This window comes from Pseudomonas sp. F(2018), assembly GCF_005508865.1.
Taxonomy (GTDB): Bacteria; Pseudomonadota; Gammaproteobacteria; order Pseudomonadales; family Pseudomonadaceae; genus Aquipseudomonas.
Genome location: NZ_SCOM01000002.1, coordinates 52,749 through 272,389 on the forward strand (window position 1 = coordinate 52,749; position 219,641 = coordinate 272,389).

Below are 219,641 nucleotides of genomic sequence, written 5' to 3' on the forward strand. Positions count from 1 at the left end.
TTAATTCTGCAGAACTCGCTCGGCCTCTTCGAGATTGCGGCAGGCGACCAGAAAAGGATTCTTCCCGGACTTGCGATTCCAGATGGCAGGGCTGCCAGCTTTGGTGGTGATGATTTCGCAATCACCAAGGTTCTTGGGCAGACGTACCCTGGCCATGGTTATGCCGCTCAGCGCACTTCGATCTGGCAGTCGATGATCTTGGCCGGCTTCACTTCCACTTCCCAGGGACGCCGATACTGCATCAGCAGGCGGCCCGTGCCGGGCTGATAGGCCTGGTAGCGCCAGGTGGACTGGCCGCCGGCGCCCACCAGCCCGGCGTCCTCCGGCGTCACGTAAACCTCCTTGCCCAGGCTGCGCAGAACGCCGGGTGCGGCATCGGCCACTACCCAGCGAAAACCGGTGGTGGGATTGCTCGGCAGGGTGATGTTCAGGGTCTGGCCGCTGTGCAGCTCCATCGGGCATTTGCCGAGTTGCTTCTCTTCCACGCTCACGCTGGGTTTCGGCTGCGAGGTGCAGGCGGCGAGCAGGGCGAGGCTGCAAGGCAGCAGCAGGCGGTGGGCACGGTTCATGGTGGACTCCTGTCGATCGAAAACCCGCACAGCATAGCCGCTGGCTCCGCGTGCGGGCGAGAGGGCGCGGCTAGGGTGGGTTAAGCCCATACCCGACTGTAAGGGCTTCACCCGACCTGAGAATCAGCCGAACAGCACCTTGGCCACCTCCGAGTAGCGCCTGGCGAAGTGCACGGTCAGCCCTTCCTTGAGGTAGTCCGGCAACTCGGCGAAGTCGCCGCGATTGGCTTCGGGCAGGATCAGTTCGAAGATCTTCTGCCGCCGCGCGGCGATTACCTTCTCGCGGACTCCGCCGATGGCCAGCACCTGGCCGGTGAGGGTCAGCTCGCCGGTCATGGCTACGCCCTTCTTCGGCGCCTGGTTGCGGGCCAGGGAGAGCAGGGCGCTGGCCATGCTGATACCGGCGCTGGGGCCGTCCTTGGGCGTGGCGCCTTCCGGTACATGCAGATGGACGAAAGCCTTGTCGAAGAAGGTCGCATCGCCGCCGAACTTCTTGAGGTGGGCGCCGATGTAGCTGTAGGCGATCTCCGCCGACTCCTTCATCACGTCGCCGAGCTGGCCGGTTAGCTTGAAGCCGCGGTTCAGGGTATGGATGCGCGTGGCTTCGATCGGCAAGGTGGCGCCGCCCATGCTGGTCCAGGCCAGGCCGGTGATCACGCCGGTGCCGTTGAGTACCTGTTCGCCGCGAAACACCGGCATACCCAGGTAGGCCTCCAGGTCGCGTGGGGCAATCTTCACCTGACTGCCAGGGTTATCCAGCAGCTTGACCACCGCCTTGCGCACCAGTTTGCCCAGCTGTTTCTCCAGCTGGCGCACCCCGGCCTCGCGGGCGTAGCCCTCGATCACGCCTTTCAGCGCCGCATCGCTGATGCTCAGCTGGCTCTTGCTCACCCCGGCCTTCTGCAGCTGGCGTGGCCACAGGTGACGCTTGGCGATGGCCAGCTTTTCCTCGGCGATGTAGCCGGACAGGCGGATCACCTCCATGCGGTCGAGCAGCGGCCCGGGGATGGAGTCGAGGGTGTTGGCGGTGCACACGAACAGCACCTTGGACAGGTCCAGGCGCAGGTCCAGGTAGTGGTCGAGGAATTCGACGTTCTGCTCCGGGTCGAGGGTCTCCAGCAGCGCCGAGGCCGGGTCGCCCTGATAGCTGGCGCCCATCTTGTCGATCTCGTCGAGCATGATCACCGGGTTCATCACCTCGGCTTCCTTCAGCGCCTGCACCAGCTTGCCGGGCATGGCGCCGATGTAAGTGCGGCGGTGGCCCTTGATCTCCGCCTCGTCGCGCATACCGCCCACACTGAACCTGTAGAACGGCCGGCCGAGGGATTCGGCGATGGACTTGCCGATGCTGGTCTTGCCCACGCCGGGCGGGCCGACCAGCAGCACGATGCTGCCGGAGATCTCGCCCTTGAAGGCGCCGACGGCGAGGAACTCGGTGATGCGCGCCTTGATGTCGTCCATGCCGGCGTGATGCTTGTCCAGCACCTTGCGGGCGTGGCCGAGGTCGAGCTTGTCCTGGCCGACCACGCCCCAGGGCAGGGCGGTGGCCCAGTCCAGGTAGTTGCGGGTCACGGCGTATTCCGGCGAGCCGGTTTCCAGGATCGCCAGTTTGTGCAGCTCCTCGTCGATGCGCTTCTTCGCCTGCTCGGGCAGGGTCTTGCCGGCCAGACGCGCGCGGAACTCGTCGGCATCGGCACTGCGGTCGTCCTTGGTGATGCCCAGCTCCTGCTGGATCACCTTGAGCTGTTCCTTGAGGAAGAACTCGCGCTGGTGCTGGCCGATCTTGCGGTCGACCTCGGCGGACAGCTCGTTCTGCAGTCGCGCGACTTCCACTTCCTTGCGCAGCAGCGGCAGCACCTTCTCCATGCGCTTGAGGACCGGCACGGTATCCAGCACTTCCTGCAGCACACCGGCCGGCGCGGTGGTCAGGGCGGCGGCGAAGTCGGTCAGCGGCGACGGATCGTTGGGGCTGAAGCGGTTGAGGTAGTTCTTCAGCTCTTCGCTGTACAGCGGGTTGAGCGGCAGCAGTTCCTTGATCGCGTTGATCAGCGCCATGCCGTAGGCCTTGACCTCGTCGCGCTGGTCGTTGGCGCTCGATGGATACTCGACTTCGGCCAGGTAGGGCGGGCGATGGCGCTTGAGCCAGCCGCGGACCTTGACCCGGCTCAGGCCCTGGGCGACGAACTGCAGCTTGCCGTCCACCCGGCTGGCCTGGTGGATCTTCACCAGCGTGCCGTGTTCGGGCAGGGAGGCGGTATCGAAATGGCGCGGGTCGGTCACCGGCTGGTCGACGTAGAACAGCGCCAGGCACTTGTGCTCGGTATTGGCCACCAGCTCCAGGGTCTCGGCCCAGTGTTCCTCGCTGACGATCACCGGCAGCACCTGGGCCGGGAAGAACGGCCGGTTGTGGATGGGCAGCACGTAGAGCTTGTCCGGCAGCGTCTGGCCGGGCAGGGCGAGGTGGGTGGCCTGGCGGTGCGCCTCGGCCTCGATGTATTCGGAACTGTAGTCGGAGCTGTTGTCCTGATCGCTCATGGCGGCCCTGTTCAGTCGATCGATGATGCGGTTTAGATGGGGCGAGGGCGCCGGTATTTCAATCCTGTTGTTTGGTTGCGCCTTTTCTTGTGAAGGTGCAACCGATGCCATTTGTCGGTGCTACTGCCTCTTTGCGGCTTAACTGGTTAAAGTGCAACCCTCGCTTCGCTTGGTGCATCGCCATGCTCAATGCCCGCCTCGCATGCCTGGATAGCCAGGCCCTCGAACACGCCCATGACTATCACCAACTGGTGATGTCGCTGTCCGGGCGCGCGGAATTCGAGGTCAGTGGCCGTGGTGGCGAAGTCAGCCGCATGCGCGCCTGCCTGGTGCCGGGCGATGCCGATCACCAGTTCGCCGGCATGGGCGACAACCGCATGCTGATTCTCGATCTGGACGAACGCGATACCTCGCCGGAAGACCTCAGCCTGCTCGCCGAGCTGTTCGAGAGCCCGCGCTACCCGACCCTGGATGCCGATTTCCAGAACCTGCTGAGCTACGCCGGCGCGGAGCTGGCTCGCTATGGCAGCGACCCGCACCTGGCCCGCGCCCTCGGCGGTGTACTGCTGCGCGCGCTGCACCTGCGCCTGTTCGGTGAGCGCGGACGCGGCACCATTGCCAATCTGGATCTGGGGCGGCTGGATGCCTACATCGCTGAGCACCTGGCGCGCCGCATCACGGTGATCGAACTGGCCCAGGTGGCCTGCCTCAGCCCGAGCCACTTCCACGCCCAGTTCAAGGACAGCGTGGGCCTGACGCCGCACCAGTACCTGCTCAAGACCCGCCTCGACCACGCCGCGCGCCTGCTGCGCGAGAGCCCGCTGGCGCTGGTGCGGATCGCCGAGGAATGCGGGTTCTCCAGCCAAAGTGCGCTGACCACGGCCATGCGCCGCTACATGGGGCTGACGCCCAAGCGGCTGCGCGGTCTGCAGTAGCTCCTCAGTCGCCGGTCGCCACCGGCCGCGTCGGATCGGTGATCCATTCGCTCCACGAGCCGGCGTATAGCGGCGCCAGCGGGTAGCCGGCCAGGCTCATGGCGAACAGGTTGTGGCAGGCGGTGACGCCCGAGCCGCAATAGGCCACCAGCGATTCCACCGGGCGTGATCCGCGCAGGCCGTCGAAGCGCGCGCGCAGCTGCTCGGCCGGCAGGAAGCGGCCGTCGCCACCCAGATTGTCGGTGAACACCGCACACTGGGCGCCGGGAATATGGCCGGCCACCGGGTCCAGCGGCTCTGTCTCGCCGCGGAAACGGGGCAGGGCGCGGGCGTCGAGCAGGGTCAGCTCGGGGTTGCCCAGGCGCTGCTGCAGTTGCCCGGCGTGCAGCAACAGGGCGCCGTCCGCCTGGCCGCGGAAATTCCCCGGGGCAACCATCGGCGTCTCGGCGCTCAGCGGCAGGCCGGCTTCCTTCCAGGCCTTGAGGCCGCCATCCAGCAGGTACACGCCATCTCGCTTGCCCAGCCAGGCCAGCAGCCACCAGGCGCGGGCGGCGAAGGCACCGGGGCCGTCGTCGTACAGGGCGATCGGCGAGTCGTTGTCGATGCCCCAGGCGCGCAGCCGGTCGATCAGCGCGGCAGGTTCGGGCAACGGATGGCGGCCGGTGACGCCCTTGATCTTGGCCGAGGAGAGGTCGTGCTCCAGGTCGGCGAAGCGGGCGCCGGGAATATGCCCCTCGCCGTAGCTGCGGGCGCCATGGGTCGGGTCGTCGAGGGCGAAGCGGCAGTCGAGAATGACCAGCCCCGGCTCCTGCAGGCGGGCGTGCAGATGGTCGGCGGTGATCAGCTGGGCGAGTGGCATGGGACCTCCTGTGTCGTATTCATGGCCAGACGCATCATAAGGACAGCCACGAATAACCAGAAGCGAACCCGGGAGCCTTTTGCCGCTCTCACTGCGGTTCGCCACACGAGGTAACCCCATGCTCAGCCTGCATCCTGCCATCGAAAGCGCCAACCTGGCCCGCCGCGTCGGCGTGGTCCTGGGGTCGCTGCTGGTGACCTTCTACTACTGCAGCAAGGTGTTGCTGCGCGCCGTCAGCGGGCGTCTGCGGCGTGCCGACGTGGATCGCTACACCCGCCGCTGGTCGGGCCTGCTGCTGCGCCTGGTGCGCATGCACCTCAGCGTGCATGGCCAGATGCCGGACTTCAACGACGGCCGCCGCTACATCCTGCTCAGCAGTCACGCCAGCCATTACGACATCCCCGCCAGCTTCGTCGCCCTGCCGGGGTCGATCCGCATGCTGGCGAAGAAGGAGCTGTTCGGCATCCCGGTGTTCGGCGCGGCGATTCGCGCCGCCGAGTTCCCCTCGGTGGACCGGCACAATCGCCAGCAGGCGGTGAAGGACCTGGAAAACGCCAAGCGCATGATGGAGAGCGGCATCGTCCTGTGGGCCGCGCCCGAGGGCACCCGCTCTCGGGACGGCCAGCTGCTGCCATTCAAGAAGGGCTGCTTCCACCTGGCCCTGGATACCAATGCGGTGATAGTGCCGATCGTCTTCCGCGGCATCTCCGAGGTGCTGCCGGCGCGCACCTGGCGCTTCAATCTCGGCCTGCCGGTGCAGCTGCACATCGGCGCGCCGACCGACGCCAGCCGCTACGACGTCGAGCGGTTGCCCGAGCTGATGGCCCAGGTGCGCCTGAGCATGCAGGACCTGCTGGGTGAACCGGTGCCCAGCGTGGTGCCGGCCAGGCTGACCGAGCAGCCGGTGTGAACGAAAAAGCCCGCCGAATGGCGGGCTTTTTCTCCCTCTCCCTTTGGGAGAGGGCTGGGGTGAGGGAATACCGGATTGTCGCTAGCAAATCCCTCACCCCCGGCCCCTCTCCCGGGGGGAGAGGGGAGGATCATCAGCGGATCTTCAGCTTGCCGATCCGATCATTGTCCAGGCTGCCCAGGTACAGGTAGTCGCCCACCGGCTTCACCGAGGTGACCATGCGCAGGTGGGTGCCGCTGGTGTCGTGCAGGCTCTGCACGATCTCGCCTTTTTCGTTGAGGGCGATGGCCAGGCCATAGGAGGCCGGCTTCGGCCACAGCGAGCGCGGCAGCTTGGCCAGCTGGGCCTTGACCCAGGGCTGGGCCTGGAGGAAATCGGCGTCGCTCTTGCGCGGGGTCGGCAGGGCCACCCAGAAAGTGCCGGCACGGTCGCCCTGCAGGTTGTCCGGCATGCCCGGCAGGTTGTCGGCGAACAGGTCGTGGGTGCCGGCCTTGTCGCCTTTCAGCCAGTAGCGCTGGATGCGGTAGCGGTAGGTCTCGTTGACCAGCACGAAGTCCTCGTTCTGCGACAGGGCCACGCCGTTGGCGAAGTACAGGTCCTTGAGCAGCACCTGGGTCTTGCCGGTGGCCGGGTCGAACACCATCAGGCGGCCATAGGGGCGGCCTTCGAGCAGGTCGAGCAGATAGTCCGGCTGCTGGAACTTGCTGGACGCGTCGGTGAAGTAGATGCGCCCGTCGCTGGCGATATCCAGGTCATCGGTGAAGACGAACGGGCCGCCCTCGGCCTCGGTGGCCAGCACCGTGATGCGCCCCTGCGGGTCGATGCGCAGCAGGCCTTTGTAGGCGTCGGCGACGATCAGGTTGCCCTGGGCGTCGAAGTCCATGCCCAGCGGGCGGCCGCCGGTGGCGGCGAAGGTTTCCGCCTTGCCGTCCGCGCCGATGCGCACGACGCGCCCGTCATGCAGGCCAGCGTAGACCTGGCCCTGGGCATCCACGGCCGTATCTTCCGGGCCATGGATCTGCCCCTGGGCCAGCAGCTCGGCCTTCATCAGGGTGTCGTTGGGTTCCAGCACGCCGGTCATCAGCGGTGCGGTCTGGGGTTTCCAGGCCAGCGGGGCGATGGGGCTGGGAGTGATATAGAGGAAGGCGCCGATGGCCAGGCCGACCAGCACGAGGAGGCCGAGGAACTTTTTCATTGTGTTTCTTCCCTGGTTTGCGAATGCGCGGCAGTTTACACGCTGGCGGGCCGGGAGTTGCCAGTGCGAGGGGCTTGAATGCCCGGTATCAGCCACGTGCATATATACTGCGCGGCATCAATCAAGGAGTGCCGCGTGGCCATCGATATTCAATGGATCCTCGACGACGCCAGCCTGGCGCGTCATTGCGCCGAGTGGCGGCAGTTGCCCTTCGTCGCCCTCGATACCGAATTCATGCGGGTCGACACCTTCTATCCCATCGCCGGCCTGCTGCAGGTCGGTGACGGCCAGCGCGCCTATCTGGTCGACCCGCTCGAAGTGAAGGACTGGACGCCCTTCGCCGAGCTGCTGGAAGACCGCAGCGTGACCAAGGTGCTGCACTCCTGCAGCGAGGACCTGGAAGTCTTCCTGCGCCTGACCGGCGCGCTGCCGCAGCCGCTGTTCGATACCCAGCTGGCCGCCGGCTTCCTCAATATCGGCTTCTCCATGGGCTACTCGCGCCTGGTGCAGGAGGTGCTGAACATCGAGCTGCCCAAGGGCGAGACCCGTTCCGACTGGCTGCAGCGGCCGCTGTCGCCGACTCAGGTCAGCTACGCCGCCGAGGATGCCCAGCACCTGGCCGAGCTGTACCAAGAGCTGTTGCCCAGGCTTAGCGCCGACAAGCTGGCCTGGATCCTCGCCGACGGCGCGGAGCTGGTCAGCAACTTACGCCGCGAGATCGACCCGGACCAGGCCTACCTAGAATCCAAGCTGGCCTGGAAGCTGTCGTCCCAGCAGCTGGCCGTGCTGCGCACTCTGTGCGCCTGGCGCGAACGTCAGGCGCGGGCGCGCAACCAGCCGCGCAACCGCATCCTGCGCGAGCACTCGCTGTGGCCGCTGGCGCGCTTCCAGCCGGACAACACCGTGGCCCTGGCGCGTATCGAGGACATGCACCCGCGCACCGTGCGCCAAGATGGCGAGACCATCCTGCGCATGATCCGCGAGGCTACCGCGCTGCCACCGGAGCAGTGGCCGGCAACCCTGCCTGCGCCGCTGCCGATCGAGGCCGGCGCATTGTTGAAGAAGCTGCGCGCGGTGGGCCAGGCCGAGGCCGAGCGCCTGCAGATCGCCCCCGAGCTGATGCTGCGCAAGAAATCCCTCGAAGCCCTGCTCAAGAGTGGCTACCCCGACGGCCCATGGACGCTGCCGGACAACCTGCGCGGATGGCGCCGTGAACTGATGGGCCAAGCCCTGCTGGACGTACTGCAATGAAGAAGATCTGCTCCATCTACAAGAGCCCGCGCAAGAACGAGATGTACCTCTACGTGCTCAAGGCCGATGCCCTCAAGCGCGTGCCCGAGGGCCTGCTGGCCGCCTTTGGTGCGCCGCAGCTGTGCTTCGAGATGATCCTCACCCCGGAGAAGAAACTGGCCCGCGAGGACATCGCCCAGGTGCTGGAGAATCTCGACAAGCAGGGCTATCACCTGCAGATGCCGCCGCCGGAGGATGAATACATCGAGCACCTGCCGGACGAACTGCTGCGCCGCAACGACCCGGTCTGATGCGCGTCCTCCTGCTGGAGCGTGACCACGCCCGCTACGCCGAGCTGCTGAGCGCCGCCGCGCCCGATCTGCAGCTGCTGACCGGTGAGCAGGCCGCTGCTGGCGAGGCGCAGGCCTGCCCGGTCTGGCTCGGCCAACCGGACCTGCTGCTGCCGCTGTTGCGCCAGGGCCTGCGCCCGGACTGGCTGCAATCCACCTGGGCCGGCATCACGCCGCTGCTGGGCATCGGCCTGCCGCGCGACTATCGCCTGACCCGCGCGGTGGGCATCTTCGGCCAGCCGATGGCCGAATACGTTCTGACCTACCTGCTGGCCCATCGTCGTCGCCTGTTGCCGCGCCTGGCCAGCCAGGTCGAGCAGCGCTGGGACAACCAGGCACCGCCGAGTCTGCGCGGCTGCAAGGTGCTGGTGGTCGGGGCCGGCGATATCGGTAGCGACATCGCCCGTTTCCTCGCGCCGTTCGGTGTGGAGCTGCGCGGCATCGCCCGCCAGCCGCGCGCCATCGCGCCCTTCGTCGAAGTGCACGGCCTGGACGCTCTGGCCGAGCAGGCAGCCTGGGCCGATTGCCTGGTCAACGTATTGCCGGATACCCCGGCCACCCGCGATCTCTATGACGCCGCGCTGTTCGCCGGGATGCGCGCCGAGGCGCTGTTCATCAACGCCGGTCGCGGCGTGGCGGTGGTCGATGCCGACCTGGTGGCGGCCCTGCGCGCTGCGCAGCTGGCGGGGGCGGTGATCGACGTCTGTCGCGAGGAGCCGTTGCCCGCCGGTCATCCGTTCTGGGATGCGCCGCGCCTGCTGCTCACCGGCCACAGCTCGGCGCCCACCGAGCCGGCGGCCATGGCCAGGCTGTTTCTCGATAACCTGCAGCGCTACCGCGATGGCCAGCAGTTGCGCGGCGAGGTCGACTTCGCCCGCGGCTACTGACGGGCTGCGCTTGGCCGCGGATTCGTCTGCGGCTAGACTGCCGCGCCTTTACCCGCTGTACTCTCGCCATGGCCGCCATCGTTCAACCCTTCTGGAAACGCAAGACCCTCGCCCAGCTCGATCAGGACGAGTGGGAGTCGCTGTGCGACGGCTGCGGCCTGTGCTGCCTGCAGAAGCTGGAAGACGAGGACGACGGCAGCGTCTACTACACGCGCATCGCCTGCAAACTGCTGGATCTGAAGACCTGCCGCTGCAGCGATTACGCCAATCGCCGCGCCCAGGTGCCGGACTGCGTGCAGCTCACTCCGGCCCAGGCCGACGAGTTCAAGTGGCTGCCGCCGACCTGCGCATACCGCCTGGTCAGCGAGGGCAAGGACCTGCCGCTCTGGCATCATCTGGTCTGCGGCGATCCCGATGCCGTGCACCACGAACGCATTTCCCAGTCCGGGCGCATGCTTGCCGAAGGCAGCGTGGCCGAGGAAGACTGGGAGGATCATCTGATCTTCCGCGCCGGTTGAGTCTTTCCCTCCGGCGCGGGTCCAAGGTTGCTACCCCCATCGCATGGAGCCTTTCGATGCCCGCCCGCAAGTTGCTGACCGCCACCCTATTGCTCGGCCTGAGTGCGCCCCTGTGGGCGGCCAAGCGCGTTGATCTGGATTACCAGGTGCGCTTCGTGCCGGACAGCGGCCTGGCCGAAGTCAGCCTGACCCTGGAGCAGGGCGACCTGATCCGCAGCCTGACCTTCGACCTGGGTGACAAGGGCTACTACAGCGACTTCAGCGCCGAAGGCACCTGGACCCAGGACAGCCCCGAGCGCGGTACCTGGCAGCCGGGCAAGGGCAAGAGCAGCCTGAGCTACAAGGTGCGCATCGACCACCCGCGCAGCAACGACAAGTTCGACGCGCGCATGACCGCAGACTGGGCCCTGGTGCGCGGCGATGACCTGGTGCCCAGCGCGCACCTGGTCAAGGACGACAAGGTCGAGCTGGTCTCGCGCCTGCAGTTCGAGTTGCCCAAGGGCTGGAACGGCGTGGAGACCGGCTGGCCCAAGGTTGGCGAGAACAAGTTCCGCATCGACAACCCGGCGCGCAAGTTCGACCGCCCCACTGGCTGGATCCTGGCCGGCAAGATCGGCAGCCGCCGCGCCCAGCTCGGCGACACCGACGTGACCGTGGCCGCGCCGGTGGGCGAGGGCATGCGCCGCATGGACGTGCTGACCCTGCTGACCTTCATCTGGCCCGAGGCCCAGTCGGTGTTCCCGCGCGACCCGGGCAAGCTGCTCATCGTCGGCGCCGGCGACCCGATGTGGCGCGGCGGCTTATCGGCACCCAACTCGATCTTCTTCCACGCCGAGCGCCCGCTGGTCAGCGAGAACGGCACCAGCTCGCTGGTGCACGAGCTGGTCCACGTGTTCAGCCGCATCCGCGACACCGACAACAGTGACTGGATCAGCGAGGGCCTGGCCGAGTACTACGCCATCGAGCTGGTACGCCGCGCCGGCGGCATGAGCGAGGACCGCTACCAGGCCATCCGCAAGAAGCTGCTGAACTGGAGCAAGAAGGTCGAGAGCCTGCGCACCGAGGCCTCCACCGGCCCGGTCACCGCCCGCGCCGTGCTGCTGATGCAGGAGCTGGATCGCGAGATTCGCAAGAACACCGACAACCAGCGCTCGCTGGACGACGTCACCCGCGGCCTGATGCGCATGGACAAGGCCAGCACCAAGGACTTCATCGAGATCAGCGAGAACGTCATGGGCCGCGGCTCGGAAGTGCTGGATAGCAAACTCCTGCGCTGACCGCCGTGGCCGGGCCCGTCGTCATGCAACTGACACGGGCCCTTCATCCGCCCGTCATGCAATTGCGGCAACTTGCTCGGCCATTACAACAGCCATCAGGAGTTGCCATGTCCATCCTCAAACCGTTGTCCATCGCCATGCTGGCCGCGACCCTCGCTGCCTGCGCCGCGCCCATGCAGGCGTCCAAGCCGGAGCCGTTGAACAACGAGGACTGGTATCAGGTGCGTAGCGAAACCCAGGTGTTCGTCTTCGACGATTACCAGGTGTTCAAGGACTTCCTCACCACCGGTCAGGCCCCGGTCCTGCGGCCGCTGGATGAGAAGGATCCGGCAGGCCAGGAAGTCATCCTGGCCCTGCGTGCCGAGGATCAGGGCAAGGCCCTGGACAAGATCGCCGCCTACCGCTTCTTCAAGGTCGCCCAGGTGCCGGCCGACCCGTTCTACGGGGAAGTGCGCCAGGACGGCAGCATCTACGTGTTCAAGCGCTATGGCGACATGCAGGACATGATCAAGCTGGGCGAGCCGATCTTCCGCTACACCGACATCGGCGGCGGCCCGGAAGGCAAGACCGTGACCTACGGTCTGCAGAAGGAAGAAGGGCGTCCGGAAACCACCATTCAGCAGTTCAAGAAGAACCACATGCTCTGATCGATCCTGCTGTGAATGCGCCCGCTCTTGCAGCGGGCGTTTTCGTTTCAGGCCTCAGGCTTGTTCTTGAGCAGCGCCTCCAGACCGGCCAGGGCCTTGTGGGTGACCTTGCTGCCGGAGCCGGCCACGGCCGCTTCTTCCTTCTGGTAATGCAGATCGACCTGGCGCTGGTGCTCGTTGTCGTGGCAATACAGGCACAGCAGCTCCCAGTTGGAGCCGTCTTCCGGGTTGTTGTCGTGGTTGTGGTCGCGGTGATGCACGGTCAGCTCGCTCAGGCGCTTGCCGCTGAACTCGCGGCCGCAGCGCCCGCAGATATGCGGGTACATCCTCAGCGCCTTCTCGCGATAACTGGTCTCGCGTCGGCGCTGGGCCTCGGCGAGTATCTGGTCGAGCTTGTTCATGGGGTACCTGCGGTCGGCTGGCGAACTACTGGATGGCGAGACTGCCAGAATAGAACGAAAGCCGACACCGCTGGAGCCGCCGATGCGTCACGTATCGTTCGTTCTGATCCTGGCGCTGAGCCTCAGTGCCCAGGCCCAGCCGCCGGGCCTGCCCGGCACCGCCACGCCGCAGCCCTATGGCAAGCCCGAGGTGCGCAGCATCACCCCCGCACCGCGCAACAGCCCGCCACTGCTGGTTAATCCCCAGCGCCCACGTACGCCCCTGTCCGCACCGCAGGCAATACCCAAGGACAAGCCGCTGCCGCAACTGGAGACCCAGCGGCGCAGCCAGCAACAGCATCCTGCGGAATCTATCGACAAGCCTTGAGCGGGCGCAGCGCCAGCAGGGGCAGGGCGATCGACAGCACCGCCGCCGTGTTGAGGTAGGCGTGCCATAGCAGCCCGAAATACAGCGAGATCGCGCTGTCCAGCAGGCACCAGACCAGCAGGGCGGCGAAGATCGCCGGCTTGATCTGGCGGTGGCCGTGTTCGCGATAGAGGAATACCAGCACGCTGAACAACAGCCCCCAGCTCGCCACGGTCGGCCCGAACAGACCAACCATGGTACGCAGCAGCGTCTGGAACTCGGCTGGCGGCGGTGTGGCGGCGACGCTGGCGTACAGGTAGGCGAAATAGGGTTGGGTGATAGGCAAATGGGCGGCAAATGCCAGGGCAATGCCCAGCGCCGCGTGGCCGAGACCGACCAGCAGCAGCCATCGATAGAGCAGGTTCTGCATCAAGCGACTCCCAGTACCTTGAGCAGGAATGCATATTCCAGCGCCACGTCCTTGAGCGCCTGATAGCGGCCGCTCATGCCGCCGTGGCCGGAGCCCAGGTCGGTCTTGAGCAGCAGCAGGTTGGCGTCGGTGCGGGTGGCGCGCAGCTTGGCCACCCACTTGGCGGCCTCCCAGTACTGCACGCGGCTGTCGTTGTAGCCGGCCACGGCGAGAATCGCCGGGTAGGCCTGGGCGCTGACGTTCTCGTAGGGCGCGTAGCCCTTGATGCGCTCGAACACCTCCGGCTGGTTCGGGTCGCCCCATTCGTCGTACTCGGTCACGGTCAGCGGCAGGTCGGGGTTCTGCATGGTGTTGAGCACGTCGACGAAGGGCACTTCGGCGACGGCCGCGGCGAACAGTTCGGGACGCTGGTTGAGTACGGCGCCGATCAGCAGGCCGCCGGCGCTGCCGCCGCTGATCACCAGCTGCGCTGGAGTGGTCAGGCCGTCGCCGATCAGCCTCTCGGCGCAGGCGATAAAGTCGCCGAAGGTGTTCTGCTTGTGTTCCAGCTTGCCGGCGCGGTACCAGGCCTCGCCCAGCTCACCACCGCCGCGCACGTGGGCGATGGCGAAGACGAAGCCGCGCTCCAGCAGGCTCAGGCGCGCATGGCTGAACCAGGGGTCGAGGCTCTCGCCATAGGCGCCGTAGCCGTACAGGTAGAGCGGCGCGGGCTGGCCGGCTGCCAATACTTCCTTGCGCGCCACCAGGCTGATCGGTACCTGGGTGCCGTCTGCAGCAGTGGCCCAGAGCCGACGGCTCTCGTAGGCGTCGGCATCGAAGGGGCCTTCCACCGGGGTCTGCTTGAGCACTTTCTGCTCGCCGCTGGCCAGCTCCAGCTGGCGCACCTGGGCCGGGCGGTTGAGTGCCTCGTAGCGCAGGCGGATCGCCGGGCTGTGGAATTCCAGGCTGTCCTGCACATACAGGCTGTAGGCGGCATCCGGCAACTGCACGGGATAGGGCGCAGCGGACCGTGGGTGCACCTCGATGATCGGCAGGCCACCCTCGCGCAGGCTGAGGATGAAGGCTTCCTGGTTGAGGGTGACGCCCTCCAGCATGCGTCGCTCGTCGTGGCCGATCAGCTCGCGCCAGTGCTGGCGGGTCGGCTGGGCTTCGCTGGCGGCGTACAGGGCGAAGTTAATCCCGGCCTGGTTGCTGCGCACGAACCAGGTCCACTCGCCGTCCAGCAGGCCGTGATCGACGTCGTACTCGTGATCCTCCTGGCGTGGCGCCAGGCAGCGGAACTCACCCTGCGGTGTATTGGCATCGAGCACCCAGGCCTCGCTGGTGGTCTTGCTGCCCAGGCTCAGCACCAACTGGCGCTCGGAGCTGCTGCGGTAGCAGCTGAGGAAGAAGCGCCCGTCGGTCTCCTCGAATACCAGCTCGGCACCTTTGTCGCCGAGCCTGTGGCGATACAGGCGGTGTGGGCGATGGGTGTCGTCCAGGGTGACGAAGAACAGGGTCTGGCTGTCGCCGGCCCAGGTCATCTGGCCGTCGCAGTCGTCGAACGGCAGCTCGCGTAGGGCCCCGCCGTCCAGCTCCTTGACGAACAGCCGGTAGATCTCGTCGCCGGCGGTATCCAGGCTGTAGCCGAGCAGGCGGTGGTCCGGGCTGACGGTGAAGGCGCCGAGCGACAGGTAGCCATCGCCGGCCAGGGCGTTGGGGTCGAGCAGCAGCTGTTCGGCGCTCTCGTCCACCGTCAGCGAGCCGTCGGCCGGGCGCGGGCAGCGGTAGTGGCGCGGATATTCGTCGCCGGCCGTGGTGCGCTGGTAGTACAGCCACGGGCCCCAGGGCACCGGCAGGGACAGGTCGGTCTCGCGGATACGGCCCTTGATCTCTTGGAATAGCGCCTCGCGCAGCTCGGCCTGCTCGGCCAGCTGCTGCTCCAGGTAGGCGTTCTCGGCCTTGAGATGGTCGAGCACCTCGGCGCTGTCGCGCTGTTCCAGCCAGCGGTAGGGGTCGGAGCCGGTGTCGCGGCGGGCGATGGGGGCGTCGGTCATGATCGTTCTCGTTCGGGCGACCGCAGGGAGGTCGGGGGCCGCAAAAGCCGTTATCATAAGCGCCCCTTTGCCGGCCAAGCCACGAAACGCCATGACCGAACAAGACTATCTGCTCGCCTGGGGCATCTATGCCATCTCGGCGCTGGGCTGCCTGCTGGTGTGGTTCCGCATGACCGGCTGGATGTGGCGCTGGCTGCGCGAACCGCTGCGCGTGATCGTGGCCGTGCTGCTGCTGACGCCAACCATTGTCGATCCGGCCAAGGAACTGTTCGCGCCGGCCATCGCCATCACCGCCCTCGATCTGCTGTTCGAGGTGGGCAAGAACGCCTGGCGCGCGGTGGCCGACCTGGCCATCTACGGGCTGATCGCCTTCGGCGTGTGGCTGGCCTTCGCCTTCCTGCGCTGGCCGCTGGAGCGCTGGTGGGAAAACCGCCGGGGCCCGCGTGTGACTGCGGTGGAAGAGGACGAGCCGACCCTGCGCGAACTGATGGACCGCGAAGAGCGCCCCGACGCCGATACCCGCCTGGATGCCTACGGCGACCGCCGCCTGCGCATCGAGCCGCGACTCTAGTTGCATGTAGCGGCGTGCGCTAGCATGGCCGCATGCGACAAGGAGAGCCCATGAGCTGCGTGTTCTGCGCCATCGCCGACGGCCAACTGCCGGCACACATCATTCACCAGGACGAACATTTCCTGGTGCTGCTGGATATCTTCCCACTGCGCCCGGCCCACGTGCTGATCGTCGCCAAGGGCCATGCGCCCTTCCTCGCCGACCTACCGTCACAGCCGCGCGATGCCCTGCTGGCCCTGGCCGATCGCCTGGCCAAGGCGCTCTATCGCAGTGAGCCCGACGTGCTGGGCATCAACCTGCTGCTCAACGACGGCCCGGTGGCCAACCAGCACGTGCCGCACCTGCACCTGCACCTGATTCCACGCCGCAACGGCGACCTGCCGGCGCTGTGCTGGCGCACCGTCACGCGCTTCCTGCCGCTCGGCCGCAAGCGGATCGAGGCGCGCCTGGCCCGCGAGGCCGAGCGATTGCGCGCGGCGCTGCAGGAGGCCTGAGTCATGTGCGAGCTGCTCGGCATGAGCGCCAATGTGCCCACCGACATCGTGTTCAGCTTCACCGGGCTGATGCAGCGCGGCGGCGGCACCGGCCCGCATCGCGATGGCTGGGGCATCGCCTTCTACGAGGGGCGAGGTCTGCGCCTGTTCCAGGACCCGGCGGCCAGCGTCGGTTCGGAAGTGGCCAAGCTGGTGCAGCGCTACCCGATCAAGAGCGAGACGGTGATCGGCCATATCCGCCAGGCCAACGTCGGCCGGGTGTGCCTGGCCAACACCCACCCATTCGTGCGCGAGCTGTGGGGGCGCAACTGGTGCTTCGCCCACAACGGCCAGCTGACTGACTTCGCACCGAGCTTCGACTTCTACCGCCCGGTCGGCGACACCGACAGCGAGGCTGCCTTCTGCGACCTGCTCAACCGCGTGCGCGGCGCCTTCCCGGAGCCGGTGCCGGTGGAGGTGCTGCTGCCGGTGCTGATCCAGGCGGCCCAGGACTATCGCGGCAAGGGCGTGTTCAACTGCCTGCTCAGCGATGGCGACTGGCTGTTCTGCTTCTGCTCCACCAAGCTGGCGCAGATCACCCGCCGTGCGCCCTTCGGCCCTGCGCGGCTGAAGGATGCGGACCTGACCGTGGACTTCCAGGCGGAAACCACGCCGAACGATGTGGTGACGGTGATCGCCACCGAGCCATTGACCGATAACGAGCGCTGGAACCTGTTCCAGCCGGGGGAGTGGAGCCTGTGGCGCCGCGGTGAGCGCCTCGCCCATGGGCAGATGGGGGATTGAGGATGTTCAGGGGTTACTTGCGTCTCGTGGTATTCGCCTTCGGCCTGCTGGTCGGCGTGCAGGTGCCGGGCTTCGTCGACGACTACGCCAAGCGCGTGGCCGCCCACCGCGCCGAGTCCGAGGAGAGCCTGCTGGGCTTCCGCGAGACTGCCGCCAAGTTCTTCAATGGAGACCTCGATGCCCTGGTCGCCCACTACCGGGCCAGCACCGACGAGGTGATGCGCAGCGACGCCGACAGCATCGGCCATCTGGTGACCCGCGCCGAGCTGCTGGAGGGCGAGTGGCTGGCCATGCAGGGCACCTGGTATGCGCAGGTCTGGCACCTGGCGACCGACGCCGACCAGGCCCTGCTGCAGGAAACCTACGACGCCTATACCTACCAGGTGCTGCTGGCGCCCCAGGCGATCTACTGGGGCCTGGGTGTGGGGCTGGTGCTGGCCTGGCTGGCCGAGCTGATCGCCCTGGGCATCGGCTGGACCGTCGGCATCGGCCGCAAGCACAAGCCGATCGCCTACGAGAAGCGCCACTGGCGCTAGGCATTCCTTCGGCCTGAGAGGGCCTGCTTCTCCCAGCACCGTCGCCGCCGTGGCTGCGAGCCTCGCTAGTGTTTGGCTCTCTGCACGTTGCCGCTTGACTCTGTCCCTAGGGGCAGACTCTAGGCTGGCGCTACCTTTTATGCAGGGAGCGTTGCCAATGGATAAGAAGCTGTGTCTGGTCACCGGGGCCAACGGCCATCTCGGTAATACGCTGGTGCGCGCGCTGCTGGCGCGCGGCGAGCGTGTGCGTGCCGGGGTGCGTGATGTGAGTGATCGCGCGGCCTTTACCGGGCTCGACTGCGAGCTGGTGTACGCCGAGCTGCAGGACAGGCAGGCGCTGGTGCAGGCGCTGCAGGGAGTCGAGGTGCTGTACCAGGTCGCCGCGGTGTTCCGCCACTGGGCCCGCGACCCGCAAGTGGAGATTGTCGTTCCCAATGTCGAGGGTACCCGCAATGTGCTGGAGGCGGCCGCCGAGGCGGGTGTGCGGCGGGTGGTCTATGTCAGCTCGGTGGCGGCGGTGGGGCACGACGGTCGACCGCGGGACGAGACGCAGTGGAATGACGAACACGATAACGCCTACTACCGCTCCAAGATTCTCTCGGAGCGCATGGCCTGGGAGGTGGCGCAGCGCCTGGGCATCGAGCTGGTGGTGGTGCTTCCGGCGGCCATGGTCGGCCCCAACGCCCTGCGTCTGACCGACACCATGGGCTTTCTCGACGACGTACTGAGGCGCCGGGTGCCGCTCGATCCCGGTTTCCACTTCAACTTCGTCGACGTGCGTGACGTGGCCGACGGCCTGATCCGCGCGGCGGAGAAGGGGCGGGCGGGGGAGCGCTATATCCTCGCCAACGAACATTCGTCGCCGCTGCAGACGCTGGTCGAGGCTGCCCATGCGGTGCAGCCGGGTATGCGCCTGCCACCACCGGCACCACGTTGGCTACTGCTAGCGCTGGCCTGGTTGCAGGAGCGTTGGGCGCGGCTAAGCGGGCAGCCGGCCAGGCTGCTGGTCAGCCAGGTGCGGCTGTTCCACGGGGTGCGCCAGGAATACCGCATCGGCAAGGCGCGAGCAGAGCTCGGCTATCGGCCGCGGCCGCCGGAGCAGGCCCTGCGCGAGGCCTTCGCCTTCCTGCAGCAGCGTCCGGGCTAATGGCTGCACTGCTGCGGCGACTGCTCGGAAAATAGCCGGGTGGCCTCCTGGCCTAGCTCTACCAGGCGCGCATCGAGGGCGTGCAGTTCGGCGACCTGCGCCTGCACCTGCAGGCGCTTCGCCTGGATGCCGACCTGGGCCAGCTCCAGTGGAAAACGCTGCTCGCGCTGTTTCGTCGCCAGCAGGGCGCCCAGTTCGGCGAGCCTGAAGCCCGCCGCCTGGGCGATGCGGATCAGTCGCACCAGGTCTACATGGTAGGGCGCGTAGATGCGGTAGCGGCCCTGGCGCTGTGGAGCCGCGAACAGCCCCAGCTCCTCGTACAGACGAATCGCCTTGGGTGTGCAGCCGGTCAGCTTGGCAAGTTTGCCGATGTACATGGATTACCTCGTCCTTGAGGAGAGCGAATTGCGGATCAGGCCTCGCGGCCGTGGGCCGCGGCGGCTAGCACGCCGGTGTCGATGCGCACGAAGACCGAATCGCCGATGGCGGTCAGCACGTCGCCGGCATACACCTCGCAGATCACCCGGGTCTTGCGCCCCGGCTCGCCGTCGATGCGGGCGCGCAGCTGCAGCGGCACGCCCATGGGCGTCGGCTTGATGAACTTGATGCCGAGGTTGCCGGTGACGCACTCGATGCGCGGCAGGCTGCCGGGCTCGCGACCTTCGGCGCGGTAGTGATAGGCCATGGCGGCCCAGTTCGAGTGGCAGTCCACCAGCATGGCAATTAGCCCGCCGTAGACCAGCTCCGGCCAGCCGCAGTGCATGGGATCGGGCAGGTGCTCGGCCACCACGTGCACGCCGTCTTCGTGCCAGCGGCTCTTGATGTGCAGGCCATGGGGATTGCGGCTGCCACAGCCGTAACAGACGCCGTCCGGGGCGGCGACGTCCTGCAGGGAAAGGTCTTGCATGATCGGCTCGTTGCGAAGGGATAACGCGCCAAGCCTAACGGCTTTCGCCCCAAAGCAGAACGGGCCCGCCGGGCCCGTTCGTGGTCACTTGGAGAGGAAGCGCATGCCTTCCTCCAGCCCCCGCAGCGTCAGCGGGTGCATCTGATCGTTGATCAGCTCGCGGACGATATTGGTGGAGGCCGTGTAGTTCCAGGCGTCCTTGGGGTAGGGGTTGATCCAGATGAGCTTCTTGTACTTCTCCATGAAGCGCTTCATCCACACGTAGCCGGCTTCCTCGTTCCAGTGCTCCACGCTGCCGCCGGGCTGGGTGATCTCGTAGGGGGCCATGGCGGCGTCGCCGACGAAGATCACCTTGTAGTCCGGGCCATACTTGTGCAGCAGGTCGAGGGTGGAGAAGCGCTCGCTGGTGCGGCGCAGGTTGTTCTTCCACACGCTCTCGTAGACGAAGTTGTGGAAGTAGAAGTATTCGAGGTGCTTGAACTCGGTCTTGCACGCCGAGAACAGCTCCTCGCAGACCTTGATGTGCGCGTCCATCGAGCCGCCGATGTCGAACAGCAGCAGCAGCTTCACCGTGTTGCGCCGTTCCGGGCGCATCTGGATGTTGAGCAGGCCGCCGTCCTTGGCCGTGTGGTCGATGGTGCCGCCGAGGTCGAACTCCTCCGCGGCGCCCTCGCGGGCGAACTTGCGCAGGCGGCGCAGGGCCACCTTGATGTTGCGCGTGCCCAGCTCGACCTGGTCGTCGAGGTTCTTGTATTCGCGCTGGTCCCACACCTTGGCGGCCTTGCCCTGGCGCTTGCCGGCGTCGCCGACGCGGATGCCTTCGGGGTTGTAGCCACCCGAGCCGAACGGGCTGGTGCCGCCGGTGCCGATCCACTTGTTGCCGCCGGCGTGGCGTTCCTTCTGCTCTTCGAGGCGCTTCTTGAACTCCTCGATCAGCTTGTCCAGGCCGCCGAGGGACTGGATCTGCGCGCGCTCCTCGTCGGTCAGGTGGCGCTCGAATTCCTTGCGCAGCCATTCATCGGGGATCATGGTCTCGAGGAAGTCGTCGAGCTTCTCCAGGCCCTTGAAGTAGGCGGCGAAGGCGCGGTCGAACTTGTCGAAGTGGCGCTCGTCCTTGACCATCACCGTGCGGGCGAGGAAGTAGAACTCGTCCATGTCGGCGAAGATCACGTGCTGTTTCAGCGCGTTGATCAGGTCGAGCAGCTCGCGCACCGAGACCGGAACCTTGGCCGCGCGCATTTCGTTGAACAGGTTGAGCAGCATGGCTGCACCCCTCGTCTGTTTATCTGTGAGGCCTCAGGAGCTGCGCTCCTGGGGCAGGCCGTCGGCGATGGCGTACCAGTCGGCCTTGGATTCGCAATAGATGTGCTTCTGCGGGACCTCGCCCAGCGGCGTGTCCAGCGTGCCCAGGGCGATGCCGACCGTTTCCGGGTTGGCATGGTCGCTGTACCACTGCAGGGTGGCGCCGCACTGCCGGCAGAAGGTCCGGGTCACGCCGGGGGAAGAGTGGTAGCGGGTTACCGAGTCCTCGCCGGCGGTCCAGCGGAAGCTGCTCCAGGGCACGTTGCCGTAGCTGCCGAACGCCGCGCCATGGCCCTTGCGGCACTGGCTGCAATGGCAATGGCTGGCCGCCTCGATGGGCGCATCGAGCTGATACTTCACTGCGCCGCACAGGCAGCTGCCGCTAAGCATCCTTGTCGCCCTCACCGTTGATTTCTGCCTGGATCTCTAGTGCCCAAGCACCGTTGCTAACACCCGTACCACGTAAGTGCCGGGATACAGACACCTCCGCACTTACATCACTCCAAGTGTGCCCGCTGCCGTCCAAGTCAGAGTGATCTTCGTTGGTGCTCAGATCAAACGCTATAAAGCGCTTTTCCTGAGTCAACAGAGTCCCGCTCACCCAATAACCACCGCACTTATTGATATCGATGTACATCAGGGTGGAGCGGCGCCAGTCGATGCCTTGTTCACTGGCATAGCGACGCAGCGCCTGCGGGATCTGCTCTGGGTGCGCTCGGTAGTGCTGTGCGGTCAATCGCAGCCCTTCACGCCGGAGCATTGCCTGCTCTTGAACGCTTTTCTGGCGCTTGCGCTTGATTCGCTCAAGGTCCATCGAGGTTGACCGTCAGCGGCTGGCGCGGCGGCTCATGAAGGCCAGGCGCTCGAGCAGCTGCACGTCCTGCTCGTTCTTCACCAGGGCGCCGGCCAGCGGCGGGATGGCCTTGGTCGGATCGCGTTCGCGCAGCACGGCTTCGCCGATATTGTCGGCCATCAGCAGCTTCAGCCAGTCGACCAGCTCGCTGGTGGACGGCTTCTTCTTCAGGCCCGGCACCTTGCGTACGTCGAAGAATACGTCCAGCGCTTCGGCCACCAGCTCGCCGCTGATGTTCGGGTAGTGCACGTCGACAATCTTCTTCAGTGTGTCGCGATCCGGGAAGGCGATGTAGTGGAAGAAGCAGCGGCGCAGGAAGGCGTCCGGCAGTTCCTTCTCGTTGTTCGAGGTGATGATGATGATCGGACGCTGCTTGGCCTTGATCGTCTCGTTGGTCTCGTAAACGTAGAACTCCATCTTGTCGAGTTCTTGCAGCAGGTCGTTGGGGAACTCGATGTCGGCCTTGTCGATCTCGTCGATCAGCAGGATCACCCGCTCCTCGGACTCGAAGGCCTCCCACAGCTTGCCCTTCTTGATGTAGTTGCGAACGTCGTGGACCTTCTCCGAGTTCAGCTGCGAGTCGCGCAGGCGGCTGACCGCATCGTACTCGTACAGGCCCTGGTGGGCCTTGGTGGTGGACTTGATGTGCCAGGTGATCAGCTTGGCGCCGAAGGCGGCGGACAGTTGCTCGGCCAGCATGGTCTTGCCGGTACCCGGCTCGCCCTTGACCAGCAGCGGGCGCTGCAGGGTGATGGCGGCGTTGACCGCGAGCTTGAGGTCGTCGGTGGCGACGTAGGACTGGGTGCCTTCGAACTTCATCTGCAAATCCTCGAACGACCGCGCCACGGGGCGCTGCCGGCTGGTTCGGTAGTGACTGAAGGCCCGACTATAACGCGCGCGGCGGTGGACTGTGAACGCAGACGCGCCATTCAGTCACTGAATGGCGGGTCAGGCCGATATCGGCTGCGAAATTGGCGGGATTGCCCTGTTCACTGTTCCGGCGGCGGGTTCTCGAAGCGACTGTTGAAGGCCTCGATGAAGGCGTTGCGCAGTATGCCGAGGAATGCCTGCAGGCCACTGACGTTCTGCTGGTGAACATTGCCCCTGAGCTCGACGCGGGTGGCGAACTGGTCGGTGGGCTGGTTGCGCAGCGCAGTCTCGCCGCCGCCGACCAGGGCCTCCCAGATGGAACGGAAGAAGCCCCTGGATTCCTGTTCCACGTCCTGCTGCCAGTTGAACACGTCGACATCGCGCAGCAGCGGCTTGATATAGCCGCTGAGCTGGCCCTCGTCGGCCGTGGCCTCGATCACGATGTCGCCGTGGCCGGCGTTGAAGTCGAACTTGCCATAGGCGCTGGAGAAGTCGTTGAGCTGGCGCAGCTCGATATCGGTGGCGCGCAGGCGGAATTCGAAGTCCTCGAAGTTCTCGAAGGGATCGAACACCGCGGTGGCTTCCAGCGGCGCGTGGTCGAGCAGCAGGGCGTGGCCCTCGAAGCGCGCCACCCGCTCGCCGCGCTCATCGGCGACGTTGGTCAGGTTGTACAGGCTGGCGTTGACGTCGCTGGCCTGCAGGTCCACCGGCGGCTGCGAGGTGAAGTTGCGGAAGGTGATGCGGCCATTGACCACGCGGATCTCGTTGAGGGTGATCGGCAACAGCTTCTCCAGCTGCGCGCGCCAGTCCACGCCGGCACCGGTCTGGGTGTCCTCGGGGCGCTCGCCGCCATCGACGAAGTTCAGTTCGGGGCTCTCGAACAGCACCCGCGCAACCACGCCGTGGTCGTACCACAGTGCGTGCCAGCTCACCGCCAGGTCGATGGCCGGGGCATCCAGCAGCGGCACCGGCACGTCGCCAGCGACCTTGACGATCTGCAGGCCGTTGATCCGGTAGGCGCCGCGCCACCAGGCCAGGTCCACGTCGGCGACCTGGCCGCGGTAGTCGCCCATGTCCGCCAGTCTGTCGTTGAGGTAGTCGCGGACCAGATAGGGCAGGGTCAGGTGCAGGACCAGCAGCAGGGCGAGCAATCCGAGCACGATATAGAGGGGCAGGCTGTAGCGGCGTTTCATCTTGGCGTCCGTCGCAGCGGGTGTTTGTTGATGGACTGTCCGTTGTGGCGCGGAGTTCGACCCGTCTGCGCTGGACGATCCGGGCGGCCGGGCTTAGGCTGTTTGGCCTCGGTTTTCGACAAGGACAAAGGATCATGAGCCGCATCTACTCCGACAACGCCCAGTCCATCGGCAACACTCCACTGGTGCAGATCAACCGCCTGGGTCCCAAAGGCGTGACCATCCTGGCGAAGATCGAGGGGCGCAACCCCGGTTATTCGGTGAAGTGCCGGATCGGCGCCAACATGGTCTGGGACGCCGAATCCCGCGGCCTGCTTAAGCCGGGCATGACCCTGGTCGAGCCCACCTCCGGCAACACCGGCATCGGCCTGGCCTTCGTTGCCGCCGCCCGTGGCTACAAGCTGATCCTGACCATGCCGGCCTCCATGAGCCTGGAGCGGCGCAAGGTGCTCAAGGCCCTGGGCGCCGAGCTGGTGCTGACCGAGCCGGCCAAGGGCATGAAGGGCGCCATCGAGAAGGCCAACGAGATCGCCTCCTCCGACCCGAGCAAGTACTTCCTGCCGGGGCAGTTCGACAACCCGGCCAACCCGGCCATCCACGAGAAGACCACCGGCCCGGAGATCTGGAACGACACCGACGGCGCGGTGGACGTGCTGGTGGCTGGCGTCGGCACCGGCGGCACCATCACCGGCGTGTCGCGCTACATCAAGAACAGCCGGCACAAGCCGATCCTCTCGGTTGCCGTGGAGCCGATCGCCTCGCCGGTGATCAGCCAGACCATGGCCGGCGAGGAGGTCAAGCCGAGCCCGCACAAGATCCAGGGCATCGGCGCCGGCTTTGTGCCGAAGAACCTCGACCTGTCCATCGTCGACCGCGTCGAGCAGGTCGGCGACGATGAGTCCAAGGCCATGGCCCTGCGCCTGATGCAGGAGGAGGGCATCCTCTGCGGCATCTCCTGCGGCGCCGCCATGGTCGCCGCTGTGCGCCTGGCCGAGAAGCCGGAGATGCAGGGCAAGACCATCGTGGTGATCCTGCCGGACTCGGGCGAGCGCTACCTGTCCAGCATGCTGTTCAGCGATCTGTTTACCGAGCAGGAGCTGCAGCAATAGAACGGCTTTAGCCGTAGCCCGGACTTCAGTCCGGGGAGACGCTCCCGGGACTGAAGTCCGGGCTACGGATAGAGAAAAGCCGCCCGAGGGCGGCTTTTTCGTTTCAGCCTTCCGGTTTCAGGCCTTCGCCGGCGCCGCACTCGGCGCACTCGGTCGCACCACCAGCCATAGCGCCACGGCGATCAGCGCGCAGCCGGGCAGGTACGCCCAGCTCAGTGGCTCGCCCAACAACAACGCGCCCCATAGCACGCCGAAGGGCGGGATCAGGAAAGTGGTGGTGGAGGCCTTGATCGGGCCGATATCGGCCAGCAGGCGGAAGTACAGGACGTAGGCGAAGGCGGTGCAGACCAGGCCCAGCGCGGCCAGCGACAGCCACACTTCGGGCCCGCCCCAGCTGTTGGGCATCTGCCAGACCAGGCTGCCGGCCAGCAGCGGCAGCTGGAACAGGCTGGCACCGACCAGGCTGGCGAAGGCGGTGAGGCGGTTGTCCAGGCCGCCCTGCTGGCCGATCCAGCGGCGGGTGAGGAAGCCGGCGAAACCGTAGCAGATGGTCGCCACCAGGCAGGCGGCGGCGCCCAGCAGCAGCGGCAGGTCGAAGGCCACCGGGCCGGTGCGGGTCAGCACGGCCACGCCGAACAGGCCCAGCGCCACGCCGGCGGCCTTGCTCGGGGTCATCGCCTCGCTGAAGAACAGCGCGCCGATCAGCACGCCCATCAGCGGCGTGGTGGCGTTGAAGATCGACGAGTAGCCGGCCGGCAGCACCAGCGCCGCCAGGCAGTACATCACCGAGGGCAGGCCGGCGTTGATCACGCCCAGCACCAGGCAGGCCCTGAACTTGCCGCGGAAGTCCCACACCGGGCGCAGTACCAGCAGCATGGCCAGCAGGCCGAGGGCGCCGAGGCTGGCGCGGAAGAAGGCGGTGGGCAGGCTGCCCAGCACCGGTACGGTGATGCGCATGAACAGGAAGCTGGCGCCCCAGATGGCGGCGAGCAGCAGCAGGCGGAACAGGTCGGCGGGTCTCATGGAGCGGCTCCAGGCAGGAGCAGCCAGATTACGCCGCCAGCCGCGTGGCGCAATCCGCAGCTGACTTTCAAATCGACCATACAGTTGCAGTAGGGCGGGTGAAACCGCGTGGCGATGCGCGGGTTTCACCCGTCCTACGTTCGAGGCTCAGAAGGTCTTGCTGGCGCTGACCACCAGATCGGCGCCGCACAGGTCGTCATAACCCATGAAGCTCAGGCACTCGGCGTCGGACAGGTCGGTGTCGACGTAGCTGACGCCCCAGGTGATGCCGGCCAGCTCGCGGCTGAGCGAGACCTGCCAGTTGTCGTAGTCCTCGCGCGAGTCGCTGTAATCGGCGTTGAAGAACACCCCGTCCTTGTAGTCGACGTTCTCCCAGCGCAGCTCCAGACCGATCTCCAGCGGCAGCTGGGTGCGGTAGCCGGCGTACTTGCTGAAGGCGGTCTGGTCGGTGTCGTGGGAGTGCTTGCCGCCGACGAAGAAGCCGTAGGCTTCCAGGGTCAGGTAGATGTCGCTGCCGTTGAACTGGCTCTCGCCGGGGAAGGTGTAGCGGTTGTAGTAGCCGTCCAGGCTGATGGCGTCGGTGATCTGCCAGTAGTAGCCGAGGTAGTAGTCGATCTCCTGGCGGGTGCCGAAACGGTCGTCGTTCTCCCAGTCATGGCCGAAGTCGACGTTGCTGGTCCACACCCCGGCGTACAGGCCGCTGGCATGGCTGAGCATCAGGTCGAGCTGGGCGGCGGGGTCGCCCATGGTCTGCGAGATACCGCTGTTGCGGTAGTCGCTGTAGATGCCCGGGGTGATGGCCAGGGAGAACTGCTCGTTGAGCTCGATGGCCTGGGCCTGCAGGGCACAGCCGGCCAGGAGGGCCAGGGTGAGGTGGCGATGGATGCGCATGGAATAGCCTTGTGTTGTGGTTATTAGGTCGGCAGTTCAGGGCGAGCCGACCCGCCGTACTGCCTGAGGCGCACGGTGGGCGGCGGGGTGGGACTTATTGGCGTTGGGCGGTGGCGGCGGTCGGTGCCTGGTACACCGGCTTGCCGGCGAACCAGGTCTGCAGCACCTTGGTCTCGAACAGCGCGGCGTCGTCGACCTTGAACACGTCGCGGTCGAGCACGATCAGGTCGGCCTGCTTGCCCGGTGCCAGCGAGCCGATGCGGTCGTCCAGGCGCAGGGTCTTGGCGGCGTTGATGGTGTAGGCACGCAGCATGGTCTCGCGGTCGATGCTCTCGGCGGCGTTGAGCACGCCGAGCGGGCCCTTGCGGGTGCTGGCCTGGGCGATGGCGTTCCACGGGTTGGGGCTAGACACCGGCCAGTCGCTGGCCCCGGCGATGATGGCGCCGGCCTTGTGCAGCGAGCGCGCCGGGTACTGGAAGCGATAGGCGTAGGCGCTGACGTAGGGCTTCACCAGTTCCTCGGTGTAGCTCTCCGCCGTGGCCCACAGCAGCTGCATGGAGGCGATCACGCCGAGCTCCTTGAAGCGCGGGAACTCCTTCGGATTGACCAGCTGCAGGTGGCTGATGCTGTGTGGCACCGGCGCTTGGCTGAGGCCACGGGCGTACTGCACGGCGTTCAGCGATTCGCGCACCGCGCGGTCGCCGACGGCGTGCATGTGCACGATCCAGCCGCGCTTCTCGGCGGCCGCCACCAGCGGGCCGAAGCCTTGCGGGTCGATCAGCAGCTGACCCTGCTTGTGGCTGTTGGTGTAGGGGTCGATCACCGCGGCGGTCTGCCCCGGGTATTCGAGGATGCCGTCGACGAACACCTTGAGGCCGGGGAAGGTCAGGTTGGGCACGCCGGCGAACTGGCGCATCACGTCGGCCTGCACCGCCAGGTCCTCGGGCTTGCTCTGCGGATGGGTCAGCAGCAGGGCGGCCACATGCACGTTCAGTTCGCCCTTCTCGGCCAGCGCACGGTACAGCGGCAGCACGCCGAGGTCCTTGGTGGTCGGGCGCATCTCGAACAGCGACTGCTCGCCACCGCCGTTGGCCGCCGCGTCCATCCAGGCGGTGACGCCCACCTCCAGGTTGATCCGTACCGCTTCGCGTGCAGCCTTCAGCATCATCGCTTCGGAGGGCTTGGGCAGTTGGCTGCGCACCCGGTCCCAGCCGGTTTCGCTGAGGTAGCCGGTGGGCGTCAGGTCCGCCTCGTGTTCGATATAGCTGGCCTCTTTCTCATCGAGGGTCTTGATCAGCGCGGCGTCGATGCCGACACGGCGCAGCATGGCCTGGTTGGCCCAGCCGGTGTGGCCGTCGATGCCGTCGAGCACCAGCGGCTGCTCTGCCCAGCGGCCCTGATTGAAGCGCTTGGCCAGGGCGCGGCTGTCTTTCCAGTAGGCCGAGCTGGCGCCGGAAATCACCACGATGTCGCCCAGGCGCGCGGTACCGGCGGCGTCCTGTTCGATGATCCACTGCTCCAGCTCGGCCAGCGGCTTGACCTCGTCATAGAGATTGGCGCGCAGGCTAGCCAGGGCGCCCATCACCGGGTGGCTGTGGGTGTCGATCATGCCGGGCATCAGCACCTTGCCGGCCAGGTCGACGCGGCGGGTATCGGCATCGGCCAGGGCGAGGATCTGTGCATCGCTGCCGACCTCGAGGATCTTGCCGTCCTCCACCGCCACGGCCTGGGCGCGTGGCTGGCCGGACTCGGCGGTGAATACCTGGCCGTTGAACAGAATCAGGTCGGCGGCGGCCATGGCTTCCATCGAGGAAAAAGCCAGTGCGCTCGCCAGTAGTGCTCTTTTCATGATGCCCCCTTGTTTTTATTGATCTGGCGGCGAGACTAGCGAAAGCACGCCGGTGGCAGAACGCCGCCGGCGCGCACAAGCTTTTTGCCGAAAAGGAAAAACTCATGGACAAGCTGGGGGCCCTGTCGATGTTCGTTGCCGCGGCCGAACAGGGCAGCTTTAGCCGCGCCGCCGAACTGCTGGGCAAGACGCCCTCGGCCCTGACCAAGGCGGTCGGCCACCTGGAGCGTGAGCTCGGTGCGCTGCTGTTCGAGCGCAGCACCCGGCGCATCGTGCTGACCGAGGTCGGGCGCCTCTATCTGGACACCGCGCGCCAGGTGCTGCAGCGCCTGCACGAGGCCGGCGAGGAGATCGACCAGCTGCAGCACGGCCTGCACGGCAGCCTGCGGCTGACCGCGCCGCTGGCCTTCGGCCGCGCCTTCCTCGACGAGGTGTGTGCCGGCTTCCTCGCCGAGTACCCGCAACTGCGCCTGCGCGTGGACCTGTGCGATGACTTCGTCGACCTGGTCGAGGCCGGTTACGACCTGGCCCTGCGCGAGGGCCCGAGCGACCTGCCGGGGCTGATCGCCCGGGTGGTCGGCAAGAACCGCATCTACCTCTGCGCCAGCCCCGACTATCTGGCGCGCAACCCGCAGCCACTGACCCCGCAGACCATGGAGCAGCATGACTGGCTGATGTACGCGCACCCGGCGCTGGGTCGTGAGGGCTGGTGGGTGGAGCAGGACGGCCGGCGCATCTGTCTGCCGCACCCGCGGCGCGTGCGCCTGGAGAGCGACAACTACGACCTGCTGCTGGCCAATGCCGTGGCCGGCCTCGGCGTGCTGCACACGCCGCAGTGGAGCGTCGCCCCGTTGCTGGCCCAGGGGCGCCTGGTGCGGGTGATGGAGGAGTACCGGATCGACCCGGATGCCTTCGGCGCCGACATTCTCGCCGTCTACCCCAGCCACCGCCGTGCCACCGGCAAGGTGCAGGCGTTCATCGATTACCTGCAGCGCTTTCTCGGCGAGCGCGGCTTCGCCTGAGCCAGGCGCTGAGCATTGGGGTCAATCGCCCCGAGCACTTGCGTCATTGAGAGGCGGGGAGGGCCGGCCTAACCTGCGGCGATCGCCAATGGAACGCGGAGCTACGGATGAACGCCATCGATGCCTGGGCCCAGCCCGCCAACGGCCGTCTGCGCCAGACCATGCCCGAGGTCGCGCGATTGTTCGAGAAGTCCGGCAGCGGCCATCTGCTCGACCAGGCGCTGAGCCCGGATCAGACCGTGGCGCACATGGACGAGGCCGGCGTCGACAGGCTGATGCTGGCCGCCTGGTGCCGGCCCGAGGGCTGGGTATTCAGCAACGACGACATTGCCGCCTACACCCGCGCCTACCCGCAGCGCTTCGTCGGCGTGGCCACGGTGGACCTGAGCAAGCCGCTGGCCGCCGTGCGCGAGCTGGAGCGGGCGGTGCTGGAGCTGGGCTGCAAGGCTCTGCGCATTGTGCCCTGGCTGTGGAAGCTGCCGCCCAACCATCGCCTGTACTACCCGCTGTACGTGAAGTGCATCGAGCTGGACATCCCGTTCTGCACCCAGGTCGGCCACACCGGCCCGCTGATGCCCTCCGAGACCGGCCGCCCGGTGCCTTACCTGGACGAGGTGGCGCTGGACTTCCCCGAGCTGCGCATCGTCGCCGGGCATATCGGCCATCCCTGGACCGACGAGATGATCGGCGTGGCCTGGAAACACGACAACGTCTATATCGATACCTCGGCCTACCTGCCGCGCTACTACCCACAGCAGCTGCTGCAATTCATGCAGAGCTACGGGGCGGACAAGGTGCTGTTCGGCAGCAACTTCCCGCAGCTGTCGCTGAGCCGCTGCATGGCTCAGGTCAAGGAGCTGGGGCTGAGCGCGGATGTCGAAGCCAAGTTCCTGCATGACAACGCGCGGCGCGTATTCAAGCTGTAAGAGTCGCTCCCAGAACAATAAAAAAGAGAGCCCCGCATGACCGAACAACTGCCGCTGCAACGCTTCCAGCACTGGGTTGAGCAGTGCCCCGACAAGGTCTGGCTGCGCCAGCCGGTGGCCGGGGCCTGGCACGACTTCACCTGGCGCCAGGTCGACGATCAGGCCCGGCGCCTGGCCGCCGGCCTGCTCGCCCTGGGCTGCGCGCCCGGCGACCGGGTGGCGATCCTGGCGAAGAACTGCGCCGAATGGTTCATCAGCGACCTGGCGATCATGCTGGCCGGGCTGGTCAGCGTGCCGCTGTATCCGCTGCAGACCGCCGAGAGCATCGCCTATGTGCTGGAGCACGCCGACTGCAAGGCGATCATCCTCGGCAAGCTGGACGAGCCGGAGAAGCTGGAGGCCGGCATCGGCCCGCAGGTGCAGCGCATCGCCATGTCGTACCCGACCCTGCGCGCCGAGTACCAGTGGCACGAGCTGCAGGCCTATCCGCCGCTGCAGACCACCCACAGCCAGCGCGGCGATGAGCTGCTGAGCATCCTCTACACCTCCGGCACCACCGGCCAGCCCAAGGGCGCCATGCTTTCGGCGCGGGCCATGGCCTTTGCCGCTGCCAACACCAGCCTGGAGATGAAGCTGTCCGAGCACGACCAGTTCTTCTCCTACCTGCCGCTGTCGCACGCCGCCGAGCGCTTCCTGGTGCAGATGAACAGCCTGTACAGCGGTGCGTCCGTGGCCTTCGTCGAGTCCCTGGACACCTTCGCCGCCGACCTGCGGCATATCCGTCCGACCGTGTTCTTCTCCGTGCCGCGGCTGTGGACGCGCTTCCAGCTGGGCGTGCTGGAGCGCATGCCGGAGAAACGCCTGGCTCTGCTGCTGCGCCTGCCCTTTATCGGTGGCCTGGTGGCGCGCAAGATCCGCCGTGGCCTGGGCCTCGACCGTGCAAGGGTGCTGGTGTCCGGCGCGGCGTCGATCTCACGTGGCCTGCTCGACTGGTACCGCGCGCTGGGCCTCACCATCTGCGAGGGCTACGGCATGACCGAGAACTTTGCCTACGGCAGCTTCAACCGCCCCGGTCAGGTGCGCTTCGGCACGGTCGGTCGGCCGATGCCGGGCAACGAACTACGCATCGCCGAGAACGGCGAGGTGCTGTTCCGCAGCCCGACCCTGATGCTCGGCTACTACCGTGAGCCGCAGCTGAGCCTGAGCGCCCTCGACGGCGGCTGGCTGCACACCGGCGACAAGGGCGAGGTGGACGAGGCCGGCTACCTGCGCATCACCGGGCGGGTGAAGGACATCTTCAAGACCAGCAAGGGCAAGTACGTGGCGCCGGCGCCCATCGAAGGCGAGATCGCCAAGAACACCTGGGTCGAGCAGGTCTGCCTGATGGGCAGCAACCTCGACCAGCCGCTGGCGCTGATCGAACTGTCGCCGGCTGCCCGCGCCCAGCCGCGCGAAAAAGTGGCCGCCGATCTGCAGGCCACCCTGCACAGCCTTAACGCCACCCTGCAGCCCCACGAACGCCTGAGCCACCTGCTGCTGGTGCAGGACAGCTGGACCGTGGACAACGGCTGCATGACCCCGACCATGAAAATCCGCCGCAATGTGCTGGAAGCCAGGTACACCGACCTGGTCGCCCGCCTGCCGGCCGAATCCTCTCTGCACTGGGAAAGCTGAACATGAAAGGCCCGCTGTCTTCGCTGAAAGTCCTCGACTTCTCCACCCTGCTGCCGGGGCCGTTCGCCTCGCTGCTGCTGGCCGATATGGGCGCCGAGGTGCTGCGCATCGAGTCGCCCAGCCGGGTGGACCTGGTGCGGGTGCTGCCGCCACACGTGGACGGGGTATCCACCAGCCATGCCTACCTCAACCGCAACAAGCGCTGCCTGGCCCTGGACCTGAAGAGGCCCGAGGCGCTGGAGGTGGTGCGCCGCCTGGTGGCCGAGTACGACATCGTGCTGGAGCAGTTCCGCCCCGGGGTGATGGACAAGCTCGGCCTCGGCTACGAGGCGCTCAAAACGATCAATCCGCGGCTGATCTACGTCTCGATCACCGGCTACGGCCAGACCGGGCCGTACAAGGACCGCGCCGGCCACGACCTCAACTACCTGGCCCTGAGCGGCCTCTCCAGCTACACCGGCCGCCGCGACAGCGGTCCGCTGCCGCTCGGCGTGCAGGTGGCGGACATCGCCGGCGGCTCGCTGCACGGAGTGATCGGCCTGCTCGCCGCGGTGATCGCCCGGCAGAGCACGGGGCAGGGCCAGCACGTGGACATCAGCATGACTGACTGCGCCTTCAGCCTGCACGCCATGGCTGGTGCCGGCTACCTGGCCGGCAGCGTCGAGCCGGATATGCAGAACCAGGTGCTCAACGGCGGCAGCTTCTACGACTACTACCGCACCCGCGATGGCCGCTGGCTGTCGGTGGGCAGCCTGGAGCCGCAGTTCATGCAGCAGTTCTGTGCTGCTCTTGGGCGTCCGGAGTTGGCGGCGATGGGCCTGTCGCCCAGGGACCAGGAGAAGCTCAAGGGCGAGATCGCCGCGGAGGTGGAGAAGCACGACCTGGCCGAGTGGCAACGGCGCTTCGCCGAGGTGGATGCCTGCGTCGAACCGGTACTGAAACTCTCCGAGGCGGTCGAGCACCCGCAGCTCAGGGCCCGTGGCGTGGTCACCGAAGTGCCACGCGAGGGCAAGGCCGCGCAACGGCAGATCGCCTGCCCGATCCGCTTCTCCGCGGGGCTGCAGCCGCCACGCCATATCGGCGCGCCAGTGGGGGCGCATAACGACGAGGTACTGCGCGAGCTGGGCTATGACGAGGAGGGGATTGCCGCACTTAGGGCGAGCAAGGCGCTCGGCTAGGAGTCTCTCCCAGGAAGGCCGCGTACGCGGTCATGCGCCGCCAACCCGCGGCGGTTTGACCGGCAACGAGGTGAAGGGCTTGATCTCCTTGAGCACGAACATGCTCTGCATCTCCTTGATGCCGGGTAGCTGGCGAACGACCGTCATCGCAAATTCGGCGAACGAGTCCAGGTCCCGCGCCACCACCTGCAGCAGAAAGTCGGCGTCACCGCCGATGCTGTAACAGGCGACGACATCCTCCAGGCCCATGACTTCCTCCTCGAACTTCTGCGCCTCGGTCCTGCTGTGGCGATCGATGCTGACGCGGATGAACACCATGACCCCCAGCCCGATCTTGCGTCGGTCCAGTACGGCCCGGTAGCCCTGGATATAACGGTGTTCCTCCAGCTGCCGGACCCTGCGCCAACACGGCGACGCCGACATGCCGATGTGGTCGGCCAGGGTCTGGTTGGCCATGCGGCCATCCTGCTGAAGGGCGGAGAGGATGCGGGCATCCGTAAGCGTCAAGGTGTAATCGGTCATGGATTTCTCTTGTTGGCTTGTCTGGGGAAGAATCTACCCTTTTTGCCCGTTATTGGCCGCAAGTAGAAAAGTTTTTCCTGGGAAGCGGGGTTAGAGTTTTCCCGTTCTCTCGGCACCATCCAGCCGCTGGCACGGCGGGTCTCGCTTCATCCGGCGAGCCGTCCGGTGCCGGCCTAGGGCCATCAGGAGAGAACGCTGCGCGGCCCGCGGTCCGCGCCGTCGACCATCGCTCCGAGGACTCCAGCTTGCTCGATCTGACCCAACTCATGACTTACTCGGTGTCGCTGCTGATCGCGGCGATCGTGCCTGGCCCCGGCATGGCGGCTCTCGTGGCCCGCAGTGTGGCCGGCGGGGCTGTTTCGGGCAGCTGCCTGCTGCTCGGGTTGATCCTGGGCGATCTGATCTATCTGTCGTTCGCCGTCTTCGGCCTGGCGCTGATCGCCGAACATTTCGACCCGCTGTTCCAACTGGTGCGCTGGGGAGCCGCACTGTATCTCGGCTATCTGGCCTGGCGCTTCTGGTTCGCCGACCACCAGCAGATAGTCGTGGGCCGCCCCGCGCAGAAGCGCGAACTGCTGTCTGCGGCCGTGTCGGGACTGACCATTACCCTGGGTAATCCGAAGACCATCGCCTTCTATCTCGCGCTGGTGCCCTTGGCGATCGACTTGCAGAGCGTCTCTCTCGGCAGCTGGGGGCTGGTGCTGGTGCCGCTTACGGTGGTGGTGCTGGTGGCTGTCGGCGCGGTGTTCATCGGCGCGGCGGTGCGTATCCGTTACCTGCTGTCGAGTGCCAGGGCCCAGCAGTACCTGTTCCGTGGGGCTGCCACGGTGATGCTGGGCGCAGCCCTGTCCATGCTGGTGCGCTGAGCCGGCCTCGGTCGCCCGCCTGCCGTCCGGGCTGCGGCTATTCGACCCGCTGCTCGCCGCTGAATACCAGGGTCGCCCGGCAACGGCGGCAGAAGTAGCGGCGGCCCTTGCGCACCAGGCCGTGGCGCTGGCTGGAGAAGGGGAACTCGCCGTCCGGGCACTGGCACAGGTAAAGGTAGCGGGTGACCTTGCGCCGGCCCACGTCGTAGTTATGGCAGCGCTCCGGCGGCAGCTCGTAGACGCCGCGCATGATCAGCTGCCATTCCTCGCCATGGGGCTGGATGCGCGGGCCGAACAGCTGGTGGGCCACCAGGTGCGCCACTTCATGGGCCACCGTTTGCTTGAGGAAGTGCTCGCGGTTTTCCGCGTACAGCTTGGGGTTGAAGCGCAGCAGGTTCTCCTGCAGGTGCGCCACGCCGGCCTTCTGCCCGCGCAGCTTGAAGCTGATTTCGGGGCGAGTGAACGGGCGCTTGAAGAAGTCTTCGGCCTGCTGGTAGCAGGATTCAACGCGGGCATAGAGCGATTCGGGCATGCGGCAATTATGCCGCATCACCCGGCGTGGCCAAACCAACCGCTGGTCGAGTCAGTCGTTGCTGTGTTGCTGCTCCTGCACGCTCGGCCTTTCCTCGCGGGTCGGGTAGCCCTGTTCCGGCGTGGTGCGCTCGTACACCGGGTGCATGTAGAAGTGCCAGTGCAGGATGGCCGAGACCAGCAGCGTCACCACCGACAGCACCGCCACCGCCCACACCGAGCCGGCGTAGACGATGCCCTGCTGCTGGCGGATGCGCATGAAGGTGGGCAGGCCGACGAACAGCAGGAAGGTCGAGTAGGCGCAGGCCAACGCCAGGACGATCACCGCCAGCCAGCGGCTGGGGTAGACCGCCGCCAGACCGGCGAGGAAGAACGGCGTGGCGGTGTAGGCGGCGAAGCCGATGCACTGGTTCAGCGAGGGGCGGGTGTCGAAGGTTCGTGACATCCAGCGGATGAAGCCGCCCATGATCAGCGTGCCGATCAATGCGGTGAAATAGACGTTGAGCGACAGCAGCAGGGCGCTGCGTTCGTCCAGGAATACCCGCTCGTCCTCGGCCAGGCTCCAGCCGATCTCGGTGGTGCCGATGTACAGGCTCACGGCGGGAATCAGGGCGAGCAGCAGCAGATGGCCGAGGTAGTGGGCGGAATGCTGTTCCTCTTCCTGCCGGATCTCATGCCAGGCGGCGTCCGGGTGGGTGAACAGGTTCAGGAAGTGCGGAGTCATGGGCGACGTTCCTCTGCGGGCCGGCTTATTGCCTTAGAGCCCACCCGGTGCCGTCGGGGTTCAACTTTCTTGTCCTGCAGCCTTGCGGCAAAACAAAAGGCCGCCCGTGGGCGGCCTCGTCATTCGGCGTCGATCAGTTGGTGTAGACAGGGCCCACGCCGAAGCCCCAGAGGATCACCGAGCAGGCGATCATCGCCACCAGCACCACCAGGCCCACGGCCAGCACCGAGCTGGAGAACATGAAGCCTTCGTCCTGGGGAATACCCATGAACGTCGGGATGCCCGCATACAGCAGGTACACCGTGTAGCAGACCGCCACCGTGCCGATCAGCATGCCCAGCCACAGGCTCGGGTACAGCGCGGCGACGCCACCGATGAACAACGGAGTCGCGGTGTAGGCGGCGAACACGATGCACTGGGTGAGGGTGGGGTTGGAGTCGTAGGTGCGCGCCATCCAGTGGATGAAGGCGCCCATCACGGCAACGCCGGCGAGCATCGCCAGGTAGGACATGAAGGTCATCTGCATCGCGCTGTTCGCGGTGAGCTTGACCGCCTCGCCGTCGCCGATGCGCCAACCGACTTCGGTGGTACCGAAGAAGGCGCAGAGCGCGGGTATGGCAGCGAGAATCAGGACGTGGGTCAGGTACATGTGGCTGATGGATTCCTCCTCGCCACGGATTTCCTGCCACTCTTGGTCGGGATGGGTGAAGAGCCCCCAAACATGGTGGATCATGCAGACACCTCCTCTTGTTATTGTTCGATCGCCCCGGAGCGTAGCGCCCGGCGCGCGTGCTCAGCGTCGCCGGGTGCCGGCCGAATCACTGCGACCGTATGCCGCAGTATAGGAGAAGGCCGCAGCCCGCATGAACCGTGGCTTTAGAGCGAATCGCTCTCTGAGAGTCAGCCGTAATAGCGCTGCAGTATTTCCATCGCCAGGTTGATCGACTGCAGACGGCTGGTGCTGCCGCCGCGATCGGGGTGGTGGATGCTCACCAGTTGCCGGTAGCGCTGTTTGATAGTGGCGAGATTGAGCGGCTGGTCGCCATTCAGCTCGAACAGCTCCAGGGCCGCGCGCTTCTCGTCGCCGCCCTGCATGCGCGTCCAGAAACTGGAGAGCAGCTTCTCCACGTCGTCCTCGGTGGTGTCGCGCAAATGTTGCAGATTGAGATAGTAGTCACGCAGCGGGTCGTGTTCGGCCAGCGCGGCGGGCCCCGGACGCCAGGGTTGCAGTTGCACGCACAGCGGGCTGATCTCCAGGTGTGCGCTCTGCGCCTGCCACAGGCGATCACGGAGCAGGTAGAGGGCGTTGAACAGCAGGAAGTGGGTGCGGTACAGCACCAGCTTGTCGGCCAGGCCGAGGTTGGGGATGTGCGTGGAGTGCCGGGCCTTGAGCTGCTGGATCAGGTGGAACTCGCTGATGCCGGCGGGCGCTTCGCGGAGCAGGGCGTGCAGCTGGTCGGGCAGGTCGAGGGCGGGATCGAGGTCGTTCATCCGATCAGCCTAACACGGGCTGCCTAGCGCCGGCTTTGTGCGTAAAATGGCCAGCTTTTCGCCTTCACCCGGATTCCCCAGCACCATGTCCAGCAGCCTTTCGGTCAACCAGAACAAACTGCAGAAACGCCTGCGCCGCCTGGCCGGCGAAGCCATTGCCGACTTCAACATGATCGAGGATGGCGACAAGGTGATGGTCTGCCTGTCCGGCGGCAAGGACAGCTACACCATGCTCGACATCCTGCTGTACCTGCAGAAGGTGGCGCCGATCAAGTTCGAGATCGTCGCGGTGAACATGGACCAGAAGCAGCCCGGCTTCCCCGAGCACGTGCTGCCGGCCTACCTGGAATCCATCGGCGTGCCGTACCACATCATCGAGAAGGACACCTACTCGGTGGTCAAGGAGAAGATCCCCGAGGGCAAGACCACCTGCTCGCTGTGCTCGCGCCTGCGTCGCGGCACCCTGTACACCTACGCCGACGAGATTGGTGCGACCAAGATGGCCCTCGGTCACCACCGCGATGACATCCTGGAAACCTTCTTCCTCAACATGTTCTACGGCGGCACGCTGAAGGCCATGCCGCCCAAGCTGCTGTCCGACGACGGCCGCAACGTGGTGATCCGCCCGCTGGCCTACTGCAACGAGAAGGACATCGAGGCCTACTCGGTGATGAAGGAGTTCCCGATCATCCCGTGCAACCTGTGCGGCTCCCAGGAAAACCTGCAGCGCCAGGTGGTCAAGGAAATGCTGGTGGAGTGGGAGCGCAAGAGCCCGGGCCGCACCGAGATCATGTTCCGCGCCCTGCAGAACGTGGTGCCCTCGCAGCTGGCCGACCGCAATCTGTTCGACTTCCAGAGCCTGAAGATCGACGACAGCGCCACACCACGCTTCCTCGACGTGATGAACCTGTGATTCTCCGACCGGCCGCTTAGAGTGGCCGGTTTCGTTTGCGGATGAGTTTTTTGGTAGGGCGGGTGAAACCCGCGTAATCGCACCGCGCGGGTTTCACCCGCCCTACATGCCTTGCAAGATCATGCGCGCATGATCAGCTCGGGCACCGTGCGCTCCTCGACGAAACGCTCCTGCACCAGGCGCTTCACCTCGGCCGCATCGCGGATGCGGTACCACTCGCCACTCGGGTAGACGCTCAGGGTCGGTCCCTGGTCGCAGGGGAACTGGCACTGGGTGCGGGTGATATGCACGCCATCCTCGGTCTCCAGGCGGCCGACCGCCTTCAGCTCTTCGCGCAACAGCTTCCACAGGGGCAGGGCGCCACGCCGGGTGCAGCGCGGGCCGTTGCACAGCAGCACGCGATAGCGGTGCGGCGGGATGCACGACCAGGAGTGGGATTCCGGTAGCTGCGGAACGTCCACGCAGCCCAGGTGTTTGTCCGGCTGCTGGATCAGTGCGGCCAGCGCTGTTACGTCCTCGGCATTGCCGGTGCAGACGAACAGTTGATCGGCGCGTTCGCCGGCCAGGGCTTGCAACTCGCCACGCAGCCAGTCCAGCTGCGGGCTGCCGCCCAGCGGGTCGAGATCGACGACCAGTAGCGGCAGCTCTGCGCCGCTCAGGCACTCGCGCACCCGCGCCCAGAGTTCGTCGTAGCCGGCGTTGGTATCGAACAGATCGTCCAGCACGGCGGCGCCGAACTGCTCGGTGAGCTGGCGGCGGGTCAGCTCGGCGAAGCTGCCATGGTCGAGGTCGGGGCCGGCGAACAGCACGCGGGCGTAGGTTTCAGTTTTCATCGGGTTTCTCGGAGCAGCGGCTGCAGTGCCTGCCACAGGATTTCGGGGTCGGCGAAGGCGCGCTCCACCTCGGGCAATTCGGGGCGTGCCAATAGCAATACCGGCAGGCCTAGTTCGCGGGCGACCCGCAGCTTGGCCTCGGTGGCATTGCCGCCGCTGTTCTTGCTCACCAGCACATCGAAGCCCTCGGCGGCGAACAGCGCGCGTTCATCGTCGAGGGTGAACGGGCCGCGCGCGGCGATGCAGCGCGCGCGTGGGTGTTCGGGCTGGGCATCGAGCAGGCGCAGGGTCCAGTGCTGATGGGCGGGAATCCCGTCGAGATGCGCCAGCGGCTCGCGACCTAGGGTGAAGAAGGGCTTGCCGAAGGGCGCCAGCGCCTGGATCAGCGCGGCCCAGTCGGTGACCTCGCGCCAGTCGTCGCCAGGTTGCGGCTGCCAGCCGGGACGACGCAGCGCCCAGCAGGGCACGCCGGCCAGGCGCGCGGCGGTGGCGGCATTGGCGCTGATCTGCGCTGCATAAGGATGGGTGACGTCCAGCAGCAGGTCGAAGCCTTCGGTGCGAATAAACTCGGCCAGGCCCTCGGCGCCGCCAAAGCCGCCCACACGAACCTTACAGCTCAGATCGTCCGGCACCTTGCCCAGCCCGGCCAGGCTGTACAGATGCTCGGGGCCCAGGCGACGGGCCAGACGCAGCGCGTCGCCGACGCCGCCGAGCAGCAGCACGCGGGTCACGGCTTGTGCACGTGCAGCAGGGTGATCGGCAGGGCGCTGCGCCAGGTGTCGAAGTCGCCCAACGGCTGGGCCTGGGCGATGGCGATGCGGGTCAGCTCGCCGCCGTGCTGTGCGCGGAAGGCCACCAGCATGGCCTCGCTCTGCAGGGTCACGGCATTGGCGATCAACCGGCCGCCGGGCTTGAGCGCCTGCCAGCACAGCTCCAGCACGCCGGGCACGGTGACGCCACCACCGATAAAGATGGCATCGGGGAATTCCAGGCCGGCCAGTGCCTCCGGCGCCTCGCCGGCAACCAGCTGCAGCTGCGGCACGCCGAGCCCATCGCGGTTATGCGCGATCAGCTGCTGGCGACCCTCGTTGGCCTCGATGGCGATGGCGCGGCAGCTCGGGTGGCTGCGCAGCCACTCGATGCCGATCGAACCGCAGCCGGCGCCGACATCCCACAGCAGCTCGCCGGGGCGCGGCGCCAGGCGGGCCACGGTGATGGCGCGCACGTCGCGCTTGGTCAGCTGGCCGTCGTGGCGGTAGGCGTCGTCGGGCAGGCCGATGGTCAGTGGTAGCGCTTGCACGCCGGCATCGGCGCGACACTCGACGGCCAGCAGATTCAGCGTGGCGACCTGGTCGATATTCCAGTCGGCGGCCAGGCCATCGATGCGCCGCTCCAGCGGACCTCCCAGATGTTCCAGCACGCTCAGGCGGCTGGCGCCGAAACCGCGTTCGCGCAGCAGGGTGGCAATAGCGCTCGGGCTGCTGCCGTCGTTGCACAGGATCAGCAGGCGCTGGCCGTCATGCAAATGGCGGGCGACGGCGGGCAGCGGGCGTGCCACCACCGACAGCAGGGTCACGTCCTGCAGCGGCCAGCCCAGGCGCGCGGCGGCCAGGGAATAGGAGGAGGGCGCCGGCAGCACCAGCATCTCGCCCTGATCCAGCTGACGCGCCAGGCTGGCGCCGACGCCGTAGAGCATGGGGTCGCCGCTGGCCAGCACGCAGGTCGGTGTGCCGCGCCGTTGCAGCACCGACTCCAGGCTGAAGGGGCTAGGCCAGGCTTCGCGCGGGACGCGGATGCACGGTGGCAGCAGGTCGAGCTGGCGCGGCGCACCGACGATGCACTTGGCCGCCAGCAGCGCGCGGCGCGCCGCCTTGCCCAGGCCGGCATAACCGTCTTCGCCTATGCCCAATACCGTCAGCCAGGCCGTCATCTGTGTCTCCTCGATGCCTTGCGGGGCGACGCGCGGGCTTGGCCCGGTGCCGCGAAAAGCGGGCATAATAGCGCCTTCGTCGGTGCCCGGCCCCTCCAGGGGAGCCAGCGGGCCTAAGAGGGAACACGGTACAAGCCGTGGCTGCCCCCGCAACTGTAAGCAGCGAGTCGCTTCACACACACGCCACTGAGCAATCGGGAAGGCCGTGCAGCGATGAGGACCTGTCAGCCAGGAGACCTGCCGACGACGCAGTCGCGAGTGCCAACATCGGGCGGGGTGTACCGATGCCAAGAAATCCCTGTGCGGATTTCACTGGTTCGGTCGCCGCGTCGTTCGTTGTCGGTGACCGCTTGAAGCACGATCCATCCGCCTCCGTCGCAGCCATCCCCAGGCCCTCCGCCTGCCCGGGATTGTGGCGCGTCGTGTCCGCGCTGGACGGCGGCATCTGCCGGGTCAAGCTGCCCGGCGGGTTGCTGACCAGTGCCCAGGCCCGTGCGATGGCCGAGGCGGCGCGCATGTGCGCCAGCGGCGTGCTGGAACTGACCAACCGCAGCAACCTGCAGATCCGCGGCGTGCGCGAGGGCGAACAGAGCGCGCTGGTGGCGCACCTGCTCGCCGCCGGCCTCGGCCCGCGGCAGGCCGCTGCCGACGATGTACGCAACCTGCTGCTCAGCCCCGCCGCCGGTCGTGATCCGGCCGCCCATCTGGACACCCGCCCGCTGGCCGATCGGCTGCTGGCTTTGCTTCAAGACACGCCCGAGTTCCACGCCCTCTCCGCCAAGTTCGCCCTGCAGCTGGACGGCGGCGAGGCCCTGGCCATGCTCGACCACCCGCACGATATCTGGCTCAGCGCCTTGTCCGGCGGCACGCAGCTGGCCTTCGGCCTGGCCGGTACGCCGCGCGACCAGGCCTTGGCCAGCATCCAGCTGGAGCAGGCAGAGCCTCTGGTAAAGACTGCGCTGCAGCTGTTCCTCGAACTGGCCGGCGAGCACAGCCGCATGCGCCAGCTGCTGGCCGAACTGCCGCGGGCGGACTTCCTCACTCGCCTGCGGGCGCGCCTGCCCTTTGCCCTGGGCGCATCGCCGGTTGCGCCGCAGAGGAGTGAGTTGGATGGCGCGGCGCTGGGCGCCCATGCCCAGGCGCAACCCGGGCTGGTCATGTGGCTGGCCGGCGCACCCTTGGGCCGCCTTGAGGCCACCCAGCTGTGGGCCCTGGCCGATCTGGCCGAGACCGAAGGCAGCGGCGAGCTGCGCCTCACGCCCTGGCAGGGCGTGCTGCTGCCGGATATTCCAGCTACTCGCCAGGCTGCTGTGGCCGAAGTCTTGACCGATATCGGCCTGCTGCTGGATACCCGCGCACCGCTGGCGCGCCTGCTCGCCTGCAGCGGCAGCGCCGGCTGTGCCAAGGCGGCGGCGGACACCAAGGTCGATGCCCTGCGTCTGGCCGAGCGCCTTGGCCTAAATGGGCCGGCCCAGATGCACCTGAGCGGCTGCCCGCGCAGCTGCGCGGCCGCGCATATCGCACCCTACACGCTGCTGGCCCAGCCCGGCGGCCGTTACGACCTCTATCGCCGCGAGCAGGGCCAGGCCGGGTTCGGCCGCCTGCTGGCGACGTCCCTCGATATCGACCAAGCCGGCGAGCGCCTCGCCGCAGGAAACTCCGAATGATCGATTACATCCGCGATGGTCAGGAGATCTATCGCCAGTCCTTCGCCACCATCCGCGCCGAGGCTGATTTGCGTGGCATCCCGGCCGACCTGGAAAAGCTCGCCGTACGCCTGATCCACGCCTGCGGCATGGTCGACGTGGTGCAGGACCTGCGCTTCTCGTCCGGTGCCGGCGCTGCCGGCCGCGCCGCCCTGGCCAAGGGTGCGCCGATCCTCTGCGACGCGCGCATGGTGGCCGAGGGCATCACCCGCGCGCGCCTGCCGGCCAACAACCCGGTGATCTGCACCCTCAATGAAGCGGATGTGCCGCAGCTGGCCCGCGAGCTGGGCAACACCCGTTCGGCGGCCGCCCTGGAACACTGGCGCGAACACCTGGAAGGCAGCGTGGTAGTGATCGGCAATGCGCCGACTGCGCTGTTCTACCTGCTGGAGATGCTCGACGCCGGCGCACCGAAGCCGGCGCTGATCCTCGGCATGCCGGTGGGCTTTATCGGCGCTGCAGAATCCAAGGACATGCTCGCCGCCGACAGCCGCGGCGTGCCCTACGTGATCGTGCGCGGCCGTCGCGGCGGCAGCGCCATGGCCGCCGCTGCGGTCAACGCCCTGGCCACGGAGGTGGAGTGATGCGCAAGGGACGTCTGCTTGGCCTCGGCGTCGGCCCCGGCGATCCGGAGCTGATCACCCTCAAAGCCCTGCGCCTGCTGCAGTCCGCCCCGGTGGTGGGCTACTTCGTGGCCAAGGCCAAGGCTAGCAAGGGCCAGGGCGGCAACGCCTTCGGCATCATCGAGGCCCATCTCACCGATGCGCAGCGCCGCCTGCCGCTGGTCTACCCGGTGACCACCGAGAAACTGGAGCCGCCGCTGACCTACGAGGATGTGATCGCCGACTTCTATGACACCTGCGCCGCGCAGATCGCCGCCGAGCTGGATGCCGGCCGCGACGTGGCGGTGATCTGCGAGGGCGACCCGTTCTTCTACGGCTCTTACATGTACCTGCACGACCGCCTCGCCGAGCAGTACGAGGCCGAAGTGGTGCCCGGCGTGTGCTCCATGCTTGGCTGTGCCTCGGTGCTGGGCACACCGCTGGTCTATCGCAACCAGAGCTTGAGCGTGCTCTCCGGCGTGCTGCCGGAAGAGGAGCTGGAACAGCGCCTGCGCAACGCCGAGGCTGCCGTGGTGATGAAGCTCGGACGCAACTTCGACAAGGTGCGCCGCGTGCTGCAACGCCTCGGCCTGGCCGAACGCGCCCACTACGTGGAGCGCGCGACCATGGACAACCAGCACATAGTGCCGCTGGACCAGGTCGACCCGCTGGCCTCGCCGTACTTCTCAATGATCCTGGTGCCGGGGGAGAAGTGGCGTGGCTGAAGACACTCGCGATTCGCGTAGCTCGGATGCAATCCGGGAAAACGCGCCGCCCCGGATTGCATCCGAGCTACAGGCTCCTGCCATCGTTATTCTCGGCCCCTCGGCGCTGGCCACCGCGCGCCGCGTGCAGCAGCACTATCCGCAGGCGCGCATCCACGGCCTGGCCGGGCGAGTGGAGGAGGTCGACGAGAGCTACCGCGAATTCGCCGAACACCTGCGTGGCCTGTACCGCGCGGGCACACCGATCATCGCCTTGTGCGCCGCCGGCATCGTCATCCGCAGCCTGGCTTCGGCCTTGGTGGAGAAGGGCATGGAGCCGCCGGTACTGGCCCTGGCCGAAGACGGCAGCGCCGTGGTGCCGCTGCTCGGCGGCCTGGCTGGCGTCAATCGCCTGGCCCGCGAGCTGGGCGAGTGGCTGGCGGTGGCGCCGGCCATCACCACCAGTGGCGAGCTGCGCTTCGGCACCTGCCTGCTCGACCCGCCAGCCGGCTATGCCCTGGCCGACCTGCAGCAGGGCAAGCGTCTGGTCAGCGATCTGCTCGGCGGTGCGCGCCTGCGTGTCGAGGGTGAGGCGCCCTGGCTGGAGCAGGCCAACCTGCCTCTGCATGCCGAGGGCGAGCGCTGCCTGCGTATCGATGTGGCCGCCGCCAGCGGCGACGATGCGCTGCTGATCCATCCACGCCGGGTGCTGGCGCGTTGCGCCGAGCCGTCCGCCGAGCTGGCTGCCCATCTGCGCGCCGCGATGGCCGAGGCCGGTCTGGCCGAGGCGGCGCTGGCTGCACTGCTGGTCGAGGGCGAAGGACGTTCGTTGCCGTTCGCCGAGCAGGCCGCCGCCGAGCTGAAGGTACCTCTGCGTTTTATCGAGTCGAGCACGGCGCTGCCCTCTGCCTGCTATGAAAAAGCGGGGCTGAGTCTGCATCTGGCCGATAGTCCGCAAGCCGCTGCTGCCATCGGCCGCACGCGCGGTCGCCTCAGCGTGGTCGGCATCGGCCCCGGTTGTGCCGAGCTGCTGGCCCCGGCCGTGCGCCGTGCGCTGGACGAGGCCGAAGACGTGCTCGGCTACGAGACCTACGTGACCATGGCCGGCCCCTATCGCGCCGACCAGTGCCTGCATGCCAGCGACAATCGCGAGGAGCTGCAGCGCGCCGCCCACGCCTTCGAGCTGGCCGCACAGGGCCGAAGCGTGGTGATGGTGTCCTCCGGTGATCCGGGCGTGTTCGCCATGGCCGCCGCGGTGATGGAAGCGCTGGAAGCCTCCAGCGATGCGCGCTGGCAGGGCGTCGAGCTGGAAGTGCTGCCCGGTATTTCCGCCGCCTTGGCCACCGCGGCCCGCGCCGGCGCGCCGCTGGGCCACGACTTCTGCCTGATCTCCCTGTCCGACAACCTCAAGCCCTGGGCGGTGATCGAGAAGCGCCTGCAGCATGCTGCCGCCGCTGACCTGGCCATGGCCTTCTACAACCCGATCTCCAAGGCGCGTCCCTGGCAACTCGGCCGCGCCCTTGACCTGCTGCGCCAGCACCGTGAACCGCAGACCCTGGTGGTGCTCGGCCGCGACATCGGCCGCCCGGCCGAGGCCCTGCGCGTGCTCACCCTCGGCGAGCTGACCCCGGAGCTGGTGGACATGCGCACTCTGGTGATCATCGGCTCCAGCCAGACCCGCCGCTTCCCGCGTCAGGGCGGCGGCGAGTGGGTGTATACGCCGCGGTGGTATCCGCAGGTTTGAGCAATCACTCAACAGAAAATGACTGTTCTCGTTATTTTCTGTTGAGTCTTGGGGTTTTCAGTTCTACGCCGCTTCGCTGTCCAGCGATCCGCAGGTAAAGGCCGACTTCCGCAAGGAAATGCAGCGCTTTCTGCCGCCCCGGATAGTGGCCGAGACGGTGAACAACGAGCGATTCTGGGACTACCTGGTGAGCGAGATACCGGCGTTGATGCGGCGAGCCAAAGGGCACCTCGAGGGCAATGTGTAGGAGGGCGAAGCGTTCCGCATGTGATGGGGCCGGCTACGCTCTTCGGAGTCCAGCAGAGGAGTCGCCCGCCATGCCGCGCCAGCCCGCCCACCAGGTACCCAACCAGTTCGTCGAGAGCAATGGCCGTCGCCTGGCCTATCGGGTGATCGGCGAGGGCACGCCGCTGCTGCTGTGCGTGCGCTTTCGCGGCACCATGGATTCCTGGGACCCGCTGTTCCTCGATGCGCTCGCCGAGCAGGGCTTCAGGGTGTACGTCTTCGACTACAGCGGCCTGGGCCTTTCCGGCGGCGAACCCAGTTACGACCCGGCGCGCCTGGCCCGCGACACTCTCGACCTGATCGCCGCCCTCGGCCTGCAACGCTTGGTGCTAGGCGGCTGGTCACTCGGTGGTATCGCCGCGCAGCTGGTGTTCCTGCAGGCGCCGCAGTTGCTCAGTCATCTGCTGCTGTTCGGCACCACGCCGCCTGGCGAGCTGGTGCGCATGGGCGAGCCGCTGTTCTACGAGCTGGCGCGGCGGGAAAACGACTTCGAGGACTTCGTCCACCTGTTCTTCGAGCCGCTGTCCCAGGACAGCCGCGCGGCGGCAACCCAGTCGGCCGCGCGCATCGCTTCGCGTACCTCGGGCCAGTGCCCGCCGGTGCCCCACGAGTGGGCCGGCCAGCAGCTGGGCGACGGGCCGCGCAACCCGATCATCCCGGTGCCGCCGCTGCTCGACGCGCTCAAGCGCACGGGCATTCCCGTGCTGCACATCGGCGGCAGCCACGACATCGTCTTCCCGGTGGAGAACTGGCACGCCCTTAGCGGCGCGCTGCCGACCCTGCAGCTGCTGACCCTGCCGAGCTCCGGCCACGGCCCGCATCTGCAGTACCCGCTGGCCTGCGCCAGGCATATAGCCGCGTTCGTCGAGTGAGAGTTCCTAGGCCTTGAGCGCCTCGCCGATGGCGTAGAAATGCCCGCCGGCCACATGGTGCAGGCTGCGCCAGGCCGGGCCGGCCTCCTCGAAGTGCCAGCGGCCGTCGCGGAACACGCGGTCGTCGGCCCAGGCACCGACCACTTCGCCAATGAACAGGTCGTAGGCGTTCTGGTTGTGCGGCTCGGCGATCAGCTCGCAGGCCATCCAGGCCGAGCAGCCTTGCACGAAGGGCAGGTCATGGCCGGGCATGTCGAACAGCTCGACGCCGGCCTTGGCCAGCTTGTCCGGATCGTCCTTGAGGCTGTTGTTGCCGACCTGGTTGGTCAGCTGCAGCTGGGCGGCGGTGGGTACCTGGATGACGAAGCGGCCGCTGCATTCGATCAGTTCGCGGGTGCGGGTGGCCTTGTCGAGAACCACGGTGAGCTTGGGTGGGGAGAAGTCGAGGACGCAGGCCCAGGCGGCGGCCATGACGTTGTCGACGCCGTCGTGGCGGGCTGACACTAGAACCGTAGGGCCGTGGTTTAGGAGGCGATAGGCCTTGGCGAGGTCTACCTGCTTTTGGTGGGAGTTCATGGGGGTTCTTCCAGACTGCGAGAGTGGGGTTGATGCTCGCTTGTAGGGCTGGGGTTCGGCAACTGCGTTGGCTTTCGGTTTGTGCGTTGGCTGGTTGCTGCGTTGGCTGGGGCATTGATTCCGCCCTGCTGGGCGGGTCCCTTTTGGCAGTCGCCCCAAAAGGAACCAAAAGGTCTTGCCCCGCCATCCGGCCCTGCGCTTCGCTCCGGGTTCGTTCGCTCCATCATTGCTCTGAGGGTCGGCTTACAAGGGCCATCCATGGCCCTTTAAGCCTTTCGCCGCATCCATGCGGCTCACCCCTCTACACAACGATTCCGCTCACCCTCCTGAAGGGGCGGGGAGTTGTCTGGGGGATTCGGTGTTGTTTCTGTAGGGTGTTACTCGCTGTGGGGAGGTTATGGGTATGGCACTGGGGGGGAGTGGCCGGAAGATGCCGGGGGAAGCCGGAAGAGGCCGGATGATGCGGGGTTGCGGCGGGTGGCCGGTGCCAAAGGGGCGCGAGGCCGAAACGGGCCGGCCTGGGTGGTGGTTGTCTAATTTCGCAAGCGGTTTGGCACCAGGCCAGGGGAAGGCGCGCCCCTAGACCATCCAGCCCCCGGCCCAGACCACGCGGCCGATGATCTGCAGCTCAGCCAGGCGCTCCTTGGGCACCGTCATCGGTTGATATTCCTTGTTGTGGCTGATGATGAGCACCGATCCATCGAACTGGCGCTGCAGGCGCTTGGCGTACAGGTGGTCATCAAGCATCACCACGTAGACACCCTCGCCCTCAAGCGTATTGCGGCGCAGGTCGATCATGACCGTGTCGCCATCCTCCAGCAGCCCAGTCATCGAGTCGCCGTCCACGCGCAGGCACGCCAGGTCGGTGGACGTGAGCCCTTTCTTGCGCAGGCTATAGCGAGTGAAGGACAGATTGACCAGGACGCGGGACCGTTCATTCCAGGCGCCGCTACCGGCGCTGCAGCGCGCGTCGTAGAGGGGGACGTAAGCATAGATGTCTTCGTCGTCGCCGCTCTGCACTGGCGCAGCAGGGACTTTGCCCAGCAGAAGCCAATCGAGGCTCTCATTTCCCGCCTGGGCTAAGGCTACGGCCACAGCAATGCTCGGAGCGTTTGCGCCTTTGATGTACTTGTACAGCTGAGTTTCATGTATGCCTGACAGGTTAGCTAGCTCTCGCTTGCCGCCAACACGAGCTGCCAGCGCTTCAATGCGAGTTCCGATTGAATCAGGGCTGAACGGAACCGCCGGCTCGCCAGGTTCCGTTTGTTCCGATTGAGTGTAACTACCTGATTTCATTGGGCTATAGCTGCTCTGCTTTGCTCGAATAGCGAAAAGTTCATTCGGAACTAGCTTTTTTGCTTGATCCGATAAAGCTGGTTAGCTATGTTTATCCGTAACAGGCCGTTAAACAGCCTAAAAAAACCACCCGCCAAGATGGTTGTTACTGATGAACATCGCTGAAATGCCACGCGATCCAGCCCAGCGCTGGGAGTGGATCAAATACCAACTGCGTATCCACGGCTGCGCACCGGCCGAGCTGGCTCGCCAGCTCGCCGTCACCGACCGGGCCATCCGGGCGGTGAAGCAGGCTCCCTATCCGCGCATCGAACGCGCCATCGCTGAACGTCTCGGCGTCGAGCCGATCGAGCTGTGGCCAGAGCGCTGGAATCCGGATGGCACCCCCCATCGGCAACGGCCGAATCGCGCCGAGTCCTTCCCGCGCAATGGGTCCAAGGATAGCCGTTACGTTCCTGTTTCGCACCGTAAAACCGGCACGGAGGCCTAGACATGCGTCACGGAAAAGACCACCTGACTCTTGACCTGTTCTTCACCATTCCCCAACCCACGCATGCAACCCCTGGCCAGGGTAATTACTCCGCCCAGGTCAGCGAGATCGTCAGCGACATGCTCAAGGGCTGCGGCCTGGATCGGCCCGAGGTGGCTGCCCGTATGTCGCGCCTGTCTGGAGACGATATCTCCACGGCGATGCTCAACGCCTGGTCGAGCCAGGCCCGTACCGACCACAACCTTCCTTTCTATAGGGCCGCGCTGATCGAGGAGGTGTGCACCAGCCACCTGCTTACAGATTGGCTGGTGGGGGTGCGGGGTGGTCACGTGGCCTATGGCCGCGACGCTCTGAACGCGGAACTGGGCCGCCTGGAGCGCCAGCGCGACGAGGCAGCCCGTCAAGCTCGCGAGCTGAAGCGCCTGCTGGGTGGCAAGCATGCGTAACTGGTACACCGCCCAGGAGTTGGCCGGACTTGCAGGGATGCCAGGTACTGAGCGCGGAGTAAAGAAAGCTGCTGAGCGCCTTGGTTGGGAGGGGCAGCGGCGCCTCGGTAGTAGTCGGGCGATCGAATACAGCTTTGCCGTCCTGCCTCCCGAGACCCAGGCCGCGTTGCTGGCCGCCTCGGTGAATGTCGAAGAGGCGGAAGTCGCCACGGCATCGGTGCCGAAAGTCATAGAGCGTGACGTAATTTCGTCGTCACGCTTGCTCGATAGTCAGCGCGATGTGATGACCGCGCGCCTGGCCTTCGTTCGCGAGATCGAGCGCATGAGCCAGGTGGTCAGCCAGCAGCGGGCGATCATGACCCTGGTCGGCCTGGCCCGTGATGGCCAGCTCAGCCCTTACCTGGCGGCTCGCGTCGAGCGCGCCAATGACCGCAAGACGGCCGACCGCTCGCTGTCCGAGCGCACCCTCAAGCGCTGGCTGGCCGACTACCGCAAGCATGGCGAAGCCGGCCTGGCGCCTGCCCGGCGCAAGGCCGACCTGAGCGTGCCGGAGTGGGCGGCAGACTTCCTGCGTTGCTACCAGCGCCCGACAAAGCCTGCCGTCGAGCGTGCCTACGCCGAGTTCTGCACCAAGTATCGGGGCAACACGCCGAGCATCCACCAGGTGCGCCGCTTCCTGGACAAGCTCAGCCCGGAGGCCCGCGAGCGTGGCCGCTACAGCGCGCAGGAACTCAAGGCCTTCCAGCCGTTCCGCCGCCGCACCACCAAGAACCTACTGCCCGGCGATGTGTACACCGCCGACGGTCACAAGTTCGACTCGGAGGTGATCAACCCGCACACCGGCAAGCCGCATCGCCCGGAGATCACCACCGTCCTGGATGTGGCGACCCGGCGCGTCCTGGGGGTGTCCATCGGCGAGGCTGAGAACGCCATCGACGTGATGTTCGCCCTGCGCGATGCCATCCAGCGCGGCGGCATGTTCGCCCTGTTCTATGTGGACAACGGCAGTGGCTTCGCCAACGAAGCGGTGCGCGAGGTGGTTGACCGCCTGGGCGGCGAGATGGTGCATGCACTGCCCTACAACAGCCAGGCGCGCGGCCTGATAGAGCGCGCGCACCAGACCATTTGGGTGGCGGCGGCCAAGAAACTGACCAGCTACATCGGCGCCGACATGGACAAGCACGCCGGCACCAAGGTGCACCGCATCAGCCGCCAGCAGCTGCGCGACCAGGGACACACCCGCCTGATTCCGACCATGGCTGAGTTCATGGCGGCCGCCGAGATCGAGATCGAGGACTACAACAACAAGCCGCACCGCGCGCTGGCCAAGATCCGCGATACCGAAACCGGCCGCATGCGCCACATGAGCCCCAACGAAGCCTGGGAAGCGGCGCGCGCTACCGGCTGGGAGCCGATGCTCGCACCGCCCGAGCTGGTCAACGACCTGATGCGGCCGCAGGTGGTGCGCCGCACCGTGCGCGGGGAGATCACCTGGGACGGCAATCGCTACTTCCTCAATGAGCTGCGCCACATCCACGGCGAAGACGTGCGCATCGCCTACGACGTGCGCGATGCCAGCCGGATCTGGGTGCGCACCATGGATGGCGAGCTGATCGGCGAGGCCCTGCTCGATGGCAACGCCAGCGACTACATGCCGCTGAACCGCATCGAGAAGGCCCGCGGCCGCCGAGCCCAAGGCCAGCTCAAGCGCGGCATCGACAAGCTGGAGACCTTGACCGGAGCACGGGTCGAGCTGGTGGCTTCTACCACCGCACCCAACGCCAACCTGGAACCGGCCCAACTGGAACAGGCCCAGCACTACGCCGAGCTGGCCATGGAGCGCCAGGCGGCCGAGTTCGAGGTGCCCGGCGATGCGATGGCCCGCTACGACCTATGGCAGCAGCTGGATGCACGCCAGAGAGCAGGCGAAACGCTGAGCCTGGACGAGGCCAGCTGGCATGCCAGCTACCCGCGCCACATCGACTTCAAATCCATTCAACGCATGTACGACTTCGCGGCCGAACAGGCCCGCGCTTGACCTGGGGAGTAACACCTATGAGCGTTTCCAAAATCGTCCCTCTCACCAACGTCGGCCTGCTGTCGGCCGCCATCGACCGCGCCCTGCAGCGCCCCATCGGCTTGCCTGGCCTGGTGGTCATGTACGGCCCGAGCGGCCTGGGCAAGTCGGTAGCTGCTGCCTACGCCGCCAACCTGCACCGCGCCTATTACGTCGAGTGCCGTGACACCTGGAGCAAGAAAGCCCTGCTGCAGGCCATCCTGCGCGAGATGGCCGTGAGCCCGGCCCGAACCCTGTCGGAGATGGTCGACCAGGTGGCCGAGCAGCTCAGCCGCAGCAACCGTCCGCTGATCGTGGACGACGTGCAGTACCTGCTGGAGAAGTCTGTCGCCAACGTCCTGACCGACCTCTACAACGCCAGCCAGGGCACCATCGTGCTGATCGGCGAGGAAGGGGTGGCAGCCAGCTTGGGCAAGCTGGAGCGCCTGCACAACCGCGTGCTGGAGTGGGTGCCGGCACAGGCTGCAAGCCTGCCCGACGTGAAGCGCCTGGCCTCCGAGTGCTACCCGAAACTGCAGCTGGCCGATGACTTGCTGTCCGATCTGGTCAACTCGGTGCGCGGCTGTCTGCGCCGCGTTGCCGTCAACCTCTATCGAGTGAACAGCGAAGCCACCGCCACCGGCCAGACGAGCATCGACCTGGCTACCTGGGGCAAGAAAGGCTGGTTTACCGGCCAGGCCCCGGCACGGAGGGCTGCCTAATGCGCTCCGGCAAGAAACCCGTTCACCTGGCCATGACCGGCGGCAAGCTGCCGCGCCAGCGCATGTGGGAGGCCATCCGCGAGCTGGCCAAGGGAGCTGGCGAGCTGAGCACCTACAACGTCTCCCGCCGCGCGGGCCAGGACGACGAGGCCGCGCGTGACTACCTGCGTGCCCTGGCTAAGGCCGGCATCGTTCGTCAGCTCAAGGCGCGTGACCGCGACGCCACCTGGGAGCTGCTGCAGGACGAGGGCGTCGAAGCCCCGCGCGTCAACAAGCGCGGCGAGCGCATGCCGCCGGATGGTGTCGAGTGCATCTGGCGGGCCCTGCGCATCGTCGGCGAGCTGAGTGCCTCCGAGGCGGCCGAGCAGGCGCATGCCGGCGGCGCCAAGATCACCGAAGACGGCGCCCGCATCTACCTGCAGGGGCTGGCCCTGGCCGGCTATGTCACCCGCGATGGTGGTACCGCAGGCAAGCCTTCGGTCTTTCGCCTGCTACCTGGTCGCAACAGTGGCCCGCTGCACCCGATCTACCAGCGCAACACCTATGCCCAGGTCTACGACCCGAACCTCGACCGCGTGGTGTGGATGAAGGGTCAGAGCACCGAGGTCGAGCGCCTGCGCGGGCTGCTGCGCGAGTGGCTGGGCATCGACGACTGGCAGGACGGGCTGATCGCCTCGGCCGACCTTGTGGCGCGTACCCGCAAGGAGGTGCAGGCATGAGTCAGGCCGCCCAAGTCGACCTGTCCGCCTGGGGCGAACAGCCGCCCCTGTTCGTCACCCTGCTGGCCCGAGAGGTCGAGCAGAGCAACCGCACCAAGGCGGGCGAGCGCATCGGCATGAGCCGCACCGCCGTCACGCTGGTACTGCAGAACCGCTACCCGTCGCCCACCACCAAGGGCGTCGAGCGGCGCGTGCTCGATGCGCTCGGGCGTATCGAGTGCGTCGCCATCGGCGAGGCAGTCACCGCCGAGCAGTGCCAAACGTACCGCGAACGCCAGGCGCCTACCCACAACCCGATGGCCATGCAGCACTGGCGTGCCTGCCAGCACTGCCCGAACAACCCCAGCTGCACCGCACAGGAGCAACGCCATGTCCGCCACTGAGCAACGCCCACTGAAAGTGCTGACCACTGACCACCGCGCCCAGGTGGCCAACTTCAACCAGGTCTGCCGTGAGCTGCAGCGCTTGGGCATCCGCCTGCACCGCATCGATCTGGTCGGCAACCGTCTGGCGATCGCCCACGAGGGCGGGCGGTTCCTGGTGCAGCAGCGCCAGGTGCTCGGCCTGACCCGCCGGCCAACGGCAGGCAGCGCTTTCTACACCGCGCAGTTCCAGGGGGTAACCCTGGAGTGGCGCGAACCCATCAGCTACGCCCGCCCCGAAGAGTGGGCCGGCATTACCAAACACTAAGTAGGAGATACCCATGTACGGAACCCCCGAAGTACAAGCTGGTTTCTGGCAGGACGCCCAAGGGCGCCTGGTGCCGGTCGGCATGGTCAAGCCGGTCGACCAGGAGCGCGACAGCTTGGTGCGCGAGCTGGTCAAAGGCGCTGTTGACCTGAACAGCAAGATGGCCCAGTTCAAGGCCAAGGCCTTCGGCGACGTGCGCGCCTTCATCGAAATGAGTTTCGAGGAGTACGGCGCCAAGGTCGGCGGCAAGAAAGGCAACGTCACCCTGCTGACCTTCGACGGCCGCTACAAGCTGCAGATTGCCGTCCAGGACTCGATCAGCTTCGACGAGCGCCTGCAGGCCGCGCGTTCCCTGATCGACGAATGCCTGGCCGAGTGGACGGAGGGCGCGCGCCCCGAGGTGGTCACCCTGGTCAATGACGCCTTCCGCACCGACACCAAGGGCGAGATCCGAACCGCCCGCGTGCTGGCTCTGCGCCGCTTGGAGATCGCCGACGAGCGCTGGCAGCGCGCGATGAAGGCCATCGGCGAAGCCTGCCTGGTCACCAGCTCCAAGGAATACCTGCGCCTCTATGAGCGCATCGGCGACAGCGACGAGTACCTGCCGATCAGCCTGGACATGGCGAGCATCCGCATGCCGGAAGAGCCGGCTGCGAAGGCTGAGGAGGTGCATTGATGGGCCTTCTGACCAAGATGCACTGGCCGACCACCACGCTTCTGGAGCTGCTCAATGACGCCGAGGAGAGCGACGAGGATCTGCTCGATGTGGCGCACCTGGAACTGAACGACGGCCGCGACTATCTGGTGGCGGTGATCACCGGCCCGAAGGCCGAGAAAGCGGCCGAGCTGCTGGAGCGCCTGCGTCCCGATAGTGAGGAGGGCTGACATGGCCAAGACCATCGCCTATTGCTTCGCCTCCGGGCATATCCAGTTCGGCTCGTCTGTGCCCGAAGGGGCCATCGGCATCGCTAGAGGCGAAGACCAACAGGTACGCGACGTGATCGAGGTCACCGCACGCCTGTCGGTGTTCGACAACGCAACGCTGTTCGTACCTGGCGTCCCTGAAGCCGCGAGCCAGCGTGAAGGCTTGGTCGCTCTGGCTCGGTACATCCAGAGCCTGGGCGAGCGTAATGGGCCCGGCTTCCGGGCAATGGGGGCCTGACATGCAACTGCATCATGACCCCAGCACCGACCCGCAGTCTGTCACTGCCCAGGATCGGGAGCGCCAGCGTATCGCCGAAGCGACTGCAGCCTTCCTGGCCGGTGGCGGCCAGATCGAGCAGGTCGGCCACCAGATGCAGGACGCCAACCCTGCGTTTGTCATCAACCCGAGAAAGACCCCGGTCTATGCGCACCTGTTCGTCCAGCCGGAGACCGAGCCTCTGCGCGCCAAGGTTCAGCCGGTGGCCACCGTTGCCCTGGCCGAGGCCGAGATCGAGGTCGAGCAGCTCCAGGACGAGCAGCCCGCACAGCACCAGGTCGTCGAGAAGGCTCGCTGCTCTGGCCTGTCCTCGGCCCAGCTCGCGGCCCGCCTGATGGTTCAGGCCAAGCTCGGCGCCTCGCCCAAGGTGGCCGCCGAGGCTGTCGGCATTCCCGAGAAACAGGCGCGCCAGCTGGCCCGCGACTTTCGTTTCACCTTCCCCCGCCAGCGCTAGGAGACCAGCACCATGGCCAAACACACCATCACCGTCAGCGATATGGACGGTGGTATCTCCATCCGAGTCGAAGGCGATGGCGCCCTGGAAAGCACAGCAGCCGGGCGTGTCGTCAAGGCGCTGACCGAAGTCGCCGGTCGCGTAGTTGCTGCGGTCAGCGCGCTCCAGGTCGGCGAATGCCCCTGCTCGAAATGCCAAGCCAGGCGCGAAGCCGAGGCTAAGGCAAACCCCACCGAATCCAAACCCACCCTGCACTAAGCGAGGAGCAACACCATGAGTCTCACCAAACAAGCCCTGATCGACACCATCACCCAGGAGCTGGGCGTCAGCGGAACCGTAATCAGCAAGACCCAGGTGGATGCAGTGCTTAGCCGCCTGTCCACCGTGGCCGCCCGCACCCTGCGGGACGGCGGCGAAGTACCGCTGCCAGGGCTCGGCAAGCTGAAGGCCAGCCATCGTGCTGCCCGCACCGGCCGCAACCCCGCCAACGGCCAACCCATCCAGATCCCGGCCAAGACCACCGCCAAGCTGGTGGTCGGCAAGGCGCTGGAGGACGCCCTCAACTAAGCGAAACCGCCCTGGCCTGGCCAGGGCTGGTCTGCCCAGCGTGGTGGCTGGGTACTGATGAGCAGCCGAGGACTACATGGATCACAAGAAGGCCCTGGAAAAGATCAAGAAATGCCTGCGCCTGGCCAGCAGCAGCAACCCGCACGAAGCCGCCGCCGCGTTGCGTCAGGCCCGTGCCCTGATGGAGAAGTACCAGGTCGACCAGGTCGACGTGGAAATCGCCGATGTCGAAGAACACGGCGCCCGCAGTGGCTCGAAGATCAACCCTGTGAAATGGGAGTCTCAGTTGGCCAGCACCGTGGCCAGGGCCTACTCCTGCCGCTTGATCTTCATGGCCGGCATTGGTGACTGGCGCTTCATCGGCGAGATGGCAGAGGTCGCCAGCTACGCCATGACGGTTCTGCTGCGCCAGGTTCGCCAGGCACGCCGCGAGTACATCGCCGAGAACCTGAAGCGGTGCAAGCCAGCAACCAAGACCAAGCGTGCCGACGTGTTCTGCGATGCCTGGGTGTGGGCTGTGCACAGCAAGGTGCTGGAGTTTGCCGGTGCCAAGCCATCGCAGGCCGTCGAGGCCTATGTCGCCAAAAACCACCCTGAACTGGTGAGCGGCACGTCGGTGGATCGCAACGCCAAGAGCAACCCACTGAGTCGCCGCAGCCTGAACGATGCCGCCGCAGGGATCGATGCAGCCAGCGGTGTGCGCCTCAACCACGGCGTGGCCGGCCAGGAGCAACTGGCCCTGAGCTAAGCGAAACCTAGCCCCGCCTCGGGGCGATGGTCTGCCGGGCGTGGTAGCCCGGTACTGATGAGCAGCCATACATGAGCACGAAAGAACGCACCGACCGTATCCGCCAGCAGGACACCAAGCGCCAGCAGAACAAGCGCGACCGTGATGCCGCGCATGCTGAGCGGGTCGGCGCCGAGAAAACCAAGATCACCACCTACCGTGGCACCCGCGCCGACCTGGAGCTGATGCAGCAGGTCGGCGGCTTCGAGGAGCGCGACGAGGTGATCACCCTGGCTATCCGCTACATGGCGGGCCTGGCTCGGCGTGACCCTGCTGCCTTCCTGGCCGCCATGGACCCGAGGAACCCAGCATGAGCAGCGCCGGCCTGAAGAAGATCCACATCGCCCGCCGCGACCTGGGCCTGGACGATGACGTATACCGCTCGATCCTGGCCCGCGTGGCCGGCGTGCGGTCGTCCAAAGAGCTGACCCCGCGCCAGATCGGGCGTGTGTTGGCCGAGTTTGAGCGCCTGGGCTGGGAGCCGAAGCCCTCGGCCAAGCCTGCAGCCAAGCGCACCGGCCGATCTGCTCCGAGCCCATCCGAAGCGCGCCAGGCCCTGGTCGGCAAGATCGAGGCGCAGCTCGCCGAGGCTGGCCGCCCGTGGGAGTACGCCGACGGCATGGCCCGGCGCATGTTCAAGGTCGAGCGCGTCGAGTGGTGCGATCCGGATCAGCTGCGCCGCCTGGTGGCGGCCCTGGCCTACGATGCCAAGCGCAAAGGGAGAACCGTATGAGCGATCGCGACCTGTTTGGTGATGATGTCCCGGACGATGCCCTGGAGCACATGATGTCGCCCGAGGTGCGCGCCAAGTGGCCGAAGGCGCTGGCCAACCTGGTGGACGTGGTCGAGGCCGCCCACCGCCGGGCTGGCGACGACCAGGATCTGGCCAGGGATCGTGCTTTCATCACCGTGCGCGCCCTGTCGCGGTATGCCGGCGGTCGCCAGCTGTACATGCCCAAGGGTGATGTCCTGGAGCGCGCCCTGCGCGATCGTGAGATCTGGGAACGGCACCGGGGCAACAACGTCGACGACCTGGCCGAGGCCTATGGGCTGACCGTGGTGCAGGTCTACTCGATCTTGGCCGAGCAACGCGCCCTACATCGGCAGCGCATGCAGCCGTCACTGTTCTAGAGCAAAAGGCTTTACAGGCGCCATCAAGGCGCGTTGAATGATGCAGCTCTAACCCTCTAAACCCGCCGCCTGGCGGGTTTTTCATTAAGGGGCTTTAGTCCCGAGGAAATCACGCCGGCTCTTAGTCTCAACGCTCATTCCACATGAGCCCGAGCCGTGTCCGTCAGCCATCCCGTAGCCCCCCGCGACTATGCGGCCGCCATCCTGGCGGAGCCGGATCGCGAGCGCCGCAAGTCCCTCCTGGAGCGCTGCCCATCCCAGTGGCGGGATCAGGTGCGCGAGCTAGTCGAAAGTGCCTTCCAGAAGGCCCAGGCCTACCGCCAGTACATCCAGGGCAAGCGCACCGCCGCCAATCAGAAGCCCCCGGCCGCCCCGCGCCGGGAGGACATGCCCAACGTCCTCGATCACCGCAAAAGCGCCCCGGAGGTCGGCAACGGTCACTTGGCCAAGCTGCGAGCATCGATCAAGGGGGGCGCATGAGCCTGCGCGCCCGTATCGCCGCCGGCACCCTGGTGCTGGCCAGCGGCACGCTGCTGGCCTTCCTCGGCACCTGGGAGGGTGAAGGCCAGAACAGGGTCTACGCCGACAAGCTGGCCCGTGGCCTGCCCACTGTCTGCAAGGGCATCACCAAGTACACCAGCCCATATCCGCTGGTGGTCGGTGACTACTGGTCGGACGAGCGCTGCGAGGAAGTCGAGCGCCTGGTCGTCAGCCAGGGCCAGCTGGAGCTGGCGGACTGCATCGACAACCAAGGCATCACCCAGGACACCTTTGACGCCCTGAGCAGCCATGGCCATGCCTTCGGCAACCCCAGAACCTGCGCCAGCCGTGCGGTGGGCCTGATCAACCAGGGTCGCGTCGCCGAGGGCTGCAAGGCCCTGGCCTGGGCGGCCGACGGCAAGACGCCGGTTTGGGCCTATGTCACCGATGCCAAGGGGCGTCGGGTCTTCGTGCGAGGTTTGCACTATCGGCGCCTGGACGAGATGAGGCTTTGCCTGGAGGGGCTGAAGTGATCGGTTACACCACTGCGAAGATGGCCAAGGCCCTCGGCTGCACGCACCACGGCAGCTACTACGGCATCCCGATCTGGATGGGCGACATCGACAGCGAGGCGCCCCTGGTGTTTGCCAAGTGGGCGCCGCTGGATCTGCTGATGCTGGTTTTCTCCTGGATCGAGGGCCTGCTGTTTCCCCTGGTTCACGGGCCGGAAGCCCAGCCGATGTTCATGTTCAAGGTCGGGAGCGAGATCGAATGAATTGGCTCGACACCCTGCGCAAGCTGCTGCCGCTGGCCTTGCTCGTTGCCCTGCTCCTGGCTTGGTACCTGCTGATCGAGTCCTGGAAGGCCACGGCCTATGACCAGGGCTATAGCAAGGCCGCCGACGAAGGCGCCCTGGCCCTGGAGCAACTGCGCGGCGAGCACCGCCAGCTGGAACTGGAGCGCGCCCGAGCCGCCGAGGCCAGTGCCAAAGCTGCCGCCAAGCGCCTGCAGGAAGAACAAGCCCGCAACGATCAGCTGGCCAGCCAGTTGGCCGACCAGCAACGCACTCACCGCCAAACCACCGACCGACTCTCTGGGGAGATAGCCCGTGTCAATGACCTCTACCGCAAGGCGCTCGACGCTGAGCCTGAGCCTCTGCCTGCTTGCGTGTTCACTCGCGGTTTTGTCCGGGTGTGGGACGAAGCCACCGGAGCCCGAACCGCAGTGCCCGAAGCCGCAGATCCCGGCCGAGCTGCTGCGCAAGGCACCGAAGGTCGAGCCGTTGACCAGCTCGACTCAGGGCTCAGTCAGAACGCTGTCCTGGCCCACCACGTCCGCTATGCCGAACAGTGCCGCAACGTGGCCGACCAGCTGGACGCTCTGATCGACGCCGTACAGGAGAAACAATGATGCCTATGGAGTTCGGCGAGCTGATCGGCTGGGCCATTTCCCTGCTTTCGATCTTCACCACCGTGGTCTTCGGGCTGGTCAAGCTGCTGCTGGCCCAGTTCGAGAAGCGCCTCGGCGAGCGTTTCGCCGCCCAGGACGAGGCCCGCAAGGCAGCCACCAAGCACTGGGAAGAGAGCTTCGCCAAGGTGCTGGATCGCCAGGAAAAGGACGCCCAGGCCCTGGCGCAGCTGGAGCGCAGCTTCCTGAAGTTCCAGGCCGAGCTGCCCGTCAACTACGTCCGCCGCGAAGACTGGGTGCGCGGGCAATCCGTGATCGAGGCCAAGCTCGATGGCTTGGCCCTGAAGTTCGAGAACATTCTGCTGAAAGGTGCCCGTAATGAACCTTGACCCCGCAAAAGCCCGGCGCGAGACCCTGCGCTGGTTCATCCTGCTGACCCTCAACACCTCCCGCCCGGTCGATCCCCACGAGGCCGTGGTGCTGTCGACCATCCAGGGCGTGCTGCCTGACCTGACCCAGCTGGAGCTGCGCCGCGAGATGGACTACCTGGCCGACCGCAGCCTGGTGACCCTCAAGAAAGAGCCGAGCGGCGTGTGGATCTGCGGCCTGACCCACTATGGCGTCGATATCGCCGAGTACACCGTGGACTGCCGCCCCGGCATCGCCCGCCCGGAAAAGTACTGGGCAGGTAGCTGACATGCCGCCGCGCAGCAAGGTGGCGCAACTGCCGCCCCAGGTTAAAACCTGGCTCGACCAGGCGCTGGTGGAGTCCAACTTTTCCGGCTATGAGCTGCTGTCTGCCGAGCTGGCCGAGCGTGGCTACAGCATCGGCAAGTCGGCGCTGCACAGCTACGGTCAGACCTTCGAGGAGCGCCTGTCGGCCCTGAAAATGGCTAGCGAACAGGCCAAGGCTGTGGTCGCAGCCGCGCCCGACGATGACGGCACCGTCAACGAAGCTCTGGTGCGGCTGACCCAGGAGCGCCTGCTGACGCTGCTCGTTTCCTCCGATGGCAAGCTCGATCTCAGCAAGATCGGCAAGACCGTGGCCGAACTGGTGAAGGCGTCGGTGACGCAGAAGAAGTTCGCCGCCGAGGCGGCAGCCCGTCGCGCGGCCCTGCAGGAAGCGGCCAGCGTGGCCGAAGGCGCCATGGCCAGCCAGGGCATGAGCCAGGAAGCGATCGACGCGATCAAGCGCGACATCCTGGGGATCGCCTGATGAGCAGCCCGCTGCCCAAGTCCGTCCTGCTGCCGTATCAGCAGACCTGGATCGAAGATCCGGCCGAGCTGAAGATCGCCGAGAAGAGCCGGCGGACGGGTATCACCTGGGCCGAGGCGGCCGACGCGGTACTCAGTGCCAGTGCGGCCAAGGCCGCAGGCGGTACCAACCACTTCTATGTTGGCTCCAACAAAGAGATGGCCATCGAGTTCATCGACGCCTGTGCCATGTGGGCCAAGGCGTTCGATCGCGCGGCCGGAGCCATCCAGGAGGAAGTCCTGGTCGACGAGGACAAGGACATCCTCACCTTCAATATCCACTTCGCCAGCGGCTTCAAGATCCAGGCGCTCAGCTCCAGGCCGTCGAACCTGCGCGGTCGCCAGGGCAACGTCACCATCGACGAGGCGGCGTTCCACGAGCAACTCGCCGAAGTGCTCAAGGCTGCCCTGGCGCTGACCATGTGGGGCGCCAAGGTGCGACTGATCTCGACCCACAACGGTGTCGAGAACCTGTTCAACGAGCTGATCCAGGACAGCCGGGCCGGGAAGAAACGCTACAGCGTGCACCGGATCACCCTGGACGATGCCTGCGAGCAAGGCCTGTACCGGCGCATCTGCCAGGTTCGCGGCAAGCCCTGGAGTCAGGAGGCCGAGGATAAGTGGAAGGCCAACCTGCTGGCCGACACCGCGACCCGCGAGGACGCCCTGGAGGAATACTACTGCGTGCCCAAGTCCGGCGGCGGGGCCTACCTGTCCCGCGCGCTGATCGAGGCGCGTATGACCGAGGCCCCGGTGCTGCGTTTCGAGGGTTCGGCCGAGTTCAACGCCATGCCGGAGCACCTACGCGCCGCCGAGATCCGCGACTGGTGCGAGCGCGAGCTGCATCCGCACCTGGCCAAGCTGAACCCGGCCGACCAGCACTGTTTCGGCGAGGACTTCGGTCGCTCGGGTGACCTGACGGTGATCTCGCCCATGGTGATCACCCAGCTGCTGCAGCGGCGGGTGCCGTTCCTGGTCGAGCTGCGCAACGTGCCCTTCAAGCAACAGGAACAGGTGCTGTTCTACATCGTCGATCGCCTGCCGCGCCTGCAGGGCGGCGCCCTGGACGCCCGAGGCAATGGCCAGTACCTGGCCGAGCAGGCCGTCGAGCGCTACGGCGCCGGGCTGATCCAGGCGGTGATGATCTCCCTGGCCTGGTACCTGGACGCCATGCCCAAGTTCAAGGCGGCCCTGGAGGATGACGTCCTGAGCATCCCGCGCGACCGCGACGTGGCTGATGACCTGCGCGCGATCGAGGTCATCAAGGGTGTCCCGCGGCTGCCGGAAGGCAAGACCGGCAGCAGCAAGGATCGCCACGGCGACGCCGCCATTGCCCTGGTCATGGCCTATTACGCCTCCCTGCAGGAGGCGACGCTGATCGAGTTCATTTCCGCGCCCAAGTCCGGCCAGATCGCCGACGACGATGGCGACGATATCCATGTTTCTGGCTTTGGAGGTGGTGGATGGTAGGCATCCCCAGCATGATCAAGCGGCTGTTCGGTGGCGATGCTGCCGCGCTGAGCGAAAAACAGACCGATGACCAGGCCCGCGTGGGCCAGCTCAAGCGCGAGTTCGCCGAGCATCCGACCAAGGGCCTGACGCCTGCGCGGCTGTACCAGATCCTGGAGGGCGCCGAGCAGGGCGATCTGCAGGCGCAGTCGGATCTGTTCGAGGACATGGAGGAGAAAGACCCGCAGATCGGCGCCGACATGCTCAAGCGCCGCCAGCTCGCGGCCGAGTTGGAGTGGCAGATCCTGCCGCCCGACAACGCCAGCACCCAGGAGAAGAAGGCGGTCGAGCACGCCAAAGAGGTGTTCGCCGCCCTGGAAGTTGAAGACCTTGTGCTCGATCTCGGTACCGGCCTGGGCCACGGCTGGGCCAACCTGGAACTGTCCTGGCAGCGCGACGGCGCCCTGCGCTACATCGAGCAACCCACCCTGCGCCCGCACAGCTGGTTCCGCCTGCATCCCGAGGATCAGACCGTCATCACCCTGCGCGACATGAGTCCGACCGGCGCCGAGCTGTGGCCGCTGGGCTGGGTGCAGCACCGTCATCGCGCCCGACCGGGCTATGTGGCCCGCTCCGGCCTGCACCGCATGCTGGCCTGGCCGTACCTGTTCCAGAACTACGCCATGGGCGACCTGGCGCAGCTGCTGGAGATCTACGGCATGCCGGCGCGCCTGGGCAAATACCCGAAGAACGCCACCGCCAAGGAAAAGGCCACGCTGCTGCGGGCCGTGGTGGCCATGGGCAAGGATGCCGCCGGGATCATCCCCGAAGGCATGAGCATCGACTTCCTGGAGGCTGCCCAGGGCAGCGCCGACCTGTACCTGGCCATGATGAACTGGTGCGAGCGCAGCAAGGCGCGCGTCATCCTGGGCGGCACGCTGACCAGCGGTACCGGCGAAGGCACCAACACCAACGCCCTGGGCAACGTGCACGAGCGCGGCCAAAACAGTCTGATCCGCTCGGATGTGCGCCAGTACTGCAGCAGCACCCGCAAGTCGATCCTCTGGCCCATGGCCGCGCTCAACTTCGGCATCACCGACCCCAACCGGGCGCCTCGCTTCTGGCTGGACATGGGCGAGACCGAGGACTTCCAGGTGCTGGCCAACACCTTGCCGACGTTCGTCGACATGGGTGCCCGCATCCCGGTCAGCTGGCTGCACGAGAAGAGCGGTATTCCCGAGGCTGGCGACGACGAGGAGATCCTCAAGCCCAAGCCCCAGGCGCCGATGATGGGCGCGCTGCGCCAGCCGGCCCTGGCCGCGCTGAGCGCCGCGAAGGCGCCCCGGCCGGCGACGCCTGCCGATGCGATCGCCGCACGCCTGGCCCGTGAGGGCGACCCGCACGTCGCGGCCTGGCTGGAGCGGATCGAGGCCATGCTGGAGAACGCCACAAGCCTGGCAGAGTTTCGCGAGATGCTGCTGGCCGCCCAGGCCGAGCTGGGCGAGGACGAGCTGGCCGCGCTGATCGGCAGCGGCTTGTCCGCCGCCGAACTGGCTGGCCGCAGCGACCTTGAGGACGCCTCGGAGACCCGCAATGGCTGACGCCCAGCCGGCCCTGCGCCCGGTGCTCGGCCGCCCGTTCGCCGAGCAGGTGGCGTTCTACCGCAACAAGCTGGGCAGCCTGGTGCCCACCGCCCGCTGGGACGATATCCAGCGCGACGCGCATGACACCGGCTTCATGGTGGCTGGCGCGGCCAAGGCCGACCTGCTGGCCGACCTGGCCGTGGCGGTGGATCGGGCGGTCACTGAAGGGCGCGGCCTGGGCGAGTTCCGCAAGGACTTCCGCTCAATCGTCGAGCGCAACGGCTGGCACGGCTGGACTGGCGAAGGCACCCGCGCTGGTGAGCGCTGGCGCACCAGGACCATCTACCAGACCAATGCGATCACCAGCTATTCGGCGGGACGTTTGGCACAACTGCAGGAAGGCGGCTTCGACCTGTGGATCTACCGTCACAACGACTCCGTGCGCAATCCACGGCCCGAGCACGTCAGGCTCGATGGCCTGACCCTGCCGGCCAAGCACCCGCTCTGGAAGCGCTACTACCCGCCGAATGGCTGGGGCTGCCAGTGCTATGTGGTCGGTGCGCGTTCAGCAGCTGGAGCACGTCGCCTCGGCGGCGACCCGGACAAGGGGCTGCCGGAAGGCTGGGATGCCGACCAGGCGCCAGGGATCGACGAAGGCTGGGACTACCAGCCAGGCGCGCGGGTGGCGCAGACCGTCAGCCAGATGGCCGAGAAGTCGAGGGCCTGGCCCTATGAGATCGCCAAGGCCTACATGGACGGCGTGCCCGATCACCTGCGCGACCAACTGGCGCGCAGCTACCGAGCCCTGCCCAGTGTCGCCGACGATGCCCGCCGCTATGCCGCCCGCGTGCTGCGTGGCGAGGTTCAGACCCAGTTGCCGGCCTACCGAACGCTGGGCCTGCTGACGGCTGGCGATATCGCCCAGGTGAAGGCGGCCAAGGAACTGCAGGTGGCGGGCTACGACTACGCCTTGGACGTGTCGGCGGTGCGCCATGTGGAGAAACACCACGGCAGCGAGAAGGCCGAGCGCTCCAGAGGCCAGCGCGCGGTGGCCGTCGAGGATTACGCCATGCTGCCCCGGCTGCTGAACGAAGGTGGCCCGCTGCTCGATGCCGGCGTTTCGCGCACGACCAGCGCGCCCCTGGTGCGACGGGAACTGACGGTGGACGGGGTGACGTATGTGGCGGTGTTCGAGGTGCGCAAGGGGCGCCGGATGCTAGTGCTGCAGACGTTCTACATCCGGGAGGGGAAATGATCGGCTTCGCACCCCACACCCTACGCCCTGGGCGATTTGTGGTATGAGCCACAACGGTGCAATGCGCGAAGCCGAGCCAGGAGTATAACCGATGATCGAGCTGAAGGCGGACAACCGGCGCGTCCTGGACGCGCTGAACGGGCTGTTGCAGCGCGGCCAGGACATGCGGCCGGCGCTCCAGGACATGGGCGAGTACTTCATCGTATCGACCAAGCGGCGCTTCGCTACCAAGACGGCGCCGGACGGCACCAGGTGGAAGGAAAACGCGGACATCACTGTTGCCCTCAAGGGCCATGATGACGAGCTGATCGGGGAAAGCGGGCGCCTGGCCAACGAGATCCACTACCGGGCGGATAGCCGCTCGCTCAGTTGGGGCAGCAGCCTGGTCTACGCCGGCATGCAGCAGCTCGGCGGCCTCAAGTCGGCCTACCCGCACCTGTGGGGCGATATCCCGGCGCGGCCGTTCCTGGGTATCTCCAGCGAGGACGAAAAGCAGGTGCTGGATATCCTCCAGGAGCACCTGGCAGCCCCGTTAGAGGGCGCCGGCCTGTAGCGGCCCGTAAAGCCGTTTTCTGCTGCTGGGCGCTACCGTGGCCCGAGTTTGCGGCGCAACAAGCGTTAGACCCGCGTTAGATTCGCGCTTAGGCGTATGCGTATGAGTGGTTCCGGCAAAGAATCCTTGCCGTGGCGCCAATCTGTTACCCTCGGGACTGCGTTTCCCCCTTCGGCCGCCAGGCCAAATTAAGCAAGACGCTTTAGTCCCAGCGGTTCGCCGTGCATCCCCAAGATGGGGGCATGAAAACGAAACGCTCTCCTCAGATCGCCGCCTGCTCCCTGGCCCTTCGGGTATCCGCCGAGGGTGGCCTGACTCGCCTGATGCCAGCCGGCCAGTTCACTGCACCGCGCGGAGCCATGATCGGCAGCGGCCCCTGGTTCCTGAATGAAGCCGGGGCCAAGGTCATCGCCCAGCGAGCTGCAGCGCGCAGCACCGACCTGGTCATCGACTACGAGCACCAGACCCTGGAAGCACCGCGCAACGGCATGCCGGCGCCGGCCTCGGGCTGGATCGACCGCACCTCCCTGGAATGGCGCGAAGACGGCCTCTATGGCCGCGTGAAGTGGACTGCCGCCGCCCAGGCCGCCATCGATGCGGACGAGTACCGCTACCTGTCTCCCGTTTTCCCCTACGACGCCGAGACGGGCGAAGTGCTGGACATCCTGCACGTCGGCCTCACCAACAACCCCGCCATCGACACCGCCATTCCCGCCCTCGCTGCCGCCCGCATGGGTGACGGCACCTATGACCTTACCCATGAGGAAGACACCGTGGATCGTGAAGAACTGATCAAGCTCCTGGGCCTGTCCGCCGACGCCACCGCCGAGCAGATCACCGCCGCCATCAATGCCCTGGTCAAGGCCAAGGCTGAATCCGAACAGGCCATTGCGGCCGCCCGCGCTGGTGCCAAACCGGACATGAGCCAGTTTGTGCCGCTGGCTGTGTACCAGGAGCAAGGCCAGCAGCTGGCCGCGTTGCGTGCCAGTGCCGGCGAGTCCGAGCTGGACAAGCTCCTGGATGAAGGCCTCAAGGATGGTCGCATCCCCGGCAAGGCCACCGCCGACTGGCTCAAGCCGCAAGGCCTGGCCGTCTGCCGTGCCTACCTGGAAGGCGCCCAGCCGATCGCCGCCCTGCGCGGTACCCAGACCGACGGCAAGAAACCGGGCGAGGAGACGAAGGCCAAGCAAGGCCAGCTCTCCGACGCCGAACTGGCCGTGTGCCGCTCCATGGGCCTGAGCCCGGAGGAGTACCTCAAACACAACCCTGTCGAGGAGTAAGTCGCGATGACCGCCACCACTCACAACCGCAACACCCCCAGCGTCTCCGGTCATCGCCGGGGCTATCCGGTGGCCGCCGCCGCCCTGTGCCTGGCCGGCACCATCGCGGTGATCGATGCCGATGGCCTGGTCCAGCCCGGTGTGACCGGCCTCGATCTCGTCGCCGTGGGCATCTTCGAGGCCCAGGTCGACAACAGTGCCGGCGCCGCCGGTGAGCAGACCGCCGAGGTGCTGCGTGGCTTTGCCCGCCTGGAGAACAGCGCAGGCGCCGACGAGATCACCGCCGCCGACATCGGCAAGGCGTGCTTCATCGTTGACAACCAGACCGTGGCCAAGACCGACGGCACCGGCACTCGCTCCATCGCCGGCATCGTCGACGCGGTCGACGACGTGGGTGTCTGGGTGCTCATCGACCCCACCAGCGGCGTGCTGCTGTAACGGCAGCCGCGTAAGCCCTTCATCCGCAGAGGACATACCTAATGGATCTCAATAACGCCAACCTGCAGGCGCTGTTCCGTGCCTACCGCACCAACTTCCAGCGCGGCTTCGCCTCTCTGGGCGACGGTGGCGCGCTCTATGAACAGTTCTGCACCACGGTGCCTTCGACGACTGCTGTCGAGGTTTACCCCTTCCTGAAAGCCTTGCCGCGCCTGCGTGAGTGGATCGGCGATCGCGTCGTGCATAGCCTGGAAGGTGCCGACTTCAGTATCAAGAACCGCAAGTTCGAGCTGACCGAGGGCGTCAGCCGCGATGCCATCGACGACGACACCTATGGCCTGTTTGCCCCGGTGTTCGAGGAGTTCGGCCGCTCCAGCCGCGAGCACCCCAACGAGCTGGCCGTCGAGACCCTGGTCAACAACCCGAAGTGCTACGACGGCGCCGCGCTGTTCGGCAACCACATCGTGCTCAACGACAAGGGCAAGGAAGCCCAGGTCAGCAACGATATCGGCGGTACCGGCGCGGCCTGGTACGTCATGGATCTGACCCGTGTGATCAAGCCGGTGATCTTCCAGAAGCGCCGCGACTACGACTTCCGCGCCCTGACCGACCTGAACAGCGATGCGGTGTTCAGCACCGACAAGTTCAAGTTCGGCGTGGATGCCCGCGTGAACGCCGGCCCCGGCCTGTGGCAGCTGATCGTGCGCTGCAAGGAACCCTTCAGCGCCGAGACCTACGAGGCCGCCCGCGCCCGCCTGCAGGAACTGAAAGGCGACCACGGCCGCCCGCTGGCCCTGCGCCACAGCCACACCATGGTGCCGAACAACTTCGAGGGCGCGGCCCTGCGTGTGCTGAACAACGCACAGGCAGCCAACGGCGCGACCAACGAATGGGCCGGCACTTCCAAGCTGATCCTCAACCCCTGGCTGCCGAGCGCAGCCTGATAAGGAACAGCCATGGCCGCCTATCTGACACTGGATGACCTGGTTCGCCGCTTTGGCCAAGACGAGATCCTCGATCTCGCCGAGGATAAGGCCGACGACACGGGCGAAACCATCGACCAGGACAAGGTTGACCGGGCCATCCAGGACGCGACTGGCGAGATCGACAGCGCCCTGGCCGGTGGCGGGTACCGCCTGCCGCTGGCCAGCGTGCCGCCGATCCTGACGGCCTACGGCTGCGATATCGCCCGTTACCGGCTCTACGACAACCGAGCCATCGACCAGGTGACCAAGCGCTACGACGACGCCATCAAGGCGCTGCGCGCGATCGCCAGCGGTTCGCTGAAGCTCGGCCTGCCGAAAGTGGACGACGAAGTCACCAGTGCCGGCGACGTGGTGATGATGCCCGGCCGCCGCACCTTTCCGGGTGGGGTGTTCTGATGTTCGCCGAGATCGAGGACGCCATGATCGCCCGCTGCAAGCGGGTGGTCGGCGAGCACGTCAAGACTATTGAGGATCTGCCGGGCAACTGGGACGAGGCGACCCTCAAGGCCGCGCGGCGCAGCGTACCGGGCATCTACATCGCCTGGTCGGGTGGGCCTGCCACCCCAGGCAGCCGGGCAGCAATGACCGGCCGCTATGCCGTGTACGTCGTCACTGGCCAGGCCAGCGGCGAGCGTGAGCGGCGCCGAGGCAGCAACCGCCAGGTGGGTGCCTACGAGATCCTGGAGCGCATCGTGCCCGCTCTCAACGGCCTGAAGGTCGATGAGATTGGCTCGTTGCTCCTGGAGCGCGTGGACAACCTCTACTCGGATCGGGCCGACCAGCAAGGCGTCGTCATCTATGGCGCGGTGTTCACCATCAAGCTGACCTTCCCGGCGCCGCTGGACGCCGGCTCGCTGGCCAACTTCGAGACCTTCCACGTCAACAGCAAGGTGCCGGATGGCCCGGACACCGAAACCCATCTCACCCTGCCAACGGCATAGCGAGGTTCCGTCATGCCCCAACGATTCATCAAACCGGCCCAGGCCGGCCTGGTGGTACGCCGCCCAGAGAACGGCAAGCCGCTGCCCGAGGAAGGCGCCAGCGTGGAGTGGTCTGCGCACTGGCAGCGCCGCCTGGATGACGGTTCGGTCATCGAGGCCGCCGCCCCCAAGGCCGCAACCGAGCAACCCAAGCCGGTGGCAGCGACTGAGCCTGCCCCGGTCAAGAAAGAGGGCACCAAGTAATGGCCATCAGCTCTACGGTATTCAATGACATCCCGGCCGCCCTGCGCGTGCCGGGCTGGTACATCGAGTTCGACAACCGCCTGGCGGGCAATGCGGTGTTCCAGGGCAAGCTCCTGGTACTCGGCCAGATGCTCTCGACCGGCAGTGCCACCGCCCTGGTGCCGGTGCGCGTGACCAACCCCGAGCAGGCCGACGAGCTGTTCGGGCGTGGCTCGATGCTGGCCGAGCAGTTCCGCGCCATCAAGGCGGTGGACATCTACACCGAGACCTGGGCATTGCCGCTGGCCGACGCCGGCCTGGCCGTCGAGGCCGAAGGTAGCATCCTGGTGACCGCAGGCCCGAGCGAAACCCGTCCGCTGGCCCTGTATATCGCCGGCTACCGGGTCTGGTGCGAGATGGTGGCCGGTGCCTCGGCGGCCGTGACCGCCCAGGCGATCGTCGATGCCATCGCCGCCGATGACCGCGTGCCGGTGACCGCCGAGGTCGATGGCGTCACCCCGGCCAAGGTCAACCTGAAGTGCCGCTGGGGCGGCGAGACCGGCAACGGCATCTCCCTGGACGATTGCGTCAAGGGTGAACAGCGCCCGAGCGGCCTGGCAGTGACCTATACCGAGCCCACTGGCGGTGCGGTCAACCCTGACCTGGTGCCCGCCGTGGCCGCCATGGGCAACGAGTGGTGGAACTGGCTGTGCCTGCCGTACACCGACACCACTTCCCTGGAGGTGATCGAGGCCGAGCTGACCAGCCGTTACGGCCCGATGCGCCAGAAAGGCGGCCGCGCCTTCGCCGCCTTCCGGGGCAACCACGCCGCCACCTCGACCCTGGGCAGCGGCCGCAACTCGCCGCACGTCACCATCATGGGCATGGGCGCGGCCTTCAGCGCGCCGTGGATCTGGGCAGCGGTCAACGCCATCGTCGGTGCCAAATCTCTCGCAATCGATCCCGCTCGGCCGCTGCAGCGTCTGGCCATGCCGGGGCTGATCGGCCCGCGTGAGGCGAAACGCTGGGATGAGGCCGAGCGCAACCTGCTGCTGTACGACGGCATTGCCACCTACACCGTGGCCACCGACGGCACGGTGCAGATCGAGCGGCAGATCACCACCTACCAGGAAAACAGCGCCGGCATCGCCGACGACAGCTACCTGAACATCCAGGTGCCCGAGATCCTGGAGCGCATCCGCTTCGAGCAGCGCAGCACGTTCGCGCAGAAGTACCCGCGCCACAAGCTGGCCGACGACGCCGATCGCGCGCTGTACGACCCAAGCCAGCCGGTGATGACGCCGAAGGTGTGTAAGGCCGAGCTGCTCAGCCTGTACCGCCAGGTGTTCATGGGCGAGCGCGCCTGGGTGCGCGACTACGAGGGCTACAAGGAAAGCCTGCAGGTCAGCATCGACCCGGATGACCCGGATCGCCTCAACGTGATCGATCAGCCGATGCTGATCGGCCAGTACCGCGTCCACGCCCAGCAGACGCAATTCCGCCGTTAACAGGAGAAGCCCATGAGCGGACAAGTTACCGGGATCGCCACCATCCGCGTGGATGGCCAGGAAATCCCCAGCGAGAAAGGCGCCACGCTCAATCCGGGCGGGGTCAACCGCACGCCGCGGATGGCCGGCAAGCGGGTGTTCTACAACGAGGAGCCGGTGGCGCCGACCCTGCAGTGCACTGTGCTGCACACCGACGAGATCGATCTGATCGACCTCAACACCATCAAGGACGCCACCGTCCTGGTCGAGTGTGACAACGGCCAGGACTACCTGCTGACCGGCGCCTTCGTTACCGAAACCGCCGAACTCAACACGGGCGAAGGCCAGGTGCGCCTGAACTTCGCGGCCCGTACCTGCGAAAGGATTTAACCGATGACCGACTACCTCGCTGACCTCAGTGAAGAAGAGCGCGCCCGCGTTGTAGACCAGGGCGACGTGGTGCAGATCACCCTCATCGAGCCCATCACCTACAAGCACAGCAAGCTCGATGGCGAGCGCACCCTGACGGTGCTGACCCTGAGCAAAAAGGTGAAGGGCAAGCACATGAAGGCCATGGACAAGGCCGTGGGTGAGATCAGCCAGAGCCTGGTGCTGGTGGCCTGCCTGGCCGGTGTGCCGGCCCATGCCATGGACGAGCTGGATGCTCGCGACCTCGACCTAGTCATGGAAGTCGTCGGCCCTTTCTTGCCGAAGTCCCGAAGGACTGGGACGGAATCGTCCGCGTCGTAGCGGCGGCATTCGGCGGGTTCAATCCCTTGGACCTGCTGGAGATGGACATCGATGACCTGCGCTGGTGGCTGGGGCAGGCGGAAAAGCTGGCAGAGGAAATGAAAGCCAATGGCGGGTGAATTCAAGACATCGATCGTGATGCAGTTGGTCGACCGACTGACTGCACCGCTGCGCCGTGTCACCCAGTCGCTGGCTGGCATTTCCCGTCGCGCCGGCTTTGATCAGGTCACCGCCTCGGCGCGCCGTGTGCGTGAGGCGCTGGGCGGCGCCGTCAACCAGGCGCTGAACCTTGGTAAGCGCCTGGCCTGGGTCGGTGGCGCGGCTGCGGCCGCGACATTCGGCATCGGCAAGCTGGTCGGCGGGGTCGCCGAGCTGGGCAACGAGATCAAGATCAGCTCCGAGCGCCTGGGCGTGGGTGCCCGCTGGCTGCAGGAATGGATGTACGTTGCCGGGCGCTTCGGCGTGAACAACGACGCCCTGGTCGACGGCCTGAAGGAGCTGGGCCTGCGCGCGGATGAGTTCGTGGTCACCGGCAGCGGTGGCGCCGCTGAGTCGTTCGAGCGTCTAGGCATTACCGTCAAGGATCTACGTGCCACCGCTGGCGAGACCGACAAGCTGCTCGACCTGGTGCTGTCGCGCATGGGCAAGATCCAGAACGATGCCGCGCGCCAGCGCATCTTCGACGAGCTGTTCGGCGGCACCGGCGGCGAGCAGTTCGTGGCCATGCTCACCCAATCCCGCGAGGAGCTGGCCAAGCTGCGCCAGGCCGCGCACGACAATGGCGCCATTCTCAGCGACGAGGACATCGAGCAGTCGCGGGCCTACACCCGCAACATGGCCGACCTGGGCGCCATGCTGACGTCGATCCGCACCACTGTTGCGAGCGCCTTGCTGCCGACCATCAACGAATGGCTGGGCAGCCTGCGCGATATGTCCAAGGCCAACCGCCAGGCAATCAGTCAGGAGATCCTTACCCGGTTGCGTCAGCTCTGGGCTGGGATGCGAGCGTTTGGTAATGCAGTGGCTTGGGCAGCTGATTTTGTGGGCGGTTTTGGGCGGCTGGCAGCCATTGTTGCTGGGCTTCTGGCCGGGAAGTTCCTGCTCTCACTGTTCCTTTCCGCTGTGGCGTTTTCCAAATTCGCCTGGTCCGTTGGGCTTCTAGCCTCGAAAGCCGTTCCTGTTGCGATTACAGCAATTCGTGCGCTGTCTTTGGCACTGGTAACTACGCCAATCGGCTGGATCATCCTCGGTATCACCGCCCTTGCCGGCGCGGTTTACCTCATCTACCGCAACTGGGACAGCATCGCCGAGTGGTTCGGCAACCTGTGGGCGAAGGTCAAGGCGTTCTTCAGCCGCGGAATCGGAGAGATCGCCAAGGATCTGCTGTCGTTCACCCCGGCCGCCTTGCTGATGAAGGCCGTGGATGCGGTGTTCGAGCTGTTCGGCGCGCGACCTCTGAGCGAGATCGGCAAGGAATGGGTCAGCGGGCTGTGGGACGGGGTGAGCCAGCGCTTCGAGCAGTTCACCAGCTGGGTCAAGCAGAAGGTCGGTGCGTTGACCGAGTGGATGCCGGACTGGATGACTGGAGGCAATGGCCTGTCTCAGAGGTTTGCCGCGCCTGCGGCTGGTGCTCCGGCGGCTGCCTCTCTGGGGGCGCCTGCGCTCGCCGGGCGGCCTTCGCCCCTGGCAATGCCAGGACGCGCCGATGTGGGCGGCGAGCTGCGGATCAAGATCGACTCGGAAGGTCGGCCGCGCGTGGCTTCGATGAAGGCCAACGGCGGCCTGGATTACAGCGTGGAAACGGGCCTGCTGGGGATGGTGCCGTGATGCTAGATCTTCTCTTTGGGGGCGAAGTCGCCATCGGCGATGCGTTCTTCAGCCATCTGCTTAACGATCTGGCTGTAGCCTGCTCCGGCAACAATCACGCCGGCACCGACGTAGAGCCACACGCTCGCGCCTTCAAGCAGAAATGCAAGTCCAACGCCGGCAGCGATGCCTACAGCGATCGCAATCAATGCCGCTTTCTCGGTCGGTTTCATGTCCTGTCCTCCCTTGACCTGAAAGCCAGGAGCCTAGCACATGAGCTGGCGTGACCGGATAGACCCTGAGCTGCGCGGCAGCTATCGCGGCATCGAGTTCCACGTCGAGCGCGCGGACGCAGTGGGCGGCCGCCGCTGGCTGGTGCATGAGTACCCGCGCCGCGACGTGCCCTACGCCGAGGACATGGGGCGACGCAAGAAAGAGTGGCGCCTGTCCCTGTTCGTCGCCGGCGACGACTACGACCTGCAGCGCGACAAGCTGCTGGCCGCCCTGGATGCTCCTGGTGCTGCGACCCTGGTGCACCCGTACCTGGGCAGGCTGTCGGCGGTGGCCACCGATGTCAGCTTCAGCGAGAACACCCGCGAGGGCGGCGTCTGTACCTTCGAGGTGACCTTTACCGAGAGCGGCCAGCAACTGCTGCCGGCCACCTCGGTGGATACCCAGCGCGAGGTCGGCCAGGCGGCGGACGCCTGCGAGAAGGCGACCGAGCGGGACTTCTTCGACCGCTGGAGCGTCGAGGGTCTTACCGGCTGGTCGCTGACCTCGATCGAGCGCGACCTGTCGGCGGTGATTGGTGGCCTGGAAGGCTTCGTGGGCGGAATTGCCGACGATATCGCCAGCGTGATCCGCTTCCCGACCAACATCGTCGGCATCGTCCTGGGCGGCTACAACCGCCTGCGCAATGCGGTGATGCGCCCGGTCAACGCCCTGGACCTGTACGACGGTGGCAGCGTCCTGTCGTCGTCCGACGATGACGACAGCGGCCGCCTGCAGCTGCCACCGGGCACGCCGACCCGTGCGGTGCGCATGCTGCTCGATGCCGGCACGGCCGGCGACACGGTGGCCATCCCTGCAGCGGACACCCCGCAGAACACCCAGCGGGCCGAGAACATTCTCGCCGCCCGCCAGCTCAACGGGCGCCTGGCTGCGATCACCGCTGCGCGCGTGGTGGCCGATACCGACTGGCTGTCGCGCCAGGACGCCGAGGCGGCTGGCAGCAACGCCCTGACCCTGCTCGATCACGAGCTGCAGACCGAGGTGGCCATCAACGACGAGGTCTACAACACCCTGGCCGCGCTCCGGGCGGCGCTGGCCACCGACCTGCGTAGCCGCGCCACGGCGCTGCCGAACATGACCAACTACACCCCGCAGGCGACCCTGCCGGCCCTGGTTGTCGCCCACCGCCTGTATGGCGACGCGACCCGCGCCGACGAGATCTGCGTGCGCAACAACGTCCGCCACCCCGGCGCTCTGCGCGGTGGCATGGCTCTGGAGGTGCTCAGTGAGTGAGCCCGTTGTAACCCTGCAGATCGGCAGCCAGCGGCACACCGGCTGGCAGGAAGTGAACATTCGCCTGTCCCTGGAGCGCATGGCCGACGAGTTCCAGCTGGCGCTGACCGAGCGCTGGGCTGAGTCGGGCGAGGTGCGCCCAGTTACACCTGGTGGCGCCTGCACCGTGTCGATCGGCGACGAGCTGGTGCTGACCGGCAACCTGGACGAGGTGCTGCCGGACTACGACGCCGAGAGCCACTCCATTGTGGCCAACGGCCGCAGCCTGGCCGGCGATCTGCTCGATTGCAGTGGCCAGGAGCAGCGCTTCGAGGGCCGCACCCTGGTGCAAATCGCGCAGGCTTTGGCACAACCCTATGGCATCGAGGTCGTCGATACCGTGGGCGACAACAAGCCGTTCCCGATCTTCGTCTTGGAGGACGGCCAGCCGATCGCCGAGGCGATCGAGCGCGCCGCCCAGCTGCGGGCCGCTCGGGTGGTCAGCGACGCCCAGGGCCGCCTGGTGATCGTCCACGCGGTGCAGCGCGAGATCCGCACGCCCCTGGTGCTGGGTGTGAACATCCGCAAGGGCTCCGGGGCGTTCAGCGACCGCGACCGCTTCAACCAGTACATCATCGAAGGCCAGACGCCGGGCAGTGACGACTGGAACGGCACCCAGGCGTCCTCGCCGAAAGGCACCGCCACCGATCCGCGCATCCGCAAGCCACGCACCACCCTGGTGGTCTGCGATACCCCGGCGGACGGCATGGACTGCGCCGCGCGGGCCGAGCTGGAGGCACGCATGCGCTGGGCCAAGGGCCGTGGCGTCACCTACACCGTCAGCGGCTGGCAACACGAGCAAGGCGTGTGGCGTCCGGGCGACCTGGTGCCGGTGCGCGATGAGTACCTGGGGCTGGACGAGCGTCTGCTGATCAGCGAGGTGCAGCTGATCGAGGGCCTGGACGGCCGCCGCGCCGAGCTGCGCGTGGTGCCGCCTGCGGCCTTTGAGCCGATCCCGATTGCCGAGCCGAAGGCTTCGGGCAGCAGCTCGAAAAAGCCCGGCGACTGGGGGTGGTGATGGACGAGCGAACTGCTAAGCGCGTGCTCGGCCCGGTGTGGCGCCGCCTGCGCCTGTTGCTTAGCCGGGGCGTGCTGAAGCTGATCGAGGACGGCGGCGGCCTGCAGTCGGTCCAGGTCACCCTGCTGGGCGAAAAACCGGCTTGGGCCGAGCGTTTCCAGAACTACGGCACAACCAGTCACCCGCTGCCAGGCGCCGAGGCTGCGGTCGCTGCCGTGGGTGGTGCCCGCGCGCACCTGGTGGCGCTGGCCGTGGATGACCGCCGCTACCGTATTGCCAGCCTGCAGCCCGGCGAAGTGACTCTGTATGACGACCAGGGCCAGCGCGTGCACCTGACCCGCGGCGGCATCGTGATCGATGGCGCGGGTAAGCCGGTGGCCTTCGTCAACTGCCCGACCGTAACCATGGACGGCGACCTGTTCGTGGCCGGCGAGGTACGTGACCACACTAGCACCATGCAGGACATGCGCGACGCCTTCAATCCGCACACCCACGGCGGTGCCGGGCCTGATCGGAGCATGGGCTGATGGACGTTGCTCTGGTTTATGACCCGCAGGCCAAGGCCTTCGACCTGGCGATCGCCGAGGGTGACCTGGCGGCCGATAGTTCCCTGGAAACGGCAGTACTGCTGTCGCTCTACACCGACCGGCGCGCCCTGGACGAGGACGAGCTGCCGGACGGCGGTACCGACCGGCGTGGCTGGTGGGCTGATGCCTACGGCGATCGCCAGATCGGTTCGCGCTTGTGGCTGTTGAGCCGGGAGAAGGAACTGGACTCGGTGCTGCGCCGGGCCGAGGAGTACGCCAGCGAGGCGCTGGCCTGGCTCACCGAGGACGAGATTGCCGCCTCCGTAGAGGTGGAAGCCATCCACCTGCGCCGGGGCGTTCTGCAACTGATCGTGCGCATCCAGCGCGGGGAAGGTCCCGCCCTGGAGCGCCGCTATGACTATGTATGGGGAGTAACCGATGGGGTTTAAGCGGCCGCCGCTGCCCGAGCTGATCGGGCGTGCCGACAATGACCTGGTCTCGCGCCTGCCGGGCAGCCAGGCCAGCCTGGCCACCCGCCTGACCAAGATCCTGGCCACCGGCCAGGCCGGACTCGCGCATGGGCTGTACGGTTACCTGCAGTGGCTGGAGCGCCAGCTGTTCCCGGAGACCTGCGACGACGAGCTGCTGCACCTTCACAGCGTGGGCGTGCCGCGTCGCCAGGCCAGCACGAACAGCGGGCCGGTGAGCTTTACCGGCACCGAGGGCACGCCGATCGACAGCGGCACCTTGGTGCAGCTGGCCGGTGTGGAGTACAGCACCACGGCCGACGCTGTGATCACGGGTGGCATTGCCGCCGTTGAGGTCCAGGCGCTGGAGGCTGGGAGCGCGGGCGCTCAGGCTGCCGGCGCGGTGTTGGCTCTGGTCTCGCCGATCGCGGGTGTGAACGCCAATGCCACTGTGGGCGCTGCCGGCATCAAGGGCGGCGCCGACATCGAGGAGTTCGACGACTGGCGCGACCGCATCCTGGCACGTCGTGCACGCATCCCGCGTGGTGGCGCCGAGGGTGATTGGGCCGAGTGGGCACTGCAGGTGCCAGGCGTGACCCGCGCCTGGGAATCGCCTCGGGAAATGGGGGCGGGCACTGTCACCTTGCGCATCATGGCCGACAACGCCGAGGGCGGCCCTCTGCCGTCCGTGCAACTGCTGCAGGACGTGTTCGATTACATCGAGACCCAGCGCAACGTCACGGCGCACGTCTATGTGGTGGCGCCGACGCCGAAGTACTTCGAGCCGCAGATCCGCGTGACGCCGGATAACAGCATCACCAGGGCTGCTATCGAACAGGCGCTGCAGGATCTCGTGCTGCGTGCCGGCGAACCTGGTGGGACGCTACTTATCTCGCAGATTCGCAACGCCATTGGAACTGCGGCTGGTGTGACCGACTACGAGCTGGAGTCGCCCGTGGCGAACGTCCCGCACGCCCTCGGCGAGCTGCCGGTGTGGGGAGGTGTCGAGTGGCTGGCCTGACGGCTGACGACTACCGCCAGCAGCTGTTCGCGCTGCTGCCGCAGGGCATCGTCTGGACAACCGTTCCGACCTCGAACCTGCAGCGCCTGCTGGCTGGCATGGCGCGCGAGCCTGCTCGCATCGACGAGCGCGCTGAAGCGCTGCTTGCCGAGGCAGACCCGCGCCTGGCCCTGGAGACGTTCGAGGAATGGGAGGCCAGCTACGGTCTGCCCTCGGCCTGCGCTCCGGCCGAGCAGTCCATGGCCGACCGCCGTGCTGCCTTGATCGGCCGGATCATCGGCCGGGGCGGTATGACCGTCCAGGACTACCTCGATCTGGCCGAAGGGCTCGGCTATGCCGGCGCCCAGGTGATGGAGTTCCGCGAAGCCACGGTCGAGGTGGACACACCGACCGGCCACACCGGAGCGGTGATTGGCGACGACATGAACGGCGCCGAGTGGGATCTGACCTGGCGCGTGCTCCTACCCAACGGCGTCATCCGCGAGTCCGTTATCGACGAGGCCGTGATTGGCGACCCGCTGCGCTCCTGGGGCGATGAACTCATTGAATGCTCGCTGCGGCACGCCGCGCCGAGCTGGCTAATCCTGCAAATCGGATATCTGGAGGAGTAAATGGAAAAGGTAGGTGCATACACCGACCGGACAACTGAGGCGGGCGAATGGCGCCCTGGTAGCTCCGGTGGGGGGCAGTCGGCGACGCCGATGCTGGCGGCGTACTTCAACATGCTGCAGCGCGAGCTGATCAACGTGGTGGCAGCCGCCGGCATTGCCCTAGACAGGGACAACGATAGCCAACTGCTGGAAGCGGTTCAGACTCTAATTAGTGAGGCGGCAATCGTACCGGGCGATGCTTCGACTGTTGACAAAGGGTTAGTGCGACTTGCGACGGCGGCTGAAACACTGTCCGCGCTCAGTGCGTTGATCGCAGCGACTCCAGCAGGTATCGCCGCTGTCTACCCTCAGAAACATACGATGATCGTCGTAGATGAGAAGGCAAGCGGAGTGGGAGGTGGGAACAACGTCATAGGGAGCAATACTCGATCCCTGAACACCGTTCGCTCTAACACCATTGCGGGGGCCTCTCTTTCCGCAAACCAAATCACATTGCCGGCTGGTACCTATCGCGTCGAAGCCAGTGTGCCGTTCTTCAATGGCGATCGGCACAGAGGCTTTTTGTACAACGTGACCGATGCTGCAGTTGCCATTCTTGGGACGAGTGAGAACTCGGGTGGGGCTTTTACCACCCGTTCTTTTGTGCGGGGTGTGTTCAGCATTGGCTCTAGCAAGGTTTTCGAGCTGAGGCAGCACTGCGAGAACGTAGCTACACAAGGCTTTGGTGACCCGGTAGTAGACGGTCGTCCTGAGGTTTATGCAGAAATCACTATTCGCAGGGAGGGCGTCTGATGCGCTTTGCAATGCTTGATGCAGGCGGCAATGTGTTGTCGGCACATAACGACGAAACCATAACTGAGCTGCCCGATGGTGCCGCTCCCTTAGACGATTGTCAGTGGGAACGCCGCTTCTACCTTCGTTGGGATGGAGTGAATTGGAATGAGGTTCCATCCCCGCAACCCGCAGCAGAGCCGGAGAAGTAGTGATGGGGAAAATAGTCTTCCTAGGTGACAGTATTACTGCATCTGCCAACGTGTCGCTGTCCCAGCGTTGGGCGCACATGGTCGGTTTGTCGGCCGGCTACGCTGCAGCTGACATAGTTAATGCCGGTGTACCTGGCAACATCAGTCAGCAGATGCTTGCTCGACTGCAGACCGATGTGCTGGCGCACACACCTGATGTGGTGGTGATGATGTTCACCGTGAACGACCGCAGTAATAGCATCCCGTTAGCGACGCATGAGACCAACTACCGCAGCCTGATCGAGCAATGCCGCTTGGCAGGCGCGAAGGTGGTTCTCATGTCGCCGCCTGTCTACCGCAGCCAGCTCGACACCTGGGGAGGGTGGGTCGAGAAGTGGCGGGCCCTGGCTGGCGAGTACCTTTGTCCGTTTGTAGACATCTGGCGCGACTATGCCAGCCTCTATCTGACCGGTGGGTTTGGTGGCCTTTACGTGGATGGCGCCGACTTGGTGCATCAGAGCGTGGCCGGTAACACACGAATTCATGCGGTCGCGATGAGTGGCATTTATACAGGGGCGTTTGTAAAAGGGCAGCTTGATCCGCCTGCTGAATGCCAGTCCGGGCCTTCTGAGCTTCAGCTTGCGGCCGAAGACTTGGTCCGCAATGGCGCGAATGTCGCTCGGCTGGCACGAGTGAGTGCTGCGTTGTCTGCGTAGTTCGGGATAAGCTGCGCCCTCTTATAAGGAGGGCGTAGGCTTTGTTTTTAGAGAAGTTCCAGGCGGGCGAAGCTGTGGTAGCGGTTATGCTGGGCAACAGTATCGGCATGGGTTACAACGCCACCGGCCATGAGCAGCTATCGAGCCGTTACAACGAGAGCCGTGGGTTTGCGGTGGAGCACCGTGATTCAGGCTACGTCGGGCACTCCCGAATGTTGCGCGACTACCTTAAGTCCCGGAATCCTTCGTCAGAGCTAATCAATCTCAGTGGGGATGGTTGGGACACTAACGATCATCTGGGCATCAGCCTGCCCTCTAGCAGTGCCCCGCCGCATCAAAGCAGCGATATCGTAATTCGCTCGCTTAGCCCTAAGCCTGACATCGTTTTCATTCCGTTACAGGTGAATGATCCCAACCACCAACTGTCGGTGCAGACCTTTGCTAATAACACGCGGCGTATAGTCAGTTCGATTAAAGAGGCCGGGATCGAAGCGGTAATCGTAAGAGAAAACGCCACGGAGATCCCTGGCTACCCGAGGTTTGTAGCCTGTGCCAGCGAGCTGGCCCGTGAGATGAGGGTTGGTGTAATCGACACCTACACCCCTACGCTAGGACGGGCTGATCTCATGAGCGATTATGCGCACCCCAATGAGGCAGGGCATCGAGTGATTTTCGAGCAGTACCGGGCTTGGTTGAGCGCACCTAGAGCTGACGAAGCCGCAGCCGCTTCGCCTGACCCTACTGCCTGTTTGGATTAGCTGCTCTACAAAGCCCGCTTTCTGCGGGTTTTTTCTTGCCGATGTTAAGACATCAAACATGGCATACGCCGATCGTGAGGTGTCGCTGTAAGAGTAAGCAGTGCCAGGTCATTTCACGCCAGGGCAGATTCTGAAGAGACGGGCGGGATAGACAAGCCCCAGTCGTAACGCCTTAAGCTAGCCGCTGGGCTTAGGAGGTATCTCATGGATAAAGAAATACAGCTGGCTCTGCTTGCGGCACTGATAAGCACGACCTTGGGGGCGGCAGGCTTCTTCTGGAGGGAATGGAGACAGCGGAAGGCGACCCGCCATGCCCTTTTGGCTGAGGTTGCATCGCTGGTCGAGATTGAAGGAATTCGGGGCTACCTGGCGGAGCTGCGGGATTCAGCTGCGAAAATGAAACGCGGTGATATAGAAAAGTACTCGCTTCGGATCTCGATCATCCCAACCTACAGATGCATCTATGACGCGCATCTGAACCAGCTTGGCTGTCTCAAACCGAGCGAGGCCGGGCGAATCGTCAGGTTCTATCAACTAGCCGACAGCTTTGTACGGGATGTGACCGAGGGGGGTGCGTTGTATCGAGGGACTTCTCGTGCGGACGTTCCTGCTGAGGCAGCTGAGGTGCTTCAGGCGGCCATCGATATCGGTAAAGCGTTCGATGCCAAAGCGAGCGCTAAATGGTGGCAGCTCTGGCGCTGACAGGCTATGCCAAATGCCGAGCTAGTCAGTGCCAAAACCGGCGCGCGCTTACACTCGCCCGAAGGGCAGTACACCGTTCCGGTGTGGTGGGCTGCCTGCGGCGAGACCACCCTACGAAAGCGACTCCTGCTAACTCCGCTCGGGCGCGCAGCGCACAGACAAACCCTCAAGCAACTCGGAGTCGAATCCCCGTCAGGAGGCCGAGTGGAGGTGTTGCGCAGGGGGACGAGCCGCATGGATGCGGCGAGAGGCTTGAAGGGCCATGGATGGCCCTTGCAAGCCGGCCCCCGGAGCAGCACCGGAGCGAGGGAAGTCTGGCCGTAGGCCAGACCCGGATGCCGGGCGCGCTTTCTCTTTGGTTACTTTCTCTTTGCGCGTGCAAAGAGAAAGTGACTCGCCGTAAGGGCGAAAAGGGGCTCTATGGCAGGTGCAGGGTTTGGCAAATAGATTTGCCCCCTTTTCCATCTTCTAAAGGGCTAGAAACTTACAGAGCTTTTGCTTGTATGGTTCTGTAGTTATCGAGTTCTGACGTTAAATATTCGTCAATACCTGTGCAAAGTCGCAAAATGTCTTGGTTGAAATCTAATAGCTCTGTAGGGGTTACTTGTTCCCCCCAGTTTTCACCATGCGCAATTCTGTTGCGTTTCTTTAGTAGCTCTTGAATCCTGCCAACGTAGCCCACGTCACGTCGTTGCTTTTTGGGAGCCCATTTTCCATCAATTAGCTCAACTACTTTCTGGTAGCGGGTAATATCTCCGTCTACTGCTAGCTCTATACTTTGATGAAGTTGCTGACTTTGGCTGATGGTGGTGTATGTGCTGTCAAGTGAATAATCCCTCATGCTCAATTTATCTATTATTCCAGGAATGCCGATCCGTTGGAATATAGTTTCGACAGTGTCCACGGTTGGATTGCCTTTTGTAGCGCCTATTGCTTCCTGAGTGAGTGGGAAGTGATTGTCCTCGGAAATGCAATCTTTTATAGTCAGAATTTTCGGAAGTGTTTTGTTTCTATTGTCTGTGATCGAATGTTGCAGGATGGATAGAAATAATTCATCTCCAGTGCTTTTTAAGGGTAGTTTTAGGTCGTTCAGTTCTCCGACAAACTCTTCAATTAATTTCTTTAGATACCCCTCAAAATATCCGCATAAAAGCACTAGCGCGGACTTGGTCATGGCGTTTGCTGTAGAGCGCCTGTGCTTTGTCTCGCTCAACTCTCCAGAGATTGATGCTACATCGCTGCTATCTAATAAGCTCTGTGCCAGCCGTGCCACACGGTCCGTTTCGGTAATTTTTTCAGTCAATTCTGACAAGCAATTGAACGCCATGCTAATTCGTCCTTATGACTGCAAGTGTTTGCAGAGCTCCTCTGTGCGGCGGATGGCTGTGGCTTTCTTAGCTGTTCCTTGAAATAGGGTGCTCCAGTAGCTGTCATTAGAAAATGATGTAATGATTTTCTCCCTGCTCAGTAGGTTGGTGCTGTTGTTTTCTATGAGTTTAGAGAAGGCAACCATTTGTGATTCATAGATGGCGCCATTAATAAGTGTGTGTGCAAAGCGGCCATCCTGGCCTCGCATTACAGGGCGGCGGAAAGCAACTCCTGGGCCAAGCTGTGCATTAATAGTGCTAACAGTGTTCGAGAATAATTCCCTTAATTCTGTTAATTTTGTCGAGGGAAGAGATCGATTCTGTTCCATGTAATTGTTTAAATATTCAGTGTAGCTGCCTGGGTAGTCGGTGCTTTCCTTGAGGTCTCTATAGGCGAAAAATCTCAATACCAGTTCTTCAGCCTTCATGTTCCGCTTGTGCTGATCTGGCAAGGCAATCATTTCTAAAAACTCAGTGTTTCATGCGAGCTCTTTGATTAGGTCGTTGAAATTACCATGATAAATGGAGTTTCGCACTTCTTGCTCGGTTAAAGAGGTGCTGCCAGTGTTTAATCTCTCAAATACCTCGAATTTCAGAGCTTTGTCTGACTCGTTGAGAACTACAATGCACCTTATTGGTCGTTTGGTTATTGCTGAGCGATCAGTTCTGTCTAGTTCGGTAAAAGGTTTTCCATTGATTTCTGGGCGCAGCTTTAGTCCTGTTAGTGTAATCTCTTCGCCGGCCTCTGGTTTGATGAAATTTAATAATGAGGTGAGGCGCTGTTGTCCATCGATTACGCTAAAGCTACCGTTGCTCTCTTCTGCGAAATAAACTACAGGGACCGGGATGTTTAGTAGTATTGACTCTATAAATCGAGAGGCCTTTTCAGGTGCCCACCTATATAGACGCTGATAGTCGGGGTTGAGGATTAAATCACCCTCTATGATCATGTCCACCAGTGTTCTTACAGCGTAGTCATATTGCTGGATCAGAACTTTCCGCTCGCTTACGGGAGCGTATGGTTCCGTGTCGGGCACGTCCAGTTCATCTAATTCTGCTGCTGGAATATCCGCTTCACTCATGTTTGTCCCCATTGAAAATTCGTTGCCCATTAGTGCGTGCTGTGTCCGTACAGTAAATCAAGTTGATTGGATATCCAACGGTGGGAAACGCTACGCGTTTTTCCACCCTGCACGGGCTTGATGGCTATGTAGGGTGGACAACGTTTTATTTGTCCACCACAGACCTCAGTCCCGCGTTGTGCAGCTCTTGCGCAGCAGGTAGCTATCCATAATCCACCCATTCCTCTCCCGCGCCTCCGCACGAGTCGCAGCAATCCGCTCCGCCACCTCATCCAACGCCCCAGCAATCAAAATCTCATCCGCCGTCCCCACATACGCCCCCCAATAGATATGCAGCCCCTGCCCAACAAAACGTAGGTAGGTGTCCTTGGCATCGAGCATCACTGCCACGCTGTCCACACCCTGCGGCCAGCCCTCGGCCAGCAGGCGGCCGGTGGTGATTTCCACGGCGCGGCCGATCTGGTTCAGCGGCACGCGGTGGCGGGCGGTAAGGGCCTGCAGGCTGGTGATGCCGGGGATCACGTCATAGCTCAGGTCACTGCGCGCGCTAGCGATGGACTCGATGATGCGGATACTGCTGTCGTACAGCGAGGGGTCGCCCCAGACCATGAAGGCGGCCGTCTCGCCATCGCTCATCTGCTCGTCGATCAGCTGCTCGAACACCGCCTGCTTGTCGCGGTTGAGCTCGTCGACGCTGGCGCGGTAGTCGGCGGCGTCGCGTTCACGCTCCGGCTGCTGGCCCTCAGCGAAGCGCGGGTTGTAGCCGTCCAGGAAGCGCTCGCAGATTTCCCGGCGCAGGGCGTTGAGCTTGTGTTTGGCCGGGCCCTTGTCCATCAGGAAGATCACATCGCTGCGGCGTAGGGCCTTGATCGCCTGTTGGGTGATGTAGTCCGGGTCGCCGGCGCCGATGCCGACCAGCAGCAGTTCTTTCATGGTCTGTTCCAGGTGGGCGCGCGGCTTGCGGGCGCCAGTTCGTCGATATGGTGGTAGTCGGCGCCCAGTTCGCTGGCCAGCTGGTGGGCGCGGCCGAGGCGGATGGGCGCGCGCTCGATGTCCAGCAGCAGGCCGGGGCAGGGTAGCGCGGTAAGCCGCGGCCAGTTGCGCAGGCGGCCGTCGGTGAGCAGCAGCAGGCGCTGTTGTTCGCCTGGCTTGTGGCGCTGGCGACGCAGCAGCCAGGGTGTGGCCAGTTGCAGGGCCTCGATGATCGGTGTTCCGCCGCTGGCGCCGAGCTGCTGCAGCCAGACGTGCAGTTCAGGCGATGCCTTCTGGCCCTGCCATAGCCAGCGTGGCTGGGCGCCGCCGGCTTCGAGCACGGCCAGGCGTGCGCGCTGGCGATAGGCGCTTGCGAACAGCTCAGCGAGAAGGCCCTTGGCCTGGGCCAGGGCACCATGGCGGCGGGTGCTGGCCGAGGCGTCGACGATCACCAGCCATAGCTCGCCCGGGCGCAGGCGGCGGGCGTGCCAGTGCAGGTCGGCGCGGCGGCGCGGGCGGCCGTGGGCGAGGGTCGCCGGCCAGTCGATGCGCGTGGGCGTGCCGGTGCCGCGTGCGCCGCTGCGTCCGCCTTGGGCCTGGCCGGGGAGGGGTAGGGCATCCGCGCCTTGGGCCTGGCGCGGGCGGATGCTCAGGGCTTTTTTGGCCAGGCGGGTGGCTCGCGCCGTTCGCCGACCGCTACGGCCTGCGGTGGTAGTGCGCCCCACTGGCCTTCGCCTTGATCCTGTTGCGAGGGCTGCTGGGCCTGGCTCTGCGCAGGCGTTTGGCTTGCGGCCGGTGGCGTGTGTTCGCGGCGGCGATGGGCGAGGACGAAAGGCTCCAGGGCGTCGATGTCCTGCGCTTCGATCTGGCTGGCGCCACGCCAGGCTGCATGGGCGCGGGCGCCGCGCAGCCACACCAGGTCGGCGCGCAGGCCGTCCACGGCGGCGGCGAAGCAGCGCTGGGCGATGGTGTCGAGGCTGGCGTCGTCCAGGGCGATTGTGCTCAGACGTTGGCGTGCATCCATGCAGCGCTGGCGCAGGGCATCCTGTTCGCTCTGCCAATGGGCGAGGAAGGCCTCGGGTGCGTCGTCGAAGGCCAGGCGGCGGCGGATGATCTCGGCGCGCAGGGCCGGCTCGGGCGTGCCGCCGAGCTGGACCTTGAGGCCGAAGCGGTCGAGCAGTTGCGGGCGCAGCTCGCCTTCCTCGGGGTTCATGGTGCCGATCAGCACGAAGCGCGCCGGGTGGCTGTGCGACAGGCCATCGCGCTCGATGTGGTTGATGCCGCTGGACGCCACGTCGAGCAGCAGGTCCACCAGGTGGTCGGGCAGCAGGTTGACCTCGTCGACGTAGAGCACGCCGCCGTGGGCATTGGCCAGCACGCCAGGGGAGAAGCGCACGCGGCCCTCGCCGAGCGCGGCATCCAGGTCGAGGGTGCCGACAATGCGTTCCTCGCTGGCGCCCAGCGGCAGGGTGACGAAGCGCCCGCCGTCGAGCAGGTCGGCCACGCCGCGCGCCAGGGTGGACTTGGCCATGCCGCGCGGACCTTCGATCAGCACGCCGCCCAGGGCCGGGTCGATGGCGGCCAGGCACAGGGCCAGCTTGAGCTCGTCGGCGGCCACCACGGCTGCCAGGGGGAAATGGGGCTGCATGGCGTTACCTCAGAGCAAGGGTTGAAGTTGAATGGGGCGATCGGTTAGCGTGGCAACCATCGTTTTGGAGATCAGCATGTCGTCTCGTCCTTCCCTGAACCGCCTCTTTCGCTCCGCCGCTGTCGGCGCGGCTGGCGTGCGCGCGCAGGTCGAGGCCGTCGCTTATTTCTTTTATGGGTATTGGTTTAGCCAGCGGCGCGCCTGATACCCCACAGGCGCCCCAGAGCAAAGGGTCGCCACCAGCCAGTTTCACGAAACCCCGGTCGGCCACCCGACCGGGGTTTTTGTTTTTCCGGCCCACAAGGCCAACACGACGCACACAGAGGATCGAAACATGACCGCTTACACCGCCTATTACCGCAGCTACCGCAACTCCGCCTGGCGATTTAGCAGCGCTGCCGCGCACCACCGAGATTCCAGTCGAACACCCAGATAGCGCGCCGCGCGTGGCATGAGGCCACGCCGGGCGAGGACCACCGCCATGAATGCTTCCGTTACCGCTCTGCGCGCACAAGCCGTGCCGCCATCTACCACTCGCCGCCGCGCAACGCCGCTGCCGAGCCCCACCGATCTGCGCCAGCGCCTGCCGCTGTCCGCCGCTCTCGCCAGCCAGGTTCACTCCCAGCGCGAGGCCATCCGCGCCGTGCTCGACGGCTCCGACCCGCGCCTGCTGGTCGTCGTCGGCCCCTGTTCCCTGCACGATCCGATTTCCGCGCTGGAATACGCCGACCGCCTGGCCGCACTGGCTCCCGAGGTGAGCGACCAGCTGCTGCTGGTGATGCGCGCCTACGTCGAGAAGCCGCGCACCACCATCGGCTGGAAGGGCCTGGTGTACGACCCGCAGCTGGACGGCAGCGGCGACATGGCCGGCGGCCTGGAACTGTCGCGCCGGTTGATGCTGGCCATGCTCGAGCGCGGCCTGCCGGTGGCCACCGAGCTGCTGCAGCCGCTGGTGGCGGGCTACCTCGAGGACCTGCTGGGCTGGGCCGCCATCGGCGCGCGCACCAGCGAGTCGCAGGTGCACCGCGAGCTGGTCAGCGGCCTGGATGTGCCGGTGGGCTTCAAGAACGGTACCGATGGCAGCCTGTCGATTGCCTGCGACGCCATGCGCTCGGCGGCGCACCCGCACCAGCACTTCGGTGTGGATGGCCTGGGCCGCTCGGCGCTGGTCGAGACCGATGGCAATCCGGACACCCACCTGGTGCTGCGCGGCGGCCATGGTGGGCCGAACCATGATGCGGCCAGCGTGGCCGTGGCGCGGGCGAGCTTGGAGAAGCAGGGCATCGCCGCACGGATCATGGTCGACTGCAGCCACGCCAACAGCGGCAAGGACCCGCTGCGCCAGCCGGCGGCGCTGCGCGACGTGCTCGAACAGCGCCTGGCCGGCGACGCCAGCCTGCGCGGGGTGATGCTGGAGAGCCATCTGTTCGACGGCTGCCAGGCGCTGTCCGCCGAGCTGCGTTACGGCGTGTCGATCACCGACGGCTGCCTGGGCTGGAGCGGTACCGAGGCGATGTTGCGCGAGGCGGCCGAGCGGCTGCGGGCGGGATGTTGAGCTTTGGCCCTCTCCCCAACCCTCTCCCATAAATAGGAGAGGGGGATGTGGCGCGCGGCTGGCGCAGGGCGGACGAAGCTCGTTCTGGCTCGGTGTGACGATACCCCTCTCCCTCTGGGAGAGGGGCCGGGGGTGAGGGCGGTGATGTGCGGTGCGGATTGCCCTCACCCCAACCCCTATCCCGAGGGAAGAGGGGCTAGCTGGAGATCGTGCGCGGGAGCTTTGTAGCCCGGATGCAATCCGGGGAGCGCAATCCCGGATTGCATCCGGGCTACAGGGGGAGAGGCTCATGACTCCTCCGCATCCAGCAGCAGGTTTTCCAGCGCCGCCTGGTACTCACCAGGCTGCTGCCAGAGGCCGCGCTGCTGGGCTTCCAGCAGGCGTTCGAGCATGTCCTGCAACGCACCGGGGTTGTGCTGCTGGATAAAGTCGCGGGTATCCTTGTCCAGCAGGTAGGCATCGGCCAGCAAGGCGTACTGGTGGTCGTCGACCAGCTCGCTGGTGGCGTCGAAGCCGAACAGGTAGTCGACTGTGGCGGCCAGTTCGAAGGCGCCCTTGTAGCCGTGGCGTTTCATTCCGGCGATCCACTTGGGGTTCACTGCGCGGGCGCGTACTACGCGGCCCAGTTCTTCCTTGAGCGTGCGGATGCGCGGGTTGTCCGGCTGGCTGCTGTCGCCGAAGTAGCTGGCGGCCTTGGCGCCGCGCAAGGTCTCGACCGCCGCCAGCATGCCGCCCTGGAACTGGTAGTAGTCGTTGGAGTCGAGGATGTCGTGCTCGCGGTTGTCCTGGTTGTGCAGCACCGCCTGTAGCTGCTGCAGGCGTTCGGCGAACTGCGCGCGGGCCGGCAGGCCCTCGGCGCCCTGGCCGTAGGCGTAGCCGCCCCAGTTCAGGTAGACCTCGGCCAAGTCGGCGCGGGTCTGCCACAGGCGTTCCTCTACGGCGTTCTGGATGCCGGCGCCATAGGCCCCCGGCTTGGCGCCGAAGATGCGCCAGCCGGCCTGGCGGCGCGCCTCGACCGGATCCAGGCCCTGGTCCTGATGGGCCAGGGTTTCCTGCCAGACGCGTGCGGCCAGCGGGTTCATGTCTTCCGGTTCGTCCAGCTCGGCCACCGCCTGCACGGCCGCATCGAACAGGCGGATCAGGTTGGCGAAGGCATCGCGGAAGAAGCCGGAGACACGCAGGGTCACGTCCACCCGCGGGCGACCGAGCTGCTCCAGCGGCAGTACTTCGATGCGTTCGACCCGCTGGCTTCCGGGCTGCCACACCGGGCGCACGCCGAGCAGGGCCAGGGCCTGGGCGATGTCGTCGCCGCCGGTGCGCATGGTCGCCGTGCCCCACACGGAAAGGCCTAGGCGCTGCAGATGCTCGCCCTCGTCCTGCAGATGGCGCTCCAGCAGGCGTTCGGCGCTCTGTACGCCGATGCGCCAGGCGGTGGGCGTGGGCAGGTGGCGCACGTCCACCGAATAGAAGTTGCGCCCGGTGGGCAGCACGTCCAGGCGCCCGCGGCTGGGCGCGCCGCTCGGCCCCGGCGGCACGAAGCGGCCTTGCAAAGCGGCGAGCAGGCCGCTCATCTCGGCGCCGCCACACGCGTCCAGCAGCGGGGCGATATGGCCGCGCAGTTCGTTCAGCACCTCGGTGCTGGCAGGGCCGGGCGCTGACGATTCGGGTTGTTCGATCAGTTGCAGGGCCAGCAGCTCCAGGCGCTCGCGGGTATCGCCGCGGCTGCGCCAGGGCTCATCGCTGAGCGCCTGCAGGCAATCCGGGCGCGGACCGTTCCAGGGCTCGGCCGGCTCGCCGCCGAGTGGGTCGAAGTCCAGCTCAAGGTCCTGGGCGAGGGCGCGCAGCAGGCTGGCGTGCTGGCCGTGACCATCGCCGCGCGGGATGCGTACCAGGGACAGCAGGGTGTCGCGGCGCAGACGCCCACTCGGCGATTCGCCGAAGCAGTGCAGGCCGTCGCGGATCTGCGATTCCTTGAGGTCGCACAGGTAGGCGTCCAGCTGTGGCAGCCAGCTGTCCGCATCGTCGTTGACCTGCAGGCCCAGCTCGCGATCGAGGCTGGCCTCGCGCACCTTGCGCTGAATCTCGCTGCGCAGCTCCAGGGCGCGGCGCGGGTCGAGCTGGCTAGCCTCGTAGTACTCGTCGGCCAGGCGCTCCAGGTCGCGCAGCGGGCCGTAGCTCTCGGCGCGGGTCAGCGGTGGCATCAGGTGGTCGAGGATCACCGCCTGGGTGCGGCGCTTGGCCTGGGCGCCCTCGCCGGGGTCGTTGACGATAAAGGGGTAGAGGTTGGGCAGGGGGCCGAGGATTGCGCTCGGCCAGCATGCCTCGGACAGGCCGACGCTCTTGCCTGGCAGCCACTCCAGGTTGCCGTGCTTGCCGACGTGGATCAGCGCGTCACTGGCGAACGCCGTGCGCAGCCAGCAGTAGAAGGCCAGATAGCCATGCGGTGGCACCAGGTCAGGGTCGTGGTACACCGCCGCCGCGTCCAACTGATAGCCACGCGCCGGCTGGATACCGACGAAGGTCAGGCCGAAGCGCAGGCCGGCGATCATCAAGCGACCGCTGCGGTACATCGGGTCCTGCTCGGGCGGGCCCCAGCGCTCCAGCACGGCGCGCTGGTTGGCCGCAGGCAGGCTGGCTAACCAGCGCTGGTAGTCGTCCAGCGCCAGGCTCTGGGTGCAGGGGCGCAGGTCGAGGTTGTCGAGGTCGTTGGTCACGCCGCCGAGCAACTGGTGGATCAGCGCGGTGCCGTCGTGCGGCAGGCCTTCGACCGGGTAACCCTGTTGCTGCAGGGCGCGCAGGATATTCAGCGCGGCGGCCGGGGTGTCCAGGCCGACGCCGTTGCCGATGCGGCCGTCGCGGGTCGGGTAGTTGGCCAGGATCAGGGCGACGCGCTTGTCGGCGTTGGCCTTGGCTGCAAGCCGGGTCCAGCGCAGGGCCAGCTCGGCAACGAAATCCATGCCCGGCAGGTGTGGGCGGTAGCGCACCACATCGCTCTGGCTGCGCTCGCTGCGCGCGGCCACGCCCTTGAAGCTGATCGGCCGGGTGATCAGGCGGCCGTCCAGCTCGGGCAGGGCGATGTGCATGGCCAGATCGCGCGGGCCCAGGCCCTGAGCACTGGCCTGCCACTGCTCCTCGCTGTCCAGGGCGCAGAGCGCCTGCAGCACCGGCACGTCGCGGCGGAACGGCCGCTCCTGTGGCGACTCCGGGTTGGACTGGGCGAAGCCGGTGGTATTGAGGATCACCGCCGTGTCGGTCTCGTCCAGCCAGGCCTCGACCTGGGCCAGGCACTCGGCCTCCTTGAGGCTGGCCACGGCAATCGGCAGTGGGTTGAGGCCCTGGGCCTGCAGGCGCTGGCAGAAGGTATCGACGAAGGCGGTGTTTCCGGCCTGGACCTGGGCGCGGTAGAACAGCAGCGCCGCCACCGGCCGGCCTGGCTGCCACTCGGCACGCCAGTGTTCGAGGCTTGCCTCGCTATGGCGCGGGTGATGGATCAGCGTACGCGGCAGGGCGCGCGGCTCGCTCCACGGGTAGTCGCGCTGCAGCCAGCGGCTGGCGATGCAGTGCAGCAGATGGCGGGCGTTGTCCGCGCCGCCCTGGCGCAGGTATTGCCACAGGCGCTGGCTGTCCTCGCTCGGTACGTTGCTCAGCGTGGTCAGCTCGGGATCGGGGCTGTCGTCGCCGGGCACCAGAATGATCTTGGCGCCCAGGCGGCCCAGCTCGACCAGGCGCTCGATGCCGTAGCGCCAGTAGCTGACGCCGCCGTGCACCGAGATCAGGATGACTTTGGCGTGGCGCAGTACCTGCTCGACGTAGAAGTCCACCGAGGCGTGGTTGGGCAGCTGCGCCGGGCTGGCCAGGCGCAGGCTGGGGAAGTCCTCGGGTAGCTCGCGCGCCACCTCGGCCAGCAGCGACAGATGCGAGTCGCCGGTGCAGAGGATCACCAGCTCGGCCGGGGTCTGGCCGAGGTCGGCGATGCTGTCGGCCGGCAAGGTGACGCCGGCCTGGGCGCGCAGCAGGTGCATGGTTAGGGTACCGCGCTGCCGTGGAGACCCTCACCCCAGCCCTCTCCCAGAGGGAGAGGGAGTTGGTGCGGCGCTAGGGTTTCAGCCAGGCGTGGCTTTCCTCCCCTCTCCCCTTGGGAGAGGGGCCGGGGGTGAGGGAGCCACAGTCGGCTCGCGCTCATCACGCCAGGGCGGCCTGCAGCTCCGCCTCGATGGCGGCGCGATCAAGGCTCTGGCCGATCAGCACCAGGCGGCTCTGCCGTGCTTCGCCTTCGCCCCAGACGCGGTCGAAGTGGCGGTCGAAGCGCTGGCCGACGCCCTGTACCAGCAGACGCATGGCCTTGCCGGGGATGGCGGCGAAGCCCTTGACGCGCAGGATGCCGTGCTTGGCCACGGCGTCCTTGAGGGCGGAGAGCAGGCGGGCTTCCTCAGCCTCCGGCAGGACCACGTCGAAGGAGTCGAACTCGTCGTGGTCGTGGTCCTCGTCTTCCTCGTCGTGGTGGGTGCGACGGGCGTCGATATGCAGTTCGGTCTCGCAGTTCAGGCCGAGCAGCACGCCCAGCGGCAGGTCGCCGCCCTGGGCCTCGATCACCTTGACTGCTGGCGGCAGCTCCTCGGCCACCTCGGCGCGCACGGCGGCCAGGGCGTCGGCGTCGAGCAGGTCGGTCTTGTTCAGCACCACCAGGTCGGCGCTGGCCAACTGGTCGGCGAACAGCTCGTGCAGCGGCGATTCGTGGTCGAGGTTGGGGTCCTGCTTGCGCTGGGCGTCCACCTGATCGGGGAAGGCGGCGAAGGTACCGGCGGCCACGGCCGGGCTGTCGACCACGGTGATCACCGCATCGACGGTGCAGGCGGTGCGGATTTCCGGCCAGTTGAAGGCCTGTACCAGCGGCTTGGGCAGGGCCAGGCCGGAGGTCTCGATAAGGATATGGTCGAGCTCGCCGCGCCGCGCCACCAGCTCGCGCATCACCGGGAAGAATTCTTCCTGCACGGTGCAGCACAGGCAGCCGTTGGCCAGTTCATAGACGCGGCCGTTGGCCTCTTCCTCGGTGCAGCCGATGGAGCACTGTTTGAGGATGGCGCCGTCGATGCCCAGCTCGCCGAATTCATTGACGATCACCGCGATGCGGCGGCCGCCGGCATTGGCCAGCAGGTGACGGAGCAGGGTGGTTTTACCAGCACCGAGAAAGCCGGTGACGATGGTGACGGGAAGTTTGGCGAGCGATTGCATGGCAGCCCCGGAAGCGTCGTGAAATGGACGGACGGGCAGGGCGGGGCACGCGCGGACGAGCGAGGGCCGAACACCACCGGATCACCCCGCCCGGTTGTCGAAACATTTGCGAGGCAGGTCTCCTGGCTTACGGCGTGCGGCATTGCTGCTGCGATTTCCCACCTTCCCGCCAGTTGGCAGTGGTCTATCGGGGAATCTCGTCCGTTCACAGTTGCGGGGGCAGCCAGGGCTTGAAAGACCCTGTTCCCTCTTAGCTTCTTCGGCTGGCGAAGAAGAACCTCGGAAAGGGCGCAAGGCTACGCAGTGCCCCAAGGGCGGTCAACCGCGCGGTTGACGCTGGAGCGGGCTTCGTGATGTTCTAGAAAAGCTGTTTCAGGTGCCTCTCGCCGCCGTGCGCGAGGTGAAACGGGAAGCCGGTGGGCCTTTCTCCGAGTGGAGTGGGCGAGTCCGGCGCTGCCCCCGCAACGGTAAGCGATCGACGGGTCTTCAATGCCACTGTGCCTCGTGCATGGGAAGGCCGACCCGGTTCCTGCAAAGGCGTCGCAAGCCCGGAGACCGGCCTGAATCTTCGTTAGAACCCGCTTAGACGCCTCGTGAGCCAGGGCCTGCCGTTCATCCAGCAGGGCCGACGCGCAGCAGACGTCGAACGGGCTCGTTGGCAACCCGCGGTGGGCGGGCGCATGCCGGTTTATGGCCCTGGATGGGTCATTTCCTCGCTGCGACCTTCTACCGGAATACCAATCCCTGGAAGGTGCTCATCATGTCCAGCCGCACGCTGTCGTCCTCCGCTTCCGTTTCGCTCCCGCTGTCCAAACGCCTGGCCATCGCTGCCGGCAGCTGCCTGCTCGGTGCACTGCTGATCTTCTTCGCCGGCTTCTCGCACATCGAGGCGATGCACAACGCCGCTCACGACACGCGCCACAGCGCTGCCTTCCCCTGCCACTGAGACCGCCTGCCATGATCAAGCGCATCGCCCAGACCGCGGGCTTCGCAGGCCTCCTGGCCGCCATCGTTCTGACCCTGCTGCAGAGCCTGTGGGTTACCCCGCTGATTCTGCATGCGGAAACCTTCGAAACCGCCGAGCCGGTAGCTGAGCACAGCCACGAGGCGCCGGTCGCCGCCCATGAGCACGAACACGAGGAGGTTGCCGGCCATAGCCACGATGGCGAGGCCTGGGCTCCCGAAGACGGCTGGCAGCGCACCCTGTCTACCGGCCTGAGCAATCTGGTGGTGGCTGTCGGCTTCGCCCTGATGCTGGCCGGCCTGTTCACCCTGCGTGCGCCGAGCCAGACCTGGCAGGGCCTGCTCTGGGGCTTGGGCGGTTTCGCCGTGTTCAGCCTGGCGCCGTCCGCCGGCCTGCCGCCGGAGCTGCCGGGCACCGCTGCGGCCGACCTGCTGCTGCGCCAGTACTGGTGGATCGGCACTGCCGTCGCCACCGCCGCCGGCCTGGGCCTGATCGCTTTCGGTCGCAGCTGGGCGCTGCGTGGCGTCGGCCTGGTGCTGCTGGCCGTGCCGCACCTGATCGGCGCGCCGCAGCCGGACGTGCACGAGAGCCTGGCGCCCGAGGCGCTGGAGCACGAGTTCATCCTCGCCTCGCTGCTGACCAATGCGCTGTTCTGGTCGGCCCTGGGCCTGGCTGCTGCCTGGTTCTTCGCTCGTGGCGAACAGCGCGACGCCTGATCCGCTGCTGATCGCCGGTCTCGGCTGTCGCCGCGGCTGCACGGTGGCCGAGCTGCGCGAGCTGCTGGAACAGAGCCTGGCGCAGCTCGCGCTGCCGCTGGACGCGCTGCATGGCCTGGCCAGCAGCGCACGCAAACGCGGCGAGGCGGGGCTGCTGCAGCTGGCGGCAGACCTTGGCCTGCCGCTGGATTTCTACTCGGCCGAGCAACTGGTGCCCTACGAGTCGCAGCAGAGTGAAGTCTCGGAGCGGGTGCGCGAGCTGACCGGCGCCGCCAGCGTGGCCGAGGCCAGTGCCCTGGCCTGCGCTGCCGAACGCTCTGGTCGTGCCGCCACCCTGATCTGCCGCAAACAGCGCAGCGCCGCTGCTACCCTGGCCATCGCCACGGCCTGAACCGGAATTTCCCATGACCGTCTATTTCATCGGTGCCGGCCCCGGCGATCCCGAGCTGATCACCGTCAAGGGCCAGCGCCTGATCCGCAGCTGCCCGGTGATTCTCTACGCCGGCTCGCTGGTGCCCGAGGCCGTGCTGCAGGGCCGCAGCGCCGAATTGCTGGTGAACACCGCCGAGCTGCACCTTTCGCAGATCATCACGCTGCTGGCCGAGGCCCATGCCAAGGGCCAGGACGTGGCCCGCGTGCATTCCGGCGATCCGTCGTTGTACGGCGCCATCGGCGAGCAGATTCGCGAGTTGCGCGCGCTGCAGATTCCTTTCGAGATTATTCCCGGCGTCACCGCCACGGCGGCCTGCGCGGCGCTGCTGGAGACCGAGCTGACCCTGCCCGAGGTGGCGCAGACGGTGATCCTCACTCGCTACGGCCACAACTCGCCGATGCCGGCGGGGGAGGAGCTGGGCGCCCTGGCCAGCCACCGCGCGACCCTGGCCATTCACCTCGGCGTGCAGCATCTGCCGCGCATCGTCGAGGAGCTGCTGCCGCACTACGGCGTCGACTGCCCGATCGCCGTGGTGCATCGCGCCAGTTGGCCGGATCAGGACTGGGTGCGCGGCACTCTGGCGGATATCGAGGCGAAGGTGGCGGAGAAGGGCTTCCGTCGCACAGCGCTGATCCTGGTCGGCCGGGTGTTGAACGCGGAGGACTTCGCCGGCTCGGCGCTGTATGCCGAGGCCACGCGCCATCTGTTCAGGAAAGACGGCGCAGGCAGTACAGGCTGAGATCGCTGTTGCCCTGGTTGTCGGCGATGGCGAGCTCGCCGCCCAGTGCCTTCAATCGCGTATTCAGCTCGCTGGTGTAGAGCGCCTGGCGCAAGCGCGGGTAGTCCAGCTGCGGCGCCAGCCAAAGGTGCAGCTGCGGCAGGCGGAAGGCCCAGTAGCCTGCCTGGCAATCGAAGCCGGCCGCCTGCAGGCGGGCGAGCAGGGCGGCATCGCCAGCGAGCACGGCCTGGCAATGGGCGAAGAAGCTTTCCACGGGATCGTTCATGGCGGCGAATATTGCGCGGCGCCAAGGGTTGCGGGCAACCTGTGCGCCTCTTTCGGGCAAGGATCTCTCATGCGTGACTATCAGTGGCTGCACGAATACTGCCTCAACCGCTTCGGCTCGGCCGCGGCGCTGGAGGCCCGGTTGCCGCAGCCGAAGAGCGACGCCGAGCTGCGCTCTCTGAGCGATGACCGCTACCTGTCGCTGATCGCCCTGCGCGTGTTCCGCGCCGGCCTCAAGCACAGCCTGGTGGACGCCAAGTGGCCGGCCTTCGAGCAGGCGTTCTTCGGCTTCGATCCGGAGAAGGTGGTGCTGATGGGCGCCGAACACCTGGAGCGGCTGATGCAGGACGAGCGCCTGATCCGCCACCTGGGCAAGCTCAAGAGCGTGCCGCGCAACGCCCAGTTCGTGCTGGATGTGCAGAAGGACAAGGGCAGCTTCGGCGCGCTGATCGCCGACTGGCCGGTGACCGATATCGTTGGTCTGTGGAAGTACCTGGCCAAGCACGGTAGCCAGCTTGGCGGCCTGTCGGCGCCGCGCTTCCTGCGCATGGTCGGCAAGGACACCTTCATCCCCACCGATGACATGGTCGCCGCGCTCAAGGCCCAGGAAATCATCGACAAGGCGCCGACCAGCCAGAAGGACCTGGCGTTGGTGCAGGCTGCCTTCAATAAATGGCACGAGCAGAGTGGCCGGCCGCTGTGTCAGCTGTCGGTGATGTTGGCGCACACCGTCAATCACTGACAAAGCCGCTTTGTGGTCCGAGGGGGCAATGCCATGCAACAGGACATTATCCGCGTCGCCCAGGCCATCCAGCGTGCCGAGCGCATCCTGGTCATCACCGGTGCCGGACTCTCGGCGGATTCCGGGCTGCCCACCTACCGCGGCCTCGGAGGCCTGTACAACGGCCTGACCGCCGAGGGCCTGCCGATTGAGGCGGCATTGTCCGGGCCGATGCTGCAGCGCGATCCGGCGCTGTGCTGGAAGTACCTGGCTCAGCTTGGCGAGGCCTGCCTGGCCGCCAGCCCCAATGCCGGGCATGCCGCCATCGCCGAGCTGCAGAGGCGCAAGCCGGGTTGCTGGGTGCTGACGCAGAATATCGACGGCTATCACCGTCAGGCGGGCTCGCCGCCGGAGCGGCTGATCGAGATCCACGGCGAGCTGGCGCCGATGTTCTGCCAGTCCTGCGGCGCAGAAGATCCCGAGTTGGCCGTGCACCTGGAAAAACCATTGCCCCCGCGCTGCGCCCAATGCGGGGGCGTGTTGCGTCCGCCGGTGGTGCTGTTCGAGGAGATGCTGCCCGAGGATGCCATTGGTCGGCTTTATGACCAGGTACATGAGGGCTTCGATGTGGTTATCGCGGTAGGCACTACCGCGAGCTTCCCCTACATAGTCGAACCTGTGGTGCAGGCCCGCAGGAATGGGGGGTTCACGGTGGAAATCAATCCGCAGCAGACCGATATCAGCCGCTGTGTGGATGCCCGTCTATCGGGAAGGGCGTCAGACGTTTTGCCGGAACTACTGAGTCACATTCCTGGGCATTGAATTTGCAAATCATGTTCTCAGAGGGCATAGTCGCCCCCTTATAAAAACCAGACTGACACGGTCGTGCCCATGCTAAAGCGCTTCGCACCCCTCGTGCCCATTGCACTCTCAGCCCTGTTGGCGGCCTGCGCCACCCAGCAGGCGCCGCAGCCCCAGATGGATCTGGCTCAACAACCGCAGAAGCCCGTCGAGTACATGACCGACGAGCAAATGGCGGATTTCACGGACGACAAACCCTACGAGCTGCCCTCGCTGGCGGACAACATCCTGGCCCATGGCCTGTCCCTGGTCGGTACTCGTTACCGCATGGGCGGCACCTCGGCGACCAGCGGTTTTGACTGCAGCGGCTTCGTCGGCTTCCTGTTCAAGGAAGAGGCGGGCATGAAGCTGCCGCGCTCCACCCGCGAGCTGATCAATCTCGACGCGCCGCTGGTGTCGCGTGGCGAGCTGGAGCCGGGCGACCTGATCTTCTTCAACAACCGTGGCCGCGGCCGCGTCAGTCACGCCGGCATCTACCTGGGTGACGACCAGTTCATCCATTCCAGCAGCAGCCGCAGCGGCGGTGTGCGGGTGGACAGCCTGGACGACAGCTACTGGAGCCGCAGCTACATGGAAGCCAAGCGCGTGCTGGCCATGGCGCCGGAGCAACCGTCCGCCGAGCGTTCGCCGCTGCATCGCTGATCCGGCTCTGATCCAAAGCAGTGCACGGGCCTTGCGCCCGTGCCTGCAAGCCGGCAGAGTAGGGCGCATTCCGGCCAGGACGACCGCCCATGCATTTCACGGCTCGCCTCTCCCTGCTAGCCCTCGCCGCGCTGCTTACCGCCTGCGCCGGCAACCCTCCCTCCCAAGAACCCAGCAATCCCTTCCCCATAGTCGGCGCCAATGCCGATGACGTGGTGATCAGCGCCATCGGCCTGGAAGGCACGCCCTATCGCTATGGCGGCAACACGCCGGAGAGCGGCTTCGACTGCAGTGGCCTGATCGGCTACGTCTACCGCAACGCTGCGGGTATCCAGCTGCCGCGCTCGACCCGCGACATGATCAACCTGCGCGTGCCCAATGTCGGGCGTGGCGACCTGCAGAGCGGCGACCTGGTGTTCTTCGCCACCAATGGCGGCGGCAAGGTCAGCCATGCCGGCATCTATGTCGGCGAGGGGCGCTTCGTGCACGCGCCGTCCAGCGGCGGTACCGTGCGCCTGGACTACCTGACCCAGGCCTACTGGCAGAAGAGCTACCTGGGCGCCAAGCGCGTCCTGGCCGCCGGCCAGCTGGCACGCCAGCCATGACCAACCGCACGCTGAATCTCGACGACGCCCTCTACCAGTATCTGTTGGACGTGTCGTTGCGCGAGGCGCCGCTGCTCAAGCGCCTGCGCGAAGAGACCGCGCTGCTGCCCATGGCACGCTGGCAGATCGCCCCGGAGCAGGGTCAGTTCATGGCCCTGCTGGTGCAATTGTGCGGTGCACGCAAGATTCTCGAGATCGGCACCTTCACCGGTTACAGCGCCTTGTGCATGGCCCAGGCTATGCCTGAAGACGGTCGGCTGATCTGCTGCGACCTGCCCGGCGAGTACAACGCCATCGCCGAGCGCTACTGGTACGAGGCCGGGGTGAGCGAACGCATCGATCTGCGCCTGGCGCCAGCGCTGGAGACGCTCAACGCTCTGGAGCGCGGTGGCCATGGCGAGAGCTTCGACCTGATCTTCATCGACGCCGACAAGGCCAACTACACGGTGTACCTGGAACACGCCCTGGTGCTGGCGCGCAAGGGCGGCCTGATCCTGTTCGATAACGTGCTGTGGGGTGGTCGGGTGCTGGAGACCAGCCCGGACAGCGCCGATACCCGCGCGATCCAGGCGCTCAACCGCGGCCTGCGCCGCGACACCCGCGTCGACCTCAGCCTGCTGCCGCTGGGCGACGGGCTGAGCATCTGCCGCAAGCGCTAGCGCCGGCCAGCCAGGGCTGTGGCATCATCGCCAGATGCCCGAACCGATCCGTTTGCCACCCCAGCCCGACGCCTGCGAGCTCTGCGCCCGCGCCTTGCCGCTGACCCGCCATCACCTGATCCCCAAGGCCCTGCACGACAAACCCTACGTGCAGAAGCGCTTCGCCAAGACCGAGCGCATCACCGCCACCCTGTGGGTCTGCCGCGCCTGCCACAATCAGATCCACAAGCTGTTCAGCGAGAAGGAGCTGGCGCTGACCTACAACCGCCGCGAGGCGCTGCTCGGCGACGAGCGCCTGCGCACCTTCGTCGAGTGGCTGGCGAGCAAGCCGGCGGGCTTCACCCCCAGGCACTGAAACGGCTTCAGGCCACCATCACTTCGCATTCCACTACGCAGCGCTGGCAGGCCTGGGCGCATTGCTGGCAATGGTCGTGCTGGTGCTTGCCGCACTCCTCGGCGCAGGCCTGGCAGGTTACCGCACAGAGGCGCAGGAATTCGTCGCACAGCGGGCTGTCACGCACCATCAGGCGTTCGGCCAGGCGGCAGATGTCGGCGCAATCGATATCGCAGGCGATGCAGATGGCCATGCGTTGCAGATCTGGCTCTTTCAGGCAGGCGGCGAGGCAGGTTTCGCAGGCGATGGCGCAGGCGCTGCAGGCCTGGATGCAGGAGGCGTAGCGTTGCTTAGCCATGGGGTTCTCCTTTGCTCGGTTGTCTTGCTGTGAGCCCCCTGGTCCCTGTGGGTTCGACCGATCTGCCGGGCGGCGCGCGATTGACCGAGGCATGCGCTGGGCCTAAGCTGCGCGCCTGCTTCAGGTGCCCCGACGCGACGCGTGCGAGGGTGAAACAGGGAAGCCGGTGCATTCGTTACGAAGATTCCGGCGCTGCCCCCGCAACGGTAGGTGAGTAAAAGGGTCGCTCGACGCCACTGTGCCCCGGCACGGGAAGGCGCGATCCGCAGGCCGCGAGGCCTGGCTCACGAGCCCGGAGACCGGCCTGTCGCGATCCACGGCAGTGCGGCGGGCTCTGCGGTTGCGGCCCCTCGGGCCTGGCCGTTGCTTTCCTCGTTCTGTCCTTGTTTCTGTTCGTGTACCCGCCAGCCGGGTGCGCAGGGCGCTCTGGCGCCGGCAAAGAGGAGTCCGAACATGAACGAGTCGGCCGAACGCGACGCCCGTCACCTGGCGCGCATGCAACGCAAGAAAGCCCTGATCGACGCCAAGATCGCCCAGGCCCAGGACGAATACGGCCTGCTGCTGGTGCATTCCGGCAACGGCAAGGGCAAGAGCAGCTCGGCGTTCGGCATGGTCGCCCGCGCCTTGGGCCATGGCATGCGGGTCGGTGTGGTGCAGTTCATCAAGGGCGCCGCCAGCACCGGCGAGGAAGCCTTCTTCCGCCGTTTCCCCGACGAGGTGCAGTGGTTCGTGATGGGCGAGGGCTTCACCTGGGAGACCCAGGACCGCCAGCGCGATATCGCCATGGCCGGCGAGGCCTGGCAGGTGGCGCGCCGTCTGCTGGCCGACGACAGCATCGGCCTGGTGGTGCTGGACGAACTGAATATCGCCCTCAAACACGGCTATCTGCAATTGGATCAGGTGCTTGCCGATATCGAGGCGCGCCCGCTGCTGCAGCATGTGGTGTTGACCGGTCGTGGCGCGCAGCCGGGGCTGATCGAGGCGGCCGATACGGTGACCGAGATGACCCTGGTCAAGCACGCCTTCAAGGCCGGGGTTAAGGCGCAGAAGGGGGTCGAGTTCTGATGGCCGAGCCACGCCACTGCCCGGCCCTGCTGATCGCCGCTCCCGCCTCCGGTCAGGGCAAGACCACCGTCACCGCCGCCCTGGCGCGCCTGCACAGCCGTGCCGGCAAACGCGTGCGGGTGTTCAAGTGCGGCCCGGACTTCCTCGATCCGATGATCCTCGCCCGCGCCAGCGGCGCGCCGGTGTACCAGCTGGATCTGTGGATGGTCGGCGAGGAGCACACGCGCCAGCTGCTGTGGCAGGCGGCCGGCGAGGCCGACCTGATCCTGATCGAGGGTGTCATGGGCCTGTTCGACGGCAGCCCCTCGGCCGCCGACCTGGCGCGCCGCCTGCAGGTGCCGGTGCTGGGGGTGATCGACGCCGGTGCCATGGCCCAGACCTTCGGCGCCATGGCCTATGGCCTGGCGCACTTCCAGCACAGCCTGCCGTTCGCCGGGGTGCTGGCCAACCGCACCGGCAGCGAGCGCCACAACGGCATCCTGCGCGACAGCCTGCCGCCCTCCATCCGCTGGTTCGGAGGCCTGCCGCGCTCCGCCGCATTGGAGCTGCCGCGCCGCCACCTGGGGCTGATCCAGGCCGAGGAGCTGGCCGATCTGGACGCGCGCCTGGACGCCGCCGCCGATGCCCTGCTGGCCAGCGTCGGCGCGTTGCTGCCCGATCCCGTCGCCTTTGCCGCACCGCAGGAGCAGGCCATCGAGCCGTTGCTGGCCGGTGTGCGCATCGGCGTGGCCCGCGATACCAGTTTCGCCTTCCTCTACCAGGCCAATCTCGATCTGTTGCGCGCCCTGGGCGCCGAGCTGGTGATGTTCTCGCCGCTGGCCGACCAGGCCCTGCCAGACGTGCACAGCCTGTACCTGCCTGGCGGCTATCCCGAGCTGCACCTGGAACGGCTGCAGGGCAACCGATCGATGCTCGCTGCCATCCGTGCCCATCACGCGGCCGGCAAGCCGATCCTCGCCGAGTGCGGCGGCATGCTCTATCTGCTCGAGGCGCTGACCGACAAGCAGGGCGAGAGCGCCGAGCTGCTCGGCCTGCTGCCGGGGCGTGCGGTGATGCAGTCGCGCCTGGCCGCCCTGGCGTTGCAGGAAGTGCAGCTGCCGGAAGGCAGCCTGCGAGGGCATACTTACCACCATTCCGTGCTCGACTGCGCTCAGGCGCCGCTGGCCCGCGGCATTTGCCCGAATGGCAAGCCGGTGGCCGAGGCGGTGTTCCGCGATGGCCGGTTGACCGCCTCCTATATCCACTTCTACCTGCCGTCCAACCCCAGGGCGACGGCCGAGCTGCTGTTGCCATGAGCGACCACGCCTTCAGCCCCGACGAGCGCGCCGCGGTCTACCGCGCCATCGCCGAGCGCCGCGACATGCGCCACTTCGCTGGCGGCGAGGTGGCACCGGAGCTGCTCGCGCGACTGTTGCAGGCGGCGCACCAGGCGCCCAGCGTCGGCCTGATGCAGCCCTGGCGTTTTATTCGCATCACCCGGTCCGAACTCCGGGAAAGCATCCACGGCCTGGTCGAGGCCGAGCGGGTGCGCACCGCCGAGGCGCTGGGCGAGCGCAGCGACGAGTTCATGCGGCTCAAGGTCGAGGGCATCCGCGACTGCGCCGAGCTGCTGGTGGCGGCCCTGATGGATGGTCGCGAGACCCATGTGTTCGGCCGCCGCACCCTGCCGCAGATGGACCTGGCCTCGCTCAGCTGCGCCATCCAGAACCTCTGGCTGGCCGCGCGCGCCGAAGGCCTGGGGCTGGGCTGGGTGTCGCTGTTCGATCCACTGGCCTTGGCCGAGCTGCTCGGCATGCCGGCGGGCAGCCAGCCGGTGGCGGTGCTGTGCCTGGGACTGGTGAGCGAGTTCTACGAGCGGCCGATGCTGGTGCAGGAAGGCTGGGCCAGCGAGCGGCCGCTGAGCGAGCTGGTGTTCGCCGATCGCTGGGGGCAGCAGGCGTGAGCATCGCGCTGTCCGCCCTGGCCGGCATGGGCCTGGATGCCTGGCTCGGCGAGCCGCGCCGCTGGCACCCGCTGGTGGGCTTTGGCAACCTGGCCAAACGTATCGAGCAGCGCTTGAATGCCGGCGGGCGCGGCTGGCGCAGCCATGGCGTCAGCGGCTGGTGCTTGGCGGTGCTGCCGCCGGTGGCGCTGGTCTGGCTGCTGAGCCTGAGCGACCTGGGCTGGCTGCTGGAGATTCTCGCCCTGTATTTCGCCGTCGGCCTAAAGAGCCTCGGCCAGCACGCGCTGCCGGTTGCCCAGGCGCTGCGTCTGGGCGACCTGCCGCAGGCGCGGCAGCGTGTCGGTTATTTGGTCAGCCGGCGCACCGCCGAGCTGGATGCCACCGGCGTGGCCCGCGCCGGCACCGAGTCGGTGCTGGAGAACGGCTCCGACGCAGTGTTCGCCGCGCTGTTCTGGTTCTGCCTGCTCGGCGCACCGGGCGTGGTGCTGTACCGCCTGAGCAATACCCTGGATGCCATGTGGGGCTACCGCAACGAGCGTTTCGAGCGCTTTGGCTGGGCGGCCGCGCGCATCGACGACGCGCTCAATTACATTCCCGCGCGCCTGGTGGCGCTGACCTACGCGCTGCTCGGTCGCACCGCCCTGGCCCTGCGCTGCTGGCGGCGCCAGGCGCCCCTCTGGGACAGCCCCAATGCCGGCCCGGTGATGGCCGCCGGCGCCGGCGCCCTGGGCGTCAGCCTGGGCGGCTCGGCCGTCTACCATGGCATCGAGGAGCAGCGTCCGCAGCTGGGTGAAGGCTTGCCGCCGCAGGCTCGCGATATCGAGCGGGCGCTCAACCTGGTGCATGGCGGCGTGGCCCTATGGCTGCTGATCCTGGTCGTGGGAGGGCTGTACCTTGCTTGAACACGGTGGCCGCCTGCGCGAGGCGGCGCAGCGCTATGGCATCCCGCTGGCGGACTGGCTCGACCTGTCCACCGGCATCGCCCCCTATGGCTGGCCGCTGCCGGCCATCCCCGATTCCGCCTGGCAGCGCCTGCCCGAGGCCGACGACGGCCTGGAGGCGACGGCTCGCGACTATTACGGCGTGCCTGCATTGTTGCCGGTGGCCGGTTCCCAAGCGGCGATCCAGACCCTGCCTCGTCTGCGCCGCCCCGGCCTGCGGGTCGGCATTGTCTCGCCGGCCTATGCCGAGCATGCCGCCGCCTGGCGCCGCGAGGGTCATCTGGTCCAGGATCTGGGCGAGGGCGCAGTGGAGCGTTCGCTGGAGCGCCTCGACGTGCTGCTGGTGGTCAACCCGAACAACCCCAGCGGCCGGCTGATCGAGCGCGAACGTCTGCTCGCCTGGCACGCGCGACTGGCCGGGCGCGGCGGCTGGCTGCTAGTCGACGAGGCCTTCATGGACTGCACCCCCGAACACAGTCTGGCGGCCGACAGCTCGCGCCCGGGGCTGATCGTGCTGCGCTCGTTCGGCAAGTTCTTTGGCCTGGCCGGCGTCCGCCTGGGCTTCGTCCTGGCCGCAAGCGAACTGCTTGAGCGCCTCGGCGAGCAGCTCGGGCCCTGGACCGTCAGTGGGCCGACGCGGGCGGTGGCCGGCGCCTTGCTGGCCGATGGCGCAGGCCAGCGTCGCCAGCGCGAGCGCCTGCGCGCCGATGGCCTGCGCCTGGCCGTGTTGCTCAGCGACCATGGCCTGGCCCCGGCCGGTGGCTGTGCACTGTTCCAGCTGGTCGGCCATCCCCAGGCGGTCGGCCTGCACGGCTACTTCGCCCGGCGCGGCATTCTGTTGCGGCTGTTCGCCGAGACCCGCTGCCTGCGCTTCGGCCTGCCCGGCGACGAGGCCGGTTGGCAGCGCCTGGAGCTGGCGCTGAAGGAGATGCCCGCATGACCACCGGATTGCCGGTCACTCTGATGGTGCAAGGCACCACCTCGGACGCCGGCAAGAGCACCCTGGTGACCGCCCTGTGCCGCTGGCTGCAGCGCCAGGGTGTAAGCGTGGTGCCGTTCAAGCCGCAGAATATGGCGCTCAACTCCGCCGTCACTGCCGATGGCGGCGAGATCGGTCGCGCCCAGGCGGTGCAGGCCCAGGCCGCCGGGCTGGCGCCGCACACCGACATGAACCCGGTGCTGCTCAAGCCCAACTCCGACACTGGCGCTCAGGTGATCATTCATGGGCGAGCGGTGGGCAATATGAACGCCGTGGCCTATCACGACTACAAGCGCGTCGCCCGCGCGGCGGTGCTCGAGTCTCACGCCCGCCTGGCCGCGCAGTACCCGGTGGTGATGGTGGAGGGCGCCGGCTCGCCGGCCGAGATCAACCTGCGCGCCGGCGACATCGCCAATATGGGCTTCGCCGAGGCGGTGGATTGCCCGGTGCTGCTGATCGCCGATATCGACAAGGGCGGCGTGTTCGCCCATCTGGTCGGCACCCTGGAGCTGCTGTCGCCGAGCGAGCAGGCGCGGGTGAAGGGCTTTGTGATCAACCGCTTCCGTGGCGATATCGCCCTGCTGCAGCCGGGGCTGGACTGGCTGGAACAGCGCACCGGCAAGCCGGTGCTCGGCGTGCTGCCATACCTGATGGATTTTCATCTGGAGGCCGAGGACGCGGTGCAGGTGCTGCAGCCGGACAAGGAGCGCGAGGTGCTGCGTGTCGCCGTGCCGGTGCTGCCACGCATCAGCAACCACACCGACTTCGACCCGTTGCGCCTGCACCCGCAGGTGGACCTGCAATTCATCGGGCCCGGCCAGGCGATCCCACCCGCCGACCTGATCATCCTGCCCGGCTCCAAAAGCGTACGGGCCGACCTGGCGCGCCTGCGCGAGCATGGCTGGGACGCGGCCATCGCCCGCCACCTGCGCTACGGCGGCAAGGTGCTCGGCATCTGTGGCGGCCTGCAGATGCTCGGCACCCGCATCGACGATCCCCATGGCCTGGAAGGCCCGGTCGGCAGCAGCGCGGGCCTCGGCCTGCTCGACTACGCCACGGTGCTGGAGCCGGAGAAGCAGCTGCGCAATGTGCGCGGACGCCTGAGCCTGGGCCAGCTGGAAGTCAGCGGTTACGAGATCCATGCCGGGGTCAGCGCCGGTCCGGCGCTGAGCAGCCCCGCTATACGCCTGGACGATGGGCGTAGCGACGGCGCCATCAGCGCCGACGGCCAGGTCATGGCCACCTACCTGCACGGCCTGTTTGAGCAAACGGCCGCCTGCGCCGAGTTGCTGCGCTGGGCCGGACTGCGCGAGGCGCGCCAGGTGGATTACCATGCGCGCCGCGAACGTGACATCGAGCGCCTGGCCGACCTGGTCGAGGCGCATCTGGATACCCGGCTGTTGCGTGAGTTATGTGGCCTCTAGGAGTGTCATGCGCATTGGCGACGATTCGCTCACCCCGGCCCTCTCCCGCGGGAAGAGTGGGTTATTCCGTGCTCGAGTTTGGGCACACATTTCAACGCAACCTCGATCAGCTCCCTCACCCCTGGGAGAGGGTTGGGGTCAGGGTCGATCCGGAAGGTACTGTCCATGCTTGAACTGATCCTCGGCGGCGCTCGCTCCGGCAAGAGCCGTCTGGCCGAGAAGCTGGCCGCGGGCAGTGGCCTGGAGGTCATCTATATCGCCACCGGGCAGGCCTGGGACGGCGAGATGGCCAAGCGCATCGCCCATCACCGCAGCACGCGTCCGGCCGAGTGGGGGCTGGTCGAGGAGCCTCTCGAACTGGCCCGCGCCCTGCGCGACAATGCCGCCCCCGAGCGCTGCCTGCTGGTCGACTGCCTGACCCTGTGGCTGACCAACCTGCTGATGCTGGAAGACGAGACCCGCCTGGCCATGCAGCGCGATGCCTTCCTCGAGGCGCTGGCCGAGCTGCCCGGGCGCATCATCCTGGTCAGCAACGAGACCGGCCTGGGTGTTGTGCCGCTGGGTGAGCTGACCCGTCGTTACGTCGACGAGGCCGGCTGGCTGCACCAGGCCGTGGCCGAACGGGCCGAGCGTGTGCAGTTCTGCGTCGCCGGCCTGCCCATGCTGCTCAAAGGAGCGCCGCTATGACTTCTTCATTCTGGTGGCAGCAAGCCTGCCGCCAACCCGATGCTGTCGCCGAGGCCGCCGCCCTGGCGCGCCAGGCGCAACTGACCAAACCGACCGGCGCCCTCGGTGTGCTGGAGGCCCTGGCCGTGCGCCTGGCCGCGCTGCAGGGACGGGAGAAACCCGTCATCCGCAGCCCGCAGCTGGTGTTGTTCGCCGGCGACCACGGTGTGGTCGCCGAGGGCGTGTCCGCTTATCCGCAGGCCGTGACCGCGCAGATGCTCGGCAACTTTGTCGCCGGCGGCGCCGCCGTCAGCGTGCTGGCCCGCGAGCAGGGCATGCCGCTGCGCCTGGTTGACCTCGGCACCATCGATCTCGATCTGGAACTGCCTGGTGTGCGCCATCTTCGCCTCGGCGCCGGCACCGCCAACTTCGCCGTCGAGCCGGCCATGACCGCTGAGCAGTGCGCCGCCGCGCTGCAGGCTGGTCGCGACGCGGTACAGCAGGCGCTGGCCGAGGGTTGCGATCTGCTGCTGGCCGGCGAGATGGGCATCGGCAATACCAGCGCTGCCACGGCCCTGGCCTGTGCGCTGAGTGACCTGAGCCCGGCACAGCTGGCCGGTCCCGGCACCGGGCTGGACGCCGCTGGCGTCAGCCACAAGCAGGCGGTGATCGAGCGCGCCCTGGTTCTGCACGGCGCTGCGCTTGCCGAACCCTTCGAGGCCCTGCGCCGAGTCGGCGGCTTCGAATTGGCGGCCCTGGCTGGTGCCTATCTGGCCTGCGCCCAGGCCGGTATTCCGGCGGTGGTCGATGGTTTTATCTGCAGCGCGGCGGCCCTGTGCGCTGTGCGCCTGAATCCTGGCGTGCAGCCCTGGCTGCTGTTCGCCCACGCCGGCGCCGAGCCGGGCCACGCCGCGTTGCTGGCGGAGCTCGGCGGCACGCCGCTGCTCGACCTCGGCCTGCGCCTGGGCGAGGGCAGTGGTGCCGCCCTGGCGCTGCCCCTGATCAAACTGGCCTGCGCCCTGCACGGCGGCATGGCTACATTTTCCGAAGCACTGGTTGAGGACCGCTTATGACTCTTTTCCTGGATATGTTGCGCCATGGTGTGACCGACGCCGGCCCCGGTTTTCGCGGCAGCAGCGACGATGCGCTGACCGAGCAGGGTCGCCAGCAGATGCAGCTGGCCCTGGCCGGCAAGAGTGGCTGGGACCTGGTGATCAGCTCGCCGCTGCAGCGTTGCGAGTCCTTCGCCCGCGAGTTCGCCGAAGCTAACGGCCTGCCGCTGCGCATCGAGGCCGATCTGCGCGAGCTGCACTTCGGCGACTGGGAGGGGCGTAATTCGGCCGAGGTGCTGCTGGAGGATCCGGAAGCGCTCGGTAAATTCTGGAACGATCCCTACCACTTCACGCCGCCGCAGGCCGAGCCGGTCAAGGACTTCGCCGGGCGCGTGCTGGGCGCCATCGAGCGCCTGCAGGCCGAGCTGGATGGCCAGCGCGTGCTGCTGATCACCCACGGTGGCGTGATGCGTCTGCTACTGGCCCGCGCGCGCAAGCTGCCGGAGAACCAGCTGCTGCAGGTGGAGGTGGGCTATGGCGCGCTGCACGGCCTGCAGGTCGAGTCGGGCCTGCAGCTGACCGAAGCCTGATGCTGCCGCAGCCGCTGCTGATCGCCCTGCAGTTCCTCACCCGCCTGCCTGTTCGGTTGGTGGGCATGCCGGAGCCTGCGCAGATCGGCCGCTCGCTGCTGTGGTACCCGCTGGTGGGGCTGCTGCTCGGCGGCCTGCTGCTGGCCCTGCACGGGCTGCTCGGCGCTACGCCGGCGCTGTTGCAGGCGGCCATTCTGTTGGCCGTCTGGGTCGGGTTGTCCGGTGGACTGCATCTGGACGGCCTGGCCGACACGGCCGATGCCTGGGTCGGCGGCTACGGTGATCGTGAGCGCACGCTGGCGATCATGAAGGACCCGCGCAGCGGTCCCATCGCGGTGGTCGCGCTGCTGTTGGTGCTGCTACTCAAGTTCGCCGCGCTGGTCGTACTGCTCGAACGGGGTGCCTGGGCCGGGCTGCTGCTGGCGCCCTGGCTCGGCCGTGCGCTGCTGCCGTTGCTGTTCCTGACCACCACCTATGTGCGCGCCGGCGGTCTGGGGGCGGCGCTTAGCGAGCATACGCCGCGTGAGCGTTTGCCGCTCGTGTTGGCGGGGCATTGCATCGTCATGCTGTTGCTTGGTTTCTCCGCCGTGCTGGCCTTGCTCGCTGCGGTCCTGGTGTTCTGGCTGCTGCGCCGCGCCTTCGTCGCGCGTCTGGGCGGCACCACCGGCGATACCGCCGGCGCCCTGCTGGAACTGGGCGAGTGTGCGGTGCTGGTGGCGTTGGCGTTGTGGGGTTGACCGGAGCGTCTCGTCTGGCTGCGGCTTAAGCGCCTGGTGGCGCACTGCCTTCGGCGAGTGACACCCTACGAATGCGCCACGCCGTAGGGTGGTCTCGGAGCGCTGCGACAGCCCACCGTCGATGAATAGCGAGCGTGTCTGGAGCTAGCGGCGCCCCCTGTACTGAGCGGCTGTTCCGCTCGTTTATGTCGCAACTGTAACTGCCTGATCGGCAGATGCGGGTATATACCTGTATTCATGTTGCCGACCCAATGTCTCTGTACCAAGTTGCGCCGCGCCAGCCGCGGGGTGACACGCATCTACGACGAAGCCCTGGCCGATGTCGGGCTGAATGCCGCCCAGTTTTCCCTGCTGCGCTATCTGCAGCGCCTGGGGCAGCCGAGCATTTCCGCCCTGGCCGAGGCCATGGGGCTGGATCGCAGCACCCTCGGGCGCAACCTGCGGGTGGTGGAGGGCAGGGGACTGCTGCAGCTCGGCGGCGGTACCGACCAGCGCAGCCGGCAGGTAGCGCTGACCGATGCCGGCGTGCGCGTGCTGGAGCAGGGCGCGCCACTGTGGGAACGGGCTCAGCAGGAGCTGGCGCTGCGCCTGGGCGCGGACAAACGGGCAGAGCTGATGGCGCTGCTGGACGATCTGGAAACCATCGACTGACGGGAACGCCCCGCGGAGAACGCAGATGAACAACCCATGGCGCACGGCAAGTTGGCTCCTGCTGGGAGCATCGCTGATCCTCGCCTTGTCGCTGGGCGTCCGCCACGGCTTCGGCCTGTTCCTCTCGCCCATGAGCGGCGAGTACGGCTGGGGTCGCGAGGTATTCGCCTTCGCCATCGCCCTGCAGAACCTGATCTGGGGCCTGGCCCAGCCGGTCACCGGGGCCATTGCCGACCGCTTCGGTGCGCGCCGGGTGATAGTCGCCGGTGGCCTGCTCTACGCGGCCGGCCTGTCGCTGATGGCTGGCGCCGACTCGGCCTGGTCGCTGTCGCTGAGCGCCGGCCTGCTGATTGGTATCGGCCTGTCCGGCACCTCGTTCTCGGTGCTGCTCGGCGTGGTCGGCCGGGCGCTTCCGCCGGAGAAGCGCAGCATCGGCATGGGCATCGCCGCGGCCGCCGGTTCCTTCGGCCAGTTCGCCATGCTGCCGGGCACCCTCGGGCTGATCGGCTGGCTAGGCTGGTCGTCGGCCTTGATCGCCTTGGGCATGCTGGTGGCGCTGATCGTACCGCTGGCGCTGATGGTGCGTGACAACCCGCAACCGGCCCCGGTCGGCAGTGAGCAGAGCCTGGCGGGGGCGTTGAAGGAAGCCTGCAGTCATTCCGGCTTCTGGTTGCTGGCGCTGGGCTTCTTCGTCTGCGGCTTCCAGGTGGTATTTATCGGCGTGCACCTGCCGTCGTACCTGGTGGACAAGCACCTGCCGGCCTCGGTCGGCACCACCGTGCTGGCGCTGGTCGGGCTGTTCAACGTGTTCGGCACCTATATCGCCGGCTGGCTCGGCGGACGCATGTCCAAGCCGCGTCTGCTCACTGGTCTGTACCTGGCACGCACGGTGGTGATAGTCGCCTTCGTCTACTCGCCGCTGACCGAGTGGAGCGCCTACGCCTTCGGCATGGCCATGGGGCTGTTGTGGCTGTCCACGGTGCCGCTGACCAATGGCACGGTGGCCACCCTGTTCGGCGTGCGCAACCTGTCCATGCTCGGCGGCATCGTATTCCTGTTCCACCAGATCGGCTCTTTCCTCGGCGGCTGGTTGGGCGGCTATCTGTACGACCACACCGGCAGCTATGACGTGGTCTGGCAGTTGTCGATCCTCTTCGGCCTGCTGGCGGCGGCGCTCAACTGGCCGGTGCGCGAGCAGCCGGTGGCACGCTTGCGGGCCGGGGCAGCGGCGTGAGCCGTACGGCCTTCACCACGCTGGCCCTGCTGGGAGTGGCCCTGCTATTGGTGCTCGCTTGGTGGGGCTGGAGCCAGGGCGGACTGGCCCTGCTGCAGCTGGGCATGAGCCTGTGCTGAACGTTGCCGCGGCGGCCGTTGCCGGCGTGGGCGCGGACGAGTAGCGTGGGCGCATACCGTTCGGAGATGTCCCCATGATCGCGCGTGTTTCCTGCCTGCTGCTGTCGTCCCTGCTTGCCGCCCCGCTGTGGGCGGCCGACTGTTCGCCGCTGCTCAAGGGCCAGGGCGAGCTGCAGCAGCTCCGCTCCAAGGAGCGCATCGACCTGTGCCAGCGTTTCGCCGGCAAGCCGCTGCTGGTAGTCAACACCGCCAGCCATTGCGGCTTCACTCCACAGTTCAAGGGCCTGGAGGCGCTGTACCAGCGCTACAAGGGCCAGGGGCTGGAAGTGCTCGGCGTGCCTTCCGACGATTTCAAGCAGGAGGCCGACAACAGCGGCGAGACGGCCAAGGTGTGCTTCATCGACTACGGCGTGACCTTCGCCATGAGCGAGCCGCAGGCGGTCAGCGGCGCCGATGCGATACCGCTGTTCAGCGAGCTGGCCGAGCAGAGCAGCGCGCCGCGCTGGAATTTCTACAAATACGTGGTGGGCCGCGACGGCAAGGTGATCGCCAGCTTCTCCAGCCTGACCAAGCCGGACGACGAGGATCTGCTGGCGGCCATCGAGAAGGCTATCGCCCAGTAATTAATGGTGACCCATGAAAAGCCGGGCAGATGCCCGGCTTTTTCATGTCCGCAGAACCTGCCGTCAGAAGCGGTAGGTGGCCTGCAGGCCCACGCAGTGGGCGCTGTTGTTGTACTCGGCGCTGAAGCCCGGGGCGATCTCGCGACCGGCCAGTTCGGTGGAGTGTTGGTTGACCTTGGCCTCGTTCTCGCGCAGGTAGGAGTAGGCCGCATCGATGGTCAGGTCGGGGTTCGGCGACCAGCCGGCGCCCAGGGAGAACACCTTGCGGTTGCCCACCGGGATGCGCACGCTACGGTGCTCGTTCTCGGCCGGCGACGGGTCGAGGGCCAGGCCGGTACGCAGGACCCACTGCGGGTTGAGCTGGTAGGAAGCGCCGATGGCATAGGACCAGGTGTCGTGCCACTTCAGCTCTTCGCTGACTTCGCCGATCGGGCTCAGGCCGAGGATGCTCGGCGTGCCCTGGTTCTCGACCACGATCTCCTGCAGGCGGCTCCAGCGGGTGAAGGTGGCGCCGCCGTAGAGGGTCCACTTGTCGTCGAAGGCGTAGGTGACCGAGGTGTCCACGGTCTCCGGGGTGGTGAAGTCCAGGGAGGCATCGTACTGGCCATTGAAGGCGCTGAAGATCGGGCCGTCGCCGCCGGTGATGCGGGTGCGGCCTTCCAGGGTGTAGTCGACCTTGGAGTGGTAGGTCAGGCCCCAGGTCAGCTGGTCGGTGACGTCGACCATCACGCCGGCGTTGAAGCCGTAGCCGACGTCGTCGCCCTTGATGCCGACCTTGGTCTCGCCGGTGCCGAAGGCGGCGCTGTTGTCCAGCTTGCTGACCAGCTTGCCCTTGATCTTGTTGATGGTCGGGCCGAAGCCGACGGACACGCGGTCGTTGATCTGGTAGCTGATGGTCGGCTGCAGGGTGACCACTTCCACCTTGCTGTACTGGCCCTTGAAGCGGCCACCGAAGCTCTTCTCGTAGTCGCTGATCAGCGCATAGGGCACGTACAGGCCCAGGCCCCAGTGCCAGCTCTCGTCGATCGGGCTGGCATAGAAGGCGAAAGGCACCGGGGTCATGGGCACCATGTCGCCCTTGGCGGTTTCGTCACTGGCGTTGTCGAGGTCGACGTTGGCGTCGACCAGGCCGAAGCCGCCGGTCACTTCCGGGCGTTTGAGTTTGGTCAGGCCCGCCGGGTTGCCGAACAGGACGGAGGCGTCGTTGACGGAGGAGGCGCGGCCGGCGAAGGAGGTGCCGGCACCGCTGACGCTCTGTTCGTTGATGGCAATTCCGTTGCCCAGGCTGTGAGTGGAAACCGCACCGATGGCCATTGCGAGAGAAGTCTTCAACCAGAGTTTTTTCATTAGGAGGCTCACGAACAGCAAAAACGAGGGCGGCAAGCTAACCGGTTTGCCGGACCTTGCCAACCGCTCTGGGACGGCTTTTTCGTGAACTTTCGTTAACCCCGGGTCGGCCTGTAAGTGACTGGTTAGTCACAGAAAAGGTTCCACCTTTACCGCGTTCAAGCCGCCTGGTGAGGTTGTGGGATGCATTGCTGCCAGGCCTGTAGAAAGTCGCGCAGGCGGCCATGCGGATGGAACACCTTGCGCCAGATGCGCGCCATTCCGTGCAGGTCGTCGGCGGCCGGTAGCTCCGCATGTTCGCTCTCCACCAGCAGCCAGGCGATGGCCGTGGCGTAACGCAGGTTGACCGTCAGTTCGAGGTGCGGTGCGGCGAGGAACGCGTGTTGGCTGGCGAGGCCGCGGACCAGGCTGGCCAGGTCCGGATCGCGGGCCAGGTGCAGGTCCCACAGCTGCTCGTGGCGCAGGGCGCTGATGCGGTAGAGACCGTGGCCCTGGCTGTTGTCCAGCGCGCTGCCGAGTGCCGATTGACTGGCGGCGGCGCCTAGGAGCAGGGCTTCGGCGGTGGGTGAATGGCGCCCCAGATAGACGAGAGTGGGGCGGATGACGTGTTGGCACAGCTCGCTGGCAGCAATTCCCATGAGGCCCTCGCGAAAGGTGCCGGCGGGGTCAGGTGCTTGGCAGCTGTTCTTGGTTCTAATAAAGACCCCGCCGGAAGCGGGGTTAGCCGCTCAACTTGAAGTCTAGTGCGACAAATAGGATGTAAAGGCTTGTTTTTAAAACATTTGAGCCTCTAGTCGCGTCTGCATATGTCGAGCTGCGATTAAGAGTGATCTATTTACAAGCAAGCGCCGGCAGTAGCCGGCGCCTGTTACTCGCTTATTGGTGAGTGATCTTCAGTTGGTTGAACTCCACGGCACCTGCCTCGGTGTTGTCGCCAATGTTGTCCTGCACATAGGAGCCTGCCTTGAAGTACATGGTCTGCGCGCCCCAGGTCGGATCCAGCTTCGTCGTCCAGCGCTGGCTCACCGAATTGACCTTGGTATAGACCGCCAGCGTGCCGGCACGAGTGAGGCGGATGGAGTAGGAGAACGCTTGGTTCATCGCTACGCCGCTGCGAATGGTGACGCTGACGCTATCGACACCCGGTTTGCTGCGATAAATCGCAACGATCTTCCCGGTCTTGTCCGAGGCGCTGTACTGGTACTGCACCTTGATGGGCGGATCGTCACCTTCCACGTTGTGGATCTGGCCGATCACGACCTTTCCGGTGGACGGAACCTGAGTGACTTTCAGCGTGGCGTCCAGGCTGTTGTTGTCGGCATCCTGATACTTCCAGTTGCGACGCGTGCCGTCGGCATAGGTCTCGCGCAGTTCGCTGCGCGGGTACTTGGCGTTCTTGGTGGTGGTGCCGTCTACCGGTGCCCAGAAGAACAGGACGCCGTTGATGTTCTTGAAGTAGTCGTCCTGGTAACCGCCGGCGAGCATCGGGGTGTCGATGGTGGTAGCCGGTTCGCCAACAGGGATGGTGAGGTTCCAGGTGTTGAGGTCGATCATGAAAGTAAAAAACTCCGATGAATAAAGAGGTAAATCTCATTCGGAGCGCAGGTCGATCCCGACTTGAAAAACTGCCTAGCCGCCCTGCCAGTTACTCGCACACAGAATGAAGCTTTTGAAACCTGGCCAGTGATCCGACCGGGGATGGAGCGCTTTATACGGAGCTGTGTCGGCTTTGGTAATTACCGTTCGTCGATATACTGGCGCCTACAAATTGACGGTAATTCGACGCGGGATGTGATTTCTCTATCGCATTGATGCGCAAGGGGTTTCCAACAGCGAAGCGGCGGGTTGTCAATATTTGTTCGGAGATGACGACCGACGAACGGAAAGCCCCAGGCTAGAGCGGTTTGTGAAGCGATTCTCAAATCGTCAGGGGAGGATGTTTCAACAGCGAAACGGCTAATGGCAGCGGGATGTGAAGGGCGTCACGCGGTGCCGGGGGGTGTCGGCGAACCCGAGAAGATTTCGTCAGTCTAGTGAGAGCTGCCCATCGTTCAGGCATCGATGGCGGTCGCCGGAAGCCGAGCATTCTCCGACTGGGAGTTCTCAATAATCTGGAGGATCGCCATGCACATCCGCTCTGCTTGCTTCTCTTCTATTGCTCTGGCCGCCGCGCTGTCCGCGCCTGCGGCTCAGGGTGCCCCGACCATTGTGGTCAGCAACACCCAAGACCTGTTTCGCCCGGCCTGCGTGGACGACTGTTCGCTGCGCGAGGCTATCTACAAGGCCAACCTCAACCCCGGCCCGGATCGCATCGAGCTGCGTCCGGGTACCTATCCCCTTACGCTGGCCGACCCTGGGTGGAACCCGGACGAGGAGCCCGATCCTGATGAGGACGTGGGTGTTCGCGGCGACCTGGATATCACCGGCGAGCTGACCATCGTCGGCGACATCTATACCAACACCTTTATTCAAGGTGTTTCCGATCGCCTAGTCGAAGTGTTGCCGGGTGCCAAGTTGAACCTGCGCAACCTGAGCCTGCGTGGCGGTCGTGCCGACACCTATGGCGGGGCGATACGCAACGACGGCGAGGCGGTGATCACCTACGTCGGCTTCTATGACAACCGCGCCACGCCGGGCATCCAGGGCAAGGGCGGGGCGATCGCCAACTTCGGCGAGCTGAATGTCAGGTTCAGCCTGTTTCGCGACAACAACTCCAACGGCGACGAGGGCTTCTCCGGGCGGGGTGGCGCCATCTACAACCTGGGCACGCTGGTGGTGCGCGACACGCACTTCCAAGGCAACAGCGTCACCGACAACGACGTCGACTACGCCCATGGCGGAGCCATCTACAACGAGGGAAATGCCGACGTGGCTCGTTCCTCCTTCGTCGGCAATCTGGCCGGGCAATATGCCGGCGGCGGTGGCGGGGCGGCGATCGTCAACAACGAGCGCGGCGTGCTGCGTCTGGTCAACAGTACGGTCAGCGGCAACTTCGGCACCGACACCAATGGCGTGATCGCCAACGGCCTGGCCGGCTTCTCGCCCAGCGGCGCCGAAGCGCAGATGCAGCTGAGCTATGTCACCGTGGCCGGCAACGAGGGGCTCGGAGTCAGCAACCTGGGCAGCCTGGCGCTGCGCAACAGCATCGTCGCCGGCAACCGGCTCAACCAGGTGCCGATGAACTGCAGCCACCAGGGAGTTGGCTACCGGGCCCTGGGACTGTTGCTCGGATCGGACCTCACCGCCTGCACCGATAACAGTGTCACGGTGGAGGACGATGTGGTGTTCACCCAGGTGCTCGCTGCGCGGCTGTCCTCGACGACAGTTGCCAACGGCAACGGGCCCGGCACCCAGTACCACCAGCTGCGCAATGGCAGCCCGGCGGTGGATGCCGGTCTGGGCTCCTGTACCCACAACGACCAGCGCGGCGTCGCACGGCCGCGCGATGGCGACCGCAACGGCGGCTCGATCTGTGACCTGGGTGCCTACGAGCGTTGATAGACCTGCCTGACCGGCGGTGCGGGCTGGCCGCCTTATTGGCTGGCTCGCACTGCCGACTTCGCTCGCCCCCCTCATTCCTTTCTTCCGGTACGCCATTCGGCCGATGTCGCGGTGCCTTCGTTGTGCCCTAGAGTCCCGTCGCTTATCGCAAGCGAGACAGGCGGGCAGTGCTGTCCCTGCGCCTCCAGCCAGATAACCACAACCACGGGGAATGCCTGATGAGCGATAACGCCAGCGACAGCCGGGAAAGCCTTTCCGCCCGGCGCTTCGACATCCGCTACGACGAGCATGAAACGCCGCGGATCTGGGTCAAGGATGACGTCTTCCTGACCCATTGGCTGAATGCCTATTCGATGACCATCCCCGACGGCGAGACCTTCATCGTCCAGACGATCAAGAAGTACCTCGGCCAGATCGAAGACCCCGCGCTGCTCCAGGAGGCGCGGGGCCTGATCGGCCAGGAGCTCTCCCATTCCCGCGGCCACGAGCAGTTCATCGAGGTGTTGCAGCGCCAGGGATTCCGCATGCAGACGTTCCGGCGCTTCACCGGCTTCCTGTCGTTCAAGATTCTCACCCCGACCTCGACCCCGCGGCAGCAGCTGGCCTTCGTGGTGGGTGTCGAGCGCATCAACGAGCTCTTCGCCGAGATCACCCTGAGCAGCGGCCGATTGCGGCAGTGCGATGCGCGGGCCGGCGCCCTGTACGAGTGGCATTTCGCCGAGGAAATCGAACACAAGTCGGTGGCCTTCGACGTCTACCAGGCCACCGAAGGCAGCCGTTTCTGGCTGGGCTACGGGGTGGTCATGGCCTACCTGGTCAACATGAGCTACCTGGCGCTGGCCTGCGCCACCTTCCTGCGCCAGGACGGCCAGTTGTTCCGTCTCGCTACCTGGCGCCGCGCCTTCCGCTATTTCTTCCGTGACGAACGCTTCTTCGCGCGTATGACCCGGGGCTGCCTGCAGGTGCTCAGGCGCGACTTCCATCCGACGCAAACCGACAACCATGCGCTCGCCGAACATGTGCTGAGCAAGCAGGTGATCCGTGTGGATATCGGCGAAACCCAGCCATCCGGGGGGTGACGCGATGCAGAGCGTTTCGACGGTGCTGGACGGCGACTGCGCCGACCAGACGCAACACTCGCGGCTGTGGCCGTTTCTGCTGCGCCACGGCAGCAGCGCGATGGCCTATTCCTCGCTGCAGCCCGGCGCGGCCCAGTTCATTCACCCGCAACTGGGCTATCTCGCCTATATCCCGGTCAGGCACCCGCTCTACGCACCGCGCGGGATGAATGTGGTGATCGGCGACCCGATTGCGGCCAGGGCCGACTTCGCGCCGTTGCTCGACGCCTATCTGGCGACTACCCGAGTGCTCACGGTGTTTCTCGACATCGGCAGCGCCTTCGCCGATGTGCTGAGCGCCCGCGGCTATCCGGTGAACGAGTTCGGCGTCAATTCGGAGATCGACCTGGCCGGCTTCGACCTCGAGCTGCGCGGCAAGCAGTACGCCCACCTGCGCCGCTGGCGCAACAAGGCGCGCAGCGAAGGCGTCGAGGTGCACGAGGGGCGGCTCAGCGAGCAGGGCGGCGAGGAGCTGGACGAGCTCAACCGCGAGTGGCTCGCGCGCAAGGGCGGCCATGATCTCGCCGGCCTGACGCGGCCACTGGTATTCGAGGACGAGGAGGGCGTTCGCTACTTCTGGGCGCGCAAGCACGGCCGGCTACTGGCCCTCGCCGTTTTCGACCCGCTGTACCGCGACGGCCGGGTCATCGGCTACCTGCACAACGCGTCGCGGGCGATCAAGGACGCACCGAACGGCACCAACGACGCCATCGTCCTGCATGCCATGGGCCAGTTCAAAGCCGAGGGCAAGGAGTTCCTCACCCTGGGGCTGTCGCCGCTGGCGCTGAAGAAGGGCGAGGCCTATCCGCACAACGCCTGGGTGGCCTGGGCCTTCGACTTCATCTATCGCCGCTGTGCATTCATCTATCCCTGCCAGGGGAATTTCTTTCACAAGCAGAAGTACTGCGGGCGCCAGGAGGCTTCCTTCGTCGCCGGCGTGCCGACGCTCAGGCTCTACCACCTGCTGGGAATCCTCAAGGCTCTGCGGGCCTTGTGATCGGCAGTCCCACAGGCACAACGTCACGAGGCAGGTTGCATATGTCGGTACAGAACTCGCAGGAAAAACTCGCCAGAGGCCAGATGGTCGAGCTGGCGCAGCGCTACGCGACCCCCAGCTATGCGCGCTCCGGTTGGCAGATCGCCTCCACGCTGCTCCCGCACTTCGCGCTGAATTATCTGATCTACCAGAACTGGAGCGGGCCGCTGTGGATAACCGTTTCCCTGCTGCTGGCCAACAGCCTGTTCCTGGCGCGCAACTTCGTGCTGTTCCACGACGTCATGCATGGCTCGCTGTTTCGCTCCAAGCGCCTGAGCGATGTCGTCGGCCCGTTGCTGGGGTTGCTGGTGTTCATGCCGGCGCACCACTGGCAGCACGAGCACAACTACCACCACGGCAGCACCAATGACCTGTCCCGCACCGGCATCGGCGACATGCCACTGCTCAGCGTTCGCCAATACCAGGCGCTGAACCGTCGGCAGCGGCTCTACTACCGAATCCTGCGCCATCCGGCCTTCTTCTTTACCCTGCACGCGCTGTACAAGCTGGTGATCTTCCCCCGCGTGGTCGCGGACCGGCGCTGGCCGCGCCATGTGCACCTGTCCGTGCACCTCACCAGCCTGGCGATCCTGGTGATCGGACTGAGCTTGTGGGCCTCGGGCTACGGCCTGGTGTTCGTGATCCAGCTGCTCAGCTACGCCCTCGGCACGCCGGTGATGGTGTTCCTGTTCTACATCAATCACCACTTCGAACAGTCACGCTGGTACCCGGCGCAGGAGTGGAACTTCGTCGACAGCGCGCTGCACGGCTCGTCCGTCTTTATCTTCCCGCCGATATTGCGCTGGTTCTCCGCGAGCATCGGGATTCACAACGTTCACCACCTGATACCGCATATCCCCAACTACAACCTGAAGCGCTGCTGGAAGGAGAACGAGTTGTTCGCCAACTCCCAGGTGATTTCCTTCTGGGAGGGTTTGCGGGCGATGCGCCTCAGGCTCTGGGACGAGCAGACGGGGCGCTATGTGGGCAAGGAAGGCTACCGCTTCCCGGTTGCCGACGAAGCCTCTGCACCCGATACCAGCGCCTCCCCCGCGTAAGGGGAGGGCGGGCAGGCGCGGCTGTGATCAGTCGCGCAGCACGTGATTCAGGCGATGGTCACTTGCCCGGCATCAGCATCAGGCGCTTGTTGCCATAGACCTTGTCGACGTTGCGGCTCTGGAACGGGAAGCTCATGTAGCCGCCCTTGAGCCAGGCGTCGATGCCGTCGGCATAGTGCGGGCTGGCCGGGTTGCCGGACTGGCCGGAGCTGTTGACCCCGATCATCGGTTCTTCCAGGCCGAAGTCGACCACCACGCGCATGGCCGGGATCAGCCATACGTTGAAGTCATTGCCCCATTCGTAGGCGGCCACGTTGAGGGTGCCGTGGTCGCCACCGGCCGGGTAGGGGCCGCGGTCCAGATAGCCGCTGATGGCCTCGATGCCACTGCGCTGGCTGGCGCTCAGGTAGGGCGCCATCTTGGTAGCCTCGCTGGTCCAACGGTACTGGTGCAGCTTGCCCCACTGCCAGGCGCTGCGGTTGGCGCCCAGTTCGGCTTCCAGGTAGCTGACGGCGCCGGCCAGGCTGCGCGCCATGATCGCCGGCTTGTCTTCCTTCTGCGCGGTCTTCACGTCGTCCCAGAACGGACTGTCGTCGCGCCCCAGCAGGTGGTCGGCCTGGGCCGAATAGCTGTTGTTGCCGATCTCCACCAGGGCGCGCCAGGCCGGGCTGGTCTGCGGGCCCAGCTCGTCGAGGAAGGTGGCCTTGGCGCTTTCCTGGAGGAAGGCGCTGTACAGCGCGGCATCGGCCGAGAAGGCGGCTATGCGCCCGTCGAAGGCCATCAGGCGCTTGTAGGCTTCCTCGGCCTTGCCGCGCTCGGCGGCCGGCAGGGCGGCGATGGCCTTCTTCAGCGGCGCGGCCATGCCCGGTGCGTCGAACATCGCCTGCAGCTTGCCGGCGAACGGCGTGGTCTGGTCGTACTGCATGGCGATCATGCTTTTCTGGTCGTGGCGTCCGGAGCCGGCCAGCTGCGCGATGCGTTCGGCACGCTCGGGGTAGAACCAGGAGTTGGACAGCTGCATGCCATAGCCGCGCGGCACCGTGCGGTGGTTGGCGGTGCCCAGCCAGCCCTGCATCGGGTCCTGGTCGTAGGGGTGCAGCATGGCGTCGGCGTAGCCGTCCCAGTCGTAGGCGCCGTCCCAGCCCGGCGACGGCACCAGACCGGTGCCCTGCCTGCGGTTGGGGTAGCGGCCGGTGACCTGCCAGCCGATGTGCTGGGCGTCGGCGAACACGATGTTCAGTGCCATGGCGCGCACTTCGCGGGTGGCCTCGAAGGCCTGCTCCACCGACTGGGCGCGGGACAGGTCGAAGAAGGCGTCGATCGATTGGTCCGCCTCGCCCTGGATGCTGCGCAGGGCCAGGCCGTAGCCGCTGGACATCTGCAGCGGTTGCAGCGGGGATTTGCGCTCGCCCAGCGCCGAGTTTAGCAGCGGGCCGTTACGGGTTTCCCAGACGGTCTCGCGGATCGGCCGCTGGCCGCGGATGAAGAAGGTTTCCTGGCGCTCGCGGGCCGGCTGCCACCTGCCGTTGGCCTGGTAGTAGAGGCGGCCGCCCTCGCGCTTGAGCTTCTCCAGGAACAGGTCCTGGTTGTCGCCCATGACCATGGTCATGCCCCAGGCCAGCTTGCCGTTGAAGCCGGCGACCACGGCCGGCACCCCGGCGATGGACACGCCGGCGGCCTGGAATTTCGGCGAGCGGATCTGTACGAAGTTCCAGATCGAAGGCATCGACAGCGGCAGGTGGGTGTCGTTGGCCAGCAGGCTCTTGCCGCTGCGACTCTTCTGCGGGGCGATGGCCCAGTTGTTGGAGGCGGCGACGCCGAGCATGTTCAGCGCCGCGACCTGGCCGGCGGCGTTGTTTACCGCGGCCAGGCCCGGAATCTTGCCGACCAGGCTCAGACCGCGCAGCTTCTCGGCTTCCTCGAAGGGCAGCGGCTCGTCCGGGTAGCTGGGCAGCAGCCAGGCCAGCTTGTCGGCGCCGACCTTGTCCGCCAGGTTCAGCGAGGCGATTTCCTCCTGCAGGTTGACCGACAGGCCGAAGTTGAGCAGGCAGAACAGCAGCACCGAGTCTTCCGGTTTCCAGTAGGCCGGACGGTAGCCGCTCTCGGCCAGGTCCATCGGCAGCTTGTCCTGATAGCGGAACAGGTAGGCGTTGACGCCGCGCGAGTACACCTCGAAGAACTTCTTGATGCGCGGCGAGGCGTTCTTGTACAGCACCTCGGCGCTGGCGCGCAGGTTGACGGTGCGCATGAAACGGTCGATTTCCAGCACACCGGGGCCGTTCATCTCGGCCAGGCGACCCTCGGCGAGCAGGCGCATGCCGACCATCTGGCTGAGGCGGTCGGCGGCGTGCACGTAGCCCAGGGCGAACAGCGCGTCGTGGAAGGTGGTGGTCTCGATCAGCGGCATGCCCAGCGGATTGCGCCGGATCACCACGCTCTGCGCCAGCCCCTGGACGCGGACGATGCCCTGGTCCGGGTGCACGCTGCTGGCGTAGCGGCCATTGAGGAAGGACTGGCAGCCGCCGAGAAACAGGGTGCTGCACAGGGTGGCAGCAGCGGCGACGAACAGCGGACGAGAAAACAGGCGCGAACCCATGACTGGCTCCTGGAGCAGGGCGGCGGACGATGGGCGGATTGTAGAGGGCGGAAGCAGCGGGGAGTAGGGGCCTGGCAGGGCATTGCGCCCTGCCGGGTGGGTTCAGGTCAGGCGCCGTGGCACTTCTTGAACTTCTTCTGGCTGCCGCAGGGGCAGGGATCGTTGCGGCCGACTTCCTTCAGCGGGTTGCGCACCGGCTCCTGGTGATGATGATTGCAGTGCGGGCCGTGCACGTGGCCATCGTCATCATGGTGATGATCGTGGTCGTGGTTGCAGTCGGGGCCGTGGACGTGGGGTTGCTGAGTCATGAAGCTACTCCGGAATATGATCGCCGGGGATTATCTCGCCATTGCGCTGCAGATGCACGTCGCGGCCGAACAGCAGCCCGGTCTTCACCTCGCCGCTCAGGCGGTAGCGGATCGGTCGATTGGGATCTTCCAGGGCCTTGACCACGCCCTTGAGGTGGCGCCACAGGTTGGTGCGCACCGGCACCTCGAAGTTGCTGTGGCCATGGGCGGGGACGTTGAGCCACTCGCTGGACTCGCCTTCGGCCAGCGGCACGCCGTTGAGCTCGATGTCGTAGCTCAGGCCGCGCATCGGTAGTTCGAAGTCGTTGGGATTGTCGATGCGAAAGCGCAGGGAAAACTGCTGCTCCAGCAGTTTGGCCTTGATCACATCGACCTTGACGAGGTGGACTTCCGGGTCCTGGAAGTCACCGCTGAACCAGCTGGTGCATCCCGTGAGGCCTGACAGCAGGCCGCTGATGATCGTCAGGGCGATGATATGGGATCGCATCTGTGAAAACATTGCATCGCTCCAATGGACGCCCCAGTGTAACAAGCGGCTGCTTGGCGGCCACCTGCTGTTCCCAGAAAAAAACTGCGCCATACTGGGGGCCGAATTGGACAGGAGTGTGACCATGAGCCTCTACGAGATCGCCTTCGCCGGGCAGGTGGTGCCGGGTGCGGCGCTGGAGCAGGTGAAGGAGAATCTGGCGCTATTGTTCCAGGCCGATGCCCAGCGCATCGCCTTGCTGTTCTCCGGTCGGCGCATCGTGATCAAGAGCAACCTGGATGCCGCCGGTGCCGAGAAGTACCGCGCGACCATGGAGCGTGCCGGGGCGCTGGCCATCGTTCAGGCGCTGGAAGTGGAGGAGGTAGAGATGGCCCCGCCACCGGCTCCTGCTCCGGTTGCCACCCCCGCTCCGGCACCTGCCGCAGTTGCGCCAGCGCCGGTGGCTGCCTCCGGTAACGCTACCTCGGCGCGGGTGATTCCACGTGACGAGTACATGGCGGCTTTCAGTGATGTGCAGGCACCGGACTTCGGGATCGCGCCGGTAGGAGCCGATCTGCAGGATGCCAAGCCCGAGGCCCAGGCCCCGCAGGTGGATTTCTCGCAGTTCAGCCTGGCACCGACCGGCAGCGACATGGGCCAGGCCAAGGCCGCGCCGGCCGGGCCGCCGCCCGATACGTCGCACCTCAAACTGCAGGAGTGAAGAACAAGGCCCGCATTTGCGGGCCTTGTCTTGTGCGGCTTCAGCTCTTGCTGGTCGTGCACTTGGCCTGGGCCTGGGGCGGCGTCAGGTTGCGGATCGAGGTGTAGAACAGCTCGCAGGTCTGCACCTGGTCGGTGACCTGCCATTTCTGCGTGCAGCTGTTCAGCGTTTGCTGCGGATCGGCAGAAGGATTCTGGCCCATGCCGGCCTGCCAGCAGGCGGCGCTGATGTCCTGACCCATCACCTTGAGCCCGGCGGCATCTGCCTTCGCCTGGTCGCCGCCGTAGTTCTCCGGATCGGCCGCGTACCAGATATAGCTCGGGTGGTTGGCGCCGAGCACCGGCACGTTCTGGCCCGGTGCCGGGGTGATCTCGTCCAGCCCCAACACGCCGATGTTGACCTTGTACTGATTGTTGACCCAGGTGCGTACCGGTCCGCCGAACGCGACCATGGGCAGCGGAGTACCGCTGCCGGCGGTGAGCTGGGCGACCATCGTCGTCTGGTAGTCGGTGAAGTAGCTGTAGACCCCTTCGAGGTCGCTGCCGGCGCTGGCCGGTGCGGCGATCGGGGCGATGTCGATGATGGTCTGGTAGGCCGGGGTCTGCGCCGCCGCCACGCCGTTCTCAGTCAGCAGCGAGGCCCAGCGGTCGGTGGTCTTGGACTCCAGGTAGTCCTGGGCCTGGGTCAGCGAATAGTCCGGCGGGAAGTGCAGCAGTTCCACGCTCTTGCGGTTGTCCAGGGCCATGCCCAGGGGCAGGAAGAAGTACCAGCTGTACTGCCACTTGCCGTCGCTGTTGAGCTTGCTGGCGCCGTCGAAGGCCGAGTCGCCGGCGGCCAGCAGGTTGCTCAGCGGTGTGCCGTAATCGGTGGGAACGCCGCTGAAGCTGGCCGTGAGCATGTCGCCGCTCTGGCTGACCTTGACCGTGGCATCGGCGTAGCCGTCGCGCTCCAGGCTCTGCTGCAGGTAGTGCTCGGCGGTCTGCTCCAGCGTCCAGTCGCGATAACAGATCACGCTGCAGTTGTTGGGGTAGGCGAACAGGCGGGTGACGCGCTCGCTGCTGCCCAGGCTGACCTGCACATCGTCCGCCTGAACGGCGCCGACCAATAGCAGGGCGACCAGGCCGGCCGCCGCTCCACTGTGCTTGTGCTTCATCTACTGCTCCTTGTTGGCCCCGGCCCCCGCCGGGTTCTGGCTAACAAATGAAGCAGAGTTTTCTCAGCTCAGGTAGCTGCTGCAGCACTTCTTGAACTTCTGTCCGCTGTTGCAGGGGCAGGGGTCGTTGCGCCCGGCCTTGAGTGGCGTGGTGGGGTCGAGGAAGTACCAGCGGCCGTCGCGCTGGACGAAGGCCGAGCGCTCGCGGTGGCTGTGCTCGCCGCTGCCATCGTGCCAGCGCGCGGTGAAGGTGACGAAGGCGTGCTCGGGCTGCGCGCCGATCAGTTCGCTGCCTTCCACTTCCAGCCCCAGCCAGGTGCTGCCCAGGCTCCAGGCGCGGATGCCGTCGCGGTCGAGACCCGCCTGCTGGGCGGGCAGGGTGGTGGCCACCAGGTAGTCGACCAGGCCCAGCACATAGGCGCTGTAGCGCGAACGCATCAGGTGTTCGGCGCTGGGGGCCGGAGTGCCCTGGTGATAGTGGCCGCAGCAGGCGTCCAGCGAACTGCCGCTGCCGCAGGGACAGGCTTGGCTCATGGCATCACCACCAGTACTTGCCGAAGTTCTGCGGATTGGCCCAGAACTTGGCGTTCAGCCAGTCCGGAACCTGCTTGTAATCGCGTAGGTCGTAGGTGAACAGGGTCAGCGTCTGGCCTTCGCGCTGGAAGCTTTCGCTGGCCTGCAGGGCCAGGGCGAACAGCTCGGTTTCCTGCCAACCACAGGCTGCCAGGTCGACCAGCACGGCCAGGCGACTGGCGTTGAGGTTGCGGATGCCACCGAGCAATTCCAGCGCAGTGCGCTTGGGTAGGTGCTCCAGGCAATCCACCACCAGTGCAAGATCGTAACGCTGGGCCGCCAGGTCGGCCGGTAACGCCCCGGCCGGAGCATGAGCCAGCAGGGTCTGCGGATGAGCTTCCTGGAAGGCGGCTACCGCCGGCAGCTGGCTGGCGCCGACCAGCAACAGGCGCTGCGGCGCATGGTGATCGAGCAGCGCGGCCAAGGCCTGCTGCGGTGTGCGTGAGGATGGAGCGTGATTCATATGGTGAAAATCCCGAGTACGAATGCCAAGACTATCGCGCTCCGAGCTTATGGCCTATGGACCTTGGTATGGAAACTGCCTATAACTGGCAGATAGTAAGGAAGCCATCTTTACTTCTTTGCTGTCGGTTGTATGCCGATTCCCTACAGGAGACCTAAGAAGATGAGTATCACAAGGAAAGCTGTACCCCTGATCCTGGCAAGCGGCCTGCTGACCGGCTGTGCTGGCATTCAGAAAACCGACTGGCCGACCTGCGCGGCCGTTGGTGGTGTGACCGGTGCTGCACTGGGTGCGATTGAGAGCTCTGAGTGGGCGGGTGGCGGTGCGCTGGTTGGCGCCGGTATGGCCGCGGCTTATTGCTGGGTGCATGGCGCCGAAGAGCAAGTGGCCGTGGTCGAAGAGACCGTGGTCGAGGAGACTGTCACTCCGGAAGCCGCCGAGCCGGTACGTGTCGAGCTGGACGTCAAGTTCGACTTCGACAAGTCCGTGGTCAAGGAAGAAAGCCAAGGCGACATCAAGGCGCTGGCCGATTTCCTCAGCCAGTACCCGTCCACCAGCACCGTGGTTGAAGGTCACACCGACTCCGTCGGCACCGACGCTTACAACCAGGGTCTGTCCGAGCGTCGTGCCAATGCCGTACGTGACGTACTGGTCAACCAGTATGGCGTCGGCGGTGACCGCGTGAGCTCGGTGGGTTATGGCGAAAGCCGCCCGGTGGCTGACAACTCCACCAGCGAAGGCCGTGCCATCAACCGTCGCGTGGAAGCCGAGGTTGAAGCTCGCCCCTAAGTAGTCATCTCCCGGCAAGGCGGCTGCAGCACAAGGCGCAGTCGTCCACCGGGACTGGCTTGTACACTTTGGGGGACGGGTCTTTACTCCTGTGTTACCGGTAATCGAACCGGTGACACAGGAGATCCCGCCATGAGAAGAATCTCAAGGGCAGTTGTACCCCTTCTCTTGGTCAGTAGTGTTCTTTCTGGTTGCGTCACGACTTCCAGTACGGGAGATGCGCCGCTCAACCAAGGGAACTGGCCCATTTGCACGGCGATTGGCGGCCTGGCCGGAGGAGGTCTTGGCGCCATCGAAAGTTCTACTTGGGCAGCTGGAGGTGCCGTGGCCGGTGCGGTCATCGGAACTCTGATCTGCTATGCCCAGGACGGCGACCAGGATGGCGATGGTGTATTCGATCGCCGCGACCGTTGCCCCGATACCCCGCCCAACACTCCGGTACGGCACAACGGTTGCCCGCTGCCCACCTATCCGGATTCCGCCCCTGCCGCCGAGCCTGTAGTCGATGCAGGTGATCCGGTGCGTGTCGAGCTGGACGTCAAGTTCGATTACGACAAGTCTGTGGTCAAGCAAGAAAGCCAGGCCGATATCAAGGCAGTGGCCGACTTCATGAGCCAATACCCGCAGACCAGCACCACGGTGGAAGGTCACACCGACTCCAATGGCTCCGATGCCTACAACCAGGGTCTGTCCGAGCGGCGTGCCAACGCCGTGCGTGACGTGCTGGTCAACCAGTACGGCGTCGCGGGTGATCGGGTGTCGTCGGTAGGATACGGCGAGTCTCGCCCGGTGGCCGACAATGGCACCGACGAGGGACGTGCCGTCAACCGTCGGGTCGAGGCGTCAGTCGAGGCGCAGCCCGCGCAATAGCGTTTTTGGCGGTGATCTACTCCCGCACCACTCTTGGGTGGTGCGGGAGCTGATTCGGCGCTATCAGAAAGTCGGGCGGGTGGCCGCAATGGCTACCAGGGCAAGCCCCACCAGCAGATTGCTTCCCACCAGACGGCGGATGCGTCCGAGAGCCTCGCCACCTGCCGGCCAGTTCTGTGCCTCCACGGCCTGGCGCAGCAGCGGTAGCTGCAGGAAGCGCACGCGCAGGAACAGGGCGAGCATCACCAGATACAGCCCCATCATCACCTGTACATAGCGCGGCGCGGTCTCGAAGCCGGCGAAGCGCATGTGCAGCATGCCCACGCCGGACACCGGCAGAAGCAGCACGGCGATCCATACCCAGAGAAAGAAGCGGCGGAACACTTCCAGCCACAGAGTCAGGCGTTCCGGTGCCTGCAGTTTGGCCACGGCGGCCGGGCGCAGGATCATCCAGGCGAAGAACATGCCGCCGACCCAGACCAGGGCGGCCAGCAGGTGCACGGCATACAGAGCAGAGAAGACGGTCATCGGGAGTCTCGGTCGCGGGATGGCGCGCGAGCATAACCTATCGGTAAACTACTGAAAATTTATCCAGCCTTTTCCGCGCCCATGCTCAGCTCCGAACTCAAGTCCCAGATCCAGGGCGCCTACAGCCGTTTTCTCGAAGCCAAGGGGCTCAAGGCCCGCTATGGCCAGCGCCTGATGATCGCCGAAGTGGCCAAGGTGCTGGGGGCGATCAAGCACAACGAAGAAGGCCAGCGCGATGGCGAGCCCGCCGTGGTGGCGGTGGAGGCGGGGACCGGTACCGGCAAGACGGTCGCCTACAGCCTGGCCGCCATTCCCACCGCCAAGGCCGCCGGCAAGCGCCTGGTGATCGCCACCGCCACGGTCGCGCTGCAGGAGCAGATCGTGCACAAGGACCTGCCGGACCTGATGCGCAACGCCGGCCTGCAGTTCAGCTTCGCCCTGGCCAAGGGCCGCGGTCGCTACCTGTGCCTGTCCAAGCTGGACATGCTGCTGCAAGAGGGCCAGGCGCAGAGCGCCACGGCGCAAATGTTCGAGGAAGAAGGCTTCCGCATCGACGTCGACGAGAACAGCCAGAAGCTCTACAGCAAGATGATCGAGAAGCTCGCCGGCAACCGCTGGGACGGCGACCGTGACAGCTGGCCGGAGGAACTGGAAGACCAGGTCTGGGGCACCCTGACCACCGACCACAGCCAGTGCACCAATCGGCACTGTCCGAACTTCCAGCAATGCGCCTTCTATAAAGCGCGCGAGGGCATGACCAAGGTCGACGTGATCGTCACCAACCACGATATGGTCCTGGCCGACCTGGCCCTGGGCGGCGGCGCCGTGCTGCCGGACCCGCGCGAGACGCTCTACGTATTCGACGAAGGCCACCACCTGCCGGACAAGGCCATCGGCCACTTCGCCCACTTCACCCGCCTGCGCAGCACCGCCGACTGGCTCGGCCAGGTGGAGAAGAACCTGACCAAGCTGCTGGCCCAGCATCCGCTGCCGGGCGACCTCGGCCGCCTGATCGAGCAGGTGCCGGAGCAGGCCAAAGAGCTCAGGACCCAGCAGCAATTCATGTTCAGCGCCTGCGAGCAGCTGGCCGACTTTCGTGCCGGCGAAGATATGGAGGGCCGCGAGCGCCCACGCCACCGCTTCGAGGGTGGTCTGGTGCCGGAGCACCTGCGCGAGCTGGGCATCGAACTGAAGAAGGGCTTCGCCAAGCTCACCGACGTGTTCACCCGCCTCACCGAACTGCTCAAGCAGGCCATGGACGACGAGGGCACCAGCCTGGGCCTCGCCAGTCACCAGGCCGAGGAGTGGTACCCGTTGTTCGGCAGCCTGCTGGCTCGCGCCCAGGGCAACTGGGAGCTTTGGACCGCCTTCACCGTCGAGGATCCGGAAGACAGCCCGCCAATGGCGCGCTGGCTGACCCTGGCCGACAGCGGCGCGGCCTTCGATATCGAGGTCAATGCCAGCCCGATCCTGGCGGCCGAGACCCTGCGGCGCAACCTGTGGAATGTCGCCTATGGCGCCCTGGTGACTTCGGCCACCCTGACCGCGCTGGGCACCTTCGATCGCTTCCGCATGCGTTCCGGCCTGCCCAAGGCGGCGGTTACTGCCGTGGTGCCCAGTCCGTTCCACCATGCCGATGCCGGCGTACTGCGGGTGCCGGACCTCAAGGCCGACCCGCGTGATGCCGCCGCCCACACCGCCGCCATCATTCGCGACCTGCCGGCACTGGTGAAGGGCGCGCGTGGCACCCTGGTGCTGTACTCCTCGCGCAAGCAGATGCAGGACGTGTTCGACGGACTCGACCGTGACTGGCGCAAACGCGTGCTGATCCAGGGCAACCTGTCCAAGCAGGAGACCCTGAACAAGCACAAGGCGCGGGTCGACGACGGCGAGGAGAGCGTGCTGTTCGGCCTGGCCAGCTTCGCCGAGGGCGTCGACCTGCCGGGTGCCTATTGTGAGCACGTGGTGATCGCCAAGATTCCCTTCGCCGTGCCGGACGACCCGGTAGAGGCGGCGCTGGCCGAGTGGATCGAGGCGCGTGGCGGCAATCCGTTCATGGAGATCGCCGTGCCCGACGCGTCCCTGCGCCTGATCCAGGCCTGCGGTCGCCTGCTGCGCACCGAGGCCGACCGCGGCACCATCACCCTGCTGGACCGCCGCGTAGTGACCCAGCGTTATGGCAAGGCGATTCTCAACGCCTTGCCGCCGTTCCGCCGCGAGATCGCCTGACCTCATTTATCTGCCAGGGAGTTGGCCCATGCGCACCATCCTGATCACCGGCTGTTCCACCGGCATTGGCCACGCCACGGCGCTGGCCTGCCGCGCCGCCGGCTGGCGCGTGTTCGCCTCGGCACGCAAGGTCGAAGACGTCGCCCGTCTGCAGGCCGAAGGCTTCGAGGCGGTGCGCCTGGACCTGGACGACTCCGCCAGCATCGCCGAGGCCCTGGCCTGGGTGCTCGAACAGAGCGGCGGTGGCCTGGATGCACTGTTCAACAACGCTGGCTACGGCCAGCCCGGCGCTATCGAGGACCTGCCGCGGGTGGCCTGGCGCGAGCAGTTCGAGAGCAACCTGTTCGGCCCCATCGAACTGACCGCCGCGGTGCTGCCGGTCATGCGCCGCCAGGGTCACGGCCGCATCCTGTTCAACAGCTCGGTGCTCGGCTATGCCGCGCTGCCGCTGCGCGGCGCCTACAACGCCTCCAAGTTCGCCATGGAAGGGCTGGTCGACACCCTGCGCCTGGAGCTGGCCGGCAGCGGCATCGAGGCGGTGCTGATCGAGCCGGGGCCGATCATCGCGCGCTTCCGCGCCAACAGCCTGCTGGCCCTGCGCAAGCACGTGGACACCAGCCGTGGCGCGCATGCCGCCAGCTATGCGCTGATGGAGGAGCGCCTGGCCAAGGAGGGCGCCGCGGTGAAGTACACCCTGCCGGCGGAGGCCGTGGCCGAGGCCGTGCTGCAGGCGCTGGACAGCCGCGTGCCGCGCACCCGCTACCCGGTGACGGTGCCGGCCAAGCTGTTCCGCGTGCTCAATCGCCTGCTGCCGGATCGGCTGCTTGACCGGATAAAAGGCGGTACCGTCTGATGCTGGCGTGAGCTGGCGCAAGTCGGTGCGGATGGCGGCCTGCTAGGCTACCGTCATCGCTCATGGATGAACCGAGGGGCAAGGATGAACCTGCACGATCTGGCCGCACGTACGGCCCTGGTACTGGAAACCAACAACCTGCGCGGTGGCGCCGACCTGGCCAAGGTGGCCGGCAGTCTCGGCCGCCTGTTCGAGCACCTCAAGGGCCAGAGCCTGCCGCTGGACCGCCTGGCTCAGGTGGTGGTGACCCACGACGGCCTGCCGGCGCAAACCTGCGCCGAGCTGGTTCGCAGCTCCGGCCTGGCCTTGGAGTTCGTGCTGATCGATGCCAGCACCGGCTACTACTCGGCGAAGAATCTCGGTTTCGCCGCCACCGACGCAACGCGCTGCGATCATGTGGTGTTCGCCGATGCCGACTGCATCCCTGCCGCCGACTGGCTGGAGCAACTGCTCCTGCCGCTGTGCGGCGAGCAGCCGCCGGCCGTGGTGGCCGGGCGCACCAGCTACAGCACCAGCCTGGCCGGCACGGCGCTGACCACCATCGACTTCATGTATTTCCCCAGCCCTTTGCAGGCCGGGGCTACCCGTAACTTCTACGCCAACAATGTGGTGTTCCGCCGCGATGTATTCGCCGAGCATGCCTATCAGGCGCTGGACGGCGTATACCGCGCCCATTGCCAGGTGCTCGGCCTCAATCTGCAGGCTGCCGGCGTCGCACTGCATTACGCCGCCGCCGCGCATACCGAGCACCGCCTGCCGGACAGCCGTGGCGAAGCGCTCAAGTTGCGCTGGATGCGTGGCCAGGACTCGGTCGGCCTGACGCCCTATCTGCTACGCGCTTATTTGCCGGCCCGCCTGCAGTGGCTCGCCCGCAGCGGCCCGCTGGCGCCGCTGGCAATCCTCTTTGCGCGTCTGGGCTTCAGCCTGCGTGCGCTCAACCAACAGGACCTGCCGCCCGTGCGCGGCCTGCGCCGGCTCGGCGCCATGGGCCTGATAGTGGCGTTCTCCGCCGTCGACATGTGCGGCGCCCTGGCCCGTGGCCTCGGCATCAATACCCTGGGCCGCCGCGATGCCGATGCCCAGGCCCTGTCCTACCACAAACCCGCCACCCACTGAGGAACGACCATGGAAGTGTCGAAGTTTCTATCGCGCAGCGCCCTGCCACTGGCCCTGGGGCTGCTCTCCAGCCTGGCCCAGGCCGAGCAGTTCAGTGGCCGCGGCGTGCACAGCTTCGCCAGCGCCAGCGGTTGCCCGCTGGCACCGCTGACCAGTTGCAACCGCATTGCCCTGGACGACGAGCACGGTCGTGTCGAGCTGGACCAGGCGGCCAAAACCATCCTGTTCGGCAACGGCCATGAGTACGCCGATGAAGCGGTGATCGGCGACGTGCTGCTGCACGGCCAGGCCAAGGCGGCCGATGGCCGCATGGTGCCGGTCAGCCTGCACCTACTGGTCAGCAAGGAAGGCCAAAAGTGGAGCAGCAGCGTGCATGCTCACGCGCCGGTGCCGGGTGATCTCGGCGACGTGCGCCTGGACGCCTACCGCATCGAGGCCGAGGTCGATGGCAAGCGCCAGGTCCTGCTGACCCACGAGCAGGCGCTGCAGACCCTGGCGTCGCCTTCCACCGCCGCCAGGCTGGCCAAGCAGTTCGTCCAGGTGCGCGACAACCGGGTCGAGGCGGCCAAGGCCGAGTACGCCGACATCACCATCGCCCTCGGTCTGGAAAAGGCCGCGCTGCCGGCGGTACGCGCCAGCCTGCATGTGCCGGGCGGCCATGGCGACCTGGCCAAGACGCTGCAGGGCGGCAGCTGGACCCTGGAACTGCAGGCCCTGCGCAGCCGCCTGCCGCTGTCGGTGATCCAGCGTGACCTGTTCCTGTTCGGCATGGAGAACGTCGAGCTGCTGCAACCCCTGAGCAGCGAGGGCTTCGCCAAGCACGACAAGCTGCTGCTGGGCGCCCGCGACGGCAAGGGCTACCTGGCCTTCCGCGGCCAGCAGATCGACTACCCGCAAGCCGGCGCCGCCGCCCAGGCCTTCCTGCAGGACAGCTTCATCGGCCTGGTACTCAGCAGCCAGCAACACGCCAGTCAATGACCGTCGTCCACCTGGCGGCCTTCGCCGCGCCGCGGCTGCGTGGCTGGCCGCGTCTGCAGGCCTGGCTGGTCGATCGCATCAAGCGTGCCGCCCTGCGCCAGCTGCACGGCAGCAGGGCCGGCGAGCTGTTGCTGCTACGTATCTACCTGATCGGCGAAGAGGCTACCGAGAAGACCCTGCAGCACGAGTTGATGCCGACCGCGCCGGCTTGGCTGCAGCGCCAGGTCGACCAGCATCTGCGCGAGGAGCAGGAGCACAGCGAGCTGTTCGCCGCGGCCATGCGCGAGCGCGGCATGCAGCCGCCCGCCGAGCTGCGCCCGGACTGGCTCAGCCGCGCCAAGATCCGCCGCTGGCAGCGCATCGCCCGGCGCCATGCCCCGCATTTCCAACAGGGCGTCCTGGTGCCGGCCTATGCCATCGGCCTGTGTGCCGAACAGATGGCCGAGCGGGTGCTGGCTCGCCACTGCGCCGAGTTGGCCGCCGATCACCCGCTGCAACCGCTGCTGACCCGCGTGCTGCATGACGAACGCAAGCATGTGCGCCTGTGCATGCGCACCCTGGGACTGAGCGTGGGCGATGCGGAAATGCCGCGCCTGCAGCGCATGCTGGCCGAGGCGCGGGCAGTGGATCGGGCCTTCGGTGTCAGCGGCGCGCTGGGCATGTACCTGGCCGGCGTTGGCCTGCGTTTGAGGGCGCGTTTCGCCGGATGAAACCGCGGATTCTCTATCTGGCCACCGCCGATGCCCGTGGCCATCTGATGCGTGCCCAACTGCTGGCCCATGCCTTGATCGAGCGCGGCGCCGAGGTGGAGGTGCTGACCACCTCGGACGAGGGCGCGACTTTCCTCGGCGAGTTCGGCATCGCGGCCGAGGTGCTGTCGCGTCACTACGCGGTGCAGTTCGACGAGCGGCAGAACATGCAGCGCGGCGCCACCGACGGCAATGTCGCGCGCTACCTGTTCGACCCACGGCACATGCTGCGCGATATCTGGCGCCTGCGCCGCCGCATCGCCGCGGTCGACCTGCTGGTCAACGACTCCTTCCATCCGGCGCTGCTGGTGATGGGCTGCCTGCCCGGTTGGCGGCGCAAGATCGTGCATGTCTATGGCGCCAGCCTGCGCCGGGCGTTGCTGGATAATTTCCAGGGACGCCTGCCGAACTGGCTGGCGCGGGGCTTCGCTGCGGCCATTAGCTCCGAGCTGCGCCGGGCGCGGGCCTGCCTGCAGCATGATTTCGCCTATGCCGCGCCGGCGCGGGTGGCGCCGCGGTTGTTCAACCTGCCGACTCCCATCGCCCTGGCACAGCTTCCGCAGCAGGTGCAGGGGCCGCGCGCTGCCGTCTATCTCAATCCGCATTTTCGCGATCCACAGCTGGCTACAGGCCTGGAACAGGGACTGGCGGCCATGGGCCTGCAGGCGCTGCTGGTGGGCGAGGGCTATGCCGGGCGCGCCGGCTGGACACCGCGCGATCCGCAATGGATCGATGCCGCGGCGCACAGCGCGCTGATCGTCTCGGCGCCGGGCATGGCCGCGCTGTCGGTGGCCCAGGTGTATCGCCGACCAATCCTGTTGCTGGTCACCGACCAGCCGGAGCAGCGCAGCAACGCCGCCCGCGCCGCCGACCTGGGCCTGGTGCATGAGGTGGTGTGCTGGTCGGGCGATGCCCGGCTGTTTGCCATCCAGGTGCAGGAGGCCTTGCAGCGGTTGCGCGCAGTGGCGATCGAGGAGGGCGCCGATGCTGGCTCGCAGCGGGCGCGGCAACGCCTGGACGCCTGGGTCGATTGTCTGCTGGAGCTCGCCGCAGAGCCCAGGTAAGGCGTTTCGGGGTGGCATTGGCAGGCCCGCCTGGTGTCTACTTGGCAATCTTCCGGAGTACCAGTTCGATGATCCGCCGTTATCTCCCCCTCGTTCTCGCCCTCCATCTCGCAGCGCCGGCTGTGGCCGCTCCCGAGGGCCAGCAGACCCTGTTCAGTTTCATCAAGCCCACCGACGTGGTGAAGGTTGAGAGCCAGGCCGCCAGCTTTCCCGAGCTGACCGCCGAGCCCACCGCCGAAGGCGAGGTGCTGCGCCGCTTCACCTTCAATGTCGGCGATAACCCCAGCCTGCGCCTGAGCCCGCAGAGCGGCCACTGGGACTGGTCCCAGGCCGGCGCCATGAGCCTGCGCCTGCAGAGCGCGATGGACTGGGCCATCACCCTGGACGTACGCATCGAGAGCCGTGACGGCAAAGTGCTGACCAGCCGCATCGCGCTGCCGGCCGGCCCGGCGCAGACCCTGCTGGTGCCGCTTGCCGCCACTTCGCCGCGGGCCCAGGGCATGCGCGCCGGCCCGCCCATGCCGGTCAATGTCGACGGTCAGCGCGTGCTGCTGGCGGAAACCGTGGAAGGCGAGTTGAACCCGGCCCAGGTCAGCGCCGTGGTGCTGAGCATGAGCAAGCCGAACGCGCCGCAGAGCATTCTCCTCAGCCGCTTCGGCGTGCAGTCGGCCGCCGCCGCGCAGCAGGCCATCTACAGCGGCATGGTCGATGAATGGGGCCAGTACAGCCGCGGCCAGTGGCCGGAGAAGATCGGCAAGGACCAGCAGCTGCGCGATGCCGCCGCCCGCGAAGGCGAGCAGCTCAAGGCCTGGCTGGCCGAGCGCCCGCAGCAGGACAAGTTCGGCGGCTGGCTGAACGGCCCGAGCTTCGAGGCCAAGGGCTTCTTCCGCACCGAGAAACGCGACGGCCGCTGGTACCTGGTGACCCCCGAGGGGCATCCGTTCTATTCGCTGGGCGTCAACGCCGTCAGCGCCTGGCAGAGCCAGACCTACGTGGAAGGCCGCGAGAGCATGTTCGCCGCGCTGCCCAAGGACGGCGAGCCACTGGCCGCCTACTACGGCAAGCGCGACAGCCGCAGCAACAGTGGCGCCAGCCGCGGCCGCGCCTTCGACCACGGCCGCTGGTACGACTTCTACCGTGCCAACCTGCAACGCACCCATGCCGAACCCTGCGCCACCGCCCAGCCGCCGCTGGCCGCCACACCGGCGCCGGCCGAGCTGGCACCGTGCCCGGCAGCGGGCTTCGACGCCGACCGCTGGACCCAGCACACCCTCGATCGCCTGCAGGCCTGGGGCTTCAACAGCCTAGGCAACTGGAGCGACGACACCCTGGGCAAGACCCAGCGCATGCCGTACAGCATCCCGCTGTCGATCTCCGGTGACTACGCCATCATCAGCACCGGCCACGACTGGTGGGGCGGCATGCCCGATCCGTTCGACCCGCGCTTCGCCATGGCCGCCGAGCGCGCCATCGCCATCGCCACCCGCGATCGCCGTGACGACCCCTGGCTGCTCGGCTTCTTCGCCGACAACGAGCTGGCCTGGGCCGCGCCCGGCGACGATCCCAAGGCCCGCTACGCCCTGGCCTACGGCACTCTGCGCCTGACCACCGACGTGCCGGCCAAGCGTGCCTTCCTCAAGCAGCTGCGCGACAAGTACCGCAACCAGAACGGCCTGTCCAAGGCCTGGGGCATCGAGCTCAAGGCCTGGGAGCTGATGGAGGACCCGGGCTTCGAGCCGCCGCTGCCGAGCGCCGAGTTCCCGCAGATCGAGAAGGACCTGCAGGCCTTCCAGCGCCTGTTCGCCACCACCTACTTCAAGACCATCGCCGATTCGCTGAAGTGGCACTCGCCCAACCACATGCTGCTCGGTGGTCGCTTCGCCATCGCCACCCCCGAGGCGGTCGAGGCCTGCGCCGAGTACTGCGACGTGCTCAGCTTCAACTTCTACGTGAACGAGCCGCAGCACGGCTACGACTTCGCCACCCTGCGCGCGCTGGACAAGCCGGTGCTGGTCAGCGAGTTCCACTTCGGCTCGCGCGACCGCGGTCCGTTCTGGGGCGGCGTGGCCGAGACCTACAAGGAAGAGGAGCGCGGTCCGGCCTACGCCAACTTCCTGGCCAAGGCCCTGGAAGAGCCGTCGATCGTCGGCGTGCACTGGTTCCAGTACCTGGATCAGCCGGTCAGCGGCCGCCTGCTCGACGGCGAGAACGGCCACTTCGGCCTGGTCGCCATCACCGACCGGCCCTGGCAGGGCTTCGTCGAGGCGGTGCGCAAGGCCAACCTCAAGGCGCCAGCCGCGCTGCTGCCCAAGACCGCGCCGGCCAAGGCCGCGGATCCCGCCAAGCCCTGAGTTTCCTCGCTTGCAGTCCAACCCGGAGCGCCTCGCGCGCGCCGGGGCGGCGTACCGTTGGTCCGACGAAGTGACTTGAGCAAAGCGCCAGGATTCACAGGAGTAGCCGGGACTGGAACAATGCCGGCCATTCTGACCGAGGAGTATCAGGTTGCAGATTCAGGGCCATTTCGACCTGCGCTTCGAAGCGCTGAAAGATGCCTTCGTCGAACTGTTCGACGATCCCCAGGAACGTGGCGCCGCGTTATGCGTGCAGATCGGCGGCGAAACCGTCGTCGATATCTGGGCCGGCACGGTCGACAAGGACGGCGCCGAGGCCTGGCACAGCGACACCATCCTCAACCTGTTCTCCTGCACCAAGACCTTCGCCGCCGTCGCCGCCCTGCAGCTGGTGGAGCAGGGCAAGCTGGAGTTGGATGTCCCCGTGGCGCGCTGGTGGCCCGAGTTCGCCGCTGCCGGCAAGGAGCGCGTGACCCTGCGTCAGCTGCTCAGCCACCGCGCCGGCCTGCCGGCCCTGCATGCACCGCTGCCGGCCGAGGCACTCTACGACTGGCCGCAGATGACCGCCGCCCTGGCCGCCGAACGTCCCTGGTGGACACCGGGCGAAGCTCACGGCTACTCGCCGATCACCTACGGCTGGCTGGTGGGTGAGCTGCTGCGTCGCGCCGACGGTCGCGGGCCCGGCGAGTCCATCGTCGCCCGCATCGCCGAGCCGCTGGGCCTGGATTTCCATGTCGGCTTGGCCGAAGACCAGTTTCCTCGCGTCTCCCATATCGCCCGCAAGAAGGGCGACATGGGTGATGCCGCCGCCCAGCGTCTGCTCAAGTGCATGATGAACGAGCCGGCCTCGCTGACCACCCGCGCCTTCGCCAATCCGCCGTCTATTCTCACCAGTACCAACAAGCCGGAATGGCGGCGCATGCAGCAGCCGGCGGCCAATGGTCACGGTAATGCCCGGGCCCTGGCCAGCTTCTACGCGGCGCTGCTGGACGGCCGCCTGCTTGAGCCGGAGCTGCTTGGCGAGATGACCCGCGAACACTCCAGCGGCGAAGACCGCACACTGCTCACCCAGACCCGCCTGGGCCTGGGCTGCATGCTCGACCAGCCGGAGGTGGCCAACGCCACCTACGGCCTCGGCCGCAAGGCCTTCGGCCACCCCGGAGCGGGTGGTTCGGTGGGCTTCGCGGACCCGGAACGCGAGATCGCCTTCGGTTTCGTCACCAACAGTCTCGGACCTTACGTACTCATGGACCCGCGCGCGCAGAGACTGGCGCGAACGCTGGGCCAATGCCTGTAACTTGCTTGGGGGAAGATCTAACCATGCACAAGAAATCACTCGTCCTGCTCTGCTGCCTGAGCCTCGCCGCCTGCGCCAACTCCGACAAGAAGGAGGAGGGCGGCAGTAGCTGGTGGTCCTTCGGCGGCAGCGACAAGCCGGCGGCCGCCGCCAAGAAGGCCCCGCCGAAGATCGATCACGAAGTCACCAACGCCTGGCTGGACGAGTACGAGCCGCGCCTGAAGGTCGCCCTGAGCGGCAGCAAGATGGAGCTGGAGCGCCGCGAGAATGTGCTGGTGGTCACCGCCCCGGTGGACAGCTCGTTCAACCCGGATCGCCCGAGCATGCTGATGCCGGCCGTGCTCGGCCCCTTCACCAAGGTCGCCAAGATCCTGGAGAAGGACCCGCGTACCGGCGTGCTGATCCTCGGCCATGCCGACAGCCGCGGCCAGCTGGACGCCAACTTCAAGCTCAGCGAGGACCGCGCCAAGGCCGTGGCCTCGATCTTCCGCCTCAGCGGCCTGCAGCGTGATCGCCTGCTGCTCAAGGGTGTCGGCTCGGACATGCCGCGCGCCGCCAACGACAGCAACGCCGGCCGTGCCCTGAATCGCCGGGTGGAAATCGTCCTGACCGCGAAGCCGACCCTGGTGGCGCTGCTGGCCAAGTACAACCAGCCGGCGCCGGTGACGGCCATGCCTGTGGCCCAGGTTGCCGCAGATCAAAAGAAAAAGGACAAGGCGCAGTAAGCTGACGCTTCACTGTCCGAGGAAGCCAGCATGGCGGAGAACCGCATGTCCCAGTCCCTTGCCGATATGCGTCGCGACTATACCCGCGACGGCCTCAGCGAAGCGGAGGCGCCGGGCGAGCCCTTCGCCCTGTTCCGCCGCTGGTTCGACGATGCGGTGAAGACCGAGCAGCTGCCGGTGGAACCCAATGCCATGACCCTGGCCACGGTGGACGGCGAAGGCCGTCCGCACTGCCGGGTGCTGCTGCTCAAGGGCCTCGACGAGCGCGGCTTCACCTTCTTCAGCAACTACCACAGTGCCAAGGGCGAGCAGCTGGCGGCGCGTCCGTTCGCCGCCATGACCTTCTTCTGGCCGAGCCTGGAGCGCCAGGTGCGCATCGAGGGCCGGGTGGAGAAGGTCTCGGCAGCCGAATCCGATGCCTACTTCCAGGTGCGCCCGCTGGGCAGCCGCCTGGGGGCCTGGGCCTCGCCGCAGAGCCGGGTGATCCGCGACCGCGACGAGCTGCAGCAGCTGCTCGCCGAGACCGAGCAGCGCTTCCTCGACCGTGCCCCGGACTGCCCGCCGCACTGGGGCGGCTACCGCCTGCTACCCGAGCGCATCGAGTTCTGGCAGGGCCGCTCCAGCCGCCTGCACGACCGCCTCAACTACCGCCTGCAGGACGACGCCTGGCTGCGCGAACGCCTGGCACCCTGATCCGCCCATGAAGCTGGTCATCGCCCCCGACTCGTTCAAGGAGAGCCTCTCCGCGCCCGAGGTGGCGGCGGCCATCGCCCGTGGCTGGCGCCAGGTCTTCCCCGACGCCGAGATTCTCCTGCGGCCCATGGCCGATGGCGGCGAGGGCACGGTCGATGCGGTGCTGGCTGCCGTGGGTGGCGAGCGTCGCGAACAGCAGGTCCGTGGTCCGCTGGGCCAGCCGGTAACGGCTCACTGGGGCTGGCTCGGCGACGGCACCGCGGTGCTGGAGATGGCCGCGGCGAGTGGCCTGCACCTGGTGCCGCGGGAGCGCCGCGATGCCACCGTCACCAGCAGCCAGGGCACCGGCGAGCTGATCCGCGCGGCGCTGGACGCCGGCGCCCGACGCATCATTCTCGGCCTCGGCGGCAGCGCCACCAACGATGGCGGCGCCGGTCTGCTGCAGGCTCTGGGGGTGCGCTTCCTGGATGACCGACAAGGCGAGCTGCCGCCCGGTGGCGCGGCGCTGGCGCAGCTGGCGCGCATCGATGCCAGTGGCCTGGACCCGCGCCTGGCACAGGTGCGGATAGAAATCGCCGCCGATGTCGACAACCCGCTGTGCGGCCCACGCGGCGCTTCCCGGGTATTCGGCCCGCAGAAGGGTGCCACTCCCCAGCAGGTCGAGCTGCTGGACGCCGCCCTGAGCCATTACGCCGATGTGGTGGCGGCCACGCTGGGCAAGGATCACAGCCTGGCTCCGGGCGTTGGCGCTGCCGGCGGTCTGGGCTTCGCCGCCAAGGCTTTTCTGCGCGCCGAATTTCGTCCGGGAGTGGAGCTGGTGGCCGAGTTGTCCGGCCTGGCCGAGGCGCTGCACGGCGCCGATCTGCTGATCACCGGCGAGGGGCGCCTGGATGCGCAGAGTCTGCACGGCAAGACGCCAGTCGGTGTGGCACGTATCGCCCGCGCCGCCGGCGTGCCGGTGATCGCGCTGGCTGGCAGCCTGGGTGAGGGCTATCAGGCGTTGTATGAGGTGGGCATCGATGCGGCGTTCAGCCTGACCTCCGGGCCGCAGAGCCTGGAACAGGCCATGGCCGCTGCCGAGGTCGAGTTGCAGGCGCGCGCCTGCGATCTTGCGCGCATATGGCGCCTGGCGAGGCGTTGCTAGTTGTTGCGCTGCAGATAGTCGCGCGCCGCCTGGTGCAGCCAGTCTTCCAGTTGTCCGCGGCGTACGCCACGGGAGGCGGCCTCGGCGAGACGCTCGAGCATGTAGCTCTGCATGGCCGGGTCGCCGGCGGCCATGGACAAGGCCAAGTCACGGTCCATCCAGCGGCGGATGCGCAGGTACAGCCAGCCATGGAAGACCAGGCCGGCCAGGGTGGCGATGGCAACGATGAAATAGTCCATGGCAGGGCTCGCGAGGGTGAATCGCCATCCTGCGCCAGCCCGCCACGCCTGCAAATCTGACCCGATGTCGCACCCTCTCTCTACACTGGCGCCAGACGGGCTGGTGACAGCCGCCTGGCGCCGCGGTCTAATGGACACTGCCTCATATGGAGAGAACCACATGCGTAATACCAAGCTGTTGACTGCCTCCCTCGTCGCCCTGTCCCTCACGCTGGGTGGCTGTGTCTCCAACCTCAGCGGCGACAGCTACAGCCGCGACGAGGCCCGCAAGGTGCAGACCGTGCGCCTGGGCACCATCGAGATGCTGCGCCCTGTGAAGATTGAAGGCACCAAGACTCCGATCGGCGCAGGTGCCGGTGCGGTGGTGGGCGGCGTAGGCGGCAGCGCCATCGGCGGTGGCCGCGGCTCGGTGGTGGCGGCGGTGATCGGTGCCGTGGCCGGCGGCCTGCTCGGCTCAATGACCGAGGAAGGCCTGACCCGCACCCAGGGCGTGGAAATCACCGTGCGTGAAGACGACGGCACCCTGCGCGCCTACGTGCAGCAGGTGCAGGAGAACGAGATCTTCCGCGTCGGCGAGCGTGTGCGCATCATGACCGTCGACGGCACCAGCCGCGTCGCACACTAAGCGCTACCCAGGGCCCGGCGTCCGCCGGGCCTTTCGTTCCAACTCCCGCTCCGATCACTCCGGCTTATCGCTGCTCATCAAGGCGGTGCCCAGGCATTGCGAGTATTGGCGCGACGACGCTATTGATGTGCTCCTTCGCTCCTGACGGCCATTTGGCTTTCTCGAGCTAATGGAAGCCTGGCGATTGCCCGGCGTTGCCAGGGAGCCACCAATGTCCGGTCTACTGCGAAATCTCATCGCCTTTTTTATCGGCCTGTGCGGCTATGCCAGCCGGGCGGCCACCGACACCGTCGAAACCCGCTTCTGGGTCACGCCTTTCGACTCGGGTGTCCGCGTGCTTAAGAGCGACAAGTACCTGCAGTACGCCGAGACCGCGCAGTTGGACTACCTGCTAAAGGTCGGGCGCTTCTTCGCCGTGCTGGGTGGCGGCGCCGGTTTCGTCAACCTGGCCCAGCAGGTGCGCTTCCTGCGTCCCATTGCCTTGTTCAGCCGGGTGAGGGTGGAGACTCGGCTGCTCTATGCCGACGACAAGTGCGCGTATTTCCAGCATGCGCTGCATGCGCGGGGCAACCTGGCGGCGGAGGTGCTGGTGAAGATGAAGTTCAAGAAGGCCGGCCGCACCGTGGCGCCGTCGACCTTCCTCGCATTCAGCTTCGACGCAGTGCCCGATGCCGTGCGCAGCTGGGAAACTGCACTGCAGGGATGAGCGGCGCTGGATTCAAGCTGTCCACTATCTGAACTATCCTCGCTGCTGAGCGGAAAGCTCTGTGCATAATGTAATAATTTATCCATGGCTTAGTTCTGATAGTTATGGATAATCGCGGCACGCCCTTCGCAAACAGAGGCCCAGCCGCGCGAGGAACAGAGTAGATTTGCCCGATCCGCCAGCCGGACCGGGCCTGGACAGGGGAGATTCATGGAGCTGCTGCTCATCGTCGGACTGCCGTTTCTCGGCGCCTTCCTTCCCGTCCTGTTCGAGCGTCATGGCCGCCTGGCATGCAGCCTGGCCACCGCTGTGGCGCCACTGCTGGGCCTGGGCATGCTGCTGTGGCTGGCGCCGCGAGTGTTCGCCGGCGAGCTGCTGCTGGTGTCGCAGCCCTGGCTGAGCCAGATCGGTTTCAACCTGTCGCTACGCCTGGATGGCCTGGCCTTCCTGTTCGCCCTGCTGATCCTCGGCATCGGCCTGCTGGTCATCCTCTACGCCCGCTACTACCTGTCCGAGCGCGAGGCCATCGGCCGCTTCTTCAGCTACCTGCTGCTGTTCATGGGCGCCATGCTCGGCGTGGTGCTGTCGGAAAACCTGCTGCTGATGCTGACCTTCTGGGAGCTGACCAGCCTGTCGTCGTTCCTCCTGATAGGCTTCTGGAGCAAGCGCAGCGACGCGCGCAAGGGCGCGCGCATGGCCCTGGCGGTGACCGGAGGAGGAGGGCTGGCGCTGCTCGCCGGTATTCTGCTGATCGGCCATATCGTCGGCAGCTTCGAGCTCAGCGTGGTGCTGGCCTCGGCCGAGCTGATCCACGCCCACGCACTTTATCCTGTGGCACTGGTGCTGGTGCTGCTGGGCGCCTTCACCAAGTCGGCGCAGTTTCCCTTCCATTTCTGGCTGCCCCACGCGATGGCGGCGCCCACCCCGGTGTCGGCCTATCTGCACTCGGCGACCATGGTCAAGGCCGGGGTATTCCTGCTGGCGCGCCTGTATCCGGCGCTGGCCGGCTCGGATCTGTGGTTCTACCTGGTTGGCCTCACCGGTCTGGCGACCCTCCTGCTCGGCGCGGTGATGGCGCTGTTCCAGCACGATCTGAAGGGCCTGCTGGCGTACTCGACGATCAGCCACCTGGGCCTGATCGTGCTGCTGCTGGGCATGGACTCGCAGCTGTCCAACGTCGCCGCGGTGTTCCACATCATCAACCACGCCACCTTCAAGGCCTCGCTGTTCATGGCCGCCGGCATCATCGATCACGAGACCGGCAGCCGCGACATGCGCCGTATCAACGGCATGTGGAAGTACCTGCCGCATACCGCCGTGCTGGCCATGGTGGCGTCCTCGGCGATGGCCGGGGTGCCGCTGCTCAACGGCTTCCTGAGCAAGGAAATGTTCTTCGGCGAGACCCTGCAGCAGGCGCTACAGGGCAACCATTTCAACTGGCTGATCCCGCCGCTGGCGACCCTGGCCGCAGTGTTCTCGGTGGCCTATTCGCTGCGCTTCATCCACGACGTGTTCTTCAACGGTGAGCCGATCAACCTGCCCAAGTTCCCGCCCCACGAACCGCCGCGCTACATGAAGGTGCCGGTGGAGATCCTGGTGTTCCTCTGCCTGCTGGTCGGCATGCTGCCGGGCTACACGGTGGCGCCGCTGCTGGCGGTGGCGGCGCAGGCCAGCCTGGGTGGGGCGCTGCCGGCCTATGACCTGGCGATCTGGCATGGCTTCAACCTGCCACTGGCGATGAGCTGTGTCGCCCTGGTCGGCGGCATCCTCATCTATATCGGGCGCAAGCCGGTGTTCCGCTGGTACGAAAGCCTGCCGCAGCTGGACGCCAAAGAGGTGTTCGAGCAGCAGGTGCAACGCCTGGTAGCCCTGGCCGGCTGGATCACCTCGCGCCTGGAGAATGGCTCTCTGCAGCGCTACCTGGCGCTGCTGCTGGGCAGTGCCCTGGTGCTGGTCGGCGTGGCCCTGGCGCCGCTGCCGCAGCTGACCGGCGAACGCGGCCTCAGCCCGTTGGATGGCTTTACTGCCCTGGGCATGTTGGTGCTGGCGGGCAGCGGCCTGCTCACCGCGATCTTCCATCGCCAGCGCCTGGTGGCGCTGCTGATCCTCGGCGTCGGCGGCATGCTGGTGGCCCTGGCCTTTGCCCGTTTCTCCGCACCGGACCTGGCGCAGACCCAGCTGGTGGTGGAGGTGGTGACCATCATCCTGCTGATGCTGGCGCTCTATTACCTGCCGTCGCGCACGCCCGGCGAGAGTTCGCTGCCGCGCATCCTGCGTGACCTGCTGCTGGCCGGCGGTTGTGGCGCGCTGGTGGCGGTGCTGGCCTACGTGGTGCTGACCCGGCCCTACGACACCGGCATCGCCGAGTTCTTCCTGGCCAACAGCATCAGCGGCGGTGGCGGCACCAACGCGGTCAACGTGATCCTGGTGGACTTCCGCGGCTTCGATACCCTGGGTGAGATCACCGTGCTGGCCATCGCCGCCGTGGGCATCTTCGCCATGCTCGACGGCCTGCGCCTGACCCATCCGACCTGCGACCCCCAGGGCCGGCGCTGGGCCTGGGCGAAGAACCCGCTGATCCTGATGACCCTGTCGCGCCTGCTGTTGCCGCTGGCATTGCTGATCTCGGTGTTCATCTTCCTGCGCGGCCACAATCTGCCGGGCGGCGGCTTCATCGCCGGGCTGATCACCGCCGTGGCCCTGGCCCTGCAGTACATCGCCAGCGGCGTGGCCTGGGTCGAGCAGCGCCTGCCGCTGAACTACCAGCGCATGGCCGGCGTCGGTGTGCTGATCGCCGCGCTCACCGGCCTCGGCAGCTGGGTGTTCGGCCGGCCGTTCCTGACGTCCGCCTTCGGCCACTTCGAGCTGCCGCTGGTGGGCGAATTCGAGCTGGCCACCGCCATGCTGTTCGACCTCGGCGTGTACCTCACCGTGGTCGGCGCCACCCTGATGGTGCTGGTCAACCTGGGCAAGCTCAGCCTGTCCCCACCCGCGAGCAAGGAGATCCACTGATGGAGGCGCTGTTCGCCGCAACCCTCGGCCTGCTCACCGCCAGCGGCGTGTACCTGCTGCTGCGCGCGCGTACCTTCGCCGTGGTGCTGGGCCTGACCCTACTGTCCTACGCGGTCAACCTGTTCCTGTTCTCCATGGGCCGCCTGAGTGGCGACGTGGCGGTGCTGGGGCAGGGCGGCAACCCGGCCGACCCGCTGCCCCAGGCGCTGGTGCTAACCGCCATCGTCATCGGCTTCGCCATGACCGCCTTCGTCGTGGTCCTGGCCCTGCGCGGCGTGGCCAACCTGGGCAATGACCATGTGGACGGTAAGCCGGACGGCCAGCCGGTCCGGGAGCGGGCGTCTTGAATCACCTGATCATCCTGCCGATCCTGATCCCGCTGCTGGTAGGGGCGCTGCTGCTGGTGCTGCCGTCGCTGGAGCGACTCAAGCGCACCCTGTCGCTGCTCGCCACCCTGGCCCTGTTGCCGCTGGCCGTGGCGCTGCTGCTGCAGGCCGACGATGGCCGGCCGCATGTCTATGCCCTGGGCGACTGGCAGCCACCGTTCGGCATCGTCCTGCTGCTCGACCGGCTCAGCGCCCTGTTGCTGCTGGCCGTCGCCGTGCTGGCCAGCGCCGTGGTGCTCTACGCCTTGCGTGGCGATGACCGCCGCGGCCCGCGTTTCCATGCCCTGCTGCAGTTCCAGCTGCTGGGCATCAATGGCGCTTTCCTCACCGGCGACCTGTTCAACCTGTTCGTGTTCTTCGAGGTGCTGCTGATCGCCTCCTACGCGCTGCTGCTGTACGGTCGCAGCGCCGAGCGGGTGAGGGCGGGGCTGCACTACGTGATCCTCAATCTGGTCGGCTCGGCGCTGTTCCTCATCGCCCTGGGCCTGATCTACGGGGTCAGCGGTACCCTGAACATGGCCGATCTGTCCCGGCGGGTCGCCACCGCCAGCGGTGACAGCGTGCCGCTGCTGGCCGCCGCCGGCCTGCTGCTGATACTGGTGTTCGCCCTCAAGGCGGCGCTGTTGCCGCTGTCCTTCTGGCTGCCGCGTGCCTATGCCGCGGCCAGTGCGCCGGTGGCGGCACTGTTCGCGATCATGACCAAGGTCGGCATCTACGCCATCCTGCGGGTCTGCACCCTGGTGTTCGGCGCCGGTGCCGGCGAGCTGGCCAATCTGGTCCAGCCCTGGCTGTGGCCGCTGGCCCTCGCCACCCTGGCGTTCGGTGCGCTGGGCGCCCTGGCCGCGCGCAGCCTGCAGACGCTGCTGGCCTACCTGGTGCTGGTGTCCGCCGGCACGCTGCTGGCGGCGGTGGCCATCGGCACGCCCGAGGCCATTGCGGCGGCGCTGTTCTACCTGCTGCACAGCACCTGGGTGGCCGGCGGCCTGTTCCTGCTCGCCGACCTGATCGTCCGCCAGCGCGGCAGGCATGGTGGCGAACTGGTGCAGGGTGCGGCCCTAGAGAATCCCCATCTGCTCGGCGCGCTGTTCTTCTTCGGCGCCGTGGCGGTGATCGGCCTGCCGCCGCTGTCCGGTTTCCTCGGCAAGCTGCTGTTGCTCCAGGCGACGCCTTCGGCGGCACTGTGGGCGGTGTTGCTGCTAGGTGGCTTCGCCGCGCTGGTGGCCTTCAGCCGCGCCGGCAGCACCCTGTTCTGGCGGGTCGGCACCAGCTCCCTGGACAGCGCCGAGCTGGATCGCGGGCGCCTGGCGGCCTGTGTCCTGCTGCTCGCCAGCAGCCTGCTGCTGGTGGCCCTGGCCGCGCCGCTGCTGGACTACAGCCGCGCCACCGGCGCGCAGCTGCATGACCTCGCGCCGTACCGGGCGCTGATCGGGGAGGGCCGGCCATGAAACGACTGTTGCCGCACCCGGCGCAGAGCCTGTTGCTGCTGCTGACCTGGATGCTCCTGGTGGACACCTTCGCCTTCGGCCAGTGGCTGCTGGGTGGCGTGCTGGCCGTGCTGATCCCGCTGGCCTGCAACCGCCTGCTGGTGGAGCACCCGTCGTACTGGAAGCCGCTCAAGCTGTTGCGCTTTTTGCTGATGGTGATGGGCGACATCCTGGTCGCCAACTTCCAGGTGGCGCGCCTGACCCTGGGCCGCGTGCGCGAGCTGCGCCCGGCCTTCGTCGAGGTGCCGATCGACCTGGACAACGAGCTGGCCATCAGCGTGCTGGTCAGCGTGGTGTCGCTGACCCCCGGCTCGCTGGCCGCCGACCTCAGCCTGGACCGCCGTAACCTGCTGGTGCATGGCCTCGACGTGCCGGATGCGCAGGCGATGATCGACGAGATCAAGCAGCGCTACGAGGCACCGCTGAAGGAGATATTCCCATGCTCGGCTACGTGATCCCCGTCTGCCTGGCCATGCTCGCCGCGGCCCTGCTGCTGGCCGCCGCGCGCCTGATCAAGGGCCCCAGCCTGCCGGACCGGGTGCTGGCGCTAGACACCCTGTACATCAACGCCATCGCCCTGATCATCCTCTATGGCATCTGGAAGGGCACCGAGCTGTTCTTCGAGATCGCCCTGCTGATCGCCGTGCTCGGCTTCGTCAGCACCGTGGCGGTGGCCAAGTACATGCTGCGCGGAGACATCATCGAATGAGCCTGTGGCTGGAAATCCTCATCTGCGCGCTGCTCCTGCTCGGCAGCGGCTTCGTCCTGATCGGCGCCGTCGGCCTGTACCGCCTGCCGGACTTCTTCACCCGCCTGCACGGCCCGACCAAGGCCACCACCCTGGGTGTCGGTGGGGTGGTGGTGGCCTCGCTGATCTTCTTCAGCGCCGGCGAGCGCACCCTGAGCTCCCACGAGCTGCTGATCAGCCTGTTCCTGTTCATCAGCGCCCCGGTCAGCGCCTACATGCTGGCCAAGGCGGCGGTGCTGCAGCAGCTGCCGCTGGAGCCAAGGACACGCGGCAAGCCCTGGGAGCAGTAAGGCGACACAGTTTCTCCTCGCCGCTGTGTCTGTCCGCCTCTGGGCCCGCCACCTACACTGAGTTTTTGACCCAGAGGTAGTGGTGATGGCCCGGCAGGGACGGTTGTTCGCGATGGCGTGCCTGGTGCTGGCCATGGCCCTGTGGGGCAGCTCATTCATCGCCCTCAAGTTCGCCTTCGCCGAGCTGCCGCCGATGTGGGTGATCTTCGGTCGCATGGCCCTTGGCAGCCTGGTGTTCCTGCTGGCCTGGCGCTGGCGTGGGCGCCTCGACTACCGCCCTGGCGACTGGCGCTATCTGCTGGCCCTGGCCGCCTGCGAGCCCTGTCTGTACTTCATCTTCGAGGCCCTGGCGCTGCAGCACACCAGCGCCACCCAGGCCGGCATGATCACCGCGCTGCTGCCACTGCTGGTGGCCATGGGTGCGTTCCTGTTTCTGCATGAACGCGTGGCCAGAAGCACCTGGGCCGGCTTCCTCCTGGCGGTGATCGGGGCGATCTGGCTGAGCCTGGCCAGCGAGGCGGACAGCCATGCGCCGGCGCCGCTGCTGGGCAACTTCTACGAATTCGTCGCCATGCTCTGCGCCACTTGTTACACGCTGCTGCTGAAGTTCCTCTCCGAGCGCTACTCGCCCTTCATCCTCACCGCCATGCAGGCCTTCATCGGTTCGCTGTTCTTCCTGCCGCTGGCGCTGGTCACCGAGCCGCTGCCGAGCCAGTTCAGCCTTCTCGGCATCGGTTCGGTGGTCTACCTCGGCGTGGTGGTCACGGTCGGCGCCTATGGCCTGTACAACTTCGGCGTCAGCCGCTTGCCCGCCAGCCAGGCGTCCGGCTTCACCAACCTGCTGCCGGTGTTCACCCTGGTCTTCGCCGCGCTGCTGCTGGGCGAGAGCCTGACACCGGCCCAGTATGCCGCCGCGGCCCTGGTGTTCGTCGGCGTGGCGCTGAGCCAGTGGCGGAGCGCCGCTCCCGCACCCGCCGGCATTCTGGATTGATGAGCTGCTGCGCGTCGGAAAAACTGTGTTGAAAGTGGCTTCGGAATGCTCATTTACTATTCGTAAACTCCGCTTCCTCAGCCACTTTCGCCTTGTTTTTCTCTAGCTCGCGAGCTCATGTAAAAGCTTGGAGAAACGAAATGACCGATACACGCCAATGGACCCGCGAGGCGGTGCGCATCATCGAGGCGGACTTCCAGCGCAGCGCCGACACTCATCTGATTCCCCTGGCGCTGCCGGGGTTGCCGGGCGTCGAGCTGTACTTCAAGGACGAATCCAGCCACCCCACCGGCAGCCTCAAGCACCGCCTGGCCCGCTCGCTGTTCCTCTACGCCCTTTGCAACGGCTGGCTCAAGCCCGGTGCGCCGGTGATCGAGGCCTCCAGCGGCTCCACTGCCATCTCCGAGGCCTACTTCGCCCGGCTGCTGGGCTTGCCTTTCATCGCCGTGGTGCCGGCCAGCACGGCCAAGGAGAAGCTGGCGCAGATCGCCTTCTACGGCGGCCAGGCCCACCTGGTCGACGACCCTACGCGCATCCATGCCGAGTCCGTGCGCCTGGCCGGCGAGACCGGCGGCCACTTCATGGACCAGTTCACCTACGCCGAGCGGGCCACCGACTGGCGGGCGAACAACAACATCGCCGAGTCGATCTTCCAGCAGATGCGCCACGAGCGTTTCCCCGAGCCGGCCTGGCTGGTGTCCAGTCCCGGCACCGGCGGCACCCTGGCCACCCTGGGCCGCTACGTGCGCTACCGCCAGTACGCCACCCGCGTGCTGTGCGCCGACGCCGAGCGCTCGGTGTTCTTCGACAGCTACGTCAGCGGCGACCGCGGCCTGACCCTGGATTGCGGTTCGCGCATCGAGGGCATCGGCCGGCCGCGCGTCGAACCGTCGTTCATGCCCCAGGTGCTGGATGCCATGTGCAAGGTGCCGGACGCCCTGTCGCTGGCCGCCATGCACTACCTGGCGCAGCGCCTGAACCGCCGCGTCGGCGCGTCCAGCGGCACCAACCTGGTCGGTGCGCTGCTGGCGGCGCGGCAGATGGTTGAGGCCGGCCAGAGCGGTTCGGTGGTGACCATCCTCTGCGACGGTGGCGAGCGCTACGCCACCAGCTACTACTGCGACGCCTGGCTGGCGCAGCAGGGCTACGACCTGGCACCGCTGATCGATGCAGTGACGGCCTGCGCCGAGCGCGGCGTGGCCCTGCCGGACATGCCCAGGAACGGACTGTGAGCCAGACCTTCAGCAGTCGCGCGGCGCGGCCCGAGGACATCCCGGCCATGGCCGTATTCATCTTCGAGCACGGCCCCAATCCCTGGAACTACCTGCCGCAGGATGCCGTGCTGGCGCACCTGCAGGGCATCGCCGAGGGCTCGGTACAGGCCGTGCTGGCGGAACAGGAGGGTGGTGCACTGGCCGGCTTCGTCACTTTCCTGGCCAGCAGCAACTTCGAACGCTACCAGGCGAAAGAGCGTCGTGATCTGCCCATGGGCTATGTCGGCGAGGCGGTGGTGCACCGCGAACTGGCCGGGCGCGGCCTGGGCAGTCGTCTGCTCGGCGAGGCGATACGGGGTCTGAATGCCCAGGGTATTCGCGACATCTACATCGAGCGCCACGAGGAGAACGCCGGCTCGGCGAGGATGATGCGCAAGGCCGGTTTCGTCGAGGTGGAAACCTTCCCCGACCCACAGCGGCGCGGCGCCGGTTCACGGCGCACCACGCTGTGCTATCTGCGGGCCGGCGACTAGCCGGGCTGCACCGGCACGGTACGCATCGGCTCCAGCGGCTTGAGCCAGGCCTGCAGCACGTCCAGCAGGCGATTGGCGAAGGCCCATTCGTTGTCGTACCAGGCCAGCACCTTGACCAGGTTGCCGCCCAGCACGCGGGTGTGGTTGAGGTCGACCACGCAGGACACCGGGTAGCCGTTGAAGTCGGCGGACACCAGCGGCAGGTCGTTGCACTCCATCACCCTGAGCGGCAACTGGCGCGCGGCCTTCTGCAGGATGTCGTTGACCGCCTCGCGGCTGGTCGGGTGTTCGCTGGTGAATGTCAGGTCGAGCAGCGACACGTTGGCGGTCGGTACCCGCACCGCCATGCCGTCCAGGCGGCCTTCCAGCTCGGGGATGACCAGGCCGATAGTCTTCGCCGCGCCGGTGGCGGTGGGGATCATCGACAGCGCGGCGGCGCGGGCGCGATAGAGGTCGTTGTGGGTCTTGTCGAGCAGGTTCTGGTCGTTGGTGTAGGCGTGCACCGTGGTCATCAGGCCCTGCTTGATGCCCACCGCGGTGTGCAGCACCTGGGCCAGCGGCGCCAGGCAGTTGGTGGTGCAGGAGGCGTTGGAGACGATCTGCTGGTTGCCCAAGAGGTGATGGTTGACCCCGTAGACCACCGTCAGGTCGGCCGTCTCCAGCGGGTGCGACAGCAGCACGCGGGGCGCGCCGGCAGTCAGGTGCTGCTCGGCGAGGATGCGCTTCTTGGCCTTGCCGGTGCAGTCCACCACCACGTCCACCGCCAGCTGCTTCCACGGCAGCTGGGTGAAGTCCTTGTGACTGATGAGGCGGATCGACTGGCCGCGCACCTGCATCACGTCTTCATGGATGTCCACCTGGCCGAGGAAGCGGCCGAAGGTGGAGTCGAAGCGGGTCAGGTGGGCCAGGGTGGTGAAATCGCCGGTCTCGTTGATCGCCTCGACGTGCAGCTGGCTTTCCAGCCCGCGTTCGAACAAGGCGCGCAGCAGGGCGCGACCGATGCGCCCGTATCCGTTCAGGGCAATACGCAGCATGGCAGTCTCCGACTGTCTGGGTCCGTCTTCAGCATAGGCGGCCCAGGGGCCTCACGAAAGCGAGGCGCGGTCGGCTCAGCGGTTGCGCGCACCACCCAGGGACGCGCAGCCGCGCTGCACTTCGCCGTTCAGGCGCAGCTCGGCGCTGAGGTGCTGCACCGCGCCGCTCATGCTGTCCACGCAGCGTTGCGGCGCCAGCCACAGCTCCAGGCGCTGGCCGTTGGCCTCGCTGCTGAGGCTGAAGCTGCCGTTGGGCAGCTGCTCTTCCAGATAGGGCACGGCCAGCGGCTCCTGGCTCGGGCGCAGCAGCACCAGGCCCTGTTCGCCGACACCCAGGGTCCAATCCGGCTCATGGCCGCTGGCACGCAGCAGCAGGCGGTCGAAGCCCGGCTCGTTGCAGGCCGGGCCTTCACCCTGCAGGCGGTAGACCTGGTCCAGGCGCAGCTCGCCGTCCAGGCCCGCCTGCTTGGTCGCCACCGGCCAGCCGCGCAGGTCGACGAACAGGCTGTCGTTGCCGCCGGCCAGCAGCTCGCCGGCGTCACGCATGACGTCGCTGCTGCCGTCGTTGATCAGGGCAATCCTGCGTTGCTCGCCGCAGGGCTGGAGAATCAGCTGGCCCTGTTCCAGGACCAGCTGGCCTTGCAGGCGCTGGACCGGAGTGGGGGGCGTGGCGTCGTACACTTCGAACAGCTGGCAACCGGCAAACAGCGGCAGCAGGGCGGCGAACAGCAGCGAACGGGCGTGGGTCATCGATGGCTCTCCTTGCGAGTGCGGCAAACTTACCCAGCCCGGGCCGCCAGCTCAAGTCGGAAACATCCCGCAAGCTTGTATAGTCGCGGCGATGCGACCATCCTCATGACGAGACCGCCCCGAGTGTGACCATGGATAGAAGCACGGGCTCTGGCCTGTCATTCGCCAAGCGCATCTACCTGCCCCGCGGCATCGGCCTGGGCATCGGCTTCTTCTGTGTGGCGTTCGCCCTCTGGCCGCTGCGCCCGGCGCCCTGGCTGTGGGCGCTGCTGGTGTTCAACGGTTTCCTCTGGCCGCACCTGGCCTACCAGCTGGCACGTTTATCGGCCACACCCTACAAGGCCGAACGGCGCAACCTGCTGATCGACTCGGTGTTCGGCGGCTTCTGGGCGGCGACCATGCAGTTCAACGTGCTGCCGACCGTGACCATCCTGGCGATGATGGCGATGAACAACATCGCCGCCGGCGGCGCGCGCTTCTTTCTCAAGGGCAGCCTGGCCATGTTGGCCGGCATCGGCCTGGCCGTGCTGCTGTTCGGCCCGGCATTCAACCCCGATACCAGCATGCCGCAGCTGTATGCCTGCCTGCCGATGCTGATCCTCTATCCGCTGGCGCTGGGCTGGGTCAGCTATCGCCTGAGCATCAAGCTGGCCGAGCACAAGCAGGCACTGCGCGCGGCCAGCCGCACCGACAGCCTGACCCGCCTGTTCAACCACGGCTACTGGCAGGACCTGCTGCAGAGCGAGTTCATCAAGTGCCGCGGCGGCCAGCAGCGCGCCACGGTGGCGCTGATCGACGTGGACCACTTCAAGCAGATCAACGATCAGCACGGCCACCTGGTTGGCGACAGCGTACTGCGCCTGCTCAGCGAGAAGCTGGTGCTGAGCCTGCGCCAGGAGGACATGGCCGGGCGCTACGGTGGTGACGAGTTCTGCGTGATCCTGCCCAACACCCCGCCGGTGCTGGCGGGCGAGGTGATGGAGCGCCTGCGCCAGGAACTGGCAGAGATCCGCAGCCCGCTGGCGCCGGACCTGAAGATCACCCTGAGCATCGGCCTGGCCGGCTACAGTCCGTTCCAGCTGGACGCCACCCAGTGGCTCAACGCCGCCGACCAGGCCCTCTACCAGGCCAAGAGTCGTGGCCGCGACCAGGTGGTGACCGCCAGCGAAACCCTGGTCGCCACCGACGAAGAGCTGCAGGCCTACCCGGGCGCCTGAGTTCCCAGCGCGCGCCGCTCGTGGCAGGCTAGTGGCCTTTTCTACCTCGCACGGAATCGCCCCATGTCCAGCGCCACCGAAGGCTTCGAGCCGCTCAACGCCACCGAGGTCCGCATCCTCGGCTGCCTGATCGAGAAGCAGGCCACCACCCCGGAAACCTACCCGCTGACCCTCAACTCCCTGGTCCTGGCGTGCAACCAGAAGACCAGCCGCGAGCCGCTGATGAACCTCACCGAGGGCCAGGTCGGCCAGGCGCTGCGTGCCCTCGAAGGGCGTGGCCTGACCCGCCTGGTGATGGGTGGCCGCGCCGACCGCTGGGAGCATCGGGTGGACAAGGGCCTGGAGCTGGTCAAGCCGCAGCAGGCGCTGCTCGGCCTGCTGTTCCTGCGTGGGCCGCAGACCATCAACGAGCTGCTCACCCGCAGCAACCGCCTGTACCAGTTCGAGGATGGCGCCGAGGTGCAGCACCAGCTGGAGCGCCTGATCGGCCGCGAGCTGGCCTGCCTGCTGCCGCGCCAGAGCGGCCAGCGCGAGGACCGCTACATGCACCTGCTTGGCGAGGCGGCCGATCTGGAAGCCCTGCTGGCCGCGCGACAGGCCGATGCACCGGCCCGTGCAGTGGCCGACGACTCGCGCATTGCCGAGCTGGAGGCGCGCATCGCCGCCCTGGAAGAACGCCTGGCGCGTCTGGAGGGTGAGGCATGAGCCTGCTCGACGACCTGCGCAGCGCCGACATGCTGCTGATCGACGGCCTGCACGCCTGGCAGTTCGAGCTGGAAGAACAGGCCCAGGCCGAGCAGGTGCAGCTCACTATCGAGTGCATGGACGGGCGCACCCGCCGCGTGTGGAAATTCAGTGCCGCGGCGGTGGCTGCCGCCACGGCCGGCGCGGAGGCGGGCAGCTGGCGCATCGCGGGAGCCGAGGGTGAGCACGAGCTGATCTGCCTGGGCGCCATCAGCGCCGACAACGATGATCAGGACGACGACCCGGACGACGTGGAGTAAAGGATGATCCGCTGCAAGCGCGTGTACGAGCCGATCGATGCCGCCGATGGCGAGCGGGTGCTGGTCGACCGCCTGTGGCCGCGTGGCTGCAAGAAGGAGAGGCTGGCCCTGAGCACCTGGCTCAAGGAAGTGGCGCCGTCGGACACCCTGCGCAAGGGCTTCTGCCACGATCCGGCGCTGTTCGACGAGTTCCGCCTGCTCTACCGTGGCGAGCTGGCGGCCCATCCCGAGCACTGGCAGGGCCTGCTGGCCATGGCGGAGCGCGGTACCCTGACGCTGCTGTTTGCCGCTCGCGAAGAGCGTCTCAACAACGCCCGTGTACTGGCCGAATTCCTCGAGGAAGAGCTGGAGCGGCGCGGGCCGTCCAGCTCGCCGGTGTGCTACGCCGACTAGAAGATCCCGGAGTCGTTACACACCAGTTCGTCGTTCTCGGAGATCGCATAGCAGATCATTTCCTCGTCCTTGAACGGCAGCTGCAGCGCATAGCCCGGCTTGTCGTTGACCAGCGTGCCCAGCTTGTCCTTGGTCGGGGTGATGTTCACGGTATTGCCGTTGTCCCAGACCCATTCGCTGTGAAAGTACTGGTCGGTGGCCGCGCAGGTGGTCACGGCGCATTCGCCCTGGCCCTTCAGTTCGCCCTTCTTGTAGTAATAACAGGTGCCACGGCCTTCGCCGCAGCCGGCGTAGGCGCTGCTCGCGAGCATGGTCAGAAGTAATGTGATGCCGAATTTACCCATGGAAAGGCTCCCTTTTCCGCTTGGTTCATAGGTTCAGTAGTTGCGCTGTCCAGCCGTCTGGACGGCGGTGCAGCACCAGCAGTTGTTCGCCGGGGCCCTGTGTGGCGCCGACCAGTTGTCCTTCTGCATCCCAGAATGCGCTGCGCCCAGCAGTAACGTAGCCACCCGACGGGCCACCATGATTGGCCATCAGCACGTTGTAACCGTGGTTGGCGGCATGCCGCTGCAGATTGGCAGCGTCTTGGGCATAGCCCTTTTCGGAAATCAGCACACCGGCCAGGTACAACGAGGCACCGGTCGCGGCGGCCGCTGCGGCATGTTCGGCGTGGCCGGTGTCGGCGCAGATGGCCAGGGCAAAACGCTCGCTGCCCAGGGCGAAGCTGGCGGCGTCGACAGAGCCGGCGTTGGCCCATCGCTCCTCACCAGAATGCAGGTGGCGCTTGTGATAGGTGGCGTGGCTGCCGTCGGCGAACAGCACGATGGCGCCGATATGAGGGCGCTCGCTGTCGCTGGCCAGCGGGGCGCCGACGACCAGAACCAGCCCATGTTCCTGCGCCAGCGCGCGCAATGGCGCCAATGCCGGGCCCGCGGGATCGACGACGCAACCGGCGACCAGATCGGGCTCGTAACCACTCAGCGACAGCTCTGGAAACAGCAGCAGCTCGACGCCAGCCGCGGCCGCCGCGCGGACGAAGGCGCAGTGGCGCTCGATATTGGCGGCCAGGTCGCCGGGGGTGGAGAGGGTCTGGGCGGCGGCTAGGCAGAGGGCGGGCATGGGGAGTCTTTCTTAGAGTGCTGTCGTCGAGAGCGATACAAGGCCAGCGCAGCCAGGCAGATCGCCAGCTCAGCGATAAAGCTCCAGTGCAGGAGGAAGTTCAGCCACCAGGGCTGGAAGCGCGCCGGCACGCTGAACAGCGCGTAGGCGTGGTCGTGGAAGGGCGCCAGCCACCAGATATCGCCGACGAAACTATCCAGCAGCATATGCAGCATGCCGCCGAGAGCGAACGCCAGGGCGGCGCCGGCCGCGGCGCTGCTACGCCTGAGGCCCAGCCAGATGGCGCTGAGCAGCGTCAGGCCGAGCCAGAGCAGTGGCCAGTGGCTGAAGTACCTGTGATGGTGGGTCTGGCGGTCATCGACCAGGTAGAAATACAGAAGATCCAGATCAGGCAGGGTTGCGCCGATGACGCAGGCCAGCAGGATGACCGGCGAACGGCGGATGCGCTGCATCAATACGCCGAGCAGATAGCCTGAGGGAGCATGGGCGATAAACATGCTCAGTTCTCCACGGCCTGCAGATTGCCTGCATAGCTGAACAGCAGGCCGAGCCAGGGCAGGGTAAAGGAGACGGAGAAGCGGTACTGCCCGTTCTCGATGTGCTTGTAGGCTTCGGAGCGGGGCAGCAGCCAGCCTGGTAGGGGGCGGCCAAGGAACAGCATGCGCCGCTGCTGCCAATGCCAGCCACCATCGCGGATTTCTACAGCTAGCTCCAGAGACAGCTTGCCGGTGCTCTCCAGCCAGTAGCCGTCGGGGAAGTGCCCGTGAGGCACGAAGGTGGAGTTCATGCTCTGCCCACCGGCGAAGCGGCGATTCCAGAACAGGCAGGCAGCGGAGTGGCGAATGTCTACGCGCATCTCGCAGTGCTGGCTGGCGACGGGAGGCCCCAGTTTTTTCGCCAGGCGACGACCGAGCAGGCCGGCCAGGCCCTGGCCGTAGCGCACCTCTACTTTGCCTGCCAGCTCGCCGCCTTCCCGATGAAGGCGCTGCAGTAGTGGATGCAGTTCGGTGAAGTTCTCGCCGAACCAGTGGGTGACGGAGTTACCTTCCATGGGCTCTGTTCCTTGAGTGAGCTCGCCGAGGCGTTCCTTTGTTGGCAGCGATTGTTCATTCGCTCGGCCGGGTGGGCAAGTGCCGCTGGCATAGAAAAGCCGCCCGAAGGCGGCTTTCTTCAATGCGACAGACTCAGTCCTTGTCGCGTGCCATGCACGCTGCGGCGGTGAACAGCACGTCGGTGGAGGAGTTCAGCGCGGTTTCGGCGCTGTCCTGCAGGATGCCGATGATGAAGCCGATGGCGACCACCTGCAGGGCGGTTTCGCTGGGGATGCCGAACAGGCTGCAGGCCAGCGGGATCAGCAGCAGCGAGCCGCCGGCCACGCCGGAGGCGCCGCAGGCGCAGATCGCGGCGACCACGCAGAGCAGGATGGCGGTGGGCATGTCGACGGCGATGCCCAGGGTGTGGGTGGCGGCCAGGGTCAGCACGCTGATGGTGATGGCCGCGCCGGCCATGTTGATGGTGGCGCCCAGCGGGATGGATACCGAGTAAGTGTCTTCGTGCAGGCCGAGGCGTTCGGCCAGCTGCAGGTTGACCGGCACGTTGGCTGCCGAGCTGCGGGTGAAGAAGGCGGTGATGCCGCTCTCGCGCAGGCAGGTGAACACCAGCGGGTAGGGGTTGCGACGGATCTGGCTGAACACGATCAGCGGGTTGACCACCAGGGCGACGAACAGCATGCAGCCGATCAGCACGGTGAGCAGCTGGGCGTAGCCGACCAGAGCCTTGAGACCGGCGTCGGCGAAGGTGGTGGCGACCAGGCCGAATACGCCGAGCGGGGCGAAGCGGATCACCACCTTGACGATCAGCGACACGCCGCTGGCCAGGTCGGCGAATACCGCGCGGGTGGTGTCGCTGCCGTGGCGGATGGCGATGCCGATACCGATGGCCCAGCTAAGGATGCCGATGAAGTTGGCGTTGGCCAGGGCGCTGATCGGGTTGTCCACCGCGCTCAGGGCCAGCGACTTGAGGACCTCGCCGATGCCGCCGGGCGGGGTTGAGCCGGCGGCGGCATTGCTCAGCACCAGGGTGGATGGCCACAGGCTGCTGGCAATCACCGCGACGATGGCGGCGGCCAGGGTGCCGATCAGGTACAGCACCAGGATCGGGCGGATGTGGGTGGGTTGGCCCGGCTTGTGGTTGGCGATGGCCGAGGCCACCAGGATGAATACCAGTATCGGTGCCACGGCCTTGAGCGCGGAGATGAACAGGCTGCCGAGGAAGCCGACCTCGTCGGTGGCCTGCGGGACGAGCAGGGCGAGGAGAATGCCGGCGATCAGGCCGATGGCAATCTGCAGGACCAGGCTGGTGCGCGTGATCAGCTGCAGGAGGGGACGGTGGATCATGCTTGGTGCTCCTGTGGTTCAACAGCCGCGTGGATAACGTGGCTGCAGTGCGGCATCGCGATCGAGCGGCTGCCGGCTCCGGCGACTCACCGTGTACGGTGGGCGCGGAAAAAGGGGGCGATTCTATAGAGGTGCACGCCTCCTGTGTGGCCTTCGGTCGGTACAAATGAAAACGGCCCACGAGGGGCCGTTTCATTCGAGCCATCGACATCAGCCGCCGAGGTAGGCGTCTCGCACTTTCGGGTCGACCAGCAGGTCGGCACCGGTGCCTTGCATGACGATGCGCCCGTTTTCCAGCACGTAGGCGCGGTCGGCCAGCTTGAGCGCCTGGTTGGCGTTCTGCTCGACCAGGAACACGGTCACACCATCCTTGCGCAGCTGTTCGATGATGTCGAAGATCTGCTGGATGATGATCGGTGCCAGGCCCAGGGACGGTTCGTCGAGCAGCAGCAGCTTGGGCTTGCTCATCAGCGCGCGGCCGATGGCGAGCATCTGCTGTTCGCCGCCGGACATGGTGCCGGCGCGCTGCGCGAAGCGCTCCTTGAGGCGCGGGAACAGTTGCAGAACCTTGTCCAGCTGCTCCTGGTTGTCGCCCTTGCTGCCGAAGAAACCGCCCATGGCCAGGTTCTCCTCGACGGTCAGGCGGGCGAACACGCGGCGGCCTTCCGGCACTACCGCGATGCTCTTGCGCATGATGTCGCAGGATTCTTGGCCGACCAGTTCCTCACCCATGTAGCGGATGCTGCCGCTGGCCGCGCGCGGCGAGCCGCACAGGGTCATCAGCAGGGTCGACTTGCCGGCGCCGTTGGCGCCGATCAGGGTGACGATCTCGCCTTGCTCGACATCGATGCTGACGTTGTGCAGGGCCTGGATCTTGCCGTAGAAGGTGGAGACGTTGTTGAAGTTCAGCATGCTTACGCCTCCCCCAGATAGGCTTTGATCACGTCCGGGTTGTTGCGAATCTGCTCCGGCGTGCCGTCGGCCAGGGGAGTGCCCTGGTTGATCACGTAGATGTGGTCGGAGATGCTCATGACCAGGTGCATGTCGTGCTCGATCAGCAGCACGGTCACGTCGTGGTCGTTGCGCAGCATGCCGATCAGCTGCTTGAGATCCTCGGTTTCCTTGGGGTTGAGGCCGGCGGCCGGCTCGTCGAGCATGAGGATGCGCGGGCGCGTCATCATGCAGCGGGCGATCTCCAGGCGGCGCTGCTGGCCGTAGGCCAGGGTGCCGGCCGGGCGGTTGGCCACGTCGGTGAGGTTCACTTCTTCCAGCCAGTGCGCCGCGTACTCCATGGCCGCTTTCTCGCTGCGGCGGAAGTTCGGGGTCTTCAGCAGGCCGGCGAGGAAGTTGGTGTTGAGGTGGCGGTGCTGGGCGACCAGCAGGTTCTCCACCGCGGTCATTTCCTTGAACAGGCGAACGTTCTGGAAGGTACGCACCACGCCCTTGTGGGCGATCTTGTGGCCCGGCAGGTGCTGGATCGGCTCGTCGTCGAGCAGGATCACGCCACCGGTGGGCTGGTAGAAGCCGGTCAGGCAGTTGAATACGGTGGTCTTGCCGGCACCGTTCGGGCCGATCATCGAGACCACCTGCTTGGGTTGCACGGTCAGGGCGACATTGTTGACGGCCAGCAGGCCGCCGAAGCGCATGGTCAGCCCGCTGACTTCAAGAATCGGGCGGCTCATGGTTTCAACTCCAGGTGCGGGCGTTGCATGGGCAGCAGGCCCTGCGGACGCCAGATCATCATCAGCACCATCAGGGCGCCGAAGAACAACATGCGGTACTCGCTGAACTCACGCATCAGCTCGGGCATGAGAATCATCACCACGGCGGCGAGGATGATGCCCAGCTGCGAGCCCATGCCACCCAGCACGACGATGGCGAGGATGATCGCCGACTCGATGAAGGTGAAGGACTCCGGAGTCACCAGGCCCTGGCGCGCGGCGAAGAAGCTGCCGGCGAAACCGGCGAAGCAGGCGCCGAGGGTGAAGGCGGAGAGCTTGATCACGGTGGGGTTCATGCCCAGCGCACGGCAGGCGATCTCGTCTTCACGCAACGCTTCCCAGGCACGGCCGATCGGCATGCGCAGCAGGCGGTTGATCACGAACAGGGTCAGCAGGACCAGCAGCAGGGCGATCAGGTAGAGGAAGATCACCTTGTTGATCGAGTTGTAGGCGACGCCGAAGAACTCGTGGAAGGTCTGCATGCCCTCGGCCGCACGGCGCTCGAACGACAGGCCGAACAGGGTCGGTTTGTCGATGTTGCTGATGCCGTTGGGGCCGCCAGTCAGCTCGGTCATGTTGCGCAGCAGGATGCGGATGATCTCGCCGAAACCGAGGGTGACGATGGCCAGGTAGTCGCCGCGCAGACGCAGCACCGGGAAGCCGAGGATGAAGCCGAAGAACGCCGCCATCAGGCCGGCGATCGGCAGGCATATCCAGAAGCCCAGGCCATAGTAGTGCGACAGCAGCGCGTAGCTGTAGGCGCCCACGGCGTAGAAGCCGACGTAACCCAGGTCCAGCAGGCCGGCCAGGCCGACCACGATGTTCAGGCCGAGGCCGAGCATCACGTAGATCAGGATCAGGGTGGCGATGTCGACGGCGCCGCGGCTGCCGAAGAACGGCCAGGCCAGGCCGACGACGATCAGGCCGAGGATGATCCAGCGTTGGGTGGAAGGCAGGGTGAGGAAGTTGCTGGCGCTGGCCGGCATCTTCGGCACGCTGGGCGCACTGGCCCAGGCGGCGGAAAGACGGTCACGGAACAGCTGCCAGAAGAACATGAACACGGCCACCGCCGCGATGGTCCACAGCACGGCCGGGCTGGCACCGTGCACTTCCAGCTTGATGCCGACGGTGGTCAGTTTCAGGCCGAGCACCGGGTAGGCCACTGCCAGCACCAGCAGGGCGCTGAAGAAGGCGGTCTTGAGGTTCTTGGTCATCATACTTTCTCGACCTCCGGACGGCCGAGGATGCCGGTCGGGCGGAACAGCAGCACCAGGACCAGCAGGCTGAAGGCCACCACGTCCTTGTACTGGTCACCGAAGATGTCGGCGCCGAAGGCTTCGGCTACACCGAGCACCAGACCGCCGAGCATGGCGCCCGGGATGCTGCCGATGCCACCGAGCACCGCGGCGGTGAACGCCTTGATGCCGGCGAGGAAGCCGATATGCGGATTGATCACCCCGTATTGCATGCCCAGCAGCACCGCTGCCACGGCGGCCAGGGTGGCGCCGATGACGAAGGTCAGGGCGATGATGTTGTTGGTGTTGATGCCCAGCAGGTTGGCCATCTTGATGTCCTCGGCACAGGCGCGGCAGGCGCGGCCCAGGCGGGACTTGGAGATGAACATGGTGAGGCCGTACATCACCGCGATGGTGACGACGAAGATCAGCACCTGCATGTAGGAGATCACCACACCGTTCATGGTGCTCTCGCCGAACACGAAGTTACCGGGGATCAGGTTGGGGATGGCCTTGTCTTTCGAATCCTGCGCGAGCAGTACTTCGTTCTGCAGGAAGATCGACATGCCGATGGCGGAGATAAGCGGGATCAGGCGGTTGCTGCCACGCAGCGGTCGATAGGCGACCCGTTCGATGCTGTAACCGTAGGCACTGGCGACGATGATGCTGGCGGCGAAGGCGCCGATGATCAGCAGGGGGAGACTGTCGAGACCCAGCATGGTCAGCCCGGCGATGACGATGAAGGCTACGTACGAGCCAATCATGTACACCTCGCCGTGGGCGAAGTTGATCATGCCGATGATGCCGTAGACCATGGTGTAGCCGATGGCGATCAGGGCGTAGGTGCTGCCAACGGTCAGACCGTTAACCAGCTGTTGCAGATAATGATAGAGCTCAGGCATTACCTAACTCCTCGGCGCGTTCCGTGAAGCGGCGCTTGTGACGCGACGGATGGCCGGAAAACTCAATAAAACAAAGCCCACTGCTCGCGCAGTGGGCTCTGGGTTCAGGCGGGAAGCTTACTTGGCTTCGGTTTTGGTACCGTCCTGGTGCCACTCGTAAACAACGAAGCTGAAGTCCTTCAGATCACCCTTGTCGTCGAAGCCCAGGGAGCCGGTCGGGGTGTCGAAGCTGTTGGCGCGCAGTGCAGCGGCAACCTTGGCAGTGTCGTTTTCGCCGGCTTTCTTGATGCCTTCGGCGATAACCTGCACGGCGGCGTAGGCCGGGAATACGAACGGGCCGCTCGGGTCCTGGTTCTTGGCCTTGAAGGCGTCGACCAGTACCTGGTTCTTCGGATCCTGGTCGAAGGACTTCGGCAGGGTGACCAGCAGGCCTTCGGAAGCCGGGCCAGCGATGGCGGAGATTTCTTTGTTACCCACGCCTTCCGGACCCATGAACTTGACCTTCAGGCCTTTCTCGGAAGCCTGACGCAGCAGCAGACCCAGCTCCGGGTGGTAGCCGCCGTAGTAGACGAAGTCGACGTTGGCTTGCTTGAGCTTGGAGATCAGTGCGGAGAAGTCCTTGTCGCCGGCGTTGATGCCTTCGAACAGGGCAACCTTGGTGCCTTTGCCTTCCAGGGTCTGCTTGACCGCGGTGGCGATGCCTTCGCCGTACTGCTGCTTGTCGTGAACGACGGCAACGGCTTTCGGCTTGATGTGATCGGCGATGAAGTTACCAGCGGTCGGGCCCTGCAGGCTGTCCAGACCGATGGTGCGGAATACCAGCTGGTAGCCGCGAGCGGTGATGTCCGGGCTGGTGGAGGCCGCGGTGATCATCAGGATGCCTTCGTCTTCGTAGATGTCGGACGCCGGCTGAGTGGAGCTGGAGCACAGGTGGCCAACGACGTATTTAACTTCGTCGTTGACGATCTTGTTGGCTACGGCAACGGCTTGTTTCGGATCGCAGGCGTCGTCGTATTTCACGCCTTCGAGCATCGCACCGTTCACCCCGCCGGCCTTGTTGATCTGCTCGATGGCCATCTCGGCACCGATGAATTGCATTTCGCCGTACTGGGCGACGGCACCGGTCACCGGACCGGCCAGAGCGATCTTGATGGTGTCAGCAGCCATCGAATAGCTGGCTGCGCCAGCCAGGGCCATAGCGGCGAACAGCTTGGTAACTTGCTTGGTAGCCTGTTTCATAGTGCTCCACTCTTATGTGTTTATCGTTTTTGTAATCCATGCGGCCAAAAGCTGCAGGACCGGTAAAAGTACCCCGGTCACACCCCCCGGCAACTGTACCGGCACAGTGTAGAACTCTGTTTTGCGGCTTGAAAAGCGCACATGTGGAGGCGTGAAGGGCGGTGTCGCTTGGTTGAAATAAACGTACAGAATAACGGCGCGTCTTTCGGTGACTGGAAGATCCTTCTGCCGGTGTGAGATCGGGTTTCGAGCTTGCCTGGCGAGGGACGGTCGTTATCATGGCGCCCGTCTTCCCCAACCGTGTGTTTTCTACACAGAGCAAGTCATGACAGAACAACCTAGCACCCTCTATGCCAAGCTGCTTGGCGAAACGGCCAAGATTTCCTGGCAGGAACTGCAGCCCTTCTTCGCCCGTGGTCAACTGCTGTGGGTCGGTGTCGCCATAGACCTGGTGGAAGTCGCGCAGGCCGTGGCCGAGGACAATCGAGCCAAGGTCGCGGCATGGCTGCAGGCCGGGCAGGTGGCCAAGGTCGAGGAGGCACTGGCGCAGGATTTCCTCGCGCGCGATCCGGAGCTGTGGGCCGTGGTGGTGTCACCTTGGGTACTGATTCAGGAGCGCGGCGCTGGTGCGTCGGTGCACTGATCGGGAGCCGTTGCGCTTGGCGATGCTGGTCTAGACTGAAGTCTTCGACCAGCAAGGAGACGCATCATGTTCGAACCGGGGCATCTACATAGAGCCAGTCTGCCTGGCCAGATCGACTTTGCAGTGGACCTCTTCTACGAGGTGCGCCGCGATCCCAAGGAAGGGCCGATGATGCACTTCCGCATGGAAGGGCAGATCGCCGGCAAGGCGTTCAAGGACGAGTTCGAGCTGCATCGCGATACCGCTTTCAACTTCGCCAGCGTGGCCACCCGTCTGGCGGCCAAGCACGGCCTGCCGACCAACCATTCGCTGATCATGCGCGGGCATGCGGAGTTCGACCGGATGTTCGAGGACATCCGCGACAAGCTGGGTGCCAAGCCTGGGGAGGCGGTGGACTTTGACCATCTGGAAAAGGACGGGCTTTGAGCTCCGTGCCTATAAAGAAGAAGCCCCGCACATGCGGGGCTTCTTCTTTATATGAGTAGAAAAACCGGCGTGGCGCAGGACGGAAACAAAAAAGCCCCAGGCTTTCACCTGAGGCTTTTGAATTTGGCTCCGCGACCTGGACTCGAACCAGGGACCCAATGATTAACAGTCATTTGCTCTACCGACTGAGCTATCGCGGAACAGCGGTGCGTATCCTACTGATTAAAAAGGGGAAGTCAACACCCACAGGGCGACTTCCCCGGTTTTCATCAGAGCACCTGGACGATGGCCTTGGTGACGGCATCCAGGTTGCTGCGGTTCAGCGCGGCGACGCAGATGCGGCCGGTGCTGACCGCGTAGATGCCGAACTCGGCGCGCAGGCGCTCAACCTGTTCGGCAGTCAGGCCGGAGTAGGAAAACATGCCGCGCTGGCGGGCGACGAAGGCAAAATCGCGCTTGGCGCCCTGGGCGGCCAGTTGCTCGACCATGGCCAGGCGCATGTCGCGGATGCGCTGGCGCATCTCGCCCAGTTCCTGCTCCCACAGGGCGCGCAGCTCGGGGCTGTTGAGCACGCTAGCAACCACGGTGGCGCCATGGGTCGGCGGGTTGGAGTAGTTGGTGCGGATCACGCGCTTGGCTTGCGACAGCACGCGGCCGGCTTCTTCCTTGCTGGCGGTGACGATGGACAGCGCGCCGACCCGCTCGCCATACAGCGAGAAGGACTTGGAGAAGGAGCTGGAAACGAAGAACGGCAGGCCGGACTCGGCGAACAGGCGCACGGCGAAGGCGTCCTGGTCGATGCCTTCACCAAAGCCCTGGTAGGCGATGTCGAGGAAGGGCACGTGCTCGCGTTCGCGCAGAACTTCTAGTACCGCTTTCCAGTCATCCAGAGAGAGGTCGACGCCAGTCGGGTTGTGGCAGCAGGCGTGCAGCACCACGACGGAGCGGGCCGGCAGGGCCTTGAGATCTTCCAGCAGGCCGGCGCGGTTAACGCCGTTGGTGGCGGCGTCGTAGTAGCGATAGTTCTGCACCGGGAAACCGGCGGACTCGAACAGGGCTCGGTGGTTTTCCCAGCTCGGGTCGCTGATGGCGACCACGGCGTTCGGCAGCAGGCGCTTGAGGAAGTCGGCGCCGGTCTTCAGGGCACCGGTACCGCCGACGGCCTGGGTGGTGACCACGCGGCCTTCGGCCAGCAGGGCGGAGTCTGCGCCGAACAGCAGTTTCTGTACGGCGCTGTCGTAGGCGGCGATGCCTTCGATCGGCAGGTAGCCGCGCGGTGCGTGGGCCTCGATGCGCGCCTTCTCGGCTTCGGCAACGGCGCGCAACAGCGGAATTCGGCCTTCCTCGTTGTAGTACACGCCTACACCCAGGTTGACCTTGGTGCTGCGGGTATCGGCATTGAAGGCTTCATTCAGGCCCAGGATCGGGTCGCGCGGCGCCATTTCGACGGCGGAGAACAGACTCATGATTGCGGCGGTCTCGGAGAGGAGAGGTGGGAACCGGCAACACCCTGCACGGAAACGGGCTAGGGGTTGCATGAACGGGCCGCTATTATAGCGGCCCAGGTTGTGCGCGGCGACAGCGCCAGCGCGCATTCACAAGCTATGACGCCCGCGGTCGCGCCGCGTCACAGTGGCATCGTGAGGTCGACCATGTCGGAGTTTCAGCTCGTCACCCGCTTCAAGCCCGCCGGCGACCAGCCGGAGGCCATCCGCCAGATGGTCGAGGGCCTGGAGGCCGGCCTGTCGCACCAGACCCTCCTGGGTGTTACCGGCTCGGGCAAGACCTTCAGCATCGCCAACGTGATTGCCCAGGTGCAGCGCCCGACCCTGGTGCTGGCGCCGAACAAGACCCTGGCCGCCCAGCTGTATGGCGAGTTCAAGAGCTTCTTCCCGAACAACTCGGTCGAGTACTTCGTTTCCTACTACGACTACTACCAGCCGGAGGCCTATGTGCCGGCCTCCGATACCTTTATCGAGAAGGATTCCTCGATCAACGACCACATCGAGCAGATGCGCCTGTCGGCGACCAAGGCGCTGATCGAGCGGCCGGATGCGATAGTCGTCGCCACCGTTTCCTCCATCTACGGCCTGGGCAGCCCGGAGGAGTACCTGAAGATGGTGCTGCACGTGGACCGCGGCGACAAGATGGACCAGCGCGCGCTGCTGCGCCGCTTGGCCGATCTGCAATACACGCGCAACGACATGGACTTCGCCCGCGCCACCTTCCGCGTGCGTGGCGACGTGATCGACGTGTTCCCGGCCGAATCGGACCTTGAAGCGATTCGCGTCGAGCTGTTCGACGACGAGGTGGAGAGCCTGTCGGCCTTCGATCCGCTGACCGGCGAGGTGATCAAGAAGCTGCCGCGCTTCACCTTCTATCCCAAGAGTCACTACGTGACGCCGCGCGAGACGCTGCTCGGCGCGGTGGAGAACATCAAGGCCGAGCTGAAGGAGCGCCTGGACTACCTGCGCACTAACAACAAGCTGGTCGAGGCCCAGCGCCTGGAGCAGCGCACCCGCTTCGACCTGGAGATGATCCTCGAGCTGGGCTACTGCAACGGCATCGAGAACTACTCGCGCTACCTCTCCGGCCGTGCTCCGGGCGAGCCGCCACCCACCCTGTACGACTACCTGCCGCCCGAGTCGCTGCTGGTGATCGACGAGTCCCACGTCACCGTTCCGCAGATCGGCGCTATGTACAAGGGCGACCGTTCGCGCAAGGAAACCCTGGTGGAGTACGGCTTCCGCCTGCCGTCGGCGCTGGATAACCGGCCGATGCGCTTCGAGGAGTGGGAGGCTGCCAGCCCGCAGACCATCTTCGTCTCTGCCACGCCGGGCAACTACGAAGCCGAGCATGCCGGGCGGGTGATCGAGCAGGTGGTGCGGCCCACCGGCCTGGTCGACCCGGAAGTGGAGGTGCGCCCGGCGCGCACCCAGGTCGACGACCTGCTCTCGGAGATCCGCAAGCGCGTGGCCGTGGAGCAGCGCGTGCTGGTCACCACGCTGACCAAACGCATGGCCGAGGACCTCACGGACTACCTGGCCGACCACGACGTCAAGGTGCGCTACCTGCACTCGGACATCGACACGGTGGAGCGGGTGGAGATCATCCGCGACCTGCGTACCGGCGCCTTCGACGTGCTGGTGGGCATCAACCTGTTGCGCGAGGGCCTGGACATGCCCGAGGTGTCGCTGGTGGCGATCCTCGATGCGGACAAGGAAGGCTTCCTGCGCAGCGAGCGTTCGCTGATCCAGACCATCGGCCGCGCCGCGCGCAACCTGCACGGCCGGGCGATTCTCTACGCCGACAACATGACCGGCTCGATGCAGCGGGCGATCGGCGAGACGGATCGGCGTCGCGAGAAGCAGCTGGCCTTCAACGCGGCCAACGGCATCGTGCCGAAAGGGGTGACCAAGGACATCAAGGACATCCTCGAAGGCGCCGTGGTACCCGGCGCGCGCAGCAACAAGCGCAAGGCCGCGGCCAAGGCGGCGGAGGAGAGCGCCCGCTACGAGGCCGATCTGCGCTCGCCGAGCGAGATCACCAAGCGCATTCGTCAGCTGGAAGAGAAGATGTATCAGCTGGCCCGCGACCTGGAGTTCGAGGCCGCCGCGCAGCTGCGTGACGAGATCCAGAAGCTGCGCGACCGCCTGCTGCAGGTCTGAACTCCTGGTAGCCCGGATGCAATCCGGGACCCGGGCGGCGCGCTCTCCCGGATTGCATCCGGGCTACAGCTTGCTTCTATGTAGGGCGGGTGAAACCCGCGGGCTTCGCTCGCCCTACCCAGTTAACGCCGGCCGAAGATGATTATCGACACCCCGGCCAAAATCGCCAGGCAGGCCAGGCCTGCGGACAAGTCGAGGCGTTCGCCGAGGATCAGGTAGCCCAGCAGCAGGGCCACCACCGGATTGACGAAGGCGAAGGTCGACACCAGGCTCGGCTTCACTTCGCGCAGTAGCCAGAAGTAGGCCGGGTAGACGCCCAGGCTCACCGGCAGCACCAGGTAGGCCAGCCACAGCCAACCGGCGCCGCTCAGCTCGCCCAGTTGCAGCACTTGCCAGTCGCCATGCCAGAGACCGAAGCCGGCCAGCACCAGCGCGCCGACCAGCATCTGCAGGCCCAGACCGGTGGCGGGCGAGCGCAGCGGCGGGCGCTGGCGCAGCCACCAGGCGCCGACCGCCCAGAGCAGGGTAGCCAGCAGTACCAGTGCGCCGGAGAACCACTGCAGCAGGCCGGCGTCTTCGCCCAGGCCGCCGCCCATCAACAGCACGATGCCGCCACTGGCGATGGCCAGGCCGAGCAGCACCCACAGCGGCGGGCGTTCGTCGAGCAGCCATTCCAGGGCCACGCTCCACAGCGGCAAAGTGGTGTAGAGCATCGCCAGCATGCCGGTGGGCAAGTGCTGGTTGGCGTAGATCAGCGCGCCCTGGCCGACCGCGATCAGCAGCAGGCCGCCGATCAGCGCCGCGCCCCAGTCGCTGCGCTGTACTTTCAGCCCACCTTGCAGCGCGACCCAGATAAGCGCCAGCACGCCGGCCAGGCTGAAACGCAGGGTGCCGATAATGAAGGGCGGCAGCTCGCGTAGCAGGAAGTGGTTGGCCAGGTAGGTGGTGCCCCAGCCGATATAGATGATGAAGAAGGCGCCGACGAGCAGCAGCGAGCGGTAACGTGAAGCGGACATGAATGGAACCTGCGGGTGGCGAACTCAGTGAGCTGCGCCGCCGGTGGCGCCGGCGGGCAGGGCGCGGGTCAGCAACACGGCGAGCATGCTGATAGCCAGGGCCAGGCCGACGAAGTGGAAGGCGTCATTGTAGGCCATGATGGCGGCCTGCTGATGGGCGATCTCGCTGAGCTTGCCCAGCGCCGCCTGGGAGCTGCCGAGCTGTTCGGTGAGCAGGGCCAGGCGCTCGTCCACCTGCGGATTGCCCGGTACCAGGGCCTCGCGCAGGTAGTCGAAGTAGGTCTTGGCGCGGCTGTCGAGCAGGGTGGCGAGCAGGGCGATGCCGATGGCGCCGCCCAGGTTGCGCAGAATGTTGAACAGGCTGGAGGCCGAGCCGGCGTCCTGCGGCTGGATATAGACGGTGGCGATCAGCGAGATGGTGACCATGATCATCGGCTGGCCGAGGGCGCGCAGCAGCTGGATATGGTTGAACTGCTCGCCGGCGAAATCCGGGTTGAGCACCCCGGAGAAGAAGCTGGAGGCGCCGAACAGGGCGAAGCCCCCGGCGCACAGCCACTTCGGCGAGATCACCTTCATCAGTCTGGGCACCAGCGGAATGATGAACAGCTGTGGCAGGCCCATCCACATGATCACCTCGCCGATCTGCAGGGCGTTGTAGCCCTGGATCTGTGCCAAGTACAGCGGCAGCAGGTAGATCGAGCCGTACAGGCCCAGGCCCATGCCCAGGCTGGAGATGCTGGTGAGGCCGAAATTGCGTTCGCGCAGGATGCGCAGGTTGATCAGCGGGTTGTCCCGCGACAGCTGCAGGATGACGAACAGGATCAGGCTGACCACCGCCACGCTGCCCAGGCCGACGATCAGCTGCGACTCCAGCCAGTCCTTGCGGTGGCCTTCCTCTAGGAACACCTGCAGACAGCCCAGACCCAGGCCCAGGGTGACGATGCCGGCATAGTCGGTGCTCTTCAGCAGCTCCCAGTGCGGCGCCTTCTTCTCCAGGCCGTACATCAGGCCGGCGATCATCAGCAGGCCGGGCGGCACGTTGATATAGAAGATGTATTCCCAGCCCCAGTTTTCCGTTAGCCAGCCACCCAGGGTCGGGCCGATGGAGGGGGCGAAGGTGGCGGTGATGGCGAACAGCGCCATGCCCTTGGCCCGGTGGTGTTCGGGCAGCTTGATCAGGGTCATGGTGAAGGCCAGGGGGATCAGCGCGCCGCCGGTGAAACCCTGCAGGGCGCGGAACACGATCATGCTCTCCAGGTTCCAGGCGAAGGAGCACAGCAGCGAGGAGGCGAGGAAGCCCAGCGACACCCACACCGCCAGGCGCCGCGCCGAGAGCAGCTGCACCAGCCAGGCGGTGAGCGGAATCATGATGATCTCGGCCACCAGGTAGGAGGTGGAGATCCACGAACCTTCCTCCAGGGTGGCCGACAGCGCGCCCTGGATGTCCTTCAGCGAGGAGTTGGTGATCTGGATATCCAGCACCGCCATGAAGGCGCCGAGCATGGCGCTCATCACCGCGATCCAGTCGCGCCGGGTCGGCTCTCCGACCGGGCGCAGCAGCTCGTCAGCCGCCATGCTGGGTGTCGCTGGCGATGTCCACGTTCACTTCCACGGACATGCCGGGGCGGATCTTGCCCTGCAGCGGGTTGTCCGCGGCGAAGGTCAGCTTGACCGGGATGCGCTGCACCACCTTGGTGAAGTTGCCGGTGGCGTTGTCCGGCGGCAGCAGGCTGAACTGCGCGCCGGAGGCGGCGAACAGGCTGTCGATGCGGCCTTCGATGGGCGTGTCGGGGTAGGCATCGAAGACCAGTTCGGCGCGCTGGCCGACCTGCATCCTGCCGATCTGGGTCTCCTTGAAGTTGGCCTGCACCCAGATGGCGTCGCTCGGCACGATCGACAGCAGATAGGCGCCGGCCTGCACCACCTGGCCCTCGCGCGCGGAGCGCTGGCCGATGGTGCCGCTGATCGGTGCGTGGATCTCGGTGCGGGTCAGGTTCAGTTCGGCCTGGGCTATCTCGGCCTTGGCGTTGGCGATCTGCGCCTGCAGGCGCTTGATGTCGGCGTTCAGTGCGTCCACCTGCTGGCGCTGGGCGCTGAGGTCGGCCTCGGCCTTGGACAGCTGCGAGCGGGCCACGCGGCTATCGGCGGAGAGGGTGGTGACGCGCTCTTCCGAGACATAGCCGGGCTTGCGCAGGGTCTGGGCGCGGGACAGATCGATCTGGGTGCGGTTGAGGTTGGCCTCGCCGGCGGCGACATCGGCCTGGCTCGCGGCGATCAGGCTCGACTGCTGTGCCAGGCGGCTCTGCGCCTGGGTCAGTTCCGCCTCGCGGGTGGCCAACGCTGCGCGGGCGCGCTCCAGAGCCAGCTGGAAGTCGGCGCTTTCCAGGGTCAGCAGCAGCTGGCCTTTCTCCACGTGCTGGTTGTCGGCCACCAGCACTCGCTCGATGCGGGCGCCCAGCTGGCTGGAGACGCGGGTGATCTCGCCCTGCACATAGGCATTGTCGGTGCTCTCGTGGAAGCGCCCGACCAGCAGCCAGTGGCCGAAGAGGGCCAGGACGACGATGGCGAGCAGAGCGACGAAGACGGATAGGCGGCGTTGCAATTGGGCAGGCATGAGTGGGCTCGAACGGCGGGGCGTAAGTGTAAGCAAATCTAACAGTGTTGCCGCGAAGGCTGTAGCCAGTAGAATTCACAAACTTTGTTGCTTTTGGGGAACAATCGTGGGGCTCGATGACGCCTTGATCTTCACCCGCGTGGTGGAATGCCACAGCTTCACCCAGGCCGCGCAGAACCTGGGCATGCAGAAATCCACGGTGAGCCGGCGCATCGCCCTGCTCGAAGAGCGCCTCGGCGTGCGCCTGCTCAACCGCACCACGCGCAAGTTGCGCCTCACCGAAGTGGGCCAGGCCTACTACGAGCGCTGCCGGCAGATCATGCTCGACTTCGCCGAGGCCGAGCAGGCGGTGATGCAGCTGCAGCAGGAGCCTTCCGGCCTGCTGCGCATCACTGCGCCGATCGAGTTCGGCCAGCTGTTCCTCGGCGGCGTGCTCGGGCGCTTCATGCGCCAGTACCCGCAGATCAGCGCCGAGGTCGAGCTGACCTCGCGCGACGTCGATCCACTGGAGGAGGGCGTCGACATCGCCATCCAGGTCGGTCAGCCGCGCGATTCCACGCTGATCGCGCGCAAGCTGCTGGAGAGCCCGCGGCGCCTGTGCGCCAGCCCCGAATACCTGGCCCAGCACGGCGCGCCGCGGACCATCCACGAACTGGCCGGGCACCGCGCCATCCTCCTGCCGCAGGACTCGCCACGCTACTGGCCGCTGGTCGGCGAGCAGGTGCAGTGCCAGCGGGTGCTGTCGTGCAACAACATCACCCTGGCGCGTGAGGCGGCGCTGGCCGGTGCCGGCATCTCCGGGCTGCCGGTGATGATCTCCGAGGAGGCCCTGCGCAGCGGGCGCCTGGTGGAGCTGCTGCCCGATGCCCGGCTGCCGATTGGCGAGCTGTACGCCGTCTATCCCTCGCGGCGCTTCCAGGCGATGAAGGTCAAGACCTTCCTCGACTTCCTCATGGCCAGCCTGCCGCAGGCCGGCCTGCTGGAGCCGGTGGCGGCCGGCCTGCTAACATCGCGCCCTTGATCCATCTTCCCCGTTCCCGAGACTTGTCATGACCAAAGTCCGCACCCGCATTGCGCCGTCGCCCACCGGTGACCCGCACGTCGGCACTGCCTATATCGCCCTGTTCAACCTGTGTTTCGCCCGCCAGCACGGCGGCGAGTTCATTCTGCGCATCGAGGACACCGATCAGGTGCGCTCGACCCGCGAGTCCGAACAGCAGATCTTCGACGCCCTGCGCTGGCTGGGTATCGAATGGAACGAGGGCCCGGATGTCGGCGGCCCGCACGGCCCGTACCGGCAGAGCGAGCGCGGCCACATCTACAAGAAGTACTCGGACGAGCTGGTCAGCAAGGGCCACGCCTTCCCCTGCTTCTGCTCCGCCGAGCGCCTGGACCAGGTGCGCGCCGAGCAGATGGCGAAGAAGGAAACGCCGCGCTACGACGGCCACTGCATGCATCTCGCCCCGGCGGACGCGCAGCAGCGCATCGCCGCCGGCGAGTCCCACGTGGTGCGCATGAAGGTGCCCAGCGAAGGCGTCTGCGTGGTACCGGACATGCTGCGCGGCGACGTGGAGATCCCTTGGGATCGCATGGACATGCAGGTGCTGATGAAGGCCGACGGCCTGCCCACCTATTTCCTGGCCAACGTGGTCGACGACCACTTGATGGAGATCTCCCATGTCCTGCGCGGCGAGGAGTGGCTGCCGTCGGCGCCCAAGCTGATCAAGCTGTACGAGTACTTCGGCTGGGAGCAGCCCAAGCTCTGCTATATGCCGCTGCTGCGCAATCCGGACAAGTCCAAGCTGTCCAAGCGCAAGAACCCCACCTGCATCACCTTCTACGAGCGCATGGGCTTCATGCCCGAGGCGCTGCTCAACTACCTGGGGCGCATGGGCTGGTCCATGCCGGACGAGCGCGAGAAGTTCTCCCTGGCCGAGATGATCGAGCACTTCGATCTGTCGCGTATTTCCCTCGGCGGGCCGATCTTCGATATCGAGAAGCTATCCTGGCTCAACGGCCAGTGGTTGCGCGAGCTGCCGGTGGAGCAGTTCGCCAAGCGTGTGCAGGACTGGGCCTTCAACTCCCAGTACCTGATGCAGATCGCCCCGCATGTGCAGCAGCGCGTCGAGATCTTCAGCGACATCGCGCCGCTCTCCAGCTTCTTCTTCAGCGGCGGCGTGCAGCTGGACCCTGCGCTGCTGGCGCACAAGAAGCTCAGCCCTGATCAGGTGCGCCAGGCCCTGCAGCTGCTGCTGTGGGAGCTGGAGGCGCTGCGCCAGTGGGACAAGGAGAAGATCACCGCCTGCATCCAGTTCGTCTGCGAGGGCCTCGGCCTCAAGCTGCGCGACCTGATGCCGCTGATCTTCCCGGCCATCACCGGCAAGGCCAGCTCGGTCTCGGTGCTGGATGCCATGGAGATTCTCGGTGCCGACCTATCGCGCTTCCGCCTGCGTCAGGCCATCGAGCTGCTCGGCGGCGTCAGCAATGGCGAGACCAAGGAGTGGAAGAAGCTGCTGGAAGGTTTCCGCGGCTGAGCGAAGGGGCTGCCGGTCATCGCCTCGAACGAGGAGGGTGGCTGGCCGGCTTCTCGGGTAAGTGATTGTTCTGCCTTCTGAATTTTTTCGGTTTCGACGAAAAAGTGTGTTGACAGGCAATGGCCTCGCCCCTAATATGCGCCCCGTCCAAGCGACGGGGCTATAGCTCAGCTGGGAGAGCGCTTGCATGGCATGCAAGAGGTCGACGGTTCGATCCCGTCTAGCTCCACCAAATTGCCACCGAACGAATTCCAGCGCGTTCGAGTGAATGAAGGTTTCGTCCCCTTCGTCTAGTGGCCTAGGACACCGCCCTTTCACGGCGGTAACAGGGGTTCGAGTCCCCTAGGGGACGCCACTTTTCGCAGTGCTTGCACTGCGCGTCGAGAGACGCAAAATCCGGGGCTATAGCTCAGCTGGGAGAGCGCTTGCATGGCATGCAAGAGGTCGACGGTTCGATCCCGTCTAGCTCCACCAAATCACTGACAGGGCCAGCCGAGTGCTGGCCTTGTTCTTCGAAGGTTCTGTCCCCTTCGTCTAGTGGCCTAGGACACCGCCCTTTCACGGCGGTAACAGGGGTTCGAGTCCCCTAGGGGACGCCACTTTCTTTCCGCGTTTTGCGGACTTCAAGGGTCATTCTTCGGAATGGCCCTTTTGTTTTTTCAGCCTCCCGAAAAGTCACCGACGAGCGGTCTGATTGCCTGCTTGCGGTTTCTTATTACATGCATAATATTAAATCCATAATCTTATGGAGGCTGCCATGAGCGACAAGAAGAGCAGAACCCGCGAGCGCATCCTCGATGCCGCTACCAGCGCGCTGATCGAGCGTGGCCCGATCGAGCCCAGTGTCGGCGAGGTGATGGGTGCCGCAGGACTGACGGTCGGTGGCTTCTACGCCCACTTCGAGAGCAAGGACGCGCTGATGCTGGAGGCCTTCACCCAGTTGCTGGCGCGTCGCCGGGAGCGGCTCAAGCAGCTCGACGACAGTCTCTCCGCCCAGGACCGCCGCGTGCTGGCTGCGGCCTTCTATCTGTCGCGCAAGCACCGCGACGCCGAAGTCGATTCCTGCCCGCTGCCCAGCTCGCTAGGCGAGCTCAGCCGCCTGCCGGAGCCGTTTCGCCGCGTGCTGGTCGAGCATACCGAGCTGATGGTCGCCGAGCTGGCCGGCAGTCCCGAGGACGCCGACAAGGCGTTGGCCGACATGGCGCTGATGATCGGCGGCCTGGCGCTGGCTCGCGCCCTTGGCGATAGCGAGCTGTCCGACCGGGTTCTGCGCGCCGCCAAATCGGCGGTGATCTGAAAAACGTGCCCGCCCGCGGGCTTTTTATGTGAGGAGAAGCGAGATGAGCAGCATGAGCTGGATTCGTGGTTTCAACGCCACTGTTGGTCGCCTGGCCCCTGATCTGGTGGCCAGCAAGATGCATCGGGCCTTCCTCACGCCGCGCGATCTGCCGCCGCGCGACTGGGAGCTGCCGCTGCTGGCCGATGCCGAGCGCATCACCTTGCGCTTCGGCCTGTCCGCCCTGCGCTGGGGGCGCGGCCCTGCGGTATTGCTGTTGCACGGCTGGGAAGGTCGGCCGACCCAGTTTGCCGAGCTGATCCGTGCGCTGGTGCGTGCCGGCTATGGCGTGGTCGCGCTGGATGGTCCGGCCCATGGCCATTCGCCAGGACATGAAGCCAATGTGGTGCTGTTCGCCCGCGCGCTGCTAGAGGCGTCCAGCGAGCTGCCACCGTTGAAGGCGGTGATCGGCCATTCGCTGGGTGGTGCCGGAGCGCTGCTGGCCACGCAGCTTGGTCTGCGCACCGAGGCGCTGGTGACCATCGCCGCGCCGGCGCGGATTCTCGGGGCTCTGCGCCGCTTCGCGCATTTCGTCGGCCTGCCCAAGCAGGCGCGGGCGCGTTTCGTACGTATGGTCGAGGAGAGCGCAGGGATGCCGGCGGCTCAGCTCGACGTAGCGCGCTATCGCCTGGATTTCCCCGGCCTGGTGGTTCATGCCAAGGACGATCCGATGGTGCCTTTCGCCGAGGCGGAGAACATTCATGCGGCCTGGGCGGAGAGTCGGCTGTTGGCGCTGGAGACAGGTGGCCACAGCAGGTCGCTGGCCGATCCGCGGTTGATCGAGGCGGTGCTGGAGCTGCTCGGCAACGCCGGCCTAAATGCCGCCGCCGAGCGCCGGGTGTTCAGCGCAACGGCGCTGGCATCCTGAGTCGGCGAGGAACGCAAAGCGCTACTGGCCGCTCTAAAACGTTACACTCCCTCCCATGTTCTCGGCGGACCGGAGTTGTGCTCCGGTCCGGCTCGGCGCCGTCACAGCAGCCTATGCCGATCGGTGTCGGAATCTCGATGAGGGGGAAATGACATGAGCCTGACAATGGAAGCGGTGCTGCAACGGGCGCGCCCGGTGCTGCCGGTGCTGGTGATCGAGGAGTGCGAGCTGGCGGTGGACATGGCCCGTGCACTGCACGCCGGCGGCGTCAGCGTGCTCGAGGTGACCCTGCGTACGCCGCGCGCGCTGGACGCCCTGTCGGCGATCCGCAAGGAGCTGCCGGATCTGCTGGTGGGGGCCGGCACGGTGATCCATGCCGAGCAATTCCAGGAGGCCCGCGATGCCGGTGCCCAGTTCACTGTCAGCCCCGGCTGCACCGAGCGCCTGGCCGCCGCCGCGGAAGATTCCGGCCTGCCGTACCTGCCGGCGGTGATGACCCCCTCGGAAGTGCTGCTGGCCCTGGAGTACGGCTACCGCTCGCTCAAGCTGTTCCCGGCCAACGGCAACACCAGCGTGAAGATGCTCAAGAGCTTCAAGGGGCCGTTCACCGGCATTCGTTTCTGCCCGACTGGCGGCATCACCGCCGACAACCTGCTGAGCTTCCTGCGTCTGCCCAACGTGGCCTGCGTCGGTGGCACTTGGATCGCCCCCGACAACCTGATCCGCGCCCGCGCCTGGGATCAGATCACCCAGCTGGCCAGCGAGGCCCGCGACCTGGCGGCCAGTCTGGAGGTCAAGTCGTGAGTTGGGATCTGCCGCAGCCGTTCGTGATCGATCTGCAAGTCACCGCCGAGGATATCGATGGCCTGGGCCACGCCAACAACGCGGTCTATGTCAGCTGGCTGGAGCGCTGCGCCTGGCGCCACTCGCAACACCTGGGGCTGGACCTGGCCGAGTATCGCCGCCTGGACCGGGCCATGGCCGTGCTGCGGCATGAGATCGACTATCTGGCCAGCGCCTACGAGGGCGAGGAGCTGCAGATGGCCACCTGGATCGTCGAGTCCGACCACAAGCTGAAGATGACCCGGCGCTTCCAGCTGTGGCGCCCGGCCGATGCCTGCAGCCTGCTGCGCGCGCAGACCACCTTCGTCTGCATCGAGCTGTCCAGCGGCAAGCCCAAGCGCATGCCGCCGGAGTTCGTCGAAGGCTACGGCCAGGCGCTGCTGGAGCCCTATCCGCTGGAGCTCTAGTTGAGCAACGGGGCGAGGAACACTTGCCCCGGCTCGACCATGATCGCGAATTGCCGGGTCTCGCCCGAGCCGAGCAGCACCGACTGCTCCGGGCCTGGCCCGCGCCCGCCGCAGTAGCCCGCCGAGGAAATGGCTACCGCCACGCTGAGTTGGCCGCTGGGCAGATCCAGGCTGGTGCGCTCGCCCGGTCCGAGTTTCGCCACGACCTGCTGATTGACATACAGCTCCACGTCGCAGGCGTTCGGCGCGTTGTTGTCGCGACTGAAGATCAGTCGCCCCGGCTCGCCGGGTGTCGGGTCCGGCGGCACGACCTGTACCCCGCGCGGCAGGGTTTCGGCGGCCTGGGCCAGGCCGCAGGCCAGGCAGAAGGCAATCAGCGAGCGCATTAGCATGGCGGTTCTCCCTTTGGTCTGCTGCAGTGTGCACCATCTTGCGCCTTGCCAGCGCGGCCTTAAACTGTGCGCCCCGTTTTCCCGGACTAACCCATGCAAATCGCCCTGGCTCCCATGGAGGGGCTGGTCGACGAGATCCTGCGCGATGTGCTGACCCGAGTCGGCGGCATCGACTGGTGCGTCACCGAGTTCATTCGCGTCTGCGACCGCCTGCTGCCCGAGAGCGCCTACCACAAGCTGGCCCCCGAGCTGGCGGACGGCGCGCTCACTCAGGCTGGCACGCCGATGCGCGTGCAGCTGCTCGGCTCCGACCCGGCCTGCCTGGCGGACAATGCGGCCTTCGCCTGCAGCCTGGGCGCGCCGGTGATCGACCTCAACTTCGGTTGCCCGGCCAAGACGGTGAACAAGTCGCGCGGTGGCGCCGTGCTGCTCAAGGAGCCGGAGCTGCTGCACGCCATCCTGCGCGAGGTGCGCCGCGCGGTGCCGGCGGAGATTCCGGTGACCGCCAAGATGCGCCTGGGCTTCGACAGCCCGGATGGTGCCCTGGATTGTGCGCGGGCCCTGGTCGAGGGCGGTGCGGACCAGTTGGTGGTGCATGCGCGGACCAAGGTCGATGGCTACAAGCCGCCGGCCCACTGGGAGTGGGTGGCGCGGGTGCAGGACGTGGTCGACGTGCCGGTATACGCCAATGGCGAGATCTGGACGGTCGACGACTGGCGGCGCTGCCGCGAGGTCAGCGGCGCCGAGGACATCATGCTCGGCCGCGGCCTGGTCTCGCGCCCCGACCTGGCCCGGCAGATCGCCGCCGCTCGTGCCGGTCAGGAGGTCGTGCCGATGAACTGGGAAGAGCTGCTGCCGCTGCTGCAGGACTTCTGGCTGCAGGCCCGGCGCAAGCTGGCGCCGCGCTATGCGCCGGGGCGCCTCAAGCAGTGGCTGGCCATGCTCACCCGCAGCTATCCGGAGGCGGTAGCGCTGTTCGCCGAGGTGCGCCGCGAGAATGACTGCGAGCGCATCGACCGCCTGCTTGGCGCGCCTGAGGCGAGGTTGGCCGAGACTGCCTAACGTCCGCCGCTGACATCGATGAAGGTCCCGGTGCAGTAGGACGACTGCTCCGACGCCAGCCACAGAATCGCCTCCGCAACTTCATGTGCTTCGCCGCCGCGCTGCAGCGGCACGCTGCCTTTCAATCGCTCGATACGCCCCGGCTCGCCGCCGGCGGCGTGGATGTCGGTGGCGATCAGGCCGGGCCGTACGGCATTGACGCGAATGCCTTCGCTGGCCACCTCGCGGGCCAGGCCGATGGTCAGGCTGTCCACCGCGCCCTTGGCAGCCGCGTAGTCGATGTATTCGTTGGGCGAGCCGAGGCGGGCGGCCATGGAGGAGACGTTGACGATGGCACCGCCATCGCCGCCATGCCGGCTGGACATGCGTTTGATTGCCTCGCGACAGCACAGGAAACTGCCGATCACGTTGGTGGCCAGCACCCGCTGCCAGCGCGCCACGTCCATCTGCTCCAGGCGCATCTGCGTTTCCAGCATGCCGGCGTTGTTGACCAGCGCATCCAAGCGTCCGTAGTGCTCATCCAGCTCGGCGAACAGGCGCAGCACGTCCGCCTCCTCGGCGATATCGGCCTGCACCGTATGCGCCACGCCGCCCTGGGCGGTGATCTCGTCGGCTAGCGCCGTGGCTTCGTCCGCCCGGCTGCGGTAGTTGAGCAGCAGGTGGTAGCCGCGTTGCGCCGCCAGGCGTGCGGTGGCGGCGCCAATGCCCCGGCTGGCACCGCTGATCAGCATGACTTTGTGCATGACAAATTCTCCCCTTGAAATCGAAAACGGGGCTCCCACCTATGGCTTGCGGGATGCCGAAGTCGGGTCCTGCGATGAGACAACACTTGCTGATTATTCAGGAGACGCAACATGAGCAATGTACTTTCCCTGGCCCCTCTGTTCCGCCAGTCCATCGGTTTCGACCGTTTCAATGATCTGTTCGAGTCGGCGCTGCGCAGCAGCGAGAACGGCAGTTCCTACCCGCCCTACAACGTCGAGAAGCATGGCGACGACCAGTACCGCATCGTAGTCGCGGCCGCCGGCTTCCGTGAAGACGACCTCGAGCTGCAGGTCGAGCGCGGTGTGCTGACCGTCACCGGTGGCAAGCGCGAACGCGCCGCCGAAAGCGTCAGCTTCTTGCACCAGGGCATCGCCCAGCGCGGCTTCAAGCTGTCGTTCCGCCTGGCCGACCATATCGAGGTCAAGGCGGCGGGGCTGGCCCACGGCCTGCTGAACATCGACCTGGTGCGCATCGTGCCGGAAGAGGCCAAGCCCAAGCGCATCCCCATCGGCGGCGAGCAGCCGGCGCTGGAAGGCTGATCGGTCGGTAGAGGAAAAAGAGAAGGGCGCCTGCGGGTGCCCTTCTTCATTTCAGTTCTCCGCGCGGCGGCTGGCCAGCAAGAGATCGTGGAACTCCAGTAGCGGCACCGGCTTGCTGAACAGGTAGCCCTGGTACTGGTGGCAGCCCTGCTGCAGGAGAAATTCCAGCTGTTCGGGTTGTTCCACGCCTTCGGCGATCACCGCCAGGTTGAGGCTGCGCGCCATGGCGACGATGGCGCGGATGATCTCGGCGTCGTTGGGGTCGTGGGTGGCGTCGCGGACGAACGACTGGTCGATCTTCAGCACGTCCACCGGCAGGCGCTTGAGGTAGGTCAGCGAGCTGTAGCCGGTGCCGAAGTCGTCCATAGCGAAGCTGATGCCGATCTTCTTCAGGCGGTGCATCTTGGCGATGGTGTCGTCCAGGTTGTGGATGACGATGCCCTCGGTGATCTCCAGCTTGAGCATGCTGGCGGGCAGCTGGCTCTGTTCCAGGCAGCGCTCCACGCGCTCGACGAAGTCGTTCTGGCGGAACTGCCGCGGGCTGATGTTGACGCACAGCTGGAAGGCTTCGCGGCGCACCAGGCCGTCGCGCATCAGGCGCGCACCGGCGTGGCAGGCCTCGCTGAGCACCCAGGCGCCGGCTTCGAGGATCAGCCCGCTCTCTTCCAGTACCTGGATGAACTGCGCCGGCGACTGCGGGCCGAGGGTCGGGTGACTCCAGCGCAGCAGGGCTTCGCTGCCGATCACGCTGCCGTCGCGGGCATCCACCTGGGGCTGGAAGTACAGCTCGAACTCGCCGCGGGCCAGGGCCATGCGCAGGTCGCTTTCCAGGCGCAGGCGCTCGCTGGCGGCGTCCTGCATGGCCTTGCGGAACAGCTGAATGGTGTTGCGGCCGGAGTCCTTGGCCCGGTACAGGGCGATATCGGCACGCTTGAGCAGGTCGGTGGGGTTATCGCCGTGGTCCGGCACCAGGGCGATGCCGATGCTCGGCGTCACCTGCAGGCGATGGCCGTCCAGCAGCATCGGCTCGGCCAGCAGGCCGCGCAGCTTCTCCGCCACCTGACGCACCTGGCGGGTGACCTCGGAGCGGGCGCCTTCCAGGCCGGAGATCAGCACCACGAACTCGTCGCCACCCAGGCGCGCCACCGTGTCCTCCAGGCGCACGCTGGCTTCCAGGCGCGCGGTGACCATCTTCAGCACGGCGTCGCCGACCGGATGGCCGAGCGAGTCGTTGATGTGCTTGAAGTGGTCCAGGTCGAGGAACAGCAGGGCGCCATGCAAGTTGTGACGCTTGAGCAGGGCGATCTGCTGGGTCAGACGATCCATCAGCAGGGCGCGGTTGGGCAGGTTGGTCAGCGGGTCGTGGTAGGCCAGGTGCCGCACCTGGGCCTGGGCCTCCTTCAGCTCGCTGATGTCGCGGGCGTTGAGCAGCAGGCAGGGCGTGTCGTTCAGCTCGATCGGCTCGACCGATACCTCCACCAGGCGAATGCTGCCGTCGCGGTGCTGGCCGTGCATCTCCAGATGGTAGGCGCGGCCTTCCTTGACGATGGTCTCGACCATGCGCGCACGCTCTTCCGGATAGGCCCAGACGTTCAGCTCCTTGGAGCTGCGACCGATGACTTCCTCCGGGCGATAGCCGGTGAGGCGGCAGAAGCCCTCGTTGACCTCGATATAGCGGCCGCTGTCGCGCTCGGTGATGGTGATGGCGTCCGGGCTGGAGTGGAACGCCTTGGCGAACTTCTCCTGGCTGGCCTTGAGCGCGGCCTCGGCGGCCTGGCGCTCGGTGATGTCGCGAAAGGTGGTGGTGATGCACAGCTGGCGGTCGACGCGGATGAAGCGGCTGGAGATCACGCAGGCCAGCTCGCGGCCCTCCTTGGTGCGATAGCGCGCCTCCTCGTTGCTCAGACCCTGGCTGCGGTTGAGCTTGGCGAACAGCTGGGCGCGCAGGCTCTCGTCGACCCAGAAGCCCAGCTCCGGGGCGCTGCGGCCGACGATCTCCTGCGGCTGCCAGCCGAAGGTCTGGCTGAAGCTGGGGTTGACCTCGATGAACACGCCGTCGCGGATGCGGGTGACGCAGATCGGGTCCGGGCTGGCCTGGAACAGGGTGACGAACTTTTCCTCGGAAGCGGCCAGGCGCTGCTCGCGCTGCACCCGCTCGGTGATGTCCATGAGGATGCCGGCCATGCGCAGGGGCGCGCCCTGGCTGTCGCGGTAGAGCTTGGCGGTGCTCTCCAGGAAACGCATCTCGCCGCTTTCCAGACGGGTGCGATAAGTCACCTGGTATTCGCGCTGCACGCCGTCCACCGCATCGCGGTAGGCCTTGCGCATGATCTTTCGGTCTTCCTCGGGTACATGCTGGAAGAAACCGACGAATTCGCCGTGATAGGGCTCGGCGGGCAGACCGTGCAGGCTGGCGGCGCGCTCGGAGCCGTAGAGCATGTCGCTGGGGATGTGCCAGTCCCAGGTGCCCAGGTTGGCCGATTCCAGGGCCAGGGTCAGCCGCTCCTGGCTGTCGCGCAGGGCCTGTTCCTGCTCCTGCTGCTCGGTGATCTCGCGGATCACGCCGAATACCCGCTTGCGCCCGTTGGCGTCCAGCTGCGGGCGGCCGCTGATTTCCAGCCAGTGCAGGCTGCCGTCGGGCCAGCGGATGCGGTGGCGCAGGGCGTCGGGGATGGGCTTGCCGTCCAGTACCTGCTGGAACAGGCGCTGGACCTTGGTGCGGTCTTCCTCGGGGATCAGTTCGATGTAGTCGACCCGCTGCTCCAGCGGGTGCTTGGGGTCCAGGCCGAACAGGGCCTGGGCGCCGCGCGACCAGCTGACCTTGCCGCTCTCGATGTCCCAGTACCAGGCGCCCAGGTGCGCGCCGTTGAGCGCGGCGAGCAGGCGCGGGGCGTCCTGCCAGGTCTTCTCGAACTCGGCGGGATCCAGGGCTGGGATAAAGGGGAAGGGCGGCAGCTTCGGTTTGGACATCGCGTTTCTCGTCCGGCGCTCGACACGGCATGGCCGCCTGGTGGAAAGGGGCGTGCTAGAGGCATGCAAGCGTATTTCTTATCGTTATGTCGTCACGTTAGCCGCTGTTCCGGCCTCAAGGCAAGCGCCGTTGTTCGTCGAGCAGAACCATAAAGGCTTTGGCCGCGTTGGATAGGGTTCGTTCCTTGTGCAAGATGTAGCCGAGCCGGCGCTGCAGCTGGATGCCCGGCAGCGGCAGGCGCACCACCTGCTCGTCGAGCATGGTGCGCGGCAGCACGCTCCAGGCCAGGCCGATGGAGACCATCATCTTGATCGTCTCCAGGTAGTTGGTGCTCATGCCGATGTTGGGCGTCAGGCCCTGGGCGGCGAACAGGTTGTTGACGATATGGTGGGTGAAGGTGTTGCCGCCGGGGAACACCGCCGGGTGAAGCGCCACGTCGGCCAGGGTCACCGCGCCGTTGCGCGCCAGCGGATGTTCGGGGGCGGCGACGAAATCCAGGGGGTCGTCCCATACCGGGACCGCATGCACCGGCTCGCGGCTCTCCGGCGCCAGGGTGATCACCGCCAGTTCGGCGCGGCCGTGGAGAATCTCCTCGTAGGCCACTTCCGAGTCGAGGAACTGGATGTCCAGCGCCACCTGGGGATAGCTGCGGGTAAAGGCGCGCAGCAGCGGCGGCAGGCGGTGCAGGCCGATATGGTGGCTGGTGGCCAGGGTTAGGCGGCCGCTGACCTCGCCGTTGAGGTTGGTCAGCGCGCGGCGAGTGTCGTCCAGTACGCCGAGGATCTGGTAGGCGCGCGGCAGCAGGGCGCGGCCGGCTTCGGTCAGGTTCACTTCGCGGCCCAGGCGGTCGAACAGGCGCACATCGAGCTGTTGCTCCAGGCCGGCGATGCGCTTGCTCACGGCCGGCTGGGTCAGGTGCAGGCGCTCGGCGGCTTCGGAAAAGCTGCCGGTCTCGGCGATGGCGATAAAGGCATTGAGGTTGGCCAGGTCCACGGTTGCTCCGGCGGCGAGGAATTTCGCCGGTTATAACCCATCGCATTCCACTCAGGAATGATTCGAATAAAAAATATGAATTGGAGTTATTCGAGCCAAATCCCTAGGATCGCCACATCAGCAGAAGGGTTATAAGCCCTCGCACCGCACATGACCTGATCGAGGACATAGCAGATGGCCGGCAAGACGCTCTACGACAAGCTCTGGGATATGCACGAGGTAAAGCGCCGCGACGATGGTTCGTCGCTGATCTACATCGACCGCCACATTCTCCACGAAGTGACCTCGCCCCAGGCTTTCGAAGGCCTGCGCCTGGCCGGCCGTCAGCCGTGGCGCATCGACGCCAACATCGCCACGCCCGACCACAACGTGCCGACCACCAAGGCCGAGCGCCAGGGCGGCCTGGAGTCGATCGCCGACGAAGTGTCGCGCATCCAGGTGCAGACCCTCGACGAGAACTGCGACGACTTCGGCATCCTCGAATTCAAGATGAACGACGTGCGCCAGGGCATCGTCCATGTGGTCGGCCCGGAGCAGGGCGCCACCCTGCCGGGCATGACCGTGGTCTGCGGTGACTCGCACACCTCCACCCACGGCGCCTTCGGTGCTCTGGCCCATGGCATCGGCACCTCCGAGGTCGAGCACGTGCTCGCCACTCAGTGCCTGGTGGCCAAGAAGATGAAGAACATGCAGGTGCGCGTCGAAGGCAAATTGCCGCTGGGCGTCACCGCCAAGGACATCGTCCTTGCCGTGATCGGCAAGATCGGCACCGCCGGCGGCAATGGGCATGCCCTGGAGTTTGCCGGCAGCGCCATCCGTGACCTGTCGCTGGAAGGCCGCATGACCATCTGCAACATGTCCATCGAGGCCGGTGCCCGCGTGGGCATGGTGGCGGTGGACGAGAAGACCATCGACTATGTGCGCAACCGTCCGTTCGCGCCCAAGGGCAGCGACTGGGATGCCGCCGTGGCGCAGTGGCGCGATCTGGTGTCGGACGCCGACGCGCACTTCGACACCATCGTCGAGCTGCGTGCCGAGGACATCAAGCCGCAGGTCAGCTGGGGCACTTCGCCGGAGATGGTCCTGGCCGTCGACCAGAACGTGCCGGACCCGGCCGTCGAGGCCGACCCGGTCAAGCGCGACTCCATCGTCCGCGCCCTCAAGTACATGGGCCTGACCGCCAACCAGGCGATCACCGATATCCAGCTGGACCGCGTGTTCATCGGCTCCTGCACCAACTCGCGTATCGAAGACCTGCGCGCCGCCGCCGAAGTGGCCAAGGGCCGCAAGGTCGCCGCCACCGTCAAGCAGGCGCTGGTGGTGCCGGGCTCCGGCCTGGTCAAGGCGCAGGCCGAACAGGAAGGCCTGGACAAGATCTTTATCGAGGCCGGTTTCGAATGGCGTGAGCCGGGCTGCTCCATGTGCCTGGCGATGAACCCGGACAAGCTGGGCAATGGCGAGCATTGCGCATCGACTTCCAACCGCAACTTCGAAGGTCGCCAGGGCGCCGGTGGGCGTACCCACCTGGTCAGCCCGGCCATGGCCGCCGCTGCCGCGGTGACCGGTCGCTTTATCGATGTGCGCGAACTGATGCAGGCCTGAGGAGCTAGACGATGAAAGCCTTTACCCAACACACCGGCCTGGTCTGCCCGCTCGATCGCGCCAACGTCGACACCGATCAGATCATTCCCAAGCAGTTCCTCAAGTCGATCAAGCGCAGCGGCTTCGGCCCCAATCTGTTCGACGAGTGGCGCTACCTGGACGTGGGTCAGCCCAACCAGGACAACTCCAAGCGCCCGCTGAACCAGGACTTCGTCCTCAACTTCCCGCGCTACCAGGGCGCCAGCGTGCTGCTGGCCCGCGAGAACTTCGGCTGCGGTTCCTCCCGTGAGCACGCGCCCTGGGCGCTGGAAGAGTACGGGTTCCGCACCATCATCGCGCCGAGCTATGCCGACATCTTCTTCAACAACAGCTTCAAGAACGGCCTGCTGCCGATCATCCTGACCGACGCCGAAGTCGACGAGCTGTTCCAGCAGGCCGAGGCTACCGAGGGCTACCAGCTGACCGTGGACCTGGCGGCGCAGACCGTGACCCGTCCGGACGGCAAGCAGTACCGCTTTGAGGTCGACGCCTTCCGCAAGCACTGCCTGCTCAACGGCCTGGACGACATCGGCCTGACCCTGCAGGACCAGGACGCGATCAAGGCCTTCGAAAGCAAACACCAGCAGAGCAGCCCCTGGCTGTTCGGCGCGATCAAGTGATTTAAGGATTGAGCATGAGCAAGCAGATTCTGATTCTCCCCGGCGACGGCATCGGCCCGGAAATCATGGCCGAGGCGGTCAAGGTGCTGAACCTGGCCAACGACAAGTACAGCCTGGGCTTCGAGCTGAGCTTCGACGAGCTGGGCGGCGCTGCCGTGGACAAGTACGGCGTGCCGCTGGCCGACGAGACCCTGGATCGCGCCCGCGCGGCCGATGCCGTGCTGCTCGGCGCCGTTGGCGGGCCGAAGTGGGACAAGATCGATCCGGCCATCCGCCCGGAGCGCGGCCTGCTGAAGATCCGTTCGCAGCTGGGCCTGTTCGGCAACCTGCGTCCGGCCATCCTCTACCCGCAGCTGGCCGAGGCCTCCAGCCTCAAGCCGGAAGTGGTGTCGGGTCTGGACATCCTCATCGTTCGCGAGCTGACCGGCGGCATCTACTTCGGTCAGCCGCGCGAGAGCAAGGTGCTGGAAAACGGTGAGCGCATGGCCTACGACACCCTGCCGTACAGCGAGAGTGAAATCCGCCGTATCGCCCGTGTCGGTTTCGACATGGCCCGCGTGCGCGGCAAGAAGCTGTGCTCGGTGGACAAGGCCAACGTGCTGGCTTCCAGCCAGCTCTGGCGCGCCGTGGTCGAGGAAGTGGCCAAGGACTACCCGGATGTCGAGCTGAGCCACATGTACGTGGACAACGCCGCCATGCAGCTGGTCCGCGCGCCCAAGCAGTTCGACGTCATCGTGACCGACAACATGTTCGGCGACATCCTGTCGGATGAGGCTTCCATGCTCACCGGTTCCATCGGCATGCTGCCGTCCGCCTCGCTGGACGCCAACAACAAGGGCATGTACGAGCCGTGCCACGGCTCCGCGCCGGACATCGCCGGCCAGGGCATCGCCAACCCGCTGGCGACCATCCTCTCGGTGTCGATGATGCTGCGTTACACCTTCAACCAGGCCGCTGCTGCCGACGCCATCGAGCTGGCGGTGAGCAAGGTGCTGGATCAGGGCCTGCGCACCGGCGATATCTGGTCCGAAGGCAAGACCCGCGTCGGTACCGCCGCCATGGGTGATGCAGTGGTCGAGGCCCTGCGCAGTCTGTAATCTTTCCAGCCCCACCGGCGCCTGCCGGCGGGCTGCTTATATAGGTGTGAGTCGTTATGAAACGTGTAGGTCTGATCGGTTGGCGCGGTATGGTCGGTTCCGTGCTCATGCAGCGCATGCTGGAAGAGCGTGACTTCGACCTGATCGAGCCGGTGTTCTTCACCACCTCCAATGTCGGCGGCCAGGGCCCGGCGATTGGCAAGGACGTCGCCCCGCTGAAGGATGCCTACAGCATCGACGAGCTGAAGAGCCTCGACGTGATCCTGACCTGCCAGGGCGGCGACTACACCAGCGAAGTCTTCCCCAAGCTGCGCGAAGCCGGCTGGAACGGCTACTGGATCGACGCGGCCTCCAGCCTGCGCATGGCCGATGACTCGGTGATTGTGCTGGACCCGGTCAACCGCAAGGTCATCGACCAGTCGCTGGACGCCGGCACCAAGAACTACATCGGCGGCAACTGCACCGTCAGCCTGATGCTGATGGCCCTGGGCGGCCTGTATGAAGCCGGTCTGGTCGAGTGGATGAGCGCCATGACCTACCAGGCTGCGAGTGGGGCAGGGGCGCAGAACATGCGCGAGCTGATCAAGCAGATGGGCGCGATCAACGCCTCGGTGGCCGACGATCTGGCCGACCCGGCCAGCGCCATCCTCGACATCGACCGCAAGGTTGCCGAGGCCATGCGCGGCGAGTCCTTCCCGGTGGACAACTTCGGCGTGCCGCTGGCCGGCAGCCTGATCCCCTACATCGACAAGGAACTGCCCAACGGCCAGAGCCGCGAAGAGTGGAAGGGCCAGGCCGAGACCAACAAGATCCTCGGTCGGATCAAGAGTCCGATTCCGGTGGACGGCCTGTGCGTGCGCATCGGTGCCATGCGCTGCCACAGCCAGGCGCTGACCATCAAGCTGAACAAGGATGTGCCGATGGCCGACATCGAAGGCCTGATCAGCCAGCACAACCCCTGGGTCAAGCTGGTGCCGAACACCCGCGAGGCGAGCATTCGCGACCTCGGCCCGACCGCCGTCACCGGCACCCTGAGCGTACCGGTCGGTCGTCTGCGCAAGCTCAACATGGGCTCGCAGTACCTCGGTGCCTTCACCGTCGGCGACCAGCTGCTGTGGGGCGCGGCCGAGCCGCTGCGCCGTATGCTGCGGATCCTGCTGGAGCGCTGATTCGTTAGTCAGCCAGCAAAAAAGGCCGGTGATTACCGGCCTTTTTTTGTTTCTGTGGTCAGCCTTTCGGGCGCAGCGTAGAGTGCCGCCCACTCGCTTCTCTGTCTCAAGGTATTCCGATGTCCAAGTCCCTCGCTATCGCCGTGATCGGCGCCACCGGCACCGTGGGTGAAACCCTGGTGCAGCTGCTGGAGGAGCGCGAGTTCCCGGTCGCCGACCTGCACCTACTGGCCGGCAACGATTCCGTCGGGCAGGCCATGGCATTCCGCGGCAAGAACCTGCGGGTGCGCGAGGTGGCGGACTTCGATTTCGCCCAGGTGCAGCTGGCCTTCTTCGCGGCGGGCGAGGACGTCAGCCGCCAGTACGGCGCCAAGGCGCACGCCGCCGGCTGCTCGGTAATCGACCTGAGCGGCGGCCTGCCGCAGGCGCTGCCGGTGGTGCCGGAAGCCAATGCCGAGGCGTTGGCTGGCGCGAGCGCGCCCTATCTGCTGGCCAGCCCGGCGCCCGGCGCCACCGCCCTGGCTGCCGTACTGGCGCCGCTGCGTAGCCAGCTCGGTCTGCGCAAGATCGTGGTGAACGCGGTGTTGTCCGTTTCCACTATTGGCCGCTCCGGTGTCAGCGAGCTGGCCCGGCAGACTACCGAGCTGCTCAATATGCGTCCGCTGGAGCCGCAGGTGTTTGGGCGCCAGGTGGCGTTCAATGTGCTGGCCCAGCTAGGCGAAGCGGACGAGGGCGGTCATGCACGGCTGGAGCGCTGGATGGCCGACGAGTTGAAGCGGGTGCTGGCAATCGACGGACTGAAAGTGGCCGTTACCTGCTGCGTGGCGCCGGTGTTCTTCGGCGACAGCCTGGCCGTTTGCCTGGAAACTGCAGAGCCCGTGGATGTGGCCGCAGTCGCTGCGCTGCTGGAGCAGCAGGCCGGGATCGAGCTGGTGGAGCAGGGCGATTATCCGACCGTGGTCGGCGATGCGGTGGGGCAGGATGAACTCTACGTAGGGCGCCTGCGCGCTGGTCTGGACGATCCAGCTGAGCTTAATTTGTGGATTGCGTCAGATAATGTGCGAAAAGGCTCTGCGCTCAATGCTGTGCAAATTGGTGAGTTGTTGATAAAACACTATCTGTAAAAGATACTTAGCCCCAAATTTGAAGAATTATTCTAGCTTGGCAATACTGTTTTGGTAGTTCGCTGACGGGGAGCCGCTTTCGGGCGGGCGCAGGCAGCGCACTTCAAATCCTCTCGTTCATCGAGAAAAAAAGATAAAACAAGGGATTACGCTATGGTTCGGGTTCGCAAACTGGTGCTGGCAATTGCGGCTGCTTCCGCGCTGACCTCGGGTACGGCACATGCACTGGGACTGGGGGAAATCGACCTGCAGTCCTCGCTGAGCCAACCGCTGGTGGCGGAGATCGAGTTGCTCGAAGTGCGCGATCTGGCGCAGACCGAAGTAATCCCGACGCTCGCCTCGCCTGAAGAGTTCAACAAGGCGGGTGTTGATCGTCAGTACTTCCTGACCGATCTCAAGTTCACTCCGATCATCAAGCCCAACGGCAAGAGCGTGATTCGCATCACCTCGACCAAGCCGGTGCGCGAGCCCTACGTCAATTTCCTCGTCGAAGTGCTGTGGCCGAACGGCCGCCTGCTGCGCGAATACACCCTGCTGCTGGATCCGCCGATGTACTCGCCGAGTCCGGTAGTGACCGCCGCGCCGCGCCTGCCGGTAGCCGCCGCTCCGGCGCCGCGTCCGCAGACCGTTGCGCCGACCCCGCGTCCGATCATCCCGTCCGCCAGCGCCCCGGCCCGTCCGGCTGCCCCGGCTGCCCCGGCCGCCCCGGCGGCGAAGCCTGCCGCTACCCCGGCCACCGCCAAGATCGACGGCGACCAGTACAAGACCACCTCCAGCGATACCCTGTGGGAAATCGCCCAGAGCAGCCGTCAGAGTGGTTCCGTTCACCAGGCCATGCTGGCCATCCAGGATCTCAATCCGGGTGCCTTCGTCGACGGCAACATCAACCGCCTGAAGAGCGGCCAGGTACTGCGCCTGCCGACCGACGCCCAGATCAAGAGCCGCAGCCAGAGCGAGGCTATCGCCCAGGTCGGCGAGCAGAACACTGCCTGGCGCGAAGGCCGCAGCGTCGCCGCCAGCAGCTCCCGCCAGCTGGATGCCACCAAGCGCGACAGCGCCGGTGCTGCTCCGGCCAAGGCCGATGCCAAGGACAGCCTGAAGCTGGTTGCCGCCGATAGTGGCAAGTCCACCGCCGGCAGCGACAAGGGCAAGGGCGACAGCAAGGCGCTCAATGATCAACTGGCCGTGACCAAGGAAAGCCTGGACTCCAGCCGCCGCGAGAGCGCGGAGCTGCAGAGCCGCATGGCCGACCTGCAGAGCCAGCTGGACAAGGCGCAGCGCCTGCTCGAGCTGAAGGACAGCCAGCTGGCCAAGCTGCAGGCCGATCTGGCTCAGCAGAGCAAGGCTGCAGCGACTCCGACCCAGCCGGTCGCTCCGGCAGCTCCGGTTACTCCGGCGACCGCGACCAAGCCTGTGGAGAAACCGCTAGAGAAGCCGGCCGCACCGACCGCCGAGACCAAGCCGGCAACCGTGCCTCCGGTCGAGAAGCCAGCTACTACCGACTTCAATTACGAGGAAACCGCCCCAAAGACCGAGCCGGCTAAGCCGGCGGTCCAGGCGCCTGCCACTGAGCCGGCCAAGCCGGCTGTCGCTCCCAAGCCGGTTCAACCGGCCAAGCCCGCCCAGGCCGTCAAGCCTGCCGCTCCGGTAGTCAAGGAGCCCGAGCCGCAAGGCGTGGTTGACCAACTGCTGGCCAATCCGATGCTGCTCGGTGCCGTCGGCGGCGGTGCGCTGCTGGTGCTGCTGGTCGGTCTGATGGTGCTGTCGCGCCGCAATGCGATGAAAGAGGCCGAGCTGCAGAACAGCCTGGCCGCCGATGACGACAACGACGCCTTCGCCAATGACATGGATCTGCCGGATGACAGCTTCGCCGGCCTCGGTGACGCCTCCGGCGAGACCGTGGTGCGCGAGCAGGCCGAAGAGCGTGTGGCGCCGCAGACCGCCGACGCCCTGGGCGAAGCCGATATCTATATCGCCTACGGCAAGTTCACCCAGGCCGCCGAGCTGCTGCACAACGCGATCAACGACGAGCCGCATCGCAGCGATCTGCGCCTGAAGCTGATGGAAGTCTATGCCGAGCTGGGCGACCGCGATGGTTTCGCCCGCCAGGAGCAGGAGCTGCGCGAGATCGGCGGTTCTGCCGGTGCCGTCGATCAGCTGAAGGCCAAGTACCCGGCGATGGCCGTGGCCGCCTTTGCTGCTGGTGGTGCGGCTGCCGCGTCCGACGACCTGGATGCGTTCAGCCTGGACGACCTGACCCTGGACGAGCCGGTTGCTCAGCAGTCGGCCGCAGCCTCCGACCTAGACGACTCCTTCGACCTGAGCCTGGATGATCTGGACGTCAATCTCGACGCGCCGTCGGCACCTGCTGCTCCGGTCGCCGAGACCACTCTGGACGATCTGGACCTGGATTCCGGTCTGGACTTCGACACTCCGGCCGCCCCGGCGAGCACCACCAGCGCCGACATGGACTTCGATCTCGACCTGGGTGGCGAAAGCACCAGCGACAGCCTGTCCCTGGGTGACGACCTGGCCGATTTCAGCCTGGATCTGGAAGCCGACAGCAAGCCGAGCGCGACCGCTGCCGACGACGACTTCATGCTGAGCCTGGATGACGAGCCGATCACCTCCAGCTCCGCAGCCGGCGAAGTCGATCTGGACATGCCGGCCGATTTCGATCTGTCCCTCGCCGAAGAGACTCCCAGCACTCCGGCCGACGACAGCTTCGCCGCCCAGCTGGATGAAGTCTCCGCCGAGCTGGATCAGCTGAGCAGCGGTCTGGCCGATGAACTGCCGGCCGCTCTGCCGGAAGCTTCTTCTACTGCAGCAGGTCAGGACTTGGACGACGACTTCGACTTCCTCTCGGGTACCGATGAGACCGCCACTAAGCTCGATCTGGCGCGTGCCTACATCGACATGGGCGACAGTGAAGGTGCCCGCGACATCCTCGACGAAGTGATTGCCGAGGGTAGCGAAGGTCAGCAGCAGGAAGCTCGCGATCTGATCTCCAAACTGAGCTGATCCATGTTTGAAGCAACACCAACAGGGGCGGCCGAAATGGCCGCCCCTGGCGTTTTCAGAATCGCTCTTGGCGTGGAGTACAAGGGCACCCGTTACCGTGGCTGGCAGCGCCAGGACAGCGGTGTGCCCACGGTGCAGGAGGCGCTGGAAAAGGCGCTGTCGCAGGTGGCCGCCGAGCCGATCGGCCTGATGTGTGCGGGGCGCACCGATGCGGGCGTGCACGCCAGCGGGCAGGTGGTGCATTTCGACACCCGTGCCGAGCGCCCGCTCAAGGCCTGGGTAATGGGGGCCAACGCCAACCTGCCTGCGGACATCAGCGTGACCTGGGCCAAGGTCATGCCGGCGCATTTCCACTCCCGCTTCAAGGCCTGTGCCCGGCGCTATCGCTATGTGATTTACAACGACCACATACGGCCTGCGCATATGGCCGAGGAAGTCACCTGGAACTACCGCCCGCTGGACGTGGCGCGCATGCGCGAGGCGGCCCGCCATCTGGTCGGTACGCACGATTTCACCTCGTTTCGCGCGGTGCAGTGCCAGGCCAAGTCGCCGGTGAAGACGGTGCACCACCTCGAGGTGATCGAGCATGGTCGCTTCATCATCATCGATGTACGCGCCAACGCCTTTCTACACCACATGGTGCGCAACTTCGCCGGGGTCTTGATGACCATCGGTGCGGGTGAGCGCGAGCCCTCCTGGGTGCTAGATGCGCTGGCCTCGCGTGATCGCCGCGCCGGTGGCGTGACGGCTCATCCCTATGGGCTCTATCTGGTGCAGGTGGAGTATCCCGAGGAGTTCGAGCTGCCGCAGCGCTACCTGGGGCCGCACTTCCTCTCCTCGCTGCCGCAAAGCTTCGGCTGAAACTGCCTCGCGGCTTTGCTACCATCGATTTTTCTTTCTCAGAAGGTGCCGGCACGTTGACAGCCGTTCGCGTCAAAATCTGCGGAATCACCCGGGTCGAGGATGCGCTGGCCGCAGCCGCGGCCGGGGCCGATGCCATTGGTCTGGTGTTTTATGCCAAGAGCCCGCGCGCCGTCGGCATCGAGCAGGCACGGGCGATCATCGCCGCGCTGCCGCCATTTGTGACCACGGTCGGCCTGTTCGTCGATATCGAGTGCGATGAACTGCAGCGGATTCTCTCCAGCGTGCCGCTGGACCTGCTGCAGTTCCACGGCGACGAGTCCCCCGAGCAGTGCGAAAGCATCAATCGCCCCTACATCAAGGCGCTGCGGGTCAAGGCCGGCGACGATATCGCTGCTCAGGTGAATCGTTACCCTGGGGCCAAGGGCATTCTGCTGGATACCTACGTCGAGGGCGTGCCCGGCGGAACCGGCGAGGCTTTCGACTGGTCACTGGTGCCTGAGGGGTTGAGCAAGCCGGTGATTCTGGCCGGCGGCCTGCATGCGGATAACGTCGCATCGGCGGTGGCCCGGGTGCGTCCTTATGCGGTGGATGTCAGCGGCGGGGTCGAGGCGAGCAAGGGCATCAAGGATGCGGAAAAGATCGCGGCTTTCATTCGTGCGGCGCGTGGCGGTTGATGTGACGGCGGGCAGGCGCCTGCCGTCCATAACCCATTGCGCCCTGGCCGGGGTGCGGCATCCGTCGCCTTCGGCCTGAATCAAAGTTTGCCTGGGTCGCCCAAGACCCCGAACAGCTACGGAGAGTAAGCATGAGCAACTGGTTGAGAGAAAAGCTGATCCCCTCGATCATGCGTTCCGAGGTCAAGAAGAGCTCGGTGCCCGAAGGGCTCTGGCACAAGTGCCCATCCTGCGATGCCGTGCTCTATCGCCCCGAACTGGAAAAGACCCTCGACGTCTGTCCCAAGTGCAACCACCACATGCGCATCGACGCGCGTGCACGCCTGGACCTGTTCCTCGATGCCGAGGGGCGTGAGGAGCTGGGCGCCGAGCTGGAGCCGGTGGATCGCCTGAAATTCCGTGACAGCAAGAAATACAAGGACCGCATCGCCAGCGCGCAGAAGGAGACCGGCGAGAAAGATGCGCTGGTTTCCATGAGCGGCAAGCTGCAGGGCATGCCCGTGGTGGCTTGCGCCTTCGAGTTCAGCTTCATGGGCGGCTCCATGGGCGCCGTCGTCGGCGAGCGCTTCGTGCGTGCCGCCAACGCCGCGCTGGAGCAGCGCTGCCCGCTGGTGTGCTTCGCGGCTTCCGGTGGCGCGCGCATGCAGGAGGCGCTGATCTCCCTGATGCAGATGGCCAAGACCAGCGCCGTGCTGGCGCGCCTGCGCGAGGAGGGCATTCCCTTCATTTCCGTGCTGACTGACCCTGTCTACGGCGGCGTATCTGCCAGCCTGGCCATGCTCGGTGACGTGATCGTCGCCGAGCCGCGTGCGCTGATCGGCTTCGCCGGTCCGCGGGTGATCGAGCAAACCGTGCGCGAGAAGCTGCCTGAAGGCTTCCAGCGCAGCGAATTCCTGCTCGAGCATGGCGCCATCGACATGATCATCCACCGCAACGATCTGCGTCCGCGCCTGGCTCGCCTGCTGGCACAGCTGCAGCATCTGCCGACTCCCGCGGCCACTGCATGAGCCGATCCCTCGCCGACTGGCTGAGCTATCTGGAGCAACTGCACCCCAGCGCCATCGACATGGGCCTGGAGCGCAGCCGCGAGGTGGCTCGCCGGCTCGGCCTGGGCAAGCCGGCGCCTCTGGTGATCACCGTCACCGGCACCAATGGCAAGGGGTCCACCTGTGCCTTTCTGGCCTCCCTGCTGCGTGAGCAGGGGCTCAAGGTCGGCGTCTACAGCTCGCCACACCTGCTGCGTTACAACGAGCGGGTTCAGCTCGAGGGGCGTGATGCCGGCGACGATGAGCTGTGCGAAGCCTTCGCGGCGGTCGAAGCCGGGCGTGGCGAGATTTCCCTGACCTATTTCGAGATGGGCACTCTGGCGGCCTTCTGGCTGTTCGAGCGCGCAGCGCTGGACGCCGTGGTGCTGGAGGTCGGCCTCGGTGGCCGGCTGGATGCGGTCAACCTGGTCGACGCCGACCTGGCGCTGGTCACCAGCATCGGTCTGGATCATGCCGACTGGCTCGGCGATACCCGCGAATCGGTGGCCTTCGAGAAGGCTGGCATCCTGCGCCAGGGCAAGCCGGCGTTCTGCGGTGACCTGGATCCGCCGTTGCCATTGTTGCAGCGCGTGGCTGAGCTGGATTGCCCGCTGTTCCTGCGCGGGCGCGACTACGACCTGGCGCTGAGCGAAGGCGCCTGGCACTGGCGCGGCCTGACCGCCGATGGCCGAGTACTGGAGCTGCACGACCTGCCTCTGCTAGATCTGCCCATGGAAAACGCCGCCCTGGCGCTGCAGGCCTATGCGGTGCTGGGCATGGCCTGGCAGCCGGCAAGGCTGGTCGCTGCGCTGCAGCGTACGCGCGTGACCGGCCGCCTGGATGTGCGCCGCGTGAACTGGCAGGGCAGGGATCTGACGCTGCTGCTGGACGTCGGTCATAACCCGCATGCCGCCGAGTACCTGGCCACGCGCCTGGCCGCGCGGCCCCTCAAGGGCCGGCGTCTCGCCGTATTCGGCCTGCTCGCCGACAAGGATCTTAAGGGCGTGCTTGCGCCGCTGCAGCTCGAAGTGCAGGGCTGGTCGGTAGCGCCACTGGATAGCCCGCGCAGTCGTCCGGCTGGTGAGCTGGAGGCGGCGTTGCGCAACCTGGGCGCGGATGTGCGCGCCTGCGCCAGCGTGGCCGAGGCATTGCTGGTACAGTGTGGCCAGGCGAGCGAGGACGACGAGATCCTCGTGTTCGGATCTTTCTATTGCGTGGCCGAAGCCCTGGAGTGGCTCGGCCAACAGGCGGAGGCAGGCAATGGCAGTGCTGGATAAGGGGCTCAAGCAGCGGATCGTCGGCGCACTGGTGCTGGTGGCGCTGGCGGTGATCTTCCTGCCGATGCTGTTTTCCCGTGAGGACGAGCTGCGTCAGGTGACGGTGGATGCACCGGCGATGCCGGACAGGCCGAGCATGCCGGATGTTGCGCTGGAGCCGGTAGTGGTGCCCGAGCCGGTGGCCGAGGACGAAGTGCCGCCGGTGGAACCAGTGCCGCAGACTTCCAGCGAGCCGATCGCCGTGCCGACCCAACCCGTTGCCGAGCCGCAGGCGCAAGCCCAGGCCCAGCCGCCTGTGGAAACGCCCGCACCGACTCAGGCGGCTACTAAGCCGGCCAGTGGTCTGGATGCCAATAACCTGCCGGTCAGCTGGTCGGTGCAATTGGCCAGCCTGTCGAGCCGCGCGGGTGCCGAGAAGCTGCAGCAGACCCTGCGCAGCGGTGGCTACAACGCCTATATCCGCAGCTTCGACGGCATGAACCGGGTGTTCGTCGGTCCGGTCATCGAGCGCGCCGAGGCCGATCGCCTACGTGATCTGCTCAATCGCCAGCAGAACCTCAAGGGGTTCGTGGTGCGTTTCCAGCCGGAAAACGGCTGATTTCCTCTATCAGAGCCATATAGCGGCCCCGGCTTACCCGGCCGGGCACGCTCTGCTAGAATTCGCCGCCTTTCCCGTCTGTAGGCAGCAACGTGGCATTCACTTGGGTCGATTGGGCGATCATCGCCGTCATCGCCATTTCCAGCTTGATCAGCCTGCGCCGCGGCTTCTTCAAGGAGGCCCTGTCGCTGCTGACCTGGATCATCGCCGGTGTGGTCGCCTGGATGTTCGGTGGCGCCCTGTCGCAGCACCTGACGGATTTCATCGAGACGCCGTCGATGCGCGTTATCGCGGCCTGCGCCATTCTGTTTATCGTGACCCTGCTGGTCGGGGCGCTGATCAATTTCCTTATCGGTGAGCTGATCCGGGTTACCGGCCTGTCAGGCACCGATCGTTTTCTCGGCATGGTCTTCGGCGCGGCGCGCGGGGCCTTGCTGGTGGTGGTACTGGTGGGCCTGGTCAGCCTGGCCCCGGTACAACAGGATGAATGGTGGCAGCAGTCGACCCTGATGCCGCATTTTCTGATGGTGGCGGATTGGTCGAAGAATCTGATTCTGAGCCTGACCAGCCAGTGGCTCGCCAGCGGCATCACGCAGACGCCCGAGCTTCCGTCCTACGAGGGTCTCTTGCAGCCTAAACTGCCGTAAGAGCCTGGAACTACCTGATTCACTACACAGAGGTTGCGTCACATGTGCGGCATCGTCGGTATCGTCGGTAAGTCCAACGTCAATCAGTCCCTGTACGACGCCCTTACCGTGCTCCAGCATCGCGGCCAGGACGCTGCCGGCATCGTCACCAGCCACGGCGGGCGTCTGTTCCTGCGCAAGGATAACGGCCTGGTGCGCGATGTCTTCCAGCAACGCCACATGCAGCGCCTGGTGGGTCACGTCGGCATCGGCCACGTGCGCTATCCCACCGCCGGCAGCTCCAGCTCCGCCGAGGCGCAGCCGTTCTACGTCAACTCGCCGTACGGCATCACCCTGGCGCACAACGGCAACCTGACCAACGTCGAGCAGCTGTCGCGCGAGATCTACGAGTCCGACCTGCGTCACGTGAACACCAACTCCGACTCGGAAGTGCTGCTCAACGTGTTCGCCCATGAATTGGCGGTGCGCGGCAAGCTGCAGCCCACTGAGGAAGACGTGTTCGCCGCCGTCGCCGGCGTGCATGCCCGTTGCCGCGGTGGTTACGCCGTGGTGGCGATGATCACCGGCTATGGCGTGGTCGGCTTCCGCGACCCCCATGCGATCCGCCCGATCGTCTTCGGCCAGCGCCACACCGACGAGGGCGTGGAGTACATGATCGCCTCCGAGAGCGTCGCCCTCGACGTGCTCGGCTTCAGCCTGATTCGCGACCTGGCCCCGGGCGAGGCGGTGTACATCACCGAAGACGGCAAGCTGCATACCCGTCAGTGCGCGTCGAACCCGCAGTACTCGCCGTGCATCTTCGAGCACGTCTACCTGGCCCGCCCGGACTCGCTGATGGATGGCGTGTCGGTGTACAAGGCGCGCCTGCGTATGGGCGAGAAGCTGGCCGAGAAGATCCAGCGCGAGCGTCCGGATCACGATATCGACGTGGTCATTCCGATCCCGGACACCAGCCGTACCTCTGCGCTGGAGCTGGCCAACCATCTGGGCGTGAAGTTCCGCGAGGGCTTCGTCAAGAACCGCTACATCGGCCGCACCTTCATCATGCCCGGCCAGGCCGCGCGCAAGAAATCCGTACGGCAGAAGCTCAACGCCATCGAGCTGGAATTCCGCGGCAAGAACGTGATGCTGGTGGACGACTCCATCGTGCGCGGCACCACCTGCAAGCAGATCATCCAGATGGCCCGCGAGGCCGGCGCCAAGAACGTCTACTTCTGCTCGGCGGCCCCGGCGGTGCGCTACCCGAACGTGTACGGCATCGACATGCCCAGCGCCCACGAGCTGATCGCCCATGGCCGCAGCACCGAGGAAGTGGCCGAGCTGATCGGCGCTGACTGGCTGGTGTACCAGGACCTGGACGATCTGAAAGAGGCGGTCGGTGGCGGCAAGATCAAGATCGAGCACTTCGACTGCGCGGTGTTCGACGGCCAGTACGTGACCGGCGATGTCAACGAGCACTATCTGAACAAGATCGAGCAGGCACGTAACGATGCGGCCAAGGCCGGCAGCCCGTCTGTCAGCGCCATCATCGATCTGCACAACGACTGAGGCCGGGAGCAGCCATGAGCCAGGATTGGGAAGCGGGACGACTGGACAGCGACCTCGAAGGCGTCGGCTTCGACACCCTGGCGGTGCGTGCTGGCCAGCACCGTACGCCGGAGGGCGAGCATGGCGAGGCCATGTTCCTCACCTCCAGCTACGTGTTCCGTAGCGCCGCCGACGCCGCCGCGCGTTTTGCCGGCGAGGTGCCGGGCAACGTCTACTCGCGTTATACCAACCCGACCGTGCGCGCCTTCGAGGAGCGCATCGCCGCCCTGGAGGGCGCCGAGCAGGCGGTCGCCACCGCCTCCGGCATGGCAGCGATCCTGGCCATCGTCATGAGCCAATGCAGCGCCGGCGATCACGTACTGGTGTCGCGCAGCGTGTTCGGCTCGACCATCAGCCTGTTCGAGAAGTACCTGAAGCGCTTCGGCATCGAGGTGGACTACCCGCCGCTGGCCGATCTGGCTGCCTGGGAGGCGGGCTTCAAGCCCAACACCAAGCTGCTGTTCGTCGAGTCGCCGTCCAACCCGCTGGCCGAGCTGGTCGACATCGCCGCCCTGGCGGAGATCGCCCACGCCCGCAAGGCGCTGCTGGTGGTGGACAACTGCTTCTGCACCCCAGCCCTGCAGCAGCCGCTGAAGCTGGGTGCCGACATCATCATGCATTCGGCGACCAAGTACATCGACGGCCAGGGCCGTGGCCTGGGCGGCGTGGTCGCCGGGCGCAAGGCCGAAATGGAGGCGGTGGTGGGCTTCCTGCGCACGGCCGGGCCGACCCTCAGCCCGTTCAACGCCTGGATGTTCCTCAAGGGTCTGGAGACCCTGCGCGTGCGCATGCAGGCCCACAGCGCCAGCGCCCTCCAGCTGGCCCAGTGGCTGGAGACCCAGCCGGGCATCGACAAGGTCTACTACTCCGGCCTGCCCAGCCACCCGCAGCATGAGCTGGCCAAGCGGCAGCAGAGTGCCTTCGGTGCGGTGGTCAGCTTCGAAGTCGCGGGTGGCAAGGAGGCGGCGTGGCGTTTCATCGACGCGACCCGGGTGATCTCGATCACCACCAACCTGGGCGATACCAAGACCACCATCGCCCACCCGGCGACCACCTCCCACGGCCGCCTGTCGCCGCAGGAGCGGGCCAATGCCGGCATTCGCGACAACCTGATCCGCGTCGCCGTGGGCCTGGAAGACCTGGCCGACCTCAAGGCCGATCTGGCCCGCGGGCTCGCCGCCCTCTGAAACGAAAACGCCGCTCATCGAGCGGCGTTTTTCATTCCCTCGACCCTTATTCGTCTGCCTTGCGCAGGTCGATGGCGGCTGCGCCCGGTTTGTCGAACAGGCGCTCGGCATTGCCCGGCAGGGTGCTGTTGCCCTCTTCGTCGGTACCGAGCACGCTGATATCGCTGTACTTCTTGCCGGACAGGGTGGCCATGCCGGCGCGGTCGCGGACCACGGTCGGGCGCAGGAACACCATCAGGTTGCGCTTTATATGGGTTTCCTTGGTGGAGCGGAACAGACGGCCGAGCAGCGGGATATCGCCCAGCAGCGGTACCTTGGAATCGGTGCTGGTGACGTCGTCCTGAATCAGCCCGCCGAGCACGATCACCTGGCCGTCGTCGGCGAGAATCACGCTCTTGATCGAGCGCTTGTTGGTCACCAGGTCCACTGCCTGGGAGTTGACCCCGGTGCTGGGGGCGATGGAGGAGATTTCCTGCTCCACTTCCAGGCGCAGGGTGGCGCCGTCGTTGATGTGCGGGGTGACCTTGAGGGTCACGCCGATATCCTCGCGCTCGATGGTGGTGAAGGGGTTGCTCGAGCCGGCAGCATCGGTGGTGTAGGAACCGGTCTGGAAGGGCACGTTCTGGCCCACCAGGATCTCCGCCTGCTGGTTGTCCAGGGTCAACAGGCTTGGCGTGGACAGCAGGTTGCTCTTGCTGTTGGAGGAGAGGGCGGTGATCAGCGCACCGAAATGATCGGTACCGATGCCGATGATGGCACCATCCGGCAGTGTGACGTTCTCAGGAATCTCGTCTTCCTGGATGGCCCGCAACACGGTGCCCACCGATAGGCCGGTGTTGCCGAAGTTGACCCCGCCCAGGCCACCGGTACCGCCGCGGGCGTCCACCGCCCACTGCACGCCGAGGGCGTCGCTGATATCGCCGGAAATCTCGACGATGGCCGCCTCGACCATCACCTGGGCGCGCGGCACGTCGAGGTTGCGCACGATTTCTTCCAGGGTCGCCACGGTATCCGGCTCGGCCAGCAGGACCAGGGCGTTGAGGCTCTCGTCGGCGCGAATCAGGATGTTCTGCGGCTTGCTGGTGCCGCCCGCTTCGCCACCGCCCTCCGGTGCCTTGAGGCCTTCGGATATGTCGCCGAGGGTTTCGGCCAGGCTCTTGGCATCGCTGTGGCGCAGGCGGATCACCCGGGCATTGGCCGAGCGGGTGCTGGGGATGTCCAGCGAGCGGGCCAGGTTGACTAGGCGCTGACGGGCGGCCGGCGGGCCGAGCAGGATCAGGCGGTTGGTGCGCGCGTCGGCGATCACCCGGGTGCCGGAGCCGTCCTTGCGTTCGTTGCGCATCACCGCGCTGTTCAGCGCCTCGGCGGCGTCCAGCACCCAGGCGTGCTGCAGGTTGATCACGTTGTAGTCGCCGCCACCCTGGGAATCGAGCTGGTCGATCAGCTCGCGGATGCGTTCGATGTTGGCCCGGCGGTCACTGATGATCAGCGCATTGGAGGCGGCCACGGCGGCCAGGTGGCCGTTCTGCGGTACCAGCGGGCGGATCAGCGGGATCAGCTCGTTGACCGAGGTGTGCTGCACCTGGATCAGTTCGGTCTGCACGTCGTCCGGTGCGGCATGGCTGCTGTTGGCGGCGCTGCGCGCCTCGGTGACCGGCACGATGCGCGCCTGGTCGCCCTGGGCCAGCACGCTGAAGCCGTGGGTGCTCATCACCGAGAGGAACAGCTGGTAGACCTCCTCCAGCCCCAGCGGGGTCTTGGAGATCACCGTGACCTGGCCCTTGACCCGTGGATCGACGACGAAGGTCTCGCCGGAGATTTCCGCCACCTGGTCGATGAAGTCGCGAATATCGGCGTCCTTCATGTTGATGGTCCAGGTCTCGGCGCCCTGAGTGGCCGCTGCCGGCTCGGCCGCGATGGCCTGCGGCAGCGGCGCGGCGAGGCAACTCGCGGCCAGCAGCAGGGCGAGGGGAAGGCGTTTCTGCGACAGGAATTTGGAGTCGGTCATGGGCTTTATTCGGCTTCCGGTGTTTCGGGCGTGGGCATGTCGCCTTCGCCTTCCATGCGTTGTTGAAGGTCCTGGATGCGCTGCTGCAAAGCCTGGACGTCCTCGTCCTGCAGCTGTTCCAGTTGCTCGGCGGTCGGTTCCTGCGGTGCGTAGGGATCGGCGGAGTAGGGCGTCAGCGTGGGCGAGCGCAGGGCCGGGAAGTGCAGGCTCTCCTCGCGGCCGCCACGGTCGAGCACGATATGGTCCTTGTGCACGGCCTGCAGGGTGGTGCTGGAGTTGATCTCCTGGCCGACGCCGATGCGCTTGGGCTTGTCGCCGGCGACCTGGATGATGGCCGTGGAACGCTGGGCATCAGGATTGACGAAGCTGGCCAGCAGGGTCATCTGCTGTTTGGTGGGCGGTGCATTCTGATCGCCGACGGGCCGGGCCGGGGTGCCGAACAGGTTCTGCAGCTGTTGCAGGGACACCTGCTGGGGTTGCGCGGCCGTGGTGGCGGCCGGTGCGCTCGGCGCTTCGCTGCGCAGCAGGCGCAGGAGGTCGACGCTCTGCTTGGTCATGCTCAGGGTGATCAGCAGCACCACGAGCAGGCAAAGGCCGGTCACACCATGGCGTTGCAGCCAGGCGGGAAGGCGGATGCTGGTAACGCTCAAAGCATGAATCCCCCGTTATTCTTCTTATTCGTGCGGGCTCTGTTCGGCTCGCATCGGTTGGGCCCGTACTCTGCGGGAGCCGCCAACCATACCGCAAGTATCCTGTCCATGGCGCACCTGCTTGATCTATCTGCGTGCTCGCGCACTGTTGCCGCACGTCGAGTTGCGGCCAGAAGCGTGAAACGTTTCGAAACTTCCTGGAAACGAGCCGCTATCATCGGCCCCCACGTGCTTCCCGTTCAACAATAAAAATAAGCCTGACGGATCACTGCAATGGAAGATCGCAAACCGCCTACCTCGGTTCCCGCGGGGTTTGCCCGTGCTGAGCTACTCGAGTTGCTCAATCACTGCGCGCAATTTCCCCTGACCGTACTGCTGGCGCCCGCCGGCTCCGGCAAGTCCACGCTGCTGGCTCACTGGCAGGCGGGCAGGCCCGGATGCAGTGTGGTGCACTATCCGCTGCAGGCGCGTGACAATGAACCGGTGCGCTTCTTTCGCCACCTGGCCGAGGGCATCCGCGCCCTGGTGGAAGACTTCGACGTTTCCTGGTTCAACCCCTTCGCCGCCGAGATGTACCAGGCGCCCGACGTGGTCGGTGAGTACCTGGCCGATGCGCTCAATCGCATCGACGGCGACCTCTATATCGTCCTCGACGATTTCCAGTTCATCCGTCAGCCAACCATCCTCGAAGTGCTCTCGGCCATGCTCGAGCGCCTGGCGGGCGGTACCCGGGTGGTGCTGTCCGGGCGCAACCATCCGGGCTTCTCCCTCAGCCGGCTGAAGCTGGAGAACAAGCTGCTGTGCATCGACCAGCACGACATGCGCCTGTCGCCGCTGCAGATCCAGCAGCTCAACGCCCACCTCGGCGGGCCCGATCTCAGCCCGGCCTATGTCGACAGTCTGATGGCCATGACCGAGGGCTGGATGGCCGGGGTCAAGGTGGCGCTGCTGGCCTACGCACGTTTCGGCACGGTGGCGTTGGAGCGTTTCAACGGCAGCCAGCCGGAAATAGTCGACTACTTCGGCCATGTGGTGCTCAAGCGCCTGTCGCCGCAGATGCATGACTTCCTGCTCAGCTGCGCGATCTTCGAACGCTTCGACGGCGAGTTGTGCGACCAGGTGCTCGACCGCTCCGGCTCGGCCCTATTGCTGGAAGACCTGGCCGCCCGCGAGCTGTTCCTGCTGCCGGTGGACCAGTTGCCCGGCCACTACCGTTACCACGCGCTGCTGCACGACTTCCTGGCCAAACGCCTGGCCATGCACCAGCCGCAGCAGGTGCCGGTACTGCACCGCCGCGCCGCCCTGCATTTCCATGCCCGTGGCGATCTGGAGCAGACCCTGCAGCATGCCCAGCGCAGTGGCGACCAGGCGCTGTTCCACTGCCTGCTGGAAGAGGCGTGCGAGCAGTGGGTGCGCAGCGGTCACTTCGCCGAAGTGCTGAAGTGGCTGGAGCCGCTCAGCGAGGCCGAGCTGTGCGAACGGCCGCGTCTGCTGGTGCCGATGACCTATGCGCTGACCCTGTCGCGGCGCTTCCACCAGGCGCGCTACTGTGTCGACGAGCTGGCGCAACGCTGCGCCGATCGCCCGGGGCTGGAGGCGCCGACCCGCCAGCTGCTGGCGCTGAACCTGGAGCTGTTCCAGTACGACCTGGCCTTCGACCCCGGCGAGCGCTGGTCGGATCTGCTGGCCCCCGGCATCTCCTCGGACATCCGCGCCCTGGCCCTGACCATCCTGGCCTACCACCACCTGATGCATGGGCGCCTGGAGCAGTCGATCCAGCTGGCCCTGGAGTCCAAGGCGCTGCTGGCGCGCACGGGCCAGCTGTTCCTGGAGAGCTACGCCGACCTGATCATCGCCCTGTGCAACCGCAACGCCGGGCGTGCCACCAGCGCGCGCAAGGATGTCTGCCAGGACTATCAGCGCACCGAGCGCTCGTCGCCGGCCTGGCTCAATCGCGCCACCGCCATGGTGGTGGCCCTGTACGAGCAGAATCAGCTGGCCGCCGCCCAGCAGCTGTGCGAGGACCTGATGGCGATGGTCACTTCGTCCTCGGCCACCGAGACCATCGCCACCGTGCACATCACCCTGTCGCGCCTGCTCTATCGGCGTCAGTCCCAGGGGCGTGCCGGGCGCCTGCTGGAGCAGTTGTCGCGCATCCTGCAGCTGGGCAACTACGCGCGCTTCGCCAGCCAGGTGGCCCAGGAGAGCATGCGCCAGGCCTATCTCGACGGGCGTCCGGCGGCGCTGGACAGCCTGGCCCAGCGCCTGGGCATCGAGGAGCGCCTGGCGGCCGGCGAATGGGAGAAGGTGCGGCCCTACGACGAATGCTGGGAGCGCTACGGCCTGGCCGCGGTGTACTGGCTGGTGATGCGCGGCGCCCAGCCCCGCGCCTGCCGCATCCTCAAGGTGCTGGCGCAGTCGCTGCAGCAGAGCGAGATGAAGGCGCGGGCGCTGGTGGTGGAGGCCAACCTGCTGGTGCAGAGCGCGCCGCAGCAGACCTCTGAACAGCAGATCAAGGCACTGCTGGAACTGGTGGCGCGCTTCGGCATCGTCAATATCAACCGTTCGGTGTTCGACGAGGCGCCCGGTTTCGCCGAGGCGGTGTTCGGCCTGCTGCGCTCGGGCCAGCTGCAGGTGCCGGAGGCCTACAGCGAGGCCTATGCCGAATTCCTCCTGGCCGAGAGCCAGGCGCCCTCGGCGTCGCTGCCGGACCTGGTGAGCCTGCTAACCGACAAGGAGGCGGAGATCTTCGCCTGCCTGCTCAGGGGGCTGTCCAACACGGAAATCAGTGTCAGCACCGGCATCGCCCTGTCCACCACCAAGTGGCACCTGAAGAACATCTACTCGAAGCTCAATCTCTCCGGTCGCACCGAGGCCATTCTCAGCATGCAGCAACGCAACAGCTGACGAATGGTGCACCTATTGCGCTCTGCCCCTCCCCGGGGAGGGGGGAGGGGGGCGCACAAATCCCTAATCTCCCGCCAGCCGGAAAACCGGCATTCAACCGTATTAGTACAAGAAGAATCGGGAGATACCGCCATGTCTGTTTGGGTCACATGGCCGAGCTTGGTCAAGTTCGGCACTCTGGGCATCTACGCCGCCCTGATCTCACTCGCGCTGGAGCGCGACGTGCTGTTCAAGGAAAACCTTTTCGACGTCGACAACCTGCCTGCCGCCAACGCCAAGATCACCTGTGATGCGCGCAGTCAGGTGGCGCGTACCGAGGACGGTACCTGTAACATCCTCGCCAACCCCGCCGAGGGTTCGGTCTACCGCCGCTTCGGCCGCAACGTGAACCCCGCAGTGACCCATGGCGAAACCGAATCCGACACGCTGCTCAGCCCCAACCCGCGGGAAGTGAGTAACGTGCTGATGGCCCGCGGCGAGTTCAAGCCGGCGCCCAGCCTCAACTTCATTGCCGCGTCCTGGATCCAGTTCATGGTGCATGACTGGGTAGAGCACGGCCCCAACAGCGAATCCAACCCGATCCAGGTCCCGCTGCCGGCCGGCGACGTGCTGGGCAGCGGCAATCTCTCCGTACGCCGCACCCAGCCCGACCCGACCCGCACCGCCGCCGAAGCCGGCAAGCCGGCCACCTACCGCAACCACAACACCCACTGGTGGGACGGTTCGCAGCTGTATGGCAGCGACAAGGCCACCAACGACAAGGTGCGTTCCTTCGTCGACGGCAAGCTGAAGATCAACCCGGACGGCACCCTGCCGACCGAGTTCATCAGCGGCAAGCCGGTCACCGGTTTCAACGAGAACTGGTGGGTCGGTCTGAGCATGCTGCACCAGCTGTTCACCAAGGAGCACAACGCCATCGCGTCGATGCTCAAGCAGAAGTACCCGGACAAGAACGATCAGTGGCTGTATGACCACGCGCGCCTGGTCAACGCCGCGCTGATGGCCAAGATCCACACCGTGGAGTGGACCCCGGCGGTGATTGCCAACCCGGTCACCGAGCGTGCCATGTACGCCAACTGGTGGGGCCTGCTGGGCTCTGGCCCGAACCGCGACAAGTACCAGGCCGAAGCCCGCATGCTGCAGGAGGACCTGGCCGGCTCGAATTCCTTCGTTCTGCGCATCTTGGGCATCGACCCGACCAACGTTGGCAGCTCGACCATCTCTCATGCCCTGAGCGGCATCGTCGGCTCGACCAATCCGAACAACTACGGCGTGCCCTACACGCTGACCGAGGAGTTCGTCGCGGTATACCGCATGCACCCGCTGATGCGTGACAAGGTCGACGTCTATGACATCGGCTCCAACACCATCTCGCGCTCCGTGCAGCTGCAGAACACCCGTGATCGCGACGCCGAGAACCTGCTCAACGGCGAGCATCCGGATCGCCTGTGGTACTCCTTCGGTATCACCAACCCGGGATCGCTGACCCTCAACAACTACCCGAACTTCCTGCGCAATCTGTCGATTCCGCTGGTCGGCAACATCGACCTGGCGACCATCGACGTACTGCGTGATCGCGAACGTGGCGTACCGCGCTACAACGAGTTCCGTCGCGAGATCGGCCTCAACCCGATCACCAAGTTCGAAGACCTGACCACCGACCCGGCCACCCTGGCCAACCTCAAGCGTGTGTACGGCAACGACATCGAGAAGATCGACACCCTGGTCGGCATGCTGGCCGAGACCGTGCGTCCGGACGGCTTCGCCTTCGGCGAAACGGCCTTCCAGATCTTCATCATGAACGCCTCGCGCCGCCTGATGACCGACCGCTTCTACACCAAGGACTACCGCCCGGAGATCTACACTGCGGAAGGCCTGGCCTGGGTCGAAAACACCACCATGGTCGATGTGATCAAGCGTCACAACCCGCAACTCGACAGCAGCCTGGTGGGTGTACAGAACGCCTTCAAACCCTGGGGTCTGAACATCCCGGCCGACTACCAGACCTGGCCGGCCAAGGCCAAGCAGGACAACCTGTGGGTCAACGGTGCCATGCGCACCCAGTACGCCGAAGGTGAGCTGCCGCCGCTGGAGGGCATCAATACCTCGGCCCTGCTGGCCAACACCCTGTGGAAGAAGGTGCGTGAAGAGGGTGACGTGGTGCCGGCCGATTACGAGAAGGGCATGCACCAGCGTGGCGTGATGGCCAAGGTCAAGTTCAACCCCGTGGCCGGCAATCCATACACCGGTCTGTTCCAGGGCGCGGATAACGGCCTGCTGCGCCTGTCGCTGGCTGCCGATCCGTCTGGTGGCAGTGTGCAACCCGGCATGGCCTGGAAGGCCTTCGTCGATGGCAAGCCTTCGCGCAACGTCTCGGCACTGGCCAGCTGGAGCGGCCAGGGGCAGAACTACAACTTCTTTGCCAATGAAATGTCGCAGATCGTCCTGCCGGAAGGCACCGACAACTTCGGTCTGCAGGTGCTGTTCGCCGCAGTGACGCTGAAACCGACCCAGCTGCGCGTGGACGACATGGCCGAAGTGACCCAGACCGGTCAGGCCGTCACCGCGGTCAAGGCGCCGACGCAGATCTACTTCGTGCCGAAGCCGGAACTGCGCAGCCTCTTCTCCACCGCGGCCCACGATTTCCGCAGCGACCTGGTGACCCTCACTGCCGGTACCAAGCTGTATGACGTGTACGCCACCTCGATGGAGATCAAGACCTCGATCATCCCGTCCACCAACCGTAGCTACGCCCAGCAGCGTCGCAACAGCGCGGTGAAGATCGGCGAGATGGAGCTGACCTCGCCGTTCATCGCCTCGTCCTTCGGCGACAACGGCGTGTTCTTCAAGCACCAGCGCAGCGAAGACAAGTAATACGCTCCCTGCAGTACCAGAACCCCGGCAAAATGCCGGGGTTCTTTTTTGTCTGCCCGACGTATTCCGACCCACGGCCATAACAATTCGCCGCTAGCGTTGTCGCTGTTTGTACAAACCTGCGAAATCCGCACTGCAGTTTTGCCTGGAAATCCGTTAACTTGACGCCTCAGTCGTGCCGCATAACAACAAAAACAACAGCTAGATGGATCTTCTGTTTCAGGAACGGGCCCGCACATGTCCACCGATACCCACGCCGCACTAGCGGCCCCGGCAGGTCCGGCCTTGCGCTCCCTGCCATTCGCCTTCGCCAAGCGCCACGGCGTTCTGCTGCGCGAGCCTTTCGGTCAGGCGCAGCTGCAGGTGCGTCGTGGCGCCAGCCTGGCGGCCGTGCAGGAGGCCCAGCGCTTCGCCGGCCGTGTTCTGCCGCTGCACTGGCTCGAGCCGGAGGCCTTCGAGCAGGAACTGACCCTGGCCTACCAGCGCGACTCCTCCGAGGTACGGCAGATGGCCGAGGGCCTCGGCGCCGAACTCGACCTGGCCAGCCTGGCCGAACTCACCCCCGAATCCGGCGACCTGCTGGAGCAGGAAGACGACGCGCCGATCATCCGCCTGATCAACGCCATCTTGAGCGAGGCGATCAAGGCCGGCGCCTCCGACATCCACCTGGAAACCTTCGAGAAACGTCTGGTCGTGCGCTTCCGCGTCGACGGCATCCTGCGCGAAGTGATCGAGCCGCGTCGCGAACTGGCCGCGCTGCTGGTGTCGCGGGTCAAGGTCATGGCGCGCCTGGACATCGCCGAGAAGCGCGTGCCGCAGGATGGTCGCATCTCGCTCAAGGTCGGCGGCCGCGAAGTGGATATCCGTGTATCCACACTGCCCTCGGCCAACGGCGAGCGCGTGGTACTGCGTCTGCTCGACAAGCAGGCCGGACGCCTGTCGCTGCAACACCTGGGCATGAGCGAGCGCGACCGCCGCCTGCTCGACGACAACCTGCGCAAGCCCCACGGCATCATCCTGGTCACCGGCCCCACCGGCTCGGGCAAGACCACCACCCTGTATGCCGGCCTGGTCACCCTCAATGACCGCTCGCGCAACATCCTCACGGTGGAAGACCCGATCGAGTATTACCTGGAAGGCATCGGACAGACCCAGGTCAACCCGAGGGTGGACATGACCTTCGCCCGCGGCCTGCGCGCCATCCTGCGCCAGGACCCGGACGTGGTGATGGTCGGTGAGATCCGCGACCAGGAAACCGCCGACATCGCCGTGCAGGCCTCGCTGACCGGTCACCTGGTGCTGTCCACCCTGCACACCAACAGCGCCGTCGGCGCCGTCACCCGCCTGGTGGACATGGGCGTCGAACCCTTCCTGCTGTCCTCGTCGCTGCTGGGCGTGTTGGCACAGCGCCTGGTGCGCGTGCTCTGCCCGCACTGCCGCGAGGCGCGCCCGGCCGACGAGGCCGAATGCGGCCTGCTCGGCCTAGATCCGCACAGCCAGCCGCAGATCTACCACGCCAAGGGCTGCCCCGAATGCCACCAGCAGGGTTACCGCGGCCGGACCGGCATCTACGAACTGGTGATCTTCGACGACAAGATGCGCACCCTGGTGCACAACGGTGTCGGCGAGCAGGAACTGCTGCGCCATGCCCGCAGCCTCGGTCCGAGCATCCGCGACGACGGTCGGCGCAAGGTGCTGGAAGGGGTGACCACCCTGGAAGAAGTCCTGCGTGTGACTCGAGAAGACTGATGGCCGCCTTCGAATACGTTGCCCTCGACACCAAGGGCCGCCAGCAGAAAGGCGTACTGGAGGCCGACAGCGCCCGCCAGGTACGCCAGCTGCTGCGCGAGAAACAGCTGGCGCCACTGCAGGTGGAGCCGGCGCACCGCAAGGAACACAGCGAGAGCTCGGGCGGCTTCAGCCTGCGCCGTGGCCTGTCGGCCCGCGACCTGGCCCTGGTCACCCGCCAGCTGGCGACTCTGATCGGCGCCGCATTGCCCATCGAGGAAGCGCTGCGCGCCGCCGCAGCCCAGTCTCGCCAGCCGCGTATCCAGTCGATGCTGATCGCCGTGCGCGCCAAGGTGCTCGAGGGTCACAGCCTGGCCAATGCCCTCGGTTCATTTCCTGCTGCCTTCCCCGAGCTGTACCGCGCCACCGTGGCGGCCGGCGAGCATGCCGGGCATCTGGCGCCGGTGCTGGAGCAGCTGGCCGACTACACCGAGCAACGCCAGCAGTCGCGGCAGAAGATCCAGATGGCGCTGCTCTACCCGGTGATCCTGATGCTGGCCTCGCTGGGCATCGTCGGCTTCCTGCTCGGCTACGTGGTGCCGGACGTGGTGCGGGTGTTCGTCGACTCCGGGCAGACCCTGCCGGCGCTGACCCGCGGCCTGATCCTGCTCAGCGAACTGGTCAAGGCCTGGGGCGCGCTGGTCATCGTGCTCGCCGTACTCGGCGTGATCGCCTTCCGCCGCGCCTTGCGCAACGACGATCTGCGTCGGCGCTGGCACGCCTTCCTGCTGCGCCTGCCGCTGATCGGCGGGCTGATCGCGGCTACCGAGACGGCACGCTTCGCCTCGACCCTGGCCATCCTGGTGCGCAGCGGCGTGCCGCTGGTGGAGGCCCTGGCCATCGGCGCCGAAGTGGTGAGCAACCGCATCATCCGCACCGACGTGGCCAACGCCACCCAGCGTGTGCGTGAGGGCGGCAGCCTGTCGCGGGCCCTGGAGGCCAGCCGGCAGTTCCCGCCGATGATGCTGCACATGATCGCCAGCGGCGAACGCTCGGGCGAGCTGGACCAGATGCTGGCGCGCACCGCGCGCAACCAGGAGAACGACCTGGCGGCCACCATCGGCCTGCTGGTGGGGCTGTTCGAGCCGTTCATGCTGGTGTTCATGGGAGCGGTGGTGCTGGTGATCGTACTGGCCATCCTCCTGCCGATTCTTTCTCTGAACCAACTGGTGGGTTGATTGATGAACAAAGACAGACTGAGCGAAAACGTCGCGAGCGCAGGCCAGGCTAGGCGAAACCAGGCGAAGCAGCGGAGTTTACAAGTCGTAAATGAGCATGCTGAGCCTGGTTTCAACGACGCATCGCCAAGCGCAGTAGTTTTCGCATCGTCTAGGCAAAGCGGTTTCACCCTGATCGAGATCATGGTGGTGGTGGTCATCCTCGGCATCCTCGCCGCCCTGGTGGTGCCGCAGGTGATGGGTCGCCCGGACCAGGCCAAGGTCACCGCGGCGCAGAACGACATCCGTGCTATCGGTGCGGCGCTGGACATGTACAAGCTGGACAACCAGAACTACCCGAGCACCCAGCAGGGCCTCGAGGCGCTGGTGAAGAAGCCCACCGGCAACCCGCCGGCGAAGAACTGGAACACCGAAGGCTACCTGAAGCGGCTGCCGGTCGATCCGTGGGGCAATCAGTACCTGTACCTGTCGCCGGGTACCCGCAGCAAGATCGACCTGTACAGCCTGGGCGCCGACGGCCAGGAAGGCGGCGACGGTACCAATGCCGATATCGGTAACTGGGACCTCTGATTTCCGATGCGGCGAGTGCGCGGGTTTACGCTGATCGAGCTACTGGTGGTGCTGGTGCTGCTCGGCGTGCTGACCAGCCTCGCCGTGATCGGCAGCGGTCTGGCCAGCAGCCCCGCACGCAAGCTCAATGATGAGGCCGAGCGGCTCAACAGCCTGCTGCGGGTGTTGCTCGACGAGGCGGTGCTGGATAACCGCGAGTACGGCGTGCGTTTCGAGACGCACAGCTACCAGGTGCTGCGCTACGAGCCGCTGAAGTCGCGCTGGGAGCCTCTGGATAACAGGGTTCACGAGTTGCCGGAGTGGGTCCAGCTGAGCATCGAGGTGGAAGACCAGAATATCGGCCTGCCGACGGCCAAGGGTGACAAGGACAAGTCCGCACCCAAGCCGCCGCAGCTGCTGATCCTCTCCAGTGGCGAGCTGACGCCTTTCACCCTGCGTCTGGCCGGTGGTCGCGAACGTGGCGCACCGGTGCTGCTGCTGAGCAGCGACGGCTTCGCCGAGCCGGAGCTGAAGCCGGAAAATGCCAAGGGTCGCTCCGGATGAAGCGTGGCCGTGGCTTTACCCTGCTCGAGGTGCTGGTGGCCCTGGCGATCTTTGCCGTGGTCGCCGCCAGTGTGCTCAGCGCCAGCGCCCGCTCGCTGAAGACCGCTGCCCGGCTGGAGGACAAGACCTTCGCCACCTGGCTGGCGGACAACCGTCTGCAGGACATCCAGCTGGCGGACAGTCCTCCCGGCGAGGGGCGCGAGCAGGGCGAGGAGACCTACGCCGGGCGCCGCTGGATGTGGCAGAGCGAAGTGCAGGCCACCAGCGAGCCGGAGATGCTGCGCGTCACCGTGCGGGTGGCGCTGCGCCCCGAGCGCGGCCTGCGCGGCAAGATCGAGGACAACGCGCTAGTCACCCTCAGCGGCTTCGTCGGGGTCGAGCCATGAGGCAGCGTGGCTTCACCCTGCTGGAGGTGCTGATCGCCATCGCCATCTTCGCCCTGCTGGCCATGGCCACCTACCGCATGCTCGACAGCGTGATGCAGACCGACCGCGGCCAGCGCGAGCAGGAGCAGCGTCTGCGCGAACTGACCAAGGCCATGGCCGCCTTCGAGCGCGATCTGCTGCAGGTGAATGCGCGCCCGGTACGTGATCCGCTGGGCGACCCGCTGCCGTCCATGCGTGGCGACAGCGGGCGCGATACGCAACTGGAGTTCACTCGCAGCGGCTGGCGCAATCCGCTCGGTCAGCCGCGTGCCACCTTGCAGCGGGTGCGCTGGCAGCTGGAAGGCGAGCGCTGGCAGCGTGCCTATTGGTCGGTACTGGACCAGGCTCAGGACAGCCAGCCGCGGGTGCAGCAGGCGCTGGACGGGGTCAAGCGCTTCGAGCTGCGCTTTCTCGATGAAGAGGGGCGCTGGCTGCAGAGCTGGCCGGCGGCCAACAGTCGCGCCGACGAGGCGCTGCGCCAGCTGCCCAAGGCCGTCGAGCTGACCATCGAGCACCGTTACTACGGTGAACTGCGGCGCCTCTGGCGCATGCCGGAGATGCCGCCGCAGGAGCAGGTCACGCCGCCCAATGGTGAGGATGGGGGAGAGGACGGCGGCGAGCTGTTGCCGGAAGAGCCCAGCCCGGAGCTGCCTCAGGAGCCGCAAGGATGAGGCGCCAGCGCGGAGTCGCGCTGATCACCGTGCTGCTGGTGGTGGCGCTGGTGACCATCATTTGCGCCGCACTGCTGCTGCGCCAGCAGCTGGCGATCCGCAGCACCGGCAACCAGTTGCTGGTGCGCCAGGCGCAGTACTACGCCGAGGGCGGCGAGCTGCTGGCCAAGGCCATGTTGCGGCGCGATGTGAGCACCGACCAGGTGGATCACCTGGCCGAGCCCTGGGCCAACCCCAAGCTGAGTTTCCCGCTGGACGAAGGCGGCGAGCTGCGCCTGCGCATCGAGGACCTGTCCGGGCGCTTCAACCTCAACAGCCTGGCCGCCGATGGCGAGGCCGGAAAACAGGCGCTGTTGCGGCTGCGCCGCCTTCTGCAGACATTGCAGCTGAGCCCTGCCTATGCCGATCGCCTGCTCGACTGGGTCGATGGCGATCAGGACCCCGGCGGCATGTCCGGCGCCGAGGACGATCAGTACCTGCTGCTGAAGCCGCCCTACCGGACCGGAGTAGGGCGCATCGCCGATATCTCCGAACTGCGCCTGCTGCTGGGCATGAGCGAGACCGACTACCGGCGTCTGGCGCCCTTCGTCAGTGCGCTGCCGAGAGACATCGGGCTGAATATCAATACCGCCAGTGCCCAGGTGCTGGCCTGCCTGGGGGACAACATCCCCGAGTCGGCGCTGAAGACCGTTATCGAAGGGCGCGGGCGTACCGGTTACCGCGATACCGCTGCGTTCACCCAGCAGCTGACCGCCTATGCGGTGAGCCCGCAGGGGTTGCTCACCGGTAGCCAATATTTTCGTGTCACCACCGAAGTGCTGCTGGGTGACCGGCGCCAGGTGCTGGCCAGCTATCTGCAACGTGGTAATGATGGGCGCGTGCGGGTCATGGCGCGCGATCTGGGGCAGGAGGGCTTGGCGCCCATGCCCGTCGAGGAGTCCGAGGAATGAGTCTGCTCAGCGTTTTTCTTTCGCCACAGGCCTGTGCCGAAACGGCGGCCGATCTGCCGGTCTGGCGGGTCGATGGCGATATCTGCAGCCAGCGCCCCTTCGCCGAAGCGCTGCCGCGTGAGGATCAGGTCTGGCGCCTGGTGCTGCCGGTGGAGGCGGTGACCGTCTGCGCCGTACAGCTGCCCACCACCAAGGCGCGCTGGTTGCAGAAGGCCTTGCCGTTCGCCGTGGAGGAGCTGCTGGCCGAAGACGTGGAGCAGTTCCACCTGAGCGTCGGCGGCCAGCTGGCCGACGGCCGTCATCGGGTCTATGCGGTGCGCCGTGCCTGGCTGTCCGGCTGGCTGGCGCTGTGTGGCGACAACCCGCCGCAGCGTATCGAGGTGGATGCAGATCTGCTGGTCGAGGAGGGCAGCCAACTGCTGTGCCTGGGTGAGCGCTGGCTGCTCGGTGGCACCGGTGAGGCGCGCCTGGCCCTGCGCAGCGAGGACTGGTCGCAACTGGCAGGTCTCTGCCCATCGCCGCGGGTTGCCTATGTGGCGAGCGGCCAAGCGGCGCCCGTGGACGTCGATGAGACTCACGAAGTGGCCCAGCCGTTGTCCTGGCTGGCCCAGCAGCGCGCGCAGTGCAATCTGGCTCAGGGCCCGTTTGCCCGGCGCGAGCCGTCCGGTCAGTGGCAGCGCTGGAGGCCACTGGCTGCGCTGGTCGGCCTGTGCCTGGTACTGCAATGGGGTTTCAATCTGGCCCAGGGCTGGTACCTGCAGCGCGAGGGCGAGCGCTATGCCC

At 66.2% G+C, this 219,641-nt stretch carries 235 protein-coding genes, 5 tRNA genes, 2 other RNA genes, 3 pseudogenes and 4 riboswitches (1 of these 249 only partly in view); of the genes and pseudogenes, 173 read left to right on the top strand and 72 right to left on the bottom strand.

Going from position 1 to position 219,641, the window contains the following annotated elements:
- Positions 1-167: 167 nt before the first annotated feature.
- Both FFS62_RS08090 and lon read right to left on the bottom strand, forming a co-directional pair.
- Complete coding sequence (locus tag FFS62_RS08090) at positions 168-569, bottom strand: protease inhibitor I42 family protein (protein ID WP_137972325.1); 402 nt, start codon at positions 567-569, stop codon at positions 168-170.
- 123 nt (positions 570-692) lie between these two features.
- Positions 693-3,104, bottom strand: coding sequence for an endopeptidase La (gene lon, locus FFS62_RS08095; RefSeq protein ID WP_137972326.1), 2,412 nt, complete (start codon positions 3,102-3,104; stop codon positions 693-695).
- 182 nt (positions 3,105-3,286) lie between these two features.
- Here lon and FFS62_RS08100 point away from each other — a divergent pair, with 182 nt between their 5' ends.
- A complete protein-coding gene (locus FFS62_RS08100; protein WP_137972327.1) occupies positions 3,287-4,039 on the top strand; it encodes an AraC family transcriptional regulator in 753 nt (250 codons plus the stop codon).
- Between the two features lie 4 nt (positions 4,040-4,043).
- Here FFS62_RS08100 and FFS62_RS08105 read toward each other — a convergent pair whose 3' ends face one another.
- Positions 4,044-4,898, bottom strand: a complete 855-nt coding sequence (locus FFS62_RS08105; protein ID WP_137972328.1) for a sulfurtransferase — start codon at positions 4,896-4,898, stop codon at positions 4,044-4,046.
- A gap of 118 nt (positions 4,899-5,016) precedes the next feature.
- Here FFS62_RS08105 and FFS62_RS08110 point away from each other — a divergent pair, with 118 nt between their 5' ends.
- Positions 5,017-5,808 (top strand): 1-acyl-sn-glycerol-3-phosphate acyltransferase, encoded by a 792-nt coding sequence (locus tag FFS62_RS08110; protein ID WP_137972329.1) that lies wholly within the window; start codon positions 5,017-5,019, stop codon positions 5,806-5,808.
- A gap of 133 nt (positions 5,809-5,941) precedes the next feature.
- Here the strand turns inward: FFS62_RS08110 and FFS62_RS08120 are convergent, their stop codons facing one another.
- Positions 5,942-7,003, bottom strand: coding sequence for an SMP-30/gluconolactonase/LRE family protein (locus FFS62_RS08120; RefSeq protein ID WP_137972330.1), 1,062 nt, complete (start codon positions 7,001-7,003; stop codon positions 5,942-5,944).
- Between the two features lie 135 nt (positions 7,004-7,138).
- Between FFS62_RS08120 and rnd the strand changes: the two genes are divergently transcribed.
- The 6 genes from rnd to FFS62_RS08150 all read left to right on the top strand — a co-directional run bounded on the left by rnd (position 7,139) and on the right by FFS62_RS08150 (position 11,912).
- Positions 7,139-8,254 (top strand): ribonuclease D, encoded by a 1,116-nt coding sequence (rnd, locus tag FFS62_RS08125; RefSeq protein ID WP_137972331.1) that lies wholly within the window; start codon positions 7,139-7,141, stop codon positions 8,252-8,254.
- On the top strand, positions 8,251-8,544 hold the full coding sequence (locus FFS62_RS08130) for a YcgL domain-containing protein (protein ID WP_137972332.1): 294 nt from the start codon (positions 8,251-8,253) through the stop codon (positions 8,542-8,544). The genes rnd and FFS62_RS08130 overlap by 4 nt, the downstream gene beginning before the upstream one ends.
- Positions 8,544-9,470: a D-2-hydroxyacid dehydrogenase gene (locus FFS62_RS08135; protein WP_137972333.1), complete on the top strand. Its 927-nt coding sequence runs from the start codon at positions 8,544-8,546 to the stop codon at positions 9,468-9,470. Before FFS62_RS08130 ends, FFS62_RS08135 begins: the two co-directional genes overlap by 1 nt.
- A gap of 68 nt (positions 9,471-9,538) precedes the next feature.
- Positions 9,539-9,988, top strand: coding sequence for a YcgN family cysteine cluster protein (locus FFS62_RS08140; protein WP_137972334.1), 450 nt, complete (start codon positions 9,539-9,541; stop codon positions 9,986-9,988).
- Between the two features lie 56 nt (positions 9,989-10,044).
- Entirely contained in the window at positions 10,045-11,265 is a 1,221-nt protein-coding gene (locus FFS62_RS08145; RefSeq protein WP_137972335.1) for a hypothetical protein, read from the top strand.
- A gap of 107 nt (positions 11,266-11,372) precedes the next feature.
- A complete protein-coding gene (locus tag FFS62_RS08150) occupies positions 11,373-11,912 on the top strand; it encodes a hypothetical protein (protein WP_137972336.1) in 540 nt (179 codons plus the stop codon).
- 47 nt (positions 11,913-11,959) lie between these two features.
- On the opposite strand, the gene FFS62_RS08155 is transcribed toward FFS62_RS08150, so the two are convergent.
- Positions 11,960-12,313 carry a YajD family HNH nuclease gene (locus FFS62_RS08155; RefSeq protein ID WP_137972337.1) on the bottom strand — a complete coding sequence of 118 codons (354 nt, stop codon included), beginning with the start codon at positions 12,311-12,313 and terminating at the stop codon, positions 11,960-11,962.
- Between the two features lie 82 nt (positions 12,314-12,395).
- On the opposite strand from FFS62_RS08155, the gene FFS62_RS08160 reads away from it, so the two are divergent.
- Positions 12,396-12,680 carry a hypothetical protein gene (locus tag FFS62_RS08160; protein WP_137972338.1) on the top strand — a complete coding sequence of 95 codons (285 nt, stop codon included), beginning with the start codon at positions 12,396-12,398 and terminating at the stop codon, positions 12,678-12,680.
- Here the strand turns inward: FFS62_RS08160 and FFS62_RS08165 are convergent.
- Together FFS62_RS08165 and FFS62_RS08170 are read right to left on the bottom strand one after the other, a co-directional pair.
- The gene (locus tag FFS62_RS08165; protein ID WP_137972339.1) at positions 12,664-13,089 is read right to left on the bottom strand and encodes a hypothetical protein; all 426 of its coding nucleotides are present in this window, start codon (positions 13,087-13,089) and stop codon (positions 12,664-12,666) included. The two genes, FFS62_RS08160 and FFS62_RS08165, sit on opposite strands and share 17 nt — an antisense overlap.
- Positions 13,089-15,125 carry a S9 family peptidase gene (locus tag FFS62_RS08170; protein ID WP_137972340.1) on the bottom strand — a complete coding sequence of 679 codons (2,037 nt, stop codon included), beginning with the start codon at positions 15,123-15,125 and terminating at the stop codon, positions 13,089-13,091. Before FFS62_RS08170 ends, FFS62_RS08165 begins: the two co-directional genes overlap by 1 nt.
- A gap of 91 nt (positions 15,126-15,216) precedes the next feature.
- Between FFS62_RS08170 and FFS62_RS08175 the strand changes: the two genes are divergently transcribed.
- The 5 genes from FFS62_RS08175 (at position 15,217) to FFS62_RS08195 (ending at position 18,656) form a co-directional block, all read left to right on the top strand.
- Positions 15,217-15,696, top strand: coding sequence for an MFS transporter (locus FFS62_RS08175; RefSeq protein WP_137972341.1), 480 nt, complete (start codon positions 15,217-15,219; stop codon positions 15,694-15,696).
- 50 nt (positions 15,697-15,746) lie between these two features.
- The gene (locus FFS62_RS08180) at positions 15,747-16,190 is read left to right on the top strand and encodes an HIT family protein (protein ID WP_137972342.1); all 444 of its coding nucleotides are present in this window, start codon (positions 15,747-15,749) and stop codon (positions 16,188-16,190) included.
- Positions 16,191-16,193: 3 nt separating this feature from the next.
- The gene (locus tag FFS62_RS08185; RefSeq protein ID WP_137972343.1) at positions 16,194-16,973 is read left to right on the top strand and encodes a class II glutamine amidotransferase; all 780 of its coding nucleotides are present in this window, start codon (positions 16,194-16,196) and stop codon (positions 16,971-16,973) included.
- A gap of 2 nt (positions 16,974-16,975) precedes the next feature.
- Positions 16,976-17,509, top strand: coding sequence for a DUF2937 family protein (locus FFS62_RS08190; RefSeq protein ID WP_137972344.1), 534 nt, complete (start codon positions 16,976-16,978; stop codon positions 17,507-17,509).
- Between the two features lie 157 nt (positions 17,510-17,666).
- Positions 17,667-18,656 carry an NAD-dependent epimerase/dehydratase family protein gene (locus FFS62_RS08195; protein WP_171016298.1) on the top strand — a complete coding sequence of 330 codons (990 nt, stop codon included), beginning with the start codon at positions 17,667-17,669 and terminating at the stop codon, positions 18,654-18,656.
- Here the strand turns inward: FFS62_RS08195 and FFS62_RS08200 are convergent.
- The 7 genes from FFS62_RS08200 to FFS62_RS08230 form a co-directional block, all read right to left on the bottom strand.
- Positions 18,653-19,033, bottom strand: coding sequence for a MerR family transcriptional regulator (locus FFS62_RS08200; RefSeq protein ID WP_137972345.1), 381 nt, complete (start codon positions 19,031-19,033; stop codon positions 18,653-18,655). The two genes, FFS62_RS08195 and FFS62_RS08200, sit on opposite strands and share 4 nt — an antisense overlap.
- Positions 19,034-19,068: 35 nt before the next feature.
- Positions 19,069-19,563 carry a PaaI family thioesterase gene (locus FFS62_RS08205; RefSeq protein ID WP_137972346.1) on the bottom strand — a complete coding sequence of 165 codons (495 nt, stop codon included), beginning with the start codon at positions 19,561-19,563 and terminating at the stop codon, positions 19,069-19,071.
- A gap of 84 nt (positions 19,564-19,647) precedes the next feature.
- Entirely contained in the window at positions 19,648-20,826 is a 1,179-nt protein-coding gene (locus FFS62_RS08210) for a VWA domain-containing protein (protein ID WP_137972347.1), read from the bottom strand.
- Between the two features lie 33 nt (positions 20,827-20,859).
- Positions 20,860-21,255, bottom strand: a complete 396-nt coding sequence (locus FFS62_RS08215; RefSeq protein ID WP_137972348.1) for a GFA family protein — start codon at positions 21,253-21,255, stop codon at positions 20,860-20,862.
- Positions 21,248-21,679: a hypothetical protein gene (locus tag FFS62_RS08220; RefSeq protein ID WP_137972349.1), complete on the bottom strand. Its 432-nt coding sequence runs from the start codon at positions 21,677-21,679 to the stop codon at positions 21,248-21,250. The genes FFS62_RS08215 and FFS62_RS08220 overlap by 8 nt, the downstream gene beginning before the upstream one ends.
- A gap of 12 nt (positions 21,680-21,691) precedes the next feature.
- Positions 21,692-22,537, bottom strand: a complete 846-nt coding sequence (locus tag FFS62_RS08225; protein WP_137972350.1) for a MoxR family ATPase — start codon at positions 22,535-22,537, stop codon at positions 21,692-21,694.
- Between the two features lie 170 nt (positions 22,538-22,707).
- Positions 22,708-23,781 (bottom strand): DUF748 domain-containing protein, encoded by a 1,074-nt coding sequence (locus FFS62_RS08230; RefSeq protein WP_137972351.1) that lies wholly within the window; start codon positions 23,779-23,781, stop codon positions 22,708-22,710.
- A gap of 134 nt (positions 23,782-23,915) precedes the next feature.
- Here FFS62_RS08230 and cysK point away from each other — a divergent pair, with 134 nt between their 5' ends.
- The gene (cysK, locus tag FFS62_RS08235; protein ID WP_137972352.1) at positions 23,916-24,890 is read left to right on the top strand and encodes a cysteine synthase A; all 975 of its coding nucleotides are present in this window, start codon (positions 23,916-23,918) and stop codon (positions 24,888-24,890) included.
- A 117-nt stretch (positions 24,891-25,007) separates the two neighbouring features.
- Here the strand turns inward: cysK and FFS62_RS08240 are convergent, their stop codons facing one another.
- From FFS62_RS08240 to FFS62_RS08250, 3 genes are all read right to left on the bottom strand, one after another.
- Positions 25,008-25,913 (bottom strand): DMT family transporter, encoded by a 906-nt coding sequence (locus FFS62_RS08240; RefSeq protein ID WP_137972353.1) that lies wholly within the window; start codon positions 25,911-25,913, stop codon positions 25,008-25,010.
- A 147-nt stretch (positions 25,914-26,060) separates the two neighbouring features.
- Positions 26,061-26,804: a TorF family putative porin gene (locus tag FFS62_RS08245; RefSeq protein WP_137972354.1), complete on the bottom strand. Its 744-nt coding sequence runs from the start codon at positions 26,802-26,804 to the stop codon at positions 26,061-26,063.
- Positions 26,805-26,898: 94 nt separating this feature from the next.
- Entirely contained in the window at positions 26,899-28,653 is a 1,755-nt protein-coding gene (locus FFS62_RS08250; RefSeq protein ID WP_137972355.1) for an amidohydrolase, read from the bottom strand.
- A gap of 104 nt (positions 28,654-28,757) precedes the next feature.
- Here FFS62_RS08250 and FFS62_RS08255 point away from each other — a divergent pair, with 104 nt between their 5' ends.
- The 4 genes from FFS62_RS08255 to FFS62_RS08270 all read left to right on the top strand — a co-directional run bounded on the left by FFS62_RS08255 (position 28,758) and on the right by FFS62_RS08270 (position 33,453).
- Positions 28,758-29,675, top strand: coding sequence for a LysR family transcriptional regulator (locus FFS62_RS08255; protein ID WP_137972356.1), 918 nt, complete (start codon positions 28,758-28,760; stop codon positions 29,673-29,675).
- Between the two features lie 107 nt (positions 29,676-29,782).
- Complete coding sequence (locus tag FFS62_RS08260) at positions 29,783-30,601, top strand: amidohydrolase family protein (RefSeq protein ID WP_137972357.1); 819 nt, start codon at positions 29,783-29,785, stop codon at positions 30,599-30,601.
- A gap of 36 nt (positions 30,602-30,637) precedes the next feature.
- Positions 30,638-32,275: an AMP-binding protein gene (locus FFS62_RS08265; protein ID WP_137972358.1), complete on the top strand. Its 1,638-nt coding sequence runs from the start codon at positions 30,638-30,640 to the stop codon at positions 32,273-32,275.
- 2 nt (positions 32,276-32,277) lie between these two features.
- Positions 32,278-33,453 carry a CaiB/BaiF CoA-transferase family protein gene (locus FFS62_RS08270; RefSeq protein ID WP_137972359.1) on the top strand — a complete coding sequence of 392 codons (1,176 nt, stop codon included), beginning with the start codon at positions 32,278-32,280 and terminating at the stop codon, positions 33,451-33,453.
- A gap of 30 nt (positions 33,454-33,483) precedes the next feature.
- On the opposite strand, the gene FFS62_RS08275 is transcribed toward FFS62_RS08270, so the two are convergent.
- Positions 33,484-33,975 (bottom strand): Lrp/AsnC family transcriptional regulator, encoded by a 492-nt coding sequence (locus FFS62_RS08275; protein ID WP_137972360.1) that lies wholly within the window; start codon positions 33,973-33,975, stop codon positions 33,484-33,486.
- Between the two features lie 245 nt (positions 33,976-34,220).
- On the opposite strand from FFS62_RS08275, the gene FFS62_RS08280 reads away from it, so the two are divergent.
- Positions 34,221-34,841: a LysE family translocator gene (locus tag FFS62_RS08280; protein WP_137972361.1), complete on the top strand. Its 621-nt coding sequence runs from the start codon at positions 34,221-34,223 to the stop codon at positions 34,839-34,841.
- A 37-nt stretch (positions 34,842-34,878) separates the two neighbouring features.
- Here FFS62_RS08280 and FFS62_RS08285 read toward each other — a convergent pair whose 3' ends face one another.
- The 4 genes from FFS62_RS08285 to FFS62_RS08300 all read right to left on the bottom strand — a co-directional run bounded on the left by FFS62_RS08285 (position 34,879) and on the right by FFS62_RS08300 (position 37,587).
- A complete protein-coding gene (locus tag FFS62_RS08285) occupies positions 34,879-35,391 on the bottom strand; it encodes a SprT family zinc-dependent metalloprotease (protein WP_256662172.1) in 513 nt (170 codons plus the stop codon).
- 33 nt (positions 35,392-35,424) lie between these two features.
- A complete protein-coding gene (locus tag FFS62_RS08290; RefSeq protein ID WP_137972363.1) occupies positions 35,425-36,096 on the bottom strand; it encodes a Yip1 family protein in 672 nt (223 codons plus the stop codon).
- Positions 36,097-36,229: 133 nt separating this feature from the next.
- Complete coding sequence (locus FFS62_RS08295; protein WP_137972364.1) at positions 36,230-36,829, bottom strand: Yip1 family protein; 600 nt, start codon at positions 36,827-36,829, stop codon at positions 36,230-36,232.
- Positions 36,830-36,996: 167 nt separating this feature from the next.
- The gene (locus FFS62_RS08300) at positions 36,997-37,587 is read right to left on the bottom strand and encodes a DNA-J related domain-containing protein (protein WP_137972365.1); all 591 of its coding nucleotides are present in this window, start codon (positions 37,585-37,587) and stop codon (positions 36,997-36,999) included.
- 85 nt (positions 37,588-37,672) lie between these two features.
- Here FFS62_RS08300 and ttcA point away from each other — a divergent pair, with 85 nt between their 5' ends.
- Positions 37,673-38,500: a tRNA 2-thiocytidine(32) synthetase TtcA gene (gene ttcA, locus FFS62_RS08305; RefSeq protein WP_137972366.1), complete on the top strand. Its 828-nt coding sequence runs from the start codon at positions 37,673-37,675 to the stop codon at positions 38,498-38,500.
- 119 nt (positions 38,501-38,619) lie between these two features.
- Here ttcA and FFS62_RS08310 read toward each other — a convergent pair whose 3' ends face one another.
- The 3 genes from FFS62_RS08310 to cbiE are packed head-to-tail and all read right to left on the bottom strand — an operon-like array spanning position 38,620 to position 41,263.
- Positions 38,620-39,333, bottom strand: a complete 714-nt coding sequence (locus tag FFS62_RS08310; RefSeq protein ID WP_137972367.1) for a ferredoxin — start codon at positions 39,331-39,333, stop codon at positions 38,620-38,622.
- Positions 39,330-40,064, bottom strand: a complete 735-nt coding sequence (locus tag FFS62_RS08315; RefSeq protein ID WP_137972368.1) for a cobalt-precorrin-6A reductase — start codon at positions 40,062-40,064, stop codon at positions 39,330-39,332. The genes FFS62_RS08310 and FFS62_RS08315 overlap by 4 nt, the downstream gene beginning before the upstream one ends.
- Complete coding sequence (cbiE, locus tag FFS62_RS08320) at positions 40,061-41,263, bottom strand: precorrin-6y C5,15-methyltransferase (decarboxylating) subunit CbiE (RefSeq protein WP_137972369.1); 1,203 nt, start codon at positions 41,261-41,263, stop codon at positions 40,061-40,063. The genes FFS62_RS08315 and cbiE overlap by 4 nt, the downstream gene beginning before the upstream one ends.
- Positions 41,264-41,326: 63 nt before the next feature.
- Positions 41,327-41,523, top strand: a riboswitch (cobalamin riboswitch).
- Between the two features lie 90 nt (positions 41,524-41,613).
- On the opposite strand from cbiE, the gene cobG reads away from it, so the two are divergent.
- The 5 genes from cobG to FFS62_RS08345 all read left to right on the top strand — a co-directional run bounded on the left by cobG (position 41,614) and on the right by FFS62_RS08345 (position 47,176).
- The gene (gene cobG, locus FFS62_RS08325; protein ID WP_371920111.1) at positions 41,614-42,930 is read left to right on the top strand and encodes a precorrin-3B synthase; all 1,317 of its coding nucleotides are present in this window, start codon (positions 41,614-41,616) and stop codon (positions 42,928-42,930) included.
- The gene (locus FFS62_RS08330; RefSeq protein ID WP_137972371.1) at positions 42,927-43,553 is read left to right on the top strand and encodes a precorrin-8X methylmutase; all 627 of its coding nucleotides are present in this window, start codon (positions 42,927-42,929) and stop codon (positions 43,551-43,553) included. The genes cobG and FFS62_RS08330 overlap by 4 nt, the downstream gene beginning before the upstream one ends.
- The gene (locus FFS62_RS08335; protein ID WP_137972372.1) at positions 43,553-44,296 is read left to right on the top strand and encodes a precorrin-2 C(20)-methyltransferase; all 744 of its coding nucleotides are present in this window, start codon (positions 43,553-43,555) and stop codon (positions 44,294-44,296) included. Before FFS62_RS08330 ends, FFS62_RS08335 begins: the two co-directional genes overlap by 1 nt.
- 55 nt (positions 44,297-44,351) lie before the next feature.
- Positions 44,352-46,019: a precorrin-3B C(17)-methyltransferase gene (gene cobJ / locus FFS62_RS08340; RefSeq protein ID WP_171016332.1), complete on the top strand. Its 1,668-nt coding sequence runs from the start codon at positions 44,352-44,354 to the stop codon at positions 46,017-46,019.
- 317 nt (positions 46,020-46,336) lie between these two features.
- Positions 46,337-47,176, top strand: coding sequence for an alpha/beta fold hydrolase (locus tag FFS62_RS08345; RefSeq protein WP_137972373.1), 840 nt, complete (start codon positions 46,337-46,339; stop codon positions 47,174-47,176).
- Between the two features lie 6 nt (positions 47,177-47,182).
- On the opposite strand, the gene FFS62_RS08350 is transcribed toward FFS62_RS08345, so the two are convergent.
- Both FFS62_RS08350 and FFS62_RS08360 read right to left on the bottom strand, forming a co-directional pair.
- On the bottom strand, positions 47,183-47,752 hold the full coding sequence (locus FFS62_RS08350) for a flavin reductase family protein (protein ID WP_137972374.1): 570 nt from the start codon (positions 47,750-47,752) through the stop codon (positions 47,183-47,185).
- 579 nt (positions 47,753-48,331) lie between these two features.
- Positions 48,332-48,973 (bottom strand): helix-turn-helix transcriptional regulator, encoded by a 642-nt coding sequence (locus FFS62_RS08360; RefSeq protein ID WP_305955892.1) that lies wholly within the window; start codon positions 48,971-48,973, stop codon positions 48,332-48,334.
- Positions 48,974-49,199: 226 nt separating this feature from the next.
- Here FFS62_RS08360 and FFS62_RS08365 point away from each other — a divergent pair, with 226 nt between their 5' ends.
- From FFS62_RS08365 to FFS62_RS08565, 40 genes are all read left to right on the top strand, one after another.
- A complete protein-coding gene (locus tag FFS62_RS08365) occupies positions 49,200-49,538 on the top strand; it encodes a helix-turn-helix domain-containing protein (RefSeq protein WP_137972377.1) in 339 nt (112 codons plus the stop codon).
- A gap of 2 nt (positions 49,539-49,540) precedes the next feature.
- Positions 49,541-49,984 carry a hypothetical protein gene (locus tag FFS62_RS08370; protein WP_137972378.1) on the top strand — a complete coding sequence of 148 codons (444 nt, stop codon included), beginning with the start codon at positions 49,541-49,543 and terminating at the stop codon, positions 49,982-49,984.
- Entirely contained in the window at positions 49,977-52,022 is a 2,046-nt protein-coding gene (locus tag FFS62_RS08375) for a Mu transposase C-terminal domain-containing protein (RefSeq protein WP_137972379.1), read from the top strand. Before FFS62_RS08370 ends, FFS62_RS08375 begins: the two co-directional genes overlap by 8 nt.
- Positions 52,023-52,039: 17 nt before the next feature.
- Positions 52,040-52,762: an AAA family ATPase gene (locus FFS62_RS08380; protein WP_137971894.1), complete on the top strand. Its 723-nt coding sequence runs from the start codon at positions 52,040-52,042 to the stop codon at positions 52,760-52,762.
- Positions 52,762-53,481, top strand: a complete 720-nt coding sequence (locus tag FFS62_RS08385) for a hypothetical protein (protein ID WP_178084352.1) — start codon at positions 52,762-52,764, stop codon at positions 53,479-53,481. Before FFS62_RS08380 ends, FFS62_RS08385 begins: the two co-directional genes overlap by 1 nt.
- Positions 53,478-53,864 carry a hypothetical protein gene (locus FFS62_RS08390; RefSeq protein ID WP_137972380.1) on the top strand — a complete coding sequence of 129 codons (387 nt, stop codon included), beginning with the start codon at positions 53,478-53,480 and terminating at the stop codon, positions 53,862-53,864. Before FFS62_RS08385 ends, FFS62_RS08390 begins: the two co-directional genes overlap by 4 nt.
- Positions 53,851-54,171, top strand: a complete 321-nt coding sequence (locus FFS62_RS08395; protein WP_137972381.1) for a hypothetical protein — start codon at positions 53,851-53,853, stop codon at positions 54,169-54,171. Before FFS62_RS08390 ends, FFS62_RS08395 begins: the two co-directional genes overlap by 14 nt.
- 13 nt (positions 54,172-54,184) lie before the next feature.
- Positions 54,185-54,847, top strand: a complete 663-nt coding sequence (locus tag FFS62_RS08400) for a DUF3164 family protein (RefSeq protein ID WP_137972382.1) — start codon at positions 54,185-54,187, stop codon at positions 54,845-54,847.
- Positions 54,847-55,056: a hypothetical protein gene (locus FFS62_RS08405; RefSeq protein WP_137972383.1), complete on the top strand. Its 210-nt coding sequence runs from the start codon at positions 54,847-54,849 to the stop codon at positions 55,054-55,056. The genes FFS62_RS08400 and FFS62_RS08405 overlap by 1 nt, the downstream gene beginning before the upstream one ends.
- Position 55,057: 1 nt before the next feature.
- Complete coding sequence (locus tag FFS62_RS08410; RefSeq protein WP_137972384.1) at positions 55,058-55,333, top strand: host nuclease inhibitor protein; 276 nt, start codon at positions 55,058-55,060, stop codon at positions 55,331-55,333.
- A 1-nt stretch (position 55,334) separates the two neighbouring features.
- Positions 55,335-55,826 (top strand): hypothetical protein, encoded by a 492-nt coding sequence (locus tag FFS62_RS08415; RefSeq protein ID WP_137972385.1) that lies wholly within the window; start codon positions 55,335-55,337, stop codon positions 55,824-55,826.
- A 12-nt stretch (positions 55,827-55,838) separates the two neighbouring features.
- Complete coding sequence (locus FFS62_RS08420) at positions 55,839-56,084, top strand: hypothetical protein (protein ID WP_137972386.1); 246 nt, start codon at positions 55,839-55,841, stop codon at positions 56,082-56,084.
- A gap of 15 nt (positions 56,085-56,099) precedes the next feature.
- Positions 56,100-56,393 (top strand): HU family DNA-binding protein, encoded by a 294-nt coding sequence (locus tag FFS62_RS08425; RefSeq protein ID WP_137972387.1) that lies wholly within the window; start codon positions 56,100-56,102, stop codon positions 56,391-56,393.
- Positions 56,392-56,464: hammerhead ribozyme type II (locus tag FFS62_RS08430), an RNA gene on the top strand. Before FFS62_RS08425 ends, FFS62_RS08430 begins: the two co-directional genes overlap by 2 nt.
- A 5-nt stretch (positions 56,465-56,469) precedes the next feature.
- A complete protein-coding gene (locus tag FFS62_RS08435) occupies positions 56,470-57,141 on the top strand; it encodes a DUF2786 domain-containing protein (protein WP_137972388.1) in 672 nt (223 codons plus the stop codon).
- Positions 57,140-57,212: hammerhead ribozyme type II (locus FFS62_RS08440), an RNA gene on the top strand. The genes FFS62_RS08435 and FFS62_RS08440 overlap by 2 nt, the downstream gene beginning before the upstream one ends.
- On the top strand, positions 57,213-57,494 hold the full coding sequence (locus FFS62_RS08445) for a hypothetical protein (protein WP_137972389.1): 282 nt from the start codon (positions 57,213-57,215) through the stop codon (positions 57,492-57,494).
- A complete protein-coding gene (locus tag FFS62_RS08450) occupies positions 57,491-57,913 on the top strand; it encodes a gp16 family protein (protein ID WP_137972390.1) in 423 nt (140 codons plus the stop codon). The genes FFS62_RS08445 and FFS62_RS08450 overlap by 4 nt, the downstream gene beginning before the upstream one ends.
- Complete coding sequence (locus FFS62_RS08455) at positions 57,910-58,311, top strand: Mor transcription activator family protein (RefSeq protein ID WP_137972391.1); 402 nt, start codon at positions 57,910-57,912, stop codon at positions 58,309-58,311. Before FFS62_RS08450 ends, FFS62_RS08455 begins: the two co-directional genes overlap by 4 nt.
- Positions 58,312-58,467: 156 nt before the next feature.
- On the top strand, positions 58,468-58,791 hold the full coding sequence (locus FFS62_RS08460; RefSeq protein ID WP_137972392.1) for a hypothetical protein: 324 nt from the start codon (positions 58,468-58,470) through the stop codon (positions 58,789-58,791).
- Positions 58,788-59,324 (top strand): lysozyme, encoded by a 537-nt coding sequence (locus FFS62_RS08465; RefSeq protein ID WP_137972393.1) that lies wholly within the window; start codon positions 58,788-58,790, stop codon positions 59,322-59,324. The genes FFS62_RS08460 and FFS62_RS08465 overlap by 4 nt, the downstream gene beginning before the upstream one ends.
- Positions 59,321-59,566, top strand: coding sequence for a hypothetical protein (locus FFS62_RS08470; protein WP_137972394.1), 246 nt, complete (start codon positions 59,321-59,323; stop codon positions 59,564-59,566). The genes FFS62_RS08465 and FFS62_RS08470 overlap by 4 nt, the downstream gene beginning before the upstream one ends.
- A complete protein-coding gene (locus tag FFS62_RS23160) occupies positions 59,563-60,201 on the top strand; it encodes a DNA-packaging protein (RefSeq protein WP_171016299.1) in 639 nt (212 codons plus the stop codon). Before FFS62_RS08470 ends, FFS62_RS23160 begins: the two co-directional genes overlap by 4 nt.
- Positions 60,201-60,587 carry a hypothetical protein gene (locus tag FFS62_RS08485; protein WP_256662178.1) on the top strand — a complete coding sequence of 129 codons (387 nt, stop codon included), beginning with the start codon at positions 60,201-60,203 and terminating at the stop codon, positions 60,585-60,587. The genes FFS62_RS23160 and FFS62_RS08485 overlap by 1 nt, the downstream gene beginning before the upstream one ends.
- Positions 60,577-60,894, top strand: a complete 318-nt coding sequence (locus FFS62_RS08490; RefSeq protein ID WP_137972398.1) for a hypothetical protein — start codon at positions 60,577-60,579, stop codon at positions 60,892-60,894. The genes FFS62_RS08485 and FFS62_RS08490 overlap by 11 nt, the downstream gene beginning before the upstream one ends.
- A gap of 1 nt (position 60,895) precedes the next feature.
- Positions 60,896-61,414, top strand: coding sequence for a DUF3486 family protein (locus FFS62_RS08495; protein ID WP_137972399.1), 519 nt, complete (start codon positions 60,896-60,898; stop codon positions 61,412-61,414).
- Entirely contained in the window at positions 61,414-62,922 is a 1,509-nt protein-coding gene (locus tag FFS62_RS08500; RefSeq protein ID WP_137972400.1) for a terminase large subunit domain-containing protein, read from the top strand. Before FFS62_RS08495 ends, FFS62_RS08500 begins: the two co-directional genes overlap by 1 nt.
- Positions 62,916-64,502, top strand: coding sequence for a DUF935 domain-containing protein (locus FFS62_RS08505; RefSeq protein WP_137972401.1), 1,587 nt, complete (start codon positions 62,916-62,918; stop codon positions 64,500-64,502). Before FFS62_RS08500 ends, FFS62_RS08505 begins: the two co-directional genes overlap by 7 nt.
- Complete coding sequence (locus FFS62_RS08510; protein ID WP_137972402.1) at positions 64,495-65,739, top strand: phage minor head protein; 1,245 nt, start codon at positions 64,495-64,497, stop codon at positions 65,737-65,739. The genes FFS62_RS08505 and FFS62_RS08510 overlap by 8 nt, the downstream gene beginning before the upstream one ends.
- Positions 65,740-65,830: 91 nt before the next feature.
- Positions 65,831-66,292, top strand: a complete 462-nt coding sequence (locus FFS62_RS08515) for a phage virion morphogenesis protein (protein ID WP_137972403.1) — start codon at positions 65,831-65,833, stop codon at positions 66,290-66,292.
- 242 nt (positions 66,293-66,534) lie between these two features.
- Complete coding sequence (locus FFS62_RS08520; protein ID WP_137972404.1) at positions 66,535-67,572, top strand: phage protease; 1,038 nt, start codon at positions 66,535-66,537, stop codon at positions 67,570-67,572.
- A gap of 6 nt (positions 67,573-67,578) precedes the next feature.
- Complete coding sequence (locus FFS62_RS08525; RefSeq protein ID WP_137972405.1) at positions 67,579-68,010, top strand: hypothetical protein; 432 nt, start codon at positions 67,579-67,581, stop codon at positions 68,008-68,010.
- 41 nt (positions 68,011-68,051) lie between these two features.
- Positions 68,052-68,954, top strand: coding sequence for a Mu-like prophage major head subunit gpT family protein (locus tag FFS62_RS08530; protein WP_137972406.1), 903 nt, complete (start codon positions 68,052-68,054; stop codon positions 68,952-68,954).
- A 12-nt stretch (positions 68,955-68,966) separates the two neighbouring features.
- Positions 68,967-69,392 carry a gp436 family protein gene (locus FFS62_RS08535; RefSeq protein WP_137972407.1) on the top strand — a complete coding sequence of 142 codons (426 nt, stop codon included), beginning with the start codon at positions 68,967-68,969 and terminating at the stop codon, positions 69,390-69,392.
- A complete protein-coding gene (locus tag FFS62_RS08540; RefSeq protein WP_137972408.1) occupies positions 69,392-69,937 on the top strand; it encodes a phage protein Gp37 in 546 nt (181 codons plus the stop codon). Before FFS62_RS08535 ends, FFS62_RS08540 begins: the two co-directional genes overlap by 1 nt.
- A gap of 12 nt (positions 69,938-69,949) precedes the next feature.
- Positions 69,950-70,180 carry a DUF2635 domain-containing protein gene (locus FFS62_RS08545; RefSeq protein ID WP_137972409.1) on the top strand — a complete coding sequence of 77 codons (231 nt, stop codon included), beginning with the start codon at positions 69,950-69,952 and terminating at the stop codon, positions 70,178-70,180.
- Positions 70,180-71,667, top strand: coding sequence for a phage tail sheath subtilisin-like domain-containing protein (locus tag FFS62_RS08550; RefSeq protein WP_137972410.1), 1,488 nt, complete (start codon positions 70,180-70,182; stop codon positions 71,665-71,667). Before FFS62_RS08545 ends, FFS62_RS08550 begins: the two co-directional genes overlap by 1 nt.
- 12 nt (positions 71,668-71,679) lie before the next feature.
- A complete protein-coding gene (locus tag FFS62_RS08555; RefSeq protein ID WP_137972411.1) occupies positions 71,680-72,036 on the top strand; it encodes a phage tail tube protein in 357 nt (118 codons plus the stop codon).
- Positions 72,037-72,039: 3 nt separating this feature from the next.
- Positions 72,040-72,396: a phage tail assembly protein gene (locus FFS62_RS08560; RefSeq protein WP_137972412.1), complete on the top strand. Its 357-nt coding sequence runs from the start codon at positions 72,040-72,042 to the stop codon at positions 72,394-72,396.
- A gap of 108 nt (positions 72,397-72,504) precedes the next feature.
- On the top strand, positions 72,505-74,223 hold the full coding sequence (locus FFS62_RS08565; RefSeq protein WP_137972413.1) for a hypothetical protein: 1,719 nt from the start codon (positions 72,505-72,507) through the stop codon (positions 74,221-74,223).
- Between the two features lie 2 nt (positions 74,224-74,225).
- Here FFS62_RS08565 and FFS62_RS08570 read toward each other — a convergent pair whose 3' ends face one another.
- Complete coding sequence (locus tag FFS62_RS08570) at positions 74,226-74,435, bottom strand: hypothetical protein (protein WP_137972414.1); 210 nt, start codon at positions 74,433-74,435, stop codon at positions 74,226-74,228.
- Positions 74,436-74,475: 40 nt separating this feature from the next.
- On the opposite strand from FFS62_RS08570, the gene FFS62_RS08575 reads away from it, so the two are divergent.
- The 10 genes from FFS62_RS08575 (at position 74,476) to FFS62_RS08620 (ending at position 82,547) form a co-directional block, all read left to right on the top strand.
- Positions 74,476-75,726 carry a DNA circularization protein gene (locus FFS62_RS08575; protein WP_137972415.1) on the top strand — a complete coding sequence of 417 codons (1,251 nt, stop codon included), beginning with the start codon at positions 74,476-74,478 and terminating at the stop codon, positions 75,724-75,726.
- Positions 75,719-76,783, top strand: coding sequence for a phage baseplate assembly protein (locus FFS62_RS08580; protein ID WP_137972416.1), 1,065 nt, complete (start codon positions 75,719-75,721; stop codon positions 76,781-76,783). The genes FFS62_RS08575 and FFS62_RS08580 overlap by 8 nt, the downstream gene beginning before the upstream one ends.
- Positions 76,783-77,310 carry a phage baseplate assembly protein V gene (locus FFS62_RS08585; RefSeq protein ID WP_137972417.1) on the top strand — a complete coding sequence of 176 codons (528 nt, stop codon included), beginning with the start codon at positions 76,783-76,785 and terminating at the stop codon, positions 77,308-77,310. The genes FFS62_RS08580 and FFS62_RS08585 overlap by 1 nt, the downstream gene beginning before the upstream one ends.
- Positions 77,310-77,759 (top strand): phage GP46 family protein, encoded by a 450-nt coding sequence (locus FFS62_RS08590; protein WP_137972418.1) that lies wholly within the window; start codon positions 77,310-77,312, stop codon positions 77,757-77,759. Before FFS62_RS08585 ends, FFS62_RS08590 begins: the two co-directional genes overlap by 1 nt.
- Positions 77,749-78,798, top strand: a complete 1,050-nt coding sequence (locus FFS62_RS08595) for a baseplate J/gp47 family protein (RefSeq protein WP_137972419.1) — start codon at positions 77,749-77,751, stop codon at positions 78,796-78,798. Before FFS62_RS08590 ends, FFS62_RS08595 begins: the two co-directional genes overlap by 11 nt.
- Positions 78,786-79,409, top strand: coding sequence for a YmfQ family protein (locus FFS62_RS08600; protein WP_171016300.1), 624 nt, complete (start codon positions 78,786-78,788; stop codon positions 79,407-79,409). The genes FFS62_RS08595 and FFS62_RS08600 overlap by 13 nt, the downstream gene beginning before the upstream one ends.
- Entirely contained in the window at positions 79,410-80,201 is a 792-nt protein-coding gene (locus FFS62_RS08605) for a hypothetical protein (protein ID WP_137972421.1), read from the top strand.
- Positions 80,202-80,394: 193 nt separating this feature from the next.
- A complete protein-coding gene (locus FFS62_RS08610; RefSeq protein WP_137972422.1) occupies positions 80,395-81,087 on the top strand; it encodes a GDSL-type esterase/lipase family protein in 693 nt (230 codons plus the stop codon).
- A gap of 41 nt (positions 81,088-81,128) precedes the next feature.
- Positions 81,129-81,845 carry an SGNH/GDSL hydrolase family protein gene (locus FFS62_RS08615; RefSeq protein WP_137972423.1) on the top strand — a complete coding sequence of 239 codons (717 nt, stop codon included), beginning with the start codon at positions 81,129-81,131 and terminating at the stop codon, positions 81,843-81,845.
- 204 nt (positions 81,846-82,049) lie between these two features.
- A complete protein-coding gene (locus FFS62_RS08620) occupies positions 82,050-82,547 on the top strand; it encodes a hypothetical protein (protein ID WP_137972424.1) in 498 nt (165 codons plus the stop codon).
- A gap of 484 nt (positions 82,548-83,031) precedes the next feature.
- Here FFS62_RS08620 and FFS62_RS08625 read toward each other — a convergent pair whose 3' ends face one another.
- The 6 genes from FFS62_RS08625 to FFS62_RS08645 form a co-directional block, all read right to left on the bottom strand.
- On the bottom strand, positions 83,032-83,874 hold the full coding sequence (locus tag FFS62_RS08625; protein WP_137972425.1) for an MAE_28990/MAE_18760 family HEPN-like nuclease: 843 nt from the start codon (positions 83,872-83,874) through the stop codon (positions 83,032-83,034).
- A 12-nt stretch (positions 83,875-83,886) separates the two neighbouring features.
- Positions 83,887-84,342 carry a hypothetical protein gene (locus FFS62_RS23265; RefSeq protein WP_218569281.1) on the bottom strand — a complete coding sequence of 152 codons (456 nt, stop codon included), beginning with the start codon at positions 84,340-84,342 and terminating at the stop codon, positions 83,887-83,889.
- 51 nt (positions 84,343-84,393) lie between these two features.
- Positions 84,394-84,996, bottom strand: coding sequence for a DUF262 domain-containing protein (locus FFS62_RS23270; protein WP_218569282.1), 603 nt, complete (start codon positions 84,994-84,996; stop codon positions 84,394-84,396).
- Between the two features lie 165 nt (positions 84,997-85,161).
- The gene (cobF, locus tag FFS62_RS08635) at positions 85,162-85,929 is read right to left on the bottom strand and encodes a precorrin-6A synthase (deacetylating) (RefSeq protein ID WP_137972426.1); all 768 of its coding nucleotides are present in this window, start codon (positions 85,927-85,929) and stop codon (positions 85,162-85,164) included.
- Positions 85,926-86,636, bottom strand: a complete 711-nt coding sequence (locus FFS62_RS08640; protein WP_256662217.1) for a VWA domain-containing protein — start codon at positions 86,634-86,636, stop codon at positions 85,926-85,928. The genes cobF and FFS62_RS08640 overlap by 4 nt, the downstream gene beginning before the upstream one ends.
- On the bottom strand, positions 86,618-87,616 hold the full coding sequence (locus FFS62_RS08645; protein ID WP_137972428.1) for an ATP-binding protein: 999 nt from the start codon (positions 87,614-87,616) through the stop codon (positions 86,618-86,620). The genes FFS62_RS08640 and FFS62_RS08645 overlap by 19 nt, the downstream gene beginning before the upstream one ends.
- Before the next feature lie 481 nt (positions 87,617-88,097).
- Between FFS62_RS08645 and FFS62_RS08650 the strand changes: the two genes are divergently transcribed.
- Positions 88,098-89,171 (top strand): 3-deoxy-7-phosphoheptulonate synthase, encoded by a 1,074-nt coding sequence (locus tag FFS62_RS08650; RefSeq protein WP_137972429.1) that lies wholly within the window; start codon positions 88,098-88,100, stop codon positions 89,169-89,171.
- Between the two features lie 287 nt (positions 89,172-89,458).
- On the opposite strand, the gene cobN is transcribed toward FFS62_RS08650, so the two are convergent.
- A complete protein-coding gene (cobN, locus tag FFS62_RS08655; protein WP_137972430.1) occupies positions 89,459-93,193 on the bottom strand; it encodes a cobaltochelatase subunit CobN in 3,735 nt (1,244 codons plus the stop codon).
- Between the two features lie 160 nt (positions 93,194-93,353).
- Entirely contained in the window at positions 93,354-94,403 is a 1,050-nt protein-coding gene (gene cobW, locus FFS62_RS08660; RefSeq protein WP_137972431.1) for a cobalamin biosynthesis protein CobW, read from the bottom strand.
- Between the two features lie 94 nt (positions 94,404-94,497).
- Positions 94,498-94,700: riboswitch (cobalamin riboswitch) on the bottom strand.
- 60 nt (positions 94,701-94,760) lie between these two features.
- Positions 94,761-94,982, top strand: a riboswitch (cobalamin riboswitch).
- Positions 94,983-95,163: 181 nt separating this feature from the next.
- On the opposite strand from cobW, the gene FFS62_RS08665 reads away from it, so the two are divergent.
- The 4 genes from FFS62_RS08665 to cobM are packed head-to-tail and all read left to right on the top strand — an operon-like array spanning position 95,164 to position 97,255.
- Positions 95,164-95,349, top strand: a complete 186-nt coding sequence (locus FFS62_RS08665; RefSeq protein ID WP_225580665.1) for a CbtB-domain containing protein — start codon at positions 95,164-95,166, stop codon at positions 95,347-95,349.
- A gap of 11 nt (positions 95,350-95,360) precedes the next feature.
- Positions 95,361-96,083: a CbtA family protein gene (locus tag FFS62_RS08670; RefSeq protein WP_137972432.1), complete on the top strand. Its 723-nt coding sequence runs from the start codon at positions 95,361-95,363 to the stop codon at positions 96,081-96,083.
- Positions 96,061-96,474, top strand: a complete 414-nt coding sequence (locus FFS62_RS08675; protein ID WP_256662180.1) for a cobalamin biosynthesis protein — start codon at positions 96,061-96,063, stop codon at positions 96,472-96,474. The genes FFS62_RS08670 and FFS62_RS08675 overlap by 23 nt, the downstream gene beginning before the upstream one ends.
- 13 nt (positions 96,475-96,487) lie before the next feature.
- Complete coding sequence (gene cobM, locus FFS62_RS08680; RefSeq protein ID WP_137972434.1) at positions 96,488-97,255, top strand: precorrin-4 C(11)-methyltransferase; 768 nt, start codon at positions 96,488-96,490, stop codon at positions 97,253-97,255.
- Here the strand turns inward: cobM and FFS62_RS08685 are convergent.
- Positions 97,224-97,520, bottom strand: a complete 297-nt coding sequence (locus tag FFS62_RS08685) for a hypothetical protein (protein ID WP_137972435.1) — start codon at positions 97,518-97,520, stop codon at positions 97,224-97,226. The two genes, cobM and FFS62_RS08685, sit on opposite strands and share 32 nt — an antisense overlap.
- A gap of 69 nt (positions 97,521-97,589) precedes the next feature.
- Here FFS62_RS08685 and FFS62_RS08690 point away from each other — a divergent pair, with 69 nt between their 5' ends.
- The 6 genes from FFS62_RS08690 to FFS62_RS08715 all read left to right on the top strand — a co-directional run bounded on the left by FFS62_RS08690 (position 97,590) and on the right by FFS62_RS08715 (position 101,362).
- Entirely contained in the window at positions 97,590-98,261 is a 672-nt protein-coding gene (locus FFS62_RS08690; protein ID WP_137972436.1) for a DNA-3-methyladenine glycosylase I, read from the top strand.
- A gap of 33 nt (positions 98,262-98,294) precedes the next feature.
- Entirely contained in the window at positions 98,295-99,062 is a 768-nt protein-coding gene (locus FFS62_RS08695) for an NAD-dependent deacylase (RefSeq protein WP_137972437.1), read from the top strand.
- 69 nt (positions 99,063-99,131) lie between these two features.
- A complete protein-coding gene (locus FFS62_RS08700; protein ID WP_137972438.1) occupies positions 99,132-99,743 on the top strand; it encodes a C40 family peptidase in 612 nt (203 codons plus the stop codon).
- Positions 99,744-99,832: 89 nt separating this feature from the next.
- Complete coding sequence (locus tag FFS62_RS08705; protein WP_137972439.1) at positions 99,833-100,348, top strand: C40 family peptidase; 516 nt, start codon at positions 99,833-99,835, stop codon at positions 100,346-100,348.
- The gene (locus tag FFS62_RS08710) at positions 100,345-101,007 is read left to right on the top strand and encodes an O-methyltransferase (RefSeq protein ID WP_137972440.1); all 663 of its coding nucleotides are present in this window, start codon (positions 100,345-100,347) and stop codon (positions 101,005-101,007) included. The genes FFS62_RS08705 and FFS62_RS08710 overlap by 4 nt, the downstream gene beginning before the upstream one ends.
- 34 nt (positions 101,008-101,041) lie before the next feature.
- Complete coding sequence (locus FFS62_RS08715) at positions 101,042-101,362, top strand: hypothetical protein (RefSeq protein WP_137972441.1); 321 nt, start codon at positions 101,042-101,044, stop codon at positions 101,360-101,362.
- Positions 101,363-101,369: 7 nt separating this feature from the next.
- On the opposite strand, the gene FFS62_RS08720 is transcribed toward FFS62_RS08715, so the two are convergent.
- Positions 101,370-101,699, bottom strand: coding sequence for a four-helix bundle copper-binding protein (locus FFS62_RS08720; protein WP_137972442.1), 330 nt, complete (start codon positions 101,697-101,699; stop codon positions 101,370-101,372).
- Between the two features lie 105 nt (positions 101,700-101,804).
- Positions 101,805-102,022: riboswitch (cobalamin riboswitch) on the top strand.
- A 130-nt stretch (positions 102,023-102,152) separates the two neighbouring features.
- Between FFS62_RS08720 and cobO the strand changes: the two genes are divergently transcribed.
- The 14 genes from cobO (at position 102,153) to FFS62_RS08785 (ending at position 113,722) form a co-directional block, all read left to right on the top strand.
- On the top strand, positions 102,153-102,764 hold the full coding sequence (cobO, locus tag FFS62_RS08725) for a cob(I)yrinic acid a,c-diamide adenosyltransferase (RefSeq protein ID WP_137972443.1): 612 nt from the start codon (positions 102,153-102,155) through the stop codon (positions 102,762-102,764).
- On the top strand, positions 102,764-104,059 hold the full coding sequence (locus FFS62_RS08730) for a cobyrinate a,c-diamide synthase (RefSeq protein WP_137972444.1): 1,296 nt from the start codon (positions 102,764-102,766) through the stop codon (positions 104,057-104,059). The genes cobO and FFS62_RS08730 overlap by 1 nt, the downstream gene beginning before the upstream one ends.
- Positions 104,056-104,706, top strand: coding sequence for a 5,6-dimethylbenzimidazole synthase (gene bluB / locus FFS62_RS08735; RefSeq protein ID WP_137972445.1), 651 nt, complete (start codon positions 104,056-104,058; stop codon positions 104,704-104,706). Before FFS62_RS08730 ends, bluB begins: the two co-directional genes overlap by 4 nt.
- Positions 104,703-105,608: an adenosylcobinamide-phosphate synthase CbiB gene (gene cbiB, locus FFS62_RS08740; RefSeq protein ID WP_137972446.1), complete on the top strand. Its 906-nt coding sequence runs from the start codon at positions 104,703-104,705 to the stop codon at positions 105,606-105,608. The genes bluB and cbiB overlap by 4 nt, the downstream gene beginning before the upstream one ends.
- Positions 105,601-106,587 (top strand): threonine-phosphate decarboxylase CobD, encoded by a 987-nt coding sequence (gene cobD, locus FFS62_RS08745; protein ID WP_137972447.1) that lies wholly within the window; start codon positions 105,601-105,603, stop codon positions 106,585-106,587. Before cbiB ends, cobD begins: the two co-directional genes overlap by 8 nt.
- Positions 106,584-108,050 carry a cobyric acid synthase gene (locus FFS62_RS08750; protein ID WP_137972448.1) on the top strand — a complete coding sequence of 489 codons (1,467 nt, stop codon included), beginning with the start codon at positions 106,584-106,586 and terminating at the stop codon, positions 108,048-108,050. Before cobD ends, FFS62_RS08750 begins: the two co-directional genes overlap by 4 nt.
- A 165-nt stretch (positions 108,051-108,215) precedes the next feature.
- Positions 108,216-108,737: a bifunctional adenosylcobinamide kinase/adenosylcobinamide-phosphate guanylyltransferase gene (gene cobU / locus FFS62_RS08755; protein ID WP_137972449.1), complete on the top strand. Its 522-nt coding sequence runs from the start codon at positions 108,216-108,218 to the stop codon at positions 108,735-108,737.
- Positions 108,734-109,789, top strand: coding sequence for a nicotinate-nucleotide--dimethylbenzimidazole phosphoribosyltransferase (gene cobT / locus FFS62_RS08760; RefSeq protein ID WP_137972450.1), 1,056 nt, complete (start codon positions 108,734-108,736; stop codon positions 109,787-109,789). The genes cobU and cobT overlap by 4 nt, the downstream gene beginning before the upstream one ends.
- Entirely contained in the window at positions 109,786-110,358 is a 573-nt protein-coding gene (gene cobC, locus FFS62_RS08765) for an alpha-ribazole phosphatase family protein (protein WP_137972451.1), read from the top strand. The genes cobT and cobC overlap by 4 nt, the downstream gene beginning before the upstream one ends.
- Complete coding sequence (locus FFS62_RS08770) at positions 110,358-111,095, top strand: adenosylcobinamide-GDP ribazoletransferase (RefSeq protein WP_137972452.1); 738 nt, start codon at positions 110,358-110,360, stop codon at positions 111,093-111,095. Before cobC ends, FFS62_RS08770 begins: the two co-directional genes overlap by 1 nt.
- Positions 111,096-111,332: 237 nt before the next feature.
- A complete protein-coding gene (locus FFS62_RS08775) occupies positions 111,333-111,746 on the top strand; it encodes a MarR family winged helix-turn-helix transcriptional regulator (protein ID WP_137972453.1) in 414 nt (137 codons plus the stop codon).
- Between the two features lie 25 nt (positions 111,747-111,771).
- Positions 111,772-112,980, top strand: a complete 1,209-nt coding sequence (locus FFS62_RS08780; RefSeq protein ID WP_137972454.1) for an MFS transporter — start codon at positions 111,772-111,774, stop codon at positions 112,978-112,980.
- Entirely contained in the window at positions 112,977-113,099 is a 123-nt protein-coding gene (locus tag FFS62_RS23410) for a hypothetical protein (RefSeq protein WP_256662225.1), read from the top strand. Before FFS62_RS08780 ends, FFS62_RS23410 begins: the two co-directional genes overlap by 4 nt.
- 74 nt (positions 113,100-113,173) lie before the next feature.
- Positions 113,174-113,722 (top strand): glutathione peroxidase, encoded by a 549-nt coding sequence (locus FFS62_RS08785; RefSeq protein ID WP_137972455.1) that lies wholly within the window; start codon positions 113,174-113,176, stop codon positions 113,720-113,722.
- Positions 113,723-113,785: 63 nt separating this feature from the next.
- Here the strand turns inward: FFS62_RS08785 and FFS62_RS08790 are convergent, their stop codons facing one another.
- The 3 genes from FFS62_RS08790 to FFS62_RS08800 form a co-directional block, all read right to left on the bottom strand.
- Positions 113,786-115,069 (bottom strand): outer membrane protein transport protein, encoded by a 1,284-nt coding sequence (locus FFS62_RS08790; RefSeq protein WP_137972456.1) that lies wholly within the window; start codon positions 115,067-115,069, stop codon positions 113,786-113,788.
- Positions 115,070-115,227: 158 nt separating this feature from the next.
- Entirely contained in the window at positions 115,228-115,707 is a 480-nt protein-coding gene (locus FFS62_RS08795; RefSeq protein ID WP_137972457.1) for a hypothetical protein, read from the bottom strand.
- Positions 115,708-115,945: 238 nt separating this feature from the next.
- Positions 115,946-116,623 carry a polysaccharide lyase family 7 protein gene (locus FFS62_RS08800; protein WP_137972458.1) on the bottom strand — a complete coding sequence of 226 codons (678 nt, stop codon included), beginning with the start codon at positions 116,621-116,623 and terminating at the stop codon, positions 115,946-115,948.
- A 570-nt stretch (positions 116,624-117,193) separates the two neighbouring features.
- On the opposite strand from FFS62_RS08800, the gene FFS62_RS08805 reads away from it, so the two are divergent.
- The 4 genes from FFS62_RS08805 (at position 117,194) to FFS62_RS08820 (ending at position 121,782) form a co-directional block, all read left to right on the top strand.
- The gene (locus FFS62_RS08805; protein WP_137972459.1) at positions 117,194-118,567 is read left to right on the top strand and encodes a choice-of-anchor Q domain-containing protein; all 1,374 of its coding nucleotides are present in this window, start codon (positions 117,194-117,196) and stop codon (positions 118,565-118,567) included.
- A 221-nt stretch (positions 118,568-118,788) separates the two neighbouring features.
- Complete coding sequence (locus FFS62_RS08810; RefSeq protein WP_137972460.1) at positions 118,789-119,649, top strand: metal-dependent hydrolase; 861 nt, start codon at positions 118,789-118,791, stop codon at positions 119,647-119,649.
- A 4-nt stretch (positions 119,650-119,653) separates the two neighbouring features.
- A complete protein-coding gene (locus FFS62_RS08815; RefSeq protein WP_137972461.1) occupies positions 119,654-120,685 on the top strand; it encodes a DUF2156 domain-containing protein in 1,032 nt (343 codons plus the stop codon).
- A gap of 41 nt (positions 120,686-120,726) precedes the next feature.
- Positions 120,727-121,782 (top strand): fatty acid desaturase, encoded by a 1,056-nt coding sequence (locus FFS62_RS08820; protein ID WP_137972462.1) that lies wholly within the window; start codon positions 120,727-120,729, stop codon positions 121,780-121,782.
- A 58-nt stretch (positions 121,783-121,840) separates the two neighbouring features.
- On the opposite strand, the gene FFS62_RS08825 is transcribed toward FFS62_RS08820, so the two are convergent.
- From FFS62_RS08825 to FFS62_RS08835, 3 genes are all read right to left on the bottom strand, one after another.
- Entirely contained in the window at positions 121,841-124,378 is a 2,538-nt protein-coding gene (locus FFS62_RS08825; protein WP_137972463.1) for a penicillin acylase family protein, read from the bottom strand.
- A 107-nt stretch (positions 124,379-124,485) separates the two neighbouring features.
- On the bottom strand, positions 124,486-124,686 hold the full coding sequence (locus FFS62_RS08830; protein WP_081963338.1) for an SEC-C metal-binding domain-containing protein: 201 nt from the start codon (positions 124,684-124,686) through the stop codon (positions 124,486-124,488).
- A 4-nt stretch (positions 124,687-124,690) separates the two neighbouring features.
- Complete coding sequence (locus FFS62_RS08835; protein ID WP_371920112.1) at positions 124,691-125,173, bottom strand: LEA type 2 family protein; 483 nt, start codon at positions 125,171-125,173, stop codon at positions 124,691-124,693.
- Between the two features lie 124 nt (positions 125,174-125,297).
- Here FFS62_RS08835 and FFS62_RS08840 point away from each other — a divergent pair, with 124 nt between their 5' ends.
- Positions 125,298-125,873, top strand: a complete 576-nt coding sequence (locus FFS62_RS08840) for a hypothetical protein (protein WP_137972465.1) — start codon at positions 125,298-125,300, stop codon at positions 125,871-125,873.
- A gap of 40 nt (positions 125,874-125,913) precedes the next feature.
- On the opposite strand, the gene FFS62_RS08845 is transcribed toward FFS62_RS08840, so the two are convergent.
- The 3 genes from FFS62_RS08845 to FFS62_RS08855 form a co-directional block, all read right to left on the bottom strand.
- A complete protein-coding gene (locus FFS62_RS08845; protein WP_256662181.1) occupies positions 125,914-127,026 on the bottom strand; it encodes a hypothetical protein in 1,113 nt (370 codons plus the stop codon).
- Between the two features lie 63 nt (positions 127,027-127,089).
- A complete protein-coding gene (locus tag FFS62_RS08850) occupies positions 127,090-127,560 on the bottom strand; it encodes a YchJ family protein (RefSeq protein WP_137972466.1) in 471 nt (156 codons plus the stop codon).
- Between the two features lie 4 nt (positions 127,561-127,564).
- Entirely contained in the window at positions 127,565-128,062 is a 498-nt protein-coding gene (locus FFS62_RS08855) for a DUF6231 family protein (RefSeq protein WP_137972467.1), read from the bottom strand.
- A 426-nt stretch (positions 128,063-128,488) separates the two neighbouring features.
- On the opposite strand from FFS62_RS08855, the pseudogene FFS62_RS23415 reads away from it, so the two are divergent.
- A pseudogene (locus FFS62_RS23415) lies at positions 128,489-128,851 on the top strand (OmpA family protein); the annotation flags it as partial.
- Between the two features lie 132 nt (positions 128,852-128,983).
- Positions 128,984-129,721, top strand: coding sequence for an OmpA family protein (locus tag FFS62_RS08865; RefSeq protein ID WP_137972469.1), 738 nt, complete (start codon positions 128,984-128,986; stop codon positions 129,719-129,721).
- Positions 129,722-129,784: 63 nt separating this feature from the next.
- Here the strand turns inward: FFS62_RS08865 and FFS62_RS08870 are convergent, their stop codons facing one another.
- A complete protein-coding gene (locus FFS62_RS08870; RefSeq protein WP_137972470.1) occupies positions 129,785-130,249 on the bottom strand; it encodes a CopD family protein in 465 nt (154 codons plus the stop codon).
- 81 nt (positions 130,250-130,330) lie between these two features.
- Here FFS62_RS08870 and dinG point away from each other — a divergent pair, with 81 nt between their 5' ends.
- The 11 genes and pseudogenes from dinG to FFS62_RS08925 all read left to right on the top strand — a co-directional run bounded on the left by dinG (position 130,331) and on the right by FFS62_RS08925 (position 143,448).
- Complete coding sequence (gene dinG / locus FFS62_RS08875; protein ID WP_137972471.1) at positions 130,331-132,478, top strand: ATP-dependent DNA helicase DinG; 2,148 nt, start codon at positions 130,331-130,333, stop codon at positions 132,476-132,478.
- 28 nt (positions 132,479-132,506) lie between these two features.
- Positions 132,507-133,331: an SDR family NAD(P)-dependent oxidoreductase gene (locus FFS62_RS08880; RefSeq protein WP_137972472.1), complete on the top strand. Its 825-nt coding sequence runs from the start codon at positions 132,507-132,509 to the stop codon at positions 133,329-133,331.
- Between the two features lie 84 nt (positions 133,332-133,415).
- Entirely contained in the window at positions 133,416-134,447 is a 1,032-nt protein-coding gene (locus FFS62_RS08885) for a glycosyltransferase family 2 protein (RefSeq protein ID WP_137972473.1), read from the top strand.
- A gap of 9 nt (positions 134,448-134,456) precedes the next feature.
- The gene (locus FFS62_RS08890) at positions 134,457-135,425 is read left to right on the top strand and encodes a hypothetical protein (protein WP_137972474.1); all 969 of its coding nucleotides are present in this window, start codon (positions 134,457-134,459) and stop codon (positions 135,423-135,425) included.
- A complete protein-coding gene (locus tag FFS62_RS08895) occupies positions 135,422-136,135 on the top strand; it encodes a hypothetical protein (protein WP_137972475.1) in 714 nt (237 codons plus the stop codon). Before FFS62_RS08890 ends, FFS62_RS08895 begins: the two co-directional genes overlap by 4 nt.
- Complete coding sequence (locus FFS62_RS08900) at positions 136,132-137,238, top strand: glycosyltransferase family 1 protein (RefSeq protein WP_137972476.1); 1,107 nt, start codon at positions 136,132-136,134, stop codon at positions 137,236-137,238. Before FFS62_RS08895 ends, FFS62_RS08900 begins: the two co-directional genes overlap by 4 nt.
- Positions 137,239-137,306: 68 nt before the next feature.
- On the top strand, positions 137,307-139,589 hold the full coding sequence (locus FFS62_RS08905; RefSeq protein ID WP_256662182.1) for a beta-agarase: 2,283 nt from the start codon (positions 137,307-137,309) through the stop codon (positions 139,587-139,589).
- Between the two features lie 151 nt (positions 139,590-139,740).
- Positions 139,741-140,886 carry a serine hydrolase domain-containing protein gene (locus FFS62_RS08910; RefSeq protein ID WP_137972477.1) on the top strand — a complete coding sequence of 382 codons (1,146 nt, stop codon included), beginning with the start codon at positions 139,741-139,743 and terminating at the stop codon, positions 140,884-140,886.
- A 23-nt stretch (positions 140,887-140,909) separates the two neighbouring features.
- Positions 140,910-141,593 (top strand): annotated as a pseudogene (locus tag FFS62_RS08915) (OmpA family protein); the annotation flags it as partial.
- Positions 141,594-141,656: 63 nt separating this feature from the next.
- Positions 141,657-142,304 carry a pyridoxamine 5'-phosphate oxidase gene (gene pdxH / locus FFS62_RS08920; RefSeq protein WP_137972479.1) on the top strand — a complete coding sequence of 216 codons (648 nt, stop codon included), beginning with the start codon at positions 141,657-141,659 and terminating at the stop codon, positions 142,302-142,304.
- Positions 142,305-142,311: 7 nt separating this feature from the next.
- A complete protein-coding gene (locus tag FFS62_RS08925) occupies positions 142,312-143,448 on the top strand; it encodes a glycerate kinase (protein ID WP_137972480.1) in 1,137 nt (378 codons plus the stop codon).
- On the opposite strand, the gene FFS62_RS08930 is transcribed toward FFS62_RS08925, so the two are convergent.
- On the bottom strand, positions 143,445-143,687 hold the full coding sequence (locus tag FFS62_RS08930) for a hypothetical protein (RefSeq protein ID WP_137972481.1): 243 nt from the start codon (positions 143,685-143,687) through the stop codon (positions 143,445-143,447). The two genes, FFS62_RS08925 and FFS62_RS08930, sit on opposite strands and share 4 nt — an antisense overlap.
- Before the next feature lie 160 nt (positions 143,688-143,847).
- Between FFS62_RS08930 and FFS62_RS08935 the strand changes: the two genes are divergently transcribed.
- The 11 genes from FFS62_RS08935 (at position 143,848) to FFS62_RS08985 (ending at position 153,676) form a co-directional block, all read left to right on the top strand.
- Entirely contained in the window at positions 143,848-144,312 is a 465-nt protein-coding gene (locus FFS62_RS08935; protein ID WP_137972482.1) for a glycine zipper 2TM domain-containing protein, read from the top strand.
- 211 nt (positions 144,313-144,523) lie between these two features.
- On the top strand, positions 144,524-145,018 hold the full coding sequence (locus tag FFS62_RS08940; protein WP_171016301.1) for a thioesterase family protein: 495 nt from the start codon (positions 144,524-144,526) through the stop codon (positions 145,016-145,018).
- A gap of 210 nt (positions 145,019-145,228) precedes the next feature.
- Positions 145,229-148,030 (top strand): monovalent cation/H+ antiporter subunit A, encoded by a 2,802-nt coding sequence (locus tag FFS62_RS08945; protein WP_137972484.1) that lies wholly within the window; start codon positions 145,229-145,231, stop codon positions 148,028-148,030.
- The gene (locus tag FFS62_RS08950) at positions 148,030-148,377 is read left to right on the top strand and encodes a Na+/H+ antiporter subunit C (protein ID WP_137972485.1); all 348 of its coding nucleotides are present in this window, start codon (positions 148,030-148,032) and stop codon (positions 148,375-148,377) included. Before FFS62_RS08945 ends, FFS62_RS08950 begins: the two co-directional genes overlap by 1 nt.
- A complete protein-coding gene (locus FFS62_RS08955) occupies positions 148,374-149,861 on the top strand; it encodes a monovalent cation/H+ antiporter subunit D (protein WP_137972486.1) in 1,488 nt (495 codons plus the stop codon). Before FFS62_RS08950 ends, FFS62_RS08955 begins: the two co-directional genes overlap by 4 nt.
- A complete protein-coding gene (locus tag FFS62_RS08960; protein ID WP_137972487.1) occupies positions 149,858-150,355 on the top strand; it encodes a Na+/H+ antiporter subunit E in 498 nt (165 codons plus the stop codon). The genes FFS62_RS08955 and FFS62_RS08960 overlap by 4 nt, the downstream gene beginning before the upstream one ends.
- The gene (locus FFS62_RS08965) at positions 150,340-150,609 is read left to right on the top strand and encodes a K+/H+ antiporter subunit F (RefSeq protein WP_137972488.1); all 270 of its coding nucleotides are present in this window, start codon (positions 150,340-150,342) and stop codon (positions 150,607-150,609) included. Before FFS62_RS08960 ends, FFS62_RS08965 begins: the two co-directional genes overlap by 16 nt.
- Positions 150,606-150,938 carry a Na+/H+ antiporter subunit G gene (locus tag FFS62_RS08970; protein WP_137972489.1) on the top strand — a complete coding sequence of 111 codons (333 nt, stop codon included), beginning with the start codon at positions 150,606-150,608 and terminating at the stop codon, positions 150,936-150,938. The genes FFS62_RS08965 and FFS62_RS08970 overlap by 4 nt, the downstream gene beginning before the upstream one ends.
- Positions 150,939-151,023: 85 nt before the next feature.
- A complete protein-coding gene (locus FFS62_RS08975; RefSeq protein WP_137972490.1) occupies positions 151,024-151,929 on the top strand; it encodes a DMT family transporter in 906 nt (301 codons plus the stop codon).
- Between the two features lie 140 nt (positions 151,930-152,069).
- Positions 152,070-153,161, top strand: a complete 1,092-nt coding sequence (locus FFS62_RS08980) for a PLP-dependent cysteine synthase family protein (RefSeq protein WP_137972491.1) — start codon at positions 152,070-152,072, stop codon at positions 153,159-153,161.
- Between the two features lie 47 nt (positions 153,162-153,208).
- Complete coding sequence (locus tag FFS62_RS08985) at positions 153,209-153,676, top strand: GNAT family N-acetyltransferase (RefSeq protein WP_137973388.1); 468 nt, start codon at positions 153,209-153,211, stop codon at positions 153,674-153,676.
- Here FFS62_RS08985 and gap read toward each other — a convergent pair.
- Positions 153,673-154,710 (bottom strand): type I glyceraldehyde-3-phosphate dehydrogenase, encoded by a 1,038-nt coding sequence (gene gap, locus FFS62_RS08990; RefSeq protein ID WP_137972492.1) that lies wholly within the window; start codon positions 154,708-154,710, stop codon positions 153,673-153,675. The two genes, FFS62_RS08985 and gap, sit on opposite strands and share 4 nt — an antisense overlap.
- 75 nt (positions 154,711-154,785) lie before the next feature.
- Positions 154,786-155,460: a COG3650 family protein gene (locus tag FFS62_RS08995; protein WP_137972493.1), complete on the bottom strand. Its 675-nt coding sequence runs from the start codon at positions 155,458-155,460 to the stop codon at positions 154,786-154,788.
- A gap of 131 nt (positions 155,461-155,591) precedes the next feature.
- Here FFS62_RS08995 and FFS62_RS09000 point away from each other — a divergent pair, with 131 nt between their 5' ends.
- The 4 genes from FFS62_RS09000 to FFS62_RS09015 all read left to right on the top strand — a co-directional run bounded on the left by FFS62_RS09000 (position 155,592) and on the right by FFS62_RS09015 (position 158,074).
- The gene (locus tag FFS62_RS09000; RefSeq protein ID WP_137972494.1) at positions 155,592-156,677 is read left to right on the top strand and encodes a diguanylate cyclase; all 1,086 of its coding nucleotides are present in this window, start codon (positions 155,592-155,594) and stop codon (positions 156,675-156,677) included.
- 63 nt (positions 156,678-156,740) lie between these two features.
- Positions 156,741-157,382, top strand: coding sequence for a YceH family protein (locus tag FFS62_RS09005; protein WP_137972495.1), 642 nt, complete (start codon positions 156,741-156,743; stop codon positions 157,380-157,382).
- On the top strand, positions 157,379-157,681 hold the full coding sequence (locus tag FFS62_RS09010; RefSeq protein ID WP_137972496.1) for a DUF5629 family protein: 303 nt from the start codon (positions 157,379-157,381) through the stop codon (positions 157,679-157,681). The genes FFS62_RS09005 and FFS62_RS09010 overlap by 4 nt, the downstream gene beginning before the upstream one ends.
- A gap of 3 nt (positions 157,682-157,684) precedes the next feature.
- The gene (locus FFS62_RS09015) at positions 157,685-158,074 is read left to right on the top strand and encodes a DUF488 domain-containing protein (RefSeq protein WP_137972497.1); all 390 of its coding nucleotides are present in this window, start codon (positions 157,685-157,687) and stop codon (positions 158,072-158,074) included.
- Here FFS62_RS09015 and FFS62_RS09020 read toward each other — a convergent pair.
- From FFS62_RS09020 to FFS62_RS09065, 10 genes are all read right to left on the bottom strand, one after another.
- Complete coding sequence (locus FFS62_RS09020) at positions 158,071-158,418, bottom strand: hypothetical protein (RefSeq protein ID WP_137972498.1); 348 nt, start codon at positions 158,416-158,418, stop codon at positions 158,071-158,073. The two genes, FFS62_RS09015 and FFS62_RS09020, sit on opposite strands and share 4 nt — an antisense overlap.
- A gap of 25 nt (positions 158,419-158,443) precedes the next feature.
- The gene (locus FFS62_RS09025; protein WP_137972499.1) at positions 158,444-159,193 is read right to left on the bottom strand and encodes a carbon-nitrogen hydrolase family protein; all 750 of its coding nucleotides are present in this window, start codon (positions 159,191-159,193) and stop codon (positions 158,444-158,446) included.
- Positions 159,175-159,690, bottom strand: a complete 516-nt coding sequence (locus FFS62_RS09030) for a metal-dependent hydrolase (RefSeq protein WP_137972500.1) — start codon at positions 159,688-159,690, stop codon at positions 159,175-159,177. Before FFS62_RS09030 ends, FFS62_RS09025 begins: the two co-directional genes overlap by 19 nt.
- A gap of 2 nt (positions 159,691-159,692) precedes the next feature.
- Positions 159,693-160,244, bottom strand: coding sequence for a DUF4166 domain-containing protein (locus FFS62_RS09035; RefSeq protein ID WP_137972501.1), 552 nt, complete (start codon positions 160,242-160,244; stop codon positions 159,693-159,695).
- A gap of 133 nt (positions 160,245-160,377) precedes the next feature.
- On the bottom strand, positions 160,378-161,589 hold the full coding sequence (sstT, locus tag FFS62_RS09040; protein ID WP_137972502.1) for a serine/threonine transporter SstT: 1,212 nt from the start codon (positions 161,587-161,589) through the stop codon (positions 160,378-160,380).
- 210 nt (positions 161,590-161,799) lie between these two features.
- Positions 161,800-162,501, bottom strand: a complete 702-nt coding sequence (locus FFS62_RS09045) for an ABC transporter ATP-binding protein (RefSeq protein WP_137972503.1) — start codon at positions 162,499-162,501, stop codon at positions 161,800-161,802.
- A 2-nt stretch (positions 162,502-162,503) separates the two neighbouring features.
- Entirely contained in the window at positions 162,504-163,271 is a 768-nt protein-coding gene (gene livG / locus FFS62_RS09050) for a high-affinity branched-chain amino acid ABC transporter ATP-binding protein LivG (RefSeq protein WP_137972504.1), read from the bottom strand.
- Positions 163,268-164,524: a high-affinity branched-chain amino acid ABC transporter permease LivM gene (locus tag FFS62_RS09055; protein WP_137972505.1), complete on the bottom strand. Its 1,257-nt coding sequence runs from the start codon at positions 164,522-164,524 to the stop codon at positions 163,268-163,270. Before FFS62_RS09055 ends, livG begins: the two co-directional genes overlap by 4 nt.
- Positions 164,524-165,447 carry a high-affinity branched-chain amino acid ABC transporter permease LivH gene (gene livH, locus FFS62_RS09060; RefSeq protein ID WP_137972506.1) on the bottom strand — a complete coding sequence of 308 codons (924 nt, stop codon included), beginning with the start codon at positions 165,445-165,447 and terminating at the stop codon, positions 164,524-164,526. Before livH ends, FFS62_RS09055 begins: the two co-directional genes overlap by 1 nt.
- Before the next feature lie 117 nt (positions 165,448-165,564).
- Entirely contained in the window at positions 165,565-166,686 is a 1,122-nt protein-coding gene (locus tag FFS62_RS09065; RefSeq protein ID WP_137972507.1) for a branched-chain amino acid ABC transporter substrate-binding protein, read from the bottom strand.
- A 325-nt stretch (positions 166,687-167,011) separates the two neighbouring features.
- Between FFS62_RS09065 and FFS62_RS09070 the strand changes: the two genes are divergently transcribed.
- Positions 167,012-167,329, top strand: coding sequence for a DUF2288 domain-containing protein (locus FFS62_RS09070; protein WP_137972508.1), 318 nt, complete (start codon positions 167,012-167,014; stop codon positions 167,327-167,329).
- Positions 167,330-167,395: 66 nt separating this feature from the next.
- Positions 167,396-167,755, top strand: coding sequence for a DUF5064 family protein (locus tag FFS62_RS09075; protein ID WP_137972509.1), 360 nt, complete (start codon positions 167,396-167,398; stop codon positions 167,753-167,755).
- A gap of 124 nt (positions 167,756-167,879) precedes the next feature.
- Here FFS62_RS09075 and FFS62_RS09080 read toward each other — a convergent pair.
- Positions 167,880-167,955 (bottom strand) — tRNA-Asn (locus tag FFS62_RS09080).
- Positions 167,956-168,024: 69 nt separating this feature from the next.
- Positions 168,025-169,221 carry an amino acid aminotransferase gene (locus FFS62_RS09085; RefSeq protein ID WP_137972510.1) on the bottom strand — a complete coding sequence of 399 codons (1,197 nt, stop codon included), beginning with the start codon at positions 169,219-169,221 and terminating at the stop codon, positions 168,025-168,027.
- Between the two features lie 186 nt (positions 169,222-169,407).
- Between FFS62_RS09085 and uvrB the strand changes: the two genes are divergently transcribed.
- Complete coding sequence (uvrB, locus tag FFS62_RS09090; RefSeq protein WP_137972511.1) at positions 169,408-171,423, top strand: excinuclease ABC subunit UvrB; 2,016 nt, start codon at positions 169,408-169,410, stop codon at positions 171,421-171,423.
- Positions 171,424-171,545: 122 nt separating this feature from the next.
- On the opposite strand, the gene FFS62_RS09095 is transcribed toward uvrB, so the two are convergent.
- Genes FFS62_RS09095 through FFS62_RS09105 form a run of 3 tightly spaced genes read right to left on the bottom strand, consistent with a single transcriptional unit; the run spans position 171,546 to position 175,053 of the window.
- Complete coding sequence (locus FFS62_RS09095; RefSeq protein WP_137972512.1) at positions 171,546-172,439, bottom strand: EamA family transporter; 894 nt, start codon at positions 172,437-172,439, stop codon at positions 171,546-171,548.
- A 24-nt stretch (positions 172,440-172,463) separates the two neighbouring features.
- Positions 172,464-173,954: an MDR family MFS transporter gene (locus FFS62_RS09100; RefSeq protein ID WP_171016335.1), complete on the bottom strand. Its 1,491-nt coding sequence runs from the start codon at positions 173,952-173,954 to the stop codon at positions 172,464-172,466.
- Between the two features lie 49 nt (positions 173,955-174,003).
- Positions 174,004-175,053, bottom strand: coding sequence for an HlyD family secretion protein (locus tag FFS62_RS09105; RefSeq protein WP_137972514.1), 1,050 nt, complete (start codon positions 175,051-175,053; stop codon positions 174,004-174,006).
- A gap of 106 nt (positions 175,054-175,159) precedes the next feature.
- Between FFS62_RS09105 and FFS62_RS09110 the strand changes: the two genes are divergently transcribed.
- The 10 genes from FFS62_RS09110 to FFS62_RS09155 all read left to right on the top strand — a co-directional run bounded on the left by FFS62_RS09110 (position 175,160) and on the right by FFS62_RS09155 (position 181,041).
- Positions 175,160-176,074: a LysR family transcriptional regulator gene (locus FFS62_RS09110; protein ID WP_137972515.1), complete on the top strand. Its 915-nt coding sequence runs from the start codon at positions 175,160-175,162 to the stop codon at positions 176,072-176,074.
- Positions 176,075-176,102: 28 nt separating this feature from the next.
- Positions 176,103-177,587: a glutamate--tRNA ligase gene (gene gltX, locus FFS62_RS09115; protein ID WP_137972516.1), complete on the top strand. Its 1,485-nt coding sequence runs from the start codon at positions 176,103-176,105 to the stop codon at positions 177,585-177,587.
- 156 nt (positions 177,588-177,743) lie between these two features.
- Positions 177,744-177,819, top strand: a tRNA-Ala gene (locus tag FFS62_RS09120).
- A 47-nt stretch (positions 177,820-177,866) separates the two neighbouring features.
- Positions 177,867-177,942, top strand: a tRNA-Glu gene (locus FFS62_RS09125).
- Between the two features lie 43 nt (positions 177,943-177,985).
- A tRNA-Ala gene (locus FFS62_RS09130) sits at positions 177,986-178,061 on the top strand.
- Between the two features lie 49 nt (positions 178,062-178,110).
- Positions 178,111-178,186 (top strand) — tRNA-Glu (locus tag FFS62_RS09135).
- A 158-nt stretch (positions 178,187-178,344) separates the two neighbouring features.
- Entirely contained in the window at positions 178,345-178,884 is a 540-nt protein-coding gene (locus FFS62_RS09140) for a TetR/AcrR family transcriptional regulator (RefSeq protein ID WP_137972517.1), read from the top strand.
- 43 nt (positions 178,885-178,927) lie between these two features.
- Positions 178,928-179,791 (top strand): alpha/beta fold hydrolase, encoded by an 864-nt coding sequence (locus FFS62_RS09145; RefSeq protein ID WP_137972518.1) that lies wholly within the window; start codon positions 178,928-178,930, stop codon positions 179,789-179,791.
- A gap of 153 nt (positions 179,792-179,944) precedes the next feature.
- Complete coding sequence (locus FFS62_RS09150; RefSeq protein WP_137972519.1) at positions 179,945-180,595, top strand: bifunctional 4-hydroxy-2-oxoglutarate aldolase/2-dehydro-3-deoxy-phosphogluconate aldolase; 651 nt, start codon at positions 179,945-179,947, stop codon at positions 180,593-180,595.
- Positions 180,592-181,041, top strand: coding sequence for a thioesterase family protein (locus FFS62_RS09155; RefSeq protein ID WP_137972520.1), 450 nt, complete (start codon positions 180,592-180,594; stop codon positions 181,039-181,041). The genes FFS62_RS09150 and FFS62_RS09155 overlap by 4 nt, the downstream gene beginning before the upstream one ends.
- Here FFS62_RS09155 and FFS62_RS09160 read toward each other — a convergent pair.
- The gene (locus tag FFS62_RS09160) at positions 181,038-181,433 is read right to left on the bottom strand and encodes a hypothetical protein (protein ID WP_137972521.1); all 396 of its coding nucleotides are present in this window, start codon (positions 181,431-181,433) and stop codon (positions 181,038-181,040) included. The genes FFS62_RS09155 and FFS62_RS09160 overlap by 4 nt on opposite strands.
- 93 nt (positions 181,434-181,526) lie before the next feature.
- Here FFS62_RS09160 and FFS62_RS09165 point away from each other — a divergent pair, with 93 nt between their 5' ends.
- On the top strand, positions 181,527-182,495 hold the full coding sequence (locus tag FFS62_RS09165) for a tRNA-dihydrouridine synthase (RefSeq protein ID WP_137972522.1): 969 nt from the start codon (positions 181,527-181,529) through the stop codon (positions 182,493-182,495).
- Here the strand turns inward: FFS62_RS09165 and FFS62_RS09170 are convergent.
- Entirely contained in the window at positions 182,492-183,238 is a 747-nt protein-coding gene (locus FFS62_RS09170; protein ID WP_137972523.1) for an SDR family oxidoreductase, read from the bottom strand. The two genes, FFS62_RS09165 and FFS62_RS09170, sit on opposite strands and share 4 nt — an antisense overlap.
- Before the next feature lie 111 nt (positions 183,239-183,349).
- Between FFS62_RS09170 and FFS62_RS09175 the strand changes: the two genes are divergently transcribed.
- Positions 183,350-183,799, top strand: coding sequence for an Hsp20 family protein (locus FFS62_RS09175; protein WP_137972524.1), 450 nt, complete (start codon positions 183,350-183,352; stop codon positions 183,797-183,799).
- Between the two features lie 51 nt (positions 183,800-183,850).
- On the opposite strand, the gene FFS62_RS09180 is transcribed toward FFS62_RS09175, so the two are convergent.
- Positions 183,851-186,769 carry a bifunctional diguanylate cyclase/phosphodiesterase gene (locus tag FFS62_RS09180; RefSeq protein WP_137972525.1) on the bottom strand — a complete coding sequence of 973 codons (2,919 nt, stop codon included), beginning with the start codon at positions 186,767-186,769 and terminating at the stop codon, positions 183,851-183,853.
- Positions 186,770-186,884: 115 nt separating this feature from the next.
- Positions 186,885-187,763 carry a LysR family transcriptional regulator gene (locus FFS62_RS09185; protein WP_137972526.1) on the bottom strand — a complete coding sequence of 293 codons (879 nt, stop codon included), beginning with the start codon at positions 187,761-187,763 and terminating at the stop codon, positions 186,885-186,887.
- Between the two features lie 174 nt (positions 187,764-187,937).
- On the opposite strand from FFS62_RS09185, the gene leuC reads away from it, so the two are divergent.
- The 14 genes from leuC to FFS62_RS09255 all read left to right on the top strand — a co-directional run bounded on the left by leuC (position 187,938) and on the right by FFS62_RS09255 (position 204,294).
- The gene (gene leuC / locus FFS62_RS09190) at positions 187,938-189,365 is read left to right on the top strand and encodes a 3-isopropylmalate dehydratase large subunit (RefSeq protein WP_137972527.1); all 1,428 of its coding nucleotides are present in this window, start codon (positions 187,938-187,940) and stop codon (positions 189,363-189,365) included.
- A gap of 11 nt (positions 189,366-189,376) precedes the next feature.
- On the top strand, positions 189,377-190,024 hold the full coding sequence (leuD, locus tag FFS62_RS09195; protein WP_137972528.1) for a 3-isopropylmalate dehydratase small subunit: 648 nt from the start codon (positions 189,377-189,379) through the stop codon (positions 190,022-190,024).
- Between the two features lie 14 nt (positions 190,025-190,038).
- Positions 190,039-191,121: a 3-isopropylmalate dehydrogenase gene (gene leuB, locus FFS62_RS09200; protein ID WP_137972529.1), complete on the top strand. Its 1,083-nt coding sequence runs from the start codon at positions 190,039-190,041 to the stop codon at positions 191,119-191,121.
- Positions 191,122-191,177: 56 nt separating this feature from the next.
- Positions 191,178-192,290 carry an aspartate-semialdehyde dehydrogenase gene (asd, locus tag FFS62_RS09205; RefSeq protein ID WP_137972530.1) on the top strand — a complete coding sequence of 371 codons (1,113 nt, stop codon included), beginning with the start codon at positions 191,178-191,180 and terminating at the stop codon, positions 192,288-192,290.
- A 119-nt stretch (positions 192,291-192,409) separates the two neighbouring features.
- Complete coding sequence (locus tag FFS62_RS09210; protein WP_137972531.1) at positions 192,410-193,414, top strand: aspartate-semialdehyde dehydrogenase; 1,005 nt, start codon at positions 192,410-192,412, stop codon at positions 193,412-193,414.
- Between the two features lie 153 nt (positions 193,415-193,567).
- Positions 193,568-196,435 carry a FimV/HubP family polar landmark protein gene (locus FFS62_RS09215; RefSeq protein ID WP_137972532.1) on the top strand — a complete coding sequence of 956 codons (2,868 nt, stop codon included), beginning with the start codon at positions 193,568-193,570 and terminating at the stop codon, positions 196,433-196,435.
- 3 nt (positions 196,436-196,438) lie between these two features.
- A complete protein-coding gene (gene truA, locus FFS62_RS09220) occupies positions 196,439-197,296 on the top strand; it encodes a tRNA pseudouridine(38-40) synthase TruA (protein ID WP_137972533.1) in 858 nt (285 codons plus the stop codon).
- 56 nt (positions 197,297-197,352) lie between these two features.
- Positions 197,353-197,973 (top strand): phosphoribosylanthranilate isomerase, encoded by a 621-nt coding sequence (locus tag FFS62_RS09225; protein WP_137972534.1) that lies wholly within the window; start codon positions 197,353-197,355, stop codon positions 197,971-197,973.
- A gap of 131 nt (positions 197,974-198,104) precedes the next feature.
- Positions 198,105-198,980 carry an acetyl-CoA carboxylase, carboxyltransferase subunit beta gene (accD, locus tag FFS62_RS09230; protein ID WP_137972535.1) on the top strand — a complete coding sequence of 292 codons (876 nt, stop codon included), beginning with the start codon at positions 198,105-198,107 and terminating at the stop codon, positions 198,978-198,980.
- Positions 198,977-200,275, top strand: coding sequence for a bifunctional tetrahydrofolate synthase/dihydrofolate synthase (gene folC / locus FFS62_RS09235; RefSeq protein ID WP_137972536.1), 1,299 nt, complete (start codon positions 198,977-198,979; stop codon positions 200,273-200,275). The genes accD and folC overlap by 4 nt, the downstream gene beginning before the upstream one ends.
- Complete coding sequence (locus FFS62_RS09240) at positions 200,259-200,873, top strand: SPOR domain-containing protein (RefSeq protein ID WP_137972537.1); 615 nt, start codon at positions 200,259-200,261, stop codon at positions 200,871-200,873. Before folC ends, FFS62_RS09240 begins: the two co-directional genes overlap by 17 nt.
- Positions 200,874-200,965: 92 nt before the next feature.
- Complete coding sequence (locus FFS62_RS09245) at positions 200,966-201,520, top strand: CvpA family protein (protein ID WP_137972538.1); 555 nt, start codon at positions 200,966-200,968, stop codon at positions 201,518-201,520.
- A gap of 42 nt (positions 201,521-201,562) precedes the next feature.
- Complete coding sequence (gene purF, locus FFS62_RS09250; RefSeq protein ID WP_137972539.1) at positions 201,563-203,068, top strand: amidophosphoribosyltransferase; 1,506 nt, start codon at positions 201,563-201,565, stop codon at positions 203,066-203,068.
- 14 nt (positions 203,069-203,082) lie between these two features.
- Positions 203,083-204,294 carry an O-succinylhomoserine sulfhydrylase gene (locus FFS62_RS09255; protein WP_137972540.1) on the top strand — a complete coding sequence of 404 codons (1,212 nt, stop codon included), beginning with the start codon at positions 203,083-203,085 and terminating at the stop codon, positions 204,292-204,294.
- A 46-nt stretch (positions 204,295-204,340) separates the two neighbouring features.
- Here FFS62_RS09255 and gspD read toward each other — a convergent pair whose 3' ends face one another.
- Entirely contained in the window at positions 204,341-206,302 is a 1,962-nt protein-coding gene (gene gspD, locus FFS62_RS09260; RefSeq protein WP_137972541.1) for a type II secretion system secretin GspD, read from the bottom strand.
- A gap of 5 nt (positions 206,303-206,307) precedes the next feature.
- Positions 206,308-206,952: a type II secretion system protein N gene (locus FFS62_RS09265; RefSeq protein WP_137972542.1), complete on the bottom strand. Its 645-nt coding sequence runs from the start codon at positions 206,950-206,952 to the stop codon at positions 206,308-206,310.
- Positions 206,953-207,225: 273 nt separating this feature from the next.
- Between FFS62_RS09265 and FFS62_RS09270 the strand changes: the two genes are divergently transcribed.
- From FFS62_RS09270 to gspL, 10 genes and pseudogenes are all read left to right on the top strand, one after another.
- Complete coding sequence (locus FFS62_RS09270) at positions 207,226-209,859, top strand: LuxR C-terminal-related transcriptional regulator (RefSeq protein ID WP_137972543.1); 2,634 nt, start codon at positions 207,226-207,228, stop codon at positions 209,857-209,859.
- Positions 209,860-209,991: 132 nt separating this feature from the next.
- The gene (locus FFS62_RS09275) at positions 209,992-212,733 is read left to right on the top strand and encodes a peroxidase family protein (protein WP_137972544.1); all 2,742 of its coding nucleotides are present in this window, start codon (positions 209,992-209,994) and stop codon (positions 212,731-212,733) included.
- Between the two features lie 237 nt (positions 212,734-212,970).
- Complete coding sequence (gene gspE, locus FFS62_RS09280) at positions 212,971-214,482, top strand: type II secretion system ATPase GspE (RefSeq protein ID WP_137972545.1); 1,512 nt, start codon at positions 212,971-212,973, stop codon at positions 214,480-214,482.
- On the top strand, positions 214,482-215,699 hold the full coding sequence (gene xcpS / locus FFS62_RS09285) for a GspF family T2SS innner membrane protein variant XcpS (protein WP_137972546.1): 1,218 nt from the start codon (positions 214,482-214,484) through the stop codon (positions 215,697-215,699). The genes gspE and xcpS overlap by 1 nt, the downstream gene beginning before the upstream one ends.
- A gap of 153 nt (positions 215,700-215,852) precedes the next feature.
- A pseudogene (gene gspG / locus FFS62_RS09290) lies at positions 215,853-216,269 on the top strand (type II secretion system major pseudopilin GspG); the annotation flags it as partial.
- A gap of 6 nt (positions 216,270-216,275) precedes the next feature.
- A complete protein-coding gene (gene gspH / locus FFS62_RS09295; protein WP_137972548.1) occupies positions 216,276-216,812 on the top strand; it encodes a type II secretion system minor pseudopilin GspH in 537 nt (178 codons plus the stop codon).
- Positions 216,809-217,198, top strand: coding sequence for a type II secretion system minor pseudopilin GspI (gspI, locus tag FFS62_RS09300; RefSeq protein ID WP_137972549.1), 390 nt, complete (start codon positions 216,809-216,811; stop codon positions 217,196-217,198). Before gspH ends, gspI begins: the two co-directional genes overlap by 4 nt.
- Entirely contained in the window at positions 217,195-217,908 is a 714-nt protein-coding gene (gene gspJ, locus FFS62_RS09305; protein WP_137972550.1) for a type II secretion system minor pseudopilin GspJ, read from the top strand. Before gspI ends, gspJ begins: the two co-directional genes overlap by 4 nt.
- A complete protein-coding gene (gene gspK, locus FFS62_RS09310; RefSeq protein ID WP_137972551.1) occupies positions 217,905-218,858 on the top strand; it encodes a type II secretion system minor pseudopilin GspK in 954 nt (317 codons plus the stop codon). The genes gspJ and gspK overlap by 4 nt, the downstream gene beginning before the upstream one ends.
- Positions 218,855-219,641, top strand: the 5' portion of a protein-coding gene (gspL, locus tag FFS62_RS09315; protein WP_137972552.1) for a type II secretion system protein GspL. It continues 359 nt past the right edge of the window; only the first 787 of its 1,146 coding nucleotides appear in the window; the start codon lies at positions 218,855-218,857; its stop codon lies off the right edge, out of view. The genes gspK and gspL overlap by 4 nt, the downstream gene beginning before the upstream one ends.

Coding starts and splice junctions, on each gene's coding strand:
- FFS62_RS09010 (WP_137972496.1), top strand. CDS start 157,379: ATGAGCCTGCTCGACGACCTGCGCAGCGCCGACATGCTGCTGATCGAC.
- cobN (WP_137972430.1), bottom strand. CDS start 93,193: ATGCACCTGCTGCGCGCCCAGGCCGGCGTCACCTTGCCGGCCGACAGC.
- FFS62_RS08175 (WP_137972341.1), top strand. CDS start 15,217: ATGACCGAACAAGACTATCTGCTCGCCTGGGGCATCTATGCCATCTCG.
- FFS62_RS09015 (WP_137972497.1), top strand. CDS start 157,685: ATGATCCGCTGCAAGCGCGTGTACGAGCCGATCGATGCCGCCGATGGC.
- FFS62_RS09180 (WP_137972525.1), bottom strand. CDS start 186,769: ATGTCCAAACCGAAGCTGCCGCCCTTCCCCTTTATCCCAGCCCTGGAT.
- FFS62_RS08535 (WP_137972407.1), top strand. CDS start 68,967: ATGGCCGCCTATCTGACACTGGATGACCTGGTTCGCCGCTTTGGCCAA.
- FFS62_RS08750 (WP_137972448.1), top strand. CDS start 106,584: ATGACCACCGGATTGCCGGTCACTCTGATGGTGCAAGGCACCACCTCG.
- FFS62_RS08575 (WP_137972415.1), top strand. CDS start 74,476: ATGAGCTGGCGTGACCGGATAGACCCTGAGCTGCGCGGCAGCTATCGC.
- FFS62_RS08365 (WP_137972377.1), top strand. CDS start 49,200: ATGAACATCGCTGAAATGCCACGCGATCCAGCCCAGCGCTGGGAGTGG.
- FFS62_RS08100 (WP_137972327.1), top strand. CDS start 3,287: ATGCTCAATGCCCGCCTCGCATGCCTGGATAGCCAGGCCCTCGAACAC.
- FFS62_RS08290 (WP_137972363.1), bottom strand. CDS start 36,096: ATGACTCCGCACTTCCTGAACCTGTTCACCCACCCGGACGCCGCCTGG.
- FFS62_RS08885 (WP_137972473.1), top strand. CDS start 133,416: ATGAACCTGCACGATCTGGCCGCACGTACGGCCCTGGTACTGGAAACC.
- FFS62_RS09030 (WP_137972500.1), bottom strand. CDS start 159,690: ATGTTTATCGCCCATGCTCCCTCAGGCTATCTGCTCGGCGTATTGATG.
- FFS62_RS08410 (WP_137972384.1), top strand. CDS start 55,058: ATGGCCAAGACCATCGCCTATTGCTTCGCCTCCGGGCATATCCAGTTC.
- FFS62_RS08490 (WP_137972398.1), top strand. CDS start 60,577: ATGAACCTTGACCCCGCAAAAGCCCGGCGCGAGACCCTGCGCTGGTTC.
- cobU (WP_137972449.1), top strand. CDS start 108,216: ATGCTTGAACTGATCCTCGGCGGCGCTCGCTCCGGCAAGAGCCGTCTG.
- FFS62_RS08160 (WP_137972338.1), top strand. CDS start 12,396: ATGCGTCACGTATCGTTCGTTCTGATCCTGGCGCTGAGCCTCAGTGCC.
- FFS62_RS08255 (WP_137972356.1), top strand. CDS start 28,758: ATGGACAAGCTGGGGGCCCTGTCGATGTTCGTTGCCGCGGCCGAACAG.
- FFS62_RS08530 (WP_137972406.1), top strand. CDS start 68,052: ATGGATCTCAATAACGCCAACCTGCAGGCGCTGTTCCGTGCCTACCGC.
- FFS62_RS08870 (WP_137972470.1), bottom strand. CDS start 130,249: ATGACCGTCTTCTCTGCTCTGTATGCCGTGCACCTGCTGGCCGCCCTG.
- bluB (WP_137972445.1), top strand. CDS start 104,056: ATGAGCGACCACGCCTTCAGCCCCGACGAGCGCGCCGCGGTCTACCGC.
- FFS62_RS08625 (WP_137972425.1), bottom strand. CDS start 83,874: ATGGCGTTCAATTGCTTGTCAGAATTGACTGAAAAAATTACCGAAACG.
- FFS62_RS08395 (WP_137972381.1), top strand. CDS start 53,851: ATGTCCGCCACTGAGCAACGCCCACTGAAAGTGCTGACCACTGACCAC.
- FFS62_RS08425 (WP_137972387.1), top strand. CDS start 56,100: ATGAGTCTCACCAAACAAGCCCTGATCGACACCATCACCCAGGAGCTG.
- FFS62_RS08090 (WP_137972325.1), bottom strand. CDS start 569: ATGAACCGTGCCCACCGCCTGCTGCTGCCTTGCAGCCTCGCCCTGCTC.
- FFS62_RS09165 (WP_137972522.1), top strand. CDS start 181,527: ATGCAAATCGCCCTGGCTCCCATGGAGGGGCTGGTCGACGAGATCCTG.
- FFS62_RS08795 (WP_137972457.1), bottom strand. CDS start 115,707: ATGGGAATTGCTGCCAGCGAGCTGTGCCAACACGTCATCCGCCCCACT.
- livG (WP_137972504.1), bottom strand. CDS start 163,271: ATGAGCCGCCCGATTCTTGAAGTCAGCGGGCTGACCATGCGCTTCGGC.
- FFS62_RS08895 (WP_137972475.1), top strand. CDS start 135,422: ATGACCGTCGTCCACCTGGCGGCCTTCGCCGCGCCGCGGCTGCGTGGC.
- cobC (WP_137972451.1), top strand. CDS start 109,786: ATGACTCTTTTCCTGGATATGTTGCGCCATGGTGTGACCGACGCCGGC.
- FFS62_RS08165 (WP_137972339.1), bottom strand. CDS start 13,089: ATGCAGAACCTGCTCTATCGATGGCTGCTGCTGGTCGGTCTCGGCCAC.
- gspE (WP_137972545.1), top strand. CDS start 212,971: ATGTCCACCGATACCCACGCCGCACTAGCGGCCCCGGCAGGTCCGGCC.
- sstT (WP_137972502.1), bottom strand. CDS start 161,589: ATGATCCACCGTCCCCTCCTGCAGCTGATCACGCGCACCAGCCTGGTC.
- FFS62_RS08455 (WP_137972391.1), top strand. CDS start 57,910: ATGAGCGATCGCGACCTGTTTGGTGATGATGTCCCGGACGATGCCCTG.
- FFS62_RS08865 (WP_137972469.1), top strand. CDS start 128,984: ATGAGAAGAATCTCAAGGGCAGTTGTACCCCTTCTCTTGGTCAGTAGT.
- cobM (WP_137972434.1), top strand. CDS start 96,488: ATGACCGTCTATTTCATCGGTGCCGGCCCCGGCGATCCCGAGCTGATC.
- FFS62_RS08380 (WP_137971894.1), top strand. CDS start 52,040: ATGAGCGTTTCCAAAATCGTCCCTCTCACCAACGTCGGCCTGCTGTCG.
- FFS62_RS08730 (WP_137972444.1), top strand. CDS start 102,764: ATGGCCGAGCCACGCCACTGCCCGGCCCTGCTGATCGCCGCTCCCGCC.
- FFS62_RS09105 (WP_137972514.1), bottom strand. CDS start 175,053: ATGCCTGCCCAATTGCAACGCCGCCTATCCGTCTTCGTCGCTCTGCTC.
- cobT (WP_137972450.1), top strand. CDS start 108,734: ATGACTTCTTCATTCTGGTGGCAGCAAGCCTGCCGCCAACCCGATGCT.
- FFS62_RS08810 (WP_137972460.1), top strand. CDS start 118,789: ATGAGCGATAACGCCAGCGACAGCCGGGAAAGCCTTTCCGCCCGGCGC.
- FFS62_RS08570 (WP_137972414.1), bottom strand. CDS start 74,435: ATGAAACCGACCGAGAAAGCGGCATTGATTGCGATCGCTGTAGGCATC.
- FFS62_RS08335 (WP_137972372.1), top strand. CDS start 43,553: ATGCGCAAGGGACGTCTGCTTGGCCTCGGCGTCGGCCCCGGCGATCCG.
- FFS62_RS08565 (WP_137972413.1), top strand. CDS start 72,505: ATGGCGGGTGAATTCAAGACATCGATCGTGATGCAGTTGGTCGACCGA.
- FFS62_RS08840 (WP_137972465.1), top strand. CDS start 125,298: ATGAGCCTCTACGAGATCGCCTTCGCCGGGCAGGTGGTGCCGGGTGCG.
- FFS62_RS08300 (WP_137972365.1), bottom strand. CDS start 37,587: ATGAACGACCTCGATCCCGCCCTCGACCTGCCCGACCAGCTGCACGCC.
- FFS62_RS08130 (WP_137972332.1), top strand. CDS start 8,251: ATGAAGAAGATCTGCTCCATCTACAAGAGCCCGCGCAAGAACGAGATG.
- FFS62_RS08845 (WP_256662181.1), bottom strand. CDS start 127,026: ATGAAGCACAAGCACAGTGGAGCGGCGGCCGGCCTGGTCGCCCTGCTA.
- FFS62_RS08155 (WP_137972337.1), bottom strand. CDS start 12,313: ATGAACAAGCTCGACCAGATACTCGCCGAGGCCCAGCGCCGACGCGAG.
- FFS62_RS09095 (WP_137972512.1), bottom strand. CDS start 172,439: ATGTCCGCTTCACGTTACCGCTCGCTGCTGCTCGTCGGCGCCTTCTTC.
- FFS62_RS08830 (WP_081963338.1), bottom strand. CDS start 124,686: ATGACTCAGCAACCCCACGTCCACGGCCCCGACTGCAACCACGACCAC.
- FFS62_RS08785 (WP_137972455.1), top strand. CDS start 113,174: ATGATCGCGCGTGTTTCCTGCCTGCTGCTGTCGTCCCTGCTTGCCGCC.
- FFS62_RS08150 (WP_137972336.1), top strand. CDS start 11,373: ATGTCCATCCTCAAACCGTTGTCCATCGCCATGCTGGCCGCGACCCTC.
- FFS62_RS08645 (WP_137972428.1), bottom strand. CDS start 87,616: ATGCAGCCCCATTTCCCCCTGGCAGCCGTGGTGGCCGCCGACGAGCTC.
- FFS62_RS09025 (WP_137972499.1), bottom strand. CDS start 159,193: ATGCCCGCCCTCTGCCTAGCCGCCGCCCAGACCCTCTCCACCCCCGGC.
- FFS62_RS08415 (WP_137972385.1), top strand. CDS start 55,335: ATGCAACTGCATCATGACCCCAGCACCGACCCGCAGTCTGTCACTGCC.
- FFS62_RS08265 (WP_137972358.1), top strand. CDS start 30,638: ATGACCGAACAACTGCCGCTGCAACGCTTCCAGCACTGGGTTGAGCAG.
- FFS62_RS09005 (WP_137972495.1), top strand. CDS start 156,741: ATGTCCAGCGCCACCGAAGGCTTCGAGCCGCTCAACGCCACCGAGGTC.
- FFS62_RS08195 (WP_171016298.1), top strand. CDS start 17,667: ATGGATAAGAAGCTGTGTCTGGTCACCGGGGCCAACGGCCATCTCGGT.
- FFS62_RS08945 (WP_137972484.1), top strand. CDS start 145,229: ATGGAGCTGCTGCTCATCGTCGGACTGCCGTTTCTCGGCGCCTTCCTT.
- FFS62_RS09275 (WP_137972544.1), top strand. CDS start 209,992: ATGTCTGTTTGGGTCACATGGCCGAGCTTGGTCAAGTTCGGCACTCTG.
- FFS62_RS08805 (WP_137972459.1), top strand. CDS start 117,194: ATGCACATCCGCTCTGCTTGCTTCTCTTCTATTGCTCTGGCCGCCGCG.
- FFS62_RS08690 (WP_137972436.1), top strand. CDS start 97,590: ATGCGTGACTATCAGTGGCTGCACGAATACTGCCTCAACCGCTTCGGC.
- ttcA (WP_137972366.1), top strand. CDS start 37,673: ATGTCCAGCAGCCTTTCGGTCAACCAGAACAAACTGCAGAAACGCCTG.
- FFS62_RS08250 (WP_137972355.1), bottom strand. CDS start 28,653: ATGAAAAGAGCACTACTGGCGAGCGCACTGGCTTTTTCCTCGATGGAA.
- truA (WP_137972533.1), top strand. CDS start 196,439: ATGTTTGAAGCAACACCAACAGGGGCGGCCGAAATGGCCGCCCCTGGC.
- FFS62_RS08185 (WP_137972343.1), top strand. CDS start 16,194: ATGTGCGAGCTGCTCGGCATGAGCGCCAATGTGCCCACCGACATCGTG.
- gspH (WP_137972548.1), top strand. CDS start 216,276: ATGCGGCGAGTGCGCGGGTTTACGCTGATCGAGCTACTGGTGGTGCTG.
- FFS62_RS09150 (WP_137972519.1), top strand. CDS start 179,945: ATGAGCCTGACAATGGAAGCGGTGCTGCAACGGGCGCGCCCGGTGCTG.
- FFS62_RS08310 (WP_137972367.1), bottom strand. CDS start 39,333: ATGAAAACTGAAACCTACGCCCGCGTGCTGTTCGCCGGCCCCGACCTC.
- FFS62_RS09175 (WP_137972524.1), top strand. CDS start 183,350: ATGAGCAATGTACTTTCCCTGGCCCCTCTGTTCCGCCAGTCCATCGGT.
- FFS62_RS08465 (WP_137972393.1), top strand. CDS start 58,788: ATGAGCCTGCGCGCCCGTATCGCCGCCGGCACCCTGGTGCTGGCCAGC.
- FFS62_RS08815 (WP_137972461.1), top strand. CDS start 119,654: ATGCAGAGCGTTTCGACGGTGCTGGACGGCGACTGCGCCGACCAGACG.
- FFS62_RS08435 (WP_137972388.1), top strand. CDS start 56,470: ATGGATCACAAGAAGGCCCTGGAAAAGATCAAGAAATGCCTGCGCCTG.
- folC (WP_137972536.1), top strand. CDS start 198,977: ATGAGCCGATCCCTCGCCGACTGGCTGAGCTATCTGGAGCAACTGCAC.
- gspI (WP_137972549.1), top strand. CDS start 216,809: ATGAAGCGTGGCCGTGGCTTTACCCTGCTCGAGGTGCTGGTGGCCCTG.
- FFS62_RS08700 (WP_137972438.1), top strand. CDS start 99,132: ATGCTAAAGCGCTTCGCACCCCTCGTGCCCATTGCACTCTCAGCCCTG.
- cysK (WP_137972352.1), top strand. CDS start 23,916: ATGAGCCGCATCTACTCCGACAACGCCCAGTCCATCGGCAACACTCCA.
- FFS62_RS08105 (WP_137972328.1), bottom strand. CDS start 4,898: ATGCCACTCGCCCAGCTGATCACCGCCGACCATCTGCACGCCCGCCTG.
- FFS62_RS08620 (WP_137972424.1), top strand. CDS start 82,050: ATGGATAAAGAAATACAGCTGGCTCTGCTTGCGGCACTGATAAGCACG.
- FFS62_RS08685 (WP_137972435.1), bottom strand. CDS start 97,520: ATGAACGATCCCGTGGAAAGCTTCTTCGCCCATTGCCAGGCCGTGCTC.
- FFS62_RS09240 (WP_137972537.1), top strand. CDS start 200,259: ATGGCAGTGCTGGATAAGGGGCTCAAGCAGCGGATCGTCGGCGCACTG.
- leuB (WP_137972529.1), top strand. CDS start 190,039: ATGAGCAAGCAGATTCTGATTCTCCCCGGCGACGGCATCGGCCCGGAA.
- FFS62_RS08935 (WP_137972482.1), top strand. CDS start 143,848: ATGCGTAATACCAAGCTGTTGACTGCCTCCCTCGTCGCCCTGTCCCTC.
- gspJ (WP_137972550.1), top strand. CDS start 217,195: ATGAGGCAGCGTGGCTTCACCCTGCTGGAGGTGCTGATCGCCATCGCC.
- FFS62_RS08485 (WP_256662178.1), top strand. CDS start 60,201: ATGCCTATGGAGTTCGGCGAGCTGATCGGCTGGGCCATTTCCCTGCTT.
- FFS62_RS09020 (WP_137972498.1), bottom strand. CDS start 158,418: ATGGGTAAATTCGGCATCACATTACTTCTGACCATGCTCGCGAGCAGC.
- FFS62_RS08525 (WP_137972405.1), top strand. CDS start 67,579: ATGACCGCCACCACTCACAACCGCAACACCCCCAGCGTCTCCGGTCAT.
- FFS62_RS08890 (WP_137972474.1), top strand. CDS start 134,457: ATGGAAGTGTCGAAGTTTCTATCGCGCAGCGCCCTGCCACTGGCCCTG.
- FFS62_RS08650 (WP_137972429.1), top strand. CDS start 88,098: ATGAATGCTTCCGTTACCGCTCTGCGCGCACAAGCCGTGCCGCCATCT.
- FFS62_RS08505 (WP_137972401.1), top strand. CDS start 62,916: ATGGTAGGCATCCCCAGCATGATCAAGCGGCTGTTCGGTGGCGATGCT.
- FFS62_RS08605 (WP_137972421.1), top strand. CDS start 79,410: ATGGAAAAGGTAGGTGCATACACCGACCGGACAACTGAGGCGGGCGAA.
- FFS62_RS08375 (WP_137972379.1), top strand. CDS start 49,977: ATGCGTAACTGGTACACCGCCCAGGAGTTGGCCGGACTTGCAGGGATG.
- FFS62_RS08545 (WP_137972409.1), top strand. CDS start 69,950: ATGCCCCAACGATTCATCAAACCGGCCCAGGCCGGCCTGGTGGTACGC.
- FFS62_RS08500 (WP_137972400.1), top strand. CDS start 61,414: ATGAGCAGCCCGCTGCCCAAGTCCGTCCTGCTGCCGTATCAGCAGACC.
- FFS62_RS08135 (WP_137972333.1), top strand. CDS start 8,544: ATGCGCGTCCTCCTGCTGGAGCGTGACCACGCCCGCTACGCCGAGCTG.
- FFS62_RS08975 (WP_137972490.1), top strand. CDS start 151,024: ATGGCCCGGCAGGGACGGTTGTTCGCGATGGCGTGCCTGGTGCTGGCC.
- FFS62_RS08980 (WP_137972491.1), top strand. CDS start 152,070: ATGACCGATACACGCCAATGGACCCGCGAGGCGGTGCGCATCATCGAG.
- accD (WP_137972535.1), top strand. CDS start 198,105: ATGAGCAACTGGTTGAGAGAAAAGCTGATCCCCTCGATCATGCGTTCC.
- FFS62_RS08270 (WP_137972359.1), top strand. CDS start 32,278: ATGAAAGGCCCGCTGTCTTCGCTGAAAGTCCTCGACTTCTCCACCCTG.
- FFS62_RS08965 (WP_137972488.1), top strand. CDS start 150,340: ATGCTCGGCTACGTGATCCCCGTCTGCCTGGCCATGCTCGCCGCGGCC.
- FFS62_RS08110 (WP_137972329.1), top strand. CDS start 5,017: ATGCTCAGCCTGCATCCTGCCATCGAAAGCGCCAACCTGGCCCGCCGC.
- FFS62_RS08220 (WP_137972349.1), bottom strand. CDS start 21,679: ATGGACCTTGAGCGAATCAAGCGCAAGCGCCAGAAAAGCGTTCAAGAG.
- FFS62_RS08350 (WP_137972374.1), bottom strand. CDS start 47,752: ATGAACTCCCACCAAAAGCAGGTAGACCTCGCCAAGGCCTATCGCCTC.
- FFS62_RS08370 (WP_137972378.1), top strand. CDS start 49,541: ATGCGTCACGGAAAAGACCACCTGACTCTTGACCTGTTCTTCACCATT.
- livH (WP_137972506.1), bottom strand. CDS start 165,447: ATGCCTGAGCTCTATCATTATCTGCAACAGCTGGTTAACGGTCTGACC.
- FFS62_RS08230 (WP_137972351.1), bottom strand. CDS start 23,781: ATGAAACGCCGCTACAGCCTGCCCCTCTATATCGTGCTCGGATTGCTC.
- FFS62_RS08705 (WP_137972439.1), top strand. CDS start 99,833: ATGCATTTCACGGCTCGCCTCTCCCTGCTAGCCCTCGCCGCGCTGCTT.
- FFS62_RS08170 (WP_137972340.1), bottom strand. CDS start 15,125: ATGACCGACGCCCCCATCGCCCGCCGCGACACCGGCTCCGACCCCTAC.
- FFS62_RS08390 (WP_137972380.1), top strand. CDS start 53,478: ATGAGTCAGGCCGCCCAAGTCGACCTGTCCGCCTGGGGCGAACAGCCG.
- FFS62_RS09085 (WP_137972510.1), bottom strand. CDS start 169,221: ATGAGTCTGTTCTCCGCCGTCGAAATGGCGCCGCGCGACCCGATCCTG.
- FFS62_RS09045 (WP_137972503.1), bottom strand. CDS start 162,501: ATGCTGAACTTCAACAACGTCTCCACCTTCTACGGCAAGATCCAGGCC.
- FFS62_RS08555 (WP_137972411.1), top strand. CDS start 71,680: ATGAGCGGACAAGTTACCGGGATCGCCACCATCCGCGTGGATGGCCAG.
- xcpS (WP_137972546.1), top strand. CDS start 214,482: ATGGCCGCCTTCGAATACGTTGCCCTCGACACCAAGGGCCGCCAGCAG.
- FFS62_RS08515 (WP_137972403.1), top strand. CDS start 65,831: ATGATCGAGCTGAAGGCGGACAACCGGCGCGTCCTGGACGCGCTGAAC.
- gap (WP_137972492.1), bottom strand. CDS start 154,710: ATGCTGCGTATTGCCCTGAACGGATACGGGCGCATCGGTCGCGCCCTG.
- FFS62_RS08925 (WP_137972480.1), top strand. CDS start 142,312: ATGAAGCTGGTCATCGCCCCCGACTCGTTCAAGGAGAGCCTCTCCGCG.
- FFS62_RS08715 (WP_137972441.1), top strand. CDS start 101,042: ATGCCCGAACCGATCCGTTTGCCACCCCAGCCCGACGCCTGCGAGCTC.
- FFS62_RS08495 (WP_137972399.1), top strand. CDS start 60,896: ATGCCGCCGCGCAGCAAGGTGGCGCAACTGCCGCCCCAGGTTAAAACC.
- FFS62_RS08960 (WP_137972487.1), top strand. CDS start 149,858: ATGAAACGACTGTTGCCGCACCCGGCGCAGAGCCTGTTGCTGCTGCTG.
- FFS62_RS08820 (WP_137972462.1), top strand. CDS start 120,727: ATGTCGGTACAGAACTCGCAGGAAAAACTCGCCAGAGGCCAGATGGTC.
- FFS62_RS08285 (WP_256662172.1), bottom strand. CDS start 35,391: ATGCGGCATAATTGCCGCATGCCCGAATCGCTCTATGCCCGCGTTGAA.
- FFS62_RS09255 (WP_137972540.1), top strand. CDS start 203,083: ATGAGCCAGGATTGGGAAGCGGGACGACTGGACAGCGACCTCGAAGGC.
- FFS62_RS09140 (WP_137972517.1), top strand. CDS start 178,345: ATGAGCGACAAGAAGAGCAGAACCCGCGAGCGCATCCTCGATGCCGCT.
- FFS62_RS08825 (WP_137972463.1), bottom strand. CDS start 124,378: ATGGGTTCGCGCCTGTTTTCTCGTCCGCTGTTCGTCGCCGCTGCTGCC.
- leuD (WP_137972528.1), top strand. CDS start 189,377: ATGAAAGCCTTTACCCAACACACCGGCCTGGTCTGCCCGCTCGATCGC.
- FFS62_RS08855 (WP_137972467.1), bottom strand. CDS start 128,062: ATGAATCACGCTCCATCCTCACGCACACCGCAGCAGGCCTTGGCCGCG.
- FFS62_RS08590 (WP_137972418.1), top strand. CDS start 77,310: ATGGACGTTGCTCTGGTTTATGACCCGCAGGCCAAGGCCTTCGACCTG.
- FFS62_RS08180 (WP_137972342.1), top strand. CDS start 15,747: ATGAGCTGCGTGTTCTGCGCCATCGCCGACGGCCAACTGCCGGCACAC.
- FFS62_RS08295 (WP_137972364.1), bottom strand. CDS start 36,829: ATGATCCACCATGTTTGGGGGCTCTTCACCCATCCCGACCAAGAGTGG.
- asd (WP_137972530.1), top strand. CDS start 191,178: ATGAAACGTGTAGGTCTGATCGGTTGGCGCGGTATGGTCGGTTCCGTG.
- gspD (WP_137972541.1), bottom strand. CDS start 206,302: ATGACCGACTCCAAATTCCTGTCGCAGAAACGCCTTCCCCTCGCCCTG.
- FFS62_RS08240 (WP_137972353.1), bottom strand. CDS start 25,913: ATGAGACCCGCCGACCTGTTCCGCCTGCTGCTGCTCGCCGCCATCTGG.
- FFS62_RS08420 (WP_137972386.1), top strand. CDS start 55,839: ATGGCCAAACACACCATCACCGTCAGCGATATGGACGGTGGTATCTCC.
- FFS62_RS08940 (WP_171016301.1), top strand. CDS start 144,524: ATGTCCGGTCTACTGCGAAATCTCATCGCCTTTTTTATCGGCCTGTGC.
- FFS62_RS08210 (WP_137972347.1), bottom strand. CDS start 20,826: ATGCTGCTCAACCTGTTCAACGAAATGCGCGCGGCCAAGGTTCCGGTC.
- FFS62_RS08385 (WP_178084352.1), top strand. CDS start 52,762: ATGCGCTCCGGCAAGAAACCCGTTCACCTGGCCATGACCGGCGGCAAG.
- FFS62_RS09055 (WP_137972505.1), bottom strand. CDS start 164,524: ATGACCAAGAACCTCAAGACCGCCTTCTTCAGCGCCCTGCTGGTGCTG.
- FFS62_RS08275 (WP_137972360.1), bottom strand. CDS start 33,975: ATGACCGATTACACCTTGACGCTTACGGATGCCCGCATCCTCTCCGCC.
- FFS62_RS08560 (WP_137972412.1), top strand. CDS start 72,040: ATGACCGACTACCTCGCTGACCTCAGTGAAGAAGAGCGCGCCCGCGTT.
- FFS62_RS08905 (WP_256662182.1), top strand. CDS start 137,307: ATGATCCGCCGTTATCTCCCCCTCGTTCTCGCCCTCCATCTCGCAGCG.
- FFS62_RS09075 (WP_137972509.1), top strand. CDS start 167,396: ATGTTCGAACCGGGGCATCTACATAGAGCCAGTCTGCCTGGCCAGATC.
- FFS62_RS09270 (WP_137972543.1), top strand. CDS start 207,226: ATGGAAGATCGCAAACCGCCTACCTCGGTTCCCGCGGGGTTTGCCCGT.
- FFS62_RS08200 (WP_137972345.1), bottom strand. CDS start 19,033: ATGTACATCGGCAAACTTGCCAAGCTGACCGGCTGCACACCCAAGGCG.
- FFS62_RS08510 (WP_137972402.1), top strand. CDS start 64,495: ATGGCTGACGCCCAGCCGGCCCTGCGCCCGGTGCTCGGCCGCCCGTTC.
- FFS62_RS09070 (WP_137972508.1), top strand. CDS start 167,012: ATGACAGAACAACCTAGCACCCTCTATGCCAAGCTGCTTGGCGAAACG.
- FFS62_RS08120 (WP_137972330.1), bottom strand. CDS start 7,003: ATGAAAAAGTTCCTCGGCCTCCTCGTGCTGGTCGGCCTGGCCATCGGC.
- FFS62_RS09170 (WP_137972523.1), bottom strand. CDS start 183,238: ATGCACAAAGTCATGCTGATCAGCGGTGCCAGCCGGGGCATTGGCGCC.
- FFS62_RS08775 (WP_137972453.1), top strand. CDS start 111,333: ATGTTGCCGACCCAATGTCTCTGTACCAAGTTGCGCCGCGCCAGCCGC.
- FFS62_RS08665 (WP_225580665.1), top strand. CDS start 95,164: ATGTCCAGCCGCACGCTGTCGTCCTCCGCTTCCGTTTCGCTCCCGCTG.
- FFS62_RS08245 (WP_137972354.1), bottom strand. CDS start 26,804: ATGCGCATCCATCGCCACCTCACCCTGGCCCTCCTGGCCGGCTGTGCC.
- FFS62_RS09035 (WP_137972501.1), bottom strand. CDS start 160,244: ATGGAAGGTAACTCCGTCACCCACTGGTTCGGCGAGAACTTCACCGAA.
- FFS62_RS08205 (WP_137972346.1), bottom strand. CDS start 19,563: ATGCAAGACCTTTCCCTGCAGGACGTCGCCGCCCCGGACGGCGTCTGT.
- FFS62_RS08900 (WP_137972476.1), top strand. CDS start 136,132: ATGAAACCGCGGATTCTCTATCTGGCCACCGCCGATGCCCGTGGCCAT.
- FFS62_RS09000 (WP_137972494.1), top strand. CDS start 155,592: ATGGATAGAAGCACGGGCTCTGGCCTGTCATTCGCCAAGCGCATCTAC.
- FFS62_RS08790 (WP_137972456.1), bottom strand. CDS start 115,069: ATGAAAAAACTCTGGTTGAAGACTTCTCTCGCAATGGCCATCGGTGCG.
- FFS62_RS08585 (WP_137972417.1), top strand. CDS start 76,783: ATGGACGAGCGAACTGCTAAGCGCGTGCTCGGCCCGGTGTGGCGCCGC.
- FFS62_RS08595 (WP_137972419.1), top strand. CDS start 77,749: ATGGGGTTTAAGCGGCCGCCGCTGCCCGAGCTGATCGGGCGTGCCGAC.
- FFS62_RS08260 (WP_137972357.1), top strand. CDS start 29,783: ATGAACGCCATCGATGCCTGGGCCCAGCCCGCCAACGGCCGTCTGCGC.
- FFS62_RS08985 (WP_137973388.1), top strand. CDS start 153,209: ATGGCCGTATTCATCTTCGAGCACGGCCCCAATCCCTGGAACTACCTG.
- FFS62_RS08995 (WP_137972493.1), bottom strand. CDS start 155,460: ATGACCCACGCCCGTTCGCTGCTGTTCGCCGCCCTGCTGCCGCTGTTT.
- FFS62_RS23270 (WP_218569282.1), bottom strand. CDS start 84,996: ATGAGTGAAGCGGATATTCCAGCAGCAGAATTAGATGAACTGGACGTG.
- FFS62_RS08770 (WP_137972452.1), top strand. CDS start 110,358: ATGCTGCCGCAGCCGCTGCTGATCGCCCTGCAGTTCCTCACCCGCCTG.
- uvrB (WP_137972511.1), top strand. CDS start 169,408: ATGTCGGAGTTTCAGCTCGTCACCCGCTTCAAGCCCGCCGGCGACCAG.
- FFS62_RS08330 (WP_137972371.1), top strand. CDS start 42,927: ATGATCGATTACATCCGCGATGGTCAGGAGATCTATCGCCAGTCCTTC.
- FFS62_RS08695 (WP_137972437.1), top strand. CDS start 98,295: ATGCAACAGGACATTATCCGCGTCGCCCAGGCCATCCAGCGTGCCGAG.
- dinG (WP_137972471.1), top strand. CDS start 130,331: ATGCTCAGCTCCGAACTCAAGTCCCAGATCCAGGGCGCCTACAGCCGT.
- cobF (WP_137972426.1), bottom strand. CDS start 85,929: ATGAAAGAACTGCTGCTGGTCGGCATCGGCGCCGGCGACCCGGACTAC.
- FFS62_RS23265 (WP_218569281.1), bottom strand. CDS start 84,342: ATGAAGGCTGAAGAACTGGTATTGAGATTTTTCGCCTATAGAGACCTC.
- cobO (WP_137972443.1), top strand. CDS start 102,153: ATGAACGAGTCGGCCGAACGCGACGCCCGTCACCTGGCGCGCATGCAA.
- FFS62_RS08540 (WP_137972408.1), top strand. CDS start 69,392: ATGTTCGCCGAGATCGAGGACGCCATGATCGCCCGCTGCAAGCGGGTG.
- leuC (WP_137972527.1), top strand. CDS start 187,938: ATGGCCGGCAAGACGCTCTACGACAAGCTCTGGGATATGCACGAGGTA.
- FFS62_RS09210 (WP_137972531.1), top strand. CDS start 192,410: ATGTCCAAGTCCCTCGCTATCGCCGTGATCGGCGCCACCGGCACCGTG.
- FFS62_RS08400 (WP_137972382.1), top strand. CDS start 54,185: ATGTACGGAACCCCCGAAGTACAAGCTGGTTTCTGGCAGGACGCCCAA.
- FFS62_RS08850 (WP_137972466.1), bottom strand. CDS start 127,560: ATGAGCCAAGCCTGTCCCTGCGGCAGCGGCAGTTCGCTGGACGCCTGC.
- FFS62_RS08445 (WP_137972389.1), top strand. CDS start 57,213: ATGAGCACGAAAGAACGCACCGACCGTATCCGCCAGCAGGACACCAAG.
- FFS62_RS08520 (WP_137972404.1), top strand. CDS start 66,535: ATGAAAACGAAACGCTCTCCTCAGATCGCCGCCTGCTCCCTGGCCCTT.
- FFS62_RS08225 (WP_137972350.1), bottom strand. CDS start 22,537: ATGAAGTTCGAAGGCACCCAGTCCTACGTCGCCACCGACGACCTCAAG.
- lon (WP_137972326.1), bottom strand. CDS start 3,104: ATGAGCGATCAGGACAACAGCTCCGACTACAGTTCCGAATACATCGAG.
- FFS62_RS08345 (WP_137972373.1), top strand. CDS start 46,337: ATGCCGCGCCAGCCCGCCCACCAGGTACCCAACCAGTTCGTCGAGAGC.
- FFS62_RS08145 (WP_137972335.1), top strand. CDS start 10,045: ATGCCCGCCCGCAAGTTGCTGACCGCCACCCTATTGCTCGGCCTGAGT.
- FFS62_RS08190 (WP_137972344.1), top strand. CDS start 16,976: ATGTTCAGGGGTTACTTGCGTCTCGTGGTATTCGCCTTCGGCCTGCTG.
- FFS62_RS08710 (WP_137972440.1), top strand. CDS start 100,345: ATGACCAACCGCACGCTGAATCTCGACGACGCCCTCTACCAGTATCTG.
- FFS62_RS08950 (WP_137972485.1), top strand. CDS start 148,030: ATGGAGGCGCTGTTCGCCGCAACCCTCGGCCTGCTCACCGCCAGCGGC.
- FFS62_RS09065 (WP_137972507.1), bottom strand. CDS start 166,686: ATGAAACAGGCTACCAAGCAAGTTACCAAGCTGTTCGCCGCTATGGCC.
- FFS62_RS08405 (WP_137972383.1), top strand. CDS start 54,847: ATGGGCCTTCTGACCAAGATGCACTGGCCGACCACCACGCTTCTGGAG.
- FFS62_RS08780 (WP_137972454.1), top strand. CDS start 111,772: ATGAACAACCCATGGCGCACGGCAAGTTGGCTCCTGCTGGGAGCATCG.
- cbiE (WP_137972369.1), bottom strand. CDS start 41,263: ATGACGGCCTGGCTGACGGTATTGGGCATAGGCGAAGACGGTTATGCC.
- FFS62_RS08550 (WP_137972410.1), top strand. CDS start 70,180: ATGGCCATCAGCTCTACGGTATTCAATGACATCCCGGCCGCCCTGCGC.
- FFS62_RS08835 (WP_371920112.1), bottom strand. CDS start 125,173: ATGCGATCCCATATCATCGCCCTGACGATCATCAGCGGCCTGCTGTCA.
- FFS62_RS09215 (WP_137972532.1), top strand. CDS start 193,568: ATGGTTCGGGTTCGCAAACTGGTGCTGGCAATTGCGGCTGCTTCCGCG.
- FFS62_RS09160 (WP_137972521.1), bottom strand. CDS start 181,433: ATGCTAATGCGCTCGCTGATTGCCTTCTGCCTGGCCTGCGGCCTGGCC.
- pdxH (WP_137972479.1), top strand. CDS start 141,657: ATGTCCCAGTCCCTTGCCGATATGCGTCGCGACTATACCCGCGACGGC.
- FFS62_RS08670 (WP_137972432.1), top strand. CDS start 95,361: ATGATCAAGCGCATCGCCCAGACCGCGGGCTTCGCAGGCCTCCTGGCC.
- FFS62_RS08930 (WP_137972481.1), bottom strand. CDS start 143,687: ATGGACTATTTCATCGTTGCCATCGCCACCCTGGCCGGCCTGGTCTTC.
- FFS62_RS08800 (WP_137972458.1), bottom strand. CDS start 116,623: ATGATCGACCTCAACACCTGGAACCTCACCATCCCTGTTGGCGAACCG.
- FFS62_RS23160 (WP_171016299.1), top strand. CDS start 59,563: ATGAATTGGCTCGACACCCTGCGCAAGCTGCTGCCGCTGGCCTTGCTC.
- FFS62_RS08450 (WP_137972390.1), top strand. CDS start 57,491: ATGAGCAGCGCCGGCCTGAAGAAGATCCACATCGCCCGCCGCGACCTG.
- FFS62_RS08215 (WP_137972348.1), bottom strand. CDS start 21,255: ATGCTTAGCGGCAGCTGCCTGTGCGGCGCAGTGAAGTATCAGCTCGAT.
- purF (WP_137972539.1), top strand. CDS start 201,563: ATGTGCGGCATCGTCGGTATCGTCGGTAAGTCCAACGTCAATCAGTCC.
- FFS62_RS08880 (WP_137972472.1), top strand. CDS start 132,507: ATGCGCACCATCCTGATCACCGGCTGTTCCACCGGCATTGGCCACGCC.
- FFS62_RS08720 (WP_137972442.1), bottom strand. CDS start 101,699: ATGGCTAAGCAACGCTACGCCTCCTGCATCCAGGCCTGCAGCGCCTGC.
- cobW (WP_137972431.1), bottom strand. CDS start 94,403: ATGCAATCGCTCGCCAAACTTCCCGTCACCATCGTCACCGGCTTTCTC.
- gspK (WP_137972551.1), top strand. CDS start 217,905: ATGAGGCGCCAGCGCGGAGTCGCGCTGATCACCGTGCTGCTGGTGGTG.
- gltX (WP_137972516.1), top strand. CDS start 176,103: ATGACCAAAGTCCGCACCCGCATTGCGCCGTCGCCCACCGGTGACCCG.
- FFS62_RS09145 (WP_137972518.1), top strand. CDS start 178,928: ATGAGCAGCATGAGCTGGATTCGTGGTTTCAACGCCACTGTTGGTCGC.
- FFS62_RS08610 (WP_137972422.1), top strand. CDS start 80,395: ATGGGGAAAATAGTCTTCCTAGGTGACAGTATTACTGCATCTGCCAAC.
- FFS62_RS08140 (WP_137972334.1), top strand. CDS start 9,539: ATGGCCGCCATCGTTCAACCCTTCTGGAAACGCAAGACCCTCGCCCAG.
- FFS62_RS08970 (WP_137972489.1), top strand. CDS start 150,606: ATGAGCCTGTGGCTGGAAATCCTCATCTGCGCGCTGCTCCTGCTCGGC.